Genomic DNA, 226,386 nt, shown 5'->3' with positions numbered 1-226,386 from the left:
CGCCCAGGAGCTCGCGGGCGAGCCGATCGGCGAGTACGCCGACGGCGTGCTGGAGCAGCGCCGCGCCTGACGCGCGTCCACGCGGCCGTGGCCGTGCGTCCCCGAGAGTTCACTCCGAGGGACTTCTGCCGCGCCCCGGGGCCGTCGGAGAATCGAGGCGACCGGCGGCGATGGACAGAAAACGCAGTCCGCGACGTAAGTAGCTAGCTCAACTAGTAGGAAGTCTTTCTAGCGATATAGAGTGACGGACGTCAGCCACTCGCACGTCAGATCGGAGCACACCATGGGCAACATCCTGTACGGCACTCCCCCCGCCGCCATCGAGGTCGAGGACCGCGCCCTCGCCCACCTCCAGATCGTCATCATCAACAAGTTCCGCCGCGACGAGCGCTTCCTGCTCACCCTCGACGCGAGCCCCCAGGCCGGCACCGGCCGCCGCGGCGTATGGATGCACCCGACCATCCCGATCCAGTTCGAGTTCAAGGGCAGCCGTCAGCCCACGATCAACCCGGAGTGGGTCGAGGCCCTCATGGAGCGCGCCAACAGCGGCGCCGGCCTCCGCATCGTGCCCGAGCCGACGAGCAACGCCGCCGTTCCGCTGCGCCGCGCCGAGCCCGCCGCCTGACCCTCCGCGCCGGAGCCGCTCCCGATCAGGCGCCGCCGCCGCACACCGACACGACCCGCCTTCCCGCCCGGGAGGCGGGTTCCGTCGTCTCCGGGCTTGAGAACCCCGGGAGCGCGCTCGCAAGTGGTTGACATTCCGCGCCACGGTCAGGGTCGCAGTCCTACACTGCTCCTGCGGCACGGGGTCGTTCCGGCGGGCTCGTCCCTGCTGTCGCACGCATGACCGGCCGCCGGCCGCTCGGGCCCCCCTCTCGAGCGACCGGCGGACGGCTGCGCGGCGCACCCGAAGCGCCGTCCGCGAGGTCCGCCGGAACCAGGAGCGGCCAGATGACCCACGGAACGAACAGCCTCACCACCACCGTCGACGAGGTGCGCCCGGGCGACCTCTTCTGCGCCGTCGTCGCCCACGAGACCGAGCAGTGGCGCGTCGTCGCCGTCCTCGGCATCCGCGTCCTCGCCGAGCGGGTCTCCGGAGGAGACCGCCGCAGCTTCACCCTCCGCTTCGTGCGCCACCAGCTCTCGCCGGACGTGCTCATCGCGAGGGGTGCCGCAGCGACGGCCTCTCCGGACTCCCGCCGCTAGAGCGCCGCCGTCGCCACGGCGGGCCGCGCCAGGCGGGCGAAGAGGCGGTCGAACACGACCCGCCGATCGAACTGCAGGGCGTACTCCCGGGCGGCCGCCGCTCGGCGTGCGCGATCGTCGGCGCTGAGCTCGAGGACGGCGTGGTCGAGGAGCGCGGCGATCGTGTCCGGGCTGTCGACCGGGGTCACGAAGGCGTGCTCGCCGATCGCCTCGCCGATGCCGCCGGTCAGCGTGGTGATGATCGGGCCGCCCCCGGCGAGCATCTTCTCGGCCAGCGCGATGCCGAAGGTCTCGACGAACTCGGGCCGCGGCTTGCTCGGGAGCACGAACGCCGCGCAGCCCGCCATCAGGAAGGGCTTCTCCGCGTCGCCGACGTCGTCGAGGAAGCGGATGCGGTGCGCCAGCGGTGACGCCGCCGCGATCCGGCGCAGCTCCGCCTCCTGCGGACCGCGACCCGCGATGACGAGCTCGTGGCGCTCGTGGACGGCACTGCGCTCGTAGCCGGTGATGAGATCCTCCACGCCCTTCGCCTCGGTCAGGCGCGAGAGGAAGAGGACGTAGCCGTCGGTCCGGAGTCCGCGGGCCCGCACGACCTCCTCGACGACGCTGGGGTCGAGGTCGAGGTAGGCGTCCGCGTCGATCGCCGGGTAGGACACGGCGATGCGCTCCCGGCACTGCGGAGCGAAGCGCGTCCCGTGCGCGGCGTCGACGCGCTCCGCCTCCTCGATGATCAGGTCGCGCGTGTACTCCGACACCGCGACGCAGTGGTCCTGCGAGAGGTAGGAGGAGAGGATGTGGGCGGCGGCGCCCAGCCGGCCCTCCTCCACCGCCCGGCGGACCACGTTCGTGACGTCGGAGCCGACGGCCTCGGCGATCGTGGTCACCTCGACGGGCAGTCCGGTGCTCCAGGCGGCGCGGAGGGCGTCGGCCACGACGAGCGTGTGCGGGCTCAGGTAGAGCGAGAGGCAGACGGTCGGGACGCCGTCGGTGAACAGCTCGATCAGGCGCCCGGTCATCCCGGCCAGCCAGCGGCCGTCCGGGACCTTGTAGTCGCCCACGGGTCCCGGCCGCTCCACGACGATGCCGTCGCTGTAGGGCAGCACGGCGTCGAGCGGCTTGAGCGGGAGGCCCGCGGCCTCGAGCCGGTCGATCGGCCAGGTGACGATCCGGACCTCGTCGAATCCGCGCTCCCGGGCGGTCTCGGCGAGATTGCGCGCTTCGACGGAGTGCCCGCAGATCACCGGATCGACGCGGACGACGATGACGAGTCTGTTCTGCACGGTGTTCGCGTGCGTGCTCTGGTCCATGGGTCTCCTTCAGGGGTCGTCGGTCGGGTGCGGCGGCGGAGGCCGGACGCGCGGGGTCGGTGGTAGCGGGGGTGACAGCGAGCGGGGGTCAGTGCCGGCGCGCCGGCCACGAGGGCGGCCGGTGCTCGGGCAGGGTCCCCCAGTCGGAGGGCTCCGGACCGAGGTGCAGGAGCAGCTCGCCGCCGCGATGGAGGGCGGCCGCGGTCAGGACGCTCGTCAGGAGGGGCGCGCCGTCGAACTCGGCCGACTGCACGTACTGGACCGGCCCACCCGGCTCGGGCTCGACGAAGCCGGTGGTCCGGATCTCGAGGTCGGCCCCTCCGATCGCCACCGACGCGCGCGCGAAGCTCGGCGCGTTGACCAGCACCAGGCCCTGCCCGGCGACGGGGAACAGCCCGAGGCTCGCCCACACGTACCAGGAGCTGAGGCCGCCGGAGTCGTCGTTCCCTGGCAGGCCTCCCCGGCCCGCTCCGAACCGCTGGTGCAGCACGCCGTGCACGATCTCGGCGGTCCGGTCAGGCCGTCCCGCGTAGTGGTACGCCCACGGCGAGTCCATGTCGGGCTCGTTGTTGAGCCCCTCGAAGCGTCCGAGCTCGGCTCCCGCGAGCATCTCGCTCCGCTCGGGGCGCAGCCCGGGCTGGACGACCGGCTCGGCTCCGTAGCCGAAGAACTCGTCCAGCTGGGCGACGAAGCCCTCGTCCCCTCCGCTGAGGGCGATGCGCCCGGCCATGTCGTGCAGCAGGCGGAACGAGTAGTTGTGGCGGGTGCCCTCGTAGTACGTCGAGTCCTTGAGCAGGCCGGAGCGGAGGTCGAACGCGTTCACCCACTGCGCGGCGCGCTCCTCGAGCTGCTCGGCGAGCTCGAGATCGCCGACGTGGCGGGCCACGACCGCTGTGCACCAGTAGCCGTGCGCCAGGTCGAGCGTGTGGCTGATCGGGTGAGCCTCCCCCGCGGCGAGGAACTCCTCGCCGTACATCCGCTTGAGGTCCTCGCTCATGTGCACGAGAGCGGCGTCCCAGTCGATGCCGGGCAGCCCGAGCCGACAGAGGTCGGCGAGGAAGGTGTGCGCGAGGGCACTGCCCTGGCGCGAGAACCGGTCGCTGCCCTTGGCCATCCGGTAGCCGATCGGGAAGTTGCCCTCCTCCTCGCAGATGGTGAGGAGCGCAGCCGCGATCTCGACCGCCCGCTCCGGCAGCAGCATCGTGAGCAGCGGGAGCTGAGTGCGGTAGATGTCCCACATCGTGCTGATGTCGAAGACGAAGGGTCCGTCCGTCGGCCAGAACGGACTCTCGGAGGGGGCGAGGCACGGCTTGATCAGCGAGTGGTAGAGCGCGGTCGAGAAGATCGTCTCGCGCTCGGCGGACGGGGTGTCGACGGCGATCGTGCGCAGGCGCTTCCGCCACGTCTTGCGGGTGCGATCGCGGCGCTGGTCGAACCCGGTGCCCGCAGGAGGGACGTCGCGATGCAGATTCTCACGGGCGCGGTCGGTGCCCCGCAGCGAGAAGCCCATCCGGAGCTCGACGGTCTGCCCTGCCGTGCTGGGTCCCGCCCACATCAGCCCGAAGGGGCGCAGCGTGGTGGGACGGATGTGGTCGAAGTCGAGCCGGGTTCCGCCGGGCATCAGCCGGCGGTCGTACCAGAGCATCTGCCGCCACTGCAGGGCGTCGCACTCCAGGTGCACCGCGAGCGGCGCCCCCTCCATCACGACCTCGCCGGCCGCGACGCCGGGCGAGATCGAGTGCAGCTGCGCGCGCAGCGGCACCGTCGCTCCGCTCGGGATCGCCAGACCTCCGAGGGAGAGGTCGACCACCACGCGGGCGCTGCGGTGCTCGGGGAAGGTGTAGCGGTGCACCACGGAGGCGGGCCCGACGGTGAGCTCGGCCCGTACGCCGGAGGAGAGGGTCGCCGCGTAGTAGCCGGGCTCCGCCACCTCGTCCTCGAGGGCCCAGCTGCACCCGAGCTCGTCGAGCGGCTCGAGCATCGGCGTGACCCGCAGGTAGTTGTAGTACTTGCGGATCGCGCCGGTGCCCGACTGCTGGAAGTGGGTGAATCCGCTCGCCTCGAGGCCGTCGTGAAGCGTCGGCGGGACCCCCTCGAGCGCGAGGTCGTAGCGGCCGTAGCCCGTCGGATAGGCGCCGGAGTAGGAGCACGCGGACACCATGCCGAGGGGGTAGGTGGCTCCGGGGTGCGTGTTCCCGATCTGCGGCTTCGGCGACCACCACGTCGCTGCGAGCCCCGTCGGCTCCGGGAGCGCGGTCGCCTCCGTGCCCAGGAACGGGTCCACCCGCTCGATCATCCGCTCGCCGCCATGCCGTGACGCTAGGCACGGCGGGGAGACGAGGGGTGTCGACGGGGTGTCCGGCGGACGACGGAGCGGCGACGGATGAGGGCCGACGGGCTAGGGGATCAGGCGCTCCGCGCGGTAGCGGTCGAAGAGCGCCGTGAACGAGTCGACCGTCCGGTGGAACGCCGTGAAGCCGGCGAGGCGGGACTTGCCGATGTCGGTGACGACCTCGAGGTTCCGGCCGAGGTCGGCGTCCGTGTGCCACCAGGAGGCGACGCGGGAGAGGTCGGGCTCGATCAGCCCGTGCTCGTCGACGAGACGCCGCCAGACGGGCTCGGCATCGGCCATCTGCTGCTCGAGCGGCTGCGGCTCCTCCCCCGGGCCGACCGGCTCGACGCCGAAGTGCTCCGCGATCCGGGTCCACATCCAGCGCCAGCGGAAGACGTCGCCGTTGACCACGTTGAAGGCCTGGTCACGGCCCGCCTCCGACGTCGACGCCCAGAGCATCTGCTCGGCGAGGATCGTCGCGTCGGTCATGTCGGTGAGTCCGTTCCACTGCGTGAGCGAGCCGGGGAACACGAACGGGGTGCCCTCGGCACGGTGGATCGACGCCGCGACCGCGAGGGTCAGCCCCATGTTCATCGCGTTGCCGACGGCGTGCCCGATGACCGTGTGCGAACGGTGCACCGACCAGGTGAACCCGGCGCGCCCGGCCGCGGCGAAGAGCTCGTCCTCCTGCGCGTAGTAGAAGTTCGGGGCGTCGAGGCGCTCCTCCTCCTCGTGGAACGGGGTGTCGGGCATCGCGCCCTGCCCGTACGCCTCGAACGGGCCGAGGTAGTGCTTGAGGCCGGTCACCAGCGCGACGTGCTCGACGGGAGCGTGCGCGAGCGCGGCGAGGAGGTCGCGGACCATGCCGCCGTTGACCGCGATGTTCTCCTCCTCCGTCGCCTGGCGCGACCAGGCGGTGAAGAAGACGTGCGTGGGGCGCTGGTCGGCGAGCACGCGGGCCAGGTCCTCGGCGGAGCGCAGGTCGGCGGCGAGCGGAGTGACGCCGGGGCGCGCGTCGATCGGGCGGCGCGAGAGGGCGGTCACCGGCCACCCCTGCTCGGTGAGCAGGTCGACGAGGGCGGAGCCGCCGATGCCCGTCGCACCGACGACGAGGGCGCTGCGGGGGTCGGACGGGGGGACGGGAGTGGTGGAGGACATCCCCTGGGCCAACAGCCCCGGGGGCGAGGCATTCCCCGATCCGGGCGTCACGGAGGGACACCGGAGGTCACGGAGGGACACCGGGCGTCACGGGCGGCCCGCGGACCGGGCTCCTCCCCTACCGTCGAGCACGAGCCGCCCGGGGTGGGCGCAGCGGAACAGGAGCCGACGATGACCGCGACCGACGTGCGGGCCGTGCCCGAGGTGGACTACGAGGAGCTGGCGGGGCGGTTCCGGCCGCTGTTCGCCGAGATCGCGGCGGGAGCGGCGGCGCGGGAGAGCGCGCGCGAGCTGCCGGTCGCGCAGATCCGAGCGCTGGCGGACGCCGGGTTCGGCGCGGTGCGCGTGCCGCTGGAGTCCGGCGGGGCCGGCGCGAGCCTCCCCCAGCTGTTCCGCCTGCTGACGGAGCTGGCCGCCGCCGACTCCAACCTGCCCCAGGCGCTCCGCGGCCACTTCGCCCTGGTCGAGGACCGGCTGCTCGCGACCGACGGGACCCGCGAGCGCTGGCTCCGGCGCTTCGCCGACGGCGAGCTCGGCGGCAACGCCTGGACCGAGGTCGGCACGGTCGCGATCGGCGACGTGCAGACGAAGGTCGCTCCGGTCGAGGGCGACCCGACGCGGTTCACCGTGACCGGCACGAAGTACTACTCCACCGGCAGCGTCTTCGCCGACTGGATCGACACCTTCGCCCAGCGCACCGACACCGGGCAGAAGGTGATCGCGATCGTCGACGCGCGCCAGGCGGGCGTCGAGCACGCCGACGACTGGGACGGCTTCGGCCAGCGCACCACAGGCTCGGGGACGAGCACCTTCACGGAGGCGGTGGTCGCGGCCGAGGACGTGATCGACTTCGAGACCCGGTTCCGCTACCAGACCGCGTTCTACCAGGCGGTGCTGCTGGCCGTGCTGGCGGGCTCGATCGCGGGGGCCGAGCGCGAGATCGCGGCCGAAGTGCGGGCGCGGACCCGGATCTTCTCGCACGGGAACGCCGAGTCGTTCGCGGCGGATCCGCAGATCCTGCAGGTGGTGGGGCAGGTCTCGGCCGCCGCCTATGCGGGAGCGGCGATCGTGGAGCGCGCGGCGGTCGCGCTGCAGCGGGCGCACGACGCGGCCCTCGACGGCGACCCGCTCCAGGACGAGCGGCAGAACGACCTCGCCGAGCTCGAGACGGCGCAGGCCCAGATCGTCCTGACGCAACTGGCCACCCGGGCGACCTCCGACCTCTTCGACGCGCTGGGCGCCTCCGGGGTGAGCACCCGCAAGAACCTCGACCGGCACTGGCGCAACGCGCGCACGGCAGCGAGCCACAATCCGTGGGTGTTCAAGGCGCGGATCGTCGGCGACCACGCGGTCAACGGCACCGTGCCGCCGCGGGTCTGGGCGATCGGCGCGGGGCCGAAGCGGTAGTCGCCTCTGCGCCGGCCGGGGGCGGTGGACAGCCGGCGAGGGCGGAGGAGAGGATCGAGGGGGCGGCGATGCGGCCGCCGCGGACGAGGGGGCTCGCGATGATCCGGACGACGACCGCGAGGGGCGCCGGTGTGCTGCTCGCCTGCGGGGCGGGGCTGCTCGCGCTGAGCGGCTGCACGGGAAGCGCCGACGAGGGGACGGCCCCGACGACCGCTCCACCGCTGGTCTCGAGCGCTCCGACGCCGAGCAGTGTTGTCCCGACCGCGAGCGCCGGCAGCGCGACTCCGCTGCCCACCGCGACCCCGGCCACCGCCCTGCTCCCCTGCGAGGACCTGCTCACGGCCGAGGAGGAGGCGTCGCTCGCCGAGGACGGTCTCGCCCTCTCGCCCGAGGCGACGGTCTACGACGTCGACTACCCCGTCGTGCAGGAGATCGACGAGGACGGGGTGCTCTGCCGGTGGAGCGGCCAGGGCGACGTGTCGGTCGTGGTCGGGCAGCTGGCGGTCCCGGACGCGGAGTGGCCTGACCGGAGCGCCGCGCTCCTCGCGGACGGGTTCACCGCCGACGACACCGCGGCTCCGGGCTTCCTCGACGGGCCCGACGGACCGGACGAGAGCTACCCCGGCCGCGGCGTCCTCCACCGCGACGGCGTCCTCTACTACGTGAGCTACTCCGGGATCGTCGGCTCGATCGTGCCGCTCTCCGGCTGAGGCGGCGGATCGAGAGCCCAGGGCGGGCGCCCAAGGTCGGCGCTGCTCCCCGTCGTCAGCTGCTCGCCGTGGTGGTCGAACGACAGCGGGGCTCCCGCCTCGGCGCACTCACGGCCGATCAGGTCCATGGCGTTCCAGAAGTACTCGCTCGCTCGTCGATCCCCGGAGATCGCGGAGAGCAGATTGCTCGTGGCGAGACGAGCAGCGTCGGACGCGATCGAGTTCGAGGAGCTCTCGTCGAAGCCCTCGAGGGCTTCGCGAAACGGTGGACGCAGAACGGGATCGAGTTCCGGCGCGTAGTCGTTCCACGTGCGCTCGAGCGGGACGCAGGGACCGGCCTGCTGATCGCCTCCCGGCTCGGTGCAGCCCACGAGGAGCAGCACGGATACGAGTACCGCCGATGAGGCGGTCGTGCGGTCCACCATCGTTCATCGCTCGATGTGCATCGTCCCCGTCGTGACCCAGACCGCGCAGGCCTTCTTGCGATATTCCGGGGCACTGGTCTCGACGATGTGATCGCAGGTCGAGACGCCGGTGTGCCACTTCACGCACCCCCCTTGAAACTCGTACTCGCAGTTCTTGTTCGGCTGAATCGGAGCGGCCGAGGCCACCTGCGCCCCGAGAACCGACGTCAGCGCCAGCGCGACGACAGCGAGACCGGACCCGAACCACAGAGGACTCTTCATGGCGTCTCCTCATTCGCCGGCAGATCCGCCGGGTCCTGGGACCGTATCCATCGCGCAGAGGGTGTCGGACGGTCGGCGCGAACTCGACACATCGAGGCGCGGGCCGGGCCCTCGAGAAGGGGTAGCGTCGACAGGTGCGATTCCCGTGGCGTTCCCGAGACAGCGAGCGACTGCCACGGGACGTGCTCGTGCTGGGGGTCGTCGCCTTCTTCGTGATGCTGGGGTTCGGCGTCGTCGTGCCGGTGCTGCCGACCTACGTGCGCAGCTTCGGCGTCGACTACACGGCGGTCGGCGCGGTCGTCTCGGCGTTCGCGCTGATGCGGCTGGTCGCGAATCCGTTCGTGGGGCCGCTCGTCGACCGGTTCGGCGAGCGGGTCGTGCTCGCCGTCGGCATCGGCATCGTCGCGCTCTCCTCGGCGCTGGTCGGCTTCGCCTCCGACTACCCGCACCTCCTCCTGCTGCGCGGAGTCGGCGGCATCGGCTCCGCGATGTTCTCCGTCGCGGCGATGACGCTCCTCCTGCGCACCGCGAGCCCGGAGCGGCGCGGCCGCTCGATCGGCTTCTACCAGGGCGGTTTCCTGCTCGGCGGCATGGCGGGCCCCGCGGTGGGCGGCGTGCTCACGGCGATCTCGCTCACCGCCCCCTTCTTCTTCTACGCCGGCACGCTCGCGATCGCGGGGCTCGTCGGGCTGATCCTGCTGCAGCGGCCGGAACGCGACGCGGCACCGTCCGCCGCGGCGAGGACGAAGCCCCTGCGCGAGGTCGCCCGCGACCGCCGGTACCAGAGCGCGGTGCTGGCGAACTTCGCCCTCGGCTGGTCGGCGATGGGAGTCCGCGCGACGCTCGTCCCCGTGCTCGTCGTCGAGGGGCTCGGCGGGCAGCCCGCCTGGACCGGCATCGCGTTCGCGATCGCCGCGGTGGTGCAGACGATCGCGCTAGCGCCCGCCGGCCGCTTCGTCGACACGGTCGGCCGGCGCCCGGCGCTGATCGGCGGATTCTCCGTCGCGGCGGTGGCGATGCTGGCGATGCCGTTCGTCTCGGAGCTGTGGCTGCTCGTCGTGCTGCTCTGCGTCTACGGAGCGGCGGCCGCCTTCATGGGCACGGCCCCGGGTGCGCTGGTCGGTGACGCCGCGGGCGAGCGCGGCGGCAAGCCGGTCTCGGTGTTCCAGGCCGCGTCCGACCTGGGCGGCGTGATCGGGCCGCTGCTCGCAGGCGCTCTCGCCGACGCCGCATCGCCGACCGCGGCCTTCGCCTCCGCCTTCGTGCTGCTGGCGGCGAGCGCGCTGCTCGGCCTGCGGATCCCGCGCTCGCGGATCGCCTAGCTGTTCCGCCCGCGGGCGTCGACGGGCCAGACGGCGCCGCCGCCGTCGCGGAGGAGGACGCGGTACTCGTCGGCCAGGTTCACCGCGACGCAGACGTGGTTCGGCGCGATCCGCACCCGCGTCCCCACGGGCAGGTCGACACCGGTGATCGTCGCATGGTGCTCCGAGAGCACCGGGATGCGCGCCTCCGGGTGCTCCGGGAGGCGGCCGAAGCCGCTCGAGGCCGCGCCACGATCGGAGGAGAGCACCTTGCTGCCCGCGTCGGCGATCAGGTGGTCGCCGCGGCGGGACACGATCGTGGCGAGGACGGTGACGGCGATGTCCTCGGGCGTCATCGTGCCGATCTCCCACTGCTGGGCGTCGCCGAGGGCCGAGACCCCGGGGCGCAGCTCCGTGAGCACCGAGGAGTCGGCGAACGCGGCCGAGGGGGTCGAGCCTCCGCTGACCACGCGGGCCTCGACTCCGGACGCCGCGAGCGACGCGACCGCCTCGGCGAGCGCGCGCGCCTCGTCGCGGGCGGCCGCCGCTCCGTTGCCGGCCGCGTAGCTGTGGCCGGGGAAGGTGAAGACGCCGGCGACGTCGAGCCCGGCCGAGACGGCGGCCGCGGCGATCGCGCCGGCCTCGGCGGGGAGCACGCCGCTGCGGTGGTGGCCGGAATCGATCTCGACGACGACCTCGAGCCCCTCGCGCTCGGGCAGGGCCGCGGCCAGGCGCTCGGCCGACTCCGCCGAGTCGACGCCGACCCGCACACGGGCGCTCGCGAGGACGTGGCGGAGCCGCCCGGCGCGCTCGGCGTCGAGCCAGAGCGGGTAGGCGATGAAGAGGTCGCGGATCCCTCCCGCGGCGAAGACCTCGGCCTCCGAGACGGTCGCGACGGTGAGCCCGACGGCCCCCGCGGCGAGCTGGCGCCGGGCGATCTCGAGCGACTTGTGGGTCTTCGCGTGGGGGCGGAGCGCCAGACCCCGCTCGCGGGCAGCCGCGGCGACGGCGGCGATGTCGCGGTCGAGCACCGTCTCGTCGAGCACCAGCGCCGGAGTGGTGAGAGCGTCGAGCACGGCGGAGCGGGCGGAGGAGTCGGCGGCGGCGGTATCGACGGTCACGCGCCGAGCCTAGGCCGCACCATCGGCCCGCGTCCCGCCGTGAGGGCGGCCTCGAGCCGGTCCGCCGCCCGGTCATCGCGCCCCGCGGAAGGCCCCGCGGAGGGATCCCGTCGAGCGCGACACCTCGTCGACCTCGGAGGCGGCCGCGCCGCTCCGCTCCATCGCCGTCTTCCGGATCGCCCACCTCTCCGCCGGGACGCTCCCGACGACGCTCCTGGGCTTCCGCGTCGTCGGGTTGAGCACTCTCGTCCACTGACCGTTCATCCTCCGCGGGATGCGGGGAGGACCCCGGCGCTGCCAGGCTGAGCGGATGACTCCGCAGTCCTCCCGCCTCCGGCCCTTCGGCCCGTCCGGCGCCACCGTCACCCGGCTGACCCTCGGCACCTCCTGGCGCCCCGAGCGCGTCGCCGACCTCGACCGGGTGCCGGCCCTCGAGCGCGTCCTCGACTCCGACGCCGCCACCCGCGCCGTCTCCGTCGTCGACACGTCCAACGAGTACGCCGGCGGCCACAGCGAGCGCCTGATCGGCGAGGCCCTGCAGGCCCGCGGCGGCGTCCCCGAGGGGATCACCGTGGTCACCAAGCTCGACCGCGACCCGAGCACCGGCAGCTACTCGGCCGAGCGGATGCGCCGCAGCCTCGACGAGAGCCGCGAGCGCCTCGGGATGGACGTCCTCCCCCTGCTCTACCTGCACGACCCGGAGCGCATCTCGTACGACGAGGCCTTCGCCGAGGACGGCCCGGTCCGCGCGCTCGTCGCGATGAAGGACGCGGGCGTCGCCCTCTCGATCGGGATCTCGGGCGGACCCGCGCCGATGCTGCGCCACTACGTCGACACCGGCCTGTTCGACGCCGTGATCACCCACAACCGCTTCACGCTCGTCGACCGCTCCTCCGAGGAGCTGATCGACGCGTCCGTCGACCGCGGCGTGATCGTCGTCAACGCGGCGGTCTACGGCGGAGGCGCCCTCGCGCGCTGGCCTGAGCCGGTCGCCTCCTACGCCTACCGGCCGGCGCCGCGCGAGATCGTCGACGCCGTCGCGGCGATGGGAGCGGCCTGCGAGCGGGCGGGCGTGCCGCTCGCCGCCGCCGCGCTGCAGTTCTCGACGCGCGACCCCCGCGTGACGACGACGGTCGTCGGCGCCACGTCCGCCGAGCACTACGACTCCTTCGTGGCCGACGACGCGCTCGAGATCCCCGACGCGCTGTTCGAGGAGCTGGAGTCGCTCGCTCCGCCGAGCACCGTCTGGCAGGACGCGCCCGGGGCGACCTGGCCGCGCTGATCCGGGCATAGCCGGGCTCTCCTCCCGGTTGGAGCACGTGACCCCCTCCGCGAGATGCCGCCGGCGTACGCCCTCACCGGCGTATCGCCTACCGAAGCGGCGTTCCGCGGAGAAGCACGACAGGAGAGACATGACCGACACCGCCTTGTTCCAGCCGCTGACGCTCCGCTCGAGGACCGCGCGCAACCGCCTCTGGGCGGCACCGATGTGCCAGTACTCGGTGGAGGCGCAGGACGGCGTGCCCACCTCGTGGCACCTCGTGCACCTCGGCGGGCTCGCGCGCGGCGGATCGGGCGTCGTCATCGCGGAGGCCACCGCCGTCGTCCCCGAGGGGCGGATCAGCCCCTGGGACACCGGGCTGTGGAACGACGAGCAGCGCGACGCCTGGGCTCCGATCGTCGAGTTCGTGCACGGGCAGGGCGCGCTCGCCGGCGTGCAGCTCGCCCACGCGGGCCGGAAGGCGTCGACCTACCGCGAGTGGAGCGGACGCGGATCCGTGCCGCTGGAGGACGGCGGCTGGCCGACCGTCGCTCCCTCGGCCGTCGCGTTCGAGGGCTACGCGGAGCCGCGCGAGCTGGCCGCGGAGGAGCTGCCGGGCCTCGTCGAGGCGTTCCGCGCCTCCGCCCGCCGCGCCGCGGACGCCGGCTTCGACGTGATCGAGCTGCACGCCGCGCACGGGTACCTGCTCCATCAGTTCCTGTCGCCGCTCTCGAACACCCGCGAGGACTCCTACGGCGGCTCGCTCGAGAACCGGGCGCGCCTGCTGCTCGAGGTCGTCCGCGCGGTCCGCGCCGAGATCGGGGAGCTCGTTCTGCTCGTCCGCTTCTCCGCGACCGACTGGGCCGAGGGCGGCTGGACACTGGAGGAGACGATCACCGTCTCGGAGTGGGCGCGCGCCGAGGGCGTGGACCTCTTCGACGTGTCGACCGGCGGACTCGTGCACGCCAGCATCCCGGTGGCGCCGCTCTACCAGGTGCCGTTCGCGCGCGACCTGCGGAAGGCGACCGGTGCGCTGGTCGGCGCCGTGGGACTCATCACCACGGCGGAGCAGGCGGAGGGCGTGGTCGCGAACGGCGATGCCGACGTCGTGCTGCTCGCCCGCGAGCTGCTGCGCGACCCGAACGCTCCGGTGCGGATGGCGCACGAGCTCGGCGCGGACCTGCCGGTGCCCCCGCAGTACACCCGGGCCTGGCGCTGAGCCTTCAACCGCGAGATGCCACCTGTGCGCACGCCTCGCGGCGTGTCGTGTGCACAAGTGGCATCTCGCGGAGGAGAGCGGTCGGGTTCCCCGGAGGAGAACGTCAGCTCTCGGAGGGCTCCTCGGGAGCGTCCTCCTCGGGGTTGAAGTGCGAGTCTCCGGAGACCCCCACCGCCAGCCCGTCCTCGGAGTGCGGGATGGTCTCGTCGTCGCCGAGACCGTTCGCCTTCTTCTCGCCCTCGGACGAGGTGGCTGCGTCGGTCACGGCTCAGGCCTCGACGTCGCCGCGCCAGGCACCGTCGGGGGTGCCCTGCTTCTCGATGTACTCCTTGAAGTTGTTCAGGTCCTTCTTCACAGCGTGGCTGCCGGCGCCGACGAGCGAGCCGAGCGTCTCGAGGAAGCCCTTCGGCTCCCAGTCGAGCTGCACGGTGACGCGGGTCTCGGTGTCGGAGAGCTTGTGGAAGGTGACGACGCCCGCGTGGTCGGTCTCGCCGCCGGTGCTGTTCCACGCGACGCGCTCGTCGGGGTGCTGCTCGGTGATGTTCGCCTCGAACTCGCGCTCGACGGGGCCGACCTTCACCTTCCAGACGGTGAGGGTGTCGGTGACCTGCTGGATCGACTCGACCTCGTCGAGGAAGCGCGGGAACTCCTCGAACTGGGTCCACTGGTTGTAGGCGACGGACACGGGGACGTTGACGTCGACGGTCTCGATGATCTGCGGCACGGTGGTGCTCCTTGCTGTCTCACTCGGTGTGCGGCGTTCCGCTGCTGCGGTCGTCACGCTCGACGTTAGGCGGGAGCCGCCTGGGAGCGCACCGGGTTGCGGACTGCCCCGAACGTGGTAAGCGAGGGCGGTGCTCCGGCGTGCGTGCCGAGACGGCTCCGTCGGCGCCGGGACGCCGCCGTGCGCGCCGGGACGGCCGCGGGAGGGCGGCGTCCGGACGGCACGGCGGCGTCTCGGGAGCGGCAGGCCGGAGCAGGCCGCGGTCAGCGGTCCTGCGGGTCGCCGCCGAGCTGGCCGATGGCGGGGAGGGGGCCGCCGTCGTCGGCGCCGGTGCGGCGCCAGCGGGCGATGGCGTTGCCCAGGTGGTAGATCACGAGGGCGGCGCCGGCGCCGAGGACGATGCCGCCGAGCTCGAAGCCGCCGGAGGAGAACGAGAAGCCGGCGATCGCGATCACGAGGGAGACCGCGGCGGTGTACTGGTTGACCGGGCGCGAGAAGTCGACGCGGTTGTCGATCCAGATCTTGATGCCGATCACGCCGATCAGGCCGTAGAGCGCGGTGGTCGCGCCGCCCAGCACTCCGGCAGGGATCGAGTTGAAGACGGCGCCGACCTTGGGCGAGAGGCTGAGCAGGATCGCGGTGACGCCGGCGACCCAGTAGGCGGCTGTCGAGTACACGCGGGTGGCCGCCATCACTCCGATGTTCTCGCCGTAGGTCGTGGTGCCGGAGCCGCCGAAGGCGCCGGAGAGGGTGGTCGCCACACCGTCCGCGATCAGGGCCCGGCCGGTGCTGGCGTTGGCGGAGGCGTCGGTCATCGTCGCGACGCCGCGGACGTGTCCGACGTTCTCGGCGATGAGGACGAGCACGACCGGCAGGAACATCGCGATGCCCGACCACGTGGATCCGGAGGCGAAGTCGGGGAAGGTGAACGGCGGCAGCCCGAACCAGTCGGCCGCACCGACCGCGGAGTAGTCGATCTCGTTCCGCAGCAGGGCGACGACGTAGCCGATGACCACGCCGAGGAAGATCGAGACGCGGCCGAGGAAGCCGCGGAGGAACACGCTCGACAGGATGATCGCGGCGAGCGTGATCGTCCCGGTGATCGGTGCCTGCTTGAAGCTGAGGTACGCGGTCGGAGCCAGGTTGAACCCGATCAGGGCCACGATCGCGCCGGCGACGACCGGCGGCATCAGCCTGTCGATCCAGCCGAGGCCGACGACCTGCACGAGGACGCCGACGGCGGCCAGGAGGAGGCCCACGGCGACGACTCCGGCGAGCGCCGACCCCGTCCCTCCGACGGTGGTCGCGGCCGTGACGGGCGCGATGAACGCGAAGCTCGAGCCGAGGTAGCTGGGGAGCCGGTTGCGCGTGATCAGGAGGAACAGCAGCGTCCCGACTCCGGAGAAGAGCAGGGTCGTGGCGACCGGGAACCCGGTGAGCACGGGCACGAGGAACGTCGCTCCGAACATGGCGACGACGTGCTGGATGCCGATGGCGATCGTCGCCGGCCAGGCGAGCCGCTCGCCGGGGGCGACGACGGCGCCGGGCTCGACGGTGCGGCCGTCTCCGTGCAGGGTCCAGATGGGCATGGGGCTCCTCGGCGGGGAAGGGAGGCGGGGGTCGACGTTCACAGTAGCGAGGGGTCTGGCCGTGCCGCGGCACCCGACCTACGATCGGGCCATGGACGGAGCGCGGCGTCTCGGCGAGGAGGAGTTCTCCGCGCACCTCGCCGAGCGGGTCGCGCGGATCCGCGGGTCGTTCGGCGACCTCCCGCTCTGGGCGGTCTCGGGCTGGAGCGGTCCGCGGCTGCTGGCGGAGTGGACGCTGACGGGCGGGCCCCGGGGGCTCTCGTTCCTCGCCGACGACGCGGTCCCGGGCGGGCCGGGACCCTCCGTCGAGATCCGCACGACCCTCGGCGATCCGCGGCACGACGTCGCGCTGCTCTGCTGCCGGGAGGAGGCGCCCGTCTCGTTCGTGCAGCCGGAGGCGCTGCCCGCTCCCACGCGGATCGCGGAGATCCCGGTCGACGGGGCTCCGGAGCCCTTCGAGGTCTGGGAGGGAGCCGGGGCCGTGCGCGCGGCCGCCTGGGTGCGGGGGCACGTCCTCACGCTGGAGTGCCGCGGAGTCGATCTGGACGCTCTCGCGTTGGACGAGGTGGACGACATCGAGCCGTTCGTGGCCGGCTGGCTGGAGTTCGTCGGCGCCTCGCGGCGTTGAGCGACGACCCGCGCTCCCGTGCTGCTGGGAGAGCGCGGAGTCCCGCCCGGCGCGCCGGTGAAAGATGTGCGCCGATCCCGGACAGGAGGGAGCATGAGGCACATGCCAGCTCCCCTCGCGGGTCCCGACCGGTTCGCCGCGGTCGCCGCCGCGGTCGCCGATCCCGTCCGCCGCTACCTCTGGCGGCGCACCGACTCCGCCACCGCCGACGACGTGCTCGCCGCGACGCTCTCGGCGCTCTGGCGCCGCAGCGCCGACGTGCCCGAGGACGACCCGGTGCCGTGGGCGATCGGCGTCGCCCGGCTCCAGCTGCAGAACGCCCGGCGGATGCAGCGCCGCCAGGTCATGCTCGCCCAGCGGATCGCGGTCGTCGATCCGCCCCAGGTGCAGATCGACGAGGGCGAGGCGTCGGGCGCGGAGGAGACCGTGCGCCTCGTGCTCGCCCGGATGCGCGAGCAGGACGCCGAGCTGCTGCGCCTCTGGGCGTGGGAGGAGCTCGACGTCCGCGGGATCGCCGCGGTCCTCGGAGTCACGGCGAACGCCGTCTCGATCCGCCTCCATCGCGCGCGGCGCCGCTTCGCCGAGCTCTACGACTCCACCGACCCGCACGCGCCCGAAGGGGGACTCCGATGACCGGAACCGACGACGAGGACGTCCGCCGCCTCCTCCGCACGGTCGACCCCGCGCGGAGCCTCCCCGCGCTCGACCGCGACGAGCTCGCCGAGCAGATCGCCGCCGCGACGGGTGAGGGCACGCGGACGGTGCACTCCCGCCGCCGCTCCCCCTGGCTGATCGTGGGAGTCGGCGCGCTGAGCGCCGGGGCCGCCGCCTCCCTCCTGCTGCCCTTCGCGCTCGGCGTGGGCGGGGGCAGCACCTCGACGCTGATCCTGCCGAGCACGGGCGGGCCGATGGCCGCGTGCTCGCCGGTGACGGCCGCCGCGCTGGCCCCTGCTCAGCTCGCGTTCCGGGCCGAGGTCCGCTCGATCGACGGGAGCACCGTCACCCTGCACGTGCTCGAGCGCTACGCGGGCGAGGTCGGCGACGGCATCACGGTCACCCAGGGCAGGGAGACGGCGGTGGACGGGGCCCCCATCGTCTTCGAGACCGGGGTCGACTACCTGGTCGCGGCCGACGGCGACACGATCCTGACCTGCGGCCTCAGCGGCGAGAGCTCCCCCGAGCTCGCGGCGCTGTACCAGGAGGCGTTCTCGCGGCAGTAGGCGGAGGCGGGTAGCGGCCCGCGCGGGCGGTGGCAAGGGCCTCCCCGATCGGGGGGAGCGGCGCGCAGGCTGAGGCATGGGCCTCTCGGCCCTCCCCCTCCGGTCGCCCGGCGGCGCCCGCGGGCCCTCGGCGACGCCGCCCCGCCCGCCCCGCAGGAGGCCCGCATGCCGGTGTTCCGGCTCCTCGAACCGCTCCACGCCGCCGGTGTCGCGCTCGCCGACCTCGCGAGCGATCGGCTCCGCCTCCACGGCGACGGCTCCGACGTCCGCATCACCGCGGTGACCGTCGCGCACACCGAGGCGGGCCCCGGCGCCCTCTTCGCCGCGCTCCCCGGGAGGAGGAGCCACGGCGCCCGGTTCGCGGCCGACGCGGCGGCGGCAGGAGCGGTCGCCGTGCTCACCGACGCGGGCGGGCTCGACGAGGCCCGCGCATCCGGACTGCCCGTCCTCCTCAGCGACGACCCCCGCACCGCCCTCGGCCCGGTCGCCGCGCAGGTGTACGGCACGAGGAGCGGACCGGTGCTCCTCGGCGTGACCGGCACCAACGGCAAGACCAGCACCGTGCACCTCCTCGACGCGGTGCTCCGGCAGCTGGGCGTCGTCTCGGGGCTGAGCTCCACCGCCGAGCGCCGCAGCGCCGACCACGTCGTCGCCAGCCGCCTCACCACGCCCGAGGCCTCCGAGCTGCACGCGCTCCTGGCCCGGATGGCGGAGGACGGCGTCGAGGCGGCGGCCATCGAGGTCAGCGCCCAGGCGCTCGTGCGCTCCCGGATGGAGGGGATCGTGCTCGACGTCGCCGGGTTCACCAACCTCAGCCACGACCACCTCGACGACTTCGGCGACCTGGACGAGTACCTCCGCGCCAAGCAGCGCCTGTTCACGCCCGAGCGGAGCCGCCGCGGCGTCGTGGTCGTCGACACCGAGGCGGGGCGCCGGGTCGCCCGCGAGGCCTCCGTCCCGGTCGTCACGCTCTCGGCCGGGGACGGAGCCGACTGGCGGATCGACGTGCTCGAGACCGCAGTCGACCGCACCCGCTTCCGGCTCACCGCCCGCGACGGCTGGTCGACGACCGCCTCCGTCCCGCTCCTCGGCCGCCACATGGCCTCGAACGCGGCCCTCGCGCTGGTGATGCTGATCGAGGCGGGCCACGCGCGCGACCGGGTGGCCGCGGCGGTCGGCTCCGGGATCGACGTCACCGTGCCCGGGCGGACGCTGCTCGTGTCCGGCGCCGACGGGCCCCGGGTCTTCCTCGACTTCTCGCACACCCCCGACTCGGTCGCGCGCACCGTCGACGCCCTCCGCGAGGTGACGCCCGGCCGCGTGCTCGTCCTCCTCGGCGCCGACGGCGACCGCGACCCGAGCAAGCGCGCGCCGATGGGCCGGGCCGCTGCCGAGCGCGCCGACCTGGTGATCGTCACCGACCACCACCCGCGCTTCGAGGACCCCGCGCGGATCCGCCGCGCCCTGGTCGACGGCGCCCGCCGCGTCGAGCGCTGCGAGGTGCTCGAGATCGCGGAGCCGGCCGACGCCGTCCGCGCCGCCCTGCACCGGGCCGGCCCGTCCGACTCCGTCCTCTGGGTCGGCCCCGGCGACACCGACTACCGCGTGGTCGGCGCCGACGACCTCCCCTACTCGCCCCGCGCCGACACGGCCCGCGCGCTGGCCGAGGCCGGCTGGAGCGTCGACCTGCTTGACTGATCGGGTGTTCTCGACCCTCCCGGTGCGCCGCGTGCAGGCCCGACCCGAGCACCCCGCCGACCTCGCGCGCTGGCCCGCGACGCTCGCGCCCGTGCGGCAGGTGCTGGCCGAGGGCTGGGATCTCGGCCAGGTGACGGTGATCACCGGCGAGAACGGCTCGGGCAAGTCGACGCTGCTCGAGGCGGTCGCCCTCGCCTACGGGCTGAACGCGGAGGGCGGATCCACGGGTGCGATGCACTCCTCCCGCGCCTCGGAGTCGGACCTGGCCGAGCACCTCCAGCTGGTCCGCGGGGCCGGCGCGTCCAAGCGCGGCTTCTTCCTCCGCGCCGAGACGATGCACGGCTTCTTCAGCTACCTGGAGGAGGTGGGGATCGACGGCGGATACCACGAGCGGAGCCACGGCGAGTCGTTCCTCGACATCGTGGCGAACCGCTCCAGGATCAGCGGGCTGTGGCTCCTCGACGAGCCGGAGTCGGCCCTCTCGGTGTCGGGCTGCCTCGCCCTGATCGGGCAGCTGCGCGACCTGGTCGCCGGCGGCTCGCAGGTCGTCCTCTCCACGCACTCGCCGATCCTCGCGGCCCTCCCCGGAGCCGACCTCTACGAGCTCGACGAGACGGGCCTGCGCCCCTGCCGCTACGACGACCTCGACCTGGTGCGGACCTGGCGCGGCTTCCTCGACCAGCCGGCCCGCTTCCTGCGGCGACTGGAGTAGGCCGGCGGCCGCTCGGCCGCGCCGGAACGGGCCCTGCGTGTTCACCACGAAGGGAAGTACGTCGGCAGGCTGCCCCGTTCTAGCGCATCCCGAGCCGGCCGGGCGAAAGTCTCCGCCGGCACGAGCACTGTCAGGCCGCGGAGGCCGCCGCCGGTCGGGCGACCCGGGGCGCCCAGCCCACCGCGATCGCGGCGCCGGCGAGCGCGAGCTGTCCGAGCGGCGGCAGGATCGCCGAGACCAGGGAGCCGTCGCCGCCGGAGGTGACGAAGGTGTCGGCGACCGACATCCCGAAGCCGAACCCTGCGAAGAAGCGGAAGACGACGGCGCCGGCGACCAGGGCGAGCATGAGCACAGCGATCCGCCGCGGAGTGAGCGGCGACCTCCGGCCGACGAGGGCGCCGGCCGTCACGACGATCGCGGCGGCCGTCCAGAAGGCGGCCCACCCGGTGACCCAGATCGCGTGGGAGCCGAACTCGAAGCCGTCGCGCTCGGACATGGTCGCGTAGATCTCCGCCAGGGCCACGCCGGGGACCTTCGCCTGCGGATTCCAGACCAGCAGGTCGACGGCGCCCACCACCGTGACGCCCGCCACGAGCGCGAGGCCCGCGAGGGCGACGGGGAGGCGCTGAGCGCGGGTCGCCGTCCGCGGTGCGAGGGCGATGGTCCTCGAGCCGCCGAGGACGATCGCCCCGCAGACGAGTCCGGCGAGGGAGACGGGCAGGCCGACGAGGGCGAGGGGTCCGGGGAGGAGGAGGCCGGCCGCGGTGAGCACCGGGCCGACGACGGCGGCGACCAGGGAGATCCGCGCGAGCACCGTGCGGGCCGACGCCGCGGCGCCGAGGAGGTGGACCGCGCCGAGGACCGCGACCGCGACGGCGGCGACGAGCACCGCGGTCTGCACGGCGCCGACGGCGGCGAGGGCGGTGTCGGAGGCGGCACCCGGCTCGGGGACGATCCCGCCGCCGGTCAGCGCGATGCCGCTCAGCATGAGCGCGGCCGCGGCGAAGAGCGCGAGTCCGCGGCGGGCGAGGCGGCGCGGAAGCGTGCCCCGCGCTTCGCCGGTGTGCGCGGGCAGGTCGCGGTCGACGCTCACCAGCAGGGCGAGCGCTCCGAGGACGACGCCGCGCCGGGGCAGTCCCAGCTCGGCGGCCCCGGCCAGGTCGGCCCGCCACTCCTCGAGGTAGCGCTCGCGGGCGAGCGGGGGCAGCAGCAGCGACAGGAGCCGCAGGAGCGCGCTCACGCGGTCGCCTCCGCCGCTCGCGGCGCCGACCGCGCGGTCGACCGCATCCGCTCGACGGCGGCCCGGGCTGCCGGGGCGCCCTCCGCGGTCAGCTCGTAGAGCCGGCGACGCGGACCGCTCCGCTCGCTCGCGGCCTCCCACTCCGAGACCACCCAGCCCGCTCCCTCGAGCCGCTCCAGGATCGGGTAGACGCTGCCCGCCGGTCGCCCGGTGGCCTTGATCACGACCATGCCCCAGGTCGGGCCGTCGGCATCGAGGAGGGTCCGGAGGACGTCCGCGGTGGCGGACGTGAGGCGAGGGAGTGGCTGCACACGGATGACGCTACCTATGTAGAGATAGCGGGGTCAATCGGATCGCCTCCGTGCGTACGGGCGATACCACTCCACTCCCCGGCCGCGGTCGGGCCCTCAGTCGTGCGACGACTTCGCCGCCCCCGTCCGAGGAGGACCGGAGTCGGTTCCGGCCCCGCTTCCCTGATCGGCGGGATCGGCGCCTTGAAACTCCGATGACCAGGGCGGGATCAGCTGCCGCATCACCCTTCACGGCGGGGTGGTCGCCGAGCAGATCAGCACAGGCGCGTCCGCCTCGGCGATCCCCACGGCGACCCCGCAGCAGCCGCGGACACTGCCGCTAGCCGGACCCAGCGCGCAGAACGTCGGCCGAGAGCAGCCGCCCTCCACCCTCGGGGGACGGCGGGCACTCTCAGCCGACGGTCTGCGCGCGAGCGTGGGGACTACTTGCGGAACATCCGCGCCGTGGTCTCGAAGAGGCCCTTCACGGGGCGCTGCTGCTCGCCCTGCTGGGCGCCGAGGACGATGATGACGGCGGTCAGCACGGGGATCGCCCACTGGGTGACCTTCTGCACGCGGAGGGCCGTGGTCAGCTCCTGTGAGTTGTGCTCCGACGCCTCGGTCACGCCGGGGGCGCCCTCGTCGGCGTGCTTGGCCTGCGTCGCTCCGGCGACCGCGGCGATCACCGAGGCGGCACCGGCGAGCCCGGTCACGACGGTCTTGACGACGGTGTTCGTGCGGCTCTCCTGCTGGTTGGCCAGGCGGGTCTTGTTGGCGAGGACGAGTCCGATGCCGCCGACGCCGTGGGCGGCGATCGCGGCGAGCTGCACAGGGGTCCAGCGGGCCCAGCCGTTCGAGGAGAGGCGGAGGCGCTCCGCCGGGTCGGACGAGGTGGACGCGGCGCCGTTCAGGCCGACGGCGCCCATGAGCGAGCCGCCGAACCAGGCGGCGGCTCCGAGGTCGTGGAGACTGCGGACGAGGGTGTTGCGGGAGGGCATGTGGGCCTCTTCTCTGCCGGCGGCGGACGTCGGCGGTGGTCGGCTGGTGCGGACTCCTCCGACGCTACGCGCGCCCTGGAACCGCGCACGGGGCTTGACCTCTCCCCCTCCGACACGCTCCGCTGGAGGTCACCGACCGACCCGGACCGACCGACCCGAGGAGCCCCGCGATGCCCACCGACGACGAGAAGCGGACGACCCGCGACGAGTTCCACGACGCCGTGAACATGACCGCGAAGGAGCTCGAGGAGTGGCTCGGCACCGACGAGTCGAAGGAGGTCGGCCAGAAGCCGGAGGGCGGCGGCGAGTCCGTCGGCCACGAGAGCGGGCGCCGCATCGTCGACCTGCTCGGCACGAAGCAGGCCGACCTGAGCGACGACGACTACGCCCACATGACGAAGGTCGTCGGCTACGTGCACCGGCACGCGAAGCAGCGTCCCTCGGGCGATGTCACCGAGACGAAGTGGCGCTACTCCCTGATGAACTGGGGCAACGACCCGCTGAAGGGCTGACCCGGTCCGAGAGCTGCGCTCAGCACATCCCGAAGAGGTTGCAGAGGGCGCCGCGGTCCTGGATCGACTCCATGCCGCCCGGCTTCTGCACCTTCGGCAGCTCGTAGGAGGCGGCGACCGTCTGCACGCCGGCGGACGAGGCGGCCTGCACGGGAGCGGCGGCAGGAGCAGCGGCGGGAGCGAGGACGGCTCCGAGGGCGAGTGCGGCGGCGGCGAGGATCGGGGCCATGGTCGTTCTCCTGTGATCGAGGGGTGCGATCGGCTCGACCGCTCCACCAGCATGGCGACGCCCCGTCGCACCGCTCCTGTACGAAAGACCAGTCCGCCCTTGTACGGAAGGCCGACGGGGCTCGGAGAAGGCTTCGGTACCCTGGTCCCGTGGTGGGGACGACGCGGTGGACGAACGACGTGCGGACGCTGCCCGGCGGCTGGATCACCCGGTCCCTCCTCCTCGGCTCCTTCACGCTCCTCGTCGTCATCGACCTGATGGGCGGCAGCGTCGACCTCACGTCGGTCCGCGGCTGGATCGAGCTGGCGCTCCCCTACCTGCCGCTCCTGGCGCTGCTCGCCGGCGCGATCCCCGCGGCGGTCTCGCTCTACCTCGTCTACGCCGTCGTCCTGATGCTCGGCGCCCCGCCGCTGCTGCTCGCGGCGCTGATCTTCCCGACCATCGTGGTGGTCGGCTTCGTCACCTTCCTCCTCCCCTGGCGCGCGGGGCTCGTCTTCGTGCTCGGCACCCTCGTCCTCCTGCCCGCGGTGCTGCTCGTCGACCGCGCCATGGGCACGGCCGTCTACGTCCTGGGCGCGTTCGTCCTCTTCGGCGGCACCGCCGGGCTGGGCCTGAACGCCTTCCGGGGCCGCAGCGAGCGGAGCGAGCGCCGGGCCGACCGCATCCAGGAGGAGCAGGCGCGGATCCGCAACGAGGAGCGGACCCGGCTCGCGCACGAGCTGCACGACATCGTCGCGCACGAGGTCACCATCATCGCCATGCAGGCCCGCCGCGCGACCTCGGTCGAGGACCCGGCCAAGACCGAGCGCATCCTCGAGAGCATCGGCGACGCGGCGCAGCAGGCGCTGCAGGATCTGCGGAGCCTCGTGACGCTCCTCCAGGACGAGGACGAGGCAGGCGCTCCCGCCCGCGGCGACTCCGACCTGCTCGGGACCCCGGAGGTCTCGGGCGCCACGACCACCGCTGTCGGCTTCGTCCACGACGTGCGGAACGTCGCCGACGCGATCGAGCGCGCGGGCTTCCGGGTCCGCCTCGACGTGGCGGGCTCCGTGGCGCAGGTGCCCGCGAGCCTCCGCCAGGTGCTGCGGCGCACGGTCCGGGAGCTGGGCACGAACGTGCTCAAGCACGGCGACACCGCCGGTGAGGTGCAGCTCCGGCTCGAGGTGTCGGGGGGCGAGGTGCAGCTGAGCTCCTCCAACGCGATCGCCTCCGCGGCTCCGATCGTCTCCTCGCACCTCGGGATCGAGGCGATGTCGGCCCGCTGCGCCGTCTTCGGCGGGCGGCTGGACGCGGGAGCCCGCGGCGGCCGCTGGACCACGACCATGACCATCCCCCTCGAGGGCCGGGCGTCCGGTGCGCTCGTCGCGGGGGCGACCGACGAAGGACGAGAGCGATGACCCGCGTGCTGCTGGTGGACGACGAATCGATGACCCGCGAGATCCTCCGCGACTACCTCTCGCAGGACCCGGCGATCGAGGTGGTGGGCGAGGCCTCCGACGGGAGGATCGCGGTGCAGCAGGCGGCGACGCTCCAGCCCGACCTGATCCTGATGGACATGCAGATGCCGGTCATGAACGGCGTCACTGCGACCGAGCGGATCCACGCCGAGCACCCGGGCATCGCGATCCTCGGGCTCAGCACGTTCACCACGGACCGCTACGTCGTCGACCTGCTCCGCGCGGGCGCCTCCGGCTACCTGGTCAAGGACACGAAGCCGCGGGAGATCATCGCGGCGGTGCACGCGGTGCTCGCGGGCGAGTCCGTGCTCTCCGCCGAGGTCACGCGCCACGTGGTGAAGGGGCTCGAGGAGTCGGTGCCGGCGGAGACGGTGCCGGACCCCGATCTGCTCGAGGCGCTCACCGAGAAGGAGCTCGAGGTGATCCGCCTGCTCGCCCGCGGGATGAGCAACCGCGAGATGGCGCAGGAGCTGTTCGTCACCGAGTCGACCGTGAAGGCGCGGTTCGTGAAGGTGATGGAGAAGCTGGGCGTGCGCGACCGGGTGCAGATCCTGGTCTCGGCGATCGAGCACGGGCTCGTCGACCTGGGGACGCGTCCCGGCCGGAGCTGATCGAGCCCGCCGGATTCAGCCCCAGCCGACCACGTCGGCGACGGGCCGCACGAGCCCCGCGACCGCCCGCTCGAGCGCACTCTCGTCGACCGCGGCGAGCGCCGGCTCCGGATCGAGCACCAGGGCGCCGCCCCAGCCCATCACCTCGTACTCCACCAGGGTGCGCGCGAGCGTCTCGGGCGACCGCCAGGCGCGGAGGAGGTTCGCCCGCGCGAACGCGTGCGCGGCGCGTGCTCCCTCCCCGTGCGCGGCGCGGCCGTCGAGGACGGTGCGCAGCACGGTCTCGAGGGTCGGGATGCCCTGGCCGGCCGGGGAGACGACCTGCCAGGTGAGGGAGGGGCGGCTCGAGCGCAGGCCCCGCGCGACCTGGGCGACCGCATCGCCGCCGGCGGAGCGCAGTGCGGCGGGGACGAGCGGTTCGGCCCCCGCGTTGAGGCGGCACAGCGCCAGGAATGTCGCGGCGTGGCCGACCTCGCCGGACGGGTCCGCGCCGGTGACGATCGTGCTCTCGTAGCCCTGCTCGCGGGACTGGTGCAGAGCGCTCGGCAGCGGAGCCGCGGCGGGCACGGAGACGGGCCGGGACGTCTCGCAGACGGCGCGTTCGGGCCCGACCACGGCGAGCACCGGATCCCCGGCTCCCTGGGCGCGCTCGAGCGTCAGGGCGGTCCAGGCCGCGGCGCCCTCCGGAGGGAGCACCGCGGTGAGGCTCTGCGCCCCGGCCGTCGCCGTCCACGCGAGCGAGACCGCTCCGGGGGGAACGGCCGAGCGGAGGCGGGCAGCGCGGTCGGGCCCGTCGTCTCCGGCCGGGTCGCGCCAGCCGAGGGCGACGACGGCGAAGCGGGAGCGCTCGTCGACGACGGCGAGCGGGGGTGCGGCGGTCATGGGCTCCTCCTTCCTGGAGGGGTGGAGGCGGCGGGAACGCCCAGTGCGGCGAAGGGCTGCTCGGCCAGGCGGGCCGCGGCGTCCGCGAGCAGCGGGCGCGGCGGCCGCGCGGCGAGGGAGTCGACGAGCTCGCCCGCGAAGCCGGGCGCACCGCGCAGCAGGGCATCCCGGGCGACGGTGCGGGCCAGACGCTCGTCGTCGTGCACCAGCCGCTCCGCACGCAGCACCGCGCGATGCCGGGCGTGCTCGAGGGCGGAGTCGTCGCTCACCGCGAGGGCGCGGAGGCGGTGCCACGGATCGACGGGCACGGCGGTGTCGTCGACCAGCACGAAGAGGTCGTCGGCGACGGTGTCGCCCGGGCCGAAGAGTCCGGCGCTCGCGTCGAGTCCGGCCTGCGCAGCGAGCGCCTCGGCGGCGATCAGGTCGCCGAGCAGCTCGTCGGAGACGCGGGTCGACGGCGCGGCGGCGGTCGCGGCGAGCCGGCGGGCGGCGGGCTCGGCGCGGTACTCGGGGCGGGCCGTCCCAGGTGGGACGGCGACCGGTCCTGCCGCGCGATCGGGCGCCTCCGCGAGGGCCGCGACCAGGCGGTCCAGGAGCCGGGCGGGGTCGTCGGCCGTGACGCCGACCAGCACGGAGCCGGCCGGGCTGTAGTGGCGCCGGTGCAGCGCGCGCAGGACGGGCTCGGTCGCGCGGCCCTCGAGGTCGAGGTCGCCGCTGCCGTCGTGCGCGTTGGGGGCGTCGGCCCAGTAGCGGGCGGTCAGGTGCGGCCACGGCAGCACGCCGCCCGGAGCGGGGGCGAGGCGCGCGGCCCGCTCAGAGGCGACCGCGCGGATCTGCTCCGCGATCTGCTCCGGCAGGAAGGCGGGGCGGAAGACCTGCTCGACGAGCCGCTCCGCGATCACGGCGGCCGACCCGGGAGAGCCCGTCTCGAAGAACTCGGAGTAGTCGAGGTGGGTGTGACCGCCGAGGACGCCGCCGCTCTCGGCGACGCGGGTCTGCCGGACGAGACCGGCGACCCCCTCGCTGTCCTGGTAGACGAGGTGCTCGATCAGGTGCAGCATCCCCTCCTCGCCGTCGCGCTCGTGGCGCATACCGGCGGGCACGGCGAGGGCGACCGAGTCGTTGCGGACCTCCGGCCGGTGCACGACGAGCGCGCGGGCGCCGGAGGGCAGGGCGGCGGACAGGGTCGGGACGTCGCGGGCGCTCATTCCGCCCGCTCCCCCAGCTGTGCGGCGGACAGGCGCAGCAGCAGCCGCGCCTGATCGCTGCTGGCGCCCCCGGAGCGGTGCCAGTCGACGGCGTGCTGGGCCAGCCGGAACGCGGTGCCGACGCGCAGCAGCTCGGCGTCGTGGTCCTCCTCGAGCGAGAGTCCGCGGCGGAGCGCGTCGAGGGCCGGGCGGAGCGCGGGGTGGAAGGCGTGCAGCTCTGCGAGCTCCCCGAGCACCCAGGCGGCGTCCCAGACCGGGTCGGCGAGCCCGACGTCCTCGCCCGTGAGCAGAGCGACGCGGGTCCCGCCGACGACGAGGTGGGCGAGGCCGGGGTGGCCGTGGACCACGACCGCGGCCGGCGAGGCGACGACCGCCTCCGCCCAGTCGGCGAGCTCGAGGAGACCGCCGGCGCCGAGCTCCTCGGCGGCGGGCGCCCAGCCACCGGCGAGCCAGCCGCGGGCGCGCTGCAGCGGACGCGGAGGGAGCGGCTCCCCGGCGGGCCGGGCGCCGTGGAGCGCGTTCAGCGCGCCCTTCCACTCGCGGCCGACGGAGACGAGCGCCTCCTCCGACAGCTCGTGGAGGAGCGCGGGCAGCAGGGCGCGGGCGGTGGTGCGGTAGCGGCGGATCGACGGGTCGGCGCCTCCCGGCACGATCCGGGGATCGGGCGCTGCGAGGCGGACGGGCACCGGCGAGAACGGCAGCGGCGCCTGCTCTCCGAGGCGGCGGGTCCAGACGGTGGTCCCGTCGGGTCCTTCCGAGAGCTCGGTGACGAGCAGCCCGGTGACGAGGGCCCGCGGAGGGGCGGTGGTGCTCACGCCGACCTCGCCTCCTCCGCGGCCGCCGGTGCCGTGCGCAGCGACTCCAGGTGGCGCAGCACCGCGGGGAACGCGGGCGGCACCCAGGCGAGCGCCGTGTCGCTGGACTCGCTCGGCCCGGGCACGGGGTCGATGACGGTGAAGTTGGCCGGCTCGCGCAGCAGCGCGAGGGTGGACTCGACGACCGGGTTGCCGAGCGCCCGCGGCGGCAGCGACGGAGCGATGCACACCGGCGCCTCCGTCGTGAGGGCCGCGAGCAGCGACGGGGAGTCGGTGATGCCGTGCGCGAGGCGCGAGGCGTAGTCGAGGGTGGCCGGGTAGATCAGGATGAGGTCGGCCCACTCGGCGAGGTCGACGTGGGCGACGACGATCTCGTCGTCCCAGCGGTCGTCCTGGATCCGGCCGCGCAGTCGCGACTCCAGGTTGTGCCGGGTGGTGAAGCGGTAGGCCGAGTCGCGGACGAGCACGCGGAACTCGGTCGCCGGAGCGGCGGCGCGCGCCCACTGGATCCAGTAGGGCATGACCTGGGTCATGGCGGAGCCGGTCAGGACGAGGGCCACCCGGGAGTAGCCGAAGCGGCCGAGCGAGAGGTCGGAGAGTGCGGCGCTCTGCGCACCGGGCGGGGTGGTCATGGCGGTCTCCTCAGAGGGCGGCGGGCGGGAGGGCGGATCGGGTCGCGGCCGGCGGTGAGGACGGCGGCGGACGGGCGGACCGTGCCCGCGGAAAGGGCGGACGGGGATGGGCGGACCGTGCCCGCGGAAAGGGCGGACGGGGATGGGCGGACGGCGCGAGCGGACGGCACGCGCCCGGGAGGGGCCGGGGCGACGCGGTCGAGGACCGGTCGCCCCGTGCCCGTCAGCACCCTGCGGTGAGGGTGACGCCGATGATGACGCCGGCGCAGAACGGGGTGGTGGCGGGCGCCTCGGAGGCGGCGTCGGTGCCGATCTCGTCGGCGGCGGTGAAGGTGTCGTGGGCGGTGGCGAGCTCGGCGAGGTCGGCGGACTGGACGGTCTGGGCGGTGATGGTCGACATGGTGTTCTCCTTGGATGAGTGGTGGCGGCGGATCCGCCGGGTCGTGCGGGGAGTGGTGCGGGTGGTCCGGCCGGAGGGCCGGGGAGCGGGTGCTGCGGGAGCACCCGGGCGGGAGGAGGGCCGGGTCAGCAGCCCGCGCCGAGGGTGGCGCCGACGATGATGCCGACGCACAGGGGCGTGGTGGCGGGCGCCTCGGTCGCGGCGTCCGAGCCGAGCTCGTCGACGGTGGCGAAGGTGTCGTGCGCTCCCGCGAGGGCGGTGAGGTCGGCGGACTGGGCGTCGGTGGAGATGGTGGTCATGATGTGTCCCTTTCGTGGAGTACCTCGGGCTGAGGTGGTGGTCCCCTCGGGATCGAGGGGAGGTTCGTGGGGCCCTAGCGGGCGGTGAGTCCCGGGCGGTCCGGGTCGATGCGCGCGGCGCGGGCGGCGTCGGCCCAGGCGTCGGCGGCGGGGATCGTCTCGGCCGAGGAGCGCAGGAGCGCTTCGGCGAGGACGCGGGAGCGGTGCTGGCCGAAGCTCAGTCCGCGGTAGGAGGAGCGCTCGTCGGCCGGGTCCTCGGCGTAGGCGAGGCCGTCGGCGAGCCTCTCGGCGAAGGCCGAGACGGCGGTGCGGGGCGAGGGCCGGGCATCGAGCAGCGGAGTGATCCTCCGGGCGACGTCGTCGGCGGAGTCGGCGGGCAGGTAGACGACGAGGGCGTCGGAGCGGGGGAAGGCCCGCGGGTCCGAGAGCGCCTTGGCCTGGTGGCGGGCTCCGGAGGCGGCGAGCGCCTCCAGGAGCGGGCCCCACAGGGCGAGCGCGTCCTCCGCCGAGTCGGCGACGAGCGAGAGGCGCACGACCCGGTCGGCGGGATCGAGTCCCATCGGGCCGAGGGCGAGGAGGTAGCCGGGAGTGGTGCGGGTGCGCCAGCTCGGCAGCCGGACGCCGGCGACGGCCCCGTCGGCGGAGCGGACGAGATCGACCTCGGGCACGAGGACCCGGACGCGGCCCAGCTCGACGACCCGGCGCTCCTCCCCCTGCACGGTGGCGGAGCCGAGCACCCCGGAGGGAGCGGGCTGCAGGACCGTGCGGTGCGGGATCGCGTCGATCAGCCGGGGGGCGAGGTCCTGGCCGTCGCCTCCGGCGGTCTCGCCGAGCAGCGGGTTCCGGAGGTGCAGGTGGGTGTAGACGGTGGCGGCGAGTCGGGCCCGCAGCTCGATCGGCCCGGTGGCCTCGATCACGGTCCCGTCGACCTCGGCCCGCAGCCGGGCGGCGTCGACGCTGATCACGGCCTCGTCGAGGACGGAGCGGGTAGTGAGGGCGGTCATCGCGGGCTCCTGTCGAATCCGAGGGCGGTGGAGTAGGCGGAGGGGGCGAGCAGGACGCGGCGGCCGATGCCGGCGGCGGCCCGCTCGATCCCGGGGAGGCGGGAGACCATCGAGGCCCGGGCGAGGGTGCGGTCGACGAGGTGCCAGCCCAGGTGGGCGGTGGCGCGGACGGCGAGGGCGTCGTCCGCGCCGGCGGTCTCGGCGGCGTAGGCGAGCCACATCCGCCGGATCCTCGGGACCAGTGCCGCCATCCGCTCCGCGATGCGGGCGTCCGCGGCCGCGGTGTCGAAGGCGAGGGGAGGAGCGGAGGCGCCCTCCCGGGTGGTCACGGTGTCGAGCACCGCGCGGTGGATCCACTCCCCCGCCAGCGTGCCGAGGTCGCGGGCCGGATCCCCGATCCCGAACTCCTCCCAGTCGAGCAGCTGGAGGCGCCCGTCGCGGAGGTGGAACTGGTCGAGGCGGAGGTCGCCGTGGATCGGGGCCGTGCGGTTGCCGCTCTCCCACTCGCGGAGATCCTCCGTGGCCGAGACGAGCTGCTCGTCGTGCTGCAGGTCGCCCCAGAAGGCGAGCTCGGCGAGGGTGAGGTCGACGTAGCGGGTGTGCGGGATGCCGACGCGCAGCATCTCGACGGGAGGGCTGGGGTGCGAGGTCGCGGTGAGGCCCGCCACCGGGCCGGCGTGCAGCCGGGCCAGGAGCCGGCCGGCCTGTTCGGGGAAGTCCGCGGGGACGCGCTCCTCCACGAGCAGGAGGGCCAGGCTGGTGCCGGGGCAGTGCTCGAACACCAGCAGGGAGTCGTCCTCGTCGGCCGCCAGCAGGCGGGGTCCGGCCGGGGCGTGCTCGGGGCTCCGGGCGGCGAAGCCGGCGAAGTCCCTGGAGCGGCGGAAGGCCGCGGGGCCCGCCGTCCGGGGCGAGACGTGCTTGACGAAGACGCGGGCGCCGTCGTCGAGGGTCATCGTCCACGACGCGTTCCGGCCGGCGAAGGCGGGGCGGTCGATCGCGGCGACGCGGTGGCCTCCGCCGCCGAGCAGCCGCTCGGTCGAGGCCGCCGCCCGGAGGGCCGCCGGATCCGCGGGGCGGTGCCCGGGGGTCGCGGGGCGGAGCCCGGGAGTCGCGAGGAGAGTCACGATCGTGTCCTTCGGTCGGTCGAGCGGATCAGAAGAGGTAGGTGACGACGAGGTAGGCGCCGCCCGCTCCCCCGACGAGGAGGGCGGTGTTGACGAGCAGCTTCTTGAGGGGCGAGGGGCGGGTCGAGGCGGTGCGCGAGGTGGTCATGGTGGTGTCCTTCCGAGGGGTGGTGGTGGTGGATATCGGGAGCCGGGCCTAGGAGGCGTCGGCGGCCTTGAGGGAGGCGCGGAGCGAGACGCGGGAGCCGGTGCGGAGCGCGTTGTTGCGGTAGACGCGGACGACCAGGCGGAACAGCAGCGGCACCGTGATCGCGGCGACGACGGCGGCGATCACCATCTCGGGGGTGCCGACCGAGTCGAGGCCGAAGCGCATCGGCATCAGGTAGGAGGAGAAGAGGGGGACGAAGGAGAGCGCGTGCACCCAGGCCTCGTCGAGGTTCGCCGGCACCACGTAGAGCGCGATGATCAGCAGCGCCATCTGCACGACGGAGAGCGGCATGGCGGCGGTGCCCAGGTCCTCCTGCCTCGACACGGTCGAGGCGAGCAGGGTGCTGAGGAGCGCGAAGAGCACGTAGCCCTGCAGGAACCAGACGAGGAACCAGACCAGGCTCGGGCCGAGCTCGATCTCGAGGACCGACCACCCGCCGACCACGCTGAACCCGCCGACGACGGCGCCGCCGATCACGAGCAGCTGGGCCAGGGTCACCAGGCCGACGCCGATCATCTTCCCGGCGAGCAGCGGGGCGACGCCGATCTTCGTCAGCAGGATCTCGACGATCCGGGACGACTTCTCCTCGACCACCCCCGAGGCCAGACTCGACGAGGAGTAGACCATCGCGGCGAGCAGGGCGCTGATCATCGCGGTCGCGAACAGGATCCGGGTGTCGAGGACCACGGTCCCCGCCTCCCTCGTCGCGTCGACCAGGAACCAGCCGCCGATCCCGGCGCCGAGGCCGGCGATCGCGGCCAGCGCGAGGGTCGCGGTGAGGATCGTGCGGTTCCCGGTGCGGGTCAGGATCTCGCGGCGGACGATCGTCGCGGCTCCCCGGGCCGGCGTCGGAGGAGCGGAGCTCTCGGCGGTCCGGGCGTGGGCGGCGCGGGGGTGCGTGGTGGTCATCGTCCTGCTCCTTGGATCTCGAGGCGGCGCTCGGCCGCAGGGGTGGAGGCGGCGGTGAGCCGCTCGGACAGCAGCTCGGTCAGCGAGCGCTGCTCGGTGCGGATGCTCCGGAGGCCGCCGTGGCGGGTGAGGGTCGCGAGCACCTGCTCGGGGACGTCCCGGCCGCTGCCCTCGATCGAGACGAGCAGCGACTCCGGCTCACCGGGGACCGGCTCGGCCGACAGTCCCGGTGTGACGCCGAGCTCGGCGACGAGCAGGTCGTCCAGGGGGCGGGAGAACTGCAGCTGCCAGCGGCTGCGGCCGTCGTCCTGCAGCTCGGCCACCGCTCCGCTCGCGGTCACACGGCCGGAGTCGAGCACGCAGACGGTGTCGCAGAGGCGCTCGACCAGGTCGAGCTGGTGGGAGGAGAAGAGCACGCCGACGCCGCGGGCGGACTGCTGCCGGATCAGGCCGGCCATCGTCTCCACGGCGACCGGGTCGAGCCCCGAGAAGGGCTCGTCCAGCACCAGGAGCGACGGATCGCCCACCAGGGACACGGCCAGCTGCACGCGCTGCTGGTTGCCGAGCGAGAGGTCCTGCACCAGCGTGTCGGCCCGCTCGGCCAGGCCCAGCGCGTCGATCACCTCCTCGGCGGTCTCACGGGCTCCCCGGGCGTCGTGCCCCTCGAGCAGAGCGAAGTGGATCACCTGCTCGCGGACCCGCATCTGCGGGTAGAGGCCGCGCTCCTCCGGCATGTAGCCGATCGAGCGGCGGTCCTCGGCGGTGATCGGCGCGCCGTCCCAGGTGATGGTCCCCGTGTCGGGGGTGAGCAGGCCCAGGATCAGCCGCATCGTCGTGGTCTTGCCGGCGCCGTTGCCGCCGATGAAGCCGACGATCTCGCCGCGGCCCACGGACAGGTCCACGTCGTGCAGGACCCGGTGGCCGCCGAATGCACGGCTCACGCCGCTGAGCTGAAGCCCTCGCATGTCATCTCCTCGAAGTCGTTTCTCTTGACTCCTCAGACGCTACGGACGCTCTCGCGACGGGCTCCTGTACTTCGGTACAGCGCCGAGGTGGCCGAAAGTGCAGGTCCCGCATCACCGGACGTGCAGGTCCCGAGGCGGCCGCGCGTGCAGGTCCGGGGGCGGCCCGGGTGCGGGCCGCCTGCGTCCCGAGCACGACGGACGCCCCCGTGCTCGTCCGGTCGGCGACCGGAGCGCACAGGGGCGTCCGTGGAGGAGGAGGGGCGGGGTCAGGCCGTCGCGCAGCTCCCGTCGACCTCGCCGATGACGCCGTCCGTCACCGACACGACCGCGCAGTTCGGGTAGCCCCGCTGCGGCCGGTGCACGGGGTCGAGCGCGCGGAGGATGCTCCCGAGCACCGCTCCGTGCGTCACGACCAGCACGTCCCCGTGCTCCGCCGCCGGCGCGAACCGCGCGATCGCGGCCTCCACGCGGGCGCGCACAGCGGCACCGCTGTCGGCCCGGCCGGAGGGGTCGTGGCGGTGGATCGCGTCGAGCACCGAGTCGAGCCCGGCGTCGGTCATCCGCGGCCAGTCGGCGGAGGAGGGCACGTAGGAGTAGCCGTGGTCGGCGAACACCGGCTCCCAGAGCGAGGCGTTCGGCTGCCCCTCGAAGGCGCCGAAGTGCCACTCGCGGAGCTCGACCATCGGCTCGGCCTCGAGCGACGGGTGCCCGGCGAGCGCCGCCGCCGCCGTGGTGCGGGTGCGGGTGAGGTCGCTCGTGAACGCCGCGACGAGCGGCACCTCGCGCATCCGCTCGCCGAGGGCCGCCGCCTGGCGCTCGCCGCGCTCGGTCAGGGGCGAGTCGCACCAGCCCTGCAGCTGGCCGGCGACGTTGAAGAGGGTCTCGGCGTGGCGGACGAGGTGGATCGTGCCGCTCACGGGCGCTCGCTCGCGGGCGTCGTCGGGCGGGCGGGGGTGGTGCGGTGCATGCGGTTCTCCGGGGTCAGCGCGCTACTCCGGAGCGGCGCGCGCGATGTGGAGGGCCAGGAAGGCGACCTCCTCGTTGGGCAGGGCGGCCTGGTACTCGGCCGCCACGAAGGAGCGGACCCGCTCGGCGGAGGCGATCGCGCGCGGGTAGCGGGCGCTGAGGCTGGTGAAGAGGAAGTCGTCCTCGCTCTCGAGCAGGCCGCCCGAGAAGAAGCGCTCGGCGAAGTACTGCAGGTGCGCCACGAAGCGGGCGGAGCGGAGGTCGTCGCGGTCGAGCGCGGCTCCACTGGAGTGCTGGATGATCGCGGTCACCGAGCGGATGAGCTGCACGATCCGGAGCGAGTCGATCCCGACCTTGCCGAGCTCCGCGTTGGCGAGGTGGAACGCGACGTTCGCGGCCTCGTCGGCGGGCAGCTCCACGTCCAGGCGCTCGCGCATCAGCTCGACCGCCCGCTCCCCCACCGCGTACTGCACGGGGTAGACCGTCCGCATCTCCCAGGCCAGCCGGTTGGCGACCGAGAGCCCGCGCCGCTGCCGCTCCACCGCGAAGTGCAGGTGGTCGGTGAGCGCGAGGTACACGTGCGGGTCGAGCTTCAGCCCCTGCTCCTCCGCGTCGGCGACGACCGCGCGGGTGAGCTCGACGAACTCCGGCGGGATCTGGGCCAGGAGCTCGACGAGGTTGCGCTGGTCCGAGTCGTCCAGCGCCACGAACACCTGGTCGACGCTCGAGGGCTCGATCGCCTCGCCGGCCTTCGCTCCGAAGCCGATCCCCCTGCCCAGGAGCACGCGCTCGACGCCGCGCTCGTCGACGACGAGGACGACGCTCGAGTTGAGCACCTTCTTGATGGTCTGCATGCGTGTCTCCGTCGACGGCCGCGTCAGGGCTGGGGTGGGGGTGGCGGGGCCTCTGCCCGGAGAGCCGGACGGCGCCTCCGGGCAGAGGAGGATCATCCCAGATCCGCGCCGTTGGAGGCGATGACCTTCTGGTACCAGAAGAACGAGTCCTTCCGGTAGCGCTCGGTGCTGCCGTGGCCGAGGTCGTCCATGTCGACGTAGACGAACCCGTAGCGCTTCGAGATCTGCGAGCTGGAGGCGCTGATCAGGTCGATCGGCGCCCAGCTCACGTAGCCGAGCAGCTCCACGCCCTCGTCCACCGCCTGGATCATCTGCTCGAAGTGCGCGCGGAAGTAGTCGATCCGGTACGGGTCGTGGACCCGGCCGTCCTCGGTCAGCTCGTCGCGCATCCCGAGCCCGTTCTCGACGATGAACAGCGGCTTGCCGTAGCGGTCGTAGAGGTCGATCAGCGAGATCCGCAGCCCGACGGGGTCGATCTGCCAGCCCCACTCGCTCGACTCGAGGAACGGGTTCTTGACGCCGAGGACCGTGTTGCCGGGGGTGCGCTCGGCGTCGGGGCGCACGGACTCCGTCATCGACATGTAGTAGCTGAACGAGATGAAGTCGACGGGGTGCTCGCGCAGCAGCTCGACGTCGCCCGCCTCGAACGGGATCTCGACTCCGCGGCTCTCGAGCGCCCGCAGCGCCAGGCGCGGGTAGGCGCCGCCCGCCTGGACGTCGGTGCAGAGGTAGAGCATCCGCTCCTTCGCCTGCGTCGCCGCGACGTCGTCGGGGTGGCAGGTGTTGGGGTAGGTGGTCAGCATCGTGAGCATGCAGCCCATCCGCGACTCGGGCCACAGCTCCTTCAGCGTCCTCGTGACCGAGGCGGAGGCGACGAACTGGTGGTGCAGAGCCGTGTAGCAGGCCTGCTCCACGCTGCCCTCGACGGTCTCCTCGATGATCCCGCCCGAGGTGAACGGGTGGCGGATGATGCCGTCGATCTCGTTGAAGGTCAGCCACATGTCGACGAGGTGGCCGAAGCGCTCGAAGCAGGTGCGGGCGAAGCGCTCGAACAGCCCGATCGTGCGGCGGTCGACCCAGCCGTTGTGCTTCAGCGCGAGCGCGAGCGGCGGGTCGTAGTGCGAGAGCGTGACCAGCGGCTCGATCCCGAGGCGCCGCATCTCGGTGAAGAGGGCGAGGTAGTAGGCGATGCCCTCCTCGAGCGGCTCCGCCTCCTCCCCCGTCGGGTAGAGGCGGGTCCAGGCGATCGAGACGCGGAGGGTGGTGAAGCCCATCTCGGCGAACAGCGCGAGGTCGCCGGGGTAGCGGTGGTAGAAGTCGATGCCGCGGCGCTTGGGGTAGTACTCGGTGTCGTCGTCGGACATCGCCGCCGTGATGCTCTCCACCGTGTTGCGGTGGTGGATCGCGTACTCCTTCGGGTCCGCCTTCGGCTTGTAGGAGGCGACGTCGCTGACCGCCGGGCCGCGCCCGCCCTCGCGCCACGCGCCCTCGACCTGGTTGGCGGCGAGGGCGCCGCCCCATCGGAATCCGTCAGGAAGCGCCATCGGCGAGCTCCTTCTCTCTCTGCGTCACGGTCATGATCCGGTCGCCGGCGGTGATCCGCTCGGCGGCCTCGACGAGCACGGTGTACTCGGCGGAGTTGGTCACGAGCACCGGGGTCGTGGTGTCGTAGCCGGCCGCGGTGATCGCGGCCAGGTCGGCGATGAGGAGCAGCTGCCCGGCCTCGACCCGGTCGCCGACCGCGACGTGCGCCTCGAACGGCGCGCCGTCCAGCTGCACCGTGTCGATGCCGACGTGGATGAGCACCTCGACGCCGTCCGCGCGGCGCAGCCCCACGGCGTGGCGGGAGGAGAGCAGCGCGATGACCTCGCCGGCGAACGGCGCCCGGACGGCTCCGTCGGTGGGGCGGATCGCCAGCCCCTCGCCGAGCACGCCGGCCGAGAACACGGGGTCCGGAACCTCCGAGAGGGGGATGACGGAGCCGGTGAGCGGCGCCTGCAGCGCGAGCGGGCTCCCGGCGGCGGCCGCCACGTCGCCGAGCGCCTGGACGCTGGCGGAGGCGTCGTCGCGCCAGATGACGAAGGAGACGACGAACGAGACGGCGACCGAGATCAGCAGGCCGATCACGGCGTTGAGCAGGTTCCAGGGGTTCAGCCCGTCGATGAACATCGAGATGCTCGCGACGCCGGGGCTGACCAGGGCGAACGCGGCGACCTGGGTGGCACCGATGTAGGCGCCTCCGACCACGCTGCCCGTGATGACGGAGACGAGGGCGCGCTTGTTCTGCAGCGTGACGCCGTAGAGCGCCGGCTCGGTGATCCCGAAGAGGGCCGAGAGGCCGCCCGAGAAGGCGGTGGCGCGGAGGGTCGCGCTCTTGGTGCGCAGGGCGATCGCGAGGCTGGAGCCCGCCTCCGCCGCGTTGTGGGCGAGCGAGGAGGCGAGGTAGAAGGTGTCCTTGCCCGCGCTGGCCATCGTCGCGATGGTCGGCGGGATGAACGCCTTGTGCATGCCGACCGAGATGATCAGCGGGAGCACGCCGGCCAGCAGCGCGACGGCCACCCAGCCGAGCGCCCCGTAGAGGCCGATCATCGCGCCGGTGAGCATGGAGCCGAGCCAGTAGCCGAGGGGGCCGAGCAGGAAGATCGTGGCCGGAGCGACGATCACGAGGCACATCAGCGGCACGTAGAACGTGCGGATCGGGCCCCACGAGTGCTTCGTGAAGAAGCGCTCGACGACCGAGAGCAGCAGCACGGCCAGGATCGCCGGGAACACCTGGGCGTTGTAGGCGATGACCGGCACCGGGATGCCGAAGAGCGCGACGCCGCCCTCCTGGTTGAGCAGCGTCGTGAACGCCGGGAAGACCAGGACGCCGACGAGCCCGAGCGCGAGCGGCCGGTTCACGTCGAGCTTCTTCGCACTCGTGTACGCGACCAGCAGCGGCAGGAAGCCGAACACCGCGTCCGGGATGGCGGACAGCAGCTTGAAGTTGTCGGAGGCCGGGTCGAGCCAGCCCAGCGCCGAGGCGAGGACGAGGAACGACTTGAAGATGCCGGCGCCCGCGATGGCCGGGATGATCGGCGTGAACACGCTGACCACGAAGTCCATGATCGTCGCGCCGAGGCGCTTGAGGGACCGCGGCTGCTTCGCCTGCTCCGCGGATGCGGTGGTGCCGCCGCGCAGCTTCTCGACCGCCGCGTACATCTCGCTGACGCCGCTGCCGACGATGACCTGCGTCTGCGGGCCGGTGACGACGCCGATCACGCCGGGCACCGCCTTCAGCGCCTCGACGTCGGCCTTCGCGTCGTCCGCCAGCGCGAACCGCAGACGGGTCGAGCAGTGCTGCAGCTTCGCCACGTTGGCGGCGCCGCCGACGTGCTCGAGGATCGCCTTCGCGCTCTCCTGGGTACTCATCGGTACTCCTCCGGGTGTGTGGGGACGCGCGCTTCCCTGCGCTGTGCTGCCCGGCCGTCCGTCGCCGTCCCCGCCCCCTCCGGCACCGTCATCGGTGCTCCGGCGGAGCGTCAGGAGGCGTCCGGGCACAAAAAAAGGACCCGACGACGCTCATTACGCGTTTCGTCGGATCCTGCCTGCACGACCAGTCACATGTCCGGGATCGAACGTAACACGGGGGTGGGTGGGGCGTCAAAGACGCGGCGGAGCGGCGGGACCGGCCCCGTTCCGGCGTCCTTCGGCTGCTTCACGCTCTCGGAGGACGGCCTCCTCGACGATCCGGACGATCTCGTCGACGTCCTCGTGCTCCCAGAAACGGAGGGAGGTCCAGCCCGCCTCCTGCAAGAGACGGTCGGTGTCGCGGTCGCGTTCACGATTCCTGCTGACCTTCTCCGCCCAGAAGCCGGCGTTGGTCTTCGACACCGTGTGGTGCACGGGGCAGCCGTGCCAGAAGCAACCGTCGAGGAACACCGCGATCCGCTGTTTCGGGAACGCGACGTCGATCGTCCGCCTCGAGGAACCGGGCACCTTGAGTTGGAGGCGATAGCGGAGACCTGCAGCGTGGAGCGCTGATCGGACTCGCAGTTCGACCTTCGTGTCGCGCCCGCGGTTCGAGAGCATCGATCGCCGGACACCGTCGCTCGAGGCCCAGGACATCGGTCGATCGTATTGGGGCCGGGCCTCCATCAGCTGATTTGCGCCGGTAGCTTTGTCACATGACTTCCGGCCCCATCCGCACCCTCGATCTTTTTGCCGGCGCGGGAGGCCTGACCGCCGGTTTCCACGCAGCCTCACCTCGGATCGAGACCGTCGCAGCAGTCGAGTGGGAGATCGCGGCAGCCGCTTCGTTCGAAGTGAACTTCGGTCGCGGGAAGGCCTGGGCCGGCAGCATCCAGAGCTGGTTGGCCGAGTCGGAGATGCCGACGGACATCGACATCGTCATCGGTGGTCCACCCTGCCAGGGCTTCTCGACGCTCGGGAAGCAGGACGTCGAGGACGAGCGCAACGACCTCTGGAGGACCTACGCGGAGACGATCCATCGGGTCCGTCCCAAGTACTTCGTCGTCGAGAACGTCGCCGCCTTCATCAAGTCGCCGCAGTTCCGCGAGTTCGAGGCCGCAGTCCAGCCGGGCGAGATCCTCGAGGACTACGCGTTCGAGTGCCGGATCCTGAACGCAGCGGACTACGGAGCGCCTCAGGCGCGCAAGCGTGCCGTGCTGATCGGACACCGGCGAGACCTCCCTGCGCCGGGCTTCCCTGTCCCTACCCATCTCGGGAACCACCGCACGGTACGAGACGTTCTCATGATGGAGCACCGAGTCTCCTTCGAGACGATCGACGAGCGCAGTCTCGCCGAACGGTCGATCGAGTTCGCGGGCAAGATCTTCAAAGGCCCGTACTCCGGACTCGAGCTCCACACCAGTAGGAAGTACTCACCGCTGTCGCTTCAGCGCTTCGAAGAGATCCCCGCCGGCGGGAACCGTTTCGATCTGCCCTATGAGCTCCAGGCCGACTGCTGGCGGAAGCACCGCACCGGTTCCGCGGATGTGATGGGCAGGCTGCACTGGGACAAGCCCGCGGTCACGATCCGGACGGAGTTCTTCAAGCCCGAGAAGGGGCGGTACCTGCACCCGGAGGCCATGCGGTCGATCTCGCTCTACGAGGCGGCGATCCTGCAGGGATTCCCCACGGACTACAAGTTCGTCGGGTCGCGGACGGCGATCGCGAAGCAGATCGGCAACGCGGTACCGATCCCGCTCGGCGCGGCGATCGCGAAGCAGCTCGTCGAGGTGCTGAACGGTGAAACTCCAGCGGCGCTCGGCCCCGTAGTGTTCCGCCCTCTTGAGCGGGCGTCGGTGCCGCGGGAGGAGCGTGTTCCTCTCTTCTGACCCGGGTGTCTTCTTGAGCATTCGTCCGTTCTGAACGACGCCTGTCGTCGTTATAGGCTTCGAAGATCATCGTCCAACGAAGGATCAGTGGTCTCATCAGCACCGACATGTTCTACGGAATGTTCGCTCTCTACGCTCGTCAAAACGGTGTTGAAGCAGCGGCAGAATCCATGGCGGGCGTCCTGCCGGTCGAGATGCTCTCCGCTCTCCGCGAGCGGTTCGACTCGGACCGAAAGAAGGTCGAGGAGGGCGGACCGGTCATCATTTCCGCGGGTCGTCCCGACTGGTACCCGGGCCCCACGCCGAAGGACAAATTCTGGAACGCCCTCTACCGCCAGTTCCAGTCGGAGGAGTGGAGCGACGAGAGGCTGCTGAGCGTCAATAAATCCTCGAACAAGGTCGTCGCGCACACGGAGCGCACGGACAAATCGAGCTGGAAGACGCGCGGACTCGTGGTCGGGTACGTGCAGAGCGGCAAGACCACGAACTTCCTCGCCACGGCCGCCAAAATGGCCGACCTCGAGTACGGGCTCATCATCGTGCTCTCGGGTATCCACAACGCCCTTCGAAAGCAGACACAGATGCGTCTGGAAGAGGCCCTTGCTGGTGTTCCTGCGAAGGACTGGTTCCGCCTCACCGAACTGAACCGCGACTTCCGCCTGCCCTCGTTCGACGCGGCCGCCCTTCTCTCCGGAAATCAGACCGGCGTCGCGGTGGTGAAGAAGAATGCTTCCGTACTCAGAAAGCTCAAGAAGTGGCTCGAGACGGACGGTGCTCGAACGGCGCTCAAGGAGCGTCCGATGCTGATCATCGACGACGAGGCCGACCAGGCGTCCATCGAGACGAAGACCATCAACCCCCTGATCACCGACCTCCTCAAGCTCGCATCGAAGTCGACTTACATCGGCTACACAGCCACCCCGTTCGCGAACGTCTTCATCGACCCCTACGACACAAGCGACCTCTACCCGCGGGACTTCATCCTCAGCCTGCCCCGTCCCGACGGATACTTCGGACCGGAGAAGATCTTCGGCCGAGATGTCGTCGCCTCCGACCTCGGCCCTTCGGACGAGCCGGAGGACGGATATGACATGGTGCGCATCGTGCCTGACGACGACGTCCCGAAGCTTCGACCTGGGACGAAGGATGCGGCCTCATTCGAACCGGAGCTGACGGCGGGGTTCGCCGACGCGCTCGATTGGTTCTGGCTGGCGACCGCGGTGCGTCGGGCTCGCGGCGACGTCGGCCACAGCTCGATGCTGGTGCACACTTCGGTCAAGACATCGGTCCACGAAGCCTTCAAGCCGATGATCGAGGAGTATCGCGCTGCAACCGCGACCGGACTCGCGAGAGACGACTCGGCGACCGCGAGACGTTTGGAGGAGGCCTGGGAGCGCGAGAGCCGCCGGGTACGGCCCGTTTCCGCCGATCGCGCAGTATTCACGTTCGCAGAGCTTCTGCCGTTCCTCCGACGCGCTGTCGATGACTCCAGAGTCGTACTCGACAACTTCCGCAGCACTGACCGACTCGATTACAACGCAGAAGCATCACAGGTCGTCATCGCCGTCGGAGGCAACACCCTCTCGCGTGGTCTGACGCTCGAGGGCCTCGTCGTGAGCTTCTTCGTGCGAGCTGCCGGGACCTACGACACCCTGATGCAGATGGGACGGTGGTTCGGGTATCGGACCGGGTACGAGGAACTACCCCGCATCTGGATGACGGGCGAGCTGCGCGAGAACTTCCGCCATCTGTCCCGCGTCGAGTACGAGATGCGGGACGACATCGACCGCTTCCAACGGGAAGACATCACCCCTGCGCAAGCCGCGGTGCGCATCAGCACCCATCCGGCGTTACGAATCACTGCGAAAATGGGAGCAGCGTCGCCCCTGTTCGTCTCGTTCGAGGGTCGTCGCTTCCAGACCCGGTACTTTCGCAATCGTGACGACCAGTGGCTCAAGCAGAATCTGGCTGCTGCCGGCGATCTGTTGAAAAGCTGCGCAGAGGAGAACCTCACCTTGGGGACGAGCACGATCGGAGCTCGGCTTTATCGTGATGTACCCGTGCACCTCGTCCAGCGTTTCCTCGGCGCCTACTCCGTCCATGAAGATTCGAAAGATGTCGATACGGCGTTGATGAGCGAATACATCGCCCGCAGCAACGACTCATCCGAGAGCTCACTTCACAGGTGGTCCGTCGCGATCGTGGAGTCTCCGAACGGCAAGGAGACGACCGTCGGCGATTTGAGCGTGCGCATGGTGACTCGAGGTGTAGTGGATGATAAGGACTACCCACACCCGGGGCGAGCAGACATCAAGACGCTGATGAGCAAAGAAGATCGCGTACTCGATCTCGACATCTCGAGAGCGAAGGCGCGTGAGCTGGCCGAGAAGAAGCTGGATCTGCACCGTAATGAGGACGGTGTTCTGAAGTACCAAGGTCTCCTCGTTCTTTATTTCATCGACCCCAATGGGGGGGCAGAAGGGGGCCAGCAGCGGCAGCGACTGTCGATGAACGCGGTCGAGACGCCTGTAGGCATTGGCGTCGTCTTCCCCAGTCAGTCCTCGTCAGAGCTGCGAGTCGCTGCTTCGAAGGTGTCGGTCGACCTGTCCGCGATGGAGATCGAGACGCCGGACGACCGTGCAGAAGGTATCGGCGAAGACACGGAGACGGAATCGCCGGCGTGAGTCCCCGATCCTCCACGGCCGGCGCTTGGGCCGTGCTCAGCCGACCCTCCGAGAGCCGTTTCGAGTCCTACTCACTCAGAGAGGTCGGCGCTAGGCACGTCCGCGCCGCCCTCGACGACGAAGGTCACCGCCATCTCCTCGTTCCGCTCAAGGCGAGACCGAAGCAGCTTCCGCAGAACGGCGAGGTGGTGGTCTTCGACGTGTTGCCCCTGGCCTTCGGCGACGAGACAGGCCTCGTCCTCGACATCGCCTGCACGGACGTCTCCGTGCACGGTGAATTCGACCTATTGATCGATGAGGTGACCGACTCGATCGAGACGCTCGAAACGGCCGGTGCGGCAGCGCTGGATGCCGTCGACCGTTGGCGGCGCCTTCTGGCTCTTCAGCGCACGAAACGGCTGTCGTTCATCGAGCAGATGGGTCTCGCAGCCGAGCTGATGTTGCTGGAGCACGCACTGAGCATCGACGCGACTTCGATCCCGTCCTGGCGCGGCCCGTTCCGAGAACCGCATGACTTCGAATTCGCCCGCGACTGCATAGAAGTCAAAGCTCTGGCCGGTGCCGCGACCGTCGAGATACACGGGCTCGAGCAGTTGTCGGAACACGAGGCGAAGAACCTTCATCTCGCTCTGGTCGAAGTTGCCGAAGCAGACGACGGGGCGACAGTCATCGAGACGGCCCGACGCCTACGCGATCGGTACGGCGACGATCTCCATAGCCCCCTGTCCGCGGCTCGCCTCGACCTGGAGCAGGATGACAGCACTCTCGCGCGATTCGTCACCGGCTTCGTGATTGTGATTCGGGTCACCGGTGACACACCACGATTGAGTGTGTCCGAAGGTGCGTCCTCGGAGGACTTCTCCGGAGTGAGCTATTGCATTCGGACGGCGGCTCTCCTGCCCTACAGCTCGGGACAAGATCTCGACACACTCCTGAAAGAGGTCCTCCATGCCTGAGTGGTGGTCACAGCGTTTCGCGCCCGAAGGATCGGCGGCCGCCGACGGCATCAAGAAGCAGCTCGGTCAGCCGCGGCTCGACCCGCTGACCGTCCTGGCTCGCGAAGCCGCGCAGAACAGCTGGGATGCTCGGGCCGGCCGAGAAGTGCGATTCAACATCGACATCTCGCGCCTCGGGGACCGCGCGGACGTGTGGCGGGATCGCTTCCAGTCGAATCTTCCGAGCGCGAGCGGTCTCTTCAATTCGACCGAGTGGAACGCCGACACTCTGGTGATGACCGTGAGCGACAGAGGGACGGTCGGTCTCGGTGGTCCCACCCGCGCCGATCTCCGTGTGGAGCAGGACGAACGTCCTGACTTCGTCCAGTTCCTCCGCAACGTCGGAGAACCCCGCAATCAGTCCCTGGGTGGGGGCACCTACGGTTTCGGGAAGGGCATCTATTACTCGGTGAGCAAGGCGAGCGCGATCCTCGTCGATACTCACGCGGTCGACCGCAAGGCGGGGCGGCGCGTCATGGGTGCGGCGATGACGCACAAGTGGGAAGACGGCGACGAGGTCTACACCGGGCGGCACTGGTGGGGTGACATCGTGGGCGGCGTTCCCGACCCGGTCACCGGTGAAGAGGCTGCAGCTCTGTCCTCCGAACTCGGTCTTCCCGGTTTCGCCGAGGGAGAGCACGGCACGGACGTGATCATCATCGATCCGAGCCTCGGAATGTTCGACACGGACCGAGACCGCACGGTCGAAGAGGCGATAGCATATCTGCGCTCATCGATGGTGTGGCACTTGTGGCCGAAGACGATCGAAGCTCAGGAGGGCGTCGTTCTCCTCTCGACGAGTGTCAATGGGCTAGTCGACCAGGTCCCGTCCGCCGATCGGATCCCCTCGATGCAGGCGTTCGTCATCGCTCTCGAGAAGGCCCGCCGACAGGAAGGCCAGAAGTACGAGCGGAAGCGCGAGCCGTTCGACGTAGGCGTGTTGGCTCTCCAGATCTCGGAGGCGCATCCCTCCGACTCTGAGGAGTTCGGTGCTGCCTGCCCTCTCGAAGGTCCGAGGCGTCACGTCGCCCGCATGAGGCGGGTCGAGCTCGTGGTCGACTACTTCGTCGGCGAGGAACATCCTGATCCTCGATTCGGCTACGTCGGTGTGTTCATCGGCTCCGAAGAAGCGGACGAGGTCTTCGGGCGAGCGGAGCCGCCGACACACGATGCGTGGGTCCTCGCCGGTCTTCGGGGTACAGATCTCGGCGTCGTCCGTGATCTCGGTCCGTTCCTCCGCACGCGCATCCAGAACGAGGTGAACCCTCGGCGAGCGTCGAAGGCGAAGTCCGAGACCGCCGGTCTGGGCCGCCTGGCAGCTCGTCTGGGTTCGGTGACCAGGAGTTTCTCCGGTACCGGCGCAGGCGCGGACGGACCGAGCACCACCGGCGGCGGTAGCGAGGGAGAGGGCAGTGGTGGGGGTGGCGGGTCCCGAAAGAGACGTGCCGCGAAACCCCGGTTCGTCGAAGGCCCTGACGTAGTCGTGGAGAACGACACTGCTTTTCTTCGGGCGCTCGTCGAGGTGCCGAGTAGCGACGAGGGACAGAGCGTGATCGCCACCGCTCAGATCGTGCTCGAGAGCGGTGGAACGGAGGAGGACCCACCGGAGGGGACGGCCGGACCAGAATTCGAATGGCGAAGCGAGCAGGACGATCTCCTCATCGCGGGACCGATACTTCCTTCGGCTCCTGACGCCGGTGAGCGATGGTGGCTGACCGCCACTGTCGTCGACGACGCGGCAGTACGCCTGTCCGTGGATTGGAACAACTGACGTGGTCGACTCTGTCGCGCCCTACAGGACCCCCCGACCAGGGACGATCAAGTGGTCACTGCCTGATCTCCTCGACGGGGACGCCTGGATCCCGCTCGGTGAAGAGATCGAGGGGTGGGACCCTTCCATGGATCTGACTATCCGCGGTTCCGTGGAGATGGATCCTCAAGCCGTCGAGACCGAGACGGGCCTCGGCCTGGACGAGATGGCGCTCGTCGTCTCCTGGTCCTGCTCATCCAGTCGATTCCGAGCCGCCGCTCCTCGACAAGCCCTGACCCGAAGCGGAGTCACTCACTTCATCGTGACACTGCCGGGCGATCGCCTGGATGGGAACGTCGAGGTCACCACCGCGGTCGTGGCGCTGCCCCGTGCAGACGTCGGCGCCGGAACGGCACGTCGACGGGGATCCGTCCTCACCGACCGCCGTTTCACCGTCGCGCTCGAGGGCACCGTCGGAATGTTCCCGGTGGAGATCGTCGACTTCGCCAAGACGCGGTTGCCGAACAAGGCGAGCTGGCACCTCGAGACGTCTCAGGAGCTGGACCAGACCTTCTTGGCGGGATTCCGCCTGCAGATCAATGAGCGTGATTCCGAACTGACGAAGGCGATCGGCTCTCGCAACCCGAGTGATCGCGAACGGATGCTGCTCGACGCGCTCGAAGAGGGCGTGCTCGGGCTTCTTCTCGAATCCGCGTCGATGCTCCAGCACGAGCTGACCGCGGAATCGTCGTGGGAGGACGACACTGTCGGCCACGTCCTACATTCCCTCCTCACCCGCGCGGATGATCTCGGATCCGTGCCGACCGTTCCGGCGGAACTGGCAATGTGGCGTTCCTCGATCATGTCCAAGGTTCGCGGTCTCGGGGTAGGGCGGCAGATCGCATGATCATCTGGCCCCGACTGAGTAGAGCAGTCGCATCCGGTGAATGGGAACGGGTGAAGAGCGCGAAGGCGGCGACCGGCTCTTCCCTCCTCCGTGACGTGCAGTGGCGAGCAATCGGTAATCGCGCGGACGAACAGGAGTTTGCGCGGCTCCGCGAGCGAATGACGGAGCTCGCGCAGAGCCACGGTTACCCCGAGTCGACGTCGTCGGACGCGCTCGGGCGCTTCGACCGCGAAGCAGCCTTCGTTGTCAGAGAACTCGTGGACGTCCCTTTCGCGGAGGCGGCCGCCGGCGACGTCTGGTCCTTCGTCGCGTTCGCCGTCCTACCCGAATTGACGGAGTGGCGCTTCGGCCGGAAGAACAAGGAACGTTGGATCGGCAGCGACCTGACCCGTCACACGTGGGCTCGACTCTGGTGGCAGGGTGAGGCCTTCCGCCCTGAACCGGAGCTTCTCCGTCAGCTCTCCGAGAGCGATCTGAATCAGCTCTTCGAACGGCGATCGATCGGAGGTGACGGCCCCCTGGTCCGCGCTCTGGCTCGGTCCTTCGCGGACGTCTCCGACGAGCGCCGAGCTGTCGTTCGGGACACGACGAAGAGGATTAGGCGACTCCTCGCCTTCGTGCAGTCCTCAGCTCTCGAGCCGGATGAGATCAGGACTCTCGTAGAAGAGGTGGTGCAACTCTCGACGGCAGCGGTCACCGGAACGGCAGCGGTCACGAAGGATCAGCAGACAGCGAGCGGCGCGGGTTCGGCAGAGGTCGTCCCCGACGCAGACGTTCCCGATCGGGCACTCGGTCTCGTCGAACCGTCCTACCTCGCCTACAGCCGCCCGGCTGCGCTTTCGGCCACTCAGCTCCTCGAGTCCTCCGCACTCGAAGACATGATCGAGAGCGCCGTCGCGATAGAGGGCCCTGTTCTGCAGTCGAGGCTGCGTCGACTGATCGCAGGAGCGGTCGAGGACGAATCGATCCTCGGTTCCGCAGACGCGGCGATGGGCTCCGCCATCGAGGCGTTGCTCGAAGCACGTCGAATCGAGGCCGACGACTTCGAACTCCCTGGGTTGGGCTCCCAGCGAGCACTACGAGTGGTCGGGACTTCAGACGTCCGAGTGCGTCCGCTCGGTGCGCGACGTCTGCTGGAGGTACCCCTGCGCGAGGCGCTCGCAGCCGCCCGCCTCGCACCGGAAGACAATCAGACGAGCCGGATGGAGCATCTCCTCGCCTTCTACGGCCTTCACGACATCGACGTGCTCGATCGAATGGTCCTGCTGCAACTCGCGAACGCCGGCATTTGAAGAAAGTGATGCTGCGCTCTACGAGCGGGAGGCCATTCCCCTCCCAGTTCCGTGCGGGAAGCTCGAACGCCTCTATCGATGTCTTGACATTTTCTTATGTCGGTGGCTGATGCCAACGATCCGGTGTGTGCCGGGTCCTCGCCACAGAGCATCGGCGGATTGAATCTCTCAGCCTGTCACTCTTGCCTCATGGCGCCGGAGACGTCATGTGAGTCGATGAATCTGCTTCTCGACCGCAACGCGCTGGTCGGCTCGAACGACTTCTTCGAACCACTCGTATCTGCAGCTCACGCTACCGCCATAGCCACCGCCGAGATGTATTGAAAGCAGATCCCGACTTACCCACTACCAGGATCGGCCAGGAGGAACAGCATTTATCATATTTGATCCACTTGCAACAGTCGTCGACTTCGGCGCGGTCGAGCCGGTCGAATGAACCCCAGCTAATCCTTTGAGTAGTTCTGCGAAATTTCAGCCCTAGCGCTTTGATCTGGCGATAGTCACCAATATACTCGAACGATGTCATTCACTGTGAAAGAAGCTCAGCCGCGTCCGGGTTGGTTCGCTCGACGCGAATCGCATCAACACTTCGCGAACGGGCTTCGTGTGGCTGTCAGTGTGTTCGGTATAGTTTCTTTCGGAATTGGAGTTGCAGCGGTTTTTCGCGCACAAACGCCTGAAATCGGGGGCACCGCGCTTGTCACGCTCGGTGCAGTTGCGGTCCTACTCGCCGCGATCGGGAGGTTTCCTGACCGATTCAGCGTGGGTCAGTGGGAGGTCGAGTTAAAACGTGATTCCTTGGAAGAAATCTTAAGCATAGTGAAGGCGGAAGCTCCCGACATTTTCGATCAGGTCGCCGCGCTAGCACGAGGAGGAACGCGCACTCCTGACGCCGTCGATGCGGCCGTCAAAACGGCTGAGGCGTCTGGTGAGGACGAGAAGTCCTTCGAGAACGAGTTAATCGACCAGAATTCGGCTGGGCGTTTAGATCTACCCGATCTTCGAACAGAGGTCGACGTATCCATACCTTCGAAGGGGAGGCCGCCTCGCGTTGACGCAGTTTTCTCATTGCGAGGAAAATCGGTGGCAGTCGAATTCAAGAACAACTGGACTCGATCGATCTCGAACTTAACTCGTCAGCGATTGAATCGCGTTCTTACCAGTCCGGACTTTATCGCCGCCGCTGTTGTCGTCCCGCGGCAGTTCATGCGGGCGGCGGTGCTGGATATTGACGACCGCCGGATTGTGGTCGTATCCCCCGATCAGGTACACGACCTGGTACGCATAATCGAAGCGCAACTCGACTCCCTCAGGTGATAACCTGAGCTTCGACGTCAGAACTGTGCCCCACTTGGAGGTTTCGACGCCTGGACCACCGGCCTTCGTAGACGCGACTCCTTTGGTAGACGCGCCTTCGAGCTTCAACCGACGCCTAGTCCACCGTCACGATCGCTAGCCTGCAAGAGCCCGCCCCACGAGCTGCTCAATAGACCCGCAGTACAGCGCCGCGGCCCGCGGTAGCCACTCCCTATGGCCTGATTCGTGTCGTCCGAGGCGGCAACGATGATTCATCGGGTCCCTAGCGGACACCATGCGCTGCCCGTCCGAGACCTCCTATGCTCTGTGGTGCTAAGCCCAGCCAAGGGCGACGACGAGCCGGGAGTTGTTGGTCGCGGAGACAACGTCGTAGGGGTCGATCGGAGTGCCTGGGCGAGTCCGTCTCGGGTGTCCTGCGGGCGTGAAGCCTGGTCGAGCGAGGCTCTCGCTGGCTAGTGCTGCTCACCGAGATCTCGATGCGCCGCGCTGCGCGGGCTACTCGAACAGCACTTTTCTCGCGAGGCGGGCTGATTGTCCAACAAGCCGTTAGCTGCGCGGGCTTCTGGATCGATCGTTCCGCTCAATTCAGTCCATCCAGCGACGACTGACGAAGGGCCTGTCCGGTGCGCGCTGCCTTCGATCTCTTGCGATTTGGGAGGTCTCTGATATCTAATGACTCAAGAAGTGCCATCTGTTTTAGCGAAGGAGACATCATGCGAGTCAACGCGTATTACTCCATTAATCCAAGCGACCCGGACGTGCACCACGTGCACTCTGATTGCCCGACCGGCCAACAGATTCCTGCCGCGAACAGGCGACAGGGCACCAGCGGCTATTGCCAGTGTCGGACTTGCGCCTCGATGTAGGTAAGGGATCTGCAAACTGAAGAGAAGCTCGTCCTCGCGATTCGTCAGCCCTAAAGGCGAGTCGCGAGGACGAGCGCGAAACCGTCATACCCCGAGTCGCCGTCGGCCGCGACGACCGGCGCCGTCGCCCGCGCCGTCCCACAACCGGATCGCCGAACGCGGCACGGGCCCAACGACATACAGGCCCCACGCGAAATCCACCGGAGTCCCGTCGAAGCTTCGACGAGCACCACGTGAGTCGGCGCCGACGGGTCGATCGAGGCCCCTCTCAGCTCCGCGATTCTGGTCTGCGCAACCGACATCTGTCGCCCGCGCCACGCCCAGGCTTGACCGAGGGGCAGTCGAGGTGTTCCGTGCGCCGCGACGAAGATCAGGCCCGACGCGAGCAGGAACGCGAGGACGGCGGCCACTGCGCCGATCGCGGGGATCGACCAAATGCGACGCGACCTGTTCGGTCGGATGAGTGCGATGACCGTCACCAGGAAGGTCAGAGTGACGACTCCTGGGACGAGCGCGGTCGTCGCGTTCAGGAGCCCGTAGTTGCATTCGCCGGAGGCTCCGCCGCACCGATCGACCGCCAGGTGGTCGACCAGGACGAAGAAGGACAGGACGACACCGAGGACGAGCAGGAGGACGAGCAGCAGGATCGCGGTAACGCGGTCCGCGCGGGCGGAGAGGCGGCGGCGGGGCGGCGGCGGAGGTGCCCACGGATCGAACATGTCCCCTTCGCCCCAGTCCGAATCCGAGTCGAAGGCCATGGAGCTGCTCGAGATAGTGGAGCAAAGCGGATGAGCATCTCCGATCGCATGGCATCAGTGCGGGTCAGCACGTGGCCAGCACCGCTTCCGCCGCCTCCCGGTCCTGCGCCCCGACCGCCAGCCCGTACTCGCTGAGCACCGCCACGAACTGCTCCACGTACCCGCAGCGCAGCTCCGCGGCCGGTGGCAGCCACTCCCCCGGGCCGGCGTCGCTCTTCGCGCGGTTCGTCTGCTCGGAGGCGGCGACGAGGTTCGCGGGGTCGTTCGCGAAGGCGAGGCGCTGGTCGTCCGTCCACGACCAGGCGCCGTGGTGCCAGGCCCAGCCGAGGGCGACGACGTGGTCGATCTGTACGAGGCGGGAAGTGTCGGTCCCGGAGACGAAGGCGACCGAGGTGCCGTCGTAGGGGTCGATCAGGGTGCCGGTGAGGACCTTGCAGTCGCGGGTGCCGGGCTTGAACACAGGGGCGAGCAGGTCGCGGCCGAGGACGTCGTTGCGGGTGTCGCAGCCGTTGCGGTCGACGTCCGACCCCGCCTGCCCGAAGAGGTCGCGGTCGTAGGGGACGGCGGCGGGGCCCTCGACCGAGGCGAGAGCGGCCAGCGTCGCGAGGGGCGGAGTGGACGGCTCCGTTTGTGGAGCGGACGGCTCCGTTTCCGGAGCCAACGGCTCGACGTGCGCCGAGGGGCTGCTCGGCGCGGGAGCAGCGGGACTGCTCGACGCCGCAGAAGCACCGGCCGAGGAGGACACCGCCTCCGGTCCGCCTCCTCCCGCCGTGTCCGACAGCGCGACGGCTGCAACGGCGAGCGCCGCGGCCCCCAGCAGAGCGAGGACCGCACCGGCCCGTCGACGAGGGCGTCGGCGCACGGGGGCGGCCGACCAGTGGCGCATGATCGACCCTCCTGCGATGAGACCCGCGATGCGGTCGACGCGACGCGCCTCCTCAGTATGCGGAGTGGCCCGCTCAGGGCTCGACGGTCGGGCGGAGCGTCGGGAACGGGGCGGCCGCGCGGAGCGACGGCGTCGACGGCCGGGATCGAGCCTCCCGGAGGCCACCTCGTCGCGCCCGCATCGGCGACCCGCGCCTGCTTGACTGCTCCCATGGAGATCTTCATCGGAGTGGTCGGCCTGCTCGGCGGGCTGGTCATCGCCGGGCTCGCGGTCGTCGCGGTGGTCATCGGACGGCGGCGGGCGGTGCCGGCGTCGCTGGTCGACGTCGAGGTGCGGCTGACGCACGCCGGGGACGACTGGTGGCGGGTGGGCGCGCGGGTGCGCAACTCCGGCCGGTCGCTCGTGCCGGTGACGAGCTACAGCGACGGGCGGCCGATCTCGGTCGACCTCGGCGGGGCCGTGTCGGCGGAGTGGTACGGGTCGGCTCCCCGGTCGGACGCGTGGCGGATCGATCCGGCGGTCGGGCTCCTCCTCGGACCCGTCGCGCTGGAGCGCGGGGCCGACCTGGGGGCGACGATCGTCGTGCGCGGGCGCCCGCAGGTGCGGATCGACGCGCCGCTGCGCTACGTGCCGGTGCGCGAGAACGTGATCGAGTCGCAGACGCCGGACGCCGCTCCGGTCTGGGGCGTGTCCGAGGCCGCGGCCGCTCCGGCAGCAGCGCCGGCGTCGGCTCCCCCCGCGCCGATCCGGCCGCGCCAGCAGCGCCCGAGGGACGCCGACCCGAGCCGAGCCGAGCGCGAGAGCGTCCTCCGCGGCGGCTTCGGAGTGTGGGCGGCGATGATCGCGGGCGGCGCAGGAGCCGTCGGCGTCGCGATCGGGATCGCCCTCGAGCTGGCCGGCGTCGAGGCGTCGGGGCTGGGCGGCGCGGGCATCATCCTGATCGCGGCCGGCTTCCTCGGCCTGGTCGGCACCCTCGTGATCCGGCTGCTGCGCCGCTGGCTCGAGCCGCCGGCCCTCTGGCGGACGCCCGCGCAGCGCCTCCGCCGCCCCGGGACGATCACCGTCCTCATCCTGAGCTACGCCGGGCTGGCGCTGTTCTGCACCGAGTTCGCGGCGCAGTCGGTGACCGGCGACACGACCTGGGTGGCCGGTGTCGCCGTGCTGATGCTGATCGCCGCATTGATCGGCATGGGACTCGTCGGGTTCCTCCGCCTGGTCGTCCTGCTCGGCGTGCGCCGCGCCTCCCGGGAGACCCCGTGACCCGTGAGGTCGTCGTCGTCGGAGCCGGCCTGGTCGGAGCGGCGACAGCCCGCGCCCTCACCGAGCGCGGCGATCGCGTGGTGCTCGTCGAGCAGTTCGAGCGGGGCCACGACCGCGGCTCGTCCCACGGCGAGACGCGCATCTTCCGCCGCGGCTAGCTCGAGGACGACTACCGCGCCCTCACCGGACGGGCCGGGCGCGCCTGGGCACGGCTGGAGGCCGAGACCGGCCGCCGCCTGCTGCATCCGGTCGGCGCGATCGACCACGGCGACTCCGCCGTCCTGGCCGCCGTCGAGGCTGTCCTCCTGCGCGACGGGATCCCCGTGGTGCGGATCGAAGCGGACGAGGCGGAGCGGCGCTGGCCGGGACTCCGCTTCGAGACCGACGTCCTGCTGCACCCCGAGGGCGGACGCCTCGACGCGGCGGCCGCGATCGACGCGATGCTCGACTCCGCCCTCGGACGCGGCGCCGTCCTCCGGACGCGGACGCGGGTGCTGGGCATCGAGGAGCGCGCCGACGACGTGCGCGTGCTGACCATCGACGGCGCTCTCGACGCGGACGCGGTCGTCGTGGCCGGTGGATCCTGGACGCCGCCGCTCGTGGACGGCCTCGTCCGCGCGGCCGGCCGACGCCTCCCTCCGCTGCGCGTCACACAGGAGCAGCCCGCGCACTTCGCGACCGACCTGCCCCTCGACTCGTGGCCGAGCTTCGCCCACCACCGCGCCGGCCTGCCGGTCGTCTACGGGCTCGCGACGCCCGGAGTCGGGGTGAAGGTGGGCGAGCACAGCACCGGTGTCGTCGTCGATCCGGACGAGCGCACCTTCGAGCCCGAGCCCGGAGCGCTCGCCCGCCTCGTCGGCTACGTCGCGGAGTGGATCCCGGGCGTGGACGCGGCGAGCGCCACTCCGATCAGCTGCCTCTACGACAGCACCCCCGACGAGGACTTCGTGATCGACCTCGTGGGCCGCGTGACTCTGGCGACCGGGTTCTCGGGGCACGGCTTCACGTTCGGTCCGGTCCTGGGCGAGCTGCTCGCGGACCTCGTCGCCGGCGGAGCGGCGCGGGAGCGGTTCCAGCTGCTGCCGGCGTGAAGGGCGGGTGCATCCGGAGGAGCGGCTTCCGACCGGGGAGCAGCGGGTGCTCCCGGGAGGCGGATTCCGATCGAGCAGCGGATGCTCAGCGGCCTGCGGGGCCCGTCCCGCGCTGCTCGCGGCCGTCCGGGTCGAGGAGCACGGCGTCGTCCCAGCCGCTCGCCGCGTCCGTCGTACGGGCCTTCGCCGGCGGGCGCCGCGCGACCGCGACGACGATCAGCGCTCCCAGCATCACCAGGGCGGCGGTCTGGAGCGGCGGCGCGACCATCGCGAGCGCCTGCCGCACGTAGAGCTCCGGCGGGACCGTGATCGAATCGCCCTGGTACTGGTTCGGCAGCAGGAGGACCACGACCGGGAGCGCGAGCACTGCGGCCCAGAGGACGACGGTGACCGCGATGGCGGCGGCCCAGAGCAGGCGGACCCGCTTCATCGGCGGGGAGCCTTCAGCAGCGGCACCACGACCGCCGGGCCGAGCGCGATCAGGCCGACGGTGAGGAACGGTCCAATCGCGTTGTCGCTGAGCACGCGGAGGTACTGCTCGGGCCCGAAGGCGCTCTGCGACGGCGAGTAGTCGTACCAGCTGTGGGAGCTGTTCCAGAGGGCGAAGAGTCCGACGAGGACGCTCACGCCGCCGACGACCGCCAGGGCTCCGGCGATGCGGCGAGTGGAGACAGCGGGGCGGGGGTCGGTGTCGGTCGCGTCGTGACGGTCACCGGAGTCGGGTGCCGCGTCGCCGGGAGCGGGGTCGGGTTCGGTGGGAAGCGGGACGGTCGGCTCGGTCGGGAGTGGGACTGTCGGCTCCGCGGGTCGGGGCGCGGTCGGCTCCGCGGGTGTCGGGACGGCCCGCACCGCCGCTCTCGCGCGCTCCGGAGCGGTCCGTCGGCCGGAGACTCGGGAGCCGGTCGGGCCGCCGACCGATCGCACGTCCTCCTGCTCGGGAGCGGACCCGCCACCTCGCCGACCGGCCGATCGCCCGATGCCCGAGGTCCCGCCCGACAGGAACGGGGAGCGGAGGCGCTCCTCGCCGCTGCCGCGCCGCTCGGCCTCGCGTCCGTCGTAGCCGCGCTGGAAGCCCGCGTGGTAGCGCGGGTCGGTGCCGCCCTCGTCCGTCCCGCCTCTCTCGCGTGGGAAGCCGTCCGCTCCGGTGCTCCGCGCCATGCCGTCCCCCGCTTCGTGCAGTCGGGCCATCATGTCGCACCTCGCCCGCTGCGGGGAGGTGCCGGGCGGAGCTCGGGGTGCGGTCGACAAAGGCGGGGGTTCAGCGCCCGGCCGCGGTGGTGCGCGACGGGAGGCTGACGATCCCCGCTCCTACCAGTAGCAGGCCGATCGTCACCGCCGTCAGCGCCGGCCAGCCACCGGCTCCGACGGCCAGGCCGAGGAGCCAGCCGCCGGCGGCCGAGCCCGCGTAGAAGGCGATCGTGTAGACCGCGCCGGCGTGCCCGCGGAGTGCCGGAGCCGCGCGCGCTCCCGTCCAGGCGGCGCCGGTCGCGTGCAGGGCGAAGAAGCCGGCCGTGAAGACGAGGAGTCCGGCGATCACCACGGCGACGTTCTCGGCGAGCATCACCAGCAGTCCGACGATCATCAGGGCGACGCCGATCCGCATGACGAGGCGGGGGCCGATCCGCGGCCCCCATCTCCCCGCGAGCCGGGAGGAGACGGTTCCCGCGAGGTAGGCGGCGAAGAGGAGGGAGACGAGCGCGGGCGCGAGTGCGAACGGCGGCGCCTCGAGCCGGAACGCCAGGTAGTTGTAGACCGCGACGAACACGCCGACCGCGAGGAACGTCTGCAGCGCGATCGCGACGAGCATCGGATCGCGGAGCACCTGCGCCGTCTTCCCTCGCCAGCCGCCGGGAGCAGCCTCGCGCGCGCCGCCGCCCCGGGGCGCGAGCACGGCGAAGACGATCGCCGCCGCCGCGCAGACGGCCGTCACGACGAGCAGTGCGCCGCGCCATCCGAGCGCCGCCGCGAGCGGTCCGGCGAGCAGTCGTCCGGCGGCACCGCCGATCGTGGTCCCGGAGACGTACGCCGTCGCGGCGGCCGTCGCTCCGGCGCCTCCGACCCGGTCGTGGATCGCCGCGACGGCGAGGGCCGGGACGGCACCCAGTGCCGCTCCCCCGAGGAAGCGCAGGACGAGGAGGAGCTCGAAGGTCGGGGCGATGCAGGCGAGCAGCGCCAGGACCACGGACGTGAGGACCGCGATCCGCATGGATTCGAGCCGTCCGATGCGCTCGGCCACCGAGGCCCACGGCAGCACCGAGAGCGCCAGTCCGAGGGTCGCGGCCGAGACGGTGAGCGCGGCGTCGGACGGGGCGAGGGCCCATTCCCGCGCGAGCTGCGGGAGGACGCTCTGCACGGCGTAGAGCTCGGCGAAGGTCGCGACCCCGGCGGCGAGGAGGGCGATGGTCAGCCGCCGCTGCGAGAAGGGTGCCGCTGCGCGCATCGGTCGGATGCGTGCGGCGGTGCTCATGGTTCCGACGGTAGACCGCCTGCGGGTGCATGACTAATGCCCTTTGTCGTACTGTTCATGCGTTCTGGTCATGTCCGGATCTAGGGTGGTGGCGTGTCCGACGATTGGCCCGCGACCCTCCGCCTCCTGCCCCTGCTCGTCGCGGTCGCCCAGACCGGGAGCGTCACGGCGGCGGCCGCCGAGCTCGGGATCCCGCAGCCGACCGCGAGCCGGTCGCTCGCCCGGCTGTCCGCCCTGGTCGGCACCCCCCTGGTCCGCCGGGAGGGCCGCGGGGTGGTGCTGACGGAGGCGGGGACCCGTCTCGCCGAGGCCGCTCAGGACGGCATGTCGGTGATCCGCGCCGGGCTCGCGGAGGTGCGGCAGGCGGGCGACGTGGAGCACGGCCGGATCGACCTCGCCTTCCAGACGCTCCTCGGGGAGAGCTTCGTGCCGGATGTGATCCGCCGGTTCCGCCGCCGCTGGCCGAAGGTCGGCTTCGGGCTCCGTCACGGCTCCCGCGCCCTCTGCCTGCGGGCCGTGGCGGAGGGCGAGTCCGAGCTGGCGATCGTCGCGGATCCGCCCGATCTCCCCGGCACCACCACGACGACCCTCTACTCGGAGCCTCTCCTCGCGGTCGTGGACCCCCGTCATCCGCTGGCCTCGCGGCGCTCGGTCACGGTCGAGGACCTCCGCGGCCTCGACCTGATCATGCTGGCGCCCGGCTACGGCCTCCACGAGTCGGCCCGGCGCCTGCTCGCCGTGGACGGCCGCGACCCCGTGCCGGCGTTCGAGGTCGGCGACTACCGCGCCGCCCGGGGACTCGCGGCAGCCGGTCTCGGACTCACGATCCTGCCGCCGAGCCCGTCCTCGGTCGACGACGACGTCCGCGAGATCCCGATCGACGATCCGGGCGCGAGCCGTGAGATCGGTGTGCTCGCCCGCGACACCGGAAACCCGGTCGTCCCCGAGTTCCTGCGGGCCCTGCACGCCGCGGCGGCCGCCCGGCGCCGGTGACCGCTGCTCGGCTCTGCTGTCAAGCACAGGAAGCGGAGGCCCTTCGTGCAGCAAGCTTCGAGAGGATCCCCGCACCGCCAGCGACACCCCCCTCCCCCCGCTCCTGCACCACGTCACCGAGGACGGCCCCGGTCATGATCCTTCTCCGCACCCACGCCAACCGCTGGACCGCGCGCGCCCGCCGCAGCGGCGTCGTCCTCGGCATCATCACCCTGGTCTCCGATCTCCCCCGCCCGGCCTACCGGACGGTCCGCCTCGACCCGACGAGCGGTGAGCGCGTCCTGCTCCGCGACACCGCCGAGCTCGAGGAGGCCTTCGCCGTGCTCCTCGCCGGGCTCGAGCGCTCGCGCATCGCGGCCTCGGCATCCCCGGCCGAGTCGGCTCCCCCGTGCGCCCCGGTCGACGCGCCCGTCGCAGTCGAGGACGACCTCGAGGAAGCCGCCTGACCTGACGGCCTCCTTGCGGGGAGACCCTCACCGCGCATCAGGTGCCGAGCTCTCCGCCCGCCTCCTTCACGCTCGACGTGTCGGATCGACGTGCCGTGACACCTCGACCGGCGGATCCGTCCTCGGCAGGTCCCGCGGACCGATGACGCGTCGGAGCCGGGCCGACCTGCGCGACCGCAGGAGAGCCCGGCGCCAGCGCGGATCGGTGCGGGCCCGGAGGTGGGGGTCGAGCGGGCGGAAGCCTCCAGCGGTCCGCTCCTCGATCAGCACGATCGTCGCGGTCGCGAGGTGCAGTCTCCGGACCGGCTCCCTCTCGGGATGCGGATGTCCGGAGCGCGTGCGGAGCTGCTGCTCCAGCTGCTCCGGATCGGCGGACCACCAGGTGCTGACGCCGACGCGTCCATCGGGGAGAGGGAAGCGCTCGGTGATGCGGTAGGGGAGGCCGTGCTCGGTCATGCAGTAGTGCCTTTCGAGGAGAGGGTCCGGCAGCCCGGGCCGCGCTGCAGCGGCCCGGGCTCCGGTTCACGAGGTGCGGGTCGAGCGACGGCGCAGCGCCGTCAGGGCGCCGCCGGCCAGGAGCAGAGCGCCGGCTCCGGCCGCGAGGGGCCCGGCCGCCGCTCCCGTCGAGGCGAGGACCGTCGGCACGAGTCCGACCGGAGGCACCGCCACCTGGGCGCAGCTGGCTCCGCCGTCGTCCGCACACGGGTGCAGGACGGTCGTCGGATCGAAGCCCTCCGGGACCTCGGTCAGGCGTGCCCGGTTGGGGATGGTCCACGCGTCCACGCCGTCGGCGACCCGTCCGGTCACGGTGAACGTCGTCGACGCTCCCGGGGCCAGAGACAGGTTCTCGACAGTCAGGTCGGACGACGCCGGGCCGCCGTCCCGGGAGATCGTGACGTCGCTCAGGTGCGCGAGCTCGGGGATGTCGGTGAGGGTCACCCCGTCCGCCGGCCGAGCCCCCTCGTTGGCGACCACGATCCGGAACCCGGCACGCCCGCCGTGGTCGACCTGATTCCCGATCGCCGTCTTCTCGATGGAGAGCCTTCCCTCGACGGGCGGCACCGGGATCTCGGCGCAGGACGACGTCGCATCGTCAGCGCAGGCGTTCTCGACCGTCGGCGGGTCGAAGCCCTCGGGCTGGTGGGTGATCGAGACGCGGTTGGGCAGGGTCGCGGCGTCGTACCCGTCGGCGACCCGGCCGCTGACGTGCAGCGACACCTGGCCGCCGGCGGGGATGTCGAGACCCGTGACGGGCTCCGTGGCCGGCTGCGTTCCTCCGGCGCCGTTCTCGATGGTCGCCTCGAGCAGGTGGTCGAGCGTCGGGACGTCGGTCACGGTCACGTCCGTCGCGTCGACCGTTCCGGTGTTCGCCACGACGATGTCGAAGCCCGCCGTGCCGCCGTGCTCGGCGCTCGCCTGGGACGCGGTCTTCCGGATCAGGAGCGACCCCTCGCCGATGTCGTGCGGGACGGTGGCGCAGGGGTTCGCGTCGGTCCCCGTGCCGGACGAGGCGGGAGCGAAGGGCGCATCGGCGAGGCAGGCCGTGTTCGTCAGCGCGCGGTCCCCCTCGCCGGTCACGATCACGTCGAAGGTCAGCTCGGCCGTCGCCCCGACAGGCAGGCTGCCGGCCGCCCAGGAGATGCGGCCCGTCTCCGCATCGATCGTGGCCGTGCCCTGCGAGGCGCGGAGGGAGCCGGAGTCGAGCTCGGCGTCGTCGAGCACGCCCTTGTCGAGGTAGTCGATGACGGCGGCGTCGGAGTAGTCCCCGGTCCCGTCCGAGGTCAGCGTCACCCGGTAGGGCACGCGGGCGCCGCGGAGCAGCGGAGTGGTGGAGTCGACCGACGAGGTCTTCGCGATGGTCACGTGCGGCGCGAGCGGATCGAGGCGTGCGACCGCGACCGCACCGTCCGAGCCGTAGGCCCAGTCGTCGATCGCCCGCAGGTCGCCGTAGGAGCCGTGCACCGAGTCGTTGGCGTTGGGGATGCGGCCTCGCCCGGAGTCGTCGCCCTCCCAGCGGTGCACCCCGCCGGATGAGTCGGTGCCGCCGTCGCCGGACGTCACCGCGGAGGTGCCGGAGTACCGCTCCGAGTTCGATCCGGCGAGGAGCGAGTCGTCCCAGTGCACCGTCGACGGGTCGTCGCCGCCGCCGGTCGACCTCACGACGGACACGCCGCCGGCGGACGTCTCGGCGTCGACCCGCGTGAAGTGGAACTCGTTCGTGCGGCCGATGGAGGCGCGGAAGGTGACGTCGGGGTCGGTCACGTCGACGGTCCCGCCCTTCGCGTCCCGTCCGTCCCAGTCGACCGAGAAGGGACCGGTCGTCCCCGCGATCCGGGTGAGGTGCACGTCGCGCTCGCTGTCGTAGGAGCCGTCCCCGTCCGCATCGACGTCCACGACGACGGTGCCCGGCTGCGTCCCCAGGACGCCCGTGAGCGTGCCCGCGTCGGAGCCCGCGGACGACCGCCGGAAGGCGAGGCCCTCGATCGTCGGCGCGCGGTAAGCCGGAGCGATCGACTCCGGCAGGTCGGACGACGGCGGGTCCAGGAAGAGCTTGTAGGTCTGCAGGCCGTCGATCCCGGAGCGTCCGGACGCCTGCACGTACTGAGCCCCGATCCCGCCCGCCTCGCTCGACTGCGGCATGGGGACCGAGAGGTAGGACGGATCGGACGACCCGACCTTCACATTGCCCTTGTTCGTGGCCTGGACCGTCGAGGCGACTCCGTCGTAGCCGCGCAGCCCCAGCTCGTAGCGGGCGCCCGTCTCCGTGACGGCGTGAAGCGTGAAGGAGGAGCGCCGCTCCTCGGGCGAGGAGTAGGACTCCTTCGCCCCGGACTGGATCGCATAGGAGTCGGACCACACCCGGCCCGCGACCGCCGCGCCCCGCGCGTCCTGGACGCCGATGCTCCAGACGAGGTTCACCGGCGCCGTCACGTCGTCGTCGGACACCCGGATCTGGAAGACGCCGGTCTCGTTTGCCACGAACGAGCCGCCGGCGGACACCGAGGGCGCCGCTCCGGGCGCGAAGTCCTGCTCGTCGAGGACGGCTCCGCCCGGAGCCGTCACCCGGGCGGTACCGCCGCCGGTCTCGCCCTCGCCGGTCCCCGAGCCCGCCTGGAGCGGGTGGAGGTCCACCCGGAGCGTCTCGCCCTTCTGGACCCAGGCCGAGACGGTCGTCACGCCGGCGTTCGTCGCGCCTCCCTGCAGGAGGGTGTTCTCGATCGTCGTGTGAGGACCGTCGGCGGCGAGGGCGGGCGGCGGCGCGAGGCCTCCGCCCAGCAGCCCGCTCACGAGCACGCAGCCCGCCGTCGTGCCGACCAGCGCTCGCGCCGTCCGCGCTCGGGGTCGTCCGCGCTCGTCCCGCCCCGACTGTTCCGTTCGACTCATCCGATGTCCTCTCCTCTGCCGACCGAGCGCACTGCGTCGGCGGCGACCGTTCAGCCCCACGGAAAGAGAGTATTGCTCGGTTCGACGTCGTCGCGGCCGGAACGGCTGCATCCGTGGAGAACGGCGCGAGATGGGCGCTGTGGAGGAGGAAACGGCGCGCGAGAAGAGCCGAGCGGCGTGCTCGCGGGTGATCGCGGAGCCTGCGCGGAGTGACCGCGAGCGCGGGCGCGGACTGATCGCGGATGCGGGCGGAAGACGGTCGGCGCCGTCGACGGCGCGAAGAGGCGTCCTGCGAGGCGGAGGACCGGCCGTTCCGTCGCGCCGCGCTCTCCGGGAGACCGACGCCGACAGCCACCGGAACGAGCGACTGTTAAAACGAGAACGGCCCGCCGAAGCGAGCCGTTCTGCTCTGTCACGTACACCGAAGTCCAAGGGTGGCGCGTAGCTGCGCATCAGCCGTCCACAGGATCCGGTCCAGCAGAGAGCGCTCCTCTAGTCTTGGTCCATGCACGACACGGCGACCTCCATCAGCGCGATTGACCTCTTCTGCGGAGCGGGTGGGCTCTCACAGGGTCTCCAGGATGCGGGTATTCGTGTCGTGGGCGGAGTGGACATCGAAGCATCGTGCGGCTACGCCTTCGAGTCCAACATCGACGCACCCTTCATGGAGATGGACGTACGCGACGTCACGGCAGCTCACCTGGAGCCGCTCTGGCAAAGCGGCACGGTTAGGATGCTGGCCGGCTGCGCGCCTTGCCAGCCCTTCTCGCCGTACCGCCGAGGCGTCGACACATCAGCCGAGGAACAGTGGCCCCTCCTCCGCGAGTTTGCTCGGCTCGTGGAGGAAATCGAACCTGAACTCGTCACGATGGAGAATGTGCCCCGGATTGGCAGCTCCCAGGTCTTCAAAGACTTTGTGACGGAGCTGGAGAGCCTCGGGTACTTCGTGGATTGGAAGAGCTGCTACGGACCGCGCTACGGGCTCCCCCAGCATCGAAGACGTCTTGTGCTCCTCGCATCGCGGTTGGGGCCCATTAAAGTTCCCGATGGCCCGCTCGATGAGTCAGATTTCCGAACTGTACGAGATGTTATTGGTGGCCTACCGCCCATCGCATCAGGCGAGGCGCACGCGGAGGATTCACTACACGTTGCGCGACGCCTGTCACCTCTGAACCTCCAGCGGATCGCCGCGTCCAAGCCCGGGGGAACCTGGAAAGACTGGCCAGAAGAACTGCTGTCCCCTTGCCACCGCAAGGCATCAGGAGCATCCTTCAAGAACGTATACGCGCGAATGGAGTGGGACAAGCCCTCGCCGACGATCACCACTCTCTCAAACAACTTCGGTGCTGGCCGCTTCGGGCACCCAGAGCAGGCGCGGCCGCTCTCTCTGCGTGAGGCAGCTCTCCTTCAGGGATTCCCGCGCGGGTATCGCTTCGTCAGGAGTGGCGCGAAGATCAACATGGCGCCGATCGCTCGGCTGATCGGCAACGCCGTTCCGCCACCCATCGCTGCAGAAGTCGGACGAGCTGCTCTCGCCCACGTCAGTAACATGGAAGCGACCACGAATTGACAGCCGCAGACACGCCAAGCACTGAGGACGAGGGCGTGCCTCTCGACAAGACCTACAAAATGTCTGTCGAGCTGTCCGTGCTCGAGTCCCTCGGCATCAATCTGTACAGCAACGCCGCCGCTGTGCTTTCGGAGCTCGTAGCAAACGCCTATGACGCCGACGCCGGCAATGTGTCGATTACCTGGAAACCCAGATCGGTCGGCGATGGCGAAGAGAAGTTGATGGAGGTCGTCGTCACAGATGATGGCAGCGGTATGGACGTCGCTGAGCTCAATGCGCGCTTTCTCAAGGCCGGATATAAGAAACGAGGGAACGAGGGTCTTGCGTCCCCGAAGTGGAGCCGACCATTCATGGGGCGAAAGGGAATTGGCAAGCTTGCGGTGTTCTCGCTCGCGCGCGTGGTTGAGGTCTACAGTAAGACGAGTGATGGCGATGCTCACGGCTTTCGAATTGATGTTAATGATTTAGAGGAGTGCATAAAGTCCGAGAAGGACTACCATCCCCAGCCAGTCGATGTGCCGCATGAGTTCAATACGCAGGGCACGACCCTTGTTCTATCCGACCTGAAGTCGAAACGGGCTGGACTGACGTCCGCCGCACTGCGAAAGCGCTTGGCCCGGCGGTTTGACGTTCTTGACGAGACCCCATTAGACCAGGGTGGCTTTCACATCGTCGTGAATGGCTCGCGCATTACGTGGGCGGATAGGCAGGAGCTGAAGAAGCTTGAATTCATCTGGGAATTCGGTCCAGACAAGCTTCCTGATACGGCGCTTCCGAAGGATGTCGTTCGTTTCGAACTGCCTTCAAATCTCGTGCGTGCAGACAAGGGATGGAAAGTGAGCGGGTGGTTCGGTACAACTAAGACACCAACCGACCTCGTCGGGGACACTGAGGCAGGCTCGCTTAAGAACATCATTGTCATCGCTCGCAAGCGTCCGATCCAAGAGGGGATAATAGAAAAACTAGATTTCAGCCGGCTCTTCGGCAACTATGTGACGGGTCAGATTCAGGCAGATTTCCTTGACCTCGATGACCCCGAATACGATGACATCGCTACAAGTGACCGCCAACGTCTCATCGAAGACGACGAGCGCGTTACTGCCCTGCAGGAGTTCCTTCGAAAGGCATTCGTTACAGCAGCAGAGCAGTGGAGTAAGGCCAGGCCCAAGCGAGAGGCAAAGGACGCCCTCTCGCGCTACCCCAAACTCGCTGGGTGGGTCGATGAGCTTCCGAAGTGGCAGCAGGATAGCGCGCGAAAGATGGTTGGAACCATTGCAGGCCTAGATTTCGAGGGAAGCAGCGCCGCTGTCGACCGCTCTGCATTGTTCCGCTCTGGCGTGCTCGCATTCGCCCGCGTGGGCCTCCGGGAATCGGCCGACGAGCTTGATCAGTTGAGCAACATCTCGGCTGTCGAGTTGCTCCCACTCTTGGGTCAACAAGACGCGTACGAAGCAGGCCTCTGGGTTGATATCCTTCGTTCACGCGTTCAGGCAATAGAAAAGTTGCAGGGCCTGGCGGACGCAAACGAGAAAGAGAAGGTGCTTCAGCAGCACTTGTTCGATCATCTCTGGCTACTCGACCCGTCGTGGGAACGAGCCACGGGCAGTGAGACGATGGAAGAGGATCTTCGCAAGATCCAGCCTGGCCTGTTCGCTAAAGACGAGCTCGATGAGGAAATTACTGGGCGGATTGACATCCGCTATAAGACGGTCGGCGGTAAACACGTCATTGTGGAACTGAAGCGCTACGATGTTAAGGTCGATGCCCGGAAACTCGCCGAGCAAGGGACGAAGTACGCCCAAGCACTTAGCAGCATCCTCTCCCAACAGCAGCTTCAGGACCAGATTCCGAACATTGAAGTGATATTCGTCTTGGGCCAGCGACCTGGCATACAAGGATTTGTTCCAGGTCTCGGGACTTATGAGGAATACATAGGCAGCCAGTTCCGCTCTTTCCGAGGCAGCTATCGTCTCTACGACTCCCTGATTGCTAGTTCTCGCGTGCAGTATCAGGAGTATCTAGACGCAAGCCACCAGGCACGAAAACTCGAAGACCTTCTGTCAGACCTGGCCCCGGAGAAGACGCCCGAGTCGACAGACGTTCCGATGCCTGTCACCCCAGCGCCGATTGGCACGACCGACCAGCCTTCTCCGGTTCGGCCCAGAATGCCAACACCCGCGCTCCTCGCGAGCCGCGCCAAACCGAAGCCCCTGAGCTGATCCAATCCGTCCAGACCCGTTCTGGCTCGGACCTCTAGCCGCCTTGTCTCGAAGGACACGCGCTCGCTCCGCGGTGCACCGTCAGGCGCAGTCCGTCATGAATGCTTGTCAGTGCCATCCGAATCAGGCGCGTCAATCTACCGCGAGATCGGCGTGAGAACCTCGGCGAGCGGTTTCCTGCCGTTCGTTCCCTGTTGCAGTCGGGACGCCGGCTCCTTATGCGCGGCCCTCACTGCATGCTTGCCCTCGTCACGGAGCGCTTTCGCGTTGCGGCCCACCGAGCCACTGAAGTCGCGAAGGTCAGCGAGACTGAGCGACGGAAAGCCCGCCAGAATCGTTGCGACATCCGGCTCATCACTGAACAGGGAAGCCAGTCCATCCACGTTGCCCTGACCATAACGCCTCGGAATGCCTTGGGGAGATGCGCCCTGCGCGCGCGCCAGGTCGGCCATTACTGGGCGCGGCTGGTGAAAACGGTGGGCGTAGTCAGTGAGCAGTGCGCGCAGGTCTGCGCTTGCTTGCGTAATTTTGTGCGCATCCGAAACCGACATCCGCAGCAGGTCCTGAACATCTCGTGGCTTATCCGGCCAGACGAGGCCGTCGAGATGCTGGCCGGTGCGCAGAATCTTCTTGTTGAGCGCGTGCACGGCCTCAACCACTGGTGTTGGGATTAGCCCCCAACCCTCCAGCGACATCGCGTCCTCATCTCCACTCACTCCTCCAGTGTGCCGCACCGTGATGGAATCCGCACTCATCGACATAATTCACTCTTGTGCTTGGTGTACGCAAATGTTTTTTATCGACACACCGCGGACGAGTTCGGACGGGTAGCTGTCCAAGGATGGCGTCTGACAGTCGGTCTCCACGGTCAAGCAAGGAATCAAGCAAGGGGTGCTGAGGACAATCGGTCCTGGAGCAGATGCTCTCGGCAGCGCAGTCAAGACACGGAGGAACACCATGCCCGTGAAGAAATCAGGCCTGCCAGTCAACAGCGACAGCTACTTCGGCGGGCCGGCTTACGCCGTCGGTGACGCAGAGCCGCTCATCGAGTTCGTTGACGGTAAGCCAGCCGGCCAGCAGCACGACAGGGACACCGGGAAGCCACTGTGGACAGTCCGGGTGTTCGACACCGACCCTGAGGATCCTAAGGGTCAGGGTGAGGTCACTGTCAAGGTTGTGGCAGCTACACCGCCCGCTCTGCCTGCGGAGCTACCGGGGCTCCCCTTCCGCCCGGTGATCTTCGATGATCTCGTGGTCGTACCCTATGTCAAGGAGGGGAACGGTCGACCCCGCGTCGCGTACTCGCTGCGCGCAAGCGGTATCCGCGCCGCGGCTGCACGGAAGGCCGGCGACTCATGATCGTCGCCGAACTCCGGAACTGTGGCGCTGCGCTCAGGGCGGTCATCAAGCGAAACAAGGTGGCCACGGCTCTCGTTGTCGCGACGATCGTCCTCTTCAGACAGTGGCGACCCGCCCAACTCGTTCTGGGCGCGACACTACTCGTTCTCATTCTCATCGCCCTCGTCTGGCGGTACCGGGACGGTCCAAACCTCGCCCGCCACCAGTTCCATGTCTGGCGGCGACGTCAGTCCGCCTACGTCCTTGCCGTCTGGCCCGAGCTGATGCTCCGGCTTGGGATCGCCGTCCGAGTCGCGCAGTCTGCGCCGAAAGTTCCTACGATCCGGTCGGCATCGTGGACTGGTCGCTCTCAGGTGCTCCGACGATGACGCGCACGGCTCCTGGGGCTTCTATGCGACCGGCTCCGATCCCGACACCCGCGAGCGGGTACAGGTCCGCAAGTCCGGCTCTACGAACCAGACGGCCGCCCGGAAGGCTCGCAACCAGATCGTCGCGAAGCTCGACCGCGGCCTCTACGTCCCGCCGACCTCGCTGACATTCCGCGAGTGGCTGGCGGAGTGGCTCCCGCAGCACCGGGTGAATGGCAACAACGGTCGGGGGCTGAAGGCGACGAGCTACCTCAACGACGAGCGGTACGCACGCCTGGACCTCGCGCCGTCGGCGCTCGGCCCCATGCCCCTGTCGACCATCCGCCTGCAGCACATCAATCGGTTCGTCGCCGAGCTGAGCGCGGCCGGGCGCGGGGACGTCACGGTGCGCCGGATCGTCGCCGTGCTGCAGGCGGCCATGAAGGCGGCGCGGATGATCCAGGAGAACCCCGCAGTCGGCCTCGATCTGCCGAAGATCGAGCGGGCCGAGGCGAACGTGTGGGAGCCCGAGGAGGGCCGTCGCTTCCTCGACGTCGCGGCAGGAAATCGGCTCGGGCCATTGTTCGAGCTAGCGCTCTACTCCGGTCTACGTCGTTAGGAGATCCTCGGTCAACGTTGGGAAGACGTCAACCTCGGACGGAGTCAGCTGACGGTGCGCCATAACCGGACTCAGGTCGGCGGCAAGGTCGTCGAGCAGACGCCGAAGTCGCGGTCCCGCTCGCCTCCGACCTCGTCGGGACGCTCCTCGCCTGGCAACTCCGGCAGGCTGACGAGCGTGCTGAATGGGGTGCGGCCTACTCCGATCAGGGCTACGTCTTCACGGACGAGCGGGGCGAGCCCCTGTACCCGCAGCGCGTCACGAAGCTCTTCGAGCGTCTCCCGATGCAGGCGGAGCTACCGGCGCTGACGCTCTACGGGCTCCGGCATACGGGCGTCTCGCGACTGATCGCGGCGGGTGTGCCCATCGCGATCGTGTCGAAGATGGTGGGCCACTCGTCCATCCAGATCACGAGCGATCGGTATGGGCACTTGATCGGAACGGCCGCGCAGGACGCGATGGCCGCGCTGGTGCCCCGTGCACACAAACTGCACACAATCGGTTCCGGGGCCGAAACGACGAAATCCCCGGAATCACGCTAGTTCCGCGTAATACCGGGGATTGCTCTGTCTCAACCAGAGTGCGCCCGGAGGGATTCGAACCCCCAACCTTCTGATCCGTAGTCAGATGCTCTATCCGTTGAGCTACGGGCGCAGTCCATCGCGTGGGCCAGAGGCGCACGCAACGAGGTACGACTATACATGCCGGGAGCCCCCTCCGCGAATCGGCGGCGGCGGCAGCGAGGGCTCCCTCCCTGGACGCTCCTGTGGCGCCCGGGCGCCGCTTCCTCCCTGGCAATTCGGAGCGCCTCGCAGAGCCTCCGACGGGCGGACGCCGCTGCTCCCCCTCACGGCGTACCGTGGGCTCATGGAGGCCGCCGCGATCGAGCTCGTGGGCTTCGTCGTCTCTCCGCTGCACCGCTACGAGGGCCGCCCCGCCGACGGCCCGGTGCCGTCCGAGGGCAACGAGCAGCCCGAGCGGATCGAGATCCGCGCAGGCCTCGGCATCGTCGGCGACCGCTTCTTCGCCCAGCGCGCGCACCGCCCCGCGGCGATCACGCTCTTCGCGGTCGAGACCCTCGAGCACATCGCCGCCGAGCTCGGCGCAGGGCCCTTCGACCCCGCCGACACCCGCCGCAACATCATCGTCCGCGGCGCCGACGTCGATGCGCTCGCCGGCCGCACGTTCGCGATCGAGCAGGGCGGGGAGCGGATCGAGTTCCAGGGCGGACGACCGGCCAACCCCTGCGCCTGGATGGACGTCGTGCTCGCCCCCGGGGCGTTCCGGGCGATGCGGAGGCGCGGCGGCGTCCGCACCGCCCCCCTGACCAACGGCGTCCTCCGCACCGGGCCGGCCCGCCTGATCCTCCACAGGTCGGACGACATGCTGATCTGAGCCCGGCGGCGAGCGCCTAGGCTCGCAGCGACCGACTCCCCCGATCGAAGGAGGCCCCGTGCTCCGCCCGAGCGACCTCCTCCCCACTCTCGCCACGACTCTGCGGCGCGGAGTCCGCGACGTCTTCGCGACCACGCGCTCCCGGGGGCGGGATCCTCACCGCCGCACCCGCAGCACCGACGTCTCGGTCCAGCGCGTGCACCACCGCGACGTCTGGGCGCGGGTGAGCACGGTGGGGCGCGACGGCGAGCGCACGTTCGTCCTCGTGCCGGGGATCGGAGTCGCGGCCACGTACTTCGAGCGCCTCGCGCCCGCGCTCAACGAGTTCGGCCCGGTGCACGCTCTCGACCTGCCGGGCTTCGGCGGCGTGCCGCACCCGATCGACGCGCGGCGCATGGACATCGGCGACTACGCCGAGCTGGTCGGCGCCGTCATCGACGAGCTCGGCCTCGACGATCCCGTCGTCCTCGGCCACTCGATGGGGACGCAGGTGGTGGCCGAGCTCGCCGCGCGCCGTCCGGAGCTGACCACCATCGTCCTGCTCGGACCCGTGATGAACCGGCACGAGCGCCGCCTCCCGACCGCCGCGCTCCGCTTCGCCCAGTCGAGCGTCCGCGAGCCCCTCAAGGTCGCGATCCTCGCCGCGGGCGCCTACCTCCTCTGCGGACCGCGCTGGTTCTCCCGTGTGCTGCCCGAGATGATGCACTACCGGATCGAGGAGACCGTCCCCCGGATCCGCGCGTCCGCCCTCGTCATCCGCGGCGAGTTCGACCGGCTCGTTCCGCGCGAGTGGGCGGAGGAGATCGCCCGGTCGATGCCGCATGCGCGGGCCTGGGAGATCCCCGACGCCTCCCACTCCGTGATGCACGCGCACGCCGAGGAGGTCGCCCGCCTCTGCGTCGAGCACGCCCGTGCACCGCGGCCCGACCGGGACGAGGCCGCCCTCCGCCGCTACCCCGACTCGGAGGTCGATCACGCCGAGGAGGACGCGCCCACCGAGGACCCGATCGGCGCTCTCCGGGGACGCATCACCGAGCTGGCCGGGATCCTCGTGGACGACGACTCCCTCATCGCCGAGGGCAAGACCCTCCACGCCGAGGCGAGCGATCCCGAGGCACTGCACCAGGTCGCTCCGGACCCGGGCGACGGCGAACTCGTCGAGGGCGGCGGACCGAGGAAGGACGGCGAGCAGGACGGCTGACCACCGCAGGCCACCACGAGCCGCATGTCGCGCGGCGCGAGACGCCGAGCGCTCGCGAGAGCAGCCCTCCCGCCGACGCCACTCGGCGCCCGCCCGTCAGGACTCGGCGCCGACGATCTCCTCGCGGATGCGCCGCAGGTCCTCGGCGAGCGCCCCCAGCAGGATCCAGTGCTGCGGGTGCGGAGTCGCGATCACGAGCGGCGCGGTGAGAGCGGGCAGCTCGTCCGTGATCGCCTCCGGCTCGGGAACGTCGACCGAGGACTGCACGAGGAGCCGCAGATCGTGGGCGGCCCGGTGCAGCTGGACGGCGATGTCGGCGATCGTCGGCTCCCCGACGAGCTCGTCGTCGTAGAGGTCGTGCACGGTCCGCGTCATGCCGCGGACCCGGGTCACGATGCGCCCCAGCCGCGGGACGACGGAGTCGAGGGCCAGCAGCCGGTCGCGGTGGGCGGAGCGGCGCGGGTTGAGGCGGAGGGACTCCTCGCCGGTCGCGATCGCCTCCTCCGCCTTGCTCTGCATGGTCTGCAGCAACCGGGCGTTGATGAGCAGCTCGTCGAGCCGGCGTCGCGGGACGGGGGCCTGGAGGGCGTCGCCGAGGTCGTCGAGGGCGGCGGCGAGCTGAGCGGTGAGGTCTCCGATCGCCCGCTCGGCCGGTGCCAGCACGACCGGAGGGACGATGAGCACGTTGATGACGACTCCCACCGCCGCGCCCAGCAGGGTCTCGAGGATGCGGTCGAGCGCGTAGTTCGGCGTGACCGCGCCCACCGAGAGCACGAGCATCGCGCTGATCGGGATCTGCACCGCGGAGGCGGGGGTCAGGCGCACGGCCCACCCGACGGCGATCGCGGCCACGATCGCGAGGAGAACGATGATGCTCTCGCCGCCGAGCACCGTGCCGATCACGGATCCGACGATCACGCCGATGATGACGCCGACCGAGCGCTCGAGGGCCTTGGAGAACGACTGGTTGATGCTCGGCGCGACGACGAGGAGCGCGGCGATCGCGCCGAAGACGGGCAGCGTCCCCGGGAAGACGACGCCGGCGAGGAGCCAGGTGACGACCGTGGCCGCCGCCGTCTTGACCAGCTGCAGCACCGGCGGCCGCGTCGGCACGGTGAAGCTCGAGGTCAGGCGCATGGGACCACGGTAGCGAGCGCCCGCCGCCTCGCAGTCACCACGCGGGTCACCGACTCGCGGCGGCCTCGACGCTCGCGAGCACCGCGCGGAGCGAGCGCGACGCCTCCGCCCGCAGATCGGCGGGCACCCCCGAGAGCAGCGCCCGCTCGGCATCGAGCACCTCGGGGAAGGCCCGGTCGACCAGCTCCTCCCCCTCGCGAGTCAGCGTGATGAGCGAGCCGCGCCCGTCCGCCGGGTTCGCGGCGCGCCGCACCAGGCCCCGACGCTCCAGCGAGTGCACGCGCTTGGTGATCGCGGGAGCGGAGGCGAGGGCGATCGTCCGGAGGGTCGTCGGCGACTGCGGAGCGCCGGCGCGACGCAGCGTGGAGAGCACGTCAAACTCGCCGCGGGTCAGCCCGTGGGCGGCGAGCAGCTCCTCCGTCGCCCGGACGATCAGCGCGGAGGCGCGGATCAGCCGCCCGACGACGTCGACGGCGGAGGTGTCGAGTTCGGGCCGCAGCACCGCCCAGCCCGCCCTGATCTCGTCGACCGCGTCGCCCGGCTGGCTTTCAGACTTATTCACACGTAAAGTATATCTGCTTCACCCGTGAAACACTTCTCCGGCCGCCGCCGCTCGGACCCCGATCAGAGGACCCGATGGCCGCCACCCCCGTTCTGCCCCACCCCCGCGAGCTCCTCGCCTTCGGCCCGCACGCCGGCGCCCATCGCGTCGCCCTGCGCGCCGGCGTCTCCATCGCCGTCCCGCTGCTCGTCCTCTGGGCGCTCGGCCGCACCGATCTCGCCCTCTACGCGACCTTCGGCGCCTTCACGGCCCTCTACGGTCGCCAGCACACGCACCGGCCGCGCCTGCTGATGCAACTGTCGGCCGCCGCGTTCCTCGTCACGACCGTGACCCTCGGCACCGTCGTCTCCCTCTCCCCTCACCGCGACTGGCTGATCATCCCCGTCGTGGTCGCCGTGACCGTCGCGGCGGCCTACCTCAGCGACGCCCTGCACTGGCACCCGCCCGGCCCGCTGTTCCCGGTGTTCGCCGTCACGGCGTGCGCGTCCGTCCCGTCCGAGCCCTCGCGGATCCCGCTCGCCGTCGCTCTCGCCGCGGGCTCCGCCGCCTTCTCGCTCGTCGTCGGCCTGAGCGGTCTCGCGCTCCCCCGCGCACGCCGCCTCGCCCCGACGCCGTGGCGCACCTCGTTCCGCGCGGCGGCGGCCCGTCCGGCGACGCGCGCCGCCCTGCTCCGCTTCGGGGCCGTCGTCCTGGTGGCAGGCACCATCCCGACCGCGACGGGCCTGGGCCACCCCTACTGGGCGATGGTCTCCGCCGTCGCAGCCGTCTCAGGAGCGGACGCCGGCGCCCGGCTCGTGCGCGCGGGACACCGGATGCTGGGCACGATCGTCGGAGTGCTGATCGCGGCCGCGCTCCTGGCCCTGCCGCTCTCCCCGCTCGCCGTGATCGTGGTGGTGGTGCTCCTCCAGATGACCGCCGAGCTCGTCGTCGGCCGCAACTACGGCCTAACCCTCGCCTTCGTCACTCCGCTCGCGATCCTCATGGTCGAGCTCGCGCACCCCGTCGACGAGCTCGTGCTGCTGCGCGACCGGGCGCTCGAGACCGCGCTGGGCGTGCTCGTCGGAGTCGTGGCGACGCTCCTGACCCACGCCGCCTCGCAGCGCTCGCGCTCGCGCTCCTAGGCTCAGGAGGATGGACCGCACGATCCCCGCTGTGCTCGCCGAGATCACGGCGGCCGTCGCCGAGGTGCGCGACGTCGCACGGTCGCAGCAGGACGGCGCGAGGGCCCGCGTCGCGGACCGGCTCGACGAGCTGTTCACCGGAGCGACGACCCACCGAGACGTCCGGGCGGCGGCCGCCGACGCGCTCGGGCTCTGGGGCGGGGCGGGCTCCTTCTCGGACGTCGGCTCGGCCGAGGCCGACCACGCGATCAGGCGCCTGTACCGGGCCCTGCGCGCCGGCCGCTCCTGGCTGCTCCACACCGGCTGACCCGCACGTCGCGACCGCCGGAGCTCGCCGGGAACGACGAAGGCCCCCTGCTTCCGTGGAAGCGGGGGGCCTTCTCGTTGGCGGTACCGGTGGGATTTGAACCCGATTGCCTTCCGCGCGCTCCTGGCACACTGGCTCTTTCGCCCGTCATTTGGGGCATCGAGGGTCGCACCCGGTCTCACCGGGTCACGGAGCGCACCGCAAGTTGTGGGCAGTATGTGGGCGGAGGTCAGTCGCGCTCGAACCAGCCTTTGCCTCGTCCCCTTCGTTCCGAGAGACGCTTGAGTCCGAGCGCATCGCGCAGGCGCTTGGACAGGTCGTCGGCGTCGTGCTTGTGGCCGTAATGGCGCAGGATCGCGATGGCCCGCTCAGCGAGGGCCACCGAGTCGTCCAGCTGCCCTTGCAGCACATCCTCGGGCGTCTCGCGCTTGGAGCCGTCCGGTTCATACCCGCACCAGTTCCGTAGCTGCTCGAGCATCGGTTGCGTTTGATCGCGGTACCGCTCGCGGCAGTACTCCGCAGACCAGTGCCGATTGATGCTCGGGTCGATGACGTCGTCAAAGTCTTGGCCGTACCGGCACCACTCCTGCTCCTCAAGCTCCCGCTCATTCACCCACTTGAGCACCTTCGTGGGTCGAGCGGCAGCCACGGCCTTGGCCATACGAGTGGCCCCCTCGATCGGGAGGTTGAGGCCGTCTTCGTCGTAGAAACACGGCAGCCCTGCGCTGATCACGTCGGCGCTCACACCCGCGATGCGCTCAAACTCTTCCTCGTCTCGGATGTACCCGAGCTTGTAGTCGTACTCGGCGACATGCTCGGGCATGTCACTCATCGCCACGATCAGTGTGAGCTCCTCAATGAGGCCAGGTCGCCGGCAGTTCGCGACGGAGGCGATCACCCGTTCGCGCTCGATCCACGCGTCGAGGTCGTCCCAAAGCACCGGCAGCTTGCGCACGGTGACCCACCTCCGCAGACCCTCGAAGCGGTCATCGATGAACTCGATCTTGACCTTCGGAGTGGCCGCGCTCGTTCCCATCCCGACGATCCGAACGGCGACCGGCGCCTTCTTCGGTGTCTCCTTGTACGCCCAGATCTCACCGCGTTCCACGAGACGATCCATACCGACCTTCATCCGCTGCGCCAGCGGGGTCTCAAGCCCAGGTGCAACCGACCACGACGACAACCGTTGGAGGGGACCAAGCCGACTTACCCCGGGTATGTCTATAGCTTGCTCTGCCGCTGGCAAGGGGTGATACCCGAGGTATCACCTGCCAGCGGCAGAGCACACTTACCGGCGGTAAGTGGACAGCTTGCTACCCGCCGAGGAGGCGCCCACCAGGAGGGGTCGGCGGTCGAACTACCATCGTGAGGTGAGCAAGACGAGCGGACGCATGGAGGCACTGACCCTCGCGGCCAGTGACCTGGTAGTCGCAATCGCCATCCTGCTCTTGGTGCGGTCAATCGTCACGCTGCACCCTGTCGATGGGTACGGCGCCGGCATCCTGTTCCTAATCGGTCTGGGTCTGCTCAGCGACCGAGCTACCAGTCACATCGACCTCGGCGAAGGTCGACCTGGAAGCTAGTGGGGTCAGCGCGCACGAGACCACGCGAGGAACGCTTCAGCCGCCTCACGGAGCGTGTCCCCGCCGCCGACGACCCACTTGCTGCGGGTGACGCAGACGTAGGTCGGCCGGCCCTGGTACTCCAAGAGCCTGATCCAGCCGAGATCCTCGCGCTTGTCGGCCATGCGCCATTCATAAGGCACGACGGACCTCGAGACCATCGAGAGCGGGGTCCAGTGGTGCGACATGCGTCGATCGTGGCGGGGACCGCTGACACTGGGTAGAACTGCGCTTCCTGCTCGGGAGCTGGTCTCCGGGATCGCTAGGCTCCGGCCATGACGATGTCGCCGGGCTGGTACCCGGACCAAGGGGGCGAGCCGCTCGAGCGCGAGTGGGATGGCAGCAAGTGGACGGGGGCGTCTCGTCCGGCGCCGCCGCCTGTGCCGGCTCCCGCTCCGAAGCTGGACAAGCCCGAGCTGACACTGTTCGGTCGCATCTTGAAGTACCTGGGGATTCTGGCGATCGTGGTGTTCCTGTTTGTGGGTTGCGTGCGGTTGGTTACGCAGGCTGGGAGCGACGACGAGTACGACGGCGACAACGAGTACGAGGCGATCGCGCAGTGCGAGGCGCGGATTGAGGATCTCTTGAAGGCGCCGGCGACCGCCGACTTCAACAGCACGGCGACTGGTGGTGGCACGTGGACGGTGCGTGGAACGGTGGATGCAGAGAACGGGTTTGGCGCGTTGATCCGGTCGGCGTATCAATGCACAGTGATCGCGAATGACGGGGGCACGATGTCGACGCGCGTGGACAGCTTCGGGTAGCGATCAACCCCCTACGACGAAACGCCCCCTTGCTGCTCCGCAACGAGGTTGGGGGAGCGATCGTCGCCGAAACCACCGATAAAAGCGCTCGCCCGAGAAGTTTTGCTGATCGTCTAATCAGTAGGATCGGGACATGAAGCGCCTGCTCTTCGTGTTCGGCCTTGCCCTCGTCCTCGCCGGTTGCTCGGCTAATGAGCCTGGGCCAGCTCCGAGCGGTGAGCCGGCCGTGACTTCTACGCCGACGCTCAGCTCTTCCCCGACCGAGACGTCAACGCCTGCCACCGAGCCGCCAGCCCCCACTGCCTCTACCTCCGCTCCCGTTGCGGCTCCTTACTCGATCCCCAGCCCAAACGCAGGTCAGGAGGCGCTGTTGATCGCGTACCTGAACGAAATCGATCCGGCTCTCGTCAGCGACGACGGGGTGGTGAATCACTCGAGGGACCAGTGCTCGTCAATCCTTGGCGGCGTTTCGCCGGAGGGCCTGATCTCGAGTACGAAGTTGAGGTTCGAGACGGCAACCTTCACGCCCACGGATGAGCAGGCAACGGAGATCCTTGAAGCGATCCGCTCGAGCGGCTTCTGCGTCACGTCCTGAAGACAGCTACTCCCCCCGCTTCCACTTCTGGACGGTGTTGGTGGAAATCTCCGCTGCGGCTGCGAGTTCGCGGATGGAGGCCCCTTCGTTGAGGAGGTCGCGCACGACGTCGCGCAGCTCTGCCTCAGCATCCTCCAACGAGCACTGTGCGGCTCTGAGGCGCGTTTTCTGCTCTTCGGTGAGCGTCTGCTTGGCCCGGGGCACTCCGCAACGGTAGCTTACGACCGGTGTAATTTGCGATGACAAACGGTCGTGCCTAGAATACGAAAGGTTGATGCTAACCGCTTAGGCGACTCCGCTTGCAGTAGTTGGCGGCGAGACTATCGCGCTCGTCTTAGCGCGGGGAACCATGGTGTCCCCCTTCCATTCGGCGGTTAGATGGTCAGCCCTATCCAGCAAGGCGTTGAAAAGCGCAGCATATGCACGATACTTTATCACCGCGTCATGGTATTCCTGATTTACCGTCGTTGGCTCTTCGGGTTCGCCAGGTGTCGGTGGTCGGGGATATCCAAAATGAAAGTTTGCATGCCCGACGAAGGAGTTCTTTTCATCAGGCTCGATATCAGCGTCGCCATACAGCTCCCTTAGGTCCTGCACACTTGCCACAGCGACACCTATATATCTTGCACCATGCCTATCAACCGCATGTCGCTTTACCTCGTCTTCACCAATCGCGGTGCGAATGACAGAGCAGGCCCCACCCCCTACAGACGGGGCTAGGGCTTGCCAAGGCATCATGCCACTACGAATTTGCTTTTTAGCAAGCGCTCGGGCGACACTTTCCGCATCGCCAACGACGTCTGGCAATTCCACGTCAAGCGAAGTAGCTCGAGAAGCTTGGTGCGCCGTGGGCTGATAGTTGGAGCTTCTCACGAATGGCTGGCCCGTAAGTTACGGCATCATCAATTCCGCCGTTTTGCATTAGTGCAGGTTTACCGTCAACAGAGACGAGCAGGCCGAACGCACTGCGCCCAACCTCTAAAGTTGCAAAACGGCCCTCGATCGGCTCCCATTCGAGACTAATTGTCCCGTTCTCTGTAGGGGTAGCGGCTGTTGCGCCTAGGGAGGCATAGAGGGCGATTGCTATCTTCCTAGCATTGCCGAGAACAAGCGCGCTCACCGCACCCTCAAGATCCTCGAACTCCAAGCTAACAGATCGCTGTGCGACCGCCGCAAGCGAAATCGTAAGCATGTCTGAGGACTGAGTCATCATGGACAAGGGGATACTTTGAGAAACGGTGATGGCCTGACCTCGTGAGATGTGATCCTTCAGCTGAAGCCATCGGTGCTCTCTGGTCAGCGGCCGTTCGGTCCAGTGAAAGAACCTTTGATCGGGAACGGTAGTCGGCATTTCGACAAACTGATCTGTCGTGATATCACTTGAGTAAAGAAGACTTCCGAGGAGGTTTTCGCTACCTGCAACTTCATGCGCGGTCCAATGTTCCGTAATCATCATTTGAACATTCCCCACTGAGATTGCGCCCGCGTAGTGGTTGCGGCCTTAAATGTATCGTTCGCAAGCTGATGAGCGGCATGCATCGCGTTTTCCACGCCCACTTCGTCTTCCGCTTCGAAGACATGAATTCTCGTCAGCACGGTAACAACCGCTTCTTTCCGAGGGTTTCCACCCGGTAGCCATGGCTCGAAGGAGGTAGTGATTGAAGAGGACACATTGACGATCGGGGTTACTTCTACCTCAGTCATTACTTGCGCCCGCTCCACCTGCACTTCCCCAGGGAAGGAAACTTCCGGCGGGCGCAGGAAGGAGATCTTGTCAGGCCATATTTCATCTGCATCTATGCGAACTAGATTCACATATGTGACCTCGATCTCGAGTGGTCGAGGAAGTTCGATTCCTTGACTTGCGCATAGATTACGGAAATCACTGAGAACACTTAGGTAGGCTGAAAGCATGTACTGCCAGCGCGGGTACGTTGAAGCGCCCTCGACCTGCCGCCAGTTCAGAAAGATGCGGTCAGCTTGGGCCTGAACGACGAAAGAGCCGTCGGTCGACTCGGACCAGAGTCGCACCGGCGGAGCAGTGAAATCATCGTCAACGTCCATCATGTACGGAACGGCCGCCACCTCGCGGCTCACCGGGTATCGGTTCGACCACTCGTCGTGGAGGCGACCAAGAACCCGGAATCCGAGTTGCCCGACCGGAGGGAAGAGGATTCCGAGCGCCACCTCGACCACCGGAGGACGCTCAAGCGACGACGGCGCGGGCTGGCTCTGACCATGTTCCGTCATACGAGGACTCTACTGTGGTGGGCTTCGCATCCGCTGAGGGCTTCTCCTCTCCCATCCTGGGGGCATCTGCACGGACGAGGCCAGTACGAAGAAGCCCAGGGTGGAGCAGGCACCCCCTCGAGTGTCTGCTCCAACCTGGCTACTCGCCGTACAGGGCGAGCGCCTGCGACTGCTTCCGCGCGATGGTCTGTCCGAGCTTCGACGGGTCGTAGGAGTACATCGGCCCGTTGAGTTGAACGACTGGCGCGACGGTCTTCCCGCCGTACGTGTTGGATGTCGAGTAGTGCGCCGGCATCGGGGCCAGGCTGCGCGGATCGATCCCGCCGTCCCCGTAGCGCCCGTCGTAGGCACCCAGCCGCTCGCCCGCCGCCTTCCAGATCGCGATGTTGCGAGCCTCCTCACCTGGCTTGCCGGAGATGTACGCCTCCCACCGCGTTTCGGGCTCCGCGAACTTGTGGATCGCGCCGGCCCTGCCCGCGTAAATACCGGGGGCGAACCCGCCGTTCGCGAACGCAAGCGCACCGTTCGTCGCGGCCACCGCTGTTCCCGAGTAGGCGAACAGGTTGCCGTTCGCGGACGTCGCCACGATCCCGCCGGAACCGCCGGGTCCTCGGGCGACCCGCTCGCCGAGTGCCTCGTTCACGGTGATGGTGATCTGCCGGCCGTCATTGTTGCGGACGAAGAGGTCGATGTTGCGCTGCGCCTCAGCGGTCTCCGTGATGACCTTCCACTCCGTCTCGGAGGGGATCTCGGCGATGTTGTCGGCGACGGCCTGCGCTGCGTCCGCGTTGCCGGTCAGGGCGAGCGCGCGGTCGTAGACGGCCTGCTTGGACGCATCGAGCGCTGCCTTGTAGGCGGCAGTGTTGCCGGTCGCCTGGAACTGGGCGTCGGCAACATCGCGGCCGTTCTTCGCCAGCTCGATCAGCATCCCGTAGTTGTCGCGGCCGGTCTGCGTGTTCTCGTCGAGCCCGAGCGAGTAGCCCTCGATCCCGTCGCGGGCCTTCTGGATCTGCGCGTCCACGTCATCGATCGACTGCTGATAGGCAAGGTTCGCGGTGACGGCATCCTGGTTCTTGCCGTTCGCCTCGTCGACCTTCGCCATGAGCTGCGTCAGCTGGTCGGTGAGGTCGCCGACCGCCTCACCCTCCGCGAGGTAGGCCTCCGCGGCCGTCTGCAACGCTTCAGCGCTGCCGGCGTCCGCGTTCTGCTTCTGCTGCGCGACCCGGATCTCCTCCTCGATGCTCCGCGAGTTGCCGGTCACCTCCTTCGTGACCGTGGCGACCGCGAGGGTGTAGTCGGAGGCGGAGAGTCCGCTCTCCTCGAGCGCGGCCTTGTACTTATCGGAGCCGACCGTGCCCACCGACAGCTCCTCGTTCAGCTCCTTCAGCGCGTCGATCTCGCCGAGGGCCGCGCTGGTTACGAGATCCAGGTTCAGGCCGAGCTTCTCGGCGGAGTCGAACGCGGAGTCGGACTCGAAGGAGAGGAACATCTGCTTGGCCGCGAGGTTGGCCTTGACCATCTCGGCGGTGCTGCTCGTGATCTGGCTCGTCGTCGCGTCGAGAGTCGACCCGAGCTCCTTCGTCCACGGCACTCTGGTCGAGTTCCTCGCGTACACGGGCCTGCGATGGGGCGAGGCTACTGGGCTTCGTGTCGGTGACGTGGATCGGAAACGCCGACGAGTGCAAGTCCGCGAAAATGCGGTAAGTGTCGGGGGCCGCATCATCGTTGGGACGCCAAAGTCGCACGAAGCCCGATCGGTCCCGTTCCCCCCATTCCTCGATGAGGCGCTTCACGAGCTGACCGAGCATCGCGATCCCAACGCCATCCTCTTCGGCGACGGCATCAGTTACGTCAGGACGCCCGATGGGCGACGCGGCTGGTTCGTCTCGGGACTTCGCAAGATCCAGATCGCGGATTCGCACTTCCCCACTATCACGCTGCATGGCCTCAGGCACACAGCAGCGTCGCTGGCCATCTCTTCCGGGGCGAACGTCAAGGCCGTGCAACGGATGCTCGGTCACGCCTCCGCGGCGATGACGTTGGACACCTACGCGGACCTCTTCGACGACGACCTCGATGCCGTCGCCGTCGCAATGGATGACGCCCGGTCGCGCGCGGTTGTGGGCAAATAGTGGGCACGAGCGTCTCAATGCAAAGCGAAAGACCCCCTACATCCGCAGTATTACTGGGATCTAGGGGGTCTTTTCGTGGCGGTACCGGTGGGATTTGAACCCACGGTGGACGCAAGCCCACACATGTTTTCGAGACATGCTCCTTCGGCCGCTCGGACACGGTACCGGGATCGAGTGTACGCGACGGCCGGAAGTCGCGCCAATCGAGCGGACGGGCCGCCGTCAGGCGGGGAGGAGGAAGCCGAGCACGCGGTCCCACTCCGGGATCGCGAGCAGGTGGCCGCGGCCGGGCACGACCGCGAGGCGGGAGTCGGGCAGCCGTGCGGCGTACCACTCGGCGTGGCGGCGGCCGGCGACCGCGTCCTCGGCGCCGTAGAGGAGGAGCGCGGGCGGCTCGGCGGACTCGACGGCGAAGCCCCACTCCTGCACGCCGTAGCCGATGAGGTCGGCGGCCATGCCGAGGGCGCCCTGGGCGACGGCGCGCTCGAGCATGCGCGAGAGGCGCTCGCGGACGCCGGGGGTCTCGAGCACCGCGGTGTCGGCGTCGCCGGAGCCGAGCATCCCGAGCAGGGCGTCCGGGGCGGGGGTCGGGCCGAAGGCGCCCTCGAGCGTGCGGGTGAGCGAGCGGACGGCCTCGTCGAGCGGGAGGTCGGCCAGGCGGGCGAGCTCGGCGCGGTTCTCGTCGCCGACCCATGGCACGGCGTCGTCGGGAGCGGGCGTGCCGATCACGGCGACGCGCTCCACGAGGCCGGGGTAGTTCGCGGCGAGCGCGAGGGCCACGCGGCCTCCCGCCGACCAGCCGGCGACGCTGACGGAGGCGATGCCGACGGTCGCGAGGTACTCGGCGATGTCGGCGGCGGCCTGCTCGGGGCTGGCGCCGACGCCCGCTCCGGCGGGGTCGAGGTCGGTCAGGAGGGAGGAGGCGCCGTAGCCCGGGCGGTCGAACGAGAGCAGGCGCACCCCGTGGCGCGCGGTCGCCTCCGGGTCGGGGTCGAAGTCCGAGGAGCCGGGAGCGGGATGCGCCAGGACGACGACCCGCTCGGAGCCCTCGGGGCCGGACCAGCTGACTCCGAGCGGGCGGCCGGACTTGAGGACGTGCACTGTCGAGGGCATGTCCCATAGTCTCCCGCAGACGTCCGACGCCGACGGAGCGGCGCTCGGGGCCGAGTCGTTCTCCGAGGCGCGATCCTCCGCCTCCGCCCCTCCGCGACGACGCTCCTCGACAGACGGCTTCCCCGAGACCTCTCCCCCGGTCTGGCGCGCCCCGCTCGCGGCGTCGGTGGTCGACGGTACTGTCGAAGACACGTTCGAATGAGCGGCGGTGTCGGGGGTCCCCCGTAGCGTCGCGCTCGTCCCCCTCCTCCGCCCCGAAAGGACCTCATGGCCTCCTCGAAGACGCGCACCGCCCCGTACCGCTGCTCGGAGTGCGGATGGACGACCGCGAAGTGGGTAGGCCGCTGCGGCGAGTGCCAGCAGTGGGGCTCCGTGATCGAGAGCACCGAGCGCACCGGCCTCGTCCGCGCGGTCGCCGCTGTGGCTCCGGCCGCCGGCCGCATCGCGCGGCCCATCACCGAGATCGAGACCACGTCGGCGGCGCACCGCCCCACCGGCGTGGGCGAGCTCGACCGCGTGCTCGGCGGCGGGATCGTCTCCGGCGCGGTCGTGCTGCTCTCGGGAGAGCCCGGCGTGGGCAAGTCGACCCTCCTGCTCGAGGTCGCGAGCCGCGCTGCGGCCGAGGGCCAGCGGGTCCTCTACGTCAGCGCGGAGGAGTCGGCCGCGCAGGTGCGCATGCGGGCCGAGCGCACCGGCGCGATGCACGACAGCCTCTTCCTCGCGGCCGAGACCGACCTCGCCACCGTGCTCGGCCAGATCGACGAGGTCCGGCCGGACCTGCTCATCGTCGACTCGGTGCAGACGGTCGCGAGCAACACCGTCGACGGCCTGCCCGGCGGTCCCAGCCAGGTCCGCGAGGTCGCCGCGACCCTCATCCGCGTCTGCAAGGAGCGGGCGCTCCCCCTCGTGCTCGTCGGACACGTCACGAAGGACGGCTCCATCGCGGGGCCGCGCCTGCTCGAGCACCTGGTCGACGTGGTCTGCCACTTCGAGGGCGACCGGCAGACGGCGCTGCGCTTCGTCCGCTCGCTCAAGAACCGCTTCGGCCCGACGGACGAGGTCGGCTGCTTCGAGATGACCGCCGAGGGCATCGCCGAGATCCCCGACCCGAGCGGTCTGTTCCTCAGCCGCACCCGCTTCCCCACCCCGGGCATCTGCGTCACGGTCGCGATGGAGGGACGCCGCGCGCTCCCCGTCGAGATCCAGGCGCTCGTGATCGCGAACGACGGCGAGCACCCGCGCCGCGTCACGAACGGAGTCGACGCGTCCCGGGTCGCGATGATCCTCGCGGTCCTCGAGCGGCAGGCGGGCATCCCCCTGCGGCGCTGCGACGTCTACGTGTCGACCGTCGGGGGCGTGAAGCTCATGGAGCCGGCGGCGGACCTGGCGATCGCGGTCGCCATCGCCTCCGCCCACGCCTACACGCCGCTGCGGCCCGGGATCGCCGCGTTCGGCGAGATCAGCCTCTCGGGAGACATCCGGCCCGCCTCCGGAGCGAAGCAGCGCGCCTCCGAAGCGACACGACTCGGGCACTCCTCGCACCTCGACTCCAGCGCCTTCACCCTCTCGAGCGCGATCACCCACGCGCTCGTCCCCGTTCCCGAGCGCATCCGTCCAGAGCGGGTGCCCGCGCACTGACGGCCGCGTCCGCGGCATGCTGCACAGGCACCCGTCCACCGCTCGGAGGAGCGGGTGCCCCCGTCCACCGCATGGTCGAGGATCGCCACCGGAGGCGAACACGGGCTCCATGGGCACTACCCGACAGCTCCGCGCGACCACCGCACGCGTCCGCTCCGCCGCGGCCGCCCGTCGCAGCCTGCCCCTAGACGCCGCCCCCGCCGCCGCCTCCGCCGCCCCCGCCCGAGCTGCCGCCGCCGCCCGCGCCGCCGCTCGAGGAGCTCGACGAGGATCCGACGTAGCTCGACGTCGACGACGAGAACGAGGACACGCTGCCGGCGAAGGCCGCCGCGTGGAAGCCGTTCGGTCCGGAGTACCAGACCGGCTCCTCGCCGGTGCGCTCGTAGGCCGACGCGAGCTCCGCCGACCACTCCTTCTCGAGACCGAAGAGCACGGCCCACGGCAGCAGGCGCTCCGTCACCTCGACCACCTCGACCGGTCCGACCGCGCGCCGGTCCGCCCCGCGGGGCGACTGCAGCATCGCGATCCGGTCGGCCTCGGCCAGGCGGATGTACAGCTCGAGCCCGCGCAGATGGTCGCGCAGCTCCGCGCCTGCGGCCGTCAGCGGCACCCTCGAGACCAGGATCGTCCCGACGACGGCCGCAACGATCGCGACCAGCATCAGCACGAGCGGGAGCGCTCCGCCGAAGGAGCGGGTCATCAGGAGGATCGCGCCCAGGAAGGCGGCCATGACACCCAGCAGCAGCGGGACGATCACGAGCACGCTGCCGCCGATCGTCCCGGCCTTCTTCAGTCCCGCCTCGGTCACCCGGTTGCCCAGCGCGGTCTGGAACTGTCCGACGGCCTTGCCGAACTCCTTGTCCTTGCCCGAGAGCTCACGCACCGTCCCCGGCGCCCGGCCGAGGGCGATGTCGAGGAACTCGCGGTCGTCGGAGGCGAGGGGCCGCGGGCGTCCCGCGCGTCGCGTCGGCGTCGTCGCAGGGTCGAGCACCCGCACGGCGTACTCCTGCTTCCGCCCCTCCCCCGTCTCCTCGATGCGCACGAGACCACGGACGGCGGCGTCCAGGAGTCCGGCCGCGGGGGCCTTCGACGTCTTCCGCAGCAGCGCGGCGGAGAGGAACAGCCCCTCCGCGGGCGGGTCGTACTCGGCGACGACGGTCGGGCGGCCGGGAGCGTCGCGGAGCACGGTCCGGCGGCGGTGCACGGCGAGCGCGAGGCCGATCAGGACCGCGGCGAGGCCGCCCAGCTGCACCCAGGACCAGCCGGAGGCGAGGTAGCGGTCGTCGCGCGGCGTGAAGGTCCCGGGAGCGAAGCCGATCGCCACGGTCACGTTCTCCCCCGGAGCCAACGACTCCCCCGATGCCGTGACGACCGCGCCGTCGCGGCCGATGGGACAGGGCGTCGTCGAGCCCTCCGGTCCCCGGTAGCAGCTGACGGTCCCCGTCGCGGCGGAGGCCAGCGACCCGGCGAGCTCGACGCGCACGTCGTAGCGGTCGAAGGACTGGCGCCAGCCCGTGCCGTTGACGTCCCAGTAGAACTCGTCCTCGCCGCTGCGCGTGCCGGATCCAGGGAGGGTCGTGTTGTGCTGCGTGTAGGTGAAGACGTAGGTCTGGCTGCCGCTGACGAACTCGTCCGCCGCGCTGGTCACCAGGAGGAAGCCGTCCTCGCGCTCGGTGTCGACCGGCCGCGCCTCCCCGTCGCCGTCGGTGACGGACACCAGGTCGACGTCGGTCGGGTGCCCCTCGTAGTCGAGCGGGATCGCGCGCTGCATGCCGCGGTTCTGCGACGGCGGGAACTCGGCGACGAAGGTCTCGACGGTGGTCAGCGTCGAGCGGCCCTCCTCGTCGCGGTCGAGACGGAAGTCGGCCGAGTACTCCGAGAACCGGAAGCCGTCCACATCCGCGCGCACGACACCCGCGACGGGCTGCGGAGCCGCGACAGGGTGCGGAGCCGCCACGGCCTGCGCCGCCGCCCCACCGACCAGCAGCGGGACCGCGAGGGCCCCGGCCGCCGCGCGCCGCGCGACCACCCCCGCCCGGCCGGTCGAGGCGGACAGGATCGTGCCGAGCAGCCCCCACATGCCTGCGATGCTACGCGCCGACGCACGCCCGGCACGTCCCCCGGGCGGACTACTGGAGCAGGAACTGCGTGGGCGAGCCCGAGGGGATGCCGGCGACCGACACCGACAGGTTGTAGGCGGCGCCGCCCGCCTCGACCGCCTCGCGTCCGCCGGAGCAGGTGTCGGCGGAGGAGCGGGTGCGGTCCCACGTCAGCGCGCTGCCCATCACCGAGCGGCCCGCCTGGAGGAGCACCGGCAGATCGGCCGCGCCGGTCTGGCAGTCGGTCGAGGTCCAGATCTGCTCGGAGCCGCTCGTGATCGTGAAGACCTGCTTGCTCGTGCCCGCGTCGATCACGCAGTCGGTGCTCGAGATGTTGGCCAGCGAGAGCGAGAGCTGCGGATCCTCGCCGGGCGCGTAGCTCGTGGCGTCCGTGACCGCGGTGACGGCGACGGAGTCGGCCGTGCAGGCGGGTGCGGCGCCGGGCGTCGCACCGGGCGAGGTGGTCGGGTAGAGCGTCGGCAGCACGACCGTCGGCGTGGGGCTCGACGCGGCGTCGGAGCCGGTCATCCGCGGGAGCAGCGACAGCACCACCGCCAGGCCCGCGACGATGACGACCAGCGCGAGCAGCACTCCGGCGCGGCGTCGCCGGTAGACCCGGGAGGGCAGGCGGCGGGGCGGCGGAGTCACCGGGACAGGCTACGACGTGGCGGCGGTCAGAGCGTCTTCAGCATGCGGGTGTTGCCGAGCGTGTTCGGCTTCACCCGGGCGAGGTCGAGGAACTCGGCGACTCCCTCGTCGGGAGAGCGGAGCAGCTCGGCGTAGACCTCGGGGTCGACGACCTTCTCGCCGATCGGCTCGAAGCCGTGGCGGGCGAAGAAGTCGACCTCGAAGGTGAGGCAGAACAGGCGCTTCAGGCCGAGCTCGCGCGCGTCGTTCTCGAGGCGCTCCAGGATGTGGTGACCCACACCCCTCCCGAGCCAGTCCTGCGCGACCGCGAGGGTGCGCACCTCCGCGATGTCGTCCCACATCACATGGAGCGCACCGCAGCCGATCGCCGTCCCGTGCCCGTCCTCGGCGATGCGGAACTCCTGCACGGCGCCGTAGAGCACCACGCGGTCCTTGCCCAGGAGGATGCGCTCGTTCACGAGCGGCTCGCTGAGCTCCTGGATGAAGGGGACATCGCTCGTGCGCGCGCGGCGCACCGGGTACTTCCAATCGGCCATTCGACAAGCCTAGGCCGCACCGGGCGCGGGATTTTGCGAGCAGGCGCCCACCCCCGGACGACGACGTGCCCGCCCCCTCGCGAGAGGGGACGGGCACGGGGTCGTTCGGCAGCCTGCTACGACATCAGGTCGGGCGTCGCCGGGCCGGCCGTAGCCGCTCCGGTGGACGCGCCGGCGCTGATCGAGATCAGGCGCGGGGTCGTGGTGAAGACGAACCTGTTGTCGGCGAAGTCCACGTGGATGTGGTCTCCGGCGCCGAGCTCGCCGTGCAGGATCCGCTCGGACAGCTGGTCCTCGATCTCGCGCTGGATCGCGCGGCGCAGTGGGCGCGCACCGAGGGCCGGGTCGAACCCGACCTCGATCAGGCGCTCCTTGGCCGGCTGCGTCAGCTCCACCGTCATGTCACGGTCGAGCAGACGGTCGCCCAGGCGCTTGATGAAGAGGTCGACGATCTGGAGCAGCTCGGGCTTCGACAGCTGCGGGAAGACGATGACGTCGTCCACGCGGTTGAGGAACTCGGGCTTGAAGTGCTTCTTGAGCTCCTCGTTGACCTTGCCGCGCATGCGGTCGTAGCCGGTGGCGTTGTCGCCCTCGATCTGGAACCCGACGGGACCACCGGCGATGTCACGAGCACCGAGGTTGGTGGTCATGATGATGACGGTGTTCTTGAAGTCGACGACACGGCCCTGGCCGTCGGTCAGTCGACCCTCCTCCAGGATCTGGAGGAGCGAGTTGAAGATGTCCGGGTGCGCCTTCTCGATCTCGTCGAAGAGGACCACGCTGAACGGCTTGCGGCGCACCTTCTCGGTGAGCTGGCCGCCCTCCTCGAAGCCGACGAACCCGGGAGGGGCGCCGAACAGCCGCGAGACGGTGTGCTTCTCGCCGTACTCCGACATGTCGAGCGAGATCATCGCATTCTCGTCGTCGAAGAGGAACTCGGCGAGCGCCTTGGCCAGCTCGGTCTTCCCGACGCCCGTGGGGCCGGCGAAGATGAACGAGCCCGAGGGGCGCTTGGGGTCCTTGAGGCCCGCGCGGGTGCGGCGGATCGTCCGCGAGAGTGCCGCGATGGCCTCCTCCTGGCCGATGACGCGCTGGTGCAGGGCCTTCTCCATGAAGACGAGCCGCGAGGACTCCTCCTCGGTGAGCTTGAAGACCGGGATGCCCGTCGCCTGGGCGAGGACCTCGGCGATCAGGCCCTCGTCGACCACGCCGGTGGCCTTGACGTCGCCCGACTTCCACTGCTTCTCGAGGCGCAGGCGCTCACCGAGCAGCTGCTTCTCCTCGTCGCGCAGCGACGCGGCCTTCTCGAAGTCCTGGTCCTCGATCGCGGCCTCCTTGGCGGAGCGGACCACGGCGATGCGGTCGTCGAAGTCGCGCAGCTCCGGCGGCGCCGAGAGGATCGAGAGGCGCAGGCGTGCGCCGGCCTCGTCGATCAGGTCGATCGCCTTGTCGGGGAGGAAGCGGTCGCTGATGTAGCGGTCGGCCAGATTGGCCGCCGAGACGATCGCGCCGTCGGTGATGGACACCTTGTGGTGCGCCTCGTAGCGGTCGCGCAGCCCCTTGAGGATGTTGATCGTGTGGGGCAGCGACGGCTCCGCGACCTGGATCGGCTGGAAGCGGCGCTCGAGAGCGGCGTCCTTCTCGAAGTGCTTGCGGTACTCGTCGAGCGTGGTCGCGCCGATGGTCTGCAGCTCGCCGCGGGCGAGCAGCGGCTTGAGGATCGAGGCGGCGTCGATCGCGCCCTCAGCGGCCCCTGCGCCGACGAGGGTGTGGATCTCGTCGATGAAGGTGATGATGTCGCCGCGGGTGCGGATCTCCTTCGTGACCTTCTTCAGGCGCTCCTCGAAGTCACCGCGGTAGCGGGATCCGGCGATGAGCGAGCCGAGGTCGAGCGTGTAGAGCTGCTTGTCCTTCAGCGTCTCGGGCACGTCGCCGCGCACGATCGCCTGGGCGAGGCCCTCGACGACGGCGGTCTTGCCGACGCCGGGCTCGCCGATCAGGACGGGGTTGTTCTTGGAGCGGCGGGAGAGGATCTGCATGACCCGCTCGATCTCCTTCTCGCGCCCGATGACCGGGTCGAGCTTGTTGTCGCGCGCCGCCTGGGTGAGGTTGCGTCCGAACTGGTCGAGGATCTGCGATCCCCCCTGAGGCTGCTGCTGCTCACCGCCCACGGCGACCTGCTCCTTGCCCTGGTAGCCGGAGAGCAGCTGGATGACCTGCTGGCGCACGCGGTTCAGGTCGGCACCGAGCTTGACCAGCACCTGAGCGGCGACGCCCTCGCCCTCGCGGATGAGGCCGAGCAGGATGTGCTCGGTCCCGATGTAGTTGTGGCCGAGCTGCAGCGCTTCGCGCAGGGACAGCTCGAGGACCTTCTTCGCCCGAGGCGTGAAGGGGATGTGGCCGGTCGGCTGCTGCTGCCCCTGGCCGATGATGTCCTGCACCTGCTCGCGCACAGCGTCGAGCGAGATCCCGAGGGACTCGAGCGCCTTGGCGGCCACTCCCTCGCCCTCGTGGATCAGGCCGAGCAGGATGTGCTCCGTGCCGATGTAGTTGTGATTGAGCATCTTGGCCTCTTCCTGGGCCAGGACGACGACGCGCCGCGCGCGATCGGTGAATCTCTCGAACATGCTGTCACTCCCTACAGAACCCGCAGGGGTGGGCTCCGATACGTCGACTGTAACCAGCGCTCCCCCCGGTGAGCAGGCCTGTTCGCCCTGGGCGTGCACGCGATCCGGAGGGGTGCGGGCGGCGGTCCCGTCCACCGGTCCATGCGAAGGCATACACTTCCCGCATGAGCAACCTGGAGGAGCATCCCGACGAGCTCCCCGTCGCCGCGGAGCCGGTCCCTCGCGAGTCCGGCGCGGTCGAGATCCTGGAGGCGCGACTCGTCCCGCTCGGCGGTCCGCGCGCGATCGAGGTGCGCCGCACCCTCCCCCAGCGCTCGCGCTCGACGATCGGCGCATGGTGCTTCGCCGACCACTACGGCCCGGTGCGGCTCGGCGAGGAGGCCGGGATGGACGTCCCGCCGCACCCGCACACCGGCCTGCAGACCGTGAGCTGGCTCTTCGAGGGCGAGATCGAGCACCGCGACAGCGTCGGCAGCCTCGCCGTGGTGCGCCCGGGCGAGCTCAACCTGATGACGGCCGGACGCGGCATCTCGCACTCGGAGGTCTCGACCGGGGGCGCGCCCGTTCTGCACGGGGTGCAGCTCTGGGTCGCGCTGCCCGAGGAGGCGCGGCTCGTCGATCCGTTCTTCGAGCACCACCGCGGCGTGCCCGTGGAGCTGCCCGGCGCGCTGGTGCGCGTCTTCGTCGGAGGGATGCTCGGCGCGTCGGTGCCCGCGAGCACCTTCACTCCGCTGGTCGCCGCGCAGATCGACCTCGAGCCGGGTGCCCGGGTCGAGCTGCCGGTCGAGGAGTCGTGGGAGTACGGCGTGCTCGTCGACGCCGGCCCGGTGGCGGTCGAGGGCGCGGACGTCCCGCGCTCGGACCTCGCCTACTTGGCGCCCGGCCGCTCGCACCTGATGCTGACCGCCGGGGACGCGGGCGCCCGCGTGGTGCTGCTCGGCGGCGAGCCGTTCGCCGAGGAGCTGGTGATGTGGTGGAACTTCGTCGGCCGCAGCCACGACGACGTGGCGGCCGCCCGCGAGCGCTGGCAGTCCGACGTGATCGCCGGGGCGGATCCCGCGGGACCGTTCGGCACCGTCGACGGGTACGGCGGACGCGCGCTCCCCGCGCCCGTGCTGCCGACCGTGCGCCTCAAGCCGCGCCGCCGGGCCTGAGCCGAGACCGTCAGGCCGAGGCGCTCCGAGGCGGGGCCGCCGACGCGGGAGCGCGGAAGTCGCGATGATCCCGCTCGACCACCGCGACTCCCGCGCTCTCACCGGCGCGTCAGGACGCGTCCGACTCCTTCTTCGCGGCGGCCTTCGCAGCGGCCTCGCGATCGGTGGCCTCGGCCGTCTCGCGGAAGGCGCGGCGCGGATCCTGCAGCGCGCTCATCGGCGAGAGGTCGCGCGGAGTGACGGCGTCGACGAGCCAGCCCGTGATGATCCGCCACTTGCGGTCCAGGGTCGGCATCGCCGCTCCGTGGTAGGCGCGGTGGGCGAGCCAGGCGGGGAGGCCGCGCAGCTTCACGCCCTTGATCAGGCCCGCGCCCTTGCCGATGCCGTACTCGGCGACCGTCCCGACGGAGGCGTGGCGGTACTCCTCCACGGTGCCTCCGGTGAGGTCCGCGATGATGTTGCGCGCCAGGAGCTTGGCCTGCCGGACCGCGTTCTGCGCGTTCGGCGGGTAGTACGCGGGCTGCTTCTCGCTGGTGAGGTCCGGCACCTGCGCGCCGTCGCCGGCCGCCCAGGCGCCGCCCACCGGCTCGCCGTCCTCGCGGATGACCCGCAGGCGCGCATCCGCCATGACGTGGCCCTTCGGCCCGCGGGGCGCGTCGGTCGCGTCGAGGATCGGGTTCGGCTTCACGCCGGCGGTCCACACGATCGTGGCCGTCGGGATGCGCTCGCCCGAGGAGAGCTCCACGACGCCGTCCTCGCAGGAGGGCATCGTCGTCTTCAGGTGCACGTGCACGCCGCGCGAGCGGAGGTGGTCGAGCGTCCACTTCGAGAGCTCGGGACCGACCTCGGGGGCGACCCGGTCCAGCGCCTCGACGAGGTGCCAGGTCACGTCGCCCATCGAGAGGGAGGGCTGTGCGGCGAGGGTCTTGCGGCTGAGGTCGAGCAGCTCGCTCAGCGCCTCGACGCCGGTGTAGCCGCCGCCGACGAAGACGAAGGTGAGCAGGCGCCGGCGCTCGGCGGGATCGGTGGTGAGCGCCGCCTCCGCGATGTTCTCGATGACGCGGTCGCGCAGGTGCGCCGCCTCCTCCACCGTCTTGAAGCCGATGCCGTGCTCGGCGAGGCCCGGCGTGGGGAACGTGCGGGTGACTGCTCCGAGCGCGAAGACGACCTGGTCGAACTCGATCGTGCGGGTGGAGCCGTCCATCGCGGCGACGGTGGCGCTGCGCTCGGCGAGGCTCACGCCGGTGATCGCGCCGCGGATCACGCGGGTGCGCTTGAGCGCGGAGACCAGCGGCACCGTGACGTGGCGCGGCTGGACGTGCCCGCCGGCGACCTCGGGCAGCAGCGGCTGGTAGGTCATGTAGGGGTTCGGCTCGACGACGGTGACGTCGATCGGCGCCTCCCCCCGTCTCTTCTCGAGGCCCCAGGCCGTGTACAGGCCGACGTAGCCGCCGCCGAGGATGAGGATGCGCGTCGTACGGGATGCCGTCATGTCCGTTCCCTTCTCGAACCCGGCGCCGGGCAGGCGGAACCGGATGGTGCTGAGGACGCTCCGACGCTACGCGGGGCGCGGCGGCCCGCACAGGGACTTGCGCGACGAGTCGGGGCCGCGCATCCTCCGCCTGCGGGCGGACGGGAGCCGCGCTACTGCAGCGCCGAGGTGAGCCGCGCCAGGTTGTCGAGCAGGGTCGAGCGGAGCGGCTGCTGCCGCCACTCGCGGAGGGTCAGCTCACGGGAGTGCTCGCGGTAGTCCTGCTGCACCTGGCGCAGATCCTCGACGAACTCCGAGCCGCGCACCATCAGCGAGACCTCGAGGTTGAGCGTGAAGGAGCGCATGTCCATGTTGCTCGAGCCGATCACGGCGACGTCGTCGTCGATCGTGAAGTGCTTCGCGTGCAGGATGGTCGGCTTGCGGTACATCCAGATGCGCACGCCCGCGGTCAGCAGCGTCTCGTAGTACGAGCGCTGGGCGTGGTAGACCACGGCCTGGTCGCCGATCTCGGAGACGAAGAGCTCCACGTGCACGCCCCGCCGGGTCGCCGTCGTGATCGCGTAGAGCATCGCCTCGTCGGGCACGAAGTACGGGCTGGTGATGATGATCGACTTCTGCGCCGAGTAGAGCAGCGTCAGGAACAGGCGCAGGTTGTTCTCGCCCTCGAACCCCGGGCCGCTCGGCACCACCTGGCAGTCGATGGTGTCGCGCTGCTGCAGCGCCTCCATCGGCTCCGACTCCCGCAGGAGCAGCTCGTCGGTCTCGCTGTACCAGTCGGTGATGAAGATGGCGTTGATGCCCTGCACCACCGGCCCCTCGAGGCGCACCATCAGGTCGTGCCAGTGCAGGCCGCGGCGGATGTTGCCGCGCTTGTTGTAGCTGGAGTCGACGACGTTCTGCGAGCCCATGAAGGCCGCGTTGCCGTCGACGATCAGCAGCTTGCGGTGGTTGCGCAGGTCCGGCCGCTGGTACTGCCCGCGCCACGGCCGCACGGGGAGCATGTACGACCACGAGGCGCCCGCCCGCTCGAGGGCGCGCAGCCGGCGGTGGGTGCCGCTGTAGTAGCCGGGCACGCGGATCGACGCGATGTGGTCGAGGAGGATCCGCACCCGCACCCCGCGGGCCACCGCGCGGTCGAGCGCGTCGAAGAAGGGCGCGGTGGTCGAGTCGGCGGCGAGGATGTAGAACTCGCAGTGCACGTACCGGCGGGCGCGGTCGATCTCGGCGGCCATCGCGCGGATGGTCTGCTCGTAGTCGCCCTGGAGGCGCGCGTCGTTCCCGCCGACCAGCGGCATCGCGCCGAGGTTGCGGTTGAGGGTGACCACCGACTCCAGCCACTGCGGCCACGGGTGCTCCCGGGCGACGCGGTCGATGCCGTCGGTCGACTCCAGGATGAACCGGTTGATCTCCTGCTGCTTCCGGCGGCGCTTGCGCGGCAGCCGGTAGCTCCCGATGAAGAGGAACAGCAGGATGCCGACGTACGGGATCAGGAAGATCGCCATCAGCCAGGCGAGGCCGGTGGTCGGACGGCGGTTCCGCGGCACGACGATCACGGCGATCACGCGGACCACGAGCTCGACGACGACGGCCGCGATCGGGAGGATCACGGCCCAGTCGGGTGCGGGCACCGCGCCTCCTCGTTCGTCGTGCGGAGCCGCTCAGCGGGCGCGGGAGGCACCCGCGCGGCGGCGGTGGTCAGGAGGCGTCGCGGGGAGGCAGGCCGCGGCGCTCGCGCTCGCGGGCCTCGATGCGGTCGTACGCGCGGCGCTCGTTGCGGTCCGAGCGGATGAGGGCGCGCATCACGAACCAGAAGATGGCTCCGACCGTGATCGTCGGCACGAGGGCCCACAGCCCCTGGTTCCACAGCTCCCAGTCCATGCGGCGATCCTACCCGCGGCACCGGCGCGGGAGCCGTGAGCCCGGAGGCCCGTGCGCCCAGCGGCCTTCGCGGGCGCTGGGCGCTACTGGCTCTCGACCGACTTGTTCAGCGCCGCGGCATCGGAGTTGAGGCCCTCCAGCTCCGAGCGCAGGCCGTCGTACACGGCGATGTCCGCGTCGATGGCGGCGCGGGTGGCATCGACGGCCTGGCTGCGGGCGAGCAGATCGGCGCGCTCCGTCTCGAACTCGGCCGTCGATCCGAAGTCGCCGCTGTCGGCGCGCGAGTTGAAGTCGTCGATCTCGACGTTGAGCGCGTCGTACTCGGCGTTGTTCGCGTCGACCCGCGCCGTGAGGTCGGCGTACATCGTCTCGATCCGGGAGACCAGGTCCTCGATGCGGTTCTCGAGATCGGTGAAGACCGCCTCGTAGCGGGCGTTCAGGCCCACGACGACCGAGCGGTCGTCGAAGAACTCGGCGTAGTGCGCCTCGAGCGCCGGCGGCAGGTCGGCCACCTCGGTCCCCAGGATCGAGTGCAGCTCGTTGACGCGCTCCCCGAGGCCGCCGGTGCGGTACAGCTCGAGGCGCTCGGCGATCGTGCCGTCCTGCGGGAGGGTCTCGTACGCGGCCTCGAGCTCGTCGCCCAGCTCGGCCTGCTCCTCCGCGTCGAGCCGCACCCACGCGGCGTGCAGCATCTCGTGCGCCGCCGTCACGTCGCGGATCCCGTCGAGGTCGGGGTTGGCGACGTCCGAGATGTAGATGCTGGTGCCGGTGTAGCAGCCGAGGACGATGTCGTCGGAGGCACCGTAGCCGCAGAGGTCGTTGAAGCCGGCGGTCGGCTCGACCGACGGGCTCGACGCGTAGTAGAGGGCGCGGCCGCGGTCGGACATGGCGGTCCGCTCCGCGAAGCCGGCGATCGTGGGGTCGGGCGTGAACGCCTCGGCCGCTCGCCGGTCGGCCAGCGCGGTGCCGACGTCGCCGGAGGAGGTGAGGACGCTCGCGGCGACCGCGGTCCCCACACCGAACTGCGCGATCGTGAGGACGCCCGCCGCGACGGCCGCGACGATGCTCGATGCCCTGACCATGTCTCCCCCTCGGCTCCTGCGACCCTACTTGACGAGCGGGAACAGGATCGTCTCGCGGATCCCGAGCCCGGTGATCGCCATCAGGAGGCGGTCGATGCCCATGCCCATGCCGCCGGTGGGGGGCATGCCGTGCTCGAGGGCGCGGAGGAAGTCCTCGTCCAGGCGCATCGCCTCGTCGTCGCCCGCGGCGGCCTGGCGGGCCTGCTCGACGAAGCGCTCGCGCTGCACGACCGGGTCGATCAGCTCGGAGTAGCCGGTGGCCAGCTCGAAGCCGCGGACGTAGAGGTCCCACTTCTCGACGACGCCCGGGATGCTGCGGTGCGCGCGCACGAGCGGCGAGGTGTCGACGGGGAAGTCCATCACGAAGGTCGGACGCGTCAGGCCGCCCTTCACGAAGTGCTCCCACAGCTCCTCGACGTACTTGCCGTGCGTGGGGACGTGCACCTCGACGCCCTCGCGCGCGGCGAGGGTCTCGAGCTCGGCGAGCTCCGTCTCCGGCGTGATCGCGATGCCGGCCGCGAGCGACAGGCTCTCGTACATCGAGATGCGGTCCCACCGGCCGCCGAGGTCGAACTCGGTGCCGTCGGCCCAGGTGACCACGTGCGAGCCCGCGACGGCCTGGGCCGCGTTCTGGATCAGCTCCTGGGTCAGGTCGGCGATCGAGTTGTAGTCGCCGTACGCCTGGTAGGCCTCGAGCATCGCGAACTCGGGCGAGTGCGTGGAGTCCGCGCCCTCGTTGCGGAAGTTGCGGTTGATCTCGAAGACCCGGTCGATGCCGCCGACGACGGCGCGCTTGAGGTAGAGCTCGGGCGCGATGCGCAGGTACAGCTCGGTGTCGAACGCGTTCGAGTGCGTGGCGAAGGGGCGGGCGGAGGCGCCGCCGTGCATCACCTGCAGCATCGGGGTCTCGACCTCGAGGAACTCGTGCGAGGCGAAGGTGTCGCGGAGAGAGGCGTTCACGCGGGCGCGGGTGACGACCGTCTCGCGGGCCTGGGGGCGCACGATCAGGTCGAGGTAGCGCTGGCGCATCCGGGTCTCGTCGCCGAGCTCGTTGTGCAGGTTCGGCAGCGGCAGGATCGCCTTCGCGGCGATCGTCCACTCCGACACCCACACGCTCAGCTCGCCGCGCTTGCTCGAGACGACCTCGCCCTCGACGAAGAGGTGGTCGCCCAGGTCGACGAGCTCCTTCCACGCCGCCAGCGACTCCTCGCCCACGTCGCCGAGCGAGACCATGGCCTGGATCCGCTCGCCGTCGCCGGCCTGCAGCGTCGCGAAGCAGAGCTTGCCCGTGTTGCGCTGGAACACCACGCGGCCCGCGAGGCCGACGCGCTCGCCGGTCTTCACGTCCGGCTCGATGCCCTCGTGTCGCGCCCGGACGGCCGCGATGGTGTCGGTGACTCCGACCGCGACGGGGTAGGCGCCGGCGCCGAGGTCGTCGCCCGCGAGCTCGAGCAGGCGCTCGCGCTTGGCGAGGCGGACGGCCTTCTGCTCGGAGGCCTCCTGCTGCGCGGCCCGCTCGGCGGCGGCCTGCTCGGCGGCGGACTGCTCGGCGGCGGGGGTCGTGGTCTCGGGGACGTCGGGGGTGTCGGCCATGAGGGGTCGCGGTGCTTTCGGTTCGGGGCGGACGGCCGCGATCAGGCGAGCAGGATCGGGGCGTTGTCGAGGAGGCGGGTGGTGCCGACGATCGCGGCGACGAGCACGAGTGCCGGGCCGCGGTGGTCGGCGTCGACCGGGAGGAGCGTCGCGGGATCCACGACGACGAGGTAGTCCAGCTTAACGAGCGGCTCGGCGTGCGCGACGGCCTCGGCGGCCTCGATCGCCGCGGCGGCACCGCGGTCCGCGGCTTCCGCGGCGGCCGCGAGGAGGCGCGGCAGCACGAGGCCCGCGCGGCGCTGCTCCTCGTCGAGGTAGCGGTTGCGGCTGGAGCGGGCGAGCCCGTCCTCCTCCCGCACGATGCCGACGCCCTCGATCTCCACGGGCAGGTCGAGGTCGCGGACCATGCGGCGCACGAGGAACAGCTGCTGCGCGTCCTTCTGCCCGAAGACCGCGACGTGCGGCTGGGCGATGCTCAGGAGCTTGGCGACGACGGTGAGCATCCCGTCGAAGTGGCCCGGCCGCGCGCGCCCCTCGTAGAGGCCGCCGACCTCGCCCGCGACGACCCGCGTCGAGGACGGCCCGTCGGGATACATCTCGGCGACTCCCGGAGCGAAGAGGAGGTCGGCCCCGGCCGCGTCGAGCAGGGCGGTGTCGCCCTCGAGGTCGCGCGGGTAGCGGTCCAGATCCTCGGTCGGGCCGAACTGCAGCGGATTCACGAACACCGACACGACGACGACGTCGGCCAGCTCGCGCGCCCGCTCGACGAGGGCGAGGTGCCCGGCGTGCAGGGCGCCCATCGTCGGCACGAGCGCGATGCCCCGACCGGCCCGCCGCGCCTCCTGCAGCCGCTCGCGGAGGTCGCCGATGCGGTGGACGGTGCTGATCACCCGACGATGCTACCGGCGGTCCCGCGGCCACCGGGGCCCTCGACACCGGGACGCCGCGCTCCTCCGCGAGGCGCCGCCTCCCGAGCGGCGTCCCACCCGGGGAGCGGCGTCACGAGCGGCGCCGCGCGTCAGCCCGCCGCCCGGCGCAGGGCGTCATCGACGGAGGAGCGGACGAGGCTGGAGAGGAAGAAGCCCGGCTTCTCGACGCCGATGCCCGCCAGCAGGCCCGCCGCCTGGTCGACGATCGCGGTCGAGAAGGTCGTGGCGGTCGAGACGGCCTCCGCGTAGGCGGCGCGGTCCGACTCCGCCACGGTCACCGGCTCCCCGCCCATCTCGACCACCAGCGCCTGCGCGATCGGCAGCACCGGGCCCGGCGCCGACACGGCGAAGTAGGTCTCGGCGAGGCGCGCCAGGTCGAGGCTGGTGCCGCTGAAGGCCATCGCCGGGTGGACTGCCAGGGGGATGACCCCGGAGGCGAGCGCCGGAGCGAGCACCCCGTAGCCGTGCTCAGGCGCCGTGTGCAGCACCAGCTGGCCGGGCTGCCACGCTCCGGTCGCGGCGAGCCCCGCGACGAGGGCGGCGATCTCGCTCCCGGGGACGGCGACGATCACCAGCTCGCTGCGCTCGACGAGCTCGGGGATCGCGAGCACGGGGACTCCGGGGAGCAGCGCATCGGCGCGCTCGCGGCCGCTCTCGCTGGTGGTGGCGATCCCGATCACGGCGTGGCCGGCCCCGGCGAGCGCGGCACCGAGCACCGGGCCCACGCGTCCGGCACCGATCACGCCGACGCCCAGGCGTCCGTCGCGGCGGTTCTCAGGCATGCGGTTCCCCCTCCGGAGCGGGCCAGTCGGGCAGGGCGGGTGCGGCCGCCCGCCGCCCCCACTGGTGGCTCGCGTCGCGGTCGGCGGCCCGCACTCCGGCCGTCGCGAGGCTCTCGAAGAAGGCGAGTCCGTCGGCTGCGCTCATCACCGGCACGAGCGGAGTGACGGGGCCGGCCACCGTGTGCACGCGCGCCGAGGCCAGCCCGAGCAGGCGCTGGAGCGGTCCCTGCTGGACCCCGACGCTCTGCATTCGCGCCAGGGGCACCACGGCGACCCGCCGCCAGACCGCTCCGCTGCGCAGGATCGCGACCTCGTCCGTCAGCCGGTACCCGGTCCTCCGGAACGAGAAGGGGCGGAGCCACACCGCCGAGCGCGGCGCCCGGGTGAAGCCGGCCGCGTCGCGGTGCCGGAGCGCGTCTCCGACGGGCGTCGACTCCGCTCCCTCGGCCGGTCCGGGCAGCAGGAGGGCGAGGACGCGCTCGACGGCGGCGAGGTCGCCGACGGGCAGGATCGTGGTGTTCGGCTCGCCGTTCGCCCCGCGGGAGGCCGCGTGGCCGGCGCGGTCGATCCGCACCTGCCACCAGCCGAAGGGGCGCCAGAGCAGCGGCTGCGTGATCTCGACGGCGTGGATCCGGCCGGGCGGAATCGTGTCGCTGCTGGTCGAGAGCACGCCGTAGCCGACCCGCACGCCGTCGGGCGTCGCGGCGATCGAGTACCGGAGCGAGCGCACGAACTGGCGGACGTAGTAGCTGCCCGAGCCGATCAGGCCCGGCAGGATCGCGAAGAGCACGTAGGGCGAGCCGTAGACGGCGACGAACACCACGGCGACGACCGAGGCTGCCAGGAACAGCGTGAAGCCGCTGAAGACGAGCGAGCCGAGGAGCCGGCCCGGCGGGATCGAGACGACCGACTCGGGCGGCGTCTCGTCCTGAGGCTCGCCGAACTCCTCCAGCCGGCGCGCCAGAAACCCGCCCGCCGGAGCCGCACCGTCGACCGTCGCCTCCCGCTCGCGCACCCCGGACGCGAGCCGCAGGATGTCGCGGCGCAGGGCGTCCACCAGCCGCGAGCCGAGGTACGACAGCTGGACGTTCGCGTCCTGCCCGGCCACGCTCACCTCGAGCTTCGCGGCCCCGAACAGCCGGGCGAACAGCGGACGCTGCACCGCGATGCCCTGGATGCGGTCCAGCCGCGCCCGCCGGTTGGTCCGGAAGAGCACGCCGGAGCGCACCTCGACGACCTCGTCGGTGATGCGGAAGGTGTGCATCCGCCAGGACAGCCAGAACGCGAAGACGGCGACCGCCAGGCCCACCGCGACCGCCAGCAGCGCCCAGCCGACGAGGCCGCGGCGCAGCAGCTCGTCGACCGGATCGCCGCTCTCGAAGCCCTCCGGCCCGGGCAGGAACAGCTCGACCAGGCGCTCGCGGAGGTTCGTGATCACGATGCCGAGGACGACCAGCAGGCCGATCCCGCCCTTGAGGACCGGGGTCGCGGGATGGAGGCGGTGCCACTCCCCGTCGGCCAGGTCCGTCTCGACGGCGCGGAGCTCGGTCACAGGCCGGCCCGGCGCGACTCGGCGAGCTCGACCAGGCGGTCGCGGAGCTCCTCCGCGTCCTGCTCGGCCAGGCCCGGGATGCTGACGCCGGTAGCCGCGGCGGCGGTGACGAAGCGGAGGTCGGCGAGGCCGAGCGCCCGGGCGAGCGGCCCGCGGTTGACGTCGATGAGCTGCATCCGCCCGTACGGCACCGACACGAAGCGCTGGAACATGATGCCGCGGCGGAAGAGGAGGTCGTCCTGGCGCAGGAGGTAGCCGTAGGCGCGCGCACGGCGCGGGGCCACGATCAGGAGGGTCACCGCGAGGGCGGCCGCGGCGGCCAGCGGGATCCAGCCCCACGGCAGGCCGATCAGCATCAGCACCACGGGCACGGCGAGCAGCAGCACGCTCGACACGACGGCCGACACGATCTCGACCGCGACGTACCGGGGCGAGACGCGGCGCCACTCCCCCGTGATGTCGAGGCGGTCCCGCCGGCGTCCCCTCGCGTCGCGGCGGGTCGTCGGCGACGCGTCCTCGGGCTCGGCGGGCATGGCGTCGTCCTCACTGCCCGCGGCGGTCCGGGCGTCGGCGTCAGGCGTGGTTCACCTCGCCGACGGCGGTGTCGTCGTCGTCGCTCGGCGGGATGGTGCACAGGTGCTCGGCGACCAGGCCGGCCACCAGCAGGACGAGCGCACCCACGATGGTCGCGACGTCCTGCCACACGGAGCCTAGCGAAGGGATCGCACGGCTCAGCAGGTACACCAGGATGCCGCCGGAGGCTCCGAGCAGCAGAGCACCGACGTGGCTGGACGCCTTCGCCAGCACCACGACGCGCATCGCCCGGAACGGATCGATGGGCCGGTGCAGCGTGCCCTTCGTGGCGCGGTGGATCGGGACGGCGAAGCCGAGCACGAGGGCCGCGACCACGATCAGGGTCAGCGGAACCGTCAGCGGCGGGATGAGCACGGGGCGGCCGGCGGCGGCGATCGCGAGGTCGAGGAGGAACCCCGCGACGGCCCCGGCGAGGCCGAGTCCGAGCAGGGTGCTGATGCGGGTGCGCCTCACGGGGTCCTGCTCTCGGGGTCGGCGGTGCTGCCGCGGGCGGAGTCGCGCCCCGGCCAGGTCAGCCCGGCCGGGTGGTCGGTCACGCGGTCGGTCGCCCGTGCGCGCAGCTCGGCCACGGGTCCGGCCCCGGGAAGGACCGCCGCCGGCTCGACGTCGAGCCACGGCTCGAGCACGAACGCCCGCTCGGCCGCCCGCGGGTGCGGGAGGGTCAGGTGCGCGTCGTCGCGGAGCACGCCGCCGACCGCGATCACGTCGATGTCGAGGGTCCGGTCGCCCCAGCGCTCCTCGCCCTCGCCGCGGATCCGGCCGCCGGCCGATTCGATCGCCGCCGTCGCCGCGAGCAGGTCGTCGGGCTCGAGGACGGTCGAGCCGGTCACGACCGCGTTGAGGTAGCCGGGCGCGTCCTCGTCGACGCCCTCGGGCTTCCACGCGGGCGACTCGACGACCTTGGACACCGCCTCGATGCGCAGGCCCGGCGTCGTGGCGAGGGCCCGCAGCGCCTCCTCGAGGTGCGCGAGGCGGTCGCCGAGGTTGCTGCCGAGCGCGAGCACGACGTGGCGCACCGGGCGGACGCGCTCCTGCCGCGGCCTCACGAGCGGGTCCTCGTGATCTGCACGGCGACGTCCTCGAAGGGCAGCGGGATCGGCGCGTCCGGCTTGTGGACGGTGATGCGGACGACGTCGGCGGCGGGGAAGCCCAGGGCGACCCGGGCGAGGCGCTCGGCCAGGGTCTCGATGAGGTCGACCGGGTCGCGGGTCACCGCGTCGGCCAGGGCGATCGCGAGCTCGCCGTAGTGCACCGTCTCGGCCAGCGCGTCGCCCTCGGCCGCCGGCGCGGTGTCGAGCCAGACCGTCGCGTCGATCACGAAGTCCTGGCCGTTCTCGCGCTCGAAGTCGAAGACGCCGTGGTGCGCGCGCACGCGCAGCCCGGTGAGGGTGATGGAGTCGCGCACGGCGAGGGCGGCGGGGTCGATCGCGGTCACGGGGTCTCCTCCTGGAGTCGGGCGGCGAGGGCCAGGGCACGGGCGGACGAGCGGACGTCGTGGACCCGGACGCCCCAGGCGCCGTGCTCGGCGGCGATGAGGCTCAGCATGGCGGAGACCTCGTCGCGCTCGGCGGCCGGGGCGCCGGCGGGGGCGAACGGAGCGAGGAACCGCTTGCGCGAGTGGCCGACCAGGACCGGGAAGCCCAGCGAGACGATCGCGTCGAGCCCGGCCAGCAGCGCCCAGTCGTGCGCGCCGACCTTCGCGAAGCCGAGGCCCGGGTCGAGCAGGAGGCGGTCGTCCCGGATCCCGGCCTCACGGGCGGCGTCGACGCGGCGCGCGAGCTCGCCGCGGACGTCCGCCACCACGTCGCCGTAGGAGGCGAGAGCGGTCATGCCCGCGCTGTGCCCGCGCCAGTGCATCGCGATGTAGACGGCGCCGCGCTCGGCGACGAGCGGGAGCATCCGCGGATCGGCGAGGCCGCCGGAGACGTCGTTGACGACGACGGCGCCCGCGTCCAGAGCGGCCTCCGCCGTGGCGGCGCTCATCGTGTCGATGCTGACGCGCACCCCCTCCGCGGCGAGGGCGCGGACGACGGGCAGCACTCGGCCCTGCTCGGCGGCGGAATCGACGCGCGCCGCACCGGGGCGGGTGCTCTCGCCGCCGACGTCGACCAGATCCGCGCCGAACGCGGCGGGTCCGTCCCCGGCGGGCCGGGTCAGGTCGAGGCCGTGGCGGACGGCGTCGTCGACGGACAGCCAGCGGCCGCCGTCGCTGAACGAGTCCGGAGTGACGTTGAGGATCCCGAGGAGCGCGGCGCGTCCGGTCGGCGTGAGGTCGGCGACGGTGGTGGCCACGTCACTCCCCCCGCGCGGCGCCGATCAGCGCGATGATCTCGGCGCGGGCGGCCGGGTCGGCGAGGGAGCCGCGGGCGGCGACCGTCACGGTCGAGCTCGCGGTCTGGCGCGGCCCGCGCATCCGCACGCAGCCGTGCTCGGCGTCGACCACGACGAGCACTCCCTCGGGAGCGAGGCCCTGCTCGAGCGCGTCGGCGATCTGCTCGGTCATCCGCTCCTGGATCTGCGGTCGCGACGCGACCGTCTCGACCACGCGCGGCAGCCGGCCGAGGCCGACGACCCGCTCGCGCGGCCGGTAGGCGATGTGCGCGACGCCGAGGAACGGCAGGAGGTGGTGCTCGCAGACGGAGCGGAAGGCGAGGTCGCGCACGACCACCGTCTGGTCGAGCGGCGACTCCTGGCCGCCCTCGACCACCGCGAACGTCTCGGTCAGCTGGGCCGCGGCGTCGTCGTCGAACCCGCCGAAGAACTCCTCGTACGCCTCGGCGAACCGCCGCGGCGTGTCGAGGAGTCCCTCGCGGCCCGGGTCGTCCCCGATGGCCGCGAGGATCTCGGCGACGGCCGCCTCGATGCGCGCCTTGTCGACGGGCACGCGCGCGCTACGCCGTCGCGGGGCGCGGGTTGATCAGCGGCGGGCGCTTCGGCGCGACCTCGTCGGCACCAGCGGAGGAGACTCCCCCGTCGGTCGCACCCGAGTCGATCGGCGCCTTGGCGACCGGGACCGCGATGGGCGGCAGGTCGGACAGGGGGCGCTTGTCGCTCGAGAGCCACTGCGGGCGCTCGTCGATGCGGCGGACGTCCTTGAAGATCTCGGCCAGCTGGTCGTGGTCGAGCGTCTCCTTCTCGAGCAGCTCCATCGCGAGGCGGTCGAGGATGTCGCGGTTGTCGTTGATGACCTGCCACGCCTCGTCGTGCGCCTGCTCGATGAGCTGGCGCGTCTCGGCGTCGACCGTCTCGGCGATCTGCTCGGAGTAGTCGCGCTGGTGGCCCATGTCGCGGCCGAGGAACATCTCGCCCGACGACTGGCCGAGCTTGACCGCTCCGACGTTCGCGGACATGCCGTAGTCGGTGACCATCTTGCGGGCGATGGAGGTCGCCTTCTCGATGTCGTTCGACGCTCCGGTGGTGGGGTCGTGGAAGACGATCTCCTCCGCGACGCGGCCGCCCATCGCGTACGTGAGCTGGTCGAGGAGCTCGTTGCGGGTCGTGGAGTACTTGTCCTCCAGCGGGAGCACCATCGTGTAGCCGAGGGCGCGACCGCGCGGAAGGATCGTGACCTTGGTCACGGGGTCGGTGTGGCGCATCGCCGCCGCCGCCAGAGCGTGTCCGCCCTCGTGGTAGGCGGTGATCAGCTTCTCCTTGTCGCGCATGACCCGCGTGCGGCGCTGCGGCCCCGCGATGACGCGGTCGATGGCCTCGTCGAGCGCGCGGTTGTCGATCAGCTGCGCGTTGGAGCGGGCGGTGAGCAGCGCGGCCTCGTTGAGGACGTTGGCCAGGTCGGCGCCGGTGAAGCCCGGGGTCTTGCGGGCGACGACCTCGAGGTCGACTCCGCCGGCGAGCGGCTTGCCGCGGCCGTGGACCTCGAGGATCCGCTTGCGGCCGAGCAGGTCGGGGGCGTCGACGCCGATCTGGCGGTCGAAGCGGCCCGGACGCAGCAGTGCGGGGTCGAGGATGTCGGGGCGGTTCGTCGCCGCGATCAGGATGACGTTCGTCTTGACGTCGAAGCCGTCCATCTCGACCAGCAGCTGGTTGAGGGTCTGCTCGCGCTCGTCGTGACCGCCGCCCATCCCGGCGCCGCGGTGGCGGCCGACGGCATCGATCTCGTCGACGAAGATGATGGCCGGCGAGTTCTCCTTCGCCTGCTGGAACAGGTCGCGGACACGGCTCGCGCCGACGCCGACGAACATCTCGACGAAGTCCGATCCGGAGATGGAGTAGAAGGGGACGCCCGCCTCGCCCGCGACCGCGCGCGCCAGCAGGGTCTTGCCGGTGCCGGGAGGGCCGTAGAGCAGGACGCCCTTCGGGATGCGGGCGCCGACGGCCTGGAACTTCGCGGGCTCCTTGAGGAACTCCTTGATCTCGTGCAGCTCCTCGATCGCCTCGTCGGCGCCGGCGACATCGCCGAACGTGACCTTGGGCGACTCCTTCGAGACGAGCTTCGCCTTCGACTTGCCGAACTGCATGACGCGGTTGCCGCCGCCCTGCATGCCCGAGAGCATCAGCCAGAAGAACGCGCCGATCAGCAGGATGGGGAGCAGGAAGCCGAGAGCCGAGAGGAACCAGTTGGTCTGCGGGACCTCGTCGTTGTAGCCGGTGCTGCCGAGATCGGCCGCGGACACCGCGTCGACGACCTCCGCGCCGCGAGGGGCCACGTAGTAGAACTGCACCTGCGTGCCGTTGTCGCCGTCGGCCTGCTTGAGCGTGAGATCGACGCGCTGCTCGCCGTCCACGATCTTCGCCGAGTCGACCTTGCCGTCCTTCAGGAGGTCGAGACCCTCCTGCGTCGTGACCGGCCGGAAGCCGGACATGGTGATCAGCGAGGAGCCGATCCACACCGCGACGATCGCCAGGACGACGTAGAGGATGGGACCCCGGAAGATGCGCTTCACGTTCATGCTTGTTGCGGGTGCGACACCCGGCGCCTTTCTGACGAGGAGATTGTGCCTGCCAGGCTACCTCCCGCACTCTGAGCGCCGCCCACGCGTTCGCCGTGGGCCGAACGGCCGCGGGCTGTGTGGTCCGGCGGGGATGCGGCGGGCCGCATCCCCGCGCGCGGTCGGCTTCGCGAGATGGTGCGTTTCGCAGAGCGGGGTGCGTCGGACTGCCGGGAAACGCTGGCACGCGTTTCCCGGTCCGCGTCCTCTGCCTTGCGGGTGGAGGTCGCGGGGATCGGCGCTTCGGCGGTGGGGACGCGCCGTGAGAGCGCAGGAGTTGTCGCACTCGAGCTCGACAGCGACGACTACTGCGGTCTCGGGAGGGCGAGGGTGTCCGAGCGGGGCGCGCCGCGAGAGCGCAGGAGTTGTCGCACTCGAGCTCGACAGCGACGACTACTGCGGTCTCGGGAGGGCGAAGGTGTCCGAGCAGGGCGCGCCGCGAGAGCGCAGGAGTTGTCGCACTCGAGCTCGACAGCGACAACTACTGCGGTCTCGGTGGGGGGCGAAGGTGTCCGGGCGGGGCGCGCCGCGAGAGCGCAGGAGTTGTCGCACTCGAGCTCGACAGCGACGACTACGGCGGTCTCGGAGGGGGCGAAGGTGTCCGGGCGGGGCGTGCCGCGACGAGGGGCAGCAGGCGCGGACGGACCGGGACCGCCCGGCCGGGTCAGGCCGACTCGAGGAGGGGCTCCGGGTCGCGGAGGGCGGGCACGAGGCCGCGGCGGCGGCGGGCGGCGGCCAGCACGGTCACGGCGAGCGCCCCGACCAGCCAGAGCACGAGCACCAGGACCGCGTGCGCGACTCCGATGCTGCCGCCGGCGATCAGCGAGCGGAACGCCTCCACCGTCCAGGTCAGCGGCAGCACCCCGTGGATGGCCTGGAAGAAGGCGGGCGCGGTCTCGACCGGGTAGGTGCCTCCGGCCGAGGACAGCTGCAGCACGATCATCAGCAGCGCCAGGAACCGGCCCGGGGCGTCCAGCAGCGCGATCAGCGCCTGGTTGATCGCCACGAAGGTGAGGCTCGTGAGCACGGCGATCCCGATCAGCCCGGGCAGGTTCGACGCCTCGACGCCCACTCCGAAGCGGATGACGAGCGCGGCCAGGACGCCCTGGGCGACCGCCATCAGCGCGCCGGGCAGGTAGCTGCGCAGCGCGATGACCCAGGCGGGCCGGCGCGTGGCGAGGAGGCGGGAGCTGAGCGGGGCGCTCATCAGGTAGAAGGCGAGCGCGCCGACCCAGAGCGCGAGGGCCATGAAGTAGGGCGCGAGGCCGTAGCCGTAGGACGGCACGCGGTTCATCCGCTCGGCGTCGATCCCGACCGGGGCGGCCGCGACGGTGCTGAGCTCCTGCGCCTGCTCGCCGGTGTAGGTGGGCACGTCGTCCGCGCCGTCCGAGAGCTTCGTGTCGAGGGTGCGCGATCCGGAGGCGAGGGAGTCGATCCCGTCGGCGAGGTCCAGCGAACCGGTGGCCGCGTCGGCCGAGCCGGTCGCGGCGGTCTCGGCGCCGTCCGCGAGGTCCGACGCGCCCGTCGCGAGGGCGGCCGTCCCGGAGGCGAGGTCGGAGGCGCCGGCGGCCGCGGAGGCGATCCCGCTGGTGAGCGGGCCGACCGCGCCGGAGAGGGTGTCCACTCCGCCGGCGACCTGGGCGGCTCCGCCGTCGAGGGTCGCGGCTCCCTGGGCGAGGGCCTGCGCACCGGTCTGCAGCTTCTGGGCGCCGTCGGCGGCGGAGGTCGCCCCGGTGGACAGAGCGGCGGTGCCGGTCGCGAGGTCGGCGGCTCCGCTCGAGACCGTGGCGGCACCGGCGGCGAGCGCCGTCAGTCCGCTGCCGTCGTCGCCGACGAGCGCGGTCGCACCGGAGGCGAGCGTCTGCGCGCCCGCGTCCGCCGAGGCGGCTCCGCCCGCGAGAGCGGCCGCACCCTGCTCGAGGGCGGTCAGCTCGGCCACGCGCTGGGCATCGGACAGCGAGTCGTACCGCGAGAGCAGGGAGGCGAGGCCGGAGTCGACTCCGGTCGCTCCGGTGGCGAGTTGCGGAGTGGCGGTCGCGAGCGCTCCCGCGCCGGTCGCGAGCTGCTGGGCTCCTGCGAGGGCCTTCCCCGCTCCGTCGGAGAGGGAGGCGGACCCGGTGGCCAGCGCCTCGGCGCCGGACGCCGCCGAGGCCGCGCCGTCCTTCAGGGTCGACGTCCCCGCGGCGAGGTCGGCGGCGCCCGAGGCGAGCGACGCCGCTCCGCCGTCGAGCTGCTGGGCGCCGTCGGCGACCGTGCGGGCTCCCGTGTCGAGCGCCGCCGCCTGGTCGGGCAGCTGACCGGTCCCGCTCGCGATCCGCTGGAGTCCCGACGAGAGGTCGGACGCTCCGGAGGCCGCGCTCCCCGCGCCCGAGCGGAGGGAGTCGGCGCCGGTCGCCAGCTGCGCGGTGCCGTCCTGCAGCTGCGCGAGCCCGACGACCAGCTCGGAGGAGCCGGACGCGGCGGTCCCGGCGCCGTCCGCCAGCTGAGCGGCGCCGTCGGCCGCCTGCTCGAGGCTCGAGTGCACGTCGGTGAAGCCGAGGTAGACGTTCTCGAGGTAGGTCGCGCCGACCTTCTCCTCCAGCGTCTTCGTCACGGTGGTGCCGATGGTGGAGGCGATGTTGCCGACGATCAGGTTGGCCGCGTCGTTCGTCTCGATCGACAGCTTCGCCTGCACGGCCGCGGCGGGGTCGTCGCCGCCGACGGAGGCGACGTCGGCCGAGAAGCCGGCCGGCACCGTCAGGACGGCGAGGACGTCGCCGGAGGCGAGCTCGCGGGACGCCTCGTCGGCACCGGTCGCCGTCCAGGCGAAGTCCGAGCCGGACGTGTCGGTGGTGAGCTGCTCGGTCAGGTCGTCGCCGAGGGCGAGCGCGGAGCCGTCCGAGGCGGTCGCGCCGGTGTCCTCGTTGACGATCGCCGCGGGCACCGTGTCGAGGTGGTGCGTGGGATCGAGGTTGGCCGAGGTCAGCAGTCCCGCGTAGATCAGCGGGATGAGCGCGATCGCGGCGAAGACGACGACGAGGCGCGGGTTCACGGCGCGCAGGGCGCGGCGGAGCGGGGAGGTGGTCATGGTCCTTCTACTTCGTGGAGTGCAGGGCGGCGAGCCGCGGCGAGGCGACTCCGGTGACGAGGAGCTCGGCGATGTCGGCGGAGGCCGAGGCCGCGGGACGGCGGGCGTCGCCGTCGAGGAGCCAGCCGACGACAAGCCAGGTGGTGCCGGCGGCGAGGAGGACGGCGAAGCGCTCGACGCGGGCATGGTCGCCGCCGCCCGATCCGCGCTCGGCGAGGGGCGAGAAGGCGAGGAGCCGCTGCGCGAGGAACGCGACGACCGACTCCTGCACGGCGCGGGCCGTGCCTCCGCTCAGCACGCGGCGGTAGAAGTCGGCGTGCACGAGCAGGCCCTCGAGGAGCCCGCGGACGATGCGGGGGACCGCGCCCTCCCAGTCGGCGGGGGCGGTGCCGGGAGCGACGTCGCCGAACAGCGCGTGCATCCGCTCCACCGCGGCGGCCTCGATCAGGGACGGCACATCCCCGAAGTGCTGGTAGAACGTGGGGCGGCTGACGCCCGCGGCGCCGCAGAGCTCCGTGATGGAGGGCTGGTCGTCGCCCGGGCGGTCGAGGGCACTCGTGATCGCGGTGAGCAGGAGCTCGCGCGAGCGGGTGAGCCGCGGATCGGTCACGGGGTCCTTCTTCCCGGCGCGAGGAGCGCCTTCTTTACGTCCGTCAGATAACTTACAACCGTAAAGAAGAGCGCGCAAGCATCAGGAGGAGGGCGGCTCCGGGAGCAGCGTCGCGATGGCGGACGTATCGACGATCACCGAGTCGTGCGGAGTCAGTCCCGGGCTCCGCGGCGTCGGCACCGGCAGGCGCACGAGCAGGGCGCCCGGATCCACGCCGAAGCGCCCGGAGCGGGTGCGGCCGACCGGATCGCCGTCCAGCTCGGCGAGCACCGGCTGGTCGAGCTCGAACGAGAACTCGCGGCCGGGCCACTGCCGGAGGGAGGCGAGCCCGTTGCGGTTGCCGGTCGCGACATCCAGCGCGAGGCCGAAGCGCCGACGCAGCAGCACCAGCTCCAGGTCGCCGTCGTCGAGCACCGCGCCCGCGGCCAGCTCGATGTTCGCCACCACGGAGCTGCAGTTGCAGGCCAGCACCATGAAGCAGCGCTGCGGAGGCTCCTCCGCGCCGTCGATCGTGAGGGTCACCTCGAATCCGGCCTTGAACATCGCCGGCGCCCCCGCCGCGAAGTAGGCGCCCCAGCCCACCCGCTTCTTCAGCTCCTCGTCCGTCTTGTCCATGATCTCGGCGTCCAGGCCCACCCCGCCCATCACCATGAACACCCGCTCCTCGCCGTCGTCGAACGCGGCCGTGCCCACGTCGATGGCGCGGTCCTGCCCGAGCAGGGCGATCTCGACCGCCTCGGGCAGCGAGGCGAGCGGGATCCCGAGGTTCCGCGCGAGGAGGTTGCCCGTGCCGCTGGGCAGCAGGCCGTAGGGGACGCCGGTGCCGCGCAGCACCGTGGCGACGGCGCGGACGGTGCCGTCGCCGCCCATCGAGCAGACCAGGTCCGGGCCCGCCTCGAGCGCGGCGCGGGCCGCGGCGGCACCGGAGTCGCCCGGGCTGGTCTCGAACCAGAGCGGCTCGTTCCAGCCGTGGCGGCGCGCGATCGTCGCGACCAGGTCCTCCGCGGCGCCGACGTCGTCGAACTTGCTCGGGTTGATCACGACGGCGACGGTGCGCTTCTCGGGTGCCTTCACCCCGTCAGTCTGACGGCACCGGCGACCGGTCCAGTCGCGCTGACGCCTCCAGCGCGAGCACGGCGCCGATCTCGGCCGAGAGCGTGGCGGGCAGCGACGGAGGCGCGTCCCACCGGGGCCCGGCCAGCAGCACGCCGCGGCGGACGCTCGAGCTCTGCAGCGCGGCGACGCTGCCGGTGACGAAACCGCGGACGCGAGCCGCCACCGCGGGCGCGACTCCGCTCGTCGTGGCGAGGTCGACGAGGTGCCGGTAGGCGATGCCGCCGAACAGGGCGCCGTCCCCCGAGCCCTGGTCGACGAAGACGCCATCGGGGGCGAGCCGGTCCAGCAGGTCCTCGGCCGTGCGGGAGGCGTGGGCGACCAGGCGGGGGTCGGGCCGCAGGCGGTGCAGGGCGAGCGCCGCGCCGATGTAGACGGCGTGGTTGTAGCTGAAGGCCCAGTCGTCGCGCGCGGAGCCGCCCTCGCGGCCGATGCCGTCGGCGACGAAGCCGGTGTCGTCGTCGCGGAGGCGCACGTGCATCCAGTCGAGGGCGGCGCGCGAGAGCTCCTCCCGGCCGTCCGGTCGCAGCCGCTCCAGGCGCGCGCCGAGGATCGCGAACGGGCCGTTCGCGGGCGCGTTCTTGTAGTCCAGCTGCCGGCGGCGCCAGGCGAGGCTCGCCCCGTGGCGGAGGTTCCAGCCCTTCGCGACGGCGAAGCGCCACAGGCGGTCGGCCCGGTCGAGGAACCGCGGGTCGCCGGAGGCCTCCCCGAGGCGGGCGAGCGCGCCGCCGAGCCACATCATGTCGTCGAAGTAGCCGTTGACCAGGCGCCCGCCGTTGCGGAGGCGGATCGCCCGGTGGATCCGCCGGGCACGCTCCAGGTGCGCCTCGTCGCCCGTGCGCTCGAAGGCGTCGACGGCCGCGTCGATCGCGTGCGCAAGCCACCAGTAGTTGAACTCGAGGTCGGCCCGCAGCGAGGTCGGGTAGCTCATGTGGTAGCCCAGCAGGGGCACCGCGAAGAGCCGCTCGAGGCTCTCCTGCGCGGTGTCCGCGGCGCTACTCGTAGACGTGCGGGGCGAGGACGGCGACATCGCGGAGGTTGCGGTAGCGCTCGGCGTAGTCGAGCCCGTAGCCGATCACGAACTCGTTCGGGATGTCGAAGCCGACGTAGGCCACGTCGACCTCGACCTTGGCGGCCGCGGGCTTGCGGAACAGCGCGCAGATCTCGACGGACTCGGCGCCGCGGCTGCGGAGGTTGCCCTGCAGCCACGAGAGCGTGAGGCCGGAGTCGATGATGTCCTCGACGATCAGCACCTTGCGGTTCGTGATGTCGGAGTCGAGGTCCTTCAGGATCCGCACGACGCCGGAGGACTTGGTGCCGCTCCCGTAGGACGAGACGGCCATCCAGTCCATGACGATGTCGAGCTTGAGCTCGCGGGCCAGATCGGCCATCACCATCACGGCGCCGCGCAGCACCCCGACGATGAGCAGGTTCTCGCCCGCGTAGTCGCGCTCGATGGCGCGGGCCAGGGCGCGGATCCGCTCGTGGATCTCGGCCTCGGTGTAGAGGACCTCGGTGATGTCGTCGGCGATGTCGGCTGCTTCCACCCGGCCACTCTACGGGTGACCGGCCCCCGTCTCCCCTCCGCGAATTTCCGCTCCGGTACACCTCCGCCGGCGAGTCGCGCGCCGGAGCGGCATCTCGCGGGGAGGGGGCGGGCGTCTCGCGGGGACCGGCCTCGTGGAAACGGGGTCAGGAGGAGGCGGGTGCGAAGACGAGGGTGCTGCCGCGGCGGGTGGCGAGGACGCCGGGGAGGTCGACGCCCTTCTGGCCGTGCCAGTCGGTGACCAGCGCGGCGACCGCCAGCGTCTGCGAGCGCGAGAGCGCGACTCCGAACTCGTTCGCCACGACCAGGCGGATGATCCGCTGCCGCAGCGCCGGCGGGTCCGCGGCGAGCCCGCGCGCGTCGACCGTGACGTGCCCCGCCTCGTCCTGGCCCACCAGCTCGAGCGCCCAGTCGAGGGCGAGCGCGTCGAGCGCGTCCCCGTCCTCCCGCAGCTGCTCGGCCGTGCGCGCCAGAGCCTGGGCCACTCCCGGCCCGAGCTCGTCCTCCAGCACGGGCAGCACGCGGTTCCGCACCCGGACCCGCGAGTAGCGGGGGTCGTCGTTGTGCGGGTCGTCCCACGGCACGAGCCCCTGGTCGGCGCAGGCGAGGCGGGTCGTCTCGCGGCGCAGTCCCAGAATAGGCCGACGCAGCGGCCCGCTCACCGGCGCCATCCCGTGCAGCGAGGCCGCACCGGCTCCTCGTGCCAGGCCCAGCAGCACCGTCTCGGCCTGGTCGTCGAGGGTGTGGCCCAGGAGGATCGCGGCGGCGCCCGTCGCGGTCAGCGCGTCGTCGAAGGCGCGGTAGCGCGCGCTGCGGGCGGCCGCCTCCGGTCCGCCCTCGGCGGACACCGTCACCACCTCGCGCAGCACCGGCGCGAGCCCCAGCCCGTGCGCCTGCTCCGCGGCCCGCCGCGCGACCTCCGCCGACGCATCCTGCAGCCCGTGGTCGACGATCACCGCGCCGGCCCACCTCCCGCCCCGCGGGGCCTCGAAGGCGACCGCCGCCGCGAGCGCGAGCGAGTCCGCTCCCCCGCTCAGCGCGACCAGCACCAGCGCTCCGGGGGCGAGCCCGTCGAGGCTCTCGCGCACCGCCCGCCGCAGATCGGCGACGGCGGGGGTCAGGCGGGGGCGATCGGGCACATCAAGTAACGTAATGCCAGCGATCCGCCCCTCCCGCGCGCGCACCCGCGCGAGCGTTCCGGAGGCCGATCCGTCCGCCGATGCGCCGCTCACGGCGCCACCGACTCAAGGAGAGAGCATGGCCGCATACGACGTCGTCGTCGAGATCCCCAAGGGGAGCCGCAACAAGTACGAGGTCGACCACGAGACCGGTCGCGTCTACCTCGACCGCGTGCTCTTCACCTCCTTCGTCTACCCGACGGACTACGGGTACTTCGAGAACACCCTCGGCCTCGACGGCGACCCCGTCGACGCGCTGGTGCTGCTCGAGTACCCCGTCTTCCCGGGCGTGGGCGTCTCCGTCCGCCCGGTCGGCGTGCTCAACATGAGCGACGAGGCCGGCTCCGACGCGAAGGTGATCGTGGTCCCCGCGAAGGACCCGCGCTGGCAGCACATCCAGGACATCGGCGACGTCCCGGAGCAGACGAAGAACGAGATCAAGCACTTCTTCGAGCGCTACAAGGACCTCGAGCCCGGCAAGTGGGTCAAGGTCGACGCTTGGGGCGACGCCGCCGAGGCGGAGCAGATCGTCCAGGACGGCATCAAGAAGCTGGCCGAAGAGGGTCACTGACCCCTCGCATCAACGAAGGAACCCCCTCCCGTCGTCTCGACAGGAGGGGGTTCTCTCGTTGTGCTGTGCGGCCGCGGCTCAGGCGGCCGGGCGGCCGACCATGCCGGCGGGCGTGCCCCAGGTGTTCCAGATGCGCACGGGCTTGCCGTAGTCGGCGGCCTCGATGATCTGGTTGTTCCCGAGGTAGATGGCCACGTGGTAGTAGTCCCCGCCGCCACCCCAGAAGATCAGGTCGCCGCGCTGGCGCTGGCTGTAGGGGACGAGCTTGCCGGCGCCGGCCATGGTGTTGTACTGGTTCGTCGCCGAGTGGGTGCCGATGTAGATGCCCGAGGACGCGTACGAGGCCTTGGTGAGGCCCGAGCAGTCCCACTGGTCCGGGCCCATGCCGCCGAGGACGTACTCCTCGCCGAGCTGAGCCATCGCGTACGAGATCGCGTTCTCGACGGCGCCGCTGGTCGGCACCAGGACCGGAGCGGTCACCGGCTGCGGGAGCGGCTGAGCCGCCGGCTGGGCGACCGGCTGAGCAGCGGGCTGGGCCGGAGCAGGAGCGGGCTGCTGCTGCGCGGGCTGCGGCGCGGCGGGCTGCGGGAGGGACGCGGTCTGACGCGACGGGGCGGCGGTGTCGGCCTGCGCCGAGGACTGCTGCTGGGCGGAGCGGGCGGTGGACTGCGCCTGAGCGGCGGCCTCCGCCTCGGCCTGCGCCTGGGCGGCGGCCTCGTCGGCCTGGCGCTTCTGCTCGCCCGCGAGGTACTGGGTCTCGGCCTCGACCGAGGAGTCCTTCAGCAGAGCGAGCTGGGCGACCAGCTCCTGCGACTTCTCCTCCTGCGCCGAGAGCGACGCGCGGGCCGACTCGGCGGCGGCGTCGGCGTCCTTGCGCGCGGCGTCGGCCTCGTCCGAGAGCGCCTGGTGCTCGGTGACAGCGCGGTCGGCCTGGTCGCCGAGCGACTCCGCGTTCTGCTTGTCGGCGAGGGCGTCGGCGTAGACCTTCTGCGACTGCTCCGAGAGCTGCGACATCGCGCCGAGCTGGTAGAGCAGGTCGCCCGCGTCCTTGCCCTTGGCCACGAGGCTGGCGGAGAGGTCGCCGCCGGCGGCGCGAGAGAGGTGCGCGGCCAGCAGGCCGGCGCGCATCTTCGAGGTCTGGGCCTTGGCGGAGGCGGTGGTCGCCTTCTCCTCGAGGTCGACGACGGCCTTCGCAGCGGCGTCGAGCGCCTCCTTGGCCTGGCGCCAGGCCTCGGCCTTCTTCATCGCGGTGATCGACTTCTCGTCGACCGCGGTCTGCAGGCTCGCGATGAGGCCGGTGATCGAGTCGATCTCGGCCTGCTTGCTCGCCTCGTCCTTCTTGGCGTTCTGCACGTCGTCCCACGAGGGGTACTTCGCGTCGTCGGCGAGGGCCGGGGTGATGCCGAGGGACGCGGTGACCGCCGTGACCGCGAAGGCGGCGGAGATGACGAGCGGGAGGCGGCCCTTCCAGGCGCGCTCCCGGGGTGCCGGGGTGAAGGTGCGTGCGGTCGTCTGTGCGTCAGCCAAGGGTGACTCCTCGTTGGGCCATGAAAGGTTGGGCGTCGACGGCGGAGCCGTTGACGCGGGTCTCGAAGTGCAGGTGGCAGCCGGTGGACGCGCCGGTCGAGCCGACGGCGGCGATCTGCTCGCCCGCCTGGACCTGCTGGCCGACGCGGACGTAGATCCCGCCGGACATGATGTGGGCGTATCCGGTGCTGATGCCGCTGCCGTGGTCGATCAGCACCCAGTTGCCGTAGGTACCGTTGGGGCCCGCGTAGGAGACGGTGCCGCTGTGCGCCGCGAAGATCGGGATGCCGCAGCCGCCCGCGAGGTCGGTGCCGCGGTGGTACGAGCCGGAGGATCCTCCGCCGGTCGAGATGCTGTCGCGCGGGCCGAAAGTGCCGGTGATGCGGCCCCCGGCAGGGCGGACCCAGCCGGAGTCGCTGACGGCGCTGGAGCCGCCGCCGCCCGAGGGGGCGACGTACCCGCCGCCGCCACCGCTTCCGCCGCTGGACGCGGCTGCGGCCCGGGCGGCCTCGCGGCGCGCGGCCTCGGCCTGGGCGGCGGCCTGACGGGCGGCCTCCTCCTCGGCGAGCTTCCGGAGGCGCTCGGCCTCGCGGGCGGCGACGCCGGCCTCGTACTCGGCCACGGTCTTCGACTCGGTGTCGCGGAGCGCGGCGAGCTGCTGCTCGAGCACGACGCTCTGCTCCTGCTGCTCGGCGAGCGCGGCCTCGGACGCCTCCTGGGCGGCGGTCGCCTCGGCCAGCTTCTGCTCGGCGGCGACGCGGAGGCGCTCGCGCTCCGTCTGCGCGACCTCGGCCTGGTCGGCGAGGGAGGACGCGGTGTTGCGGGCGGTGCTGGCCTGCTCGTAGATCGCGGAGGAGCGCTCGACCAGCTTGGTCATGCTCCCGATCTTCGACAGCAGCTGGTCGGCCTGGCCGGCCTTCTGGTCGAGGAAGATGTTGACGGACAGGTCGGTGCCGGTGCTGCGGTAGAGCTGCGCGGCGAGCAGGCCCGCCTGCTGCGAGGCCTTGTCGGCCTCCTCGGCGCTGGCGGCGGCCCGGTCCTCGAGCTTCTTCGACTGGTCCGAGGCCTCGTCGAACGCCTGCTGAGCGGCGAAGTGCTCGTCGCCGCGCTGCTGCGCGAGCTGCTGGGCGGAGGCGACCTCGCTCTGGAGGTCGCCGATCAGGGACGTGATCCGGTCGACCTGAGCGGCCGCGGCGGCGGTGTCGCCCTTCGCCGCCTCGACGTCGGCCCACGACGGGTACTCGACCGCCTGGGCGGGAGTGGCGACGAGCAGGCCGGCGACGAGCGCGACGACGGCGGAGGCCAGGGCAGCACCTCGGAGTCGCCCGAGTCGCGGCGCGCCGGGGAGGCGAGCGGAACGCGGACGGCGCAGGGAGTGGGGCATGGGACCTCGGGGATAGGGGGCCCTCCCTCCGCGGCGGTGCGGCTCCGGCGCGCGGGTGGGGGGAAGAGCGATTCCGCCCCACCCTAACCGCGGCCCTGCCCGATCTCCTAGACCCGGGTCAACCCCGGACGGGGTGCACGCCGCCTGCGGAACCGTCGATTTTGCATCCTGCGCCGCGGCCCCCTATGCTTGCGTGTCGGTAGTCATGGGGGGTCGGCCGCAGCGTCGCCCCGCGAGTCTCCGGCCCCATCGTTTAGTGGCCTAGGACACCGCCCTTTCACGGCGGCAGCACGGGTTCGAATCCCGTTGGGGTCACGGATGGGTCGGTACTACCAGCACCACCAGAAGTACCAGCACCACCGGAAAGTGCATCGGCTCGAGAGGGTCGGGGCGTGAAAATAGAACAGCCTCGAAGGCAGTATGCTTGTCTTCGCAACGAGGCCCTGTAGCGCAGTTGGTTAGCGTGCCGCCCTGTCACGGCGGAGGTCGCGGGTTCAAGTCCCGTCAGGGTCGCAAAGAGGCCCTTCCGAGAGGAAGGGCCTTTTTCAGGAGATCACCTCTCCAGCGACATCACGTCGCAACGGCTCTGTAGCTCAGTTGGTAGAGCGCACGACTGAAAATCGTGAGGTCACGGGATCGACGCCCGTCGGAGCCACTGGAACCCTCGCCTAGCTTCTACATGGCGGGGGTTTCTTCGTACCCGGAGGTCCCCGCCGCCGCGATTTGCCGCACATCCCTCCCGTTCCGGCCCGCGCCGAGCAGTGACTGCGGCCCGGATCCCGTCCAGGCGGTCTGCGTAGGCTGGCCCGGCCATGCAACCCGACGCCTTCCCGCCGCCCGATCCCGCGACGCTCGCGCCCGACTCCGCTGCGACGACGTCGTGGCCGGTCGAGCCCCTCCCCTCGGTCCACGCGCCCTACTCCTCCCTCCTCTACCTGCCCGATCCTCGGGTCCGCTGGGGCCTGCCGACCGCCGTGCTCACGATCGTCGGGATCGTCCTGCCGCTGGCCGTGCTCATCCTGCTGTTCGGGTTCGGCGTGCTCCCCTACTCCGCCGGACTCGCCTTCGCGGGGGCGCTCGCGAGCTACCTCGTCGCGCTGATCGTCCCGTTCGCGGCGTCTCGGCTGCGCGGGCTGGGCACGATGGCGGCCGACTTCGGGCTGCGGTTCCGCTGGATCGACGTGCCCATCGGGATCGGGCTCGGCATCGCGGTGCGCGTCGTGATCCTGTTCGTGCTCGCCGCGTTCGCTCCGCTCCTCCAGGACGCGCAGGGGAACCTCGACATCGACCCCGATCCGCTGTGGTTCGTGTTGAGCTCGGTCCTCATCCCCGTCGTCGTCGCGCCGCTGGTCGAGGAGGTCCTCTGCCGCGGCGTCGTGATGCGCGCGGTGCGGAACCGGATGCTCCGGGGCTCCGCGGAGTCGGCGCCGCCCACCCGCGGCCGCCGCGTCTGGGCGATGATGTTCAGCATCCTGGCGTCCACGGCGGTCTTCGCACTGCTGCACGGGCACCAGATGGTGAACGCGGCGACGATCGTGACGCTCGGCGTGACGACGGTCACCGCGGGACTCGCGCACGGCTGGATCGCGACGATCACCGGGCGGCTCGGAGCGGCGATCGTCTCGCACGCGACGCTGAACGGCTCCGCGGTGCTGCTGCTGGCGCTGCTGCCGCTGCTGACTCCGTAGGAAGATCTCGAGAGGCCCGCTGCGCGGGGTGCTCGATCGGCAGGAGTCGGGGCGGCCCGATCGGGGGCGTGGGGCGGCGCGTCAGACGTCGTAGGTGCGCGCCCCGGGCAGCGGGCCGCGGACCTGGCGGTGGAGGCGCTCCATGTCGGCGTCGAGGGTGGCGGCGGTGCGGGCCGCGTCGGCGAGGCCGTCGAGGAGCTCCTGCGGGACCTGGCGGTCGTACTTGTAGTAGATCTTGTGCTCCAGGCTCGCCCAGAAGTCCATCGCGATGGTCCGGAACTGCACCTCGACGCAGACGTCGACCGATCCGCCGGAGAGGAACACCGGCACCTCGACGATCGCGTGCAGGCTCTTGTAGCCGTTCTCCTTCGGCTCGGCGATGTAGTCCTTCACCTCGAGCACCGTCACGTCGGACTGCGAGGTGAGCAGGTCGAAGACGCGGTAGACGTCCGAGACGAAGCTGCAGGTGATCCGCACGCCGGCGATGTCGGTGATCGCGTCGGCGATGCCCTCGAAGGTCGTCTCGCAGCCCTTGCGCTCGATCTTCTCGATCAGGCTGTCGGCCGACTTGAGCCGGCTCGTGACGTGCTCGATCGGGTTGTACTCCTGCAGCTCGCGGAACTCCTCCTGCAGGATCGACACCTTCGTGACGATCTCGTCCATCCCGAACTTGTACTGGAGCATGAAGCGCGCGAAGTCGTCGCGCAGGGCGCGGATCTCGGCGACGGTGGTGGCGTCGAGCGCTTCGGCGACGGCGTCCGTCAGCGGAGGGACGGCGTGCGCGGGTTCGGGGATGCGGGATTCCACAGTCGGACACCCTACGCGCGGAGTCGTTCGAGACCGGTGGGAGGCGCCCGGCCTAGCCTGGGAGCGTGATCACCGAGCCCCGCCCGCTGCGCTTCTGCGCGTTCGTCATGAACACCGCCTCCCACATCCAGCACGGCCTCTGGCGCCACCCCGACGCCCGGCAGCACGAGTTCGACGACGTGCAGCTCTGGATCGACCTCGCCCGGACGCTGGAGCGCGGCCGCTTCGACGCGATGTTCTTCGCCGACGTGGCGGGGCTCTACGGTCCGGCGGACGGCGACTGGGACGTCAACGCCCGCGAGGGGCTGCAGCTGCCCAGCAACGACCCGTCGGTGCTGCTCTCGGCCCTGGCGGTGAGCACCGAGCACCTCGGCTTCGCGTTCACGAGCTCGGTGCTGCAGTCGCATCCGTTCGACTTCGCCCGGAAGGTCTCGACCCTCGACCACCTCTCGAAGGGGCGGATCGCCTGGAACATCGTCACCAGCGCCCTCGACGGCGCGGCCCGCAACTTCGGCTACGACCGGCTCGAGGAGCACGACGAGCGCTACGCCTGGGCGCAGGAGTACCTCGACGTGGTCTACAAGCTGTGGGAGGGCTCGTGGGACGACGGCGCGCTCCTGCGCGACAAGAGCGGCTCCTTCGCCGACCCGGCGCGCATCCACCGCATCGACCACGTCGGGAAGCGCTACCGCGTGCAGGGGCCGCACCTCTCGGCTCCGTCGCCGCAGCGCACCCCCGTGCTCTTCCAGGCCGGCTCCTCCCCCGCGGGCCGGCGCTTCGCCGCGCGGAACGCGGAGGCGCAGTTCGTGTTCTCGGGGTCGCCGGAGAAGACCCGCGAGCTGATCGAGGACACGCGGGCCCTCGCCGCGGCGGCCGGTCGCGGAGCGGGTGCGCCCTCCTTCTACCTGGGGCTCTCCTTCATCACCGGCGACACGGAGGAGGAGGCGCGACGCGCTGAGCGCGAGATCGACGAGTACCTCTCCTCCGACGCCTTTCTCGTGCACTCGAACCTCGGCTTCGACCCGGCGACGGGCGAGAAGCTCGACCCCGACCTGCCGCTCTCGGCGATCGAGACCTACGCCGGCCAGAGCCACCTGCAGTGGATCCGGGACGCCTCCCCCGACCGCGAGCCGACCGTCCGCGACCTGGCCCGGCTCTCGGCGAAGCTGCGCGGACGGGTCGTCGGCACTCCCGAGCAGATCGCCGACCACCTGGCGGGCTGGCGCGACGCGGGGATCGACGGGATCAACGTCGTCAACTGGATCCTGCCCGGCAGCTACGAGGAGTTCGTCGACCGGGTGATGCCGGTGCTCCAGGAGCGGGGCCTCGCGCAGACCGAGTACGCCGAGGGGACGCTGCGCCGCAAGCTGTTCGGGACGGACGAGCTGCCGGCGACGCACCCGGCGCGGGCGTACCGCGGGGCGTTCGCGGGCTGAGCCGTCGCGGGCCGGGCTCTGCGCGTCCACTGCCCCTGCACCGGCTGCCCGCCCCGCCCCGCGCTCTCCGCCGAGCGGGGGACGCGAGGGCGGGCGCGGCTCCGTAGCGTCGAGGGATGATCCAGACCTGGGGAGTCCTGACCGCGCTGTACGGAGTCGTCGTGACGGCCGTCGCGGTGCTCGCGATCGTGCTGCTGGTGCTGCTGTGCCGCCTGGTGCTCGCCGCGCGCGAGAACCTGCAGGCCTCGACGCGGCTGCGCGAGCTGCAGATCGAGCGGATGCTTCTCGAGGACGAGTAGCGGACGCGCGTCGCCGGCCGCGACCAGGTCTCCTCAGCGAGGAGCACTCGCGGCCGACGACGCGCGGTCCGGTCAGGGCAGAGCGGGTCGCGCCTCCGGGCGGGGCGCCCGCGGGATGAGCAGCCCGAGGGCGACGGCGACCAGCGCTCCGATCGCGCCGATCACGAACGTGGTCTCGAAGCCCTGCGAGCTCGGCAGCTGCACGTCGCCGACGGACACGGTCAGCTGCGCGAGCACGCCCGCGGTCACGGCGGAGGAGAGCGTCGTGCCGAGGGTGCGCATCAGCGAGTTCAGCCCGTTCGCGGCGGCGGTCTCCGAGGCGGGGACGGCGTGCATGATGAGCGTCGGCATCGCGGCGTAGGCGAGGCCCAGGCCGACGCCGATGAGGGCGTTGATCACCAGGATCTGCCACACCTCGCCGCCGAACGGGAGGATCAGCAGGTACGAGACCGCGATCAGCCCGGAGCCGGCGATCAGCACGAGCCGCGGCCCGGACTGCGCCGAGAGGCGGGCGGCGAGCGGGGACGTCGCCATCATCGCCAGGCCCGAGGGGGCGAGCACGAGGCTCGCCACGATCAGGCTCAGGCCGAAGCCGACGCCCGACGCGGCGGGCAGCTCGAGGCGCTGCGGCAGGGTGATCTGGGCGCCGAAGAACGCGAAGCCGACCGCCACCGAGGCGAGGTTGGTGAAGAGCACGGCGGGGCGGGCGGCCACCCGGAGGTCGACGAGCGGGCTCTCCTGCCGCAGCTCGTACCAGCCCCAGAGGAGCAGGACTGCGATGCCGCCGAGGCCGGAGCCCAGGATCGCGGGGCTCGTCCAGCCGGAGTCGTTGCCGCGCGAGACGGCGATCAGCACGCCGCTCAGTCCGAGGGCGAGGCCGATCGTGCCGACCACGTCGAAGGTGCCGGGCGAGCGCAGCGTCGACACCGGTACGACCAGGAGGACGAGGACGATGTCGAGGACGCCGAGGCCCGCGGACATCCAGAACAGGACGTGCCAGTCGGTGTTCTGCGCGATGAGGGCGCTGAGCGGCAGGCCGAGCGCGCCGCCGATGCCGAGGGTCGCGCTGACCAGGGCGATCGCACCGGGGAGCCGGTCGCGGTGGAGGGTGTCGCGGAGGATCGAGATGCCGAGCGGGATGACGCCCATCACCGCGCCCTGGAGGGCCCGGCCCACGACCAGCGTCCACACGTCGCCCGCGAAGGCGCAGACGATCGAGCCGATCACGAGGACGACCAGCGCGGCCACGGCCATCCGCCGCTTGCCGTAGAGGTCGCCGAGGCGGCCCGAGACCGGGGTGAGGATGCAGGCGCTCAGCAGCGTCGCGGTGATCACCCACGCGGTCTCGGTGCGGTCGGCGCCGAGCAGCGTCGGCAGCTCGGACTGGATCGGGACGACCAGCGTCTGCATGAAGGAGGCGCTCATGCCCGCGAAGGCGAGGACGGCGGTGATGAGGCGCGGGTCCGGCGAGCGGGTCAGGGAGCGTCTGTCGGAGTCGGGCACGGCGGTCCTTCGTGTCGGCGGCGGACGCGCACCCGGACCGCGGCGGCGGGCGGGCCGTCGTCGGCGGGATCGTATCGCTCGGCTCTGCTTTCGACCGGCTCGGGGCTCAACAGCGCGGGCCGCCGCTTTGTTCCCTCCTCCTCACTTCCCGCGCGCGTCGGGCAGGACGAGGATGGGCGGATGATCGACATCGAGAGCTGGATCGCCCGCTACGAGAAGGCCTGGGCCACGGACGACGCGGCCGATGTTGCCGCACTGTTCACCGAGGACGCCGAGTACTTCACGGCGCCGCACCGCGACGCGATCACTCCGCGCGACGCGATCGTGGAGTGGTGGCTGGCGGAGGAGGAGCCCGCCGACCCGACGTTCGCGTGGGGCCTGGTCGCGCTGACGGAGGAGACCGCCGTGGTGGAGGCGCGCACCGTCTATCCGGGCGACCGCACCTACCTGAACCTCTGGGTCATCCGCTTCGCCCCTGACGGGCGGGCGCGCTCGTTCACCGAGTGGTACATGGAGGAGCCGGCCGACTCCGTGTCCTGACCCGCGCGGGTCCTCATCGAGCGGCGAGGAGCGCTCAGCGGCGCCGGGTCAGAGCTGCGCGGCGGCGAAGGTGTCGCAGTCGATGGCGTCGCCCTCGAAGCCGGCCTGGAACCAGCGCTGGCGCTGCTCGGCCGAGCCGTGCGTCCACCCCTCCGGATCGACGGTGCCGGTGGCCTGCTCCTGGATGCGGTCGTCGCCGACGGCGGCCGCGGCGCCGAGCGCGTCCTGGTACTCCTGCGCCGTCACCGGCTTGAGGTAGGGCGTGCCGGTCTCGTCGGGCACCGTCGAGGCGTCGCCCACCCAGGCGCCGGCGAAGCAGTCGGCCTGCAGCTCGAGGCGCACCGAGTCCGACTCGGGGCCGGTGCCGGAGCGGTCCGCCGACTCCATCGCGCCGGTCAGGTTCTGGATGTGGTGGCCCCACTCGTGGGCGAGGATGTACATCTGCGCGAGCGATCCGCCCGAGGTGTCGAACCGGGTGCGCAGCTCGTCGAAGAAGTCGGTGTCGAGGTAGATCGTCCGGTCCGGCGGGCAGTAGAACGGGCCGACCGCGGCGGTCGCGCTCCCGCAGCCGGTGGTGGTGCTGTCCTCGAACAGGTCGACGCCGGTCGGGGTCGTGTAGGCGACTCCGAGGGTCGGCGTCTGCTCGCCCCAGTAGCGGTCGAGCGACTCCGCCGCACCCTCGAGGCGGCAGTCGACCTGCGTGTTCGCGTCGGCGCCGCTGTCGCAGGCCACCGCGGTGGAGGTGACGCCCTCCGGCGAGGACCCGCCTCCGCCGAACACCTCGCCGAGGCCCGAGAGGTTCACGCCGAGCAGCTGCGAGAGCAGCGCGAGCACGACCACGCCCACCGCGCCCCCGCCGACGGCGATGCCGGTAGTGCGGCCGCGACGGCGGACCTTGCCGCCGCTGAGCTGGGAGTCGTCGTTGAAGGTCATGCCGACGAAGCTAGCGCTCCGCGGACGGGCTCCGCTCGGGCTTGCGGTCAGCCCCAGCGCGACTCGCTGGCCGAGCGGATGATCTCGAGCAGCGCCTCGCGCAGGGGGCCGTGCTCGAGCGAGCCCGGGAACATGTCGACCTCGAGGCGGTGCGCCCGGCGCCAGGCCTCGCTGCCCACGTCGGTGAGCGCGACGAGCTGCCGGCGGCGGTCCGACGGATCCGTGGTGCGCGAGACGTGGCCCTCGCGCTCGAGGCGCTCGATGGTGCGCGACATGGTCTGCACCTCGACGTGGGCCGCGGCGGCCAGCTCCTTCTGCGCGACGGGACCCGCCTGCAGGAGGTGCAGCACGATCAGGCCGGCGTGGGTGAGGCCGATCTCGGCGAGGGCGCCGTGCCAGGCGTGCTCGACCATCCGGGAGGCGGTGGAGAGCAGCCGGCCGGTGGGCCAGTCCTCCATCCCGGAGGCGTCGTCCGCGCGCATCTGATCAGGGTAGACCCGCTCCCGGGACACGACGGCACCGGGCGCGGGACGCTCAGGCACGGGCGCCGGGGCATCCCGCGCCGCGAGGCGCGGACCGCCCCGCCCGTCAGGACGCGAAGCGGTCCGTCGCCTCGATCAGCGCGTCGAGGATCCCCGGCTCGTCGAAGGCGTGGCCCGCGTCGGCGATCATCCGGAAGTCGGCCTCGGGCCAGGCCCGGTGCAGGTCCCAGGCCGTGAAGGCCGGGGTGCACATGTCGTAGCGGCCCTGCACGATGACGGCCGGGATGTCGCGGAGGACGCCGGCGTCGCGGATCAGCTGCCCCTCCTCCAACCAGCCCCTGTGCACGAAGAAGTGGTTCTCGATGCGGGCGAAGGCGAGCGCGAAGACGGGATCGGACCAGTCCGCGATCAGCTCCGGCTTCTGCACGAGGGTGATGGTCGACGCCTCCCAGGTGGTCCAGGCGACGCCGGCGGGGCCGTGCACGGCGGGGTCCGCGTCGTGGAGCAGGCGGTAGTACGCCTCGATGAGGCTGCCCCGCTCGCCGGCCGGGACGACGGAGGTGTAGCCCTCCCAGAGGTCCGGGTAGACCGCGGCGGCGCCGCCCTCGTAGAACCACTCGAGCTCGGCGCGCCGGAGGGTGAAGATCCCGCGGAGGACGATCTCGCTGACCCGCTCGGGGTGGGTCTCGGCGTAGGCGAGGGCGAGGGTCGAGCCCCAGGAGCCGCCGAGCACGAGCCAGCGCTCGACGCCGAGGTGCTCGCGGAGGCGCTCGATGTCGGCGACCAGGTACCAGGTGGTGTTGGTCGAGAGGTCGGCCTCCGGCTCGCCGGCGTGCGGGGTGGAGCGGCCGCACATCCGCTGGTCGAACAGCACGATGCGGTACTTCTCGGGGTCGAACAGCCGCCGGTGGGCGGTCGAGGTGCCGGCTCCGGGGCCGCCGTGCAGGAACACGACGGGCTTGCCCTCGGGGTTGCCCGAGACCTCCCAGTAGAGCGAGTGGCCGTCGCCGACGTCGAGCATGCCGGAGTCGTGGGGCTCGATCTCGGGGTACAGAGTGCGCATGGCCCGCACCCTACCGACTGTCAGGGTCGCGGTCCGCGAGGCGGGCGGCCCGGCCCCGGAGTGGGCGGGAGCGCCCGCGTCCACCCGGCGCACCCGCCTCCCGCGGTCGTTACTGTGGAGCGGACCTGCACGCCCCCGTCGAAGGAGCCCCCATGCCCACCACTGTGCGCGGCGTCATCGCCCGGTCGAAGGGCGCTCCCGTGGAGCTCGTCGACATCGTCGTCCCCGATCCGGGCCCGGGCGAGGCCGTGGTCGACATCGAGACCTGCGGTGTCTGCCACACCGACTTCCACTACCGCGAGGGCGGGATCAGCGACGACTTCCCCTTCCTCCTCGGTCACGAGGCGGCCGGACGGGTCAGCGCGATCGGAGAGGGAGTCACCCATGTCGCGGTCGGCGACTTCGTGGTCCTCAACTGGCGCGCGGTCTGCGGCGAGTGCCGGGCCTGCACCCGGGCCGAGCCCTGGTACTGCTTCGACACCTTCAACGCGACTCAGCGAATGACCCTGGAGGACGGCACCGAGCTCAGCCCCGCCCTCGGGATCGGCGCCTTCGCCGAGAAGACCCTCGTGCACGCGAAGCAGTGCACGAAGGTCGATCCGGAGGCGGACCCCGCCGCGGTGGGCCTGCTCGGCTGCGGGATCATGGCCGGCCTCGGCGCGGCGATGAACACCGGGAACGTGACGCGCGGCGACTCCGTCGCGGTCATCGGCTGCGGAGGAGTCGGCACGGCCGCCGTGGTCGGCGCCGCTCTCGCGGGCGCCGGCACGGTCATCGCGATCGACCGGGACCCCAAGAAGCTGGTCGCGGCCGAGAAGCTCGGCGCCACGCACGTCATCGACTCCAGCGGCCTCGACGAGGCGGGCGTCGTCGCGGCGGTGCAGGCCCTGACGAACGGCTTCGGAGCGGACGTCGTCATCGACGCCGTGGGCCGCCCCGAGACCTGGCGCCAGGCGTTCTACGCCCGCGACCTCGCCGGGACCGTGGTGCTGGTCGGGGTGCCGACTCCCGAGATGACGCTCGAGATCCCCCTGCTCGACGTCTTCGGCCGCGGCGGCTCGCTGAAGTCGAGCTGGTACGGCGACTGCCTGCCCGAGCGCGACTTCCCGATGCTGACCGGCCTCTACCTCCAGGGCCGACTGCCCCTGGACGAGTTCGTGAGCGAGCGGATCGGGATCGAGGACATCGAGGAGGCCTTCGCCACGATGGCCGGCGGCGACGTGCTCCGCTCGGTGGTGGTGCTCTGATGGGCGCGCGGATCGAGCAGCTCGTCACGAGCGGCACCTTCAGCCTCGACGGCGGCACCTGGGACGTCGACAACAACGTCTGGATCGTCGGCGACGACTCCGAGTGCGTCGTCATCGACGCCGCCCACGACGCGGACGCGATCCTCGCGGCCGTCGGCGAGCGCCGACTCCTCGCCGTGCTGCTGACCCACGGGCACGACGACCACCTCGACGCGGTCGAGGGAGTCCGCGCTGCGACCGGCGCCCCGGTGCTGCTCCACGAGGCCGACCGGATGCTGTGGGACGCCGTGCACCCCGGTACGGCCCCGAGCGGCGCCCTGGTCGACGGGCGGATCGTGCCCGTCGCCGGCGTCGAGCTCGAGGTGCGGCACACCCCGGGCCACACCCCCGGCGCCGTCTGCTTCGTCGCCGAGGCGCTCGGCACGGTGTTCACCGGCGACACGCTCTTCCAGGGCGGGCCGGGGGCCACCGGCCGCTCCTACAGCGACTTCCCGACGATCATCGACTCGATCACGGAGCGCCTGCTGACGCTGCCCGCCGAGACCGTCGTCCGGACCGGCCACGGCGACTCGACGACGATCGGGGCGGAGGCGCCGCACCGCGAGGAGTGGATCGCGCGCGGGCACTGACCGGGCGGGGCCGGCGCAGAGGCTGCCGGCCCTCCCGCTTCGGCGTTCTGCTCGCCCGGATGTCCGACGGGTGTGGGAGTTTCGCAACCGATGGTCGTGCTCCCTTGTTACCGTGAACAATCGCCGGTACCGTGCGAAGACCACACCGCAGGCGGGATCCCCCGTCCGCCCACCGGTTCGCTGCAGAACCCGAGAGGACACGTCGACGATGACGTCACGACCCCCGGGCGGAGGCAGGCCCTCGCGCCTGCTCGCCGCCACCCTCGCCGCATCCGCGACGATCGCCCTCGCCGCCGGCGCCGCCGTGCCGGTCGCCGTCGCCGCGACAGCGGCGACCACTCCCGCGCAGAGCCTGCTCGCGGACTTCACCTTCGACACCGCCCCGAGCGGAGGCGCCTTCACCGACAGGTCGACCCGCGCCGCCGTGAAGGGCACGCCGACCCTCGTCGCCGGCCGCACCGGGCAGGGCAGCGCCGTCTCGCTGTCGTCCTCGTTCTGGCTCGACCTCACTGCGACCGACGGGCAGCCGCTGCTGAAGGGTCGCGACTCCGTCACTCTGTCGTACGACTCCAAGCCCGCCGCCGCGGACAACGTCGGCTGGTCGGTCTTCGCCGCTCGCTCGGCCGCGACCCAGGACTACGCCCAGGAGAAGTACGTCGGCGTCCTCGACAGGACGAACGGCATCACCGTCGAGCGGTACGCCAACAGCGGCGCCCGCGACTCCTCGGGCAACCTCACCGGCCCGAGCAGCACGGAGTGGAAGCACGTCGATCTCGTGCTGAGCGCCGGCACCGCCCGCCTCTACGTCGACGCGAAGCCCGTCGCCGTCACGACGGCCGGCCCCTCGCTCGCGACGGTCCTCGGATCGACCGGCGGAGTCCTGCAGATCGGCAAGGCCAACTGGGGCGGCGGGGAGTACTTCACCGGACTCCTCGACAATCTGCGCGTCTACGACCGCGCCCTGACCGGGGCCGAGCTGGGCGCGACGAGCAGCACCGTGGCGACCGACCTGCGCGCCGCACTCGACGTCCCCACGACCGTGCTCGGCGACCTGCCCGCGCAGGTCCTCGGGAACACCGTGACGTGGACCGCCTCCGGCGCCGGCGCCGCGCGCGTCTCCTCCACCGGCGCCGTGAACCTCTCGGGCCTCACCGCTCCCGTCGCCGTCCGCCTCCAGGCAGCCGTCGCCGGGCAGACCTACGCGTGGGACAGCACCCTCGCCGTGCCCGGCGGGCGCATCGCCACCTCCGTCAAGACCGTCACCACGACGAACGGAGTGAAGGACGACCCGCTGGCGTACAACGACGACCGTCGCGCGGACTCGCTCTTCACGGCCGCACTGCCCGCCGGCGCGACCACCTGGGAGCCGCTGAACCGCTCGCAGTCGATCCTCTCCGTCCTCAAGGACGGCGATCAGGCGCAGCGCCCGAACGCCCAGATGGGCTCGCCGCTGCTGTTCCGCTCGAAGGACGGCTCGCTCGGCGCGGTCTCGTCGCAGAACAACGCCACGGACTCCGTCTACCTCTGGAGCTCCGCCGACGGCCGCACGTTCCGCGACCAGCGCGTCCTCCGGGTCGCGCCGGGCTCGGTCGTGACCGACCCGCGGATCGTCTTCGACTCCGCCCTCGGCGTCTACAAGCTGTTCTGGACCGATCTGCTCACCACCGAGGGCCGCGTGACGCTGTTCACGGACCTCGCCTCCGGCACCGCTCCCGGAGCGACCACCCGCGCCGACGCCCGCGTCCCCGGTGTCCAGGGCTCGGGTCTCCCCGCCGGGTTCACCCAGGGCCAGGCCGGCGAGACGGCGCTGACCTCGACCGAGTTCAGCACGTTCTACCGCGAGTACGTCGACCTGAAGAACACCGGTGTGAAGTCGCTCAGCGGCTCCGTCGACTCCGGCGCCGGATCCGCTGCGATCGCCGCAGCGCTCCCGGGGCAGGCCGTGATGGAGTACAACGACGGCTCGACCAAGTCGCTCAACGTCGACTGGCAGGACGATCTGACCACCGCCGTCGACACCTCGCGTCCCGGGACCTACCGGGTCACCGGCTCCGTCCAGCAGGACCCCGAGGCGATGGTCAACGAGGCCCGCGCGGATCCGCACGTCTTCTTCAACGAGGACGACGGCTACTACTACCTCACGGGCTCGCACTACGGTCAGGACTCGCTCGGCCCGATCGAGGAGAGCTCCAGCTACCGCAAGATCGGCCTCAAGCGCTCGAAGACCATCGCCGGTCTCGACTCCGCTCCCGAGCAGATCGTGATCGACCCCGACGCCGGCACGCCCGGTCGCCAGAGCCAGTACCCGAACACCTTCTACGGCTGGGGCGGATACATCTGGGCGCAGGAGTTCCACAAGATCAACGGCACCTGGTGGATCGTCGCCGGCATGAACAAGGGCTACGCGCCTGTGGGCGGCTGGTGCGACAACACCGTCCTGATCCCCTACACCGGGACCGACGCCTCGATCGCCGAGGGCGGATTCCTCGACCAGACGAAGTGGGGCGAGCCGGTCGTCCTCGAGGGCGCGGCCTTCGACGTCAGCTACATCGACCGCCAGGAGAACGGCGCCACCCAGGGCTACTGGGTCCTGCCCAACGGCAACACGCTCTCCCTCGCCAAGGCGACGATGGGGCCCAAGGGCACCGTCCCGCTGGTGACCGGTGCGGTCACCCGCATCTACGGCGAGAGCCAGCCGTGGGAGTCGGGCAAGCGCTCGCCGACCCCGTCCGACACCACCGAGGGCAACGACCAGGGCGTCGTGGAGGCGCCGTTCATCGTGTCCAAGGGAGGACGCATGTACCTCACCTACTCGGGCGGAACGGTCGACAAGTACTACTCGCTCGGCCTGCTCACGGCCGACGCGAGTGCCGACCTCCTCAACCCCGCGACGTGGACGCAGACCGCGTTCCCCGTGCTGGACACCGAGGACACCTACCTGGGCCGCCTCGGCGCGGACGAGACGCAGTACTTCTCGCGCCAGCAGGCCGGCACCGGGCACAACTCGTTCGTCGAGGACGAGTCGGGCAACCTGCTCCTCGCCTACCACGCCCGCCCCTACCCGGACCCGCACACGGCGACCGACCCGCAGAACGCGGGCGGCCTGTTCGATTCGGACCGCAACACCTGGTTCAAGGGCGTGAACATCCGCGCGAGCGGCCGGCTCGACCTCTCGCTCTCGAAGGAGCAGGAGGTGGCCTCGGCCAACCGCACCGTCACGGCGACGATCACCGTGAAGGCGCCGGCTGTGCCCGTCACCGCCACTGCAGCGGCTCGCTGCGTCGCGGGCAAGGTGGTGGTCACGCTGACCACTGTCAACAAGGCCGCGTCGACCGCCGACCTCCGCTGGAACACCCTGTGGGGCGCGAAGACGCAGCAGATCGATGCGGGCCGGACCGCCTCGCTGGCCGTGACCACGCGGGCCGCCTCGGTCGCCGCCGGCACCGTCCAGGGGGTCGCCACCGTCGGCAGCGCCTCCGCTCCCGTGAGCGCCGCCTACCCGGCGCTCCGCTGCGGCTGACCTGACCGGGTCCTCCGACCGACGACGCCCGGCCGCCTCTCACCTGAGGGCGGCCGGGCGTCGTCGTTCCGGTCTGCGGTGATGTGCCGGGCGACCGGGTCGCGACCCTCGATGATCTCGGCGGTGCAGCCGGCATCGCGGGAGAAGACCCACCGGATGACGCGGCCGCGTCGGACGACCGGACCGTTGCGATCCACGAACGACTCCCCATCGAGGGGAGGTCGTCGGTCGGCGACGTACGGGGTGTCGTGAGTCGGACGGGAAGAGGCGAGCCGGTCTGCCGCTGCTGCACGAACCGGCCCGCCCCTTCGGCATCGTCTCAGTGGACGAGGGCGGCCTCCGCCTCGTCCCAGGCGGGGTTCAGGTCTTCCTTCTTCCCTCGGATGAGGAGGAATCCGGTGAGAGAGGCGGCGACCATGGTCACTGCTGCGGCCAGGAACACGGCCTTGTAGCCGTCGGTGAATGCGGTGAGCTCGGCCGTTCCGGACGCGATGGCGGAGTCCGCGGTGCTCGCGTAGAACACGGTGAACACCGCGAGACCGATGGACCCGCCGATGTGGAAGACGGAGTTGACGACGGCGGAGGCCACTCCGGCGTCCTCGTTCTCGACCCCGAGAAGGGCGAGGTTCTGGACGGGCACGAAGAGCATGGAGAGTCCGATTCCGAGCACGACCAGGGCGGGCAGGACCTGGAGGAAGTAGTTCCCGTCCGGGGTGATGCCGAGGAGCAGGAAGAGCCCTGCTGCCGAGACGAGCGGCCCGACGATCATCAGGGGTCGGGGGCCGAACGTGTTGAGGATCTTCGTGGTGACGGGCGAGAACGCCATGATCGCGACGGTCATGGCGAGGTTCGCGAGTCCTGCCATCAGCGGTCCCATTCCGAGCACGATCTGGAAGTAGAACGCGAGATAGAGGATGGCCCCGATCATCACGGCGCCATTGGCGGCCTGGATCAGGATCGCGCCGCCTCGCACACGACGCAGGATGACGCGCAGGGGCAGCAACGGCTGGTCGACCTTGCGTTCGATGAGCACGAAGACGGTCAGCAGGACGATGCCGAGTGCGAGGAAGGCGACGGTGTCGATCGCGCCCCATCCGTGCTCGGCTCGGGTGAACCCGTAGACGATCGCGCCCAGTCCCAGGGTCACGGTGACGGTTCCCCAGACGTCGTAGCGGTTGTCTCCTTCCGCCTTGCTCTCGCGGAGCACGAGAGCCCCGCCGACGAGGCCGAAGGCGACGAAGATGAGGTTGACGAAGAGGCACCAGCGCCGTCGTCAGGACAGTTCGACACCGAGGGGGTCGGGCCTCACCTTCCGACGTCGGCAGGAGAGGATGGCAAACTGGCGGCCGACGCTGTCGCACCCGCTCGTGCGGTGACGCGTCGACACCCTCCGGGCGCCTCAGCACCCGCCATCCCTAGCCGCTCACTCGGACCGAGGGAGCGGCGGAATCGATCACGACATGGAACCGAACCCGCCCAGCGGTGAGGGGGTCCTGCCCTCTCCTCGGACGTCTCCTCGCGCGACGCGACCCAACAACCGGACTCGGATCCTCGACGCAGCGGTCCGTGTCGCGGCGAGGGAAGGTTCTGTTCGCGTCACGCTCGAAGCGACTGCCGAAGAGGCTGGGCTGACACGCGGTGGAATGATGTACCACTTCCGCGATCGAGCCGATCTCGCCCATGCTCTCCAGGAGCACGTCGCGGCCGGCTGGGAAGCCCAGCTGATCGACGTCGCGGGGAAGACCGCGAACGAGGCCACCTTGACGGAGCGCGTGAGTGCCTACGTCACCGTCGCCCTGACGCCGTCGACGCACATGCAGATCGGACTCCTCCAGGCCACGGGCAGCGACACCGCTCTCCGAGCGCCGGTAGCGGAGGTGCGCCGAAGGTGGACGCCCTCCGCAGAGGAGACCGCGACCGATCCGATCACTCTCCGCCAGTTCATCGCCTGCCTTGCGGCTGACGGCCTGTGGTCGCACCACTCCCTCGGAGGCGATCGGATACCGGACGACACTCGAGCCGCGGTGATCTCCGAGATCATCCAGCTCTCCAGCACGGGGTGATGCACGAAGGGCACTTTCCGGCGCGAGGCGGATCCCGGTCGGAGGAGCTCGACCGGGACCGAGACTCTTCCTTCTGCGGTCGAGGATCAGGACAAGCCTGTCCCCGGACCCGGCTCCTGGGTCGAGGCGAGCCCCAGGCCGGCCTCGCACTGCTGAGGATGCAGCAGGGACGGCATCCTCGAGGAGCGCCGCCATCGCGTCGCGCCACGGCAGCACGGTCGCGAACGCGGCGCCCAGGATGGTCGGCGACGCCTCGTGCTGCCCCGGAGCGCTCAGGACGCAGCCGGAGGCGACGTCCATGTCGAAGTCGCGCCACGTGGAGCGTCACCGACACGACCGGTCCGACGACGGCCGACCAGGAGACGTCCCGCGTGCGCCCGCACAGGCACTCCGCTCGTCAGCGGGACAGCAGCGCGACGTGGATCTCCTCGGCGAGGAGGTCCAGCGCTCTCGCGTGGGACGCCAGGAAGGCCCGGCCGTCGCGCGTGATCGAGAAGCGCTCGATGCGCTGCAGTGCGGTCCTCCTGCCTCTCTCCAGGAGCACCAGGCCCCGGCGGGAGAGCCGGAGGAGCCGCTTGCGCACCTCGAGGACCTCGACACGGTCGCCGGAGCGGAGGTCGAGGACTGCTCGCAGGCGGGTCTCGTCGCGGTTCTCTCCGGTCGCGAGCGCGATCAGGATGAAGACGTCGATGCTGCAGTCGAGCCCGCAGGCTCCGCAGCGGTTCGTGCACCGCGCAGAGCGTGCCAGGGACACGAGGAATCGATCGAGGCGCATCACGGGTGTCTCCTGGGGAACGGCGGTCTCCTGCTGCATCGGGAGGAAGGGGCTGGGCCGGTCACCGCCGGCGCGCGTCCGGGAGTCCGCTCAGGAGAGGTTCGCACATCAGCGATCGGTCCGGACAGCAGGATACGGCCCGATCGCCGCCCCGGTCCGCAGCCGGTGGTGATGCCGCCGCGGCGGGATCGTCGGGCGATCAGGGTCGAGGACCCGTCCGTACGGCGCAGGGGGGCTCAGGAGAGAGGGAGGGCGTTGCCGTTGATCAGCAGGAGGTCGTGTCCTCCGACGGCAGCTGCGCTCCCGGCCGCTCCGTCGTCCTTCTCCTCGGTGAGGGGGTGCGACTGCACGACCTTCGTCAGCACGAGCCCGGTGGTCGGGACGGTCCTGGTTCTCACTCTGTGGTGCATCTCGTCGGTCGTCCTCCAGAGGTGGCGGCGCTGCAGGTCGGGCGCAGTGCCGGTCGGGGCGGGACAGCGGAGGAGCGGGCGATCGTGGCGCCCGCTCCCCCGCCTTCTCAACGGCAGCTGCGCGCCGGGTAGTCGACGCTCGTCTGCGTGCTGACCGTCTTCCCGTCGACGACGGCCTTTCCTGTCGCGGCCACCGACCCCGCGGGGATCGAGACCGCTCGGGTGGTGACGGCGCTCGACGCGGACGATCCCGGAGCGACTCCGGTCACGCTCTTCGAGCCGAAGGCGGTGACCGTCGTGATGTCCATGATCGAGCGGCTGTCGTTCTTGACCACAGTGGTCAGGACGACCTTCCCGCTGACGCAGCGGGTCGACGCCGTGGCGGTCACGGTCAGGGGCGACGTGACGGTGACCTTGGCGGTCACAGTCCGGTTCGCGGGTGCGACCTCCTCCGTCGGCGTCAGGTCGAAGACCGGCCGGCCGTCGGCGGCGTAGTGGATGCGGGCGAGACGGGTGTCGCGGCCGTCACCCCCGACTCCGTTGCCCCAGGTGTGGTAGACGTACACGTCGTTGCCGTCCTCGTCCTGGGTGACGGCTCCGTGGCCGGGACCCTGCTCGTAGGTGCGGTAGTCGAGGACGCCGTTGGGCATGGGGACGCTCTGCAGGAGCGGGGCGTCGTACTTGGTCCAGCTCGCGATGTCGGTCAGGTCACTGCCCTCCTTCGCCCAGGCGCCGCCCACGATGTACTTCGGGCTGACGCCGCTGCTGGAGTAGACGAGCGTGATCCTCCCGTCGCGCTGGATCGCGAACGCTCCCTCGGACAGGTGGTCCTCGAACGTCAGCGAGGGCACGATGATCGGGGTCGGCTCGCCGATGACGCGGGTGGGGTTCGCGGGATCGACCTTGGCGATCCAGGTCGCCGGGTCGCTCACTCCGTTGTCGACGTAGCGCTGGGACCAGGCGTAGTACGCAGTTCCACCGGACTCGAAGTAGGTCATGTCGAGGCTGATGTTGCGTCCCGTGCCGGGGCGTCCGAGGGCGCTCCCGTCGCTCTTCACGACGGCGCGCGGCGCGCTCCAGTCGGAGGGGTTCGCGGGGTCTCCGCCGTCGCGCAGCTGCATGATGTGCGCCTGCACCGTGAACCACTGACCGTTCTGGTTCGACTGGTCGTTGTCCGGGTTGAAGCACGGGGCGAACAGGATGGAGAGCTTGCCGCCGATCTCGTGGATCTCGGGGGCCCAGTAGCAGCCCGCGATCACCTTGCCCTCGGCGGTGCGGTCCATCCGCGTGGTGCGGTTGAGGAGGTCCACCTCACGGGCCCGTCCGCCGTTGTCGTCGCTGAGCTGGTCGATGCTGTCGGCGACCCGGATCGGCAGGTGCTGCGAGGCGACGTTGTTGTTGTTCGTGTCGTCCGTGGCGGTGAAGAGGTACTGCGTCTTCCCGTTTCGCTCGTAGCGGTAGATCGTCGGATCCGCGCGGTTGTAGGCGAACGGCTCGTTGTACTGCCGCTGGCGGACGGTCCCGGAGAGGTCGTACGTTCCCGGGCCCTTCGCGGCGAGGTCGGCGAGCTGCTGCTGGTTCCAGTCGATGCCGAGGCTGCCGGTCGAGCCGTCGTTGTAGGAGAGCTGCGCCTTCACTCCGGACAGGGCGGAGGTGTCGCCCTGATCGATCGTCTGCGGTGCGACCGAGGATCCGGTGTTGACCGTGCGGCCGAACTTCTTCACGAGCGAGTCGGCGACGGAGCCGGAGACGGTCAGCGCGCCGCCCGGCAGAGCGTCGGCGACGCGGCCCGGGACTCCGGAGAGGTCGGGAGCGGCGACGGTGGCGGGGCTTCCACCGAGGACCGCACCGCGGTTCCCGTCGGTCACGACGACGCTGCGACGGCCGCCGTCCTTCGGCCAGAACGCCTGCGCGCGGAGCTCGGTGCGGGCGAGGTCCGTGACGGTCGTGTACTTCGCCGCCCCGGAGGAGTCCGTCCAGGAGACGAGGTAGCGGTTCTGGTCCGTGTCGAAGACGGCCTTCGGCGCGACGACGCCGCCGGTGGTGCCGAGGTCGATGAGGCCGAGCTCGGTGAAGTCGGACGCGGTGGCGTCCGTGGCCTTGAAGATCAGAGCACTCGAGGCCCCGGTGCCGTCGGACGCGCCCGACTGCAGGACGCGCGTGGCGATCACGCCGACGGTGCCGTCGGCGAAGGTGAACAGCGAGGGGTTCGCGAGGCCGCGGTTGTCGGCCTTGTCGGTTCCGAGGAAGACCCCGTCGGCGAAGAGGACTCCCGAGTTGCCCGAGAGCGGTGCGGCGTCGGCGACGGACGAGCCGAGTGCCAGGTGGAGGCCGCGGGCGATCGTGTCCTGGTTCGCCTTGTCCTCGCCGGTCGGCGTCCGGGTGTACGACACCACGGTCTTCGCCGTGGAGGCGCTGAGGACGGTGGTGCGGAAGGTCTTCGTCAGCGTGGTGGCGCCGACCTTCACGGAGGCGGTGAGCGCGAGTGCCCGGTCGGTCGCCGAGTCGTTCACGAGGCGGCTGCCGGACAGGCCGGCACCGTCCGCGCTCCACGACACGGTGTAGCCGGCGACCGTGGGAAGAGCGGTTCCGGAGGCGACGGTCGGCGGGACGACGAGGGCGGTGCGCAGGCGCGCCGTGGCGTCGGCCTCGGTGTCGGCGGCGACGGTGACGGTTCGCGCGGTGCCGGTGGCGGCGGATCCGGCGAACGTCGCGGTCGGGGTCAGGGTCACGGTGGCGTTCGCCGAGCCGGGTGCCGGGCGGCGCACGGAGCCGTCGGTGCCGATCACCGCGGGGTCGCTGCTCGCCCAGGTGAGGACGGAGCCGCCCGCGCCGCGGGTCGGGAGGGAGAGGTCGCTGGTGACGGGTCCGGTCACGGCGATGGTCGCCGCGGCGGCGTCCGATGCAGCGATCGCGGCAGCGGCCGGAGCCGCGTCCTCGCGCACCTGGTCCTGGGTCAGTGCGGAGGAGTAGACGTGCACGTCGTCCATCGCCCCGGCGAAGAGAGGGTCGGGGCCGTAGAACGACTTGCCGAGGAGGCCGGAGAAGGCGGAGGTGCCGACAGTCGCCGCTCCGGTCGCGGAGGTCGGGGTGGTCTGGGCGAGCCGGCCGTCGACGTAGGTCGAGACGCTGACGCCGCTGCGGAGGACCACGGCGACGTGGCTCCAGCGGCCGGTGGCGGCGGGACCGGAGTCGGCCGCGCGCTGCTCCGAGCCGTTCTTCACGGCACCGATCAGGCTGCTTCCGCACTGGGGCGTGGTGAAGAGGTACCGCTCGGTCGACTGCCCGAGCGCGTACGCCCAGCTGCAGTTCTGGTTCCCCTCCCAGCGCAGCCAGGCCGACATGGTCACGTCGGTGGTGGCCGCCGTGGTCAGTCCCGGCGCGATCTCGGCGTAGGCGGCGGAGCTGCCTGCGGCGCCGCCGGGGAGGCGGAGTGCGCGGTCGGTGCCGCCGCGCGGACCGGCGACGGTCGTCGCTCCGGTCCCGCGCACGGTGGCGGAGCGGCCCGCAGCGGAGTCGGTCAGGGTCGTGCCCGCGCCCACGGCGGAGCCGACGGCGGCGGACGAGGAGAAGTCGTAGGAGAGGACCGGGCTGGGCACCGCGGCCTGTGCGGGTGCCGCGCCGAGCGCAGCCCCTCCCGCTGTCAGGCTCGCGGCGACCAGGAGGGCCGTCGTGCGTCGGAACCGCATTGTTCGTCTACTTCCGTGGGAGAGGTGGATGCGGGGAGCACGGACCCAGGGTCCATGCTCCCCTGCTCCGGTGGCCGGAGGCCCCGGAACGGAGGAGGTCAGGGGAGGGGCGGCTGGACGCCGCCCCTCCCCTGTCACCGGCCTAGCGGCAGGTGAGCGCCGAGTACGGCGCGGTGGCCGTCCTGGTGCCGTTCGCGTCCTTCGAGGCGACGCTCACCTCGCCCGCGGTGACCGAGGTCGCCCGGGTGGTGAAGGCGGCGGACACGGACTTGCCGGGAGCGACCCCGGCGAAGGTCCTGCTCCCCCACTGCGAGCCGACGGTCATCTCGACCGTGGAGCCGCTCGTGTTGGTGCCGGTCGCGGTGACCGTCACCTTGCCGGCGACGCAGCGGCTCGCGGCCGAGGCCGTCAGCGACGGTCCGGGAGGAGCCGTGGCGGTGATGGTGGCGATGGCCGGCGTCGCTGCCGAGTTGGCGAGCTGTCCGCGCACCTGCACGGTGTCGCCCGCCTTCTTCAGCGAGCTGAGATCGGCGGTCGCCCACGTCACGGCGACCGTCTCACGGTGGCCGTCCTTGAACGTCGCGCCCACCGTGGCGGGCAGGTCGACGGTGGTCGATCCGGCCTGAACGGTCCGCGCCACGGCGTCGATCGAGGTCACCAGGAGCGACGGGTTCCACTTCGCGGCGAGCCCGTCGCGCTCCTTCGCAGTGATGGAGACGACGGATCCGTGGCGGGGCGACGTCGGCAGCGAGAAGCTGCTGGGGATCGTCCACTGGATGTCGCCCTCGAGCGAGTTCGTGCCGAGCGGGATGTAGCCGCGTCCGCCGTAGTTGTCGGTCCAGAGGAAGTACTTGTACCCCGCCCGGTCGCCCTCGTTGGTCTTGAAGATCTCGGGACCCTCGACCTCCGGCGTTCCGGCGGTGCGGCCGATGCAGGTGTCGATGAGGCTCCACGCACCGGAGGCGGTGGTGGCGCGGAGGTTCGTCGACTTCTGTCCGATGATGTCGGGCGAGGGGCAGCCGCTGGTCTGGGTCGCCTTCGTGAAGCGGTAGTAGGTGTCGCCGTCCTTGAGCATCGTGGCGTCGATCAGTCCGTTGCTCTTGTTGAGCGAGGGGACGTCAGCGGCCTTGAACCAGACCTCGGGGGTGGTGAAGTCGCGGAAGTCGCGGGTGGTGGACGTGAGGATCTGCGGTCCGTTGCCGTCCTCGACGTTGCGCGTGCTGTCGGTGAAGAGGGCCGAGGTCCAGTAGACGACGTAGGCGTCGATGGTGGGGTCGTAGGTGGCCTCCGGTGCCCAGGTCATGCCCGCGTTGGGCAGGTTGACCTCGACGTGGCGCTGCTGGCCCCAGTTGACGAGGTCCGTGGACTCCCAGATCTCGAGGTAGCGGCTGCCGCGGTTGGTCGATCCGCCGAAGCCGGTGGTGCCGACGGAGAGGTCGGTGGCCATCAGGAAGAAGCGGTCGCCCTCCTTCGAGCGGAAGACGAACGGGTCGCGCAGCCCCTTCGTGCCCATGGTGGAGGTGAGGATCGGCTGGGCGTCGTTCAGGGTCTTCCACGTGAGCGAGTCGTTGCCGTCGGAGGTCGCGAAGCGGATCTTCTCGCCTTCGATGCTGTCGCCGGTGAAGTACGCGAACAGGTACGCGTCGAGGTCGCTCGCGGCCACGGGAGCCGCGGCCGGAACGGTGCGCGTGAGCGTCCGCACGAGGGGCGTGGTGCCGGGCACCGTGACCGTCGCGGTGAGGGTGACGTTGGTGTCGGCGGACGGGCGCGTGAGCGAGCCCTTCGCGACGACGTTCGGCGCGGTGCCCTTGTCGGCGGAGGTGATGACGGCCTCGTTCGACGAGGTCCAGCTGACCACGGCGCTGGAGCTGTTCGCGCGCGCGGCGGTGGCGGCGACGTCGGCTCCGGTCGAGGGCAGGTTCAGGCTGCCGCGCACCGGTCCGGCGAGAGCGGGATCGTTGCTGATGCCGTCGGCGACGGCCCGGGCGAGCTCGGCCTCGGCGCTGTCACCGGCGGCGTACGCCGGGACGAACACGGTGGTGGCACGGCCGACGACGGTGATGCCGCCGTGGACGGCGGTCGGGGTCAGCGTGACGGTGGCGTCCGGGCTGCCCGCGGCGGGCCGGGTGACGACGCCGCTGGTGCTGACGACGCCGGGGGCGCTCGACGTCCAGGTGATCGTGGAGCCGTTGGCGCCGGTCGTGGGGAGGGCGAGGTTCGAGGTCACGTTCGAGGTGTCGCCGAGCGAGACGGCGGCGTCCTGGTTCGCGAGAACCGAGTGCACGGATGCGGCGCTCTGCTGCACCTGGCCGGCGGTGAGCGCGGAGGTCCAGACCTGCATGTCGTCGATGGCACCGGCCCAGTAGGCGTCCGCGCCGTAGAACGATTTGCCGAGGAAGCCGGAGAACGTGGACGTGCCGATCGCGGACGCGGCGGTGAAGGTCGTGCTGCCCTGGCCGACGAGAGCTCCGTCGAAGTAGGTCGAGACCGACTGGCCGCCCTTGACGACGACCGCCATGTGCACCCAGCGGTTCGCGGCGACCGGAGTGTTGCCTGCGGCCCGCACCTCGGAGCCGCTCTTGATCGCGCCGAAGCCGGCCGGTCCGCACTTCGTGGTGGAGAGGACGTGGGAGTCGACGCTGGAGCCGAGCGTGAAGGGCCAGGTGCAGTCCGGAGCACCGCTCCAGCGCAGCCAGGCGGACATCGTGACGTCCTGCGTGCCGGCGGGGATCAGGCCCGGGGCGATCCGGACGTGCGGCGCGGCCGACGTGCTCGATCCGCCCGGGAGCGAGAGAGCGCGGTCGGTGGAGGCGCCGGAGGGACCCGCGACGCTGGTCGCGCCGGAGTTGATCAGGGTGCCGGGGTGGTTGCCCGGAGCGGAGTCGGCGACGACGGCTCCATTGGCGAGCGTCGCGCCGATGCCGTCGAACGAGTACTGCAGCGCGGGAGCGGGGACGGTCTCTGCGGCGCCGGCGGCGCCGATCGGTCCGAGTACGCCGCCGAGGCAGGCGATGGCGAGCGTCAGCGCGGCGCCCGCTCGGGGGAGGCGTGAGCGCCGGGTGCGCTCCTGCCGGGGGGTTCGTGACATGGGGGGTCCTTCAGGTGAGGGGTCGGAGGGGGAGGACGGAGCCCGCGCGATCGGCCGGCGGAGTGGTGAGTCCGGCGTCCGTCTGGCGGGGAGGGAATCGCCGGAAGGCGGCCCGGGACGCGGGCCTGGCGACCCGTGATCGGGAGGCGGAGGTCGACGTGGGTGCGAGGACGAGACGTCGCGCGCTGCGGGCGCCGACCGCGGTCACCGCGTGGAAGGTGTCGGCCGGGCCGACAGTCATCGGGGCCGGGCGTGGGCCTGCGGCGGGAGGGTGCGGCGGGAGGGTGGTGCTGTCGTCATCATCGACGTTCCTCTCAGGTTCGCCTTCGAACCGGTCGGAGTGGGACGCGAGGCGCGAGGACGCGCTTGCCCACTTCAGGTGACACCGTACCGACTTTTGTTAACGGTAACAATGGCGGATTCCCGGGCGATGCCGCAGCGACGGCGGGTGTGAGCGCTCTCTCCCTGCGAGCACGGGGATCCGCGTGGACGGATCACCCTCGCCCGGCGGGGCTCGGACCGGATCCGCTCGAGACCGGCACTTGACACCGGCTCCGCGACCGGTCGATGGTTGTCCACGTCAACATGCAGGTCGTGATCAGCTTCCCATCCCACTCGGAGCGTCGGCGCTGACGCGTCCCGCGGCGGGACGACCGGATCACCATCCCGGTCGCTCCGGCGCATCCTCTGCCGTGCTCCGATCCCTTCGGACACGGCTCCTTCCTGCGACCCTCATCCGCGTCCCTTCGGGGACGCCGGATGTCTGTGAAAGGCACCCATGTCCCGGACAACGAAGTCCCACCCCTCCAAGCGCCTGATCGGCGCCCTGATCGCGGCCGTCGTCGGCATCACGACCTTCGGCATCAGCTCGCCCGCCTCTGCAGCCACCGCCCCGGTCGGCCTCGGATCGGCGCAGGAGATCCGCAACCAGCACAGCAGCATGTGTCTCGACGACTTCGACTTCGGCACTCAGCCCGGAGCCGAGGTGCGGCAGTGGAGCTGCACCGAGGGGAGCAACCAGCGCTGGCAGGTCACCGACCTCGGCACCGGCTACGCCGAGATCAAGAACACCTTCAGCAACCTCTGCCTCGACAACTTCGACTTCGGCACCACTCCGGGCTCGGAGGTGCGGCAGTGGAGCTGCAACGGCAGCACCGCCCAGCAGTGGCGGATCACCTCCGTCGGCGGAGGCTACGCCGAGATCGCCAATCGGCACAGCGACCTCTGCCTCGACAACAAGGACTTCCGCCAGATCGACGGCTCCCCCATTCAGCAGTGGACCTGCACCGGCTCCAAGGCCCAGCGCTGGGCACTGACCGATCCGACCGTGCAGAAGATCACCTGGACGCTGAACCGCGTCGCGAGCCCGACCGCGGACGAGGCCGACGCCTACGCCCGCATCACCGACGCGATGGACCGCGCCGTGGCGCGCTACAACCGCCTCAGCAACATCTCCCGCTCCCTGACCGTCTCGTACAGCCCCGGAACCCCGACGGCCGATGCGAACATCTACGGCCAGATCCGCTTCGGCAAGGAGCGCGTCTACATGGTGGAGGGCACCGCCATGCACGAGATCTCGCACACCGTGGGCTTGGGCACGTCGACCACCTTCAACACGAACTGCGAGAACAGCAGCTGGGACTCGGCCCTGGCACTGCTGCGCACCTGGGACGGACCGGACGCGACAATCCAGTGCACCCCGGGTCACATCTTGAACTACGGCCTCAACTACAACAGCGAGTTCAGCCAGCTGAACCTCGAGCGCCACGTGAAGCTGGTGCAGTCCATGCTCAGTGACGGCATGTAGCCGTCACTCGAGGCACGCCCGAACGAGCATCCTCGCCGCCCCTCGCGGGCGGCCGGCGCCGGCGGGGCGGGGAACCAGAGCCCTCCCCCCCCGCCGGCGCCGCATGCCCCGATGTCTCCCTCCGGAGGCGCGGGGCAGCGGAGCGCTCGGGAGTCGAGGAGGGCCCCTCGACCGGGTGGTCGCAGCCGACGTGCCGGACGCCGCACCCTGGGGAGGGGGCGTCCGGCACGTCCCCCTCGTGTCCGCGCCGTCCGGTCCGCCGGACCCCCCGGAGGCGCATGACGGGCGGCGTCTGCGGGCGCTAGCGGTTCTGCTCGACGGTGCTCGGCGCGGTCCGGTGCGTCTCCGGCGCCTCCGTGCCGACGGGCTCCGCCTCCCCGCTCGCCGCGGCCTCCCGCAGGTACTGCGCCGACATGACGCGGTAGGAGCGGGTGAGCATCGCCGCGCCGGCCGCGATGATCATGACGACTCCGCCGACCAGGAACACCAGCGCGATCCCCCGGCCGATGCCGTCGCCGAGCAGCCCGCCGAACGCCGAGCGCCCGGCCGGCGACTCCATGTACGGGATGAGCGCGAACTCGGCGATCGGGGCGATGAGGAACGACGTGATCGGAGCGGCGGCCGACTCGAACGCCGCCGCGAAGCCGAAGACGCGCCCCTGGGTCTCGAAGGGGACGACCTTCTGGATCACCGTCTGCTCGGCGGCCTCGACCGCCGGGATCAGGGTCATGTAGATCCAGATGCCGCCGGCGTAGAGCCACCACCAGTCGCGGAGGGTGAAGACCGCGCCGATCAGGCCCATCGCCATCACGAGCAGCAGCATCGTCCGGATCGGGTTCCTCCCGAGACCGAACCTCGCGACGAGCAGACCGCCGATGACGAAGCCGGTCGCCGTCACTCCGAGCACCACGCCCCACAGCTCGACCGGGAACAGCTCGAGGCCGTACGGGTCCATCAGCGCCATGTAGACGCCGCCGATCAGGTTGTTGAACGTCGAGAAGACGATGAGCGCGAACAGCCCGGTCGCCGCCCGCACCGCGGTGATGCTGCCGCGGAGATCGATCAGCGGCGCCCTCTCCCCCGTCGGCGCGGGCCGGTCCTCCGGGATGCGCAGGAAGAGGAGGTGCAGGAGCGCGGCGGCGGAGAGGCCGATCGCGATCACCAGCGTCCACCCCATGCCGAGCAGGCCGATGGCGAGCCCGCTGAAGACGCTCGTCACCACGAAGGCGAGGCCCTGGACCGTGCCGACGAGGCCGTTCGCGCGGGCGTGCCCCTCCACCGGGACCAGCAGGGTCACCGTCGTGGACAGGGCGATGTTGCGCATGTTCTCGATGACGGCGCCGAAGAGGATCGTGCCCGAGAACACCCAGAACCAGGGGGCGCGGAAGTCCAGGAGCGCCGCCTCGGGCAGCGCGAGGAAGAGACCGCCCGCGACGCCGAAGGACACCAGCGTGACCGCGCCGGCGAACACCATGACGCGGAACTTGCGGTGCCGGTCCACGATCGTGCCGAAGGCCATCGCGAAGACCGCGACGAGCAGCATGTAGGCGCCGCCGATGATCCCGGTCGCCAGGACGGAGCGCGTCTCGAGGTAAACCCAGAACGTGAGCGCGAACCAGAGGAAGCTCGTCGTCACGTTCGCGACGGCGGTGTTGAGGAGGATCTGGTGGAAGTCGCGGAGCCTCGTCGAGGCGTCGACGGCGGGTCCGGGCACGGGGGCGGTCGAGGACACGGCTTCCCTCCGCTCGCGACGGCGCCGTCGGTCCCGCGGCGGGAGTCGAGGGTCGTCGCAGCCACTGTAGGACCGCGCCGTCGGCGAGTCGAGAGGGGCCGGGCGTCCGGCGGGGATGCGCTGCCGCCTCCCGCGCGGACGCGGGCGCCGCCGCCCTCGCGGCATCTTCCGCTCCTCCTGGACGTGTGCTCCGTCGGCGCCGCGGCCTCACCGGAGGCATCCGAAGCGCCGACGAACCGGCGGTGCGGATCCGGGCGGGGCGGCGAGCGCCGCGCACAGCACGACGCCGGCCCCTCGGAAGGGAGCCGGCGTCGTGCCCTCGCGGTTCCTGCTACTCGAGCAGCTTGCCCGCGGTGGCGACCTCGCCGCTGATCAGCGCCTGGATCTCCTCCGGCACCGCGGGGATCTCCTCGCGGGTGATCCCCGTGGAGGGCGACCAGACGAGGTTCACCTGGAGGGCCGGGTCGATGTCCGGGTAGTCGCTGCGGTTGTGGCAGCCGCGGCTCTCCCGGCGCTCGAGGGCGGCCTCGAGGGTGGCCCGCGCGGCCATCGCGGCCGACTTGAGGTCGAAGGCGTGGGCGAGGTCCTGGAAGCCGGCGATGTCCGGGTGCACGCCGATGTCGGCGATGCGCGCCTCGATCGCGTCCAGCTCGGCGAGCCCGGCGAGCAGGCCCTCCTCGTCGCGGACGACTCCGGCGTGCTCGGTCATCGTGTTGCGGATCGCGCGCTGCAGGGCGCGGACGTTCTCGGTGCCGTCGGCCGCGAGCAGGCCGGCGATCTCGTCGCGGGCGACCTGGACGGACGCGGCCGAGCGCGTCTGGGCGGTCAGTGAGGCGGAGTACTCCGCCGCCGCCTGCCCGACGATGCGGCCGAACACCAGCAGCTCGATCAGCGAGTTGCCGCCGAGGCGGTTGGCGCCGTGCAGTCCACTGGAGGCCTCTCCGATCGCGTAGAGCCCGGGGACGTCGGTCCTGTGGTCGTCCGAGCGCACCCAGACCCCGCCCATCGAGTAGTGCGCCGTGGGCGCGATCTCGATCGGGTCCTTCGTGATGTCGAGCATCTGCAGCTCGAGCATCGTCTGGTACACCCGCGGCAGCCGGGTCATGATCGTCTCGCGCGGCAGGTGCGAGACGTCGAGCCAGACCCCGCCGTTCGGCGTGCCGCGACCCTCCTTGATCTCGGTGTAGCAGGCGAGGGCGACGCGGTCGCGGGTCGAGAGCTCGAGGCGCTCGGCGTCGTACTTGCCCATGAAGCGCTCGCCGAGGCCGTTGCGGAGGATGCCGCCCTCGCCGCGGGCCGCTTCGGAGATCAGCGTGCCCGCCGCGTTCTCGGGCTCGATGATGCCCGACGGGTGGAACTGGACCAGCTCCGGGTCGCGCAGCCGCCCGCCGGCCTCGACGGCCAGGCGGAACGAGTCGCCCGTGTTCTCGTCGCGGCGGGAGGAGGTGCGGCGCCAGATGCGGTTGTGGCCGCCCGCGGCGAGGATCACCGCATCCGCATGGATCAGGTAGCGGGTGCCGTCGACGAGGTCGAAGCCGTAGGCGCCGAACACTGCTCCGTCCTCGTTGACGAGGATGCGGGTGACGTACACGGTGTCCAGGATCGGGATCTCGAGCTGGGCGGCCCGGTTGACGAGCGTGCGCTGGATCTCGAGGCCGGTGTAGTCGCCCGCGAAGGCGGTCCGGCGGTAGGTGTGCGCGCCGAAGAAGCGCTGCGAGATGCGGCCGTCGTCCTCGCGGGCGAACGGCATGCCGTAGCGCTCGAGGTCCTGGATGCCGCGGGCGGCGTTGGAGGTGACGATCTCGACCGTGTGCGGGTTGGCGAGCTGGTAGGACTCGGTGATGGTGTCGGCCGCGTGCTGCTGCCAGCTGTCGTCGGGGTCCATCGTGGCGAGGGCGGCGTTGATGCCGCCGGCGGCGAGGGAGGTGTGCGCGTCCGACTTCGAGCGCTTGCCGAGCGCGAGGACGTCCACGCCCGCCTCGGCGAGCTCGATCGCGGCGCGCAGGCCCGATCCGCCGGTGCCGATGACGAGGACGGAGGTGGAGATCCGACGCTCCGGTGCGGTGGTCTCTGAAGTGGTCATGCCTCCACGCTAGGCACGGCGCTTCGATTACTCCAATGCATAATGCTGGGCACAGCCATGCGCATAGGGTATGCATGTGGATCTCGAGCAGCTCACCGGATTCGTCGAGGTCGCCCGCCTCGGCAGCTTCACCCGCGCCGCCGAGGAGCTGCATCTCGCGCAGCCCTCGCTGAGCCGCCGGATCGCCGCGCTGGAGCAGGACCTCGGCTCCGAGCTCTTCCACCGGGCGCGTTCCGGCAGCACCCTCACACCGGCCGGGGAGCTGCTGCTGCCGCTCGCCCGGCGCATGCTCGCCGACGCCGGATCGGTGCGCCGCGAGCTGGCCGAGCTGGCCGGACTCGAGCGCGGCCGGGTGCGGTTCGGCGCGACGCCGACGCTCTGCATCAGCCTCGTCGCGGAGGTGCTGCACGCGTTCCACTCCGCGCATCCCGCCGTGGAGCTGCACCTCGCCGAGGACGGGTCGCGGAGCCTCTTCGACCGGCTGGCCCGGGGCGAGCTCGACCTGGCGCTGGTGACGACCTCGACCGCGGCCGCTCCCGGCGCCTTCACGGTGACGCCGCTGCTCGTCGAGGAGCTCGTCGTGGTCTCCTCCGCCGCGGAGCCTCCCCTCGCCGCGACCGGCGCGCTCGACCTGGCGGCGGTCGCCCGCCTCCCGCAGATCGTCTTCAACTCCAGCTACGACCTGCGCCGCACGACCGACGCCGCGTTCGCCGCCGCGGGCCTGGAGCCGGACGTGGTGCTGGAGGGCGCCGAGATGGACGCGGTGCTGCGCTTCGCCGAGCGGGGCCTCGGGGTCGCGGTCGTCCCGGCGATGGTGCTGCAGGGGCGCCCGGGGCTGCGCTCGATCCGCCTCGAGGAGCCGACGCTCGAGAAGCCCACCCTGACCCGGACGATCAGCCTCGCGCGCCCGGCGGACCTCGCGCCGACCGCCGCGGCGCGGGTCATGCAGCGCACCATCGCGGCGACCGCCCGCGCCTTCGCCGCCCAGGCCGGCGGCACGATGCGCCTGGCCGACACCCGCTGACCCAGCGGGGTCTCATCACCCCGCTGCGCGGCCGGCACATGCTGATCGAGCAGCCCCGGAGGGCGCATCGAGATCCCCCCGCACGCGCAGGAGCGCCCCCGGCCCCGCAGGGCCGGGGGCGCTCCCCGGTGGTTCAGCCGTGCGCTACGAGCACGGGCGCGCCGCGTACGGAGCGCTCACCTCCGTCTCGACGGGGGCGCCGTTCATCGTGGCCGTGGCCTCGACGGTCACCGCACCGGCGGGCAGGTTCGCCTGACGGGTGGTGAAGGCGTGCGACACGGTCTTGCCGGGCGCCACCGAGGTGAACGACTTCGTGCCGGACGTCGACGTGAAGGTCACGCCGACGGGGACGTCGGAGCCGTTGCTCGCCTGGACGGTGACGATCGCCTTGCCCGCGATGCAGCGGGTCGCAGCGCTCGCCGTGATGTCGAGCGCCGGAGCAGCCTCGCCCTCGGTGAAGGCGAAGGTGTCGAGCTCGAACAGGTCGCCGGAGGGTCCGGAGTAGCTGAAGTACACGTCGTGCACTCCCGTCGCTCCGGTCAGCGCTGCGCTGACGTCGGTCCACTCGCCGGTCGTCCCGTTCACCGCGACGGTGCCCGCGACGGGCCCGGTCTCGGAGTCGAGGCGGACGGTGACGGTGCCGCCGGCCTGCAGCGCCTTGGCCTTCGCGGTGAACGTCGCGGCTCCGGTGTCCCCGAAGTCGACGGCCGACAGCGCGGTCCAGTCGCCGTTGTCGAGGTCCTTCAGCACGAGGTTCTGGGTCGCGCCCGCGGCGGGGGTGCCGAGCGGCGCCGTCGCGATGCCCTTGCTCCAGCCGATGGTCTCGGCCGGGAAGGTGCGGTACGGATCGAAGTCCTTCACCTGGTCGACGCCCTTGTAGTCGCCGACCACCTGCTGCACCGTGCCGTCGGCGTTGAACTGCAGCTCCTGGATGTGCGGGCTGCGGTACCCCTGGGTGGTGTCGCCGTTGATCCGCTTGTTGAGCGTCGGCGCGTGGTAGGTGAAGTAGTACTTGCCGCCCAGCTCGAAGACCGACTGGTGGTTGTTGCCGCCGGTGCCGGCTCCGAAGAAGCGGCTCTGGTTCGGGAACATCACGCCGGCGTAGTTCTCCTTGGGCCAGGACATCGGGTCGTCCGAGATCATGTAGCCGATCTCGCCGCCGCCCGGGTAGCCGGGCTCGCGGGTCTGGTTGCCGCCGAAGTCGTTGCCGCCGAAGTGGGACGAGTACGAGAGGTAGTACTTGTCCTGGCGCTTGAACACCTGGGCCGCCTCGAACGCGACGGGCGCGTCCACGACGGCGGAAGTGCCCTGGGTCGAGATCATGTCGTCGCCGAGCTCGATCACGCGGATGTTCTTCGGGTTGTTGAAACGCTCGGCCGCGGGGAGCGCGGTCGAGGCGGGTCCGCCTCCGAAGAACAGGTAGCCCTGGCCGTCGTCGTCGACGAGCGGTGCCGGGTCGAACTTCCACGCGACCGCCTCGGCGCCCGGGGTGGACGCGTTGATGAGCGTGGAGGTCCGCTGGCTGGTCCACGGGCCCACCGGCGAGTCGCCGGTGATCACGTTGCTGGAGCCGCCGCCGTTGGCGTAGTAGAGGAAGTACTTGTCGACGCCGTTCACGGTCTTCTTCGCCATGCCGGGAGCCCACGAGTTGCCGGTGTAGGGCGCGACTCCGGTGGAGCCGGCGACCTGGATCTCGCCGTGGTCGGTCCAGTTGACGAGGTCGTCCGAGGAGATCACGGTGATCTGGTTGATCTTGCCGTAGTCGATGCCCGCCGAGACGCCCGTGGCGGGGTTCGGAGCGTAGCCCTGGGTGTCGTTCGTCATGTACATGTACACGCGGCCGTTCTCGACGAAGCCGAAGCCGTCGGCGCCGAACTTCCAGCCCATGAGCGGGTTGTGGTCGCCCGGGATCTTGCCCACGACCTCGATGGTGCGCGAGGCGGGCGCGGGCGGCGCCGCTCCGACCAGCGAGACGTCGTCGAGCTTGTAGTCCATGAGGTGCGTCTCGGGCGCGGCCGAGGGAGTCGCGGTCCACGGCGTCTCGAAGAAGAGGCGCGCGGTCGCGACGCTCTGCCCGGCGGGGATGGTGAACGATCCGTTGATCGTCGCCCACTGCCCCTTCGTGGCGGTGACGCTCGCGAGGTTCGTGTAGGTGCCTCCGCCGTAGTGCATGGTGGCGAAGAACTGCTTGGTCGCGGGGCTCGCGGCGTTCTCGTACTTGATCTGCGCCTTGACCTGGTAGGTCTGGCCGGCGACGACCTTGCCGCTGAGGTCCTGCATGGCGCCCGCGCCGGTGGTCGTGCGGCCGGTGACGAGCGCTGCGGCGGTGCCGGTGCGCGCATCCGTGGTCGTCGCGATGGTGCCGGCGTCGGCGGCGTTGCCGTTGTTGACGAACCAGCTGCTGATGCCGCTCTCGAAGCCGCCGTTGACGATGAGCTCCGCCTCAGCGGCGGACGAGGTCTGGGCGGCGAAGGGGGCCACCAGGAGCGCGGTCAGCGCGGCCGTGGCCAGCAGCCTCAGCCGCAACCGCCCCTTCGGAGCGGCTTCTCGTTGTGGTGATCTCACGGATCCTCCTTGATCGTGTCGTGCAGGAGATCGTCGGCGACGGGTGCCGCTGACGCGTTCGGGGGCGGGGGCGGCCGCGCGGGCCGCCCCCGGAGTGCTCAGCCGCAGGACGCGGCCGGGTGGGGCGCTCTCACCGTGGTCGTCACCGGCTCGCCGTCGAGGGTGGCGGTCGCGGTCACGACCACCTCGGCGGCGGGGACCGAGGCCGCCCGCGTGGTGAAGGCGTGGCTCGTCGTGGCGCCGGGTGCGAGCGCGGCGACCGTCTTCGTGCCGGAGGCGCTCTCCATCCGGAGGGCGACGGGCACGTCGTCGGCGTTGGTCGCCCGCACGGTCACGACGACCTTCCCCGCGATGCAGCGGGTCGCGGCGGCGGCGGTCACATCGAGCGACGCCTCCTTCAGCGTCCCGAGGCGGGCCAGCTGGTAGCTGAGCGCGCGCTCCGGGGCGTCGATCTGGTTCTGCGTTCCCGCGGTGCCGACCGCCTGCGCCTTCGCGAGGACCGACTGGAGGTCGGACCAGGCGTCGGCCGGGTAGTCGTCGGAGCGGAGCGTCGCCGCGTGAGCGACGGCCGCGTCGAGCTGCGAGCGGTCGAGCGCCTTCCCCTCCGAGGAGAGGGTGTCGCTCAGGAGGAACTCGTCGACGTCGACGTGGCCGCCGGCGGTCTTCGTCGCGTAGCTGAACAGCCCGAGGCGGTGGCCCATGAAGTGCGTGAGCTGACCGTCGAGGGTCTGCGGGCCGACGCGGCTGCCGAGCTTCATCCAGCTCGTCCCGTCGAGGCTGTACGAGAAGGTCGTCCAGAGCTGTCCGGCCGGGGCCGAGAGCTCGAGGTCGGCCTTCAGGCGCACCTGCGAGGCGTCGCCGAGGGCGGCGGTGGTGCCGGGGAGGAAGGACTCCACGGCCGCCTGGTCGAACGTGGTCGCGAACGGCTGGCTGCGGTTCACGACGCCGACGGTGGTGACGCCGTCCACGCGCTTGACCGCGACGTAGGAGAAGCCGCGGTTGTAGGCCGCGAGGCCGGCGACGTCGCCGTCCTTCATCCCGGAGACGTCGAACGCCGCCTCCGCCGACTGCTTCGGAGCCACGATGCGCTGGGAGAGCGTGTTGCGCGCCTCCTCCAGGTACGTCATCTCGGGCGAGCCCGAGAGACGCGTGTGCGCGGCCGTTCCGCTGAGCACCTTCCCGTTGGTGAGGCGGAGCCAGCCCTCGCGCTCGGTCAGCGACCAGTAGCGGTTGTCGGGGGCGTGGTTCCACTGCCAGGGGAGGGCGAGGGTCGAGCCGTTCGGCTCGATCTCGGCGGCCGTCGGGCGCTCGAGTGTGGGAGCGGCGCCGACGAGCGAGACGTCGTCGAGCAGGTACTCGGTGCTCGAGGACGCCGGCTGCGGATTGCCCCACGGCGTCTCGACGGCGAACTTCACGCTGCCGACGTTCGCGGTCTCGGGCACTGTGTAGGTCCCCGTGATCGTCGTCCACTGCCCCTGCGTGACGGCGGCGGAGGCCATCGTCACGGGTCCCGCGCCGAAGTCGGCGCAGAGGTTGAAGCGGACCGACGCGGGGCCGGTCGTGTACTTCACCTTCGCGGACACGGTGTAGGTCACGCCGCGCTGCAGCTTGTTCGCGAGCACTTGGCTCGGGCCTGAGCCGTTGAGCGTGCGGGTGCCCACGCGGAGCGCGGCGGTGCCGGACGCCGGGTCGGTCGTGTCGGCCGACAGCGTCGCGCCGAACTGGCCTGCCCACGGCGCCGTCCCCGACTCCGCTCCCGGGTTCTGGAGCAGCTGCACGCCGAGCAGCGACGCGTCGTAGGAGGGCGCGGGCGGGATCGTCCACGACTCGTCCTGGTAGGCCTTCGCCGGGGCGTCGTTGTCGAAGTCGTCCGAGACGACGATGCTCTTCTGCCGCTCGAACAGCTCCTCCTCGGGGCTGAGGCGGATCGGCTTCGGGAAGCTCCCGCCCACCGGCACCGAGCCGTTCGTCCCGAACGTCGGCCAGCCGTCCTTCCACGTCGCCGGGATGAGCCCGGGGATGCGGCCGGTCGGGAAGCTGTCGCGGAAGAACATGCCGTGCCAGGCGGTCGAGCCGTCCTCCTTCGCGATCGGCACGAGGCTCCCCTGGGCGAACCCGCTGGAGTTCAGCACGCCTTTTCCCTCGTAGGGGTTGCTGCCGTCGGCGGTCGCGTAGCGGCCCAGCAGCTCGGACGAGCGGAACAGCGCCACCTGGCGGCCCTGGCCCGAGGGCCACGTGATGATGACGATGTAGTACTGCCCGTCGATGTACTGCACCTGCGCGCCCTCGAACAGGCCGCCGAGGTAGCCGGCTCCCGGGTAGTCCGAGGTGCGGAGGATGTTCGGGTACTCGGCGACGACGGTCGTCAGGTCCTCGCTCAGCTTCACGGCGCTGGTGGATCCGGAGCCGTAGAAGATGTACGGCGTGCCGCCGTCCGCGTCGTCGAAGAAGAGCGACGGGTCGTGGAAGGCGCGGCCGAGGGCCGTGCGGGTCCAGGCTCCGTCCTCGATGTCGTCGGTCGAGTAGAGGTAGGAGCCGCCGAGGTTGTTGGTGTTGAAGACCGCGTAGTAGCGGCCGTCGTGGTACCGGAGCGACGAGGCCCACTGGCCGTTGCCGTAGGAGTTCTGCCCGTTCCGGAGCGAGAAGCGGTCGCCGATCTCGAGCCGGTCGAAGACGTAGTTGACGATCTCCCAGTTGACGAGGTCGTAGGACTTCATGATCGGGGCGCCCGGGCTGAGGTGCATCGTGGTGCTGATCATGTAGTAGATGTCGCGGCCCTCGTCGTTCTCGGACGCGGGCACGCGCTCGACGCTGACGTCGGGCACGTCGGCGTTCAGCAGCGGCACGGAGTAGGTGCCGTCGCCGCGGTCCGTCGACGTGTAGGAGGCCTTCGGCGACCAGGCGCCGGCCGCGGTCGCCGGAGCCGCGCCGGAGGCGAGCAGGCCCGCCGCGAGGAGGGCGCCGATCGCCGTGGAGGCGACTGCGCGCATCGGGGTCATTCGAACAGCGACAGCGTCAGGACGGAGGAGTAGTCGCCGGGGGCGACGTCGGCCTCGGTCTTCAGGGTGAGGCCCGCGGACACGGTCCAGGACCCGTCCGTCGCGGTCTCCTGCGAGTCGAGCGACAGCGCGAGCAGCTCCTGGTCGAACAGGCCCACGGCGTCGGCACCCTCGTCGAGGATCGTGTCGACCGGGTCGCCCTCGGACACGAGGCCCGACTCGCCGCCGTCCACGAGGACCGGCGTCCAGCCGAGGTGGTCGGAGGAGATGTCCTCCTGGTCCGCGTCGCCGGTGAAGGCGCTCGCCGAGCCGAGGACGTACCAGCCGGCTCCGGCCGGGATCTCGTCGACGGTCCGGGTGTCCGTCACGGTCACGTCGGGCAGCTGCCCCGTGAAGGCGCGCACGGTCGGGGTGGAGCCCTCCTCGGCGAGCGTGGCGGAGGTGCCGTCGATCGACATCGAGAGGGCGCCGGGCTGCTCCAGCTCCTCGATGCTGACGTTCACGTCGACGTCGTCGGAGCCGTACTCGGTGTCGGCGGCCGCAGCCGCGGCGGCGACGCCGGACAGGAGCAGGCAGCCGGCGAGAGCGGCGCCCGAGCGGACGAGCCAGAGGGGTCGGGGGGTGCGTCGCGTGGACATGGTGTTCCTCACTCGATCGGCATCGTCGCCGATCAGGTCGAGCGCCGGACGGCGCGGAGTGGTGGCGCGGCCCGAGGCCGCGAGAGGACGGAGCGCGGCGCAGCCCGAGGGGCGTTCGGCCGCGCCTGGAGCGCAGGACGCGCGGAGAGCGGCGGACGGCTCGTGCGCGGCGGCTTCCACAGCGTGGCCACGCGAGCTCCAGCTCTCGACCCCCTCAGCACTGAGGGGAGAAAGGCTGCCCGACACTCGTCTCTCTCGACTGCTGAGCTTTCCCTCAGCTAGTCTTGCGGGCAATGTTACCGGGAACATTCCCGATTGCAAGGACGTGTTCTCAACCGTCCGGAGCAGCGCAGCGAGGCGATCACCGCGTTCCGCCGCGGCCGGGCGGGGACGGCGGGAGGGGACGAGGATGTCCGCAGGGGCGGCGACGGCGGAGGCCGAGCAGGAGGTCGTGACGACGGAGTGCGCGGAGCGCTCGGGCGTCATCGGCGTGCTCCTGGGCGACTTCGAGCCGTTCGGCACGGAGGTGCTGCAGGGAGTGGCGACGGCGCTCCGGGGGACCCGGTTCGACCTCCTCGCCGGCAGCGGGGCGAGCCGCCGGGGCCGAGCGGGCTGGGAGCAGGAGTCCCTGCGGCGCCTCACCGAGGCGCACGTAGCGGGAGCGATCCTGGTGACTCCCTCCGGCGTGATCCCCTCGTCGGACCTGCCGCTCGTCGTCGTGGACCCGCTGACCGCGCAGACCGAGCTGCACTCGGTGGCGACCGACGACTTCGGCGGAGCGCAGCTGGCGACGAGCCACCTGATCGGGCTCGGCCACCGCCGCATCGGCTTCGTCGCGGGCCGCCCCGACCTGGAGTCGTCGCACCGGCGCGGCGCGGGCTACCAGCGGGCACTCGCGGACGCCGGCCTCCCCTACGACCCCGCGCTCGTGCGGGTCGGCTACTACCGGCACGACCCCTCCCTCGCCGCCGCCCACGAGCTGCTGCTGCTGCCCGACCGCCCGACGGCGGTCCTCGCCGCGAACGACGCCTCCGCCATCGCCGTGATCGAGGCGGCCCGGGCGCTGGGCCTCTCGGTGCCGGGGCAGCTGTCGGTCGTGGGCTACGACGACGTGCCCGACGCCTCCCGGGTGGTCCCCGCGCTCACGACGGTGAGGCAGCCGCTGCACCGCGTGGGGCGCGCGGCCGCCCGGGCGCTCCTGACGCTGATCGACGGCGGGAGCGTGGCCGAGCAGCACGTGCGGCTGCGCAACAAGCTCGTGCTCCGCGGGTCGACGGCGCCTCCCGCCGAGGGCCCGCCGTCCGGCTGACTCCTCCCCCTCCCCCAGCCGGCGGGAATACGCTCGGCGCATGAACCAGCAGCACACTCCGCTCACGGTCACGGTCACGGGAGCGGGAGGCGCCATCGGCTACGCGCTCCTTTTCCGCATCGCCTCGGGTCAGCTCCTCGGGCCGGACGTCCCCGTCCGCCTGAACCTGCTCGAGATCCCCTCCGGCCTCCGCGCGGCCGCGGGCACGGCGCTCGAGCTGCAGGACGGCGCCTTCCCCCTCCTCCGCGGGATCGAGGCGACGGACGACCCGGCCGCCGCGTTCGACGGCGCGAGCGTCGCCCTCCTCGTGGGCGCCCGGCCGCGCAGCGCGGGCATGGAGCGCGCCGACCTGCTCGCCGCGAACGCGGGCATCTTCGGGCCTCAGGGCGCCGCGCTGAACGCGCACGCCGCCTCCGACATCCGCGTGCTGGTCGTCGGCAACCCGGCCAACACCAACGCCTGGATCGCGCGGCGCAGCGCCCCGGACATCCCCGCCGGCCGCTTCACCGCGATGACGCGCCTCGACCACAACCGGGCGGTCGCGCAGCTCGCCGCGAAGCTCGACGCCCCCGTCGACGCGATCGAGGGCGTCGCGATCTGGGGCAACCACTCCGCCTCGCAGTACCCCGACGCGACGCACGCCACCGTCGGCGGACGGCCGGTGCCCGAGCTGGTCGACGCCGAGTGGCTGCACACGGAGTTCGAGCCGCGGGTCGCCAAGCGCGGCGCCGAGATCATCGAGGTCCGCGGAGCCTCCTCGGCCGCGTCCGCCGCCTCCGCCGCGATCGACCACGTGCGCGACTGGGTCGACGGCACGTCGTGGACCTCGGCCGCTGTCGAGTCGGACGGCTCCTACGGGGTGGAGGAGGGGCTGATCTCCTCGTTCCCGGTCCGCTCCGTCGACGGCGAGTGGCGGATCGTCGAGGGGCTCGAGATCGACGCGCACTCCCGCGCGCGGATCGACGAGTCCGTGCTCGAGCTGCGCGCCGAGCGCGACCAGGCGCTGGCGTTCCTCGCGTCCTGACGCGCCCCTCCCCGTCCTGTCGCCACGGGATGCCACTCCGGTACGCCTCGCGCGACGTGTCGCGTACCGGAGCGGCATCTCGAGGAGGGGCTCAGCGGCGCTTCTCCGGAGTGGGGAGGGTGCCGGAGGCGCGGGCGGCCTCGTACCAGGCGTGCGCCTCCTCCTGGCGCTCCGCCTCGGCGCCGGTCGCGATCGCCGCGCGCACGTGCTCGGGCCCGTAGCCGAACGACGCGACCAGGTCGGCGGCGTGCGGGCGGATGCGGGCGAGCAGCCGGTCGATGTAGGACGTCACCGCGACCGCTCGCTGCGACGACAGGCGCCCGTGGATGAGGTACCAGTCGAGGTGCTTCTCGATCAGGCCCAGGCCGAACAGGTCGCGGAGCCAGGTGAGGACGGTGCGCGTGCCCGCGTCCTCGACGCCGGCGAGCGCCTCCGTGAACGCCTCCCACTGCAGCAGCTCGGCGTGGGCGCGCGCCGCCTCGATGAGCTCGCTCTGGTGCGCGTTGAACAGGCCGGCCGCCTCGTCGGAGGGCAGCTTCGACGCCGGGCGCAGCCGTGAGGCGATCCCCGCGACCATGCTCTCGACGCGGCCGGTGAGCAGCTCGCGCTGGTCCTCCCGCAGCTGGCCGACCGAGCGGGCCGTCGATCCGCGATCGGCGACGACCTGGGCCAGACGGCGCAGACCCGAGTTGTCGACGGTCGCCCCCGCGACCTGCGAGGCGGCGTACCGCGCGAGCTCCGCGGGCTGGGCGCCCTTGAAGCGGCGTCCGACGTCGGTCAGCAGGCGCTTGGCGACCAGCTGGAGGAGCACGGTGTTGTCGCCCTCGAAGGTCGCGTACACGTCGAGGTCGGCGCGCAGCTGCGTGAGCCGGTTCTCCGCGAGGAAGCCCGCGCCTCCGCAGGCCTCGCGCGCCTCCTGCAGCGTGTCGAGAGCGTGCCAGGTCGAGAGCGCCTTCAGCCCCGCGGCGAGGGTCTCGAGGTCCTGCCGCGACTGCTCGGTGTCGTTCGCGCCGGAGAAGACCTCGTCGAACGCCGTCAGCAGCTTCTCGTGCGCGAAGGCGGCGGCGTAGGTGGTGGCCAGGCGCGGCAGGAGGCGGCGCTGGTGCCGCTGGTAGTCGAGCAGCACCTCCTCCCGCTCGCCGCCGCCGGTGAACTGGCGGCGCTGGTCGCCGTAGGTGACGGCGACCGTCAGCGCGATCTTCGCCGCGGCGACCGAGGCTCCGTCGAGCGAGACGCGGCCCTGCACCAGGGTGCCGAGCATGGTGAAGAAGCGGCGGCCCGGGCTCGCGATCGGCGAGGAGTAGGTGCCGTCGGCGGCGACGTCGCCGTAGCGGTTCAGCAGGTTCTCGCGCGGGACGCGGACCCCGTCGAAGTGGAGGCGGCCGTTGTCGATCCCGTTCAGACCGCCCTTGAGGCCGTCGTCCTCCCCGCCGACGCCGGGCAGGAACGCGCCCTGCTCGTCGCGGATCGGGACGAAGAAGGCGTGGACGCCGTGGTTCACCCCTTGGGTGACCAGCTGCGCGAAGACGACCGCCGCGCGCCCGTCCACCGCCGCGTTGCCGAGGTAGTCCTTCCAGGCCGCGCGGAACGGCGTCCGCAGCACGAACACGCCGTCCTCGTAGGTGGCGGTCGTGGCGATCGACGCGACGTCGGAGCCGTGCCCGGTCTCGGTCATCGCGAAGGCGCCCGGGATCTCGAGGCTCATGATCCCCGGCAGCCACTTCTCGTGGTGCGGGCGCGTGCCCAGGTGCAGGACCGCGGCGCCGAAGAGCCCCCACTGCACGCCGGACTTGATCTGCAGCGAGGGGTCGGCGGTGACCAGCTCCTCGAAGCCGGCGATGTTGCCGCCGTGGTCGGCCTCGCCGCCGAGGTCGACCGGGAAGGCGCGGTGCACGCCGCCCTCGGCCGCGAGCACGCGCATCTGCTCCGAGACGCGGAGGCGGTGCTCCTTCATCGGGAGGCCGTCGGTGCGGTGCAGCTCGGGGCGGGCGGTCAGGGCGCGGCTGGCGAGGCGCTGCTCGCGCCAGGCGCCGAGCAGGGTCTCGCCGAGGGCGGCGACGTCGACAGCGGGGGCGCCGTCCTCGTCCAGGCGCGCGTCGACCTCGGAGCCGAGGGAGTCCACCGGCGGCGTGGGCGCGATCGAGCCCGAGCGGGAGCGCCGGGCCCGCGTGCGTCCGGTGGCTGCCCGGTCGGCGGCGTCGGCGGCGGAGCGGGGGTGGGGAGCGGTGCTGACCATGGTGTTCGTGTCCCTTCGACCGTCTGCGGTTCGGGCCGCTCCCGGTGCGTCGTGCGCCGACGGGCGCGGCAGCGGAGGCGGTCCTCGCACGGTAGGTCGCGCGGCGGCGCGGCGGAAACGTTCCGTCGCCCGGGCACAAACGGCGCCGGGCGGAGGCGGAAGCGCGTTGTCGGAACCGACCAGGCGGAGGCGGGGCGCCTCGTCTGTGCGCTGGACGGGCTGTCCCTGCCGACGGGAGCGGAGGAGGGGGCGGCTCGTCCGTGTGCTGAACGGGCTGTCCCTGCGGGCTGCTTCTGCGGAGGAGGGACGCCGCACCGGAGGCCGCCTCGCTAGTCTCTCGGCATGAGCGAGCCGCCGCTGCCTCCCCCTCCGCCCGCCCGACACCCGGCGGCCGGGCCGCCCGCGGACGTCGCGGCAGCGCCTCCCCGGACTCCGGGTGCGCCGCCCGTGGACGTCGCGGCCGCGCCTCCCGCGCCTCCGGCCGCGCCGGGATCCGGGGTGCCGCATCGGCGCCCGGTCCGCGTCTGGGACCTGGTGCTGACGATCGTGCTGATCCTCGTGGCCTCCGCGGTGACGCTGCTGCTGTCGTTCTTCGGGCTGTTCTTCGCGATGGCCAGCGACTCGTGCGGCGGATCGAACGCCTGCGACATCGGCCTGATCGAGGGCGGGGTGGTCCTCGCCGCAGGAGGAGTGTGGGTGCCGTTCCTCGCGGCGCTGGTCGTCTCGATCGTGCTGCTGGTGCGGCGGCGCATCGCGTTCTGGGTGCCGGTGGCGGGCCTCGCGGTGTCGTTCTGCTGCACGCTGCTCGGCGGGTGGATGGCGTCGACGGGCGCGAACGGCTGAGGGCGCTCGTCGGTGCGTCGGGCCGAGGACGCTCGCGTCGGTGACGAGGTGGGGACGATCGTCGACGCGGACGCCGGGACACGATCGCCCGCGCCGACGCCCGCCTCCGTCGCGGGCGGTGAATCGCGCGCCTCAGCGACGGATCAGTAGCTGTCCCAGCCGGGCTCCCAGTCGGGCTCGTCCGGCGGCACCCAGTCGTCCTCCGGCGGCTGCGCGGCGGACACCGGCGGACCGGACGACTCGCGGCCGAACGAGGGCTTCGCCCCTTGCGAGCGGGACGACCCGCCACGGGCGGCCGGCGCGCGGCGGGGAGCGGGAGCCTCCTCACCCGGTTCCGGGACGGCGATCTCGGGGCTCTCCCCCGCGACGACGGCCAGCACTGCCTCCCCGTAGGTGAGCAGCTTCTTCTGGCCGACGCCGCCGATGATGCTGAGCGCGTCCATCGTCGCCGGCTCGGCGGTCGCGATCTCGCGGAGGGTCGCGTCGTTGAAGACGATGTAGGCCGGGACCGCCTGCGCGCGGGCCTGCGCGGCGCGCCACTCCCGGAGCCGCTCGAACAGCGGCTGAGCCTCGCCCGACAGCTCGGCGACGGTGGACCGCCCGGAGCGGGTGGATCCGCTGGAGCGGGCCGGCTTCTCCGGCTCCTGCCGCAGCTCGACCTTCCGCTCGCCGCTGAGGACGGAGCCGGACGCGGGCGTGAGCACGAGCGTGCCGAAGCCGTCGTCGTTGACGCCGAGCAGGCCCTGCGCGAGGAGCTGGCGGGCGACTCCGCGCCACTGGGTGTCGCTGAGCTCGGCGCCGATGCCCCAGGTGGCCAGGCCGTCGTGCTGGTGCTGGGTGGTGCGCGGCGTGGTCTTGCCGCGGAGGACGTCGATGATATGTCCGGCGCCGAACTGCTGATTGCGCTCGCGCTTGAGGCGGACGACCGTCGACAGGAACTTCTGCGCCGCGACCGTGCCGTCCCAGGAGGCGGGAGGCTCGAGGCAGGTGTCGCAGTTGCCGCAGGCGGTGCTCTCCTGGCCGAAGTAGGCGAGCAGGTTCACCCGGCGGCACTGGACCGTCTCGGAGAGCGCGAGCATCGCGTCCAGGTGCGCGGACATCCGCCGACGGTGCGCCAGGTCTCCCGGCGACTCGTCGATCATCCGGCGCTGCTGCACCACGTCCTGCAGGCCGTAGGCGAGCCAGGCGGTGGACGGCAGTCCGTCGCGGCCGGCGCGACCCGTCTCCTGGTAGTAGCCCTCGACCGACTTGGGCAGGTCGATGTGCGCGACGAACCGCACGTCCGGCTTGTCGATCCCCATGCCGAAGGCGATGGTCGCGCAGACGATGACGCCCTCCTCGCGGAGGAACCGCGACTGGGCGGCGGCGCGCACCCGCGAGTCGAGGCCCGCGTGGTACGCGACGGCGTCGAAGCCCGCCGAGCGCAGCGCCTCGGCCGTCGCCTCGACGCTCTTGCGGGAGAGGGCGTAGACGATGCCCGCGTCGTGCGCGTGCTCGCGCCGCAGGAAGTCGATCAGCTGCTTGCGCGGCTCGACCTTGTTGACGATCCGGTACTGGATGTTCGGGCGGTCGAAGCTCGAGACGAAGTGGCGGGCGGCGCCGAGGTGCAGGCGCGAGGTGATCTCGCGGTGCGTCGCCTCGGTGGCGGTCGCGGTGAGGGCGATGCGCGGGACGTCGGGCCAGCGCTCGGCGAGCTCGCCCAGTGCGAGGTAGTCGGGGCGGAAGTCGTGGCCCCACTGGCTGACGCAGTGGGCCTCGTCGATCGCGAAGAGGGCGATCCGGCCGCGGGCGAGGAACTGCTTCATGCCCTCGTTGCCCAGGCGCTCCGGGGCGACGTAGAGCAGGTCGAGCTCGCCGTCGAGGTAGGCGCGCTCGACGCGGCTGCGCTCGCCCGCGTCCTGGGTGGAGTTGAGGAACTCGGCGCGGACGCCGTTCGCGCGGAGGGCGTCGACCTGGTCCTGCATCAGCGCGATGAGCGGGGACACGACCACGCCGGTGCCGGGGCGCACGATGGCGGGGATCTGGTAGCAGAGCGACTTGCCGCCGCCGGTGGGCATCAGGACGACGGCGTCGCCGCCTCCGATGACCTGCTCGACGATGGCCTGCTGCTCGCCGCGGAAGGAGCCGTAGCCGAAGACCTTCTCGAGGATCGCATGCGCCTCGGAGGATCCGGAGCCCGCAGCGCCGCTCGCCGCGTCGCTCCGGACGCCGCCGCGGGACTCCGCCGAGGGGTCGGCAAGCGGCGGGGCGGGGAGGGCTGTCGCGGTGGGCTCTGTCACCCGGGGAACTCTACCCGCCGCCTCCGACGCCGCCCCGGGGGTCCGGGGAACTGTGGAGAAGGGCCGCAGGGAGGGAGCTGGGGAGGCGGCTGCGGGGAGGTCGGGGGTCTTCTGCGGCGCCCGGATCAGAGGTCGGTGAGGGTGCGGGTGTCGCCGTCCCAGAAGCGGACGCCCGCGAGGCCGACGGTGAACGGCTCGCCGAGGAGGGGGACGGCGTCGCCGAGCTGCTCGGCGCGGAGGCGGCGAGAGACGCTGATGTGCGGCGTCCAGGCGTCCGGGAGCGAGGCGTCGACGCCGCCCGGCACGAGGCGCGTGGCCCGATCGTGCAGAGCGTCGAGGGCGGGCGAGCGGACCACTCCCCAGGCGAGGACGAAGCGCCCGGCGTGCGGGAAGAGGAGGACGGCACCGAGGTCGGCCGTCGCCGGCAGCGGACCGAGCGCGCCCGGCTCCGGGGCGGTCAGCTCGGGCCCGGCGACCAGGGTGAGGTGCGGGCGGTTGCTGGCGGACGTGTGCAGTGCGAGGCTCGGGATGCCGGCCGCCTCGAGCGCCTCCCACTGGCTGCGGACGCGAGCCTCCGACTCCGGATCGAGGAGGACTTCGAGGCTGCGCATGTCCACATTCTGCCGCGGCTCCTGTGTGCGGGCCTTCGCAGGCGCGCGGCCACTCGCGGGCGCGCGCGGTCCTCGTCGGCTCCCGCGAGTGCGCAGGAGTCGTCGCACTCGAGCTCGAGTGCGACGACTTCCGCGCACTCGCGGGGGCGGGGAGCGGGGCGGAGACGGGCAGCGGGCGGGAACCGCCCACCCGCGCCCCGCCACCCGCGTCAGCCGATCGTCACGAGGGCGGCGAACAGCTCCGGCGCTCGGCGGTCGACGATCCGACCGCCGACGCGGATGCCCACCAGCGCGACGACGGTGCCCAGCACGAGGGCGGCCGCCAGTCCGATCAGGCCGAAGGCCGGGTCGCCGCCGATGAGCGAGATCGCGCCGAGGACGATCGACGGGAGCGCCAGCAGACCGGTCGCGGCCATGCTCCCCAGCATCACGACGCTCGAGATCATCCCGGAGCCCGGCGGCGTCTTCAGCGGGCTGTCCCCCGGCCCGGGCACGGGGTAGACGACGAGCGACGAGGCGACGCTCGACACTCCGAACCCGCTGAGAACGAGGGCCAGCGCCATGCCCAGCACGGCCGGGATCGCGTCGGCGCGTCCCGCGTACAGCGCGGTGCCCACCGCCACGGCGACCACCGCAGGGACGCCGATGATCGCGGCGGCGACGACGCGACCGGCGCGGTCGGCCGACCCCGTCACTCCGGAGCTGACGTGCGCCGCCCAGGCGGTGCCGTCGTACGACACGTCGGCGCAGAGGGTCACGCCGAAGATCAGGCCGACGAGCACGGCCGAGAGCAGCACGAAGGTGTCGCCCCCGCTGCCGATCGCGGAGTAGAAGACCGCGAGGACGACGACGGCGGGGATGACGAGGAGCCCGCGGCTGTAGCGCGGGTCGCGCCACCAGTAGCCGAGGGCACGCGCGGCGACGGCGCCGGTCGGGGTGCCGGGGAAGCGCCCGAACAGGCCGAGGCCCGCGGATCCGGAGGCGGAGTGCGCGCCGGACGCGGCGGGCTCCGCGAGCGCGTGCCGCAGCGCCCGGGCCCACGCCCAGACGAGGACGGCCAGCGTCGCGAGCCCGATCAGCAGGCGCGCGATCGCCGCGACCCAGTCGCCCGCGACGACGGATCCGGGGACGGCCCAGATCGCGCCGAGCGGCGACCAGCCGAGGGCGCCCGCGATCACGGGCAGGACGTCCAGGCCGTCGCGGATCACGTTGGTCAGGCCGAAGAAGAGCGGTCCGAGCAGGATGACGACGACGAGCACGACGCCGCCGATCACCTCGCGGTAGCGGCGGCTCGAGCCCAGGCCCGTGGTGAGCGCGCCGATCAGGCGGGACGCGACCACGCAGGTCGCGACGCCGATCACCGCGGCGACGAGGCCGGGCAGGATGCCGATCGGACGGCTCCACCAGGCGGCGGCGGAGGCGAGCGCCCCGAGCGTGGTCACCACGCCGGGGATGCCCGCGAGGCCCGCGGCGGCGAGCCCGAGGAGGAGGGTCCGCAGCGGGATCGGGAAGGTCGCGAGGGTGGGCAGGTCGAGGCTCTGGTCGGAGCCGGACAGGAAGATCGGCCCGAGCACCCAGCCGAGGATCAGAGCGGAGCCGCCGAGGACGATCGCGACGTTCGCGAACGCCGGGTCCGTGCCTCCGAGCGCGACCAGGCCGGCCGCGACCAGGCCGAGCACCGCGATCGCGTAGAGACCGCCGAGGATCACGCCGATCAGCTGCCACACGTTCCGCGTCAGCGAGTTGCGGAGCAGGAGCAGCCGCAGCCTCAGGAGATGCGCAACCATGCCGGTCCCTCCTGGTGGGTGCGGCCGCCGACCAGCTCGACGAAGCGCTCCTCGAGGCTGGAGCCGGCGCGGACCTCCTCGAGGGTGCCGGAGGCGAGCACGCGGCCGTCGGCGATGACGGCGACGCGGTCGCACATCCGCTCGACGAGGTCCATGGAGTGGGACGAGACGATGACCGTGCCGCCCGACGCGACGAAGCCGGTCAGGATGTCGCGGATGTTCGCCGCCGAGACCGGGTCGACCGACTCGAACGGCTCGTCGAGCACCAGGAGGCGCGGGGCGCGCACGAGCGCGCAGGCGAGCGCGATCTTCTTGGTCATGCCCGCGGAGTAGTCCACAACGAGCGTGCGGTCGGCCGGATCGAGGCCGAGCAGGGCGAGGAGGTCGTCGGTCCGCTCGACGACGACGGAGCGCTCGAGCCCGCAGAGCAGGCCGTAGTAGGTGACGAGCTGGAGACCGGTGAGGCGGTCGAACAGCTTGACGCCGTCGGCGAGGACGCCGATCAGCCGCTTCGCCTCGAGGGTGTCCTTCCAGACGTCGACCTCGTGGATCGTGACGACGCCGCTGTCGGGGCGGAGCAGGGCCGTGGCCATCGAGAGGGTCGTCGTCTTGCCCGCGCCGTTCGGGCCGACGAGCCCGAAGAAGGACCCGGCGGGGACGTCGAGGTCGATGTCCTTCACGGCCTCCTTGTCGCCGAAGCGCTTGCGGAGGCCGCGGATCCGCAGAGCGACCTCGCCGTGGCGGCCGGAGGCCTCGGGGGCGGCCCACGCGGGGGTCGCGGAGTCGGTGAGCGCGGAGTCGGTGTGCTCGGCAGCGGTGCCGTCGGCGGCGGTGCGCGCGGCGGGGCTCTCGGTGTCCGTGCCGTCCTGGGGAATGCCGGGGGGCGTCGTCCCGTCCATGTGTGTCCCTTCCGGGCCGCGGTGGGCGGCCGCTCCTCCACCCTAGGCAGGCGCTGCGGCCGGGGCATCCGTCCCGCGATGGAGTCGCGCTGAACGCGCCGGCGCGGCCCCGGTGGTCCGACGGGGCGGGGCGGGAGCACGGCCGCCTACGCTGGCCCCATGCCCACGCTCCTCCTCGTCCGGCACGGACGCACCACCGCGAACACCGCGGGGATCCTCGCCGGACGCACCGCCGGAGTGCGGCTCGACGACGTCGGACGCACGCAGGCGGCGCGCACCGGGGAGCGGCTGGCGGCGGTCGAGCTCGCGACCGTGGTGTCGAGCCCGCTCGAGCGGTGCCGGCAGACCACGCGCTTCGTCCTCGAGCGGCAGACGGGATCGCCGGCGACCGTGATCGACAAGGGCATCACCGAGTGCGACTACGGCGACTGGTCGGGGCGCTCGCTGCGGGATCTCGCGACGGAGCCGCTCTGGGCGACGGTGCAGAACCAGCCCTCCGCGGTGGTGTTCCCCGGCGGCGAGGGGATGCTCGCGATGCAGGCCCGGGCCGTATCGGCGATCCGGCGGCACGACGCGGCGGTGGCGGAGGAGCACGGGGCCGGCGCGGTGTGGGCGGCGGTCAGCCACGGAGACACGATCAAGGCGATCCTCGCGGACGCGCTCGGCATGCACCTCGACCTGTTCCAGAGGCTCAGCGTCGGACCGGCGTCGGTGTCGATCATCCGCTACGGCGCGGGGCGGCCCGAGGTCGTCGCGATGAACACGGACGCCGGGGACCTGGGCTGGCTGCGGAAGGCGGCCCCCGTGGCGGACGCCGCTGTGGGGGGCGGGGCGGGGCACGAGTAGGCGCGGTTCGGGAGGGCCGCTTCAGGGCTCGACCGAGCGGCAGGGATGCGGGTGCTCGGCGGCGGTGGATCTCGATGCGCCCGCTCCGCGGGGGGCTCGGTCAGCAGAAGAGACGGCTGCTCGATCAGCAGGCCGCCCGAGCCCGACGCGCGCAGCCACCGCGGAGGCGGGCGCTCGTAGACTGGGGGCATGCCTCCGATCGTGCACGGATTCGACTGGCCCGATCGCGTCGTCGTGGGGACCGTCGGCTCACCCGGCTCGCGCTCCTTCTACCTCCAGGCCAAGACCGGGCCCCGCGTGGTCAGCGTCGGCCTCGAGAAGCAGCAGTCGGCCCTCCTCGCCGAGAAGATCGACGAGATCCTCGACCAGCTGATGACCGCCCAGGGCAACCCGGTCAGCGTCCCCGCCGGCACTCCCCCGGAGCTCGTCGACAACGACCCGCTCGACCAGCCCGTGGAGCCCGAGTTCCGCGTCGGCGGTCTCAGCCTCGGCTGGGACCCGTCCACCGCGCAGATCGTGATCGAGGCCTACCCGCTGACCGAGGCGGAGGACGACTCCGAGGAGGAGCCCGAGCCCACCGAGATGCTGCAGGTGAAGATCCCGGTCGGAACGGCGCGCGCCTTCGCGAAGCGCACCCTCGAGGTCGTCGGCGCCGGACGTCCGCTCTGCCCCCGCTGCGGCGAGCCGATGGATCCCGACGGGCACGACTGCCCGCTCGCATGAGCGACCCGGGCGGGCTCGACGGCGAGCTGGAGCTGGCCGGCCGGATCACGATCGCCTCGAACGCGACGTTCCTCGCGCAGCTCGGCGAGACGTCCGTCGTCTACAAGCCGATCTCGGGCGAGAAGCCGCTGTGGGACTTCCCGGACGGCGTGCTCGCGGGCCGCGAGGTCGCCGCGTACCTCGTCTCGGAGGCGCTCGGCTGGAACGTGGTGCCGCGCACGTGGCTCCGCGACGGTCCGCTCGGGCCGGGCATGGTCCAGCTCTGGCAGGACATCGATCCGGACCAGGACGCGGTCGACCTGGTGCCCGCCGACGCCGTGCCCGACGGATGGCGGCACGTCCTCGACGGCAGCGACGAGGAGGACCGCGACATCTCCCTCGTGCACGAGGACTCGACGGCGCTGCGCCGGATGGCCGTGTTCGACGTGGTCGCCAACAACGCGGACCGGAAGGGCGGGCACGTGCTCGCGCTGCCCGACGGCCACCGCTACGGGGTCGACCACGGCCTCACCTTCCACTCCGAGCACAAGCTGCGCACGGTCCTCTGGGGCTGGATCGGCGAACCGCTGCTCGAGGAGGAGCTGACGGCGCTGGCGCTCCTGCGCGCGCAGATCGACGGACCGCTCGGCGAGGCGCTCTCGGAGCTGCTCACCGAGGACGAGGTCGCCGCGTTCGCGAAGCGCTGCGAGCGGCTCGGCTCCTTCGGCCGCTTCCCAGGCCCGCGGGGCGGGATGCCCGCGGTGCCCTGGCCGCTGTTCTGAGCCGGGCGCGGTCGGAACTCAGGACGAACGCCTCCGGAGCGGCGGAGACGCGCTGATCCTCAGGCGCGGGAGCGGGTCCCTCCTGCATCCTGAGCGGCTCAGAAGCTCCAGCCGCGGCCGAACAGCTCCTCGCCCGGCGTCCCGCCGCCTCCCGGACCCGCGCCGCGAGCGCCGAGGTAGGAGGAGACGACGGCCGCTCCCAGGTCCTCCGCCTCCGGGTTCACCACCGAGCCGCCGACCCGGCGGGCGAGCGAGTCGATGAAGCGCGCGAGGCCCGGGTCGTCGCCCAGGCGGAAGAACGTGGTGTGCGCGCCGAGGCGGAGCGACGCGTCGAGCTCGCGGACCGCGACGGCGACCGTCAGCGGGTCCGGCGGGTAGTCGAAGAAGACGCCGCCGTCGGGCTCGAGGTGCGCGGTCGGCTCGCCGTCGGTGACGATGAGCAGCACCGGCTGCGCGTTCGGGTGCTTGCGGAAGTGCCGGTTGGCCAGCAGCAGCGCGTGGTGCAGGTTCGTGCCCTTGTCCCACTCGGCGTCCAGGCCCACCAGCTGCTCGACGTCCATCACCTCGGCGCGTCGGCCGAAGGCGACGAGCTGCAGCGCGTCTCCGCGGAACCGGCTGCTGATCAGGGTGTGCAGGGCGAGCGCGGTGCGCTTCATCGGCACCCAGCGGCCGTCCATCGCCATCGAGAACGAGGTGTCGACGAGGAGCGCGACACAGGCCTGCGTGCGCGCCTCCGTCTCCTGCACCTCGACGTCGTCGATCAGGATGCGCACCCCCGAGCCGACCGGCCGGCCCTCGCCGGCGGTGCGGGTGAGGGCGTTGGTCACCGTGCGGGGGATGTCCCAGGCCTCGGTGTCGCCGAACTCCCACGAGCGCGTCGCTCCGGAGCGCTCGCCCGCCGCGCCCGCGCGCCGGACGTCGCGGGCGCCCTGACGGCCGGAGACGGTCTCGGCGATGTCGCGCAGGAGCGCTTTGCCGAGCTGGCGCATGGCCTTCGGGCTGAGGGCGAGGCAGCCGTCGGAGCCGCGGCGCAAAGTCCCGGAGTCGCGCAGGGCCCGCTCCAGGCGCTTCAGCGTCTGCGCGTCGACGGAGGCGTCCTCGCCGAGGCGCTTCGCCAGCAGGTCGAGGTCGAGGTCGTCGAGGGAGGAGCGGTCCGTCTGCGCGAGCTGGTCGGCGAGGGCGTCGAGGTCGGCCAGCTCCTGGAACACGCCCGTCCCGTCGCCGAGGCCGAGCCCCTGCTCGCCGTCCATCCGCTCGGAGCCGCCCCAGTCCTCGCCGGGACGGAGCCCCCGCAGGGTCTCGTCGAGGCGGCCGAGGGACTGCATGAGCTCCGGCGTGCCGAAGGCCTCCTGGGCGAGGGCGTCGAGCTCGGCGCGCTGCTCGGCGGTCATCGAGTTGCGCATCCGCTGGGCCGCCGCCGCGCGGGCGGCGAGCGCGTCGATCAGCTCGTCCACCGATTCCGGGCCCTCGGGGAAGTACTCGCCGTGCTGCTCCATGAAGGCGTCGAACTGCTCGGGGGTGTCCTCCCCGCGCGCGTGCGCCTCGAGCAGCTCGTTCAGGTCGCGGAGCATCGCGTCGATCGCGGCGCGGTCCTCGTCGCTCGCGTTCTCGAGGGCCTGCTTCATCCCCTCGAAGCGCTGATCGAGCATCTCGCGGCCCAGGAGCTCGCGGATCCGCTCGAAGTCGGCGCGCGCCTCGGGGCTCTGCCAGCGGTAGTCGCGGAGCTCCGAGACGGCCGCGGCCGGCGAGGGCGGGAGGCTGTCGAGCTGGATCTCGGCGAGCGCGCGGTCGCCGTCGTCCATCTGCGTGTCGCGGGCGAGCTGCTTGCGCTCGGCGAGGACGGCCTTGTCGAGGAGCTCGCGGATCTCGCGGAGCGTACCGTCGAGGTTGTTCCTCTGCGTGAGCTCGCGACGCCGCTCGGCGACGCGGGCTGCCAGGTCGTCCAGGCCCTCGCGGTCGCGGGTGCCCCGGCGGAGGAACTCGCGCAGGGCGCGCTCGGGCGAGGTGCCGCCCATCACGTCCTCGCCGATCGCGTCGAGGGCCTCCTTCAGGTCGACCGGAGGAGCGAGCGGATCGGGTCCCCCGTCGTACTTCGCGTAGCGCGCGTCGCGCTTCAGCCGCCGGTTGCCGCGCGGAGCATCAGCCATAGACGGCCTCGCCCCCGCCCGTCTCCTTGCTCAGCTTGCGCGAGAGGTAGAGGCCCTCGAGGGCGAGCTCGACCGCTCCGGCGCGGCGCCCCTCCCCCACGGCGTCGAGGCGCTCGGCGACCTCGTCGTACACGCGGGCCTCGCCCAGCAGCGGAAGGCCGGCCAGGAACTCGCGGGCGGTCACCTGCTCGCCGGTCGTGATCATCGCGCCGTTCTCGACCGCCTCGACGAGCGGCCCGAGGTCGACGCCGCGCAGGTGGGCGCGGACGGTCTCGGCGGTGGCCTGACGGAGCAGGTGGTCGAGGATCTCGTCCTCGCGGCCCTCCTCCCCCGACTCGAACTCGATCTTGCCGCCGAGCACGTCGACGGCGGTCTCGAGGTCGATGGGGCGGGCGACCGCCTCCTCCTCGCCGCGGCGGGTGGCGCGGTGCAGGGCGGCGGCGGCGATGGTCTCGGCGCCGGCGATGGCGAAGCGGGCGCTGACACCGCTGCGCTGATCGACGGAGCTCGACTCGCGCAGGGCCCGCGTGAAGCGGGCGAGGATCTCGATGAGCGCGTCGGGCACGGTCGCGACGAGGTCCGCCTCCTGCCGGATGACGGCGACCTCGTCGACGAGGGCGGTCGGGTAGTGGGTGCGGATCTCGGCGCCGAAGCGGTCCTTCAGCGGCGTGATGATCCGGCCGCGGTTCGTGTAGTCCTCCGGGTTCGCGCTCGCGACGACGAGGACGTCGAGGGGGAGGCGGAGGACGTAGCCGCGGATCTGGATGTCGCGCTCCTCCATCACGTTGAGCATGGCGACCTGGATCCGCTCGGCCAGGTCCGGCAGCTCGTTGATCGCGACGATGCCGCGGTGGCTGCGCGGGATGAGGCCGAAGTGGATGGTCTCCGGGTCGCCCAGGCTGCGGCCCTCGGCCACCTTCATCGGGTCGACGTCGCCGATGAGGTCGGCGACGCTGGTGTCGGGGGTGGCCAGCTTCTCGACGTAGCGCTCCTCGCGGGGCTTCCACCCGACGGGCAGGTCCTCGCCCAGCTCCTCCGCGCGGCGGCGGCTCTCCGTGGTGATCGGCTCGTAGGGGTGCTCACCGAGCTCGGACCCCTCGATGACGGGCGTCCACTCGTCGAGCAGGCCGACGAGGGTGCGCAGGAGGCGGGTCTTGCCCTGGCCGCGCTCGCCCAGCAGGACGATGTCGTGGCCGGCGATGACGGCGCGCTCGACCTGCGGGATGACCGTCTCGGCGAAGCCGTGCAGGCCCGGCCAGGGATCGCGGCCCTCGCGCAGGGCGTCGAGCAGGTTGTCGCGGATCTCGGTGCGGAGGCTCTTCTGCACGTGCCCGGAGGCACGGAGCTGGCCGAGGGTCTGGGTCGTCGGGCGCATCACCTCGGCAACGCTACGCCGCAGGTCCGACACGTGGTGGAGGTGCGGCGGATTCGCGGCGCGGGCTTGCGCGGGGGCCGCGCCGCGGACGGCTCAGCGCTCGAGGCGCGGGGCGGCGGCGAGCAGGCGGCGCGTGTACTCCTCCTGCGGTGCGGCGAGGAGCGACGCGGCCGGCCCCGCCTCGACGATCCGGCCCTCGCGCATCACCGCGATGCGATCGCTCATGTGGGCGATCACGCCGAGGTCGTGCGAGATGAGGAGGAGGGCGAGGCCGTGACGGCGCTGCAGGTCGTCGAGCAGGTCGAGGATCTGCGCCTGCACCGACACGTCGAGGGCCGAGACGGGCTCGTCGCAGATCAGCACGTCGGGGCGCGTCGCCAGCGCCCGGGCGATCGAGACGCGCTGGCGCTGACCGCCGGAGAGGGTCCGCGGCGAGCGCCGCTCCAGGGCGGGGTCGAGCCCCACGCTCTCGAGCAGCGCGGGCACGGAGGCGGCGCCGGCGTCGCGGAGGAGGCGGCCGACGCTCCAGCGCGGGTCGAACGAGGAGAGGCTGTCCTGGTAGACGGCGCCGATCCGCGGGCGGCGGGGACGGCGGGAGCGCTCGGTCGCTGCCGACCACGGCTCGCCGAACAGCTCGACGGCGCCCGCGTCCGGACGCCGCAGCGCCAGCACGAGCCGGGCCACCGTGCTCTTGCCCGACCCGGACTCGCCGACGAGCCCGACGGTCTCGCCGCGCCGCAGCCGGAGGTCGACGTCGTCGACCGCGACCCGCACTCCTCCGCCGGGCAGCGGGAAGCGGGCGGCGAGTCCGCGGGCCGCGACCACGACCTCGCCGGGGGTCTCGGGCGGGGTCGCCGGTGCGGTCGGGTCGGTGAGCCGGGAGCCGCGCGGGCGCCCGGCGGGGACGGCGGCCACGAGCGCGCGGGCCTCGGGGCTGCGGGGCGCGCGCAGCACCTCGGCCGCGGTCCCCTCCTCCACCACGCGGCCGTCGGCGAGCACGAGGATGCGGTCCGCGAGGCCCGCCACCACCGCGAGGTCGTGCGAGACCAGGACGAGCGCCCGGCCGCGCGCCTTCTGCTCGGCGAAGAGCTCGAGCACGCGGGCCTGGACGGTGACGTCGAGCGCGGTGGTCGGCTCGTCGGCGACGAGCAGCGGCGGATCGAGTGCCACGGCCGCCGCGAGGAGGGCGCGCTGGCGGAGCCCGCCGGAGAGGTCGCCCGAGCGCTCCCGCATCCGCTCGGCCGGCTCCGGCATGCCGACGCTCGCCAGGGCCTCGACCGTCCGCTGCGCGCGCTCGGCCGCGGGGAGGCGGCCGTGGAGGCGGAGCACGTCGCCGATCTCGCGGCCGATCGGGCGCAGCGGGTCGAGCGAGAGCAGCGCGTCCTGCGGGACGAAGCCGACGGATCCGCCGCGCAGCCGCCGCAGCTCCCGCTCGCCCGCTCCGACCACCTCGGTCCCGCCGACGCGGACGCTCCCGGTCACGGCGCCTTCGCTCAGCCCCAGCAGCGCTCGCGCGGTGACGCTCTTGCCCGACCCGGACTCGCCGACGATCGCGACGCACTCCCCCGGCTCCACGCGGAACGAGACCCCGTGCACCACCTCGACTCCGTCGAAGGCGACCCGGAGCCCCTCGACGACGACCGCGCTCACCGCGCACCCCGCAGACGCCCGCCGAGGATCGTCGTCGCGATCGTGGTCAGCACGATCGCCAGTCCCGGGAACACGGTCAGCCACCACGCGCTCGAGAGGTAGGTGCGGCCCGCCGAGAGCATCGCGCCCCACTCCGGCGCGGGCGGCTCGGCGCCCAGGCCCAGGTAGCTGAGGGCCGAGGCCCAGACGATCGCCTGGCCGACGCCGAGGGTCGCCAGCACGGCGAGCGGCCCGAAGGTGTTGGGGAGGACGTGCCGGACGAGGATGCGGACGGGTCCGTGCCCCAGCACGCGCGCCGCCTCGACGTAGCCGGAGTCGCGGATGCCGAGCAGCTGCGTGCGCAGGATGCGGGCGTACCCCGGCGCGGTGGAGAGGCCGACCGCGATGGTGGCGGGGACGACTCCGGGACCCGTGACCACGATCACGAGCAGCGCGAGCAGGAGTGCGGGGAAGGCGAAGAGCACCTCGAGCACGCGGCCGATCACGCCGTCGACGACGCGGCCGCCGAACGCCGCGACCACCCCGAGCACCGCGCCGAGGACGAGGCCGATCACGGTGGCGCTGGCGCCGATCAGGAGGGACGCGCCCGCCCCTGCGATGAGGCGGCTGAGGACGTCGCGACCGGACTCGTCGGTGCCGAGCAGGTGCGCGGCACCCGGTGGGGTGAAGGCGTCGCGCGGGGCGACGGCGAGCGGATCGGAGGGGGCGAGCAGCCCGGGCGCGACGGCGGCGAGCAGGAGCAGCACCACGAAGACCGCGGCCAGCACCTCGCCGGCGCGGAGGCGGGAGGGACCCCGGCGGAGCGGGCGGGCGGCGCGCAGTTCGAGCTCGCTCACGCGACCGCCTCCCGCCGGGCCAGCCGCGGGTCGATCACGCGGGTCAGCAGATCGGTGGCGAGCGTCACGACGATGTACGCCAGCGCCGTGACCAGCACGACACCCGTCACCACCGGCACGTCACGGACGGTCACCGCCGCGAGCAGAGTCCGGCCGAGCCCCGGCCTCGCGAAGATCGTCTCGACCACCACGGCCCCGCCGATCAGGTAGCCGAACGCCCAGCCCGAGAGCGAGACCCCTGGCAGCACCGCGTGGCGCAGGGCGTGGCGGGCGCGGACGCCGAACCCGCCCTCGCCGCGCGCCCGAGCGGCGAGCACGAACGGCGACTCCAGCGCGTCGAGGAGGGAGCGGCGCATCACCTGGCCGAGGAAGCCCGCCAGCGGGATCGCGAGGGTGAGCGTCGGCAGCACCAGCCCGGCGGGCGACCCGGTGCTGACCGGGGGCAGCCAGCGCAGCGCGGTCGCGAAGACGGCGATCAGCACGGTCGCCAGCCAGAAGTGCGGGAGCGCGGCCGCCGTGAGCTCGAGGCCGGACCCGATCGCGGCGGCGAGCCGGCCGCCCCGGGTCGACCAGAGGGCGGTCGCCAACGCGAGGATCCACGCGGCGGTCAGCGCGAGCACGGCGAGCAGGAGGGTGCCGGGCAGCTGCTCGCCGAGGATCTGCGCGACGGGAGTGCGCAGGGAGTAGGAGGTGCCGAGGTCGCCGCGCGCGAGCCTGCCGAGCTGCACCAGGTACTGCACGAGGAGCGGCTGGTCGAGGCCGTACTGCTCCCGCACCGCGGCGAGCGCCTCGGGCGACGCCTGCGAGCCCGGACCGCCGAGGATCGCCTGCGCCGGATCGCCGGGGACAAGGCGGATGAGGACGAAGACGGCGGTCGCGACGGCCCACAGCACCACGAGGGCGCCACCGAGGCGGAGGAGCACGCGACGGATCATGCGGGCGGGCGTCCTCTCTGGTCGGGGCGGTGGAGGGGGGCGTCGTCGAGGTCCGTTCCCTCCGGAGCACGCGATGCGCGACCGACGGCGGCTACCCGACCAGCATGGAGGACGGACCCCTGCTGATCGAGCAGCCCGCGGAGCGGGCGCATCGAGATCCGCCCGTCCGATCGCGGGGTCTCGGTGCGCCGCCGCGGCGACTACTCGACCGGCATGCGTCCGCTCTTCGATCGGTGCAGGCGGCTCTCCGGGGCCGGGTCAGACCCAGGCGTCGGCGAACCAGGGGGTCGACACGGTGTCGAGGGCGACGAGGCCCTGGACGGCCGACCGGTGCAGGTAGTGGTTCTGCTGGTCGTAGAGCGGCAGGATCCAGTAGCCCTCGAGGACGATCCGCTGCGCCTGCTCGTACAGGTCGGCGCGGGCGTCCTCGTCGGTCGTGGCGCTCGCCTGCTCGAGCAGCGAGTCGAGCGCGGGGTCGGCGATCTGCGCGTGGTTGGCGAAGTAGCCGCTCGGCGCGGGGGTGATGCCCGAGGAGGAGTAGAGGATCCGCAGAACGTCGGGTCCGACCTTCGTGTACGGGGCGCTCACCAGCTCGTACTCGTTCGACGCGAGCGCGGTGTACCAGCTCGACAGGTCGAGCAGGCTGATCCGCACGTCGAAGCCGAGGGTCTTCGCCGAGGCCTGGATCTGCTCGAACAGCGACTGCTCGGCCGGGATCGACTGGTTGGTGCTGACGGGGAAGCGCAGCGTCAGCGGCGTGCCGTCCTTCTCGCGGATGCCGTCGCCGTCCGAGTCCACCCAGCCGGCCTTCTCGAGCAGGTCCTCGGCGGCGGCCGTCTCGGAGTCGGACCCGGCGTCCTCGAAGAGCGACGGGTCGGAGTACGCGGTCGCCTCGCGGCTGGACAGCGGGGAGTAGGAGCGCTCGGCGGTGCCGAAGAAGAGCGAGTCGATCGCGTCGTTCACGCCGACGCCGCGGACGAACGCCTCGCGGACGGACTCGTCGTCGAACGGCGCCTGGCCGGAGTTGAGCTCGAGGCGGTTGACCGAGCCGGGCCGGGGCGCGTCGAGCTCGACGAGGTCCGTGGCTCCGGTCGCGGCCTTCAGAGTGTCGGGCTGGGCGTTGTCGAGCACGTCGACCTCGCCCGACTGCAGCGCCGCGTAGCGGGTGGCGGAGTCGGGGATGAAGCGCCAGGTGATGCTCGCCAGGTGCGCGGGGCCCTCGTGGCCGTCCCCGGTCGGGCCGGTCGAGGCGTCGTAGGCCTCGTTGCGGGTGAGGGTCACGTGGTCCTGCCTGACCCACTCCGAGACGGTGAAGGGGCCGGTGCCGACGGGCGCCTCGCAGTTGGCCTCCTCGCCGCGGGCGATGCCGGCGGGCGACTCGATCGCGGTCCACGGCTGCGCGAGCGACTCGAGCAGCGCGCTGTCCGGCGCGGTCAGGGTGAAGCGGGCGACGGTCGGCGAGACCGCGGTGACGGAGGCGACCTTCGCCACGGCGAGGTAGCCGGTGGAGGACTTGGTCGCCGGGTCCTGCAGGTGCGCGATGTTCGAGGCGACCGCCTCCGCGTCGAGGGCGGTGCCGTCGGTGAAGGTCACACCCTCGCGCAGGGTGAAGTCGTAGCTGAGCGCGTCGTCCGAGACGGTCCACGACTCGGCCAGCCACGGCGTGATGGTGCCGTCGGCGTCGCGCGAGACGAGCGACTCGAGCACCTGCGTCGCGAGGAGCGCCTGCGGGTAGTTGCCGCCGACGTGCGGGTCGAGGCAGGTGGGCTCGGCGTCGCCGGACGCGTAGGTGAGGGTCCCGCCGTCGACGGGGGTGCTGGAGGCGTCGGGCGTCTCGGCGGTGCAGCCGCTGAGCAGGAGCGCGGCGGCCGCGACGGCGGCGGGGAGGGCGAGGAGGCGGGAGCGCAGCGGCATGACGTCTTTCGTGGAGGGGTCGAGGGTGCACGCGTTTCTTGGACGCGACCCAGGAAACGCTAGCAGGGCGTGGAGGCGGCGGGCGGGGATCGCTCGGATCCGTGGAGGAGCGCCCGCATCCCGCGCTGGGGAGGGACGAATCGCGCTGGCGGAGATCCCCGACGCGCCTGTCGGTGGGGATCGGCCTCCGCTCTCCTACTGTCGACGCATGACCTCCGCCGTGCTCGCCCTCCTGTTCGGCTCCGCCGTCGCCCTCGTGGGCCTCGTGCCCTGGGCCGCCCTGCAGTACCGGCGGCGCGGCGTCCTCGGGATCGGCAACGCGGTGCTGGCCTTCGCCGCCGTGGTCTACGCGCTCGCCCTCGTCACCTACACGCTCCTCCCCCTGCCCGACGAGGCGACGGTCGCCGCCGCCTGCCGCACCGGATCGGGTCCGCAGCTGCGCCTGTTCGCCTTCGTCGGCGACATCGCGAAGGAGGGCGGGATCGACGGGCCCCGCGCGCTGTTGACGAACCCCGCGTCCGCGCAGGTGCTCCTCAACGTGGTCTTCTTCGTCCCCCTCGGGATGCTCGTCCGCCACCTCGCTCTGCGCGGGCGCCTCGTCGCCGGGATGATCGGCGGCACCGCCGTCGGCTTCGCCGTCTCGCTCCTCATCGAGGTCACGCAGCTCACGGGCGACTGGTTCCTCTACCCGTGCGCCTACCGGCTCTTCGACGTCGACGACCTGCTGGCCAACACGGCCGGCGCCCTGCTCGGCACCCTCCTCTCCCCCGTCCTCCTCCTCTTCACCCGCCGGACCGAGGGCGCGGTGCCGGAGCTGGCCCGCCCGGTCGCGATCCGCCGCCGCGCGTTCGGCATGTTCTGCGACGTTCTCGCGCTGAGCCTCATCACGGGCGCGCTCGTCTCGATCACCGGGGTCGGCCTCGTGCTCGCGGGGGTGGACACGCGCTCGAGCCCCGGGGACGTGGTTCTCGGAGCCCTGCCGTTCGTCGCTCCGCTGCTCCAGCTGGTGATCGTGCTGCGGTCCGGACGGACCCTCGGCGAGACGGTGGTGCGCCTGCGTCCCGAGCCGCGACCGCTCCTCTGGCAGCGGCTCGTGCGCTGGGCGGCGGGATCGGGCGGCTGGTCGACCCTGCTCGCCGTCGAGGGCGGGTTCTGGTCGCTGTTCGCCTTCGTCCTCGCGGCGGCCGCGATGATCGGCCTGGTCGCGACACGGGGCCGCCGAGGGACGGCGAACGCGCTGGCTCGCCTCGACGTCGTGGACGAGCGGGCGGCGGCGCCGTCCGCCGTCCGGAAGACGGACTGAGAGGAGCCTGCCGGACGCCCGGGCGAGCCTCCGATCAGACCGCCGCGCGGAGCCCCTCGACCAGGTCGTGCTGCGCCTCGCGGCCGGCCCGCGTGGGCACGAGCGGGTACACGTGGACCTGCCCGACGGCCTCGTGGAGCTCGAACGGGACCCCGGCGGCCGCCGCCCGCTCGGCCAGCACGTGGGCGTCCGGATTGAGGACGTCACGCGTGCCCGTGAAGACGGTGAGGGGGCCGAGGCCCGCCAGGTCGCCGAACAGCGGGCTGACCACGGGATCGAGCAGGTCGAGGGCGCCGCGCCAGCTCTCGGCGAGGACGCGACCGCCCGGGGTGCCGAGCCAGGGATCGGTCGGCTGCACCTCGGGGATCCGCGGGTTGCTCCAGGAGAGGTCGAGCGCGGGCGAGACGAGGGTCGTGCGCGGCAGGACCACCCCCTCGTCGCGCAGGGCGAGGGCCGTCGAGAGGGCGATCTGGCCGCCCGCAGAGTCGCCGGCGAGGCAGGTCGCCCCGTGCCGCTCAAGACTCCGCAGCACCAGGGCGCGGACACCGTCGCGCGCCTCGAGCGCCGTGCCGAAGGGCACGAGCGGGTAGATCGGGAGGGTCACCGCGACGGAGGCCTCGTCGGCGATGCGGGCGGCGAGCCACCAGTGCTGGGGCGCGATCTCGTTCACCCAGCCGCCGCCGTGGACGTAGACGACGCCGCCGCGGATCACCCGCGGGCGGATCGTGTAGACCGGCCAGGAGCCGACCTGCTCCACGTCGACGCGCACGCCGGGCCGGAGGCGGGGCGGCGGGCCGTAGGAGGCGGGACGGAGCGCGCGCTCCCGGATGCGGCGACGGGCTCCCTCCGCGCTGACGAAGGTGCGGTTCGCACGGGCGAGCCGGAGCGCGAGCGGGACGAGGGCATCGGGGACGACGAGCGGCATCGCCCGAGCATCGCGCACCCGGGTGCGCAGCGGCTGGGCGGTGACGGACTGCGCGGCTGCGGACTCCGCGGCGACGGACTCGGCAGCCGCCGACGCGGCAGCCACGGACTCCGCCGCCGATCCGCGGAGGGCGGAGGACGCAGCGCGGGCTCCGCGGACGGAGCGCCGGCACCCGCGGACGCAGCATCGGAGACCGCAATCGACGCCCGGGCACCCCGCGGACAGCACGACGGCCCGGCCCGTGGAGGGAGCCGGGCCGGGGCCGCCGGTCAGCGTGGTGCCTGCACGCCCGCGGAGCGCGGGTCGGCAGCGACCTCGCTGTCGCCGTGCGCTGCGGGTCAGCGGCGCGCGGCGGAGCGGCCGGCGAAGCGGGTGTAGACGAGCAGGACGATGATCGCTCCGATGATCGAGCCGATGATGCCGGCGGGCTGGAAGAAGCCGTCCATCGGGTCGTGCTGGAAGATCAGGAACCCGAGGAAGCCGCCGACGAACGAGCCGACGATGCCGAGCACGATGGTCATGCCGATGCTGATGCTCTGCTTCCCGGGGACGATGAGCCGGGCCAGCGCTCCTGCGATGAGTCCGACGACGATGAGGCTGATGATGAGACCGAGCATGGCGGTCGTCCTTCCGTTGTGCGAGCGGGGGCCCGCTGGTCGGTTCCGCGGTTGCGGGACCGGTGGCTACGCAACCACCCCGGAGGAGGCGGCGGTACACCCCTGGGGGTGTGCTCGCCCCGACGAGCCGTGCGGTAGCGTCCGACCATGACCCGCCGTGCGCCCCTGACCGTCGCGCTCGTCGACGACTACGACGTCGTCCTCACGGGCCTCGCGCACATGTTCGACCACTACCGCGACCGGGTGGTCGTCGCCGAGATCGACGCGAACGCCTCACTCTCCGACCGGATCGACGTCGTCCTCTACGACTCGTTCGCCCAGCCGGAGTCGGACCACCACGAGATCGCGGAGCTGGTGCGCAACGAGCGGGCCGAGCACGTGGTCGTCTACACCTGGAACTTCGCGCCGACGCTCATCGCGGACGCCCTCGAGCAGGGCGTCCACGGCTACCTCTCCAAGACCCTGCCGGCGCGGGAGCTGGTGGCCGCGCTCGAGCGGGTGGCGGCGGGCGAGGTCGTCGTCAGCGATCCTCCGCGGCGGGCGGGCAGCGCACCGGGCCTCGACTGGCCTGGCCGCCACGAGGGCATCACCGACCGGGAGTCGGAGATCCTCGCGCTCATCACGCAGGGCAAGAGCAACGCCGACGTCGCCGCGCTCACCTACCTCAGCCCCAACACGGTGAAGTCCTACATCCGCAGCGTCTACGGCAAGATCGGCGCGACCAGCCGCACGCAGGCCGTCCTCTGGGGCGTCGACCACGGCTTCACCCCCGACCACCACCGCATCGACCACTGGCTCGGCGGCCCCTGACCCGCGCCCGCGGCACGCCGCTCCGGTGCGCGACCCGCCGACGAACACGGACCGGAGCGGCATCTCGTGGGAGGGGACGGGGGCGCACGCACCGCTACGGTGTGGCCATGCCCCTCGACCGCGCGCCGACCATCCGCGACGTCGCGGTGCGGGCCGGAGTGTCGTACCAGACGGTCTCGCGGGTGCTCAACGACAGCCCCCAGCTGCGGCCTCGCACCCGGGAGCGCGTGCTCGCCGCGATCGAGGACCTCGGCTTCCGCCCCAGCGCCGCCGCCCGCGCCCTGGCGACGAGCCGCTCCGGCCTGATCGGGATCCTCGCCGCCGAGAGCCACAGCTTCTACGGCACCGCCACCGCGATGGCCGCGATCGAGCAGGCGGCGCGCGACGCGGGCTACCGGGTCCCGGTCGTGAACGCGGCGCCGGACGCGGAGTCGCTGGCCGACGGTCTCGCCCACCTGCAGCGGGAGTCGGTGGAGGCGATCGTGGTCCTCGCCCCGCAGGAGCGCGCGCTGGAGGCGATCGAGAGCCTCGCGATCGGCGTCCCGTCGGTGACGCTCGGCGCGACGGACCGCGGCGCCGACTCCCTGCTCCTCGTCGACCAGGCGGCCGGAGCGCGACTGGCCACCGAGCACCTCGTCGGCCTCGGCCACACCCGCATCGCGCACCTCGCCGGTCCGCAGCACTGGGTGGAGGCGCAGGCCCGGCTCGAGGGCTTCGGCGCCGGGATGAGCGCGGCCGGCCTCGACCCCGTCGCCGTCGTGGAGGGCGACTGGAGCGCCGAGTCCGGCTACCGCGCCGGCCTCCGCCTCCTCGACTCCTCGCCCCGGCCGACCGCGGTGTTCGCCGGCAACGACCAGATGGCCCTCGGACTCCTGCACGCCTGCACCGAGCGGGGACTGCGCGTGCCCGAGGACCTCAGCGTCGTCGGCTTCGACGACGTCCCCGAGGCGGCGCACTACCCGCCGCCGCTGACCACCATCCGCCAGGACTTCGCGGAGGTCGGCCGCCGCACGATCGGCGTCGTGCTCGCGGAGCTGCGCGGCGAGGAGCCCGCCGTCGACCGCCCGGTGCCGCCGGTGCTGGTGGAGCGGGCGTCGACGGCTCAGGCCTGAGCAGCACCGGCCCCCGCCTCACCCCGCGTGCGGCAGCAGCACCTCCACGCGCCCCTCGCGCACCCGCGTCTCGAACCGCGGCTGCGGCGAGGTGGCCGGCCCCCGCAGCACCTCGCCGGTCTCGAGCGAGAAGGCGCTGCCGTGCCACGGGCAGGCGACGCACGCCTCGCCCGAGCCGTCCGCCGAGACCTCGCCCTCGTCGAGCGGGCCCGAGAGGTGGCTGCAGACGTTCGAGAGCACGTCGATCCGCTCGCCCCGCCGGAAGGCGAGCAGGGGGAAGCCCGCGACCTCCCTCCTCATCGGCGTGCGCTCGGGCAGGTCCGCCAGGGCGCCGAGCTCCTGCCAGCCGGAGGGGAAGCGGTGCGGCACGTCCTCCGCGTGGTTCGCCCCCGCCGCCTGCCGGTAGCTGAGGTGGCCGCCCAGGTAGCCGCCGCCCGAGACGACGGCGAGTCCGAGCATCCCGAGCACCTTCCCGCTCGTGGTGCGCCCGCGGCGGCGCTGCACCCACGACGCGGCGTAGAGGCCCGTCGCGACCACGTTGGCCGCCGAGTGCACCAGCCCGACGCGGGTCTGCTGCTCGTGCAGCTCCGACCAGTCGGTGAAGCCGGAGGCGGCGGTCGGCAGGACGCTGATCACGCCGACGCCGACGAGGGTCCGCGCCGCCCGCTGGTTCCCCGGCAGCAGGTCGAGCACCGCCGCCGACACCCAGGCGCCGGTGGGAACGAGGACGAGCAGCGGATGGACGGGGTGGCCGACCGGGACGCCGTGCAGCAAGTCCCGCACCGGCTGCGGCCGGACCACCGCGTTCACGGCCCGCTTCACCCGGCCGACGAGCGGATCGAGGGCGGCGGCGTTCTCGAGGCGGGTGACGAGTCTGACGAGTCTGATCTCACGCATGCCTCATGCGACCAAGCGGGCGGCCCCGGCGGAAGGGGCTTGCGGCGGAGGAGGAGCAGTCGGACCCCGTCGGGCGGCCCCTCGCTTGCCGACCCCGAGCCGTTTCGCCTACGCTGACCCGGGGCTTTGTGAACGGTCACATCGCCCGAGCGAGGAGCATGATGGACCAGCGCAGGCCCACCCCCGCCGACGTGATCACGAGCGGCGCCACCGCCCTCGGCATCGAGCTCGGCTCCACCCGGATCAAGGCGTGCCTGGTCGACGCGGCCGACCCGTCCGTGGTCCTCGCCGTCGGCAGCCACGAGTGGGAGAACCAGTTCGTCGACCGCCGCTGGACCTACTCCCTCGACGCCGTCCACGCGGGCCTCCAGGCCGCCTACGCGGACCTCGTCGCCGACGCCTCGTCGCGCCACGGCGTGCAGCTCTCCTCCGTCGGGGCGCTCGGCGTCTCGGCGATGATGCACGGCTACCTCCCCTTCGATGCGGACGGCGGGCTGCTCGTCCCCTTCCGCACCTGGCGCAACACCAGCACAGGCCCCGCGTCGGCCGAGCTCACCGAGCTGTTCGGCGCCAACATCCCGCTGCGCTGGTCGCTCGCGCACCTGCACCAGGCGGTCCTCGACTCCGAGCCGCACGTCGAGCGGATCGACTTCCTCACCACCCTCGCCGGATACGTGCACTGGCGCCTCACCGGCGAGAAGGTCCTCGGAGTCGGCGACGCCTCCGGCATGGTCCCGACCGACCCGGCGACCCGCGACTACGACCAGCGTGTCGTCGACCTCTACGACGAGCGCGCGGCCGGCGCCGTGAAGCCCCTGCGCGAGCTGCTGCCCGCCGTGCTCCCCGCGGGCGCCGACGCCGGCTCGCTCACCGCCGAGGGCGCGCTCCTGCTCGACCCCACCGGCTCCCTCCGACCCGGCGCCCCCGCCTGCCCGCCCGAGGGCGACGCCGGCACCGGCATGGTGGCGACCAACTCCGTCGCCCCGCGCACCGGCAACGTCAGCGCCGGCACCAGCATCTTCGCCATGGTCGTCCTCGAGGGCCCGCTGGAGAGCGTGCACCACGAGCTCGACCTCGTCGCGACCCCCGCCGGCGACCTCGTCGCGATGGTCCACTGCAACAACGGAGCCAGCGAGCTCGCCGGCTGGGTCGGCCTGTTCTCGCGGTTCGCCGCCGCGTCCGGCGGACCCTCCGACAGCGACGCCGTCTACGGCACCCTCTTCGCCGAGGCGCTCGAGGGCGAGGCGGACGCGGGCGGACTGCTCGCCTACAACCACCTCGCGGGCGAGCCGATCGCCGGGCTCGTCGAGGGCCGCCCGCTCGTCGTGCGCACCCCCGACTCGCGCCTCACACTCGCCAACTTCATGCGCGCGCAGCTCTACGGCGTGTTCGGCACCCTGGCGCTGGGCATGCGCGTCCTCGCGGGCGAGGGCGTGCGGATCGACGAGATGTTCGCGCACGGAGGCATGTTCCGCACCGCCGGGGTCGCCCAGCGCTTCCTCGCCGGCGCGCTCGACGCCCCCGTCTCGGTCGCCGCGACCGCCTCCGAGGGCGGCCCGTGGGGCATGGCGGTGCTCGCCGCCTACCGCCTGCAGAGCGGAGTCGCGCTCGACGCGTACCTCACCGATCAGGTCTTCGGCGACTCCGGCTTCGAGACCGTCGCCCCCGACGCGGACGACGTCGCCGGCTTCTCCGCCTACCTCGAGCGCTACCGCGCCGGCCTCGCCGTCGAGCAGACCGCCGTCGAGACCCTCACCGACCCGCAGAACAAGGGAGCCACCGCATGACCACCCAGACCCCCGCCGTCGAGGAGGCGATCGCCCGCGTCCGCGAGGACGTCGCGCGGCTGCACTCCGAGCTCGTCCGCTACGGCCTCGTCATCTGGACCGGCGGCAACATCTCGGGCCGCGTGCCCGGCGCCGACCTCTTCGTGATCAAGCCCAGCGGCGTCTCCTACGACGACCTCGCGCCCGAGAACATGATCCTCTGCGACCTCGACGGGAACGTCGTCCCCGGCACCCCCGGCAGCGACCGCAGCCCCTCCAGCGACACCGCGGCGCACGCCTACGTGTACCGCGAGATGCCCGAGGTCGGCGGAGTCGTGCACACGCACTCCACCTACGCGACCGCGTGGGCGGCCCGCGCCGAGTCGATCCCCTGCGTCATCACCGCGATGGCCGACGAGTTCGGCGGGGAGATTCCCATCGGCCCGTTCGCGATCATCGGCGACGACTCCATCGGCCGCGGCATCGTCGCGACCCTCAGCGGCCACCGCTCGCGCGCGGTCCTGATGCAGAACCACGGCGTCTTCACCATCGGCAAGGACGCGAAGGACGCCGTCAAGGCGGCCGTCATGGCCGAGGACGTCGCCCGCACCGTGCACCTCGCGCGCCAGGGCGGCGAGCTCGTCCCCATCCCGCAGGAGTCGATCGACGCCCTGTTCGACCGCTACCAGAACGTCTACGGACAGAACCCCACCGGAGCCATCGCATGAGCGTGTACCAGAGCATCATCCCCGACCTCGCCACCCGCACCGTCTGGTTCCTGACCGGCAGCCAGGACCTCTACGGCGAGGACACCCTCCGCCAGGTCGCCGAGCAGTCGCAGGCCGTCGTCGCGCAGCTCAACGAGGCGAGCGCGATCCCCGTGACCGTCGAGTGGAAGCCGGTGCTGAAGAGCTCCGACGCCATCCGCCGCACCATGATCGAGGCGAACTCCGACGAATCCGTCGTGGGCGTCATCACCTGGATGCACACCTTCAGCCCCTCGAAGATGTGGATCCACGGCTTCGACGCGCTCGCCAAGCCGCTGCTGCACTTCCACACCCAGGCGAACGTCGCCCTGCCGTGGCAGGACATCGACTTCGACTTCATGAACCTCAACCAGGCCGCGCACGGCGACCGCGAGCACGGCTACATCCTCAGCCGGATGAGCGTGCCCCGGAAGACCGTCGTCGGCCACGCGAGCGACGCCCGCGTCACCGAGGCCATCGGCACCTGGTCGCGCGCGGCCGCCGGCTGGTCCGCCTCGCAGAGCATGAGAGTCGCCCGTTTCGGCGACAACATGCGCAACGTCGCCGTCACCGAGGGCGACAAGACCGAGGCCGAGATCCGCCTCGGCGTCAGCGTCAACACCTGGGGCGTGAACGAGCTCGTCGAGCGCGTCGACGCCGCCACCTCCGAGCAGATCGACGCCCTCGTCGCCGAGTACCTCGAGAGCTACGACGTGGTCCCCGAGCTGCTCCCCGGCGGCGAGCGCCACGAGTCGCTCCGCTACGGCGCCGCGGTCGAGATCGGCCTGCGCTCGTTCCTGGAGGAGGGCGGCTTCGAAGCGTTCACCGACAGCTTCGAGGACCTCGGCGGGCTCCGCCAGCTCCCCGGACTCGCCGTGCAGCGCCTCATGGCCGACGGCTACGGCTTCGGCGGAGAGGGCGACTGGAAGACCGCCGTCCTCATCCGCATCGCCGCCGTCATGGGCGCCGGCCTCCCCGGCGGCACCAGCCTGATGGAGGACTACACCTACGACATGACGCCCGGCGAGGAGCTCATCCTCGGCGCGCACATGCTCGAGGTGTCGCCGTCCCTGTCGTCGAAGCGCGCCTCGCTCGAGATCCACCCGCTGGGCATCGGCGGCCGCGAGGACCCGGTGCGCCTGGTCTTCACCGCCGACGCCGGCCCCGCCGTGGTGGTCGCCCTGAGCGACGTCCGCGAGCGCTTCCGCCTGGTCGCGAACAAGGTCCAGAACGTCGAGCCGCCCCAGACGCTCCCGCACCTGCCCGTCGGCCGCGCCGTCTGGCAGCCCGCCCCGGACTTCGGCACCAGCGCCGCCGCCTGGATCACCGCCGGTGCCGCGCACCACACGGTGATGACGACGCAGATCGGCCTGGAGGCGTGGGAGGACTTCGCCCGCATCGCCGGCGTCGAGCTCCTGGTGATCGACGAGTCGACCACCCTCCGCGGCTTCGAGTCCGACATCCGCTCGAACGCGGCGTACTACCGCCTGTCCCAGGGCCTGTAGATCCTGCGAGGCCGGACGGCCGGCTCCCTGCGGGGGGTCGGCCGTCCGTCGTTCCCGGCACGCCGCCGGGTCGGGGCGGGGGCCCGCCGCCGAGACCGGCCTGGATCGCGTCCGCGATCGAGGGCGGATCGCCCTCTCCGGCCCGTTCGGCGCCCGCTGCAGCGTCCCGGCCCCGGTTGCGGACGCGCTCGCAGCACGACGGAGGCCGGGAGGCCCGGACGGCCCTCGCGGGCAGTCGGTCCTTCCGGCCTCCGGGATGCAGGCGTGCGGCGGGCGGTCAGTCGCGCGAGGTCGAGAACGCCGCGTCGAAGGCGTCGGCCGGCGGCGTGATCGCGTTGAGCTTCCGCACGAAGGCCAGTGCCTCGGGGGCGCCGTCGAGGCGGTCCATGCCGGCGTCCTCCCACTCGACGCTGGTCGGGCCGGTGTAGCCGATCGCGTTGAGCGCGCGGAACACCGGCTCCCACGGGACGGCGCCGTGCCCGGTCGAGACGAAGGTCCACCCGCGGCGCGGGTTCGCCCACGGCAGGTGCGAGCCGAGGACGCCGTTGCGGCCGTCGAGGTTGGTGACCGACTCCTTCACGTGAACGTGGAAGATGTGGTCGGCGAAGTCGAGCACGAACGCGACGCTGTCGAGCTGCTGCCAGACGAAGTGCGACGGGTCGAAGTTGAAGCCGAACGAGGCGCGGTGGCCGATCGCCTCGAGGGTGCGCTTGGCGGTCCAGTAGTCGTAGGCGATCTCGCTCGGGTGCACCTCGAGCGCGTAGCGGACGCCGACCTCCTCGAAGACGTCGAGGATCGGGTTCCAGCGGTCGGCGAAGTCCTGGTAGCCGGCGGCGATCCACTCGTCGGAGGCGGGCGGGAACATGGCCACGCCCTTCCAGATCGACGAGCCGGAGAAGCCGTTGACCTGCGTCACGCCGAGCGCGGCGGCGAAGCGGGCGGTGTCCTTGAGGTCCTGGGCGGCGCGCTGCCGGACGCCCTCGGGGTCGCCGTCGCCCCAGACGCGGTCGCTGAGGATGTCGCGGTGGCGCTCGTCGATCGGGTCGTCGCAGACCGCCTGGCCGGTGAGGTGGTTCGAGATCGCGAACACCTGGAGGCCGTTGCGCTCGAGGATGTCCTTCCGGCTCTGCACGTACTCCGCGTCGTCCCAGCGCGCCACGTCGATGTGGTCGCCCCAGCAGGCGATCTCGAGGCCGTCGTAGCCCCACTCCCCCGCGAGGCGCGCCACCTCCTCGAAGGGGAGGTCCGCCCACTGGCCGGTGAAGAGGGTGATCGGTCGCGTCATCGCGGATTCCTAACTTTCGACTCCCGCGCGCCGTCGCACCGGGAGAGGTAATTTGAGGGTTCACGCAACATATCAGGCACTCCCGCGAGCCCGAAAGGAACCGATCATCGCCCCGATCGCCGGCGCACTGTCGCGCACGCCCACCCTCGTCACCGCCACTGCGGCCCCGACCTGGGAGGAGGGCCTGATCGTCGGCAGCGGCCGCGTCGGCGCCGTGGTGCACGGCCCGGCCGACTCCCTGACCGTCCCGCTCGCCCACGAGCGCTGGTTCCTCCCCGTCAATCCGCGCCCGGACGCGCCCGACCTCGCCGGCGTCCGCGACGAGCTGCGCGGCGCCCTGCTGGCCGGCGACTCCGACACCGCCACCGCCCTGCTCGCCCGCGCCGCCCGCGACAGCGGCTACGACGGCGGCCTGATCTGGACCGACCCGCTCGGCCTCTGCGCGACCGTCACGCTGCGCACCCCCGGCGGCGTCGCCTCCGCGGTCCGCCTGATCGATCCGCTCGGCGGCGAGGCCGCGGTGGAGTGGACCGACGAGGACGGCGGCCGCCACGCCGTGCGCCTGCTCGCCCCGCACGGCGGCGAGGGCGTCCGGCTGGCTCTGGAGTCCTCCGCGGACACCGTCGTCACCGTCGAGCTCGCGCTCGGGGCCGGCGAGGCGACCTCCTTCGACACCGGCGTGCCCGACGCCTCGGCCGTGGTCTCGTCGCACGTCGAGGGCGGCGCCTCCGCGGTGCTCACGGCCGAGGCGGGCGAGGGCCCGACCGCGATCCGCGCCGTGACGCGGGCGACGAGCGGAGCGACGTGGCGCGTGGCCGGGGGCGCCGCCGTCTCGGACGTGGAGATCTCCGCGGGGGTCGCCCGCGTGCTCCGGCTGGACGTCGCGATCGGCGCGGCTCCCGACGCCTCCGCCGACCTCTCCTGGGAGGAGCTGCGCGACGCCCAGCGCGAGGGGCACGGCCGGCTGGTCGGCGCCTCCGTGCTGAATCTCGACGGCGCCTCCGACGCCGAGCTGACCGAGGACCTGTGGGACGCCGCCCGCTCCGGCGACGCGGGCGCCCGTCGCCGCGTGGTCGAGCTGGCCTGGCTGAGCGGCCGCGCGAACATCGTCGCCTCCACCGGCGAGCTGCCTCCGACGCTGCAGGGCGTCTGGCAGGGCACCTGGCGGCCGGCGTGGTCGGCCGACTACACGCTGAACGGCAACGTGCAGAACGGCGCGATGGCGGGCATGATCCCGACCGGCACGCCCGAGCTGGCGCTGTCGATCCTGGAGCTGGTGCTCCCGCACCTCGACGACTACCGCGACAACGCGCGCCGGGTCTACGGGGCGGAGGGGATGCTGCTGCCGTCGCGGATGTCGACGCACGGCCGCGCGGACCACTTCGCGGCGAGCTACCCGCACCTCTTCTGGACGGGCTGCGGCGGCTGGGTGCTGCGCCTGGCCGCCGACGCCGTCGCGGCCACGGGAGACCGCGGCATCGTCGACGACCGGCTGTGGGAGCTGGCCGAGGGCGTGCTGCGCTTCGCCGAGACCGGGACGACCGTGGTCGACGGGGCGCGCCGGATCGTCCCCTCCTACTCCCCCGAGAACACACCGGGTGGTGCGCGCTCGCCGATAGCGGTCGATGCGACGATCGACGTCGCCGTGCTGCGGGACGCCGCGCGGGCGACGGCGCTGCTCGGCCGGGCCCGCGGCGACGACTCGCTCGACGAGCGCTGGGCGCGGGTGGTGGCGGAGCTGCCGGAGTACCGGGTCGCCGAGGACGGCACGCTGGCGGAGTGGATCGACCCTCGGTTCGCGGAGGAGATCGCGCACCGGCACGCGTCGCAGCTGTACCCGCTCTGGTACGCGGGCGACGCGGCCTTCGAGGGCCCCGGCGCCTCCGCGGTGCGGCTGCGGGCCGCCGCGGCGGCGACGGTGGCGGCGAAGATCGCGTGGCGGGCCGAGGCGCCGACCGCTCCTCCCGGGCGGATGGAGATGGCGTTCGGGCTGGTGCAGGTGGGCGTCGCGGCGGCGGCGCTGGGTGACGCGGAGGCGGCGCTGACCTGCGCGGAGTGGCTCGCGGTCGAGCACTGGTCACCGACCCTGACGACCCGGCACGATGCGGGGAGGATCTTCAACCTCGACGCCAGCGGCGGACTGCCGGGGCTCGTGGCGGCGATGCTGCTGGGATCGGATGACGAGACGCTGACGGTGCTGCCGGCACTGCCGTCCGCGTGGGCGCGGGGTGCCGTGACGGGGCTGCGCGCGCGCGGCGGGGTGGTCGTGGACCGGCTGGAGTGGTCGCCGGGGCGGGCGTCGCTGCGGGTGCGGCGGGTGCCGAGCGCGGAGTGGCTGGCACCGGCGGGCGGGACGCGGGTGCGCACGCTGCGCGACGCGGTGCTGCGCGTCGACGGGCGCGAGGTGTCGGGCGGGCTGGAGCTCGGTGCGGAGGCGGTGCGCGTCGACGTGGAGTGGCGCGGCTGAGGGCGCTGCGGAGGGTCCGGCTGCGGCACGCGGAACGAGCTCCGGTCCGCCGACGGAGGCGGAGCAGCGCACCGGGTGTCGTCCCGGCTGGCCGCCGGACCCGCCGTGTGGCCGCGTCGACGTGAGAACGAGACGCGAGCAGGATGCGGTGGGTGGGGTCGGTTCAGCTCCGCGAGTGCCCGTAGCGGTCGTAGACGCGGTTGCGGGCCGCCCCCTCGGCGGCGGGCAGGCGCTGCGCGTCGGCGATCTCGTAGACGCCGAAGGTGTCGCGCAGGCGCGAGGCCGGGTCGACCTCGACGAAGGTGCACCAGGGCAGCCAGTGATGGTGGCTGCGCAGGGTCTGGGTCGCGAAGTCGCCGCTCTCGTGGCCGAGGCCGGGCATCGCGTAGCCGATGCTGCCGTCGACGTCGGTCGACTGGCGGGTGTTGCGGTGCAGGAACTCGGCGAAATCGAGGTAGTGCTCGTCGCCCGTGATCAGGTGCAGCCGGTAGTAGCTGTACGAGCAGGCCGCCATGTAGACGTCGGCGCCGCCGCCGAGGGTGATGATGCTCTGTCCGCTGATCGAGTACCGGTTGAAGGGATGCGCCCAGGGCGCGCGGACCGGGAAGGACCACACGTACGTCCAGGTCTCCGTGTAGTCGGCGGCGCGGACGGCGCCCTCCAGCCAGCGCGGCTCCTCCGTCAGGTCGTAGAGCGCGAGGAAGCCGAACAGCCCGTAGATGCCCGCCTCCTTGTCCTGGATGTCGGCGTTGTCGCAGGTGCCGCCGCGGTACTCCAGCGTCCGGTGGATGTTCGCGAACGACCACTCGCCGGCGCGCACGGCGGACGCGCGGTAGCGCCCCTCCCCCGTCACGAGGTGCAGCTGCACGAGGAAGCGGATCACGCTCGGGGTGTTCGAGCGCGAGTCCATCCGCACCGAGCCGTCCGCGTTGTAGGCGCGGTGGAAGCTGCCGTCGGCGTCCTGCACCTCGAGCAGCCAGTCGGCGGTCCGCCGGCAGAACTCGAGCCAGAGCGGGCGCTCGTCGCCGAGGTCCCGCAGGTGCAGGTAGGCGTCGAGGATCGCCTCGACGCCGTCGGCGAGCATCCGCAGGTAGTGCGGGTACGGCTCGAAGCCGCCGAGCGAGGGGTTGAAGCACATCCGCGGCGGGCCCGACTCGGGCAGCGCGGTCCGCGCCCAGAAGTCGACGATGCCGACGCCCTGCTCGAACGCCTCCGGCACGCCCTCGCGGTCGCCGTAGCGCAGCAGCTGGTAGCCGATTCCCGGCTGCTGCCCGACGAAGCCGAACTGGAAGGAGACGCTCGAGACGTCGAGGTCCGGCAGCTGGCAGGCGAACGGCAGGCCCCAGGAGTCGCCGTAGCGGCGGGTGAGGCGCTGGAGGATCGCCATGCCGTGGTGGAAGTGCCGCTCGTTGTCGACCTCGAACAGGTCGTCGCGGAGCCGGGCGTACGTGCTGCGCCAGGTGGCGCGCATCATCGTCGCGAAGTCGTCGTACCGACCGAGGTCGACCGCGACGGCGTAGCGCTGGCGGAAGCCGACCTCGACCGGGTGGTTCACCCGCTGCAGGGCCTTCGGGGCGGCGTCGTAGTCGAGGCCGGAGTAGGGGTTGTCGATCGGGCGCTCGCCGTCGGCGCCCGGGTGGACGTAGTCGATCGACAGGCCCGCGGGCGGCACGTCGAGCGGGGTCCGCACGCCGAAGCCGTAGTAGAGGTAGTTCAGCGTCGTGCCCTGCGGGCGGCTCAGGCCGATCGAGCCGACGGTGCACTCCGGGTCGGTGAAGTTCTCCGAGCGGACCACGTCCAGGCGCGGCAGCGTCGCGTCGGCCGCCCAGCGCGAGAGCGCCACGGTCTCGCCGGTCGCGAGGCTCTGCGCGGCGAACAGCGGCAGCGCGTAGTGCGTCTCGGTGCGCCAGAAGTACTCGCTGCCGGGGTCGCGGCCCATCGCGTCGGCGGGCCCGAAGGCGTTGTCCCGGTACCAGGCGCCGGGGGCGAAGCACTCGTAGTCGCGGAGGTCGTCGGACCCGGTCAGCCCGAGCGAGACGGCGGTGGAGAAGCCGAGGTCGCCGCCGGCCGCCAGCACCTCGACGTCGCGGTGCACGGAGAAGCCGTCGCCCGCGACGCGCCAGACGTCGGTGACGGCGAAGGCCGACCCGGAGCGGACGGTGATCGTCCCGCTCGCGGTGATCGCCCCCTCCGACAGCGAGACGTCGTCGTAGGGCGCGCCGGAGTACTCGCTGATCGCGGCGACGGTCTTGACCGTGACGCGCAGCGGCCGGTCGTTCGCGTAGAGGACGCGCTCGCCCGCGAGCACCTCGAGGCCGCCCGCCTCGACGCGGAGGGTGTAGTCGCCGGAGCGCAGTTCCACGGTGGTTCCTTCCCGGAGGGTCATCTCAGCTCTTCTCGTCGTGCGCGCGGGGGCCGGCCGGTCGGGCGGCCCCGGCCGGCTCGTCCTCGAGCCGCTGCGCCCCCGGATCGAAGCGCCGCGAGCCCGGCCGGAACAGCAGTGCGACGCCGCCCTCGACCAGCCCCGCGAGCAGCAGCAGGATCGCGAACGGGATCAGCGAGATCTCGGCCCACGCGCCCATCACCGGCATCACCAGTCCGGCCGCTGTGAAGCTGACCGTGCCGAGGATCGCCGTGACGCTGCCCGCCTCGCTCGACGGGCCCTGCAGCGAGAGGTACTGCACCGGGGCGAAGCCGAGCGAGCGGCCGGCCAGCGCGAACGTCAGCGCGCCGACGACGACGAGCAGCGGCTGCGTGCCGGTGAGCGCGAGCACCGCGACCACGACGGCGCCGAGCGCCGTGACGATCGCCGAGGCGAACATCGCGAACCGGGGTCCGAACCGCGGCACGATCACCCGTCCCGTCGTCTGCCCGACCGCGATCGTCACGAGCGAGGTGACCAGGAACAGCAGCCCGTACAGGTCGGGACCGACCGCGTAGACGTTCGTGTAGAGGAAGGGAGCGGTCGCGAGATACGCGAAGCCGACCGACCAGCCTGCGGCCGAGGCGGCGGCGAGCGCCAGCACGCGCGGCCGGCGGAGCATCCCGAAGGAGTTGCGCAGCGACGGGCCGAGCCCGCCCTGGTGCCGCCGCTCGCGGGGCAGCGTCTCGGGCAGCACCAGGAGCGCGATCACGGTCGCGAGCGCTCCCCAGGCGGCGACCGCGAGGAAGGAGCCGCGCCAGTCGATCACCTTGGTCAGCTGCGCGCCGACGGAGGGCACCAGGATCGGGAAGACCGAGACGATCACGGCGAGGTTCGCGAGCATCGTGACGAGCCGCTTGCCGCTGTAGAGGTCGCGGACGATGGCGGTGACGACGACGCCCGCGGCGGTGCAGGCGGCGCCCTGCACGAAGCGGGCCGAGAGCAGCACGGCGGTGTCGGAGGTCATCGCCGCGACGAGGCTCGCCGCGATGTGCAGCGCCGCCGAGACGCCGAGCGGCCACTTGCGGCCGACCGCGTCGCTGAGCGGTCCGGAGATGAGCTGGCCGGCCGCGAAGCCGAAGGTGGCGCCGGTGACGACCAGCTGGGCGGTCGCGACCGAGACGCCGAGGTCGTCCTGCAGCGTCGGCAGGAACGGCAGCACCAGGTCGATGGTGAGCGGCCCGAAGCCGACCAGCATCGCGAAGATCGGCAGCAGGAGGCGGCCGCGGGGCATCGCTTGGACGGCGGGGGAGGCGGTGGAGGCGGTCATGAGCGCGGAGCGCAGGTCACGGAGGGGATCCTGTCCATCAGCTCCCGGCCGAGACCGGGAAGTAGAGCGAGAAGGGTTCGTCGACGACCTCGTGCAGAGGCCGGAAGCGGACGGCGGCGGGCTGGCCGACGGCGCGGTAGCCGCGCAGCCACTGGGTCCACTGCCGCTCGTTGTCGGGGGCGAGCAGGGCGGGGGCGTCCTCGAGGCGCCCCCGCAGCGCGATCTCGCGGTCGACGAGGCCGGCCAGCACGATCGGGCCCTCGACGAAGGCGACCGTGCCCGGCTCGTCCGGGATCGGCTCGGCGCGGATCTCGGTGCCGAAGGCGAGGTCGACGCTCGTGCGGCCGCCGGGGTGCTCGATCAGGAGCGCGCCGTCGCCCGCCCGGACGCGCTCGGCGTCGCCCGCGACCCCCGGCTCGCCGACGGTCCACTCCGGCACCCGCAGCCGCACGTGCAGCGTGACCCCCTCCTCCGAGACGATCTCGACCCGGATCCGCGAGGCGGTGGGGCGGTGCACGTCGCCCGCGGCACCCGCGTTGGCGTCCGGGCCGACGTAGCCGGCGGTGTCGAGCACCTCGACCCGCACCGCCGCGTCGCCGGCGGCTGTCGGCAGGCGCAGGCTCGCGTCGACGTGCTGCGCGATCGTCAGCTCGGCGTCGCCGCCGCGGTAGAAGACGAGCCCGGAGTGGCGCGTGTGCGCCTGCACCAGCGTGCCGTGGCAGCACCAGAAGTCCTCGGTCGGGCTGCCCCAGTCCTTGCGGGCGCCGCCCTCGAGCGGCAGGAAGTAGGCGACCATCCCGGTCCGCGGGTTCTGCTGGGCGAGGAGGCCGTTCCAGAGGTTCCGCTCGATGTAGTCGGCGTAGGCGAGGTCGCCGGTCCAGCGCAGCAGCACGTCGGCCAGCCGGATCATGTTGTAGACGACGCAGTGCTCCTGCGTCTTCTCGCCGCGGCGAGCGGCGAACGCGAAGGGCGGCGTCCAGATCTCGCCGGAGGTCTGACCGCCCGTGCAGAAGGTGCCGCGGAGGGTGACCGCCTGCTCCCAGTAGGCCTCGACGATCCTCCGCCAGCGCTCGTCGCCGGTGACCTCGTAGGCGCGGGCGGCGCCGAGCACCTCGGGGATCGTGGTGTTGGCGTGCATGTTGGTCAGCACGTCGCGGCCCTCGAGCAGGCCCTCGAAGAGGGAGCGGCGGTCGTAGCGGCCGAGCAGCTCGGTGTAGACGGGGTCGCCGGTGATCGCGAGGAGGTCGGCCCAGACCTCGAGCATGCCGCCGGTCTCGACCTCGAGGATCTCCTGGAACGCGGCGTCGTCGAATCCGCGGACCCACTCCAGCAGCGGGACCGTGGCGGATCGCGCCATCCGCAGCGCCCGCTCGTCGCCGAGGTCGAGGTGCAGGTCGACGAGGCCCATCAGCAGCTTGTGCATCGCGTACTGCGGCGCCCAGATGGGGCGGCCGGTCGCGAGGCGGTCGAGGTAGCCGCGCGGGATCGCCCAGATCCAGCCGCCGCCGTTCTCCTCCTGACAGCGCTCGAGTCCGTCGAGCACGGAGTCGATCCGGACGCGGAGCAGCGGGTCGCCGGTGACCGCGACCTCGCGGGCCGCGGCGGAGAGCCAGTGGCCGAGGAAGTGCCCGCGCAGCTGGGAGCCCGGCGTCTCCCAGCCCCAGTGCCGGTCGAGGCCGCGGGCCTCGCGCGAGTCCTCCGAGGGGTGCAGGTGCCAGCCCTGGTCGCCGATCCCGGCCTCGATCAGGAAGTTCTGCAGCAGCCCCTCGTCGGTGAGCGAGAGGAGGTAGTCGCGGTTGAGCCGCCGCCGCGCGTCGAGCACCCCGCGCTCCAGGCGGGTCTCGTGCGGGGCCGGGTGGGTCAGCGGCATGGGTGCTCCTCGTCGAGGCGGTGGGTGGTGGGGGTGATCGGTGCGAGCGGTGGTCGATCGGCGCGGGTCGATCCGCGCGGTGGTCCCTCCGACCGAGGGTCGAGATCGATCTCTCGCTGTACTCAGACCAGGATCGACGATAGGAATGGGGACATGCAATCCCCGAGAGTGATCCATCTCGTCGCCGATGACGTGTCCGCCCTCCTCACTCAGTCGGGAGGCGACCTGCCCGTGCTGCTGCACTGGGGTCCGCGACTCGACGCGAGCGACGACGATCTCGCAGCTTTCGCAAGAACTCCCGTGCGGACGGGGATCGAGGGCTCCTCCGACGTCCCCTACGAGCCCGGGATCCTGCCCGAGCACACCTTCGGCTGGGCCGGCCTGCCGGGTCTCCGGGTGCACCGGGAGGGCGCCGGCTGGTCGCCGAGGCTGACCGTGGACACCGTCTCGGTGGACGGGGAGGCCCTCGCGGAGGGCGCGGTCGCGCAGGCCGGCAGCGCCGCCGTGACCATCGAGGCGCACGACGCGCAGGCCCGGATCGGGGTCGTCCTAGAGATCGTTCTCTCTCCTGCCGGACTGCTCAGGACCCGCGTCTCGGTCCGCAACGACGGCGCCGGGCACCTCGAGGTGATCGGCGTCGACCCCGCCCTCCGGATCCCGACCGAGGCCCGCGAGATCCTGGACTTCTCCGGCCGCTGGGGCACCGAGAAGATCCCCCAGCGCCACCCCGTCGTCACCGGCACCCACTCCCGCTCCTCGCGGCGCGGCCGCACCGGCCTGGACGCGACGACGGTCGTCGCGGTCGGCACCCCCGGCTTCGACTCCGCCGACGGGCGGGTCTGGCTCTGCCACGTCGGCATCGGCGGCAACCACGAGCACGCGGTGGAGCGCGGCGACGGCTGGCTCGCCTTCCGCGGCGGCGAGCTGCTCCTGCCCGGCGAGGTGCGCCTCGCGAGCGGCGAGAGCTACTCCTCCCCCTGGATCTCCGGCAGCTTCGGCCACGGACTCGACGCTGCGGCCGCCCGCTTCCACGCCCACCTCCGCGGGGTCTCCCGCTCCTCGCGCCGGCCGCGCCCGGTGACGCTCAACGTCTGGGAGGCGGTCTACTTCGACCAGGACCTCGCCGTCCTCGCCGAGCTGGCCGACCGAGCCGCCACCCTCGGGGTCGAGCGCTACGTGCTCGACGACGGCTGGTTCCTCGGCCGCAGCGACGACCGCGCCGGCCTCGGCGACTGGACGCCCGACCCCGTCGCCTGGCCCGACGGCCTCCTCCCCCTCGCCGAGCACGTCCGCGGCCTGGGCATGGAGTTCGGCCTCTGGGTCGAGCCCGAGATGATCAACGAGGACTCCGACCTCGCCCGCGCGCACCCCGACTGGATCCTGCGGGCCCGCGAGGAGCTGCCGCCGCGGTTCCGCTTCCAGCAGGTGCTCGACCTGACGAACCCCGACGCGTTCGCGCACATCCTCGGCGTGCTCGACGGCCTGGTCGCCGACCTCGGCGTCGCGTACCTCAAGTGGGACCACAACCGCGACCTGATCGACGCGGGCCACCCCGCCACCGGGACGGCCGCGGTGCACGAGCAGACGCTCGCGCTGTACCGGCTGATCGACGAGCTGCGCGCCCGGCACCCGGAGCTCGAGATCGAGAGCTGCGCCTCCGGCGGCGGCCGGGTCGACCTGGGGATCCTCGAGCGCACCGACCGCGTGCACACCTCCGACAACCAGGACCCGCTGGACCGCTCGCGGATGCTGCGCTGGACCGGGCTGCTCGTGCCGCCGGAGATGCTCGGCTCGCACGTCGCCTCGCCGGTCAACTCCGTCACCGGTCGCACCAGCGACCTTCACACCCGCTGCGCGATCGCCTTCCTCGGCCACTTCGGGATCGAGTGGGACCTCCGCGAGCTGGACGCGGAGGAGGAGCCCGTGCTGGCGGGCTGGATCGCGGCGTACCGCGAGCACCGCGGCCTGATCGCGACCGGCCGGGTCGTCGGAGGCGACGACTCCGACCCCGACGCGCCGTCGCTGCGCGGCGTCGTCGCGCCGGACGGCTCGGAGGCGCTGTACACGCTGGTCACGCCCGCGCTGACCGCGGACTCGCGCTGCCGCGTCCGCCTCCCGGGCCTGGATCCGCGGGCGCGCTACCGGATCGAGACCGCGCGCCCCGGCTCGCTCGGCCCGCCCTGGCAGAGCCCGCACTGGCTGGAGTCGACGGTGCCGCTGGACTCCGACGCCCCGGCCCCCGCCTACTCGGGGAGCCTGCTGGGCGAGGCGGGCCTGGACCTGCCGACCTTCCACTCCGACCGCGCGATCGTCCTGCGGCTCGTCCGCGAGACCGCGTGAGCACCGCCGCCGATCCCGGCGTCCTCGACACCGCCGCCGGAACCGCCGCCGCCGACCCGTCCGCCACCACCCTGGAGCACCCCGTGAACAGCACCGTCACCGTCGACCTCGACCGCCCCGGCGCCACCATCAGCCGCCACCTCTACGGCCACTTCGCCGAGCACCTCGGCCGGTGCATCTACGACGGCTTCTGGGTCGGCGAGGACTCGCCCGTCCCGAACGAGGGCGGGATCCGCCTGGACGTCGTCGAGGCCCTCCGCGCCCTCGACATCCCCAACCTCCGCTGGCCCGGCGGCTGCTTCGCCGACCGCTACCACTGGACCAACGGCATCGGCCCGCGCGAGGAGCGTCCCGGCCTGATCAACACTCAGTGGGGCGGAGTCGCGGAGGACAACTCCTTCGGCACCCACGAGTTCATGGCCCTCTGCGAGCTGCTCGGCGCCGACGCCTACATCTCGGGCAACATCGGCTCCGGCACCGTGCAGGAGATGGCGGACTGGGCCGAGTACCTCACCGGCGCGGGCAAGTCGCCGATGGCCGACCTGCGCCGCTCCCACGGCCGGGAGGAGCCGTGGACCGTCCGCTTCTGGGGGCTCGGCAACGAGACGTGGGGCTGCGGCGGCAACATGCGCGCCGGCGCCTACGCCGACCTGGCGCGGCAGTTCGGGACCTTCGTGCAGAGCGGCAACGACACTCCGCTCTACCGCGTGGCGGCCGGAGCCGACGGCGCCGACACCCACTGGACGCAGACGCTGATGGAGGTGATCCCCGAGATCGAGGGGCACCCCTTCTCCTCCGTGCCGTGGGAGTCGGTCTCGGTGCACTACTACACGATCGGCGGCAGCTGGCACGCGAAGGGCAGCGCGACCGACTTCGACGCCGACACCTACTGGAGCACGATCGTGGCCGCGCAGGGGATCGAGGAGCTGCTCCGCTCGCACGCCGCGGTGATGGACGTCCACGACCCCGAGAAGAAGTACGGGATGGTGCTCGACGAGTGGGGCACCTGGTGGGACGTGGAGCCGGGGACCCACCCGGGCTTCCTCTTCCAGCAGAACACGATCCGCGACGCGATGGTCGCGGCCTGGCACTTCGACGTCTTCCACGGCTTCGCCGACCGCCTGACGATGGCGAACATCGCGCAGACGGTGAACGTGCTGCAGGCGATGCTGCTGACGGACCCGGACGGCGGCGAGATGGTCCGCACGCCGACCTACCACGTGTTCGAGATGAACAAGGGGCACCACGACGCGACGGTGCTGCCGACCACGGTCGCCGGCCCGACGCACGCGGTCGACGGCCGCGAGATCCCCGTCGCCTCCGCCTCCGCCTCCGCGAAGGACGGCCGCGTCCTGGTCTCGCTGACCAACGTCGACCTGGAGGAGCCGCTCGAGGTCTCCCTCGACTTCCGCGGTGGGACCGTGACCGGCGCGACCGGCCGCCTCCTGACGGCCGACCGCCCCGACGCGCACAACCGGCCCGGCGCCGCCGACGAGGTGAGCCCCGTCGCCCTCGAGGGCATCGAGACCACGGCGACGGGCCTGCGCGTCACGCTGCCCCCGCACTCCTTCGCGACCGTGACGCTGGAGCTGTCGTGATCGCCGCACGCACGGAGGCCGCCCGCCGCCCGCCGATGGGCTGGAACAGCTGGGACTGCTTCGGCGCCTCGGTGACGGAGGAGGAGGTGCTCGCGAACGCCGAGTACCTCGCCGAGCACCTCCTGCCGCACGGCTGGGACACGGTCGTCGTCGACATCCAGTGGTACGAGCCCGATCCCGGCACGAGCGACTACCAGGAGGTGTCGGAGCCGGTGCTCGACGACTGGGGGCGCCCGCAGCCCGCCGTCGGACGCTTCCCCTCCGCGGCGACGGGCGGGTTCACGGCGCTGGCCGCGCGCGTGCACGCCCTCGGCCTCCGCTTCGGCGTGCACCTGATGCGCGGCGTCCCCCGCCGAGCGGCCGAGCTCGGCCTGCCGGTGCTCGGGTCGGAGGCGACCTGCGCCGACATCGCCGACCGCGGGAACGTCTGCCCGTGGAACCCCGACAACTACGGCGTCGACATGAGCGCGCCCGGCGCGCAGCAGTACTACGACTCCGTGATGGCGCAGCTGGCCTCGTGGGGCGTCGACTTCGTGAAGCTCGACGACGTGCTCTACCCGCCGATCCAGGCGGAGGAGATCGCCGCACTCTCCCGCGCGATCGACGCGACCGGCCGTCCGATGGTGCTGAGCCTCTCCCCGGGCAAGCAGCTCTCGCTCGAGAACCTCGAGGTGCTGCGGTCGACCGCGCAGATGTGGCGGATCTCGGACGACTTCTGGGACGACTGGGCGCACCTGCACGAGCAGTTCCAGCGGGCGGCGCGCTGGGCGCCGCACCAGCGCCCCGGCGCGTGGGCCGACGCCGACATGCTGCCGCTGGGGCGGATCGGCGTGCGCGCGCACGTGGGCGAGGACCGGCTCTCGCGGTTCACGCCCGCGGAGCAGCGGACGCTCGTGACGCTGTGGTGCCTGCTCCGTTCGCCGCTGATGATGGGCGGGCACCTCCCGGACACGCCCGCCGACACGCTCGCGCTGCTGACGAACGGCGACGTCCTCGCGCTTCTCGGCAGCGACGGCAGCCGCGAGATCGTCCGCGACGGCGACCTGGTGGTGTGGTCGGCGTGGCGCGGCGACGAGCAGTGGCGCGGAGTGTTCTGGCTGGGCTCGTCGGCGCGGTCCTACTCGGCGCATCTGGCCGACCTGGGCTGCTCCGGCGCGACCTCGGCCGTCGACGTGTGGAGCGGCGCCGAGCTGCCGATCGTCGGCGGCGCCGTCGAGCTCGAGCTCGGGCCGCACGGCTGCCGCCTGCTGCGCCTGGCCTGACGCGCGGGCGCCGGCCGGGGCGGGCGGGCCCGCCCCGGCCCGCCCCGCCTCGCCCCGCCTCGCCTCGGCGAGAAGCCAGGAGTCGTCGCACTCGACGTCGACTGCGACAACTCCTGCACACTCGCGGAACCGCGGTCTGGATGAGCCCGACGAGAAGCCAGTAGTTGTCGCACTCGACGCCCACTGCGACAACTCCTGCGCACTCGCGACCGGCCTCAGGACGCCGGGCGCCCGTCGCTCCTGCGCCGAGCACCCCGAGACTCCATTAGTCGTCGCACTCGAGACCGACTGCGACAACTCCTGCGCACTCGCGGAACCGCGGTAGGAGGAGTCCGGCAAGAAGCCAGGACTTGTCGCACTCGACGCCCACTGCGACAACTCCTGCGCACTCGCGAGCGGAGGCGGCGGCGGATGCGCCGAGACGACGGAGGCCGCCGCGCTCGAGCTCGAGTGCGACGGCCTCCGGACCGTCAGGAGCAGGCGCCCGCGGGTCAGGACTCCGTGTCGACGAGCGAGTCGAGGTGCGCGAGGTCCTCGGACGAGATCTCGAAGTCGACGTCGGCGTTCTCGACGATGCGCGAGGGCGTCGTCGACTTCGGCAGCGGCAGCACGTCCTTCTCGAGCAGGTAGCGGATGCAGAGCTGCGCCACCGACTTGTCGTACTTCGCGGCGATCTCGCCGATGTCGGAGTTGTCGAGCAGGCCGCCCGTCGCGAGCGGCGAGTAGCCCTCCACGAGGATGCCGTGCTCCTTGCAGTACGCGGTCGTCTCGTCCTGGGTGTTGCCGACGAACCAGCGGATCTGGTTGGCGTGCGGCACCACGTCGGTCGCCGCGATCAGCGACTCCAGATCGGCGACCTGGAAGTTCGAGACGCCGATGGCGCGCGAGCGACCGTCCTCGAGGATCTCCTCCATCGCCTTCCACGCCGCGATGTTGCCCTCGCGGTGGTCGGAGCCCATGTCCTGCCAGGGCCACGGGGCGTGGATGAGGTACAGGTCGACGTGGTCGAGCTCGAGCGCCGCCATGGTGGTCTCGAAGCTCGCCTTCGCGCCCTCGTAGTCCTTCACCTCGGCCGGGAGCTTGGTGGTGATGAACACCTCGTCGCGCGGGACGCCGCTGTCGCGCAGGGCCCGGGCGACGCTCGCCTCGTTGCCGTAGGCGCGGGCGGTGTCGATGTGGCGGTAGCCGGCCTCGAGCGCGGCGGTCGTCGCGTCGTAGGCCTCGGGGCCGTCGGGGATCTGCCAGGTGCCGAACCCGATCTTCGGGATGGCGACTCCGTTGGACAGCGTGAACGTGTCGGTCAGGGCGGGCATGACTCTCCTCTGCATCGGTCTTCTCCGCGGGCCGCCACCGGCGGCGCCGCTCCTTCCACGCTAGGCCGGGCCCCCGGCTCGCGCGGGCCCCTTGCGCTTGGCGACTGCGGTGCTACGCGGCCGTCGCGCTCCCGGCCGCCGACCCCGCGGAAGTCGCAGGACTCGCGCGCGAGTACCGCGACTTCCGCGGGGTCGCGAGCCGGCACCGCCGGCCCGCCCCCGCGAGCGGTCGGCGCCTCAGGGGGGAGGGGCCGACCGCTCAGCCTCGCGCCACCGACCAGGGGGTCCGCAGCGCCCGCTCGGCGAGCAGCCGCCGCTCCCCCGTGATCGACACCTCCGCCGTCACCGCCGCGTCCGCCGCCGAGGCGCCGGCCGTCAGCCGCAGCGGCCCCGGGTCCACGGCGAGCCGGCCGTCCTCCCCCGTCACGGCGAGCCGGGCCGCGTCGACGTGGAAGTGCACCGTCAGCGTCTCGCCCGCCGCGATCGGCACGCGCGCGAAGCCGATGAGCTGCGCGACCGGCCGCACCACCGCCGAGGTCGGGTAGCCCGCGTAGAGCTGCACCACCTCGACCGTGTCGGCGCCGTCGTTCCGGAGCGATACCGCCACGTCGAGCGATCCGCCGACCGGCAGCTCCGCCGCCGTCGCCAGCTCCGTATACGTCAGCGCGCCGCGGGTCAGCCCGTAGCCGAACGGGTAGAGCGGAGTCGCGTCCAGCGCCGTGATCCCGGGGTTCGAGAGCCCGAGCGACGGCTGCAGGTACGTGGTCGACGCGGACGGGAGCCGCGGGATCTGCACGGGCAGGCGCCCGGTCGGAGCCACGCGGCCCGAGAGCACGCCGGCGACCGCGGCCGCCCCGTCCGCTCCCGGGAAGAACGCCTGCACGAGTCCGCGCGCCGCTCCGAACGCCCCGAGCGCGTAGGGCCGGCCCGAGAGGACGACCACCACGGTGGGCACGCCGGTCTCGAGCACGGCCGTCACCAGCGGCTCCTGCGCTCCGGGGAGGCGGAGGTCGGCCGCGTCGCAGCCCTCGCCCGAGGTGCCGTCGCCGAAGAGCCCGGCGATGTCGCCGACCACGACGACCGCCGCATCGGAGCCGCGGACGAGGTCCACCGCCTCCTGCACGCCGTCGGTCGACGCGGAGGTGATCGAGCCGCCCTCCGCGAAGCGCACGCGCGACGCTCCGAACTCCTCCTGCAGCGCCGTCAGCACCGTCGGGATCGACAGGCCGAGGTCGTGCCCGGGGTGCTTGGAGAGCACATGGTTGGGGAACGCGTAGCAGCCGACCAGGCTGCGGAACTGGTCCGCGGCCGGTCCCACGACGGCGAGCGAGCCGGAGGACAGCAGCCCCGCGACGTCCCCGTCGCGCAGCAGCACGACCGACTCCTCCGCGATCCGCGACGAGATCTCGCGGTTGCGAGCGCTGTCGAGGTCGACGTCCTCGGCTCCCTCGGGCACCAGCGGGCCGCCGTCGAGCAGGCCCGCCTCGAACTTGTGGCGGAGGTGCCTGGCGACGGAGCGGTCGAGGTCGGCCTCGTCGACGACACCCTCGCGGATCAGGCGCGGCAGCTCGCCGTACGCCGCCGTCTGCGGCAGCTCGACGTCGACCCCGGCGTGCAGCGCCAGGCGCCCCGCGTCGGCCGCGTCGACCGCGACGTGATGCATGGCCTGGAGGAACGGCACCGCCCAGTAGTCGGCGACGACCGTGCCCTCGAAGCCCCAGCGGTCGCGGAGCAGCGTCGTCAGCAGGTGCCGGCTGGCGCTGCTGGGCACGCCGTCGATGTCGGTGTACGAGGTCATCACGCTGCGGGCGCCGCCGTGCCGCAGGGCGGCCTCGAACGGAGGCAGCACCGTGTCGGCGAGCTCGCGCGGGCCCATGCTGACGGGTCCGTGGTTGCGGGCGCCGCGGGAGGCGGCGTACCCGGCGAAGTGCTTCAGCGTCGCGACGACGCCGGTCCCCTCCAGCCCCGCCACGTAGGCGGCGCCGAGCTGCGAGACCAGGTACGGGTCCTCGCCGAGGGTCTCCTCGACGCGGCCCCAGCGGTAGTCCTTCACGACGTCGACGACCGGGGCGAGGCCCTGGTGGATGCCGAGGGCGCGCATGTCCGAGCCGATCGCCTCCGCCATCTCGCCCACGAGCTCCTCGTGGAAGGTGGCCGCCCAGGCGAGCGGAGTGGGGAACGCGGTCGCGCCGTACGCGGCCAGGCCGGTGAGGCACTCCTCGTGCGCGATGGCCGGGATGCCGAGGCGGCTGCCGGCGACCACGCGCTCCTGCAGCTCGCGGAGCCGGCGGACGCCCTCCGGGACGGTGACCGGCTCGGTGCCGAACACGCGGGTCAGCTGGCCGAGGCCGCCGGTGAAGAGGTCGTCGCCCGCGGCGGGCCCGTCGTCGAGCTTCGGGGCGAAGTCGTCGGCGGAGTCGGTGAGCCAGACGGAGCCGAGCTGCGCCGCCTTCTCCTCGAGGGTGAGTTCCTGGGTCAGGAGGCGGGCGCGCTCGGCCGGAGGCAGAGCGCGGTCCCGCCAGTCCCGCCCGGGAGGACGCACGGCGTCCGTCCCGGGCAGTGCTGGGGAAGCGTCGTGCATCAGCCCTTGAACGCCCCGTCCATGATCCCGGACACCATCCGGCGGCCGACGAAGAAGAACGCGATCAGCAGCGGGAGGGTGGCCATGAACGATCCGCCCATCGCCAGGGCGACGTCGATCGAGCGGTTGGCCTGCAGCTGCTTCAGCGCGATCTGCACCGTGAACAGCTCCGGCGACTTGAGGACGATGAACGGCCACATGAAGTCGTTCCAGACCGCGGTGAACGTGATCAGCCCGAGGACGAACGCCGCGGGGCGGACCACCGGGAAGGCGATGCGCCAGAACAGCTGCCAAGAGTTGGCGCCGTCGATGCGGGCCGCCTGGATCAGCTCGTCGCTGACCGTCGTGGACATGTGCTGCCGCATCCAGAAGATGCCGAAGGCGCTGGCCAGGCCCGGCACGATGATCGCCTGGAGGGTGTCGACCCAGTCGAGCGCCGAGACGATCAGGTACTGCGGGATGATGCTCAGCTGCGCCGGCACCGTCATCGTCAGCAGCACGATCAGGAACAGCACGTTGCGGCCTGGGAACTGCAGCTTCGCGAAGGCGAAGCCGGCCATCGCGCAGAGGATCGCCGAGATGACGGCGATGCTCAGCGACACGATGAGGCTGTTCAGCATCGAGGCGATGAACGGGACGGTGTCGAACACCTTCTCGGCGATCGCCATGAAGTTCGCGCCCGGGTACAGGCGCGGCGGGATCGACGTGACGGCGGTCGCTCCGACCGACGCGACGACGAACATGTAGTAGAGCGGGAAGATCGAGACGAGCACCGCGATCACGAGGAAGACGTAGGTCGGCCAGCCGACTCCGCCGCCCTTCCCGCGCCGCTTCGGCAGCTGTGCCTTCTGGACCGTGGGGGCCAGCGTCTGCGGGACGGCCTGGTCGATCACATCCGACATCAGACGGCCTCCTTCCGGGTGCGGGTGGAGAGGTAGAAGTTGAGGAGGGAGACGAGGACCACGATCACGAACAGCACGACGCCGATGGCGGATCCGTAGCCGAACTTGAACTGGCCGAAGCCCTGCTCGTAGAGGAAGAGCGCCAGCGTCTGGCACTGCCGGCCGGCGCCGCAGGTGAGGCCCGATTCGGGAGCCACCAGGAGCGCCTCCGTGAAGATCTGCAGACCGCCGATGGTCGACATGATCACGGTGAAGACGATGATCGGGCGCAGCGCCGGGATCGTCAGGTGGCGGAACTGCTGCCAGCTGGACGCGCCGTCGACGGAGGCCGCCTCGAACATCTCGCGGGGCAGCGACTGCAGGCCCGCCAGGTAGAGGAGCGTGTTGTAGCCGAACCAGCGCCAGAAGACCATCGTCGAGATGACGATCCAGGAGCCGTAGTTCGTGGCGAGGAAGTTGATCGACGGCAGTCCGAAGATGCCGAGGAACCAGTTGATCAGGCCGAAGTTCTTGTCGAAGATCTGCGCGAACACGATCGCGGTCGCCGCGACGGAGGTGATGTACGGCACCAGCAGCGCCATGCGGAAGAAGTTCGCCCAGCGGAGGCGGGCGTGGTTCAGCAGGTGCGCGAGGAAGAGGGCGAACAGCAGCTGGGGCACCGTCGAGATGATGAAGATGCCGAAGGTGTTGACCAGCGCGTTCCAGAACCGGGAGTCGGCGAAGAGCTGCTGGAAGTTCGCGATGCCGACGAAGGTCTGCTCGCCGATCGGGTTCCAGTCGAAGAGCGAGACGTAGAACGTGAACAGGAGCGGGAAGAGCCCGAAGACGATGAAGATGATGAAGAAGGGCGCGACGTACGCGTAGGGGGCGATCCGCTCCGAGAGGGAGTTGCGGATCCGCGCGGCCTTCTGGACCGGCGCGCTGGGCTGCTTGCGCTGCTTGCGGGGTGGTGCTGCTGTCACCGTTGACACGGGAGTACCTCCGTCGAGAAAGGGGGGAGGGGCCCGGCGCGCGAGGCGCCGGGCCGCTCGGGTGGGTGGGGCGATCAGCCGCCGATGGCCTGCTTGGCCGTGTCGAGTGCGGTCGACCACGCCTTGTCGGAGGTCACGTTGCCGGCCTCCAGCTCGACGAGGGTGTTGAGGAGCGCCCCGTTGATCGGGGTGGTGTCCGGTCCGTTGTAGAAGGACGGGAACTGCTCGACGGAGGTGGCCATGACCTCGCCGATCTTCGAGTCGCCGAAGAACGGGTCGGTGTACGACTGGACCTCTTCGCTGGCGACCGCCTCGGTGGCGGCGGGCAGCGTGCCCGAGGCCTTGAAGTGGTCGGTCTGGCCCTCGGCCGACATCATCGTCTTGATGTACTGCCAGGCGGCCTCGGGGTGCTCGGCGCGGGCGGGGATGGCGATGACGCTGCCGCCCCAGTTGCCGCCGATGCCGGGGACGCTGGTGACGCGCCAGTTGCCGGCGGTGTCGGGGGCGTCGGTCTTGATGCCGGCGAGGATCCACGAGGGGGCGATCGTCACGGCGAAGGCGCCGTTCGCGCGGCCCGGGGCCCAGCCCGAGGACCAGGCGGCGATGCCGGCGCTGATGCCGGCGTCCTTGGTGTCCACGGCGACCTGGAACGCGTCCTTCACCTGCGGGTTGGTGTCGTAGACCAGCTCGCCGTCGGGCGAGTAGTACTTCTCCGAGACCTGGTTGACGGTCGAGAAGAAGACGCTGGTCTCGATGTTGTCGACGAACGGCTTGCCGGTCGCCTCGGTGTACTTCTTGCCGGTCTCGATGAAGGACGGCCAGTCCTTCCAGAGCTCGGCGACCTGGTCGGGCTCGGTCGGCAGGCCGGCCTGCTCGAAGAGGTCGGCGCGGTAGGCGAAGCCCAGTCCGCCGACGTCGGTCGGGACGCCCACGACGGAGCCGTCGTCGGCGGTCGCGGCGGAGGCGGCCCACGGGAGGTAGGTCGAGGCGACGTCGTCGCCGCCGAGGGTGCGCAGGTCGAGGAAGTTCGAGCTGTTGGCGACGAACTGGGGCAGGTCGTCGTTCTGGATCATGACCAGGTCGGGCACCTTGCCGCCGGCGAGGGCCGCGGTGAGGGCGGTGGCGGTCTCGGTCGTGCTGCCGACCTCGGAGAGCTTGATCTTCGCGTCGGGCATCTTCGCGAGGTACTCGTCGACGCTGTCCTTGGCGTTGATGCCGGTGAAGGACCAGAAGGTGGCTTCGGCGTTCGGGTCGTCCGAGGCGCCTCCTCCCCCTCCGGACGAGCACCCGGTCAGGGTGAGCGCGACTACTGCTGCTGCGGCGGCTACGGCCGTCAGGCTTCTTTTCACGACAATTCCTCTTCGTTGGGGATTCGCAGGGTTTCGGTGAGGGCGGGCCTCAGAGAACGATCTCTTGGCGGCCAACCTAACCCGCCCGCGAGCACGATGCAAGCGAGAACCGGTCTCCGCGAGATAACGATCTCCGCCTAGTATCAAAGGGAAGTTTCGCAAATCGAGCAGTTCCGGACGGCCACCCGCCGCCCCGTGCGAGTCTTCACTCCGACGTTCTCCCCACCGTGCTCCGCGGGGAGGCGCGGAAGCCGGAACCTCCCCTCGCAGAAGGAAGCAGCATGACTCGACCCACGCTGGTGGACGTCGCCCAGGCCGCGGGCGTCTCGCGCGCCACCGCCGCCCGGGTGCTCGCAGGCGGCACCAATGTCGACGTCCGGATGACCGCCGCGGTCGAGCGCGCCGCGAAGTCCCTCGGCTACGAGGCGAACAGCGCCGCCCGGATGCTCCGCGGCGGGCGGGCCGGGGCCATCGCCCTGATCGTCGCCTTCAACGAGCTCGACAGCCTCACCGGGACGTTCTTCACCTCGGTGCTGAAGGGCGCTGCGAAGGGCCTGTACGCCGGCGAGGTGCAGCCCGTGCTGCTGCCCGCCGACCACGACGACAGCGACCGCATCCCCCGCTTCCTCCGCTCGCGGGCCGTCGACGGCGCGATCGTGATCCTCCAGCACGAGATCACCCACCTCGCCCAGGCGCTGGCCGACTCCCCCGTGCCGATCGCCTGGGTCGGCCGTCCTCGCGTCGCCCTGCCCGAGGACGCGATCGTCATCGACTCCGACAACTACGGAGGCGGCCGCCTCGCCGCCCGCGCGCTCGCCGACTCCGGCCGCCGACGCCTGGGCATCATCGCCGGCCCGCACGACATGGAGCCTGCCCGCGACCGCATCCGCGGCTGGCGCGACGAGCTGACCGAGCTCGGCCTCGACTCCAGCCCCATCGTGCACGGCGAGTTCACGCTCGAGAGCGGTTCCGCCGCGATGGCGCGTCTCCTGCAGCGCCACCCCGACCTCGACGGCGTCTTCGCCTCCTCCGACCTGATGGCCAACGGCGCGATCCGCGTGCTGCAGGCGTCCGGACGCCGCGTCCCCGCCGACGTCTCCGTCATCGGCTTCGACGACGTCGTCATCGCGACCACCTCGGATCCGACCCTCACGACCATCCGGCAGCCCCTCGAGGACATGGGCCGCGTCGCCGCCGAGACCGTCGTCGCCGTCGTGCAGGGCCGCCCGGTCGACCGGCAGCCGATCCTCGCGACGACCCTCGTGCAGCGCGAGTCCGCATGACCCCGCCTCCCCCGCACCGCCTGATCGTCAGCACCGACGCCGCGAACGAGGCCGACGACCAGTTCGCGATCGTCCAGGCGCTGCTGACCGACACCCTCGACGTCCGCGGCCTGGTCGCCGCGCACTTCGGCCGGCCGGGGAGCATGCCGGAGTCGCGCGCCGAGATCGACCGCATCGTGGAGTTGGCGGGAGCGACGGTGACCGTCGTCGACGGCGCCGAGTCGGCCCTGCCCGCCGAGGCGTCGGACGGCGCCCGCCTGATCGTCGCGGAGGCCCTGCGCGACGCGGGCCGGCTGTGGATCGCCGTGCTCGGGCCGCTGACCGACGTCGCCGCCGCCCTGCTGCTCGAGCCGTCGATCAATAGATCTGTCCGCGGAGAACGCGGCCGAGCTGCGCGGTGTTTCCGAGAAGTACGCGACCGCCGGCCGCCGCGTGCGCCGGGAACGCTTCGCGGCGCCGTCCGCGTCCTCTGCCCGAACGCAGAATGGCCCGCAACGGCTGAAGGCGATCCGGGAATGGGCGGCTGAGAACGGACACGAGGTGTCGCCGCGCGGCCCCATCCCCGCACGCGCGCAGGAGGCCTACGACGCGGTCCACTGAATCGGCGTCACCGTCGGCGTCCGCCGTCGCCTTTCACGATCCGCACAGGACCGGGTCCATGCAGTCCAGCGAATCGCGACCACAGCGCAGTCCCCTACCGGGATGCCGACTGCTCTCCAGTAAGCGCGCGCCCAGCCGCGTCCGCCTGGTGGCGATAGAGCGTCGCGCGACTCCACCCGACGAGACGGGCAGAATCCTCAGCCGTGCGGCCATGCGCTCGAGCGTCCGCGGCGATCGCGAGCTTGTCCGCGATCACCGCAGGATTCGACCGAGGACGGCCGAAGCGCGTCCCGCTCGCACGGGCAGCGGCGATGCCGGCGTTGACTCGCTCGACGATGAGCTCCCGCTCGTACTCCGCGAGCGTGGCGAGCATGTTCAGCATCAGCCGACCGGCCGACGTCGACGGATCGATGCCGTCGGAGATCGACCGGACCTGCACGCCGCGCTCACGCAACAGGTTCACCGTGTTCAAGACGTCGATCAGCGACCGGCCGAGCCGGTCTACTCTCCAGACGACGACGGTGTCCCCGTCCTCGGCGTACTCGAGGAGCTTCTTCATCCCGCGCCGCTCGACCGCGGTCTTGCTGCCGGACGTCACATCAGCGAACACGTCGCGCTTCTGCACGCCGGCCGCAACGAGCGCGTCGAGCTGCAACTGCGCGTCCTGACTCGACGTACTCACACGCGTATAACCTAGAAGCCTCACGAGCACATTCTGACTCGGAAAGCCCCTCCGGGCACCCTGCTGAGACGAAGTACTGCGAGACAAATTGTTGAGACGGCGAGACCTCCGCCGTTCCGGCTCAGGCCAACCTCGGAACGACCCCCAGTAGACTGTCTCAGAAAGCTAATGGTTTTTGCGGCCGTCCAGGTAGAGCTTTCAACCCACGCATCCGCTTCGGTTCACCTTCCGGATATTCTCATGTCCTACCGCGCCAACTACCTTAACTCGAGCTTTGAGTGGAATCTGCGAACCTGACGCTCACCTCGCTGGTCAAGCAACTGCGCTAAACACTCTCCCGAGAAGCGACCACCGTCGCAGACGGAGAATTTTAGCCGAAGAATACTGCAACCCCCGCGCCATCCGACCTGTAGTACCGCTATACTGGCGTTCTATTATTAGGAAATTTAGGGTAGCTGGTCGAAGACAATCGGGTCGGCCCAGATAATCGAAAGCTTCCGAACCGTGTTGCTTCGAAAATATCGCATATAAACCGGGAGTTCCATTGGTACGTTTGCTCATCTATCTTGTCGGCGTGATTTTATTCACAACAGTTTCGATTCTCGTTCAGGGCAGTGCCACCTGGTTTGCAATCACCAGTGGAACCGCAGTGGGTTTCGCCGTTCCTCTAATCGATGCCGTCGTTGCGAACGCTCGTTGGCTGAGAATCGCCACCTACGCCGTGCGCTCTTGGCGAAAGAGTGTGCGCATTTCTGCCAGTTACCTTTTTCAGATCAAGGTTGATAACGAGTATCTGCTTATTATGGGGAAGAGGTTCGAGCAGTATCAGCCCGTTGGAGGCGTATATAAGGCGCATGCATCATTTTCAGCTATACGCCAGTCCATGAACGTCCTCGATGATGACTTGCTCACCCCTGATGCCGTGAGTGAAAGCGACTTACGTGTTCGAGTCCGCGGAAGGTATCTGTACCAGTTTGTGCAATGGTTTGAAAGCGAGCGAAACCGCGAAACCGATTGTTGGCGAGAGTTTTACGAAGAATTGGTAGTCACGAAGATCCTACCGGAGTCAACCTTTCGGCATATTAAGTACGACAGAGTGAGGCGTCTTTATAGCAATTTGCGTTATAGCAGTTGGGCGCAGAGCAAAGAAATTTTGATAGCTGATATTGTCGAGCTAATTCCTAATGAGGAACAGCTAGCATCACTGCGCGCACTTAAACCTGCTGCCGACAAGCACATTCTTTGGGCTAAGGAAGCTCAAATTCGACGTCTTGGTGCGGTCGACGAGGCTACAGCTCAATCAACCCGCATTGCAGATCATGCTCTATGGACTATAGATACCAATTCGTAGCCGCGCTCAGAAATTTGTAAGACGTTTCCGATGAGATTTCGACTGAGAACCGAGACAGCCTTATAGAAAGAGGCGTGACGCCCAGAAGGGCTCAGTAATAGGCAATCCGGCACTAGGTCTCACTAATGCATGTGGCGCCTCGCGTTGTCACCCACTACTTTCTCGCGGCGGAGGATAATGAAATGTGCTTCGAGGTAGTCGTCGACAACTCGGCTCGGCTCGCGACGACCCGGATCACGGAGCGCCGCTCCGTTCTGATGAGTGCCGCTCGGGTCCGACGCTGACGGCCGCGCCCATCGTGGCTGCCCGATCGACGCGACTCCCTGTAATCAATAGCTTCTTAACTGCTTGACGAACATTTTGCGTCAGGTATTCCTCGGGTCGTTCGCTGGGTTGGGGGATTTGTGGGTGACTTCAGGTCCGACCCATTCGCCGGATTGCCGGTACCACTGCTCCTTGAGGAGGTGTACTCCGATACGGACGATCAGCTCTGCTGCGCCGTCCCGCGGGAGCCATTTCGCTGGTGGACGATCGCCGGGATACCACATGCAGAGCGTCCCATCCGGGTATCGGTGGGGAGACTCGTCGGGTCCGTCGACGTGGACCCGAGGTGTGTCGGGTGATCCTCGGGAGAAGTCGATGGTGACCTTTCGTCGGGGTATCCCTTCGGGCTCGAGTTCGAGTTCGATGCGGAAGCCGCCCGGATACTCACTCTTGAGCACCTGGACGGCGTCCACCGCCGCGAGATCGCGAACGAACCGGATGCGGGGAGCCGGCTTCGCGAACCACGGCGATGGACGTCGGGGCGCTCTCATCGCGAGGCGTCGCCACCGTAGGCCCGCGAGACGCTCGCGGCCGCCGTGGTCGCTGTCACCCCTATTCCGAGAGCTGTCGCAGCGACAGGAGTCGCTGACTTGAGAGCAGACACTGAGGCGGCGAGCGAGGCGGTCTCCGGTGCGTCGATGTACTTCCAGAAGACCGTGCTGACGGCGGCGCGGATCTCGTCTTCGTCGTCCGAGTCGAGGGCGGCCCGCATGTTCGTCGCGGCCTTCCGCAGGCGGGGAGCCATCGTTTCCGCCTTGATGAGAAGTCGAAGGTCATCGGAGACGCCGGCCGGGTCGGGAGTCGGGTCACCGTCCTCGAGGCGCGTCGCGGCCTTGTCGAAGAGGGTCCAGAGTCCCTTCGCCATTCCCATCCCGGTCTCGACGAACTCCCACGCCCAGACCGATACCTCGAACGAGGAGGCGCCCTGCACGCTGTACTGCTTGTTCCAGGCCTTCGCGAGTCGCGTGATCTTGCGACGGGTCGAGCGGAACGCCGGTGCGCTGTCGTTGAACAGCTCGACGTGCTCCTCGGGGTGGGAGGCGTCCCAGTCGTCCTTGTCGAGGTTGGGGATCCAGATCCCCTCGCCCTCCTTACGGGTGAGCGCGAGGACCATGTCGACGGTCGGGTCGGATCCGTCGGCCGCGGGGCTCTGGAAGAGGATCTTCGGGCCGCGCTTGGACGTGTGGACCTGGGCGTCCGGGTAGGTCTGGCGGATGAGCGGGCCGAGGTGGGCGCAGAGGTCGGCGACGACGTCGCCCGGCTCTTCCTCCTGCGTTCCTTCGGGCCCGAGCCCGGGGTAGTAGTTGCGGTTGAGGACCACTCCCCCGTCGCCGTCGGTGACGGGGTTGTTCATCGAGTGCACAGCGAGAGAGCCGCTGCGGTAGGTGCGAAGCGCTCCGTAGAAGGTCGAAGCGTGGTCACGGACGAGAGCGAGTCGGGCGCGTGCCTCTTGGAGGTTCGCGAGCTCCGGCTCGATCTGGCTGCGGACGTCGTTCAGAAGGTCGTCAAGGACGGTCATGGGTTTCACCTGCCTGCCCCGAGGGGCCGTAGCAAGTGAGGCTGAACAAGACGGTGAAGTCGTACTCGGGGGCACCGGCCGGCACCTGATCGATGCCGGTCGGCGCGGGCGTTAGCCCTTACCCAGTGTTGAGCCGGCGTTCGACATCGCGGGCTTCGTCGAGGCGTTGGACGCGAGAACGCGACCGGCCTTGGACAGGGCAGCCTTCGAAGGCTTCGACGACGCAGACGACGACTTGGCCATCCTGATCCTCCTCACTTGCAGGGAGGCGGATACACGCGAGCCTGACCGATGTCAATCTCGCGTACGAGCTATAGGAGCCCATAGAGTAAGGAGTCCTCCACAGACACCTGACCCCGATCCGCCAGTGCCCTTCACCGCACTCGGCGGATCGGGGTTTTCTTGCATTTCATTGTACCGCGCGCCTCCGACACGCGCCCATCTAAGACGTCGAGGCGCCCGGATCGTTGGCACCGGTTATGCACAGGTTAAACGGGCGTCAGATCGCCGTTTGGAGCCGTTGAGGGCCAAAATTGACCCGGACTGACCGATTCTGACCCGCTGAGCGAATCACAGAGGTGTGATTCGGCTCCACCCAGCGAGTTATCCACAGGTGAAAAACTGTTTCAAGAGTGATGCCATCGGCTCCCGCTGCAGTTCGATCGAGGAGCTTGTGGCTCCCGCTCTCGAACCGCTCCCCTCCGGCACCGGAAGTGCCAGGGGAGCTGAACTCAGTCCGCCAGCTCGCGTCGCTGGAGGCGTTGCGAGAGCGAGACTGACACAAACAACATGACGCCTCAAGCACGAAAAATGGTTCTGACCAGGGATTTCTCGACCTGGGCCAGGGAGACAGGAGTGGCGGGACTACGGCCGCTAGGCGAGGCTGTACGCGGTAGCGCAGCCGAGCCTAACGGCACGTAGTCCCGCCACTCCGTCTCCCTGGCTCAGAATCGGGCAGCAACGGGGCGCTCAGTCGCTTTCTCACAGCTGGTCTTCAGCTTTGCGCCGACCGACGGCAGGCAACCGATGAAATTTGCGGCGTCGAGCTCGATCCGCTGCGAAGTAACGAGGCGTGTGCTCGCCGGAGCGGTCATCGTCGCTCACCAGGAGCGGCGCGGATCCTCTCGGAGTAGCCGCCGGACGGTGCTACGGCCTGTTGCCAGCGTCGGGTAGCTCGGGTCCAGCTTCGACAGAAGCGAGAGCATGCTGTTGAAGCGGTGCTGCACGTTGACCCTCAGAAGGTTGTCGTGGTGAGCGACTCGGTTCCGTAGCCGTCGTAGCGTCTCGAGCTGGTTGCCGATGTCCACTCGACCGGCATCACCGGCCGTGGCGTGAGGAAACGCCTGCACCAGCGCTTCCCTGCACAGCTGTTCCTGACGGTGCGCCGATTCCGTCTCGGACATCGGGCGAACGACGACCACCCACGGACCGAACATCAGCTGCGCGATCACGTCGTCGTTTGTGACTGAGGCTCCGGACCGGGGGTGCCCTGAATCGCGTTCAGCCGCCTCCTGGGAGGCTCGGCCACGAGCCTCCTTCAATGCCTTCCTGAGCAGCGAAAGTAGAGAGCCACAGGAGGTCGGCTGGTGACATCGAGTCTTAAGGCGCGTCAGCGCAGACGTCTCGACGTACCGAGCCTGCTCCTGCTCGCATCTGGTCTCGGGTCCGGCATCCTCGCCTCCTGGCTGGTTCAGGTAAGCGCTCGGCTGAAGACAGTTGGTGGTCAGCGCCAATCAGCACCGTGCCCCAGACGCGACGCGGCCGCGGCCAGAGACAGGGCGCTGATCGCAACCCCAGCAGCTAGCCGGCCCTCCGCATAGACTTCGTGCGAGACCCGCCGACAAGAGAAGAGCCATATCTTATGCAGGAATTCGTCTCCCGCATGGAACGATTGCGTTCGTGGAACGCTGACATTTCTTACGGGATTATAGTTGCTCAGTCTGAGACACATCTAGCCGAGGCCAGCCTTGCTTCGGTGGCGTTCGTGGAAAGTTTGTATCCGGAGGGCATGGCCGGTCAAGAGGTTCTAGAATCAAATGTCAATCCAGAAGCTGTAGACGAATATGCAGCGCTCCCCGCTCTTTTGACTATTCTCAACGGACATATCGAGGATCTCCGATCAGGCGGCGGATATCAGCGCCATCTGTCGCATCGGCGCAATCCCGCAGAATTTGAAGCACATGAAATCGAATCGACAAGTTGGGGCAACAAGCCACGGGGTGCAATATGTACCTCAACGGCTAATGACTGTTTTCCCGGCATGTGGTTCGCACATCTTGCCGCACGCGACACCCTTGATAGTGTCGAAGCCTGGCGCGTGGGAACGAATGCTGGCCCTGAATTGCTAATCACTTCCGCCGTGGAATGGTGTGATTTTTCAATTCAGTTCGCGGCAGAGGACGGTAAAATCTGCTGGCAAAACGTTGCGCAAAGCTACTCGCGGGTGTCTTTGACGGCTCTCGCTGTCGCCCGAATCGACTGTTTCGAGTTTTCGTACCGCGGAGCGGTCGTGTCACCGGGGTTCTGGGGGGTTGAGACGACGGTATGGCTTCGCGCGGGTATCACTCTTAAACACGAACAGACCACCTTGTAAGAGGTGATCCGTTCGTGAACAGAGGTCTTGAAGCTAGTCGTTCTTGACCGCAGTGATCGTCCAAGTCGTAGTGCCGAAGTCCTCGGACTCCGAAGCGCCCGCCGTGGCGGTCGGCGCGATCCTGGCGGCGCCACACGCGACCGACACGTTCGGGCTGTACTTGTTCGTTGTCTGCGGCGTCGGGGTGTAGCCGGCGGGGAAGTGCACCAGCACATCGGCCTGCGACTTGAAGGTGGCGGGGCCATCCGAGCACGGCTTCGCTCCAACGGAGGACCCAAAGTTGACGTTGAAGCTGTCGAACGTCTGCGAAGCCACGGTGTTGTTGGTCACCTTCCGAAGCGAGGTCTTGATGTAGATCTCATTCACGACGCCGGTGCACGTAACTCGACCCTGCGCGCTGATCGTGCCGTTGACGTGTCCGGACTGGTGAGGGTTGTCCAGTGAAACGCTGCAGGTGATCACGTTCCCGCCCGGACCTACCGCTGCGTTCGCGGCAGTTGCTCCTGAAATGGTCAGACCGAGCGTGACGGCGAGAACGGCAACGATTCGCGTGAGCTTGCGAGTTTTCATAGGGAGGTTCTCCTTATACATAGAACTGAGCGAATCGAGCGAGTCGTCGAGTCGTCGAGTCGTGGATTTTCTTGCAGTGATAATCACAGAAACGAAGACTTTCAACGAGTTGTCTGTGAGTATCTTCAGTATTCGGGTTGATTTAGCCTTTCACAGGCAATTTATGGGCGCTGCGATTTATCTGCATGTCGGCAAAAGAGGGGACTAATCGGGGGACAAACAGAGCGCCATAGTTCTCTTGTGCTCCGTCGACACCCTCGGACGAGACTGCGGCGACTGCGATGTCATCGGGCGAGTGCACACCCACGTCCCGGACGGAGCCCGCGTGATCGCCGCGGATCGTGCCGCTCCCTACCTCGTTGACGGCGCGAACGTCTACGGCATCCACCAGGACTTCGTGGACAGCACCGGTGCCCCAGTCCTCCCCGACTACATCGTGGTCGACAAGATCCGCGATGACGGCTAGCAGGAAACGTGGTTCAACGCACAGCGCGGCGAGGTCGACTACCAGCTGCGCGGAGAAGCTGTGAACCTCGTCGTCGCGGAACCGGGCTGGTACGACATTGCTGTCCTCGTTCCGCGGCGCGACAACGACGGCGCGACCGGATCGTGAGCATCGTGTCCGGTGGAGGATCCCCTACCGGACACCACATCCTCTCAGGCCGCTGTTCTGGGAGAGTGGACTGAATCGTGAGGGGCACCAATGATTGATGCGCGGCGGACCGTAGAGATGGATCGGCTGCCCGGAGGGTTCCGATGAACGGTCCGCGCGAAGTGCTCGGCCTTCCGCCCTTCGCGCTGTTCTGGAGCGCAACGACCATCCGCTCTTTCGGCAGTGCGATCGCGGGTGTCGCGTTCCAGGTGCTGATCGTCTCGGTACTGAACGCAACGCCTGCGGAGATCAGCATTCTCGCGGCGCTCGGCGTAGTGCCGTACCTGCTGTTCGGTCTGATCGTGGGCGCGCTCATGGATCGGTGGCGGCGCCAGCGGACGTTGGTCGTCACCAGCATCGGGCGTGCGCTGATTCTGGGAATGATCCCCGTCCTTCTCCTTCTCGATGCGCTCACCTTCTGGTCACTCGCCGCGGCAGTCCTGCTGCTCGGTGTCCTGACCTTGTTCGCGGACTCCGCCGCGCAGCCGTTCCTCCCGCAGATCGTTCCCCGGTCGTCCTTGGTGATGGCCAACGCGCGACTGGGCCAGAGCGAGACCCTGGCGGGAACGGCAGGACCCGCGCTCGGCGGAGCACTGCTCAACCTGATCGGCTCACCACTCCTGCTCGCCTTCGACGCTGCCATCAACGCGGTGTCGGCGGTGCTGCAATCACGCATCAAGGTGGAGGAGCGCCGGCCCGATCGCCGCGCACCAGGCCGTCACATCGGTCACGACATCCTCGAGGGAATGCGATTCACCTACCGGCACCGCACCCTCCGGCCGCTCGCGCTCTCCGTCCACGCCTGGTTCCTCGGCAACAGCATCGTGACGACGGTGTTCGCGGTGTTCGTTCTCCGAGAGCTGTCCCTGCCCGCTTGGGCGTTCGGCGTCTCGCTCGCGTTCGGCGGCGTCGGTGGCCTCCTCGGAGCTCTCGTCGCACCTGCTGTCGGGGCGCGGGTCGGAGCGGGTCGTGCGATCCTGCTGGGCCGTGCGCTCGTCATCCTGCCCTGGCTGGCACTCGCCGTTCTTCCCCTCGACGTGGACAGCGGCCTCGGTCTCCTGCTTCCCGTCGTCTGCGCCGTGCAGTTCGTCTACGGGCTGTCGATGGGTATTGAGGATGCCAACGACACGGGATACCGGCAAGCGATCGCGCCCGACGAGATCCAGGGCCGCATGAACTCCACCATCCGCACAGCGAATCGCGTCGTGTTTCTCTTCGGTGCGCTGTTGACCGGCGTCCTCGTAACGGCTTGGGGCTACAACCTGACGATCGGAGCGGCGGCGATCGCCTTCACCGCAGCCGCGCTCATCGTCGCACTCTCCCCCCTGCGCAATGCCCGCCACGAAGACGCAGAGATCTCTCCCGAGCAGGCTCCCGACTCGATGGACTAGACAACTCGCTAAGCGAGCCCGCCTGACGCCAAGTTGAGGTGTGCTCCAAACGAGCGCTCTCTGCCGCCATAATGCGATCGCAGAACACCGCCACAGAGCGATCATCTCTACATTTCGCGGCGGTCGGTGTCGCTCATGCGTGTACCGGTGAACGATCCTCTAACGGGACGGCCTGAGGAGTCGACCCGAGGTGGCGATGCGGAAGAGCAGGGTTTAGCGATGGCGCACCCCGCTCCCGTGACTATGCGCTTCACTGGCATACGCTGCGTGCTCGCGCAGCCGAGCAAGGCGGGTCCTGCGCGCTGGGCAGGAAAACCGGTCACTCTCTACACTCGGGGCAACGGCAGGGAGGGGGCCCGATGGCAACTGCGCCCGATCCTGCCTCGGCGATCGCGCACGCAGGCTTGGCGGGTATCGCAGTCGGCGCCGTCGCCTTCGCCGGATCGCTCCTCGCCGTGCCGTTGCTGTACGCCGGATACGCCGGTCTGGCCGCGTTCGTCCTCCTGCCGCTCATCGCCACTGCGCTCCTGCTGATCGTGTCTCGGGCCGTCACGGGTCGCCTGCATGCCGGCGCAAATCTCGTGCTCGGTGCGCTGCTGACTCTTGCGACACTCGCCGCCGTGGTCACACCGCTCGTGACCGATGCCCCGCCGCTCCCGGCTCCCCTCCTCGCCACCCTTCCGCTGCTGCTCGGCGCCGTGGCGGCATTCGGGTCGCTCGTCGTCCATCCGGGTCGCGCCCGAATCGTTGGAGCCGTGGCGACCGTAGCCCTCCTCGCGACAGTGGCATCGCCCGTGGTGCAGACGGTGCTCGGGCGGTCCGCTGCCGCGCGCGCTTCACAGGAGGCGGAGTACGAAGCGCGGCTCGATTCGTCCGTCGTGCCGTTCGAGTCCGATCGGCTCACGACGACGGCCGTCGTCATCGGGCAGTACGAGTCCTCCATCCGGGCGTCGGAGGATCTTCTCGCGCGACAGGACACCGACTACCTTTCCGGCCCGGGCGACATCACGATCCTCACGAGCCGCTTCAACCCGGAGTTCTCGCTCGAGAGCCAGGTCTGCAGCCTGTACACGAATCCCGAGCTGGCGGGGACAGCGGGGAACACCTGCGACCGTCGGGACGACGGCGTCTGGGTGCTCGAGGTGGACGGCTCCCCGATGCTCGCCCGACTCATCGACAACGCCGTGGTCTCCGTGGCAGGCGCGGACCAGGAGCGACTGGAGGAGTTGCTCGCCGCGGTGGTGCCGATGGAGCAGGACGAATACGAGCGCCGGCTCCGCCTCGCCTTCGAACGGGATCTGCGCGCATAGACACCCGTCGTACCGTCGACCACCTCATGCAGCGCCTGCCCCGAGTGCAAATACCGTCGCGACCCGTTACCAACTAGGAGAACCCGTGTTTCTAGCGTTCCTCGCCGGCGCTCCCGCCGTGATCGGGATCCTGTGGCTCGTCAACCTCTCAGGCGACGGGTCCCAAGAAAAGGTGCGGCGGGACACCTGCATCGGAGCCCTCGTCGTCAGCCTGCTGTTCGTCGTCGGAGCCGTCGTCTACTGGTTCGTGCCGGTGGAGACGAGCAACGATGCTCAGGGATCGTTCGGCGGTTCCGCCTTCGCCGTCGCTGCGCTGCTCGTCAGCGGCATCCTCGGCCTCCTCTTCACCCTCATCCTCTGGCTCACGATGCCAGGAGGGGCAGAGGCGGAGCGCGACTGACGCCCGGTCGTTGCTCGAACGACGATCCGATCGGGGAGGCGTTTACACCACTGGTCCCGAAGCGACCCCTCGGCAGGGTGCTGAGAATCGCGCCCTGCGTAGGCTGAGCGACAGTTCGACGGACGGAGCAGCACACACCATGACAGACACGAACGCGATCGGTCGACTCTCGGCCGTGGCCGCTGCGACCGGGCTCGTTCTGGCCCTGGCCGGGTGCACGGCACCCCTCGATGGAACCGCCGTCGCCAGCCCCTCGGCGACGTCCGCCGCTCCCAGCCTTCCTACGAGCACTCCCACGGACGGTTCTGACGCGACGGACTCTCCCGCCGCCCAGTCGCTTCTGGAGCAGCTGCCCATCCGCACGTCACTCGAGAGCGTGTCCGACGATGCGACCGGCGATCTGCTGATCGAGGAGCGAGAGGACGGGACGGTGTGGCTGTCCCTCAGCAGGCTGAGCCTGACCGGAGCAGTGGAACCGCGGGTCCTTTTCACGAGCGCTCCGCTCGAGGACAACGACGGCGAGCTGAGGTTCCCTTCGGACGTCGGAAGCGAGGTCGGGTCGCTGACAGCGGATGCCGACCAGGAACTGCAGATCACGGATCCCGAAACGATCGGCAGTATCGAGAGCATTCTGATCTTGGGCGTCGGTGATCCTGGCGTCCGAAACCTCGCAGCTGCCCGGGTCTCGCCCTCCAGTACGGGACAGTGACGCCGCAGCGCCGCGAACGGCAGGCATCGCCAGGCACCGGCACCGGCCTTCGAATGGAGAGCACACGCGTCGCGCTCCCCTACGAGGTGTCCCGCGATACAAGCAGTTCCCGCAAGAACGGGCAGCATCCACTCGACCCGACCCTTCGGCCGACGGAGCGCAACGGAGCGCCGGATGCCTGATCCCAGCGTGATCATCCTGGTGCCCTTAGCCATCATCTGGTTCTTCGTGACCTACTGGCCGATCATCTCCGTGGCGTTCGTCGTCCTCTTCGTCATCGTCGGATTCGTGGTCCTCATGCGCCGTGAGGCGCGACGCGGCGACAGCTAGGAACTGCACGACGCTCTCGAAGACGTCGCTACGGTCGAGGTGTGAACAGCGCAACGATCGGTCTGACCGGCGTCATCATCGGCGCCGTGACCTCCCTTGTGGCCTCAGTGGTGGTGCCGTGGATCCGCGACGAGCTGGACAGGCGTCGATCGACGCGCGAGCGGACCGCAGCGGAGCGCCGACAGTGGCTCATGGCTGCCCTTTCCGCGCTTGTCGAATACCGACAGGCAAGCGGGTCACGGGCAGCAGCCGCCGCGGATCCCGGCGCTCCCGGTGCCGCGCAGGCGAGGTTCTCGAACGCTCTCAACGAGCTCACCGTGCGACTGACTCCAGACGAACAACCGATCCTTGATGTGCTCATGGCGATCTTCGCGATGGTGCAGCAGCCTCGACGCGGGATAGAGAACATGGTGGGCGAGGCCATGTCCGTTCTCACGCTGTGGGCTCGAGGCGACGTCGAGACGTCGGCCGTGATTCGCGAAGTGGAGCAGCGCGCCGGCGTCACCTTCTCGGAGGACCGCCGCGGCGTCACCCCCACGGCGTCGCCCTCCTCTTCGTAGGCTGAGCGCATGTGCGGTCGGTTCGTCGTCAAGGACTCCACGGCGGCCCTGCTGCCGGATCTCGTCTCGGCCAACTTCGGGGGTCTGCGCCCGAACTACAACGTGGCGCCGACGTCGCCGGTGACCGTCGTGCGTGAGCGCGACGGAGAGCGGTCGGCACCGACCGTGCATTGGGGGTTCGTGCCGGTGTGGGCGAAGGACTTCAAGAAGCAGCGGCCGCAGCCGATCAACGCGCGGATCGAGACGGTCGCGAGCTCGCCCATGTTCCGGAAGGCGTTCGCGACGTCGCGGGTGCTGATCCCGGCGGCCGGCTACTACGAGTGGACGGTCACCGAGACGGGGAAGCAGCCGCACTTCATCTACGAGCCCGACGCGGCCCTCGCGATGGCGGGCATTGTCTCGGCCTGGCCGGACCCGTCGAATGCGGAGGACGATCCGGAGAAGTGGCGGCTGTCGACGGCGATCATCACCCGCGACTCGCATGTGGCGCCGGGTGAGGTTCACGACCGGATGCCGGCGTGCATCACGCCGGACGGTTACGACGACTGGCTCGGCGGGCACCTCGACGTCGACGCGCCGATGCAGCTCCTTGACCGGGAGTCGTTCGCGGTCGCGCACGACCTCGAGCACTACGAGGTGTCCCGCGACGTGAACAGCGTCCGCAACAACGGACCGCACCTACTCGACCCGCTCCCTCAGCAAGTCAGCGACCTGTCGAATGCGAGCCGTCCGTCATGACCGGCTGGCTCATCGCACTCAACGTGTACGCCGTAGGGGCGAGCGTCTGGGGGCTGATACGACTCGCCGTAGGCGCGCAGAAGGAGGCGCGCCGGATCGATCTGGAGGCCAACGATCCGGTTGACCCCGCTGCAGTGTCTGAGTTTTTTCCCATCGAGCTGATTCAGGAGCTGCGCGGCGCTGACGCCCTCCTCGACTCCGTGAAGAGAGCGGCGACGTCGGGCCCTGCGATCGCATGGCGGGACGTGCTCATTCTCGGTTCTGCTGTCGTGGCCGGAGGAGCCGCGAACATCATTCCTCTGGTATGGACAGTCGACCCGCTGTTCGGATAGTCGATCCAAGCCGCGCGGCAACTGTCTGTGGGCAGTACGCCCGCAAGAGGTACCTCATACGGGACGATGGCGGACAGAGCTCTCCTGCACCCAGCAGGTCTGTGCTTTTTCGGGCTAGCGGCTGGGCCGGCGACTACTTCGCCGGGCCGTGAAGGATGGAGGTCAGCCGGTCTGCGGGCGCATCGCTCGGGCCGAGGAGCGTGATGTAGATCAGGACCGCGCAGAGCACGGTCACGACCAGGATCACGAAGACTCCGGCACGGATGAGCGCCGCGGCGGCGGGCTTGTCCTTCTTCAGCCACCCGAGCAGCAGGTTCAGGTCAATCACAAGGACCTCCACTGGGTGCGAGCGCGCGGGCGCGCTCTGTTGTGGTCGCGCTGGGGGCGCGACGATCCCTGCACCGCCAAGAGGGGTGCAAGGAAGGAGGGGGCCAGGAGAGCGGGGTCTGCTCAATCCGGGCATGAAAAAAGCCGGCACGAGGGCCGGCGGGCAGAGAACTGGAAGGCGGGTTCAGTTTACGCGACAGGCGCGGGCAGAGTTCTTCCGATTCGGACTCAGCTTAGGCGTTCGATCGCAACTGGCCTAGGAAGCGCGAAAGCCGGCACGAGGGCCGGCAGGCATGGCTGTTCCATCCGGGGTCAGTCTACCTTTTCGACCCCGCTAGCGGAGCAGCTGGACGGGGACACCGGCGGCGACGTCCTCCCCCTCGATGGTGGCGAAACCCGTGACGGAGCGGATCGTGTCGACGCCGAGTGAGGAGTCCGGGAACCGGGCGACGAGGGAGGCGCCGCGGTCGGTGACGTGGGTGGCGTCGTAGTTGGTTTGGGTGGCGTTCTCGAACTCGAAGACGAACGCCTTCGTCTCCTCGTCGGAGAGGCGGACGCCGAAGTGCTTCACCGTGGCGCCGTCGGCGCCGGTGAGCTCGATGCCGTAGGTGAACCATCCCACCGACTGTGGCAGCTCGAGCGGATCGCCCAGGGTGAAGGTCGCGGTGATCCCGGAGGGCTCGGCGGCTACGTGAACGGCCAGCAGCTCGCGGGGCGTCGGGGTGCTCATGCGCTCACCCTAGAACCGCCTCGGCCCCGTGGACACGTCCAGGGTCCGGTGGGAGGGTGGGCGCATGTCGAAGCCTCGGACCAAGCTCGCGCGTGCTGCGCTGATCAGCAACGGCATGGTGTGGTTCGGGCTGTCGTTCATGCTCTTCGCGATCGCCGGTGAGCAGACTTACGCGGCGTTCACCGGTGAGTGGTTCAACGTGCTCGGCTGGTTCCTGCTCGTCGCGGTGGCGATCGGTCTGGCCATCGTCGGAGTGATCGAGAATCGGAACATCCGTGCGGGGAAGAAGTACAAGCCGCGCCCTCGCCGCTGATCGCTACTCGGTCGCAGCCTCGCCGGACACTACGGTGCGGGCGCGCTCGATGTAGCTGAGGCCGGCGGCGCGTAGCGCGTCGACCGTCATCTTGCGCTCCTCCCTGTGGGCTCCGATGACGGGCAGGGGCGTGGTGCGCAGGGCGACGTTGCGCAGGTCGTGCGCGAGGTCTTCGTCGTAGATTCCGGTGTCGCGGTCAGCGAAGTCCACGATCTTGATGCCGGTCGTGAGTCCTCGGGTGGTGAGGGTGTCGCGGACGACGGTGAGGTAGGCGTCTTGGTACGCGGCGACGTCGCGGTCCCAAACCTCGGTGATGGCGCGGGAGAGCCGTTCCGTCGCGCGGTACAGGTCGTACCGGGGGTCGCCTGCGTCCTTGGCGCGGTTGAGGACCGCGTGGTGGATCTCTCCGAGCTGCTCGTACTGCTCGGTGCTCAGGGAGCCGGCGGTGGACATTTCGGCGGCGAACGCTGCGATCCGGGCTGTCTCTTCGGCGGTGGTGTGTTCTTGCGTCATCGCCGCCGTATCGACGTCGGTGCTGGCGAAGAGGTCGATCTGGTCTTGATCGGCGAGGGCGAGGAGCCCGAAGTCCTCCAGGTCGGATTCTGCTGAGACGACGACGCTGACGGGAGTGGTGCGCCATTTGAGGGTCCGGTGGCCGCGAGCGTCTTCCTGGGCGAAGTGCTGCTCGAGCATCGCGGGGAAGCAGCCGCAGTCCTCGTGCTCGTCGTGGTGGTGGCCGATGCAGCGGTCGTCGGCGCAGCCGCATTCGTCGCCGGCCCACTCCGCGGCGGAGGGCGAGCCGTGCTCGCGCGCCCATTCGTCAGGGTCGATTTCCTGGGCGCGGAGGGTGCTGATCACGTCGGGGTAGAGCTTCATCGTGGGTGTCCTGTCTGATGAGGCGCGACGACCGGCGGTCGCGACGGGTGCGAGCGCGTCCATCGTCGCATCCGGCCATGACACTGGCTGTGCTGCTGTGGTTCGAGGCCCTGGGGTCGAGGGGATTCTCCCTCCCCTGTGGGCCGGCCCGGTCGGGGCCGGGGCGTTACGCGTCAGATCTGGCCGGAGCGGTGTGAGAGCGGATGGCATAGACGAGGCCGCCGATGATCAGCCCCAACGACACGATCAGCAGCGCTGTGAGGAACCAGCTCGGGTTGATTACGGCGAGTACGTCACCGGAGCCCAATCGCTCATAAGTGCACCTGAGGCCGAGCGGCCACAATGAAGCGCCTGCCAGGGTCTCCGTTTCCACGCCGGGAAAGAGAACGCCATACCAGGCGTAACAGGTCTCGGTGCCGTTTCTGACCTGGCCGTAGAGCTCGAAGAACAAGACCAGGAGCCCAGCGACTCCGGCTCCGATCGACACTTTCGGTCCGGTCGTCACGAAGGGTGCCCCTCTGCCATCACTGCGGTTTTCGCGTCCGTAGCCTAGCCACCGGTGAGAGCACAGGCAGGACGCGGGCTCTCGACGGGGGGTCGAGGGGGTTCTCCCCCTCGTGCGGGCCGGCCCGCTTAGGGTCGGCCCGCGCACGCGCTCAGAGGGTGAGCGTGTGGAGGATAGGGGTCGTGGAGCCGATGGGCTTTCCGAAGTCGGTGTAGTCGAGGGTCGCGCGGCGGTTGCTGATGAGGTCAAGGGCGATCAGTTCCTCCTCGGACTCGTCCGTCATGTCGCCGGGCTCCTCGTCCCATTCGCGGAGGACCTGGCGGTCGGCGTCGAGGACTTTCCACAGTCCCCAGACGTGGGCGATGGGGCCGGTCGTCTCGTACGTGAAGACGAGGGCGGTCGCGGTGGGCCAGCCGTAGGCGGCCGCGGCGACGATCAGCGCTCGCGCTGCGGCGGCGGTCGCGTCGGCGTCGCCGGACGCGGCCGCGGCGTCGACGGCGACCTCGGCGGCGCGCAGCGTCGGGTCCTCCTGGTACGGGTCGAAGCGGTGGGCGGGGCGGGGTGCGGTGGTCATGGTCGGGCCTTCCTGTGCAGCAGTGGGAGAAGAGG

At 71.2% G+C, this 226,386-nt stretch carries 203 protein-coding genes, 5 tRNA genes and 2 pseudogenes (1 of these 210 only partly in view); 88 read left to right on the top strand and 122 right to left on the bottom strand.

All coding sequences use genetic code 11. From position 1 onward, the window contains the following. The 3 genes from C5C57_RS03425 to C5C57_RS03415 form a co-directional block, all read left to right on the top strand. Positions 1-70: the final stretch of a MarR family winged helix-turn-helix transcriptional regulator gene (locus C5C57_RS03425; protein ID WP_104224167.1), read on the top strand. 515 nt of this gene lie to the left of the window's left edge; only the last 70 of its 585 coding nucleotides appear in the window; the start codon falls outside the window, past its left edge; the stop codon is at positions 68-70. A 213-nt stretch (positions 71-283) separates the two neighbouring features. Then, positions 284-625, top strand: a complete 342-nt coding sequence (locus C5C57_RS03420) for an ATP-dependent DNA ligase (protein ID WP_104224199.1) — start codon at positions 284-286, stop codon at positions 623-625. A 326-nt stretch (positions 626-951) separates the two neighbouring features. Beyond that, entirely contained in the window at positions 952-1,206 is a 255-nt protein-coding gene (locus C5C57_RS03415) for a hypothetical protein (RefSeq protein ID WP_104246999.1), read from the top strand. Here C5C57_RS03415 and C5C57_RS03410 read toward each other — a convergent pair. The 3 genes from C5C57_RS03410 to C5C57_RS03400 all read right to left on the bottom strand — a co-directional run bounded on the left by C5C57_RS03410 (position 1,203) and on the right by C5C57_RS03400 (position 6,003). Next, a complete protein-coding gene (locus C5C57_RS03410) occupies positions 1,203-2,513 on the bottom strand; it encodes a glycosyltransferase (protein WP_104297305.1) in 1,311 nt (436 codons plus the stop codon). The two genes, C5C57_RS03415 and C5C57_RS03410, sit on opposite strands and share 4 nt — an antisense overlap. Positions 2,514-2,601: 88 nt before the next feature. Then, on the bottom strand, positions 2,602-4,797 hold the full coding sequence (locus C5C57_RS03405; protein ID WP_258068703.1) for a glycoside hydrolase domain-containing protein: 2,196 nt from the start codon (positions 4,795-4,797) through the stop codon (positions 2,602-2,604). Positions 4,798-4,911: 114 nt separating this feature from the next. Next, on the bottom strand, positions 4,912-6,003 hold the full coding sequence (locus C5C57_RS03400) for an SDR family oxidoreductase (RefSeq protein WP_104224165.1): 1,092 nt from the start codon (positions 6,001-6,003) through the stop codon (positions 4,912-4,914). 171 nt (positions 6,004-6,174) lie between these two features. On the opposite strand from C5C57_RS03400, the gene C5C57_RS03395 reads away from it, so the two are divergent. Then, entirely contained in the window at positions 6,175-7,410 is a 1,236-nt protein-coding gene (locus C5C57_RS03395) for an acyl-CoA dehydrogenase family protein (RefSeq protein ID WP_104246996.1), read from the top strand. 98 nt (positions 7,411-7,508) lie between these two features. Beyond that, positions 7,509-8,120 (top strand): hypothetical protein, encoded by a 612-nt coding sequence (locus tag C5C57_RS03390; protein ID WP_104246995.1) that lies wholly within the window; start codon positions 7,509-7,511, stop codon positions 8,118-8,120. On the opposite strand, the gene C5C57_RS03385 is transcribed toward C5C57_RS03390, so the two are convergent. Together C5C57_RS03385 and C5C57_RS03380 are read right to left on the bottom strand one after the other, a co-directional pair. After that, positions 8,078-8,545, bottom strand: coding sequence for a hypothetical protein (locus C5C57_RS03385; RefSeq protein WP_104246994.1), 468 nt, complete (start codon positions 8,543-8,545; stop codon positions 8,078-8,080). The genes C5C57_RS03390 and C5C57_RS03385 overlap by 43 nt on opposite strands. A gap of 3 nt (positions 8,546-8,548) precedes the next feature. After that, positions 8,549-8,806: a hypothetical protein gene (locus C5C57_RS03380; protein WP_104246993.1), complete on the bottom strand. Its 258-nt coding sequence runs from the start codon at positions 8,804-8,806 to the stop codon at positions 8,549-8,551. A 182-nt stretch (positions 8,807-8,988) separates the two neighbouring features. On the opposite strand from C5C57_RS03380, the gene C5C57_RS03375 reads away from it, so the two are divergent. Then, entirely contained in the window at positions 8,989-10,128 is a 1,140-nt protein-coding gene (locus C5C57_RS03375) for an MFS transporter (protein ID WP_258072017.1), read from the top strand. On the opposite strand, the gene C5C57_RS03370 is transcribed toward C5C57_RS03375, so the two are convergent. After that, complete coding sequence (locus C5C57_RS03370) at positions 10,125-11,228, bottom strand: alanine racemase (protein ID WP_258072016.1); 1,104 nt, start codon at positions 11,226-11,228, stop codon at positions 10,125-10,127. The genes C5C57_RS03375 and C5C57_RS03370 overlap by 4 nt on opposite strands. A 310-nt stretch (positions 11,229-11,538) precedes the next feature. On the opposite strand from C5C57_RS03370, the gene C5C57_RS03365 reads away from it, so the two are divergent. Next, positions 11,539-12,510 (top strand): aldo/keto reductase, encoded by a 972-nt coding sequence (locus tag C5C57_RS03365; RefSeq protein WP_181027125.1) that lies wholly within the window; start codon positions 11,539-11,541, stop codon positions 12,508-12,510. A gap of 130 nt (positions 12,511-12,640) precedes the next feature. Next, entirely contained in the window at positions 12,641-13,708 is a 1,068-nt protein-coding gene (locus C5C57_RS03360; RefSeq protein ID WP_104246991.1) for an NADH:flavin oxidoreductase/NADH oxidase, read from the top strand. A 103-nt stretch (positions 13,709-13,811) separates the two neighbouring features. Here the strand turns inward: C5C57_RS03360 and C5C57_RS17970 are convergent, their stop codons facing one another. The 3 genes from C5C57_RS17970 to C5C57_RS03350 form a co-directional block, all read right to left on the bottom strand. After that, positions 13,812-13,973 (bottom strand): hypothetical protein, encoded by a 162-nt coding sequence (locus C5C57_RS17970; protein ID WP_167299017.1) that lies wholly within the window; start codon positions 13,971-13,973, stop codon positions 13,812-13,814. 3 nt (positions 13,974-13,976) lie between these two features. Further along, entirely contained in the window at positions 13,977-14,432 is a 456-nt protein-coding gene (locus C5C57_RS03355; protein ID WP_104224157.1) for an SRPBCC family protein, read from the bottom strand. Positions 14,433-14,695: 263 nt separating this feature from the next. Further along, on the bottom strand, positions 14,696-16,021 hold the full coding sequence (locus tag C5C57_RS03350; RefSeq protein WP_104246990.1) for a uracil-xanthine permease family protein: 1,326 nt from the start codon (positions 16,019-16,021) through the stop codon (positions 14,696-14,698). A 91-nt stretch (positions 16,022-16,112) separates the two neighbouring features. Between C5C57_RS03350 and C5C57_RS03345 the strand changes: the two genes are divergently transcribed. From C5C57_RS03345 to C5C57_RS03325, 5 genes are all read left to right on the top strand, one after another. Then, complete coding sequence (locus tag C5C57_RS03345) at positions 16,113-16,649, top strand: hypothetical protein (protein WP_104246989.1); 537 nt, start codon at positions 16,113-16,115, stop codon at positions 16,647-16,649. Positions 16,650-16,751: 102 nt separating this feature from the next. Continuing rightward, entirely contained in the window at positions 16,752-17,282 is a 531-nt protein-coding gene (locus C5C57_RS03340) for an RNA polymerase sigma factor (protein WP_181027124.1), read from the top strand. Beyond that, a complete protein-coding gene (locus C5C57_RS03335; RefSeq protein ID WP_104246987.1) occupies positions 17,279-17,869 on the top strand; it encodes a hypothetical protein in 591 nt (196 codons plus the stop codon). The genes C5C57_RS03340 and C5C57_RS03335 overlap by 4 nt, the downstream gene beginning before the upstream one ends. Positions 17,870-18,034: 165 nt before the next feature. Next, the gene (locus tag C5C57_RS03330; RefSeq protein ID WP_104246986.1) at positions 18,035-19,567 is read left to right on the top strand and encodes a Mur ligase family protein; all 1,533 of its coding nucleotides are present in this window, start codon (positions 18,035-18,037) and stop codon (positions 19,565-19,567) included. A gap of 4 nt (positions 19,568-19,571) precedes the next feature. Next, a complete protein-coding gene (locus C5C57_RS03325) occupies positions 19,572-20,279 on the top strand; it encodes an AAA family ATPase (RefSeq protein WP_104268547.1) in 708 nt (235 codons plus the stop codon). A 130-nt stretch (positions 20,280-20,409) separates the two neighbouring features. Here C5C57_RS03325 and C5C57_RS03320 read toward each other — a convergent pair whose 3' ends face one another. The 3 genes from C5C57_RS03320 to C5C57_RS03310 all read right to left on the bottom strand — a co-directional run bounded on the left by C5C57_RS03320 (position 20,410) and on the right by C5C57_RS03310 (position 22,807). Then, positions 20,410-21,519 (bottom strand): hypothetical protein, encoded by a 1,110-nt coding sequence (locus C5C57_RS03320; RefSeq protein ID WP_104246985.1) that lies wholly within the window; start codon positions 21,517-21,519, stop codon positions 20,410-20,412. Continuing rightward, positions 21,516-21,830 (bottom strand): PadR family transcriptional regulator, encoded by a 315-nt coding sequence (locus C5C57_RS03315; protein ID WP_104233471.1) that lies wholly within the window; start codon positions 21,828-21,830, stop codon positions 21,516-21,518. The genes C5C57_RS03320 and C5C57_RS03315 overlap by 4 nt, the downstream gene beginning before the upstream one ends. A gap of 422 nt (positions 21,831-22,252) precedes the next feature. Further along, positions 22,253-22,807 carry a hypothetical protein gene (locus tag C5C57_RS03310; RefSeq protein ID WP_104225963.1) on the bottom strand — a complete coding sequence of 185 codons (555 nt, stop codon included), beginning with the start codon at positions 22,805-22,807 and terminating at the stop codon, positions 22,253-22,255. Between the two features lie 170 nt (positions 22,808-22,977). Between C5C57_RS03310 and C5C57_RS03305 the strand changes: the two genes are divergently transcribed. Continuing rightward, positions 22,978-23,319 carry a DUF3140 domain-containing protein gene (locus C5C57_RS03305; protein ID WP_104246984.1) on the top strand — a complete coding sequence of 114 codons (342 nt, stop codon included), beginning with the start codon at positions 22,978-22,980 and terminating at the stop codon, positions 23,317-23,319. A 19-nt stretch (positions 23,320-23,338) separates the two neighbouring features. Here the strand turns inward: C5C57_RS03305 and C5C57_RS03300 are convergent, their stop codons facing one another. Next, positions 23,339-23,548, bottom strand: a complete 210-nt coding sequence (locus C5C57_RS03300) for a hypothetical protein (RefSeq protein ID WP_104225965.1) — start codon at positions 23,546-23,548, stop codon at positions 23,339-23,341. Between the two features lie 149 nt (positions 23,549-23,697). Between C5C57_RS03300 and C5C57_RS03295 the strand changes: the two genes are divergently transcribed. After that, positions 23,698-24,945 (top strand): sensor histidine kinase, encoded by a 1,248-nt coding sequence (locus C5C57_RS03295; protein ID WP_258059356.1) that lies wholly within the window; start codon positions 23,698-23,700, stop codon positions 24,943-24,945. Continuing rightward, complete coding sequence (locus C5C57_RS03290) at positions 24,942-25,616, top strand: response regulator transcription factor (RefSeq protein WP_104246983.1); 675 nt, start codon at positions 24,942-24,944, stop codon at positions 25,614-25,616. The genes C5C57_RS03295 and C5C57_RS03290 overlap by 4 nt, the downstream gene beginning before the upstream one ends. Before the next feature lie 15 nt (positions 25,617-25,631). On the opposite strand, the gene C5C57_RS03285 is transcribed toward C5C57_RS03290, so the two are convergent. The 15 genes from C5C57_RS03285 to C5C57_RS03225 all read right to left on the bottom strand — a co-directional run bounded on the left by C5C57_RS03285 (position 25,632) and on the right by C5C57_RS03225 (position 39,989). Beyond that, the gene (locus C5C57_RS03285) at positions 25,632-26,498 is read right to left on the bottom strand and encodes a hypothetical protein (RefSeq protein WP_104246982.1); all 867 of its coding nucleotides are present in this window, start codon (positions 26,496-26,498) and stop codon (positions 25,632-25,634) included. Further along, on the bottom strand, positions 26,495-27,706 hold the full coding sequence (locus C5C57_RS03280) for a pitrilysin family protein (protein ID WP_104246981.1): 1,212 nt from the start codon (positions 27,704-27,706) through the stop codon (positions 26,495-26,497). Before C5C57_RS03280 ends, C5C57_RS03285 begins: the two co-directional genes overlap by 4 nt. Beyond that, positions 27,703-28,521, bottom strand: a complete 819-nt coding sequence (locus tag C5C57_RS03275; RefSeq protein ID WP_104246980.1) for a hypothetical protein — start codon at positions 28,519-28,521, stop codon at positions 27,703-27,705. The genes C5C57_RS03280 and C5C57_RS03275 overlap by 4 nt, the downstream gene beginning before the upstream one ends. Then, positions 28,518-29,153 carry a flavoprotein gene (locus C5C57_RS03270; RefSeq protein ID WP_104225100.1) on the bottom strand — a complete coding sequence of 212 codons (636 nt, stop codon included), beginning with the start codon at positions 29,151-29,153 and terminating at the stop codon, positions 28,518-28,520. Before C5C57_RS03270 ends, C5C57_RS03275 begins: the two co-directional genes overlap by 4 nt. Before the next feature lie 223 nt (positions 29,154-29,376). Further along, a complete protein-coding gene (locus tag C5C57_RS17965) occupies positions 29,377-29,553 on the bottom strand; it encodes a hypothetical protein (protein WP_181027123.1) in 177 nt (58 codons plus the stop codon). 125 nt (positions 29,554-29,678) lie between these two features. Then, a complete protein-coding gene (locus C5C57_RS17960) occupies positions 29,679-29,852 on the bottom strand; it encodes a hypothetical protein (protein ID WP_181027122.1) in 174 nt (57 codons plus the stop codon). A gap of 74 nt (positions 29,853-29,926) precedes the next feature. Further along, the gene (locus C5C57_RS03265) at positions 29,927-30,856 is read right to left on the bottom strand and encodes a T3SS effector HopA1 family protein (protein WP_104225969.1); all 930 of its coding nucleotides are present in this window, start codon (positions 30,854-30,856) and stop codon (positions 29,927-29,929) included. After that, on the bottom strand, positions 30,853-31,980 hold the full coding sequence (lxmK, locus tag C5C57_RS03260) for a class V lanthionine synthetase subunit LxmK (RefSeq protein ID WP_258065664.1): 1,128 nt from the start codon (positions 31,978-31,980) through the stop codon (positions 30,853-30,855). The genes C5C57_RS03265 and lxmK overlap by 4 nt, the downstream gene beginning before the upstream one ends. A 196-nt stretch (positions 31,981-32,176) precedes the next feature. Further along, positions 32,177-33,097 (bottom strand): ABC transporter permease, encoded by a 921-nt coding sequence (locus tag C5C57_RS03255; RefSeq protein WP_104225127.1) that lies wholly within the window; start codon positions 33,095-33,097, stop codon positions 32,177-32,179. After that, a complete protein-coding gene (locus tag C5C57_RS03250) occupies positions 33,094-34,038 on the bottom strand; it encodes an ABC transporter ATP-binding protein (protein WP_258059358.1) in 945 nt (314 codons plus the stop codon). The genes C5C57_RS03255 and C5C57_RS03250 overlap by 4 nt, the downstream gene beginning before the upstream one ends. A 290-nt stretch (positions 34,039-34,328) precedes the next feature. Next, on the bottom strand, positions 34,329-34,979 hold the full coding sequence (locus tag C5C57_RS03245; RefSeq protein ID WP_104297304.1) for a histidine phosphatase family protein: 651 nt from the start codon (positions 34,977-34,979) through the stop codon (positions 34,329-34,331). Positions 34,980-35,051: 72 nt separating this feature from the next. After that, complete coding sequence (locus C5C57_RS03240) at positions 35,052-35,882, bottom strand: PRD domain-containing protein (protein WP_104297303.1); 831 nt, start codon at positions 35,880-35,882, stop codon at positions 35,052-35,054. A 92-nt stretch (positions 35,883-35,974) separates the two neighbouring features. After that, positions 35,975-37,426 carry a glycoside hydrolase family 1 protein gene (locus tag C5C57_RS03235; RefSeq protein ID WP_104256263.1) on the bottom strand — a complete coding sequence of 484 codons (1,452 nt, stop codon included), beginning with the start codon at positions 37,424-37,426 and terminating at the stop codon, positions 35,975-35,977. Further along, positions 37,413-39,293: a beta-glucoside-specific PTS transporter subunit IIABC gene (locus C5C57_RS03230; RefSeq protein WP_104287722.1), complete on the bottom strand. Its 1,881-nt coding sequence runs from the start codon at positions 39,291-39,293 to the stop codon at positions 37,413-37,415. The genes C5C57_RS03235 and C5C57_RS03230 overlap by 14 nt, the downstream gene beginning before the upstream one ends. A gap of 231 nt (positions 39,294-39,524) precedes the next feature. Next, positions 39,525-39,989, bottom strand: a complete 465-nt coding sequence (locus C5C57_RS03225) for a very short patch repair endonuclease (RefSeq protein WP_219814944.1) — start codon at positions 39,987-39,989, stop codon at positions 39,525-39,527. A gap of 59 nt (positions 39,990-40,048) precedes the next feature. Between C5C57_RS03225 and C5C57_RS03220 the strand changes: the two genes are divergently transcribed. From C5C57_RS03220 to C5C57_RS17620, 8 genes are all read left to right on the top strand, one after another. Further along, entirely contained in the window at positions 40,049-41,221 is a 1,173-nt protein-coding gene (locus C5C57_RS03220; protein WP_104297302.1) for a DNA cytosine methyltransferase, read from the top strand. Positions 41,222-41,340: 119 nt separating this feature from the next. Next, on the top strand, positions 41,341-43,905 hold the full coding sequence (locus C5C57_RS03215) for a Z1 domain-containing protein (RefSeq protein ID WP_181069082.1): 2,565 nt from the start codon (positions 41,341-41,343) through the stop codon (positions 43,903-43,905). Then, the gene (locus tag C5C57_RS03210; protein ID WP_308471462.1) at positions 43,902-44,861 is read left to right on the top strand and encodes a PD-(D/E)XK motif protein; all 960 of its coding nucleotides are present in this window, start codon (positions 43,902-43,904) and stop codon (positions 44,859-44,861) included. The genes C5C57_RS03215 and C5C57_RS03210 overlap by 4 nt, the downstream gene beginning before the upstream one ends. Then, positions 44,854-46,671, top strand: a complete 1,818-nt coding sequence (locus tag C5C57_RS03205) for a hypothetical protein (RefSeq protein ID WP_104297299.1) — start codon at positions 44,854-44,856, stop codon at positions 46,669-46,671. The genes C5C57_RS03210 and C5C57_RS03205 overlap by 8 nt, the downstream gene beginning before the upstream one ends. A gap of 127 nt (positions 46,672-46,798) precedes the next feature. Next, positions 46,799-47,557: a hypothetical protein gene (locus C5C57_RS17955; RefSeq protein ID WP_181069078.1), complete on the top strand. Its 759-nt coding sequence runs from the start codon at positions 46,799-46,801 to the stop codon at positions 47,555-47,557. A 50-nt stretch (positions 47,558-47,607) separates the two neighbouring features. Then, the gene (locus C5C57_RS03195; RefSeq protein WP_146082349.1) at positions 47,608-48,849 is read left to right on the top strand and encodes a DUF6339 family protein; all 1,242 of its coding nucleotides are present in this window, start codon (positions 47,608-47,610) and stop codon (positions 48,847-48,849) included. A 102-nt stretch (positions 48,850-48,951) separates the two neighbouring features. After that, positions 48,952-49,173, top strand: a complete 222-nt coding sequence (locus tag C5C57_RS03190; protein ID WP_146082348.1) for a hypothetical protein — start codon at positions 48,952-48,954, stop codon at positions 49,171-49,173. A gap of 195 nt (positions 49,174-49,368) precedes the next feature. After that, on the top strand, positions 49,369-50,166 hold the full coding sequence (locus C5C57_RS17620; protein ID WP_146082347.1) for a hypothetical protein: 798 nt from the start codon (positions 49,369-49,371) through the stop codon (positions 50,164-50,166). A gap of 916 nt (positions 50,167-51,082) precedes the next feature. Here C5C57_RS17620 and C5C57_RS03185 read toward each other — a convergent pair. Together C5C57_RS03185 and C5C57_RS03180 are read right to left on the bottom strand one after the other, a co-directional pair. Then, positions 51,083-51,790 carry a hypothetical protein gene (locus C5C57_RS03185; protein ID WP_104297297.1) on the bottom strand — a complete coding sequence of 236 codons (708 nt, stop codon included), beginning with the start codon at positions 51,788-51,790 and terminating at the stop codon, positions 51,083-51,085. Positions 51,791-51,854: 64 nt separating this feature from the next. After that, positions 51,855-52,676 (bottom strand): HNH endonuclease family protein, encoded by an 822-nt coding sequence (locus C5C57_RS03180; RefSeq protein WP_104297296.1) that lies wholly within the window; start codon positions 52,674-52,676, stop codon positions 51,855-51,857. Between the two features lie 210 nt (positions 52,677-52,886). Between C5C57_RS03180 and C5C57_RS03175 the strand changes: the two genes are divergently transcribed. The 3 genes and pseudogenes from C5C57_RS03175 to C5C57_RS03170 form a co-directional block, all read left to right on the top strand. Beyond that, positions 52,887-53,936, top strand: coding sequence for a hypothetical protein (locus tag C5C57_RS03175; RefSeq protein WP_104297295.1), 1,050 nt, complete (start codon positions 52,887-52,889; stop codon positions 53,934-53,936). After that, positions 53,933-54,094: an FAD-dependent oxidoreductase gene (locus tag C5C57_RS18635; protein WP_374953595.1), complete on the top strand. Its 162-nt coding sequence runs from the start codon at positions 53,933-53,935 to the stop codon at positions 54,092-54,094. Before C5C57_RS03175 ends, C5C57_RS18635 begins: the two co-directional genes overlap by 4 nt. Positions 54,095-54,124: 30 nt before the next feature. Next, positions 54,125-55,027 (top strand): annotated as a pseudogene (locus C5C57_RS03170) (FAD-dependent oxidoreductase); the annotation flags it as partial. A gap of 85 nt (positions 55,028-55,112) precedes the next feature. On the opposite strand, the gene C5C57_RS03165 reads toward C5C57_RS03170, so the two are convergent. The 3 genes from C5C57_RS03165 to C5C57_RS03155 all read right to left on the bottom strand — a co-directional run bounded on the left by C5C57_RS03165 (position 55,113) and on the right by C5C57_RS03155 (position 57,494). Then, positions 55,113-55,457 (bottom strand): hypothetical protein, encoded by a 345-nt coding sequence (locus C5C57_RS03165; protein ID WP_104233489.1) that lies wholly within the window; start codon positions 55,455-55,457, stop codon positions 55,113-55,115. Continuing rightward, the gene (locus C5C57_RS18405; RefSeq protein ID WP_181069087.1) at positions 55,454-56,218 is read right to left on the bottom strand and encodes a hypothetical protein; all 765 of its coding nucleotides are present in this window, start codon (positions 56,216-56,218) and stop codon (positions 55,454-55,456) included. The genes C5C57_RS03165 and C5C57_RS18405 overlap by 4 nt, the downstream gene beginning before the upstream one ends. Positions 56,219-56,285: 67 nt before the next feature. Then, positions 56,286-57,494, bottom strand: a complete 1,209-nt coding sequence (locus tag C5C57_RS03155; RefSeq protein WP_104297293.1) for an MFS transporter — start codon at positions 57,492-57,494, stop codon at positions 56,286-56,288. A gap of 93 nt (positions 57,495-57,587) precedes the next feature. Between C5C57_RS03155 and C5C57_RS03150 the strand changes: the two genes are divergently transcribed. Both C5C57_RS03150 and C5C57_RS03145 read left to right on the top strand, forming a co-directional pair. After that, complete coding sequence (locus tag C5C57_RS03150) at positions 57,588-58,487, top strand: LysR family transcriptional regulator (protein WP_104297292.1); 900 nt, start codon at positions 57,588-57,590, stop codon at positions 58,485-58,487. A gap of 134 nt (positions 58,488-58,621) precedes the next feature. Next, the gene (locus C5C57_RS03145) at positions 58,622-58,933 is read left to right on the top strand and encodes a hypothetical protein (RefSeq protein WP_104233493.1); all 312 of its coding nucleotides are present in this window, start codon (positions 58,622-58,624) and stop codon (positions 58,931-58,933) included. 66 nt (positions 58,934-58,999) lie between these two features. Here C5C57_RS03145 and C5C57_RS03140 read toward each other — a convergent pair whose 3' ends face one another. Next, on the bottom strand, positions 59,000-59,389 hold the full coding sequence (locus tag C5C57_RS03140) for a hypothetical protein (RefSeq protein WP_104297291.1): 390 nt from the start codon (positions 59,387-59,389) through the stop codon (positions 59,000-59,002). 66 nt (positions 59,390-59,455) lie between these two features. Further along, the gene (locus C5C57_RS03135; protein ID WP_146082346.1) at positions 59,456-62,317 is read right to left on the bottom strand and encodes a DUF11 domain-containing protein; all 2,862 of its coding nucleotides are present in this window, start codon (positions 62,315-62,317) and stop codon (positions 59,456-59,458) included. 505 nt (positions 62,318-62,822) lie between these two features. Here C5C57_RS03135 and C5C57_RS03130 point away from each other — a divergent pair. Further along, on the top strand, positions 62,823-63,887 hold the full coding sequence (locus C5C57_RS03130; RefSeq protein ID WP_104297289.1) for a DNA cytosine methyltransferase: 1,065 nt from the start codon (positions 62,823-62,825) through the stop codon (positions 63,885-63,887). A gap of 35 nt (positions 63,888-63,922) precedes the next feature. Beyond that, a complete protein-coding gene (locus C5C57_RS03125) occupies positions 63,923-66,106 on the top strand; it encodes an ATP-binding protein (RefSeq protein WP_104297288.1) in 2,184 nt (727 codons plus the stop codon). Positions 66,107-66,243: 137 nt separating this feature from the next. Here the strand turns inward: C5C57_RS03125 and C5C57_RS17615 are convergent, their stop codons facing one another. Next, the gene (locus C5C57_RS17615; RefSeq protein WP_146082345.1) at positions 66,244-66,753 is read right to left on the bottom strand and encodes a hypothetical protein; all 510 of its coding nucleotides are present in this window, start codon (positions 66,751-66,753) and stop codon (positions 66,244-66,246) included. Positions 66,754-67,063: 310 nt separating this feature from the next. Between C5C57_RS17615 and C5C57_RS03120 the strand changes: the two genes are divergently transcribed. The 3 genes and pseudogenes from C5C57_RS03120 to C5C57_RS17945 all read left to right on the top strand — a co-directional run. Further along, entirely contained in the window at positions 67,064-67,465 is a 402-nt protein-coding gene (locus C5C57_RS03120) for a plasmid replication, integration and excision activator (RefSeq protein ID WP_104297287.1), read from the top strand. A gap of 273 nt (positions 67,466-67,738) precedes the next feature. Beyond that, complete coding sequence (gene xerC, locus C5C57_RS03115) at positions 67,739-68,431, top strand: tyrosine recombinase XerC (RefSeq protein WP_104297286.1); 693 nt, start codon at positions 67,739-67,741, stop codon at positions 68,429-68,431. Positions 68,432-68,547: 116 nt separating this feature from the next. Continuing rightward, a pseudogene (locus C5C57_RS17945) lies at positions 68,548-68,973 on the top strand (tyrosine-type recombinase/integrase); the annotation flags it as partial. Positions 68,974-69,012: 39 nt separating this feature from the next. Here the strand turns inward: C5C57_RS17945 and C5C57_RS03105 are convergent. Next, positions 69,013-69,085 (bottom strand) — tRNA-Arg (locus C5C57_RS03105). A gap of 213 nt (positions 69,086-69,298) precedes the next feature. On the opposite strand from C5C57_RS03105, the gene C5C57_RS03100 reads away from it, so the two are divergent. Together C5C57_RS03100 and C5C57_RS03095 are read left to right on the top strand one after the other, a co-directional pair. Beyond that, on the top strand, positions 69,299-69,826 hold the full coding sequence (locus tag C5C57_RS03100) for an MOSC domain-containing protein (protein WP_104297284.1): 528 nt from the start codon (positions 69,299-69,301) through the stop codon (positions 69,824-69,826). 58 nt (positions 69,827-69,884) lie between these two features. Further along, the gene (locus tag C5C57_RS03095; RefSeq protein WP_181069075.1) at positions 69,885-71,027 is read left to right on the top strand and encodes an alpha/beta fold hydrolase; all 1,143 of its coding nucleotides are present in this window, start codon (positions 69,885-69,887) and stop codon (positions 71,025-71,027) included. Positions 71,028-71,123: 96 nt separating this feature from the next. On the opposite strand, the gene C5C57_RS03090 is transcribed toward C5C57_RS03095, so the two are convergent. Continuing rightward, complete coding sequence (locus C5C57_RS03090) at positions 71,124-72,164, bottom strand: aromatic acid exporter family protein (RefSeq protein ID WP_104225996.1); 1,041 nt, start codon at positions 72,162-72,164, stop codon at positions 71,124-71,126. Positions 72,165-72,210: 46 nt separating this feature from the next. After that, positions 72,211-72,726: a MarR family winged helix-turn-helix transcriptional regulator gene (locus tag C5C57_RS03085; protein WP_104297283.1), complete on the bottom strand. Its 516-nt coding sequence runs from the start codon at positions 72,724-72,726 to the stop codon at positions 72,211-72,213. Positions 72,727-72,800: 74 nt separating this feature from the next. On the opposite strand from C5C57_RS03085, the gene C5C57_RS03080 reads away from it, so the two are divergent. Beyond that, entirely contained in the window at positions 72,801-73,847 is a 1,047-nt protein-coding gene (locus C5C57_RS03080; protein WP_104233499.1) for an FUSC family protein, read from the top strand. Between the two features lie 10 nt (positions 73,848-73,857). Then, positions 73,858-74,154: a hypothetical protein gene (locus tag C5C57_RS03075; protein ID WP_104297282.1), complete on the top strand. Its 297-nt coding sequence runs from the start codon at positions 73,858-73,860 to the stop codon at positions 74,152-74,154. Positions 74,155-74,383: 229 nt separating this feature from the next. On the opposite strand, the gene C5C57_RS03070 is transcribed toward C5C57_RS03075, so the two are convergent. Next, positions 74,384-75,274, bottom strand: coding sequence for a hypothetical protein (locus tag C5C57_RS03070; RefSeq protein ID WP_104297281.1), 891 nt, complete (start codon positions 75,272-75,274; stop codon positions 74,384-74,386). A gap of 250 nt (positions 75,275-75,524) precedes the next feature. Here C5C57_RS03070 and C5C57_RS03065 point away from each other — a divergent pair, with 250 nt between their 5' ends. Further along, complete coding sequence (locus tag C5C57_RS03065; RefSeq protein WP_146082344.1) at positions 75,525-75,737, top strand: hypothetical protein; 213 nt, start codon at positions 75,525-75,527, stop codon at positions 75,735-75,737. 5 nt (positions 75,738-75,742) lie between these two features. On the opposite strand, the gene C5C57_RS03060 is transcribed toward C5C57_RS03065, so the two are convergent. Next, entirely contained in the window at positions 75,743-75,964 is a 222-nt protein-coding gene (locus tag C5C57_RS03060) for a hypothetical protein (protein WP_104297279.1), read from the bottom strand. 87 nt (positions 75,965-76,051) lie between these two features. On the opposite strand from C5C57_RS03060, the gene C5C57_RS03055 reads away from it, so the two are divergent. Both C5C57_RS03055 and C5C57_RS17610 read left to right on the top strand, forming a co-directional pair. Further along, positions 76,052-76,540 (top strand): DUF2510 domain-containing protein, encoded by a 489-nt coding sequence (locus C5C57_RS03055; protein ID WP_219827743.1) that lies wholly within the window; start codon positions 76,052-76,054, stop codon positions 76,538-76,540. Positions 76,541-76,673: 133 nt separating this feature from the next. Then, positions 76,674-77,135 carry a membrane lipoprotein lipid attachment site-containing protein gene (locus C5C57_RS17610; protein WP_146082343.1) on the top strand — a complete coding sequence of 154 codons (462 nt, stop codon included), beginning with the start codon at positions 76,674-76,676 and terminating at the stop codon, positions 77,133-77,135. Positions 77,136-77,141: 6 nt separating this feature from the next. Here the strand turns inward: C5C57_RS17610 and C5C57_RS03045 are convergent, their stop codons facing one another. From C5C57_RS03045 to C5C57_RS03035, 4 genes are all read right to left on the bottom strand, one after another. Beyond that, on the bottom strand, positions 77,142-77,339 hold the full coding sequence (locus C5C57_RS03045; RefSeq protein ID WP_104297277.1) for a hypothetical protein: 198 nt from the start codon (positions 77,337-77,339) through the stop codon (positions 77,142-77,144). A 610-nt stretch (positions 77,340-77,949) separates the two neighbouring features. Beyond that, positions 77,950-78,591 carry a hypothetical protein gene (locus C5C57_RS17605; RefSeq protein ID WP_146082342.1) on the bottom strand — a complete coding sequence of 214 codons (642 nt, stop codon included), beginning with the start codon at positions 78,589-78,591 and terminating at the stop codon, positions 77,950-77,952. Then, positions 78,588-79,385 carry a TIGR04255 family protein gene (locus tag C5C57_RS03040; RefSeq protein WP_104297276.1) on the bottom strand — a complete coding sequence of 266 codons (798 nt, stop codon included), beginning with the start codon at positions 79,383-79,385 and terminating at the stop codon, positions 78,588-78,590. Before C5C57_RS03040 ends, C5C57_RS17605 begins: the two co-directional genes overlap by 4 nt. A gap of 139 nt (positions 79,386-79,524) precedes the next feature. Next, a complete protein-coding gene (locus tag C5C57_RS03035) occupies positions 79,525-80,976 on the bottom strand; it encodes a hypothetical protein (protein ID WP_258072723.1) in 1,452 nt (483 codons plus the stop codon). Between C5C57_RS03035 and C5C57_RS03030 the strand changes: the two genes are divergently transcribed. Beyond that, entirely contained in the window at positions 80,912-81,517 is a 606-nt protein-coding gene (locus C5C57_RS03030) for a site-specific integrase (RefSeq protein ID WP_308471461.1), read from the top strand. The two genes, C5C57_RS03035 and C5C57_RS03030, sit on opposite strands and share 65 nt — an antisense overlap. Before the next feature lie 76 nt (positions 81,518-81,593). On the opposite strand, the gene C5C57_RS03025 is transcribed toward C5C57_RS03030, so the two are convergent. After that, positions 81,594-81,683 (bottom strand) — tRNA-Ser (locus tag C5C57_RS03025). Between the two features lie 56 nt (positions 81,684-81,739). Next, positions 81,740-82,630: an alpha/beta fold hydrolase gene (locus C5C57_RS03020; RefSeq protein WP_104297273.1), complete on the bottom strand. Its 891-nt coding sequence runs from the start codon at positions 82,628-82,630 to the stop codon at positions 81,740-81,742. Positions 82,631-82,897: 267 nt separating this feature from the next. Here C5C57_RS03020 and radA point away from each other — a divergent pair, with 267 nt between their 5' ends. Next, positions 82,898-84,268: a DNA repair protein RadA gene (gene radA / locus C5C57_RS03015; protein WP_104297272.1), complete on the top strand. Its 1,371-nt coding sequence runs from the start codon at positions 82,898-82,900 to the stop codon at positions 84,266-84,268. A gap of 184 nt (positions 84,269-84,452) precedes the next feature. Here radA and C5C57_RS03010 read toward each other — a convergent pair whose 3' ends face one another. The 4 genes from C5C57_RS03010 to C5C57_RS02995 all read right to left on the bottom strand — a co-directional run bounded on the left by C5C57_RS03010 (position 84,453) and on the right by C5C57_RS02995 (position 90,178). After that, entirely contained in the window at positions 84,453-86,348 is a 1,896-nt protein-coding gene (locus C5C57_RS03010) for a DUF2207 domain-containing protein (RefSeq protein ID WP_181069073.1), read from the bottom strand. A 49-nt stretch (positions 86,349-86,397) separates the two neighbouring features. Then, complete coding sequence (locus tag C5C57_RS03005; RefSeq protein WP_104226002.1) at positions 86,398-87,015, bottom strand: hypothetical protein; 618 nt, start codon at positions 87,013-87,015, stop codon at positions 86,398-86,400. Between the two features lie 26 nt (positions 87,016-87,041). Continuing rightward, on the bottom strand, positions 87,042-87,551 hold the full coding sequence (locus C5C57_RS03000) for an amino-acid N-acetyltransferase (protein ID WP_104224089.1): 510 nt from the start codon (positions 87,549-87,551) through the stop codon (positions 87,042-87,044). Positions 87,552-87,667: 116 nt separating this feature from the next. Then, the gene (locus C5C57_RS02995; RefSeq protein WP_104234294.1) at positions 87,668-90,178 is read right to left on the bottom strand and encodes an ATP-dependent Clp protease ATP-binding subunit; all 2,511 of its coding nucleotides are present in this window, start codon (positions 90,176-90,178) and stop codon (positions 87,668-87,670) included. A 164-nt stretch (positions 90,179-90,342) separates the two neighbouring features. Here C5C57_RS02995 and C5C57_RS02990 point away from each other — a divergent pair, with 164 nt between their 5' ends. Further along, complete coding sequence (locus C5C57_RS02990) at positions 90,343-91,332, top strand: pirin family protein (protein ID WP_104248060.1); 990 nt, start codon at positions 90,343-90,345, stop codon at positions 91,330-91,332. Between the two features lie 109 nt (positions 91,333-91,441). On the opposite strand, the gene C5C57_RS02985 is transcribed toward C5C57_RS02990, so the two are convergent. From C5C57_RS02985 to tilS, 21 genes are all read right to left on the bottom strand, one after another. Continuing rightward, positions 91,442-92,824, bottom strand: a complete 1,383-nt coding sequence (locus C5C57_RS02985; RefSeq protein ID WP_104248061.1) for an NAD(P)/FAD-dependent oxidoreductase — start codon at positions 92,822-92,824, stop codon at positions 91,442-91,444. 152 nt (positions 92,825-92,976) lie between these two features. After that, positions 92,977-94,452, bottom strand: a complete 1,476-nt coding sequence (cls, locus tag C5C57_RS02980) for a cardiolipin synthase (RefSeq protein WP_104224093.1) — start codon at positions 94,450-94,452, stop codon at positions 92,977-92,979. A gap of 67 nt (positions 94,453-94,519) precedes the next feature. Beyond that, on the bottom strand, positions 94,520-94,702 hold the full coding sequence (locus C5C57_RS02975) for a hypothetical protein (RefSeq protein WP_104224094.1): 183 nt from the start codon (positions 94,700-94,702) through the stop codon (positions 94,520-94,522). A gap of 83 nt (positions 94,703-94,785) precedes the next feature. Continuing rightward, a complete protein-coding gene (locus C5C57_RS17940) occupies positions 94,786-95,784 on the bottom strand; it encodes a hypothetical protein (RefSeq protein WP_104255539.1) in 999 nt (332 codons plus the stop codon). A 24-nt stretch (positions 95,785-95,808) separates the two neighbouring features. Next, on the bottom strand, positions 95,809-97,377 hold the full coding sequence (gene lysS, locus C5C57_RS02965) for a lysine--tRNA ligase (RefSeq protein ID WP_104248062.1): 1,569 nt from the start codon (positions 97,375-97,377) through the stop codon (positions 95,809-95,811). 41 nt (positions 97,378-97,418) lie between these two features. Beyond that, positions 97,419-98,267: a pantoate--beta-alanine ligase gene (gene panC, locus C5C57_RS02960; RefSeq protein ID WP_104248063.1), complete on the bottom strand. Its 849-nt coding sequence runs from the start codon at positions 98,265-98,267 to the stop codon at positions 97,419-97,421. A gap of 128 nt (positions 98,268-98,395) precedes the next feature. Then, complete coding sequence (locus tag C5C57_RS02955) at positions 98,396-99,088, bottom strand: Rossmann-like and DUF2520 domain-containing protein (protein WP_104224097.1); 693 nt, start codon at positions 99,086-99,088, stop codon at positions 98,396-98,398. Continuing rightward, on the bottom strand, positions 99,081-100,640 hold the full coding sequence (locus C5C57_RS02950; RefSeq protein WP_104248064.1) for a PH domain-containing protein: 1,560 nt from the start codon (positions 100,638-100,640) through the stop codon (positions 99,081-99,083). Before C5C57_RS02950 ends, C5C57_RS02955 begins: the two co-directional genes overlap by 8 nt. Then, positions 100,637-101,173, bottom strand: coding sequence for a PH domain-containing protein (locus tag C5C57_RS02945; protein WP_104234302.1), 537 nt, complete (start codon positions 101,171-101,173; stop codon positions 100,637-100,639). Before C5C57_RS02945 ends, C5C57_RS02950 begins: the two co-directional genes overlap by 4 nt. 40 nt (positions 101,174-101,213) lie before the next feature. Beyond that, entirely contained in the window at positions 101,214-101,687 is a 474-nt protein-coding gene (locus C5C57_RS02940; RefSeq protein ID WP_104248065.1) for a DUF3180 domain-containing protein, read from the bottom strand. Beyond that, on the bottom strand, positions 101,684-102,280 hold the full coding sequence (gene folK, locus C5C57_RS02935) for a 2-amino-4-hydroxy-6-hydroxymethyldihydropteridine diphosphokinase (protein ID WP_104248066.1): 597 nt from the start codon (positions 102,278-102,280) through the stop codon (positions 101,684-101,686). Before folK ends, C5C57_RS02940 begins: the two co-directional genes overlap by 4 nt. Further along, a complete protein-coding gene (folB, locus tag C5C57_RS02930) occupies positions 102,277-102,669 on the bottom strand; it encodes a dihydroneopterin aldolase (protein ID WP_258067659.1) in 393 nt (130 codons plus the stop codon). Before folB ends, folK begins: the two co-directional genes overlap by 4 nt. Further along, positions 102,666-103,526, bottom strand: coding sequence for a dihydropteroate synthase (folP, locus tag C5C57_RS02925; RefSeq protein ID WP_104297271.1), 861 nt, complete (start codon positions 103,524-103,526; stop codon positions 102,666-102,668). Before folP ends, folB begins: the two co-directional genes overlap by 4 nt. Position 103,527: 1 nt before the next feature. After that, complete coding sequence (gene folE / locus C5C57_RS02920) at positions 103,528-104,118, bottom strand: GTP cyclohydrolase I FolE (RefSeq protein WP_104249700.1); 591 nt, start codon at positions 104,116-104,118, stop codon at positions 103,528-103,530. 7 nt (positions 104,119-104,125) lie between these two features. Next, positions 104,126-106,141: an ATP-dependent zinc metalloprotease FtsH gene (ftsH, locus tag C5C57_RS02915; protein ID WP_104224104.1), complete on the bottom strand. Its 2,016-nt coding sequence runs from the start codon at positions 106,139-106,141 to the stop codon at positions 104,126-104,128. 703 nt (positions 106,142-106,844) lie between these two features. Further along, a complete protein-coding gene (locus C5C57_RS02910) occupies positions 106,845-109,247 on the bottom strand; it encodes a YhgE/Pip domain-containing protein (protein ID WP_181069071.1) in 2,403 nt (800 codons plus the stop codon). 7 nt (positions 109,248-109,254) lie between these two features. Then, complete coding sequence (locus C5C57_RS17935) at positions 109,255-109,857, bottom strand: TetR/AcrR family transcriptional regulator (RefSeq protein WP_104224106.1); 603 nt, start codon at positions 109,855-109,857, stop codon at positions 109,255-109,257. Positions 109,858-109,938: 81 nt separating this feature from the next. Continuing rightward, on the bottom strand, positions 109,939-110,931 hold the full coding sequence (locus C5C57_RS02905; RefSeq protein WP_104297269.1) for a diacylglycerol kinase family protein: 993 nt from the start codon (positions 110,929-110,931) through the stop codon (positions 109,939-109,941). Between the two features lie 4 nt (positions 110,932-110,935). Continuing rightward, on the bottom strand, positions 110,936-112,000 hold the full coding sequence (locus C5C57_RS02900) for a glycoside hydrolase family 76 protein (protein ID WP_104297268.1): 1,065 nt from the start codon (positions 111,998-112,000) through the stop codon (positions 110,936-110,938). Beyond that, positions 111,966-112,517 (bottom strand): hypoxanthine phosphoribosyltransferase, encoded by a 552-nt coding sequence (gene hpt, locus C5C57_RS02895; RefSeq protein ID WP_104238400.1) that lies wholly within the window; start codon positions 112,515-112,517, stop codon positions 111,966-111,968. Before hpt ends, C5C57_RS02900 begins: the two co-directional genes overlap by 35 nt. 145 nt (positions 112,518-112,662) lie before the next feature. After that, complete coding sequence (tilS, locus tag C5C57_RS02890) at positions 112,663-113,655, bottom strand: tRNA lysidine(34) synthetase TilS (protein WP_104297267.1); 993 nt, start codon at positions 113,653-113,655, stop codon at positions 112,663-112,665. Between the two features lie 118 nt (positions 113,656-113,773). Between tilS and ppa the strand changes: the two genes are divergently transcribed. Continuing rightward, complete coding sequence (gene ppa, locus C5C57_RS02885) at positions 113,774-114,265, top strand: inorganic diphosphatase (RefSeq protein ID WP_068255683.1); 492 nt, start codon at positions 113,774-113,776, stop codon at positions 114,263-114,265. Positions 114,266-114,343: 78 nt separating this feature from the next. Here the strand turns inward: ppa and C5C57_RS02880 are convergent, their stop codons facing one another. Together C5C57_RS02880 and C5C57_RS02875 are read right to left on the bottom strand one after the other, a co-directional pair. Continuing rightward, positions 114,344-115,792, bottom strand: a complete 1,449-nt coding sequence (locus tag C5C57_RS02880) for an NlpC/P60 family protein (protein WP_258063191.1) — start codon at positions 115,790-115,792, stop codon at positions 114,344-114,346. Further along, positions 115,785-117,176: a peptidoglycan DD-metalloendopeptidase family protein gene (locus C5C57_RS02875; RefSeq protein ID WP_104226018.1), complete on the bottom strand. Its 1,392-nt coding sequence runs from the start codon at positions 117,174-117,176 to the stop codon at positions 115,785-115,787. The genes C5C57_RS02880 and C5C57_RS02875 overlap by 8 nt, the downstream gene beginning before the upstream one ends. Positions 117,177-117,418: 242 nt before the next feature. Here C5C57_RS02875 and C5C57_RS02870 point away from each other — a divergent pair. The 4 genes from C5C57_RS02870 to C5C57_RS02855 all read left to right on the top strand — a co-directional run bounded on the left by C5C57_RS02870 (position 117,419) and on the right by C5C57_RS02855 (position 118,864). Continuing rightward, a tRNA-Glu gene (locus tag C5C57_RS02870) sits at positions 117,419-117,491 on the top strand. A 124-nt stretch (positions 117,492-117,615) separates the two neighbouring features. Continuing rightward, positions 117,616-117,689: transfer RNA gene (locus tag C5C57_RS02865), tRNA-Asp, on the top strand. A gap of 69 nt (positions 117,690-117,758) precedes the next feature. After that, positions 117,759-117,831, top strand: a tRNA-Phe gene (locus tag C5C57_RS02860). A 157-nt stretch (positions 117,832-117,988) separates the two neighbouring features. Further along, positions 117,989-118,864 (top strand): CPBP family intramembrane glutamic endopeptidase, encoded by an 876-nt coding sequence (locus C5C57_RS02855; protein ID WP_104297266.1) that lies wholly within the window; start codon positions 117,989-117,991, stop codon positions 118,862-118,864. An 81-nt stretch (positions 118,865-118,945) separates the two neighbouring features. Here C5C57_RS02855 and C5C57_RS02850 read toward each other — a convergent pair whose 3' ends face one another. Next, positions 118,946-119,548 carry a GTP pyrophosphokinase family protein gene (locus tag C5C57_RS02850; RefSeq protein WP_104234325.1) on the bottom strand — a complete coding sequence of 201 codons (603 nt, stop codon included), beginning with the start codon at positions 119,546-119,548 and terminating at the stop codon, positions 118,946-118,948. 230 nt (positions 119,549-119,778) lie between these two features. On the opposite strand from C5C57_RS02850, the gene C5C57_RS02845 reads away from it, so the two are divergent. Together C5C57_RS02845 and C5C57_RS02840 are read left to right on the top strand one after the other, a co-directional pair. Then, the gene (locus tag C5C57_RS02845; protein WP_374953130.1) at positions 119,779-121,107 is read left to right on the top strand and encodes an NtaA/DmoA family FMN-dependent monooxygenase; all 1,329 of its coding nucleotides are present in this window, start codon (positions 119,779-119,781) and stop codon (positions 121,105-121,107) included. 116 nt (positions 121,108-121,223) lie between these two features. Next, positions 121,224-121,406 (top strand): hypothetical protein, encoded by a 183-nt coding sequence (locus tag C5C57_RS02840; protein WP_104224402.1) that lies wholly within the window; start codon positions 121,224-121,226, stop codon positions 121,404-121,406. 72 nt (positions 121,407-121,478) lie between these two features. Here the strand turns inward: C5C57_RS02840 and C5C57_RS02835 are convergent, their stop codons facing one another. Beyond that, positions 121,479-122,909 (bottom strand): MFS transporter, encoded by a 1,431-nt coding sequence (locus tag C5C57_RS02835; RefSeq protein ID WP_244230520.1) that lies wholly within the window; start codon positions 122,907-122,909, stop codon positions 121,479-121,481. A 180-nt stretch (positions 122,910-123,089) separates the two neighbouring features. On the opposite strand from C5C57_RS02835, the gene C5C57_RS02830 reads away from it, so the two are divergent. After that, positions 123,090-123,449, top strand: coding sequence for a nuclear transport factor 2 family protein (locus tag C5C57_RS02830; protein ID WP_104247847.1), 360 nt, complete (start codon positions 123,090-123,092; stop codon positions 123,447-123,449). Between the two features lie 48 nt (positions 123,450-123,497). Here C5C57_RS02830 and C5C57_RS02825 read toward each other — a convergent pair whose 3' ends face one another. The 3 genes from C5C57_RS02825 to pip all read right to left on the bottom strand — a co-directional run bounded on the left by C5C57_RS02825 (position 123,498) and on the right by pip (position 125,927). Beyond that, positions 123,498-124,382, bottom strand: a complete 885-nt coding sequence (locus C5C57_RS02825; protein WP_104247848.1) for a neutral zinc metallopeptidase — start codon at positions 124,380-124,382, stop codon at positions 123,498-123,500. A 47-nt stretch (positions 124,383-124,429) separates the two neighbouring features. Beyond that, positions 124,430-124,864: a MarR family winged helix-turn-helix transcriptional regulator gene (locus C5C57_RS02820; RefSeq protein ID WP_104247849.1), complete on the bottom strand. Its 435-nt coding sequence runs from the start codon at positions 124,862-124,864 to the stop codon at positions 124,430-124,432. A gap of 106 nt (positions 124,865-124,970) precedes the next feature. Continuing rightward, complete coding sequence (gene pip / locus C5C57_RS02815; protein WP_104297265.1) at positions 124,971-125,927, bottom strand: prolyl aminopeptidase; 957 nt, start codon at positions 125,925-125,927, stop codon at positions 124,971-124,973. Between the two features lie 152 nt (positions 125,928-126,079). Between pip and C5C57_RS02810 the strand changes: the two genes are divergently transcribed. The 3 genes from C5C57_RS02810 to C5C57_RS02800 all read left to right on the top strand — a co-directional run bounded on the left by C5C57_RS02810 (position 126,080) and on the right by C5C57_RS02800 (position 131,323). Beyond that, positions 126,080-127,174, top strand: coding sequence for an S-(hydroxymethyl)mycothiol dehydrogenase (locus C5C57_RS02810; RefSeq protein WP_104226021.1), 1,095 nt, complete (start codon positions 126,080-126,082; stop codon positions 127,172-127,174). Next, positions 127,174-127,803, top strand: a complete 630-nt coding sequence (locus tag C5C57_RS02805) for an MBL fold metallo-hydrolase (protein WP_104247850.1) — start codon at positions 127,174-127,176, stop codon at positions 127,801-127,803. Before C5C57_RS02810 ends, C5C57_RS02805 begins: the two co-directional genes overlap by 1 nt. 208 nt (positions 127,804-128,011) lie before the next feature. Next, positions 128,012-131,323 (top strand): family 43 glycosylhydrolase, encoded by a 3,312-nt coding sequence (locus C5C57_RS02800; protein ID WP_104261158.1) that lies wholly within the window; start codon positions 128,012-128,014, stop codon positions 131,321-131,323. Between the two features lie 319 nt (positions 131,324-131,642). Here C5C57_RS02800 and C5C57_RS02790 read toward each other — a convergent pair whose 3' ends face one another. Then, on the bottom strand, positions 131,643-132,530 hold the full coding sequence (locus C5C57_RS02790) for an MFS transporter (protein ID WP_374953594.1): 888 nt from the start codon (positions 132,528-132,530) through the stop codon (positions 131,643-131,645). A 253-nt stretch (positions 132,531-132,783) separates the two neighbouring features. Between C5C57_RS02790 and C5C57_RS02785 the strand changes: the two genes are divergently transcribed. After that, positions 132,784-133,386, top strand: coding sequence for a TetR/AcrR family transcriptional regulator (locus tag C5C57_RS02785; protein WP_104297264.1), 603 nt, complete (start codon positions 132,784-132,786; stop codon positions 133,384-133,386). Between the two features lie 397 nt (positions 133,387-133,783). Here the strand turns inward: C5C57_RS02785 and C5C57_RS02780 are convergent, their stop codons facing one another. The 4 genes from C5C57_RS02780 to C5C57_RS02770 all read right to left on the bottom strand — a co-directional run bounded on the left by C5C57_RS02780 (position 133,784) and on the right by C5C57_RS02770 (position 141,348). Further along, positions 133,784-134,164 carry a hypothetical protein gene (locus C5C57_RS02780; protein WP_104249689.1) on the bottom strand — a complete coding sequence of 127 codons (381 nt, stop codon included), beginning with the start codon at positions 134,162-134,164 and terminating at the stop codon, positions 133,784-133,786. Between the two features lie 233 nt (positions 134,165-134,397). Next, on the bottom strand, positions 134,398-134,559 hold the full coding sequence (locus C5C57_RS17930) for a hypothetical protein (RefSeq protein WP_181027229.1): 162 nt from the start codon (positions 134,557-134,559) through the stop codon (positions 134,398-134,400). A 119-nt stretch (positions 134,560-134,678) separates the two neighbouring features. Continuing rightward, the gene (locus C5C57_RS02775) at positions 134,679-138,260 is read right to left on the bottom strand and encodes a family 43 glycosylhydrolase (RefSeq protein ID WP_104297263.1); all 3,582 of its coding nucleotides are present in this window, start codon (positions 138,258-138,260) and stop codon (positions 134,679-134,681) included. Positions 138,261-138,402: 142 nt separating this feature from the next. Further along, positions 138,403-141,348, bottom strand: coding sequence for an immunoglobulin-like domain-containing protein (locus tag C5C57_RS02770; protein WP_104297262.1), 2,946 nt, complete (start codon positions 141,346-141,348; stop codon positions 138,403-138,405). A 778-nt stretch (positions 141,349-142,126) separates the two neighbouring features. Between C5C57_RS02770 and C5C57_RS02765 the strand changes: the two genes are divergently transcribed. Further along, positions 142,127-143,155, top strand: a complete 1,029-nt coding sequence (locus tag C5C57_RS02765; protein WP_104226029.1) for an RICIN domain-containing protein — start codon at positions 142,127-142,129, stop codon at positions 143,153-143,155. 301 nt (positions 143,156-143,456) lie between these two features. On the opposite strand, the gene C5C57_RS02760 is transcribed toward C5C57_RS02765, so the two are convergent. Both C5C57_RS02760 and C5C57_RS02755 read right to left on the bottom strand, forming a co-directional pair. Next, on the bottom strand, positions 143,457-144,887 hold the full coding sequence (locus tag C5C57_RS02760) for an MFS transporter (RefSeq protein ID WP_104224388.1): 1,431 nt from the start codon (positions 144,885-144,887) through the stop codon (positions 143,457-143,459). A gap of 331 nt (positions 144,888-145,218) precedes the next feature. After that, entirely contained in the window at positions 145,219-146,970 is a 1,752-nt protein-coding gene (locus tag C5C57_RS02755; protein ID WP_104297260.1) for an L-aspartate oxidase, read from the bottom strand. 70 nt (positions 146,971-147,040) lie between these two features. On the opposite strand from C5C57_RS02755, the gene C5C57_RS02750 reads away from it, so the two are divergent. Further along, a complete protein-coding gene (locus C5C57_RS02750; protein WP_104226031.1) occupies positions 147,041-147,994 on the top strand; it encodes a LysR family transcriptional regulator in 954 nt (317 codons plus the stop codon). Between the two features lie 144 nt (positions 147,995-148,138). On the opposite strand, the gene C5C57_RS02745 is transcribed toward C5C57_RS02750, so the two are convergent. The 3 genes from C5C57_RS02745 to C5C57_RS02735 form a co-directional block, all read right to left on the bottom strand. Further along, positions 148,139-150,559, bottom strand: coding sequence for a family 43 glycosylhydrolase (locus C5C57_RS02745; RefSeq protein ID WP_219812141.1), 2,421 nt, complete (start codon positions 150,557-150,559; stop codon positions 148,139-148,141). Between the two features lie 98 nt (positions 150,560-150,657). Beyond that, positions 150,658-153,549, bottom strand: coding sequence for a family 43 glycosylhydrolase (locus tag C5C57_RS02740; RefSeq protein WP_258072034.1), 2,892 nt, complete (start codon positions 153,547-153,549; stop codon positions 150,658-150,660). Positions 153,550-153,554: 5 nt separating this feature from the next. Further along, entirely contained in the window at positions 153,555-154,196 is a 642-nt protein-coding gene (locus tag C5C57_RS02735; RefSeq protein ID WP_104233676.1) for a hypothetical protein, read from the bottom strand. A 409-nt stretch (positions 154,197-154,605) separates the two neighbouring features. Between C5C57_RS02735 and C5C57_RS02730 the strand changes: the two genes are divergently transcribed. Continuing rightward, positions 154,606-155,505 (top strand): LacI family DNA-binding transcriptional regulator, encoded by a 900-nt coding sequence (locus C5C57_RS02730; protein ID WP_104226034.1) that lies wholly within the window; start codon positions 154,606-154,608, stop codon positions 155,503-155,505. A gap of 40 nt (positions 155,506-155,545) precedes the next feature. Continuing rightward, the gene (locus C5C57_RS02725) at positions 155,546-156,529 is read left to right on the top strand and encodes a malate dehydrogenase (RefSeq protein WP_104297258.1); all 984 of its coding nucleotides are present in this window, start codon (positions 155,546-155,548) and stop codon (positions 156,527-156,529) included. 91 nt (positions 156,530-156,620) lie between these two features. Here the strand turns inward: C5C57_RS02725 and C5C57_RS02720 are convergent, their stop codons facing one another. After that, on the bottom strand, positions 156,621-158,765 hold the full coding sequence (locus C5C57_RS02720; protein ID WP_104297257.1) for an acyl-CoA dehydrogenase: 2,145 nt from the start codon (positions 158,763-158,765) through the stop codon (positions 156,621-156,623). 342 nt (positions 158,766-159,107) lie between these two features. Between C5C57_RS02720 and C5C57_RS02715 the strand changes: the two genes are divergently transcribed. After that, on the top strand, positions 159,108-159,608 hold the full coding sequence (locus C5C57_RS02715; protein ID WP_219812655.1) for a DUF6264 family protein: 501 nt from the start codon (positions 159,108-159,110) through the stop codon (positions 159,606-159,608). A 143-nt stretch (positions 159,609-159,751) separates the two neighbouring features. Here the strand turns inward: C5C57_RS02715 and recQ are convergent, their stop codons facing one another. From recQ to C5C57_RS02695, 4 genes are all read right to left on the bottom strand, one after another. Next, complete coding sequence (gene recQ / locus C5C57_RS02710; protein WP_104297256.1) at positions 159,752-161,887, bottom strand: DNA helicase RecQ; 2,136 nt, start codon at positions 161,885-161,887, stop codon at positions 159,752-159,754. A gap of 125 nt (positions 161,888-162,012) precedes the next feature. Next, complete coding sequence (locus C5C57_RS02705; protein WP_104297255.1) at positions 162,013-162,498, bottom strand: 2'-5' RNA ligase family protein; 486 nt, start codon at positions 162,496-162,498, stop codon at positions 162,013-162,015. A 209-nt stretch (positions 162,499-162,707) separates the two neighbouring features. Then, on the bottom strand, positions 162,708-164,285 hold the full coding sequence (locus tag C5C57_RS02700) for a transporter (RefSeq protein ID WP_104297254.1): 1,578 nt from the start codon (positions 164,283-164,285) through the stop codon (positions 162,708-162,710). Next, entirely contained in the window at positions 164,267-165,184 is a 918-nt protein-coding gene (locus C5C57_RS02695; RefSeq protein WP_104297253.1) for an ABC transporter ATP-binding protein, read from the bottom strand. Before C5C57_RS02695 ends, C5C57_RS02700 begins: the two co-directional genes overlap by 19 nt. A gap of 159 nt (positions 165,185-165,343) precedes the next feature. Between C5C57_RS02695 and C5C57_RS02690 the strand changes: the two genes are divergently transcribed. The 3 genes from C5C57_RS02690 (at position 165,344) to C5C57_RS02680 (ending at position 167,514) form a co-directional block, all read left to right on the top strand. Further along, complete coding sequence (locus tag C5C57_RS02690) at positions 165,344-166,030, top strand: histidine phosphatase family protein (RefSeq protein WP_104226042.1); 687 nt, start codon at positions 165,344-165,346, stop codon at positions 166,028-166,030. Between the two features lie 189 nt (positions 166,031-166,219). Then, positions 166,220-166,753 carry a DUF3090 domain-containing protein gene (locus C5C57_RS02685; RefSeq protein ID WP_104225051.1) on the top strand — a complete coding sequence of 178 codons (534 nt, stop codon included), beginning with the start codon at positions 166,220-166,222 and terminating at the stop codon, positions 166,751-166,753. Then, positions 166,750-167,514, top strand: a complete 765-nt coding sequence (locus C5C57_RS02680) for an SCO1664 family protein (protein WP_104226043.1) — start codon at positions 166,750-166,752, stop codon at positions 167,512-167,514. Before C5C57_RS02685 ends, C5C57_RS02680 begins: the two co-directional genes overlap by 4 nt. Before the next feature lie 98 nt (positions 167,515-167,612). Here the strand turns inward: C5C57_RS02680 and C5C57_RS02675 are convergent, their stop codons facing one another. From C5C57_RS02675 to C5C57_RS02650, 6 genes are all read right to left on the bottom strand, one after another. Beyond that, complete coding sequence (locus C5C57_RS02675; RefSeq protein WP_104297252.1) at positions 167,613-169,661, bottom strand: VWA domain-containing protein; 2,049 nt, start codon at positions 169,659-169,661, stop codon at positions 167,613-167,615. After that, a complete protein-coding gene (locus C5C57_RS02670; protein WP_104249672.1) occupies positions 169,654-171,036 on the bottom strand; it encodes a magnesium chelatase in 1,383 nt (460 codons plus the stop codon). The genes C5C57_RS02675 and C5C57_RS02670 overlap by 8 nt, the downstream gene beginning before the upstream one ends. Positions 171,037-171,129: 93 nt before the next feature. Continuing rightward, entirely contained in the window at positions 171,130-172,686 is a 1,557-nt protein-coding gene (locus C5C57_RS02665; RefSeq protein WP_104297251.1) for an ABC transporter ATP-binding protein, read from the bottom strand. Further along, positions 172,683-173,522 carry an ABC transporter permease gene (locus tag C5C57_RS02660; protein ID WP_104297250.1) on the bottom strand — a complete coding sequence of 280 codons (840 nt, stop codon included), beginning with the start codon at positions 173,520-173,522 and terminating at the stop codon, positions 172,683-172,685. The genes C5C57_RS02665 and C5C57_RS02660 overlap by 4 nt, the downstream gene beginning before the upstream one ends. After that, a complete protein-coding gene (locus C5C57_RS02655) occupies positions 173,519-174,457 on the bottom strand; it encodes an ABC transporter permease (protein ID WP_104297249.1) in 939 nt (312 codons plus the stop codon). The genes C5C57_RS02660 and C5C57_RS02655 overlap by 4 nt, the downstream gene beginning before the upstream one ends. A gap of 258 nt (positions 174,458-174,715) precedes the next feature. Beyond that, a complete protein-coding gene (locus C5C57_RS02650; protein ID WP_104297248.1) occupies positions 174,716-176,371 on the bottom strand; it encodes an ABC transporter substrate-binding protein in 1,656 nt (551 codons plus the stop codon). Positions 176,372-176,579: 208 nt separating this feature from the next. Here C5C57_RS02650 and C5C57_RS02645 point away from each other — a divergent pair, with 208 nt between their 5' ends. Then, entirely contained in the window at positions 176,580-177,674 is a 1,095-nt protein-coding gene (locus tag C5C57_RS02645) for a VanZ family protein (protein ID WP_181069069.1), read from the top strand. Between the two features lie 34 nt (positions 177,675-177,708). On the opposite strand, the gene C5C57_RS02640 is transcribed toward C5C57_RS02645, so the two are convergent. Further along, positions 177,709-178,704 carry an alpha/beta hydrolase gene (locus tag C5C57_RS02640; protein WP_258072035.1) on the bottom strand — a complete coding sequence of 332 codons (996 nt, stop codon included), beginning with the start codon at positions 178,702-178,704 and terminating at the stop codon, positions 177,709-177,711. A 233-nt stretch (positions 178,705-178,937) separates the two neighbouring features. Further along, positions 178,938-179,216: a GlsB/YeaQ/YmgE family stress response membrane protein gene (locus C5C57_RS02635; RefSeq protein WP_104225042.1), complete on the bottom strand. Its 279-nt coding sequence runs from the start codon at positions 179,214-179,216 to the stop codon at positions 178,938-178,940. A 147-nt stretch (positions 179,217-179,363) separates the two neighbouring features. On the opposite strand from C5C57_RS02635, the gene C5C57_RS02630 reads away from it, so the two are divergent. Together C5C57_RS02630 and C5C57_RS02625 are read left to right on the top strand one after the other, a co-directional pair. Continuing rightward, positions 179,364-180,026, top strand: coding sequence for a response regulator transcription factor (locus C5C57_RS02630; RefSeq protein WP_104225041.1), 663 nt, complete (start codon positions 179,364-179,366; stop codon positions 180,024-180,026). Between the two features lie 107 nt (positions 180,027-180,133). Next, positions 180,134-181,138, top strand: coding sequence for a LacI family DNA-binding transcriptional regulator (locus C5C57_RS02625; RefSeq protein ID WP_104297246.1), 1,005 nt, complete (start codon positions 180,134-180,136; stop codon positions 181,136-181,138). A gap of 18 nt (positions 181,139-181,156) precedes the next feature. On the opposite strand, the gene C5C57_RS02620 is transcribed toward C5C57_RS02625, so the two are convergent. Beyond that, entirely contained in the window at positions 181,157-182,035 is an 879-nt protein-coding gene (locus C5C57_RS02620; protein WP_104297245.1) for a Rieske 2Fe-2S domain-containing protein, read from the bottom strand. A gap of 161 nt (positions 182,036-182,196) precedes the next feature. Here C5C57_RS02620 and C5C57_RS02615 point away from each other — a divergent pair, with 161 nt between their 5' ends. From C5C57_RS02615 to araA, 3 genes are read left to right on the top strand one after another with little or no spacing between them, the layout of a single operon-like run. Continuing rightward, positions 182,197-183,822, top strand: coding sequence for a xylulokinase (locus C5C57_RS02615; protein ID WP_104297244.1), 1,626 nt, complete (start codon positions 182,197-182,199; stop codon positions 183,820-183,822). Beyond that, positions 183,819-184,529 carry an L-ribulose-5-phosphate 4-epimerase gene (locus tag C5C57_RS02610; protein ID WP_104224687.1) on the top strand — a complete coding sequence of 237 codons (711 nt, stop codon included), beginning with the start codon at positions 183,819-183,821 and terminating at the stop codon, positions 184,527-184,529. The genes C5C57_RS02615 and C5C57_RS02610 overlap by 4 nt, the downstream gene beginning before the upstream one ends. Beyond that, entirely contained in the window at positions 184,526-186,052 is a 1,527-nt protein-coding gene (gene araA / locus C5C57_RS02605; RefSeq protein ID WP_104297243.1) for an L-arabinose isomerase, read from the top strand. Before C5C57_RS02610 ends, araA begins: the two co-directional genes overlap by 4 nt. A 277-nt stretch (positions 186,053-186,329) precedes the next feature. On the opposite strand, the gene C5C57_RS02600 is transcribed toward araA, so the two are convergent. Next, positions 186,330-187,337: a sugar phosphate isomerase/epimerase gene (locus C5C57_RS02600; protein ID WP_104226056.1), complete on the bottom strand. Its 1,008-nt coding sequence runs from the start codon at positions 187,335-187,337 to the stop codon at positions 186,330-186,332. Positions 187,338-187,389: 52 nt separating this feature from the next. On the opposite strand from C5C57_RS02600, the gene C5C57_RS02595 reads away from it, so the two are divergent. Further along, positions 187,390-189,804 (top strand): glycoside hydrolase family 95-like protein, encoded by a 2,415-nt coding sequence (locus tag C5C57_RS02595; RefSeq protein WP_146082338.1) that lies wholly within the window; start codon positions 187,390-187,392, stop codon positions 189,802-189,804. A 163-nt stretch (positions 189,805-189,967) separates the two neighbouring features. On the opposite strand, the gene C5C57_RS02590 is transcribed toward C5C57_RS02595, so the two are convergent. The 3 genes from C5C57_RS02590 to C5C57_RS02580 are packed head-to-tail and all read right to left on the bottom strand — an operon-like array spanning position 189,968 to position 195,366. Then, entirely contained in the window at positions 189,968-192,166 is a 2,199-nt protein-coding gene (locus C5C57_RS02590) for a hypothetical protein (RefSeq protein WP_104297314.1), read from the bottom strand. Between the two features lie 25 nt (positions 192,167-192,191). Continuing rightward, positions 192,192-193,496 carry a multidrug effflux MFS transporter gene (locus C5C57_RS02585; RefSeq protein WP_104297241.1) on the bottom strand — a complete coding sequence of 435 codons (1,305 nt, stop codon included), beginning with the start codon at positions 193,494-193,496 and terminating at the stop codon, positions 192,192-192,194. Between the two features lie 37 nt (positions 193,497-193,533). Next, positions 193,534-195,366: a beta-L-arabinofuranosidase domain-containing protein gene (locus C5C57_RS02580; RefSeq protein ID WP_181069067.1), complete on the bottom strand. Its 1,833-nt coding sequence runs from the start codon at positions 195,364-195,366 to the stop codon at positions 193,534-193,536. A 153-nt stretch (positions 195,367-195,519) separates the two neighbouring features. On the opposite strand from C5C57_RS02580, the gene C5C57_RS02575 reads away from it, so the two are divergent. Genes C5C57_RS02575 through C5C57_RS02565 form a run of 3 tightly spaced genes read left to right on the top strand, consistent with a single transcriptional unit; the run spans position 195,520 to position 200,566 of the window. Then, positions 195,520-197,706 carry an alpha-galactosidase gene (locus tag C5C57_RS02575; RefSeq protein WP_104297239.1) on the top strand — a complete coding sequence of 729 codons (2,187 nt, stop codon included), beginning with the start codon at positions 195,520-195,522 and terminating at the stop codon, positions 197,704-197,706. Beyond that, on the top strand, positions 197,703-199,304 hold the full coding sequence (locus tag C5C57_RS02570) for an alpha-L-arabinofuranosidase C-terminal domain-containing protein (RefSeq protein ID WP_308471460.1): 1,602 nt from the start codon (positions 197,703-197,705) through the stop codon (positions 199,302-199,304). Before C5C57_RS02575 ends, C5C57_RS02570 begins: the two co-directional genes overlap by 4 nt. Then, the gene (locus tag C5C57_RS02565; protein WP_258072722.1) at positions 199,301-200,566 is read left to right on the top strand and encodes a glycoside hydrolase family 27 protein; all 1,266 of its coding nucleotides are present in this window, start codon (positions 199,301-199,303) and stop codon (positions 200,564-200,566) included. Before C5C57_RS02570 ends, C5C57_RS02565 begins: the two co-directional genes overlap by 4 nt. A 491-nt stretch (positions 200,567-201,057) precedes the next feature. On the opposite strand, the gene C5C57_RS02560 is transcribed toward C5C57_RS02565, so the two are convergent. The 5 genes from C5C57_RS02560 to C5C57_RS02540 all read right to left on the bottom strand — a co-directional run bounded on the left by C5C57_RS02560 (position 201,058) and on the right by C5C57_RS02540 (position 207,682). Then, complete coding sequence (locus C5C57_RS02560) at positions 201,058-201,879, bottom strand: aldo/keto reductase (RefSeq protein ID WP_104261718.1); 822 nt, start codon at positions 201,877-201,879, stop codon at positions 201,058-201,060. 259 nt (positions 201,880-202,138) lie between these two features. Continuing rightward, positions 202,139-204,460 (bottom strand): glycoside hydrolase family 3 N-terminal domain-containing protein, encoded by a 2,322-nt coding sequence (locus C5C57_RS02555; protein ID WP_104297238.1) that lies wholly within the window; start codon positions 204,458-204,460, stop codon positions 202,139-202,141. Further along, positions 204,460-205,362, bottom strand: a complete 903-nt coding sequence (locus C5C57_RS02550; RefSeq protein WP_104297237.1) for a carbohydrate ABC transporter permease — start codon at positions 205,360-205,362, stop codon at positions 204,460-204,462. Before C5C57_RS02550 ends, C5C57_RS02555 begins: the two co-directional genes overlap by 1 nt. Beyond that, complete coding sequence (locus tag C5C57_RS02545) at positions 205,362-206,324, bottom strand: carbohydrate ABC transporter permease (RefSeq protein WP_104224677.1); 963 nt, start codon at positions 206,322-206,324, stop codon at positions 205,362-205,364. Before C5C57_RS02545 ends, C5C57_RS02550 begins: the two co-directional genes overlap by 1 nt. An 83-nt stretch (positions 206,325-206,407) precedes the next feature. Then, positions 206,408-207,682, bottom strand: coding sequence for an extracellular solute-binding protein (locus C5C57_RS02540; protein ID WP_104226495.1), 1,275 nt, complete (start codon positions 207,680-207,682; stop codon positions 206,408-206,410). A 281-nt stretch (positions 207,683-207,963) separates the two neighbouring features. Here C5C57_RS02540 and C5C57_RS02535 point away from each other — a divergent pair, with 281 nt between their 5' ends. Further along, positions 207,964-208,965, top strand: coding sequence for a LacI family DNA-binding transcriptional regulator (locus C5C57_RS02535; protein WP_104261720.1), 1,002 nt, complete (start codon positions 207,964-207,966; stop codon positions 208,963-208,965). A 360-nt stretch (positions 208,966-209,325) separates the two neighbouring features. After that, positions 209,326-209,565, top strand: a complete 240-nt coding sequence (locus C5C57_RS02525; protein ID WP_104297236.1) for a histone-like nucleoid-structuring protein Lsr2 — start codon at positions 209,326-209,328, stop codon at positions 209,563-209,565. 94 nt (positions 209,566-209,659) lie between these two features. Here C5C57_RS02525 and C5C57_RS02520 read toward each other — a convergent pair whose 3' ends face one another. Further along, positions 209,660-210,271 (bottom strand): recombinase family protein, encoded by a 612-nt coding sequence (locus C5C57_RS02520; protein ID WP_104297311.1) that lies wholly within the window; start codon positions 210,269-210,271, stop codon positions 209,660-209,662. Between the two features lie 550 nt (positions 210,272-210,821). Here C5C57_RS02520 and C5C57_RS17590 point away from each other — a divergent pair. Beyond that, entirely contained in the window at positions 210,822-211,598 is a 777-nt protein-coding gene (locus C5C57_RS17590) for a hypothetical protein (RefSeq protein ID WP_146082336.1), read from the top strand. 365 nt (positions 211,599-211,963) lie between these two features. Here the strand turns inward: C5C57_RS17590 and C5C57_RS17585 are convergent, their stop codons facing one another. The 3 genes from C5C57_RS17585 to C5C57_RS02510 all read right to left on the bottom strand — a co-directional run bounded on the left by C5C57_RS17585 (position 211,964) and on the right by C5C57_RS02510 (position 214,892). Continuing rightward, on the bottom strand, positions 211,964-212,335 hold the full coding sequence (locus tag C5C57_RS17585) for a hypothetical protein (protein WP_146082335.1): 372 nt from the start codon (positions 212,333-212,335) through the stop codon (positions 211,964-211,966). Between the two features lie 74 nt (positions 212,336-212,409). Then, on the bottom strand, positions 212,410-213,441 hold the full coding sequence (locus C5C57_RS17925; RefSeq protein ID WP_181069065.1) for a hypothetical protein: 1,032 nt from the start codon (positions 213,439-213,441) through the stop codon (positions 212,410-212,412). Positions 213,442-214,541: 1,100 nt separating this feature from the next. Then, positions 214,542-214,892, bottom strand: coding sequence for a hypothetical protein (locus C5C57_RS02510; protein ID WP_104297235.1), 351 nt, complete (start codon positions 214,890-214,892; stop codon positions 214,542-214,544). A 410-nt stretch (positions 214,893-215,302) separates the two neighbouring features. Here C5C57_RS02510 and C5C57_RS17580 point away from each other — a divergent pair, with 410 nt between their 5' ends. Next, the gene (locus C5C57_RS17580; protein WP_146082334.1) at positions 215,303-216,034 is read left to right on the top strand and encodes a hypothetical protein; all 732 of its coding nucleotides are present in this window, start codon (positions 215,303-215,305) and stop codon (positions 216,032-216,034) included. 33 nt (positions 216,035-216,067) lie between these two features. Here C5C57_RS17580 and C5C57_RS17575 read toward each other — a convergent pair whose 3' ends face one another. Next, the gene (locus C5C57_RS17575; protein ID WP_146082333.1) at positions 216,068-216,604 is read right to left on the bottom strand and encodes a hypothetical protein; all 537 of its coding nucleotides are present in this window, start codon (positions 216,602-216,604) and stop codon (positions 216,068-216,070) included. Positions 216,605-216,899: 295 nt separating this feature from the next. Here C5C57_RS17575 and C5C57_RS17920 point away from each other — a divergent pair, with 295 nt between their 5' ends. The 9 genes from C5C57_RS17920 (at position 216,900) to C5C57_RS02465 (ending at position 223,026) form a co-directional block, all read left to right on the top strand. Continuing rightward, the gene (locus C5C57_RS17920) at positions 216,900-217,070 is read left to right on the top strand and encodes a hypothetical protein (protein ID WP_181069063.1); all 171 of its coding nucleotides are present in this window, start codon (positions 216,900-216,902) and stop codon (positions 217,068-217,070) included. A gap of 290 nt (positions 217,071-217,360) precedes the next feature. Beyond that, positions 217,361-218,647 (top strand): MFS transporter, encoded by a 1,287-nt coding sequence (locus C5C57_RS02500; RefSeq protein WP_104297233.1) that lies wholly within the window; start codon positions 217,361-217,363, stop codon positions 218,645-218,647. Positions 218,648-219,006: 359 nt separating this feature from the next. Next, positions 219,007-219,957, top strand: a complete 951-nt coding sequence (locus C5C57_RS02490) for a hypothetical protein (RefSeq protein ID WP_181069061.1) — start codon at positions 219,007-219,009, stop codon at positions 219,955-219,957. An 85-nt stretch (positions 219,958-220,042) separates the two neighbouring features. Then, entirely contained in the window at positions 220,043-220,357 is a 315-nt protein-coding gene (locus C5C57_RS02485; RefSeq protein ID WP_104297231.1) for a hypothetical protein, read from the top strand. Positions 220,358-220,496: 139 nt separating this feature from the next. Beyond that, the gene (locus C5C57_RS02480) at positions 220,497-221,066 is read left to right on the top strand and encodes a hypothetical protein (RefSeq protein WP_104297230.1); all 570 of its coding nucleotides are present in this window, start codon (positions 220,497-220,499) and stop codon (positions 221,064-221,066) included. Positions 221,067-221,240: 174 nt separating this feature from the next. Next, positions 221,241-221,396, top strand: a complete 156-nt coding sequence (locus C5C57_RS17915; protein ID WP_181069059.1) for a hypothetical protein — start codon at positions 221,241-221,243, stop codon at positions 221,394-221,396. A gap of 41 nt (positions 221,397-221,437) precedes the next feature. Then, the gene (locus C5C57_RS02475; protein ID WP_104273456.1) at positions 221,438-221,956 is read left to right on the top strand and encodes a hypothetical protein; all 519 of its coding nucleotides are present in this window, start codon (positions 221,438-221,440) and stop codon (positions 221,954-221,956) included. Between the two features lie 9 nt (positions 221,957-221,965). Next, the gene (locus C5C57_RS02470; protein ID WP_104288843.1) at positions 221,966-222,694 is read left to right on the top strand and encodes an SOS response-associated peptidase; all 729 of its coding nucleotides are present in this window, start codon (positions 221,966-221,968) and stop codon (positions 222,692-222,694) included. Continuing rightward, a complete protein-coding gene (locus C5C57_RS02465) occupies positions 222,691-223,026 on the top strand; it encodes a hypothetical protein (RefSeq protein WP_104273458.1) in 336 nt (111 codons plus the stop codon). Before C5C57_RS02470 ends, C5C57_RS02465 begins: the two co-directional genes overlap by 4 nt. A gap of 133 nt (positions 223,027-223,159) precedes the next feature. On the opposite strand, the gene C5C57_RS02460 is transcribed toward C5C57_RS02465, so the two are convergent. Both C5C57_RS02460 and C5C57_RS02455 read right to left on the bottom strand, forming a co-directional pair. Beyond that, the gene (locus tag C5C57_RS02460; protein WP_104273459.1) at positions 223,160-223,354 is read right to left on the bottom strand and encodes a hypothetical protein; all 195 of its coding nucleotides are present in this window, start codon (positions 223,352-223,354) and stop codon (positions 223,160-223,162) included. A gap of 333 nt (positions 223,355-223,687) precedes the next feature. Continuing rightward, positions 223,688-224,083, bottom strand: a complete 396-nt coding sequence (locus C5C57_RS02455; protein WP_104273460.1) for a hypothetical protein — start codon at positions 224,081-224,083, stop codon at positions 223,688-223,690. A 64-nt stretch (positions 224,084-224,147) separates the two neighbouring features. Here C5C57_RS02455 and C5C57_RS02450 point away from each other — a divergent pair, with 64 nt between their 5' ends. Continuing rightward, the gene (locus tag C5C57_RS02450) at positions 224,148-224,396 is read left to right on the top strand and encodes a hypothetical protein (RefSeq protein ID WP_104273461.1); all 249 of its coding nucleotides are present in this window, start codon (positions 224,148-224,150) and stop codon (positions 224,394-224,396) included. Between the two features lie 3 nt (positions 224,397-224,399). On the opposite strand, the gene C5C57_RS02445 is transcribed toward C5C57_RS02450, so the two are convergent. The 3 genes from C5C57_RS02445 to C5C57_RS02435 form a co-directional block, all read right to left on the bottom strand. Further along, positions 224,400-225,272 carry a hypothetical protein gene (locus C5C57_RS02445; protein WP_104297229.1) on the bottom strand — a complete coding sequence of 291 codons (873 nt, stop codon included), beginning with the start codon at positions 225,270-225,272 and terminating at the stop codon, positions 224,400-224,402. Positions 225,273-225,438: 166 nt separating this feature from the next. Further along, positions 225,439-225,777 carry a hypothetical protein gene (locus tag C5C57_RS02440; protein WP_146078890.1) on the bottom strand — a complete coding sequence of 113 codons (339 nt, stop codon included), beginning with the start codon at positions 225,775-225,777 and terminating at the stop codon, positions 225,439-225,441. A gap of 151 nt (positions 225,778-225,928) precedes the next feature. Further along, on the bottom strand, positions 225,929-226,351 hold the full coding sequence (locus C5C57_RS02435) for a hypothetical protein (RefSeq protein WP_104297228.1): 423 nt from the start codon (positions 226,349-226,351) through the stop codon (positions 225,929-225,931). Positions 226,352-226,386: the final 35 nt, after the last annotated feature.

This window comes from Rathayibacter sp. AY1C5 (genome assembly GCF_002931705.1).
In the GTDB taxonomy this organism is placed as follows: domain Bacteria; phylum Actinomycetota; class Actinomycetes; order Actinomycetales; family Microbacteriaceae; genus Rathayibacter.
This window is presented reverse-complemented; position numbering and strand designations above follow the sequence as displayed.

What these genes read in the sequence shown, in the direction of transcription:
- C5C57_RS02840 (WP_104224402.1), top strand. Translation starts at nt 121,224, where the DNA reads ATGATCCAGACCTGGGGAGTCCTGACCGCGCTGTACGGAGTCGTCGTG.
- C5C57_RS02845 (WP_374953130.1), top strand. Translation starts at nt 119,779, where the DNA reads ATGAACACCGCCTCCCACATCCAGCACGGCCTCTGGCGCCACCCCGAC.
- C5C57_RS02445 (WP_104297229.1), bottom strand. Translation starts at nt 225,272, where the DNA reads ATGAAGCTCTACCCCGACGTGATCAGCACCCTCCGCGCCCAGGAAATC.
- C5C57_RS02740 (WP_258072034.1), bottom strand. Translation starts at nt 153,549, where the DNA reads ATGCGCGCAGTCGCCTCCACGGCGATCGGCGCCCTCCTCGCGGCGGGC.
- C5C57_RS17610 (WP_146082343.1), top strand. Translation starts at nt 76,674, where the DNA reads ATGAAGCGCCTGCTCTTCGTGTTCGGCCTTGCCCTCGTCCTCGCCGGT.
- C5C57_RS02470 (WP_104288843.1), top strand. Translation starts at nt 221,966, where the DNA reads ATGTGCGGTCGGTTCGTCGTCAAGGACTCCACGGCGGCCCTGCTGCCG.
- C5C57_RS03075 (WP_104297282.1), top strand. Translation starts at nt 73,858, where the DNA reads ATGGACCGCACGATCCCCGCTGTGCTCGCCGAGATCACGGCGGCCGTC.
- C5C57_RS02975 (WP_104224094.1), bottom strand. Translation starts at nt 94,702, where the DNA reads ATGGACTGGGAGCTGTGGAACCAGGGGCTGTGGGCCCTCGTGCCGACG.
- C5C57_RS02805 (WP_104247850.1), top strand. Translation starts at nt 127,174, where the DNA reads ATGGGCGCGCGGATCGAGCAGCTCGTCACGAGCGGCACCTTCAGCCTC.
- C5C57_RS03365 (WP_181027125.1), top strand. Translation starts at nt 11,539, where the DNA reads ATGACTCCGCAGTCCTCCCGCCTCCGGCCCTTCGGCCCGTCCGGCGCC.
- C5C57_RS02585 (WP_104297241.1), bottom strand. Translation starts at nt 193,496, where the DNA reads ATGACCGCCTCCACCGCCTCCCCCGCCGTCCAAGCGATGCCCCGCGGC.
- C5C57_RS02645 (WP_181069069.1), top strand. Translation starts at nt 176,580, where the DNA reads ATGACCTCCGCCGTGCTCGCCCTCCTGTTCGGCTCCGCCGTCGCCCTC.
- C5C57_RS02600 (WP_104226056.1), bottom strand. Translation starts at nt 187,337, where the DNA reads ATGACGCGACCGATCACCCTCTTCACCGGCCAGTGGGCGGACCTCCCC.
- C5C57_RS03230 (WP_104287722.1), bottom strand. Translation starts at nt 39,293, where the DNA reads ATGAGTACCCAGGAGAGCGCGAAGGCGATCCTCGAGCACGTCGGCGGC.
- C5C57_RS02730 (WP_104226034.1), top strand. Translation starts at nt 154,606, where the DNA reads ATGTCCGCAGGGGCGGCGACGGCGGAGGCCGAGCAGGAGGTCGTGACG.
- C5C57_RS02555 (WP_104297238.1), bottom strand. Translation starts at nt 204,460, where the DNA reads ATGCACGACGCTTCCCCAGCACTGCCCGGGACGGACGCCGTGCGTCCT.
- C5C57_RS03205 (WP_104297299.1), top strand. Translation starts at nt 44,854, where the DNA reads ATGCCTGAGTGGTGGTCACAGCGTTTCGCGCCCGAAGGATCGGCGGCC.
- C5C57_RS03395 (WP_104246996.1), top strand. Translation starts at nt 6,175, where the DNA reads ATGACCGCGACCGACGTGCGGGCCGTGCCCGAGGTGGACTACGAGGAG.
- C5C57_RS02560 (WP_104261718.1), bottom strand. Translation starts at nt 201,879, where the DNA reads ATGCCCGCCCTGACCGACACGTTCACGCTGTCCAACGGAGTCGCCATC.
- C5C57_RS03220 (WP_104297302.1), top strand. Translation starts at nt 40,049, where the DNA reads ATGACTTCCGGCCCCATCCGCACCCTCGATCTTTTTGCCGGCGCGGGA.
- C5C57_RS02900 (WP_104297268.1), bottom strand. Translation starts at nt 112,000, where the DNA reads ATGTCGCCGTCCTCGCCCCGCACGTCTACGAGTAGCGCCGCGGACACC.
- C5C57_RS03080 (WP_104233499.1), top strand. Translation starts at nt 72,801, where the DNA reads ATGGCCGCCACCCCCGTTCTGCCCCACCCCCGCGAGCTCCTCGCCTTC.
- C5C57_RS02500 (WP_104297233.1), top strand. Translation starts at nt 217,361, where the DNA reads ATGAACGGTCCGCGCGAAGTGCTCGGCCTTCCGCCCTTCGCGCTGTTC.
- C5C57_RS02655 (WP_104297249.1), bottom strand. Translation starts at nt 174,457, where the DNA reads ATGATCCGTCGCGTGCTCCTCCGCCTCGGTGGCGCCCTCGTGGTGCTG.
- C5C57_RS03280 (WP_104246981.1), bottom strand. Translation starts at nt 27,706, where the DNA reads ATGAGCGCCCGCGACGTCCCGACCCTGTCCGCCGCCCTGCCCTCCGGC.
- C5C57_RS03360 (WP_104246991.1), top strand. Translation starts at nt 12,641, where the DNA reads ATGACCGACACCGCCTTGTTCCAGCCGCTGACGCTCCGCTCGAGGACC.
- C5C57_RS02630 (WP_104225041.1), top strand. Translation starts at nt 179,364, where the DNA reads ATGACCCGCCGTGCGCCCCTGACCGTCGCGCTCGTCGACGACTACGAC.
- C5C57_RS02680 (WP_104226043.1), top strand. Translation starts at nt 166,750, where the DNA reads ATGAGCGACCCGGGCGGGCTCGACGGCGAGCTGGAGCTGGCCGGCCGG.
- C5C57_RS02670 (WP_104249672.1), bottom strand. Translation starts at nt 171,036, where the DNA reads ATGCGCCCGACGACCCAGACCCTCGGCCAGCTCCGTGCCTCCGGGCAC.
- C5C57_RS17915 (WP_181069059.1), top strand. Translation starts at nt 221,241, where the DNA reads ATGCCTGATCCCAGCGTGATCATCCTGGTGCCCTTAGCCATCATCTGG.
- C5C57_RS03165 (WP_104233489.1), bottom strand. Translation starts at nt 55,457, where the DNA reads ATGAAGCGGGTCCGCCTGCTCTGGGCCGCCGCCATCGCGGTCACCGTC.
- C5C57_RS02480 (WP_104297230.1), top strand. Translation starts at nt 220,497, where the DNA reads ATGACAGACACGAACGCGATCGGTCGACTCTCGGCCGTGGCCGCTGCG.
- C5C57_RS03380 (WP_104246993.1), bottom strand. Translation starts at nt 8,806, where the DNA reads ATGAAGAGTCCTCTGTGGTTCGGGTCCGGTCTCGCTGTCGTCGCGCTG.
- C5C57_RS02455 (WP_104273460.1), bottom strand. Translation starts at nt 224,083, where the DNA reads ATGAGCACCCCGACGCCCCGCGAGCTGCTGGCCGTTCACGTAGCCGCC.
- C5C57_RS02820 (WP_104247849.1), bottom strand. Translation starts at nt 124,864, where the DNA reads ATGCGCGCGGACGACGCCTCCGGGATGGAGGACTGGCCCACCGGCCGG.
- C5C57_RS02830 (WP_104247847.1), top strand. Translation starts at nt 123,090, where the DNA reads ATGATCGACATCGAGAGCTGGATCGCCCGCTACGAGAAGGCCTGGGCC.
- C5C57_RS17575 (WP_146082333.1), bottom strand. Translation starts at nt 216,604, where the DNA reads ATGAAAACTCGCAAGCTCACGCGAATCGTTGCCGTTCTCGCCGTCACG.
- C5C57_RS02765 (WP_104226029.1), top strand. Translation starts at nt 142,127, where the DNA reads ATGTCCCGGACAACGAAGTCCCACCCCTCCAAGCGCCTGATCGGCGCC.
- C5C57_RS02875 (WP_104226018.1), bottom strand. Translation starts at nt 117,176, where the DNA reads ATGCCCCACTCCCTGCGCCGTCCGCGTTCCGCTCGCCTCCCCGGCGCG.
- C5C57_RS02715 (WP_219812655.1), top strand. Translation starts at nt 159,108, where the DNA reads ATGAGCGAGCCGCCGCTGCCTCCCCCTCCGCCCGCCCGACACCCGGCG.
- C5C57_RS03100 (WP_104297284.1), top strand. Translation starts at nt 69,299, where the DNA reads ATGGAGGCCGCCGCGATCGAGCTCGTGGGCTTCGTCGTCTCTCCGCTG.
- C5C57_RS02850 (WP_104234325.1), bottom strand. Translation starts at nt 119,548, where the DNA reads ATGCTCCAGTACAAGTTCGGGATGGACGAGATCGTCACGAAGGTGTCG.
- C5C57_RS03140 (WP_104297291.1), bottom strand. Translation starts at nt 59,389, where the DNA reads ATGACCGAGCACGGCCTCCCCTACCGCATCACCGAGCGCTTCCCTCTC.
- C5C57_RS03155 (WP_104297293.1), bottom strand. Translation starts at nt 57,494, where the DNA reads ATGAGCACCGCCGCACGCATCCGACCGATGCGCGCAGCGGCACCCTTC.
- C5C57_RS02580 (WP_181069067.1), bottom strand. Translation starts at nt 195,366, where the DNA reads ATGCCGCTGACCCACCCGGCCCCGCACGAGACCCGCCTGGAGCGCGGG.
- C5C57_RS03415 (WP_104246999.1), top strand. Translation starts at nt 952, where the DNA reads ATGACCCACGGAACGAACAGCCTCACCACCACCGTCGACGAGGTGCGC.
- C5C57_RS17965 (WP_181027123.1), bottom strand. Translation starts at nt 29,553, where the DNA reads ATGTCGACCATCACCGCCCAGACCGTCCAGTCCGCCGACCTCGCCGAG.
- C5C57_RS02685 (WP_104225051.1), top strand. Translation starts at nt 166,220, where the DNA reads ATGCCTCCGATCGTGCACGGATTCGACTGGCCCGATCGCGTCGTCGTG.
- C5C57_RS02735 (WP_104233676.1), bottom strand. Translation starts at nt 154,196, where the DNA reads ATGTCCACGCGACGCACCCCCCGACCCCTCTGGCTCGTCCGCTCGGGC.
- C5C57_RS02535 (WP_104261720.1), top strand. Translation starts at nt 207,964, where the DNA reads ATGACTCGACCCACGCTGGTGGACGTCGCCCAGGCCGCGGGCGTCTCG.
- C5C57_RS02620 (WP_104297245.1), bottom strand. Translation starts at nt 182,035, where the DNA reads ATGCGTGAGATCAGACTCGTCAGACTCGTCACCCGCCTCGAGAACGCC.
- C5C57_RS02800 (WP_104261158.1), top strand. Translation starts at nt 128,012, where the DNA reads ATGACGTCACGACCCCCGGGCGGAGGCAGGCCCTCGCGCCTGCTCGCC.
- C5C57_RS02690 (WP_104226042.1), top strand. Translation starts at nt 165,344, where the DNA reads ATGCCCACGCTCCTCCTCGTCCGGCACGGACGCACCACCGCGAACACC.
- C5C57_RS02755 (WP_104297260.1), bottom strand. Translation starts at nt 146,970, where the DNA reads ATGACCACTTCAGAGACCACCGCACCGGAGCGTCGGATCTCCACCTCC.
- C5C57_RS03345 (WP_104246989.1), top strand. Translation starts at nt 16,113, where the DNA reads ATGGACGGAGCGCGGCGTCTCGGCGAGGAGGAGTTCTCCGCGCACCTC.
- C5C57_RS03390 (WP_104246995.1), top strand. Translation starts at nt 7,509, where the DNA reads ATGATCCGGACGACGACCGCGAGGGGCGCCGGTGTGCTGCTCGCCTGC.
- C5C57_RS03235 (WP_104256263.1), bottom strand. Translation starts at nt 37,426, where the DNA reads ATGGCGCTTCCTGACGGATTCCGATGGGGCGGCGCCCTCGCCGCCAAC.
- C5C57_RS03255 (WP_104225127.1), bottom strand. Translation starts at nt 33,097, where the DNA reads ATGACCACCACGCACCCCCGCGCCGCCCACGCCCGGACCGCCGAGAGC.
- C5C57_RS17940 (WP_104255539.1), bottom strand. Translation starts at nt 95,784, where the DNA reads ATGGTCAGGGCATCGAGCATCGTCGCGGCCGTCGCGGCGGGCGTCCTC.
- C5C57_RS02750 (WP_104226031.1), top strand. Translation starts at nt 147,041, where the DNA reads ATGCATGTGGATCTCGAGCAGCTCACCGGATTCGTCGAGGTCGCCCGC.
- C5C57_RS17605 (WP_146082342.1), bottom strand. Translation starts at nt 78,591, where the DNA reads ATGATGATTACGGAACATTGGACCGCGCATGAAGTTGCAGGTAGCGAA.
- C5C57_RS02985 (WP_104248061.1), bottom strand. Translation starts at nt 92,824, where the DNA reads ATGACGGCATCCCGTACGACGCGCATCCTCATCCTCGGCGGCGGCTAC.
- C5C57_RS02450 (WP_104273461.1), top strand. Translation starts at nt 224,148, where the DNA reads ATGTCGAAGCCTCGGACCAAGCTCGCGCGTGCTGCGCTGATCAGCAAC.
- C5C57_RS02435 (WP_104297228.1), bottom strand. Translation starts at nt 226,351, where the DNA reads ATGACCACCGCACCCCGCCCCGCCCACCGCTTCGACCCGTACCAGGAG.
- C5C57_RS17925 (WP_181069065.1), bottom strand. Translation starts at nt 213,441, where the DNA reads ATGACCGTCCTTGACGACCTTCTGAACGACGTCCGCAGCCAGATCGAG.
- radA (WP_104297272.1), top strand. Translation starts at nt 82,898, where the DNA reads ATGGCCTCCTCGAAGACGCGCACCGCCCCGTACCGCTGCTCGGAGTGC.
- C5C57_RS03420 (WP_104224199.1), top strand. Translation starts at nt 284, where the DNA reads ATGGGCAACATCCTGTACGGCACTCCCCCCGCCGCCATCGAGGTCGAG.
- C5C57_RS03020 (WP_104297273.1), bottom strand. Translation starts at nt 82,630, where the DNA reads ATGCCCTCGACAGTGCACGTCCTCAAGTCCGGCCGCCCGCTCGGAGTC.
- C5C57_RS02990 (WP_104248060.1), top strand. Translation starts at nt 90,343, where the DNA reads ATGAGCAACCTGGAGGAGCATCCCGACGAGCTCCCCGTCGCCGCGGAG.
- C5C57_RS03180 (WP_104297296.1), bottom strand. Translation starts at nt 52,676, where the DNA reads ATGCGCCACTGGTCGGCCGCCCCCGTGCGCCGACGCCCTCGTCGACGG.
- C5C57_RS03010 (WP_181069073.1), bottom strand. Translation starts at nt 86,348, where the DNA reads ATGTGGGGGCTGCTCGGCACGATCCTGTCCGCCTCGACCGGCCGGGCG.
- C5C57_RS02610 (WP_104224687.1), top strand. Translation starts at nt 183,819, where the DNA reads ATGACCACCCAGACCCCCGCCGTCGAGGAGGCGATCGCCCGCGTCCGC.
- C5C57_RS03400 (WP_104224165.1), bottom strand. Translation starts at nt 6,003, where the DNA reads ATGTCCTCCACCACTCCCGTCCCCCCGTCCGACCCCCGCAGCGCCCTC.
- C5C57_RS03055 (WP_219827743.1), top strand. Translation starts at nt 76,052, where the DNA reads ATGACGATGTCGCCGGGCTGGTACCCGGACCAAGGGGGCGAGCCGCTC.
- C5C57_RS03385 (WP_104246994.1), bottom strand. Translation starts at nt 8,545, where the DNA reads ATGGTGGACCGCACGACCGCCTCATCGGCGGTACTCGTATCCGTGCTG.
- C5C57_RS03000 (WP_104224089.1), bottom strand. Translation starts at nt 87,551, where the DNA reads ATGGCCGATTGGAAGTACCCGGTGCGCCGCGCGCGCACGAGCGATGTC.
- C5C57_RS02575 (WP_104297239.1), top strand. Translation starts at nt 195,520, where the DNA reads ATGCAATCCCCGAGAGTGATCCATCTCGTCGCCGATGACGTGTCCGCC.
- C5C57_RS03265 (WP_104225969.1), bottom strand. Translation starts at nt 30,856, where the DNA reads ATGACCGCCCTCACTACCCGCTCCGTCCTCGACGAGGCCGTGATCAGC.
- C5C57_RS03185 (WP_104297297.1), bottom strand. Translation starts at nt 51,790, where the DNA reads ATGGCCTTCGACTCGGATTCGGACTGGGGCGAAGGGGACATGTTCGAT.
- C5C57_RS03410 (WP_104297305.1), bottom strand. Translation starts at nt 2,513, where the DNA reads ATGGACCAGAGCACGCACGCGAACACCGTGCAGAACAGACTCGTCATC.
- C5C57_RS03040 (WP_104297276.1), bottom strand. Translation starts at nt 79,385, where the DNA reads ATGACGGAACATGGTCAGAGCCAGCCCGCGCCGTCGTCGCTTGAGCGT.
- C5C57_RS17960 (WP_181027122.1), bottom strand. Translation starts at nt 29,852, where the DNA reads ATGACCACCATCTCCACCGACGCCCAGTCCGCCGACCTCACCGCCCTC.
- C5C57_RS02825 (WP_104247848.1), bottom strand. Translation starts at nt 124,382, where the DNA reads ATGACCTTCAACGACGACTCCCAGCTCAGCGGCGGCAAGGTCCGCCGT.
- araA (WP_104297243.1), top strand. Translation starts at nt 184,526, where the DNA reads ATGAGCGTGTACCAGAGCATCATCCCCGACCTCGCCACCCGCACCGTC.
- C5C57_RS17620 (WP_146082347.1), top strand. Translation starts at nt 49,369, where the DNA reads ATGTCATTCACTGTGAAAGAAGCTCAGCCGCGTCCGGGTTGGTTCGCT.
- C5C57_RS18405 (WP_181069087.1), bottom strand. Translation starts at nt 56,218, where the DNA reads ATGATGGCCCGACTGCACGAAGCGGGGGACGGCATGGCGCGGAGCACC.
- C5C57_RS02945 (WP_104234302.1), bottom strand. Translation starts at nt 101,173, where the DNA reads ATGCCCGCCGAGCCCGAGGACGCGTCGCCGACGACCCGCCGCGACGCG.
- ftsH (WP_104224104.1), bottom strand. Translation starts at nt 106,141, where the DNA reads ATGAACGTGAAGCGCATCTTCCGGGGTCCCATCCTCTACGTCGTCCTG.
- C5C57_RS03120 (WP_104297287.1), top strand. Translation starts at nt 67,064, where the DNA reads ATGCCCGTGAAGAAATCAGGCCTGCCAGTCAACAGCGACAGCTACTTC.
- C5C57_RS03310 (WP_104225963.1), bottom strand. Translation starts at nt 22,807, where the DNA reads ATGCCCTCCCGCAACACCCTCGTCCGCAGTCTCCACGACCTCGGAGCC.
- C5C57_RS02675 (WP_104297252.1), bottom strand. Translation starts at nt 169,661, where the DNA reads ATGGCTGATGCTCCGCGCGGCAACCGGCGGCTGAAGCGCGACGCGCGC.
- C5C57_RS17580 (WP_146082334.1), top strand. Translation starts at nt 215,303, where the DNA reads ATGCAGGAATTCGTCTCCCGCATGGAACGATTGCGTTCGTGGAACGCT.
- C5C57_RS02775 (WP_104297263.1), bottom strand. Translation starts at nt 138,260, where the DNA reads ATGCGGTTCCGACGCACGACGGCCCTCCTGGTCGCCGCGAGCCTGACA.
- C5C57_RS03070 (WP_104297281.1), bottom strand. Translation starts at nt 75,274, where the DNA reads ATGGATCGTCTCGTGGAACGCGGTGAGATCTGGGCGTACAAGGAGACA.
- C5C57_RS02785 (WP_104297264.1), top strand. Translation starts at nt 132,784, where the DNA reads ATGGAACCGAACCCGCCCAGCGGTGAGGGGGTCCTGCCCTCTCCTCGG.
- C5C57_RS02810 (WP_104226021.1), top strand. Translation starts at nt 126,080, where the DNA reads ATGCCCACCACTGTGCGCGGCGTCATCGCCCGGTCGAAGGGCGCTCCC.
- C5C57_RS02700 (WP_104297254.1), bottom strand. Translation starts at nt 164,285, where the DNA reads ATGGTTGCGCATCTCCTGAGGCTGCGGCTGCTCCTGCTCCGCAACTCG.
- C5C57_RS02910 (WP_181069071.1), bottom strand. Translation starts at nt 109,247, where the DNA reads ATGACCACCTCCCCGCTCCGCCGCGCCCTGCGCGCCGTGAACCCGCGC.
- C5C57_RS02695 (WP_104297253.1), bottom strand. Translation starts at nt 165,184, where the DNA reads ATGGACGGGACGACGCCCCCCGGCATTCCCCAGGACGGCACGGACACC.
- C5C57_RS02995 (WP_104234294.1), bottom strand. Translation starts at nt 90,178, where the DNA reads ATGTTCGAGAGATTCACCGATCGCGCGCGGCGCGTCGTCGTCCTGGCC.
- C5C57_RS02650 (WP_104297248.1), bottom strand. Translation starts at nt 176,371, where the DNA reads ATGCCGCTGCGCTCCCGCCTCCTCGCCCTCCCCGCCGCCGTCGCGGCC.
- C5C57_RS02550 (WP_104297237.1), bottom strand. Translation starts at nt 205,362, where the DNA reads ATGTCGGATGTGATCGACCAGGCCGTCCCGCAGACGCTGGCCCCCACG.
- C5C57_RS02635 (WP_104225042.1), bottom strand. Translation starts at nt 179,216, where the DNA reads ATGCTCGGTCTCATCATCAGCCTCATCGTCGTCGGACTCATCGCAGGA.
- C5C57_RS03145 (WP_104233493.1), top strand. Translation starts at nt 58,622, where the DNA reads ATGATCCTTCTCCGCACCCACGCCAACCGCTGGACCGCGCGCGCCCGC.
- C5C57_RS03135 (WP_146082346.1), bottom strand. Translation starts at nt 62,317, where the DNA reads ATGAGTCGAACGGAACAGTCGGGGCGGGACGAGCGCGGACGACCCCGA.
- C5C57_RS02720 (WP_104297257.1), bottom strand. Translation starts at nt 158,765, where the DNA reads ATGGTCAGCACCGCTCCCCACCCCCGCTCCGCCGCCGACGCCGCCGAC.
- C5C57_RS03350 (WP_104246990.1), bottom strand. Translation starts at nt 16,021, where the DNA reads ATGCCCATCTGGACCCTGCACGGAGACGGCCGCACCGTCGAGCCCGGC.
- C5C57_RS03285 (WP_104246982.1), bottom strand. Translation starts at nt 26,498, where the DNA reads ATGACCGCCGCACCCCCGCTCGCCGTCGTCGACGAGCGCTCCCGCTTC.
- C5C57_RS03305 (WP_104246984.1), top strand. Translation starts at nt 22,978, where the DNA reads ATGCCCACCGACGACGAGAAGCGGACGACCCGCGACGAGTTCCACGAC.
- C5C57_RS17955 (WP_181069078.1), top strand. Translation starts at nt 46,799, where the DNA reads ATGGATCTGACTATCCGCGGTTCCGTGGAGATGGATCCTCAAGCCGTC.
- C5C57_RS02625 (WP_104297246.1), top strand. Translation starts at nt 180,134, where the DNA reads ATGCCCCTCGACCGCGCGCCGACCATCCGCGACGTCGCGGTGCGGGCC.
- C5C57_RS02725 (WP_104297258.1), top strand. Translation starts at nt 155,546, where the DNA reads ATGAACCAGCAGCACACTCCGCTCACGGTCACGGTCACGGGAGCGGGA.
- C5C57_RS03090 (WP_104225996.1), bottom strand. Translation starts at nt 72,164, where the DNA reads ATGCGCCTGACCTCGAGCTTCACCGTGCCGACGCGGCCGCCGGTGCTG.
- C5C57_RS03225 (WP_219814944.1), bottom strand. Translation starts at nt 39,989, where the DNA reads ATGTCCTGGGCCTCGAGCGACGGTGTCCGGCGATCGATGCTCTCGAAC.
- C5C57_RS03175 (WP_104297295.1), top strand. Translation starts at nt 52,887, where the DNA reads ATGGAGATCTTCATCGGAGTGGTCGGCCTGCTCGGCGGGCTGGTCATC.
- lysS (WP_104248062.1), bottom strand. Translation starts at nt 97,377, where the DNA reads ATGGCCGACACCCCCGACGTCCCCGAGACCACGACCCCCGCCGCCGAG.
- C5C57_RS02615 (WP_104297244.1), top strand. Translation starts at nt 182,197, where the DNA reads ATGGACCAGCGCAGGCCCACCCCCGCCGACGTGATCACGAGCGGCGCC.
- C5C57_RS02465 (WP_104273458.1), top strand. Translation starts at nt 222,691, where the DNA reads ATGACCGGCTGGCTCATCGCACTCAACGTGTACGCCGTAGGGGCGAGC.
- C5C57_RS03300 (WP_104225965.1), bottom strand. Translation starts at nt 23,548, where the DNA reads ATGGCCCCGATCCTCGCCGCCGCCGCACTCGCCCTCGGAGCCGTCCTC.
- C5C57_RS03340 (WP_181027124.1), top strand. Translation starts at nt 16,752, where the DNA reads ATGCCAGCTCCCCTCGCGGGTCCCGACCGGTTCGCCGCGGTCGCCGCC.
- pip (WP_104297265.1), bottom strand. Translation starts at nt 125,927, where the DNA reads ATGCGCACTCTGTACCCCGAGATCGAGCCCCACGACTCCGGCATGCTC.
- C5C57_RS03335 (WP_104246987.1), top strand. Translation starts at nt 17,279, where the DNA reads ATGACCGGAACCGACGACGAGGACGTCCGCCGCCTCCTCCGCACGGTC.
- C5C57_RS02855 (WP_104297266.1), top strand. Translation starts at nt 117,989, where the DNA reads ATGCAACCCGACGCCTTCCCGCCGCCCGATCCCGCGACGCTCGCGCCC.
- C5C57_RS03290 (WP_104246983.1), top strand. Translation starts at nt 24,942, where the DNA reads ATGACCCGCGTGCTGCTGGTGGACGACGAATCGATGACCCGCGAGATC.
- C5C57_RS03130 (WP_104297289.1), top strand. Translation starts at nt 62,823, where the DNA reads ATGCACGACACGGCGACCTCCATCAGCGCGATTGACCTCTTCTGCGGA.
- ppa (WP_068255683.1), top strand. Translation starts at nt 113,774, where the DNA reads ATGGCCGCATACGACGTCGTCGTCGAGATCCCCAAGGGGAGCCGCAAC.
- C5C57_RS03270 (WP_104225100.1), bottom strand. Translation starts at nt 29,153, where the DNA reads ATGACCACCCCGCCCGGTGCGCAGAGCGCCGCACTCTCCGACCTCTCG.
- C5C57_RS02955 (WP_104224097.1), bottom strand. Translation starts at nt 99,088, where the DNA reads ATGCCTGAGAACCGCCGCGACGGACGCCTGGGCGTCGGCGTGATCGGT.
- C5C57_RS03240 (WP_104297303.1), bottom strand. Translation starts at nt 35,882, where the DNA reads ATGCAGACCATCAAGAAGGTGCTCAACTCGAGCGTCGTCCTCGTCGTC.
- C5C57_RS03215 (WP_181069082.1), top strand. Translation starts at nt 41,341, where the DNA reads ATGTTCGCTCTCTACGCTCGTCAAAACGGTGTTGAAGCAGCGGCAGAA.
- C5C57_RS03330 (WP_104246986.1), top strand. Translation starts at nt 18,035, where the DNA reads ATGCCGGTGTTCCGGCTCCTCGAACCGCTCCACGCCGCCGGTGTCGCG.
- C5C57_RS03060 (WP_104297279.1), bottom strand. Translation starts at nt 75,964, where the DNA reads ATGTCGCACCACTGGACCCCGCTCTCGATGGTCTCGAGGTCCGTCGTG.
- C5C57_RS02770 (WP_104297262.1), bottom strand. Translation starts at nt 141,348, where the DNA reads ATGTCACGAACCCCCCGGCAGGAGCGCACCCGGCGCTCACGCCTCCCC.
- C5C57_RS02490 (WP_181069061.1), top strand. Translation starts at nt 219,007, where the DNA reads ATGGCAACTGCGCCCGATCCTGCCTCGGCGATCGCGCACGCAGGCTTG.
- C5C57_RS02705 (WP_104297255.1), bottom strand. Translation starts at nt 162,498, where the DNA reads ATGCGCAGCCTCGAAGTCCTCCTCGATCCGGAGTCGGAGGCTCGCGTC.